The following is a 188,819-nucleotide window of genomic DNA, read 5'->3' as shown; positions in this document are numbered from 1 at the left end:
AACTACGTAGAGACGAGGACCGGGGCACAGCCCCCCAACCCCTTGACAAAAACCCCTTACGAAGGTGTCCCCGGTCGACGCGCCGGGTGAAAACCCGGATCTGCGCACGCTCGGCGGGCGCCTACCCGCTAGGCCACCGTCAGCACGATCTTGCCGGCCACCTGCCCCTGGGACAGCAGCTGATGGGCCTCGGCCGCCTGCTCGATGGGTAGCCGTGCGCCGATGATCGGCCGGACCCGCCCGTCGGCGATCATCGGCCACACCGAGGCCGTCACCGCCGCCGCGATCGCGGCTTTGCCGTGCGGGCCGGTCACCGGTCGGCCGCGCAGCGCGGTGCCGATCACCCGGGCCCGTTTGCCGATCAGCTTGCCCAGGTTGAGTTCGCCCTTCACCCCGCCCTGCATCCCGATGACCACCAGCTGCCCGTCGGCGGCCAGGGCGTCGATATTGCGGTCCAGATAGGCCGCCCCCATGATGTCCAGGATCACGTCGGCGCCCGCGCCGTCGGTGACGTCCTGAATCCGTGCGACGAAGTCCTCGTCGCGGTAGGCGATGGTGACCTCGGCGCCCAGCTCCCGGCACAGCTCCAGCTTGGCCGGGGAGCCGGCGGTGACCGCGACGCGGGCCCCCAGCTCGCGGGCGACCTGGATGGCGTGGCTGCCCACCCCGCTGGCGCCGCCGTGGATCAGCAGCAGCTGGCCGGCGGCCAGCTGCGCGGTCAACACCAGATTGGACCACACCGTGCAAGCCACCTCCGGCAGGCCAGCGGCGTCGGTGAGCTCGACACCGTCGGGCGCCGGCAGCACCTGCCCGGCCGGCACCGCGACGTACTCGGCGTATCCACCGCCGGCCAACAACGCGCAAACCTCTTGCCCGACAGACCATTCGGTCACCCCGGCGCCCACCGCAGCGATCACCCCGGCGGCCTCCATACCGAGGATGTCGCTGGCCCCCGGCGGCGGCGGATAACGCCCGGCGGCCTGCAGCAGGTCGGCCCGGTTAACCCCAGCGGCGGTGACCCGGATCAGCACCTCCTCGGCTCCGGGCGAGAGGTCGGGCACCTCCTGCCACAGCAGTTGGCCGGCGGATTCGGCGACGATGGCTCGCATGCCGAATACGCTACTACCAGCGGATTCCTCTTCTGCGGTAACGGCGTATCGCCTACCATGTCAGCAATGGAGGCCATCACCGCTGGCCGCTCCGCCAGTGAAATGCCCGGGCTTGATCTCGCCGAACAGAAGTCGTGGCAAAGCTTTCTCGACGCCGCGCTGCGGTTGTATGCGACGCTGAACCGCCGACTCAGCGACAGCCACGAGTTGTCGCTGGTCGACGTGCGGGTGCTGGAAATGTTGGACAGCTCCGCCGACGGGTCGGCACGGATGCGGGACCTGGCCGAGACCCTGATCTCGTTGCCCAGCCGCCTCACGCGCCAAGTCGGCCGGCTCGAGGCGCAAGGATTGGTTCGGCGGGGGGCCAGCCCCGACGACCGGCGCGGGGTGGTGGCGATCATCACCGATGACGGCCGGGCCGCGCTGCGGCGCGCCATGCTGACCTACGCGCACAGTGTGCGGGCCTATTTCCTGAGCCCGCTGACCCGCTCGCAGCTCACCTCGCTGGGGGAGAACTGTGGGCGGATCAGCACCGCCCTGCAGGTCGCCGAGCCGGCGGCGAAGTTCGGTCGGATGTGAGCCTCCGCGCCCTCCGACCGGACGTTGGGGAAGGCGCCGCCAGGCCGCCTGCGGTCCCCGCTAATCTGGTCGGCGGTGGCGTGGCAGAGCGGCCTAATGCACTCGCCTTGAAAGCGAGAGACGGCTAACACCGTCCGGGGGTTCAAATCCCTCCGCCACCGCTCCTGTGACAGCCGAGCGGGGCGCCCGAGCGCCCGACGCCTACACCGACCGTGGGATCTCGGCTGCGATGGTGTCCATCAGCGCGGTGTAGCGCTTGGCCTCCGGGTCCCGGCCGGGTTTGCCGCTGCTGATCAGTCCGGCGGCCAGCCCGCGTTCGGGGTCGGCCCACACCGCGACGTTGACCAGGCCGAGGTGGCCAAACGCGGCCGGCGCGCCCCGGCCAAACGGCCCAAACCTCGTCGTTCCCAGCATGTATCCGGTGCCCCAGCGCAGCGGGGTCAATCCGGACGCGACATCCGGTCGCAGCCGCCGGCACTGCCGCACCGCACCCTGCAGGGTTTCCGGCTGCATGATCCGCACCCCGTCGAGTTCGCCGCCGCGGCGCAACATCTCAGCGAAGCGGGACAGCTCGTCGGCGGTCGACACGGTGTTGGACGACGGCACCACCGTGGTGAGAAAGAACGGGGTGTTGGTCACCGGAATGATCTCGTGCACCGAACCGCCGATCGCCTTGCGGAACGCGGCGGCGATCGCCGGCGGCAGCGGCTTGCCGGTGGCGTGGCTGGGGGCGACCAGTGGAACATCCTCTGGCGCAACGCCATAATTCGTCCACCGGAAACCCAGCGGGTCGAGTATCTCGGTGGCGAGCACCTCGCGGATGTTCTTTCCGGTGGCCGCCGACACGATCTCCCGGGTGAGCGGCCCCCAGGTCAACGCGTGGTAGATGTGCACCAACCCGGGCCGGTACAGCGGCTTCAAGTTGCCGAGCTGCTCGCGGGCGTATTCGCTGTCGTCGGCGCGATTGAGGTCGGGTCGCGGGCCGGTGGGGAACGGGACGCCGGCGCTGTGGGTCATCACGTGCCGGATCGTGGTGCGGTGCTTACCGTGGCTGGTGTAGCTGGGCAGGTAGTCGCAGACCCGGTCGTCGAGCGAGTAGTAGCCCCGCTCGGCCAGCATGTGCATCACGGTCACGGTGATGGCCTTGGCCGCCGAATACACGCAGAACGGGGTCTCGGTGGTGACCGGCACCTTCTCGGCGTCCGGCGGGTCGGACGGGGCGTTACCCCAGCCGTGCCCGATGGCGCGGTTGAGCACGACGCGGCCGTTGTGGCGCAGGCACAGCTGGATCGCCGGGTGCATCCCGGCCTGATACCAGTGCCGCGCGGCCTGCCAGATCCGTTCAACGGCGCGCGGGTCGATTCCGGAGTGGTCCTCCTCGCCGATCGCGGTGACGGCATCGAGGTCCGCAGGGACGCGGATCCTGCCGTCGGGGGTCATGAGCTGGGTCTCGCGCAAAGGTCGATCGGCCACGTCCGCCAGGTTACGTGCCCAGCTGAGTGACCGGTTATGACGTCGACGCGTGGCCGCTGCTGCCGAACTCCAACAGGAAGACGCCGGCGCCGATCAGCACCACGCCACCGGCCATCGGCCAGGTGAACGGGTCACCGAACAGGTAGCGGGCCAGCACGGCGGTGGCGACCACCCCGATCGCCGACCAGACGCCGTAGGCCACCCCGACCGGGATGCCCCGCTTGAGCACCATCGCCAACAGCACGAACGAGGCGAGGTAGCCGACCGCGACGGGAATCGTCCAGCCCCATTTGGCGAATCCGTCCGAGGCCCGCAACGACAGCGTCGCGGTGACCTCGAATGCGATCGCCGCGATCAGCAGCAGCCACGCCATCGGCTATTCGCCGGTGAACTCGGGTTTGCGCTTGGCCATGGTGGCGCTGATGCCCTCCATCAGGTCCTTCGACGGCAGGAACGCCGAGTTCCACGCCGCGACGTAGCGCAGGCTGGCCGACACCCGCTCGATGCGCTGCTGGTCGAGCACATCCTTGATGCCGTGCACGGTCAGCGGCGGGTTGGCGGCGATCTCGGCCGCCGTGGCGTGGGCGGCGGCCAGGCAGGCCTCGGCGTCGTCGTACACGTCGTTGACCAGGCCGATCTTCTCCGCTCGGGCGGCGTCGATGTCCTTGCCGGTCAACGCCAGTTCCCGCAAGTGCCCGTCGGTGAGGATCAGCGGCAGCCGGGCCAGGCTGCCCACGTCGGCCACCATCGCCAACTTGACCTCCCGCACCGAGAACTTCGCGTCCGCGCTGGCGTAGCGGATATCGGCGGCCGAGATCAGGTCGACGCCGCCGCCGATGCACCAGCCCTGCACGGCTGCGACCGTCGGGGTGCGGGCGTCGGCGACCGCGCTGATCGCCTGCTGCATGCGCAGCACCATCCGGTGAAACTCCGCCCGCGGTTTCGCCGCGGCGCCCTCGGTCAGCACGCCGGACAGGCTGCCCCCCATCGCCGGCAGGTCCAGGCCGTAACTGAAGTTCTTGCCGGATCCGGTGAGCACGATGGCGCGCACTTCGGGGTCGGCATCCAGTGCCGCGAAGACGTCGGGCAGCTCCGACCAGAACGCCGGCCCCATCGCATTGCCCTTGCCCGGGCCGATCAGGGTGACCTGGGCGACGTGGTCTTTTGCTTCGACTGTGACGGATTCATACGGCTCGGCCATGGACCGACCGTACCGTGGAAGCCATGCCTTCTGACCTGCGGCCCGGCCCCGATTCACCGCCCACCGACGAACTCGCCAGCGCGGAAGCCACGCTGAGCGTCCTGCAGCAGGTGCTGCACCCGTTGTCGCGGGACGAGTTGTCGAAGCCCACCCCGTGCTCGGAATACAGCGTGGCGCAGCTGACCGATCACCTGTTGACCTCCATCACCGTGCTCGGCGGCGCCGCAGACGCCGACGTACCCGACCGCGACCCGGATGATCCGCTGGAGCAGCAGGTCGTCGCCGCAGCCCGCGCCGCGGTGGACGCATGGCACCACCGTGGCCTGCACGGCCGCGTCACGATCGGCCCGAACGAGCTGCCGGCCGCGGTGGCCGTCGGCATTCTGTCGCTCGAATTCCTGGTGCACGCGTGGGATTACGCGTCCGCCACCGGCCGCGATGTGCCGGTCACCGAGCCGGTGGCCGAATACGTGCTGGGGCTGGCGCATCGGACCATCACGCCGCAGGGCCGCGCGACGGTCGGCTTCGATCCGCCGGTCGACGTCGACGACCGCGCGCCGGCCCTGGACCGGCTGATCGGGTTCACCGGCCGCAACCCTGACGCCTAGCCCGCTAAATCCGCTCGAGGTAGAAGTAGAAGTAGCGCCCGTTGTCCAGCACACCCTTGCCGTTCATGATCCCCAGCACCGCGGTGTCATCGATGCGCTTGAAGTGGTCGTGGGTGGGTTGGCCGTCGTAGACCATGCTCGCGGTGACCTCGCCGCGGAATTCCTCCAGCCACAGGCTGGCCTCGCCCTTGCCGAGTTCGACGTTGGAGAACTTGTTGCCGTCGGCGTCCAGGCAGACCAGCGGCTGCACCTCGGTGCGCGAGGTGAACGTCTTCCCGAACCAACGGGCTTTGTCCAGCAGGCCGTTCATCCGGTGCCCGGTGACGAACTCGCCGCCCTTCCATTCACCGAGCATGCCGTCGATGGTGGCGGGCGGCAGGCTCGCCCAGTAGTCGTCGAGTTCGGCGTCGGCGATCGTGTCGGTGCGCTCTTTGAATTCGGTGAACCTCTTGCGGGCCAGTTCGTCACTCATGGATTACTCCTTTACAGCCTTACGCCGCCCGGTTGATCTGACGTTTGAACGCGAACAGCAGCACGTTGGCCAGCACCGCCGCCGCCCCGGGGATGCGGTTGTCGGCGCTGACCCTGTAGGTGATCTCGGTGCCTTCGCCAACGGAGCGCAACTCCACCTCGCCGGCGTAGTTGCGCAGCGGGATGCCCGAGACCGCTCGGTAGCTCAGCCGCCGGTCGGGTTCGAAGGCGGTGATTTCCTCGACGAAGGGCGGCAGGAACGGTGCCGGCTGCAGACGGCGTTGCGCACCAACCCCGTTGCGCTCCGGGTCGCCGGGGCGTACCAGGCTGGCCTTCATGCCCGGTGCCCAGTTCGACATGCCCTCGTGGTCGGAGAGCACCGCCCACACCCGCGTAACGGGGGCCGCGACGGTGGTCCTGGCTTGTGCTCGCATCCAATTCCTCCTCAGCGCCAACCCTGCGCGAACCGTAACAGGGCATCGTTTTCCTCCGGCGCGCCGATCGTCACCCGCACCCCGTCGGTGCCATACGGGCGCACCACCAGGTGCGCGTCGGCGGCCTGCTCCACGAAGTCGCGGGTGCGGTCGGCCAGCGGCAACCAGACGAAGTTGGCCTGCGACGGCGGGAACGTGAACCCGGCGTCGCGCAGCGCCGCGCTGACCCGGATCCGTTCGGCGACCACGGCGTCGGTGCGGGCCAACAGCTCGTCGGCGGCGCGCAGGCAGGCGATCGCCGCGGCCTGCGAGATGCTCGTCGCGGTAAACGGCACATAGACCTTGCCCAGCGCGGTGATCACCTCCGGGTCGCCGACCGCGTAGCCCACCCGCAGCCCAGCCAGGCCGTACGCCTTGGAAAAGGTGCGCAACACCACCACGTTGTTATGCGCGCGGACCAGACCGAAGCTGTCCGGGTCCAGGCCGTCGCGGATGTACTCCACATAGGCCTCGTCGATGGCGATCACGATGTGCGGCGGCACCGCGGCCACGAAGCGGGCCAGCGCAGCCGGGTCGACGACGGTGGAGGTCGGATTGTTGGGGTTGCAGACGAAGATCAGCCGGGTGCGATCGGTGATCGCCGCCAGCATGGCGTCCAGGTCGAAGGTGTGGTCACGCAGCGGGACCTGGATCGGGGTGGCGCCAGCCACCCGCACCTGCAGCGGGTAGATCTCGAAGCTGCGCCAGCCGAACAGCACCTCGTCGCCGACGGCCGCGGTGATCTGGATGAGCTGCTGACACAGGCTGACCGACCCGCAGCCCACGGCAATGTGCTCGGGCGCGAAGCCGGTGTACCTGGCCAACTCGGATCGCAGCTCCGCGTACCCGTTGTCCGGGTAGCGGTTGATGGTGTCGGTCGCCCGCTCGATGGCGGCTCGGACGCTGGGCAACGGCCCGAACACCGTCTCGTTGCTGGCCAGCTTGATCGCGCCCGGGACGGTTTTGCCCTCCACATAGGCCGGCAGCGCGGTCACTTCCGGGCGCAGGCGGGCGGTCACGTCGACAGCATATGTCGGGGCTGTGTACGCTGTGCCCTCGGCGGTTGCGGGACCGGGACACCGGTCCGGTACCCTCAGGAAGTTCAAGGAGGCGTGCCAGAGCGGCCGAATGGGACTCACTGCTAATGAGTTGTCCTCTTACCGGGGACCGGAGGTTCAAATCCTCTCGCCTCCGCCACGGCTGACCAACAGCCGGGTGGGCTAGCCCACCATGACAACTGAAGACAGGCGCCCGTAGCTCAACGGATAGAGCATCTGACTACGGATCAGAAGGTTGGGGGTTCGAATCCCTTCGGGCGCGCTTATTACCAGCGGAAATAGGGTCAGTACCTGGCGCGTGATGCCTTCGGGTCAAGATGCCCGCGAAAATCGGTTTCAAACACGACTCCGCACCAGTACGGTAGGCGCAGGTGCAGCCGACGGCCCGGTAAGCGCGGGATGCATCGTAGGGAGCTATGCCTTTGGCGTTTCGCCGCTGCACCCCAAAGAACTGGTGATCACGATGAGCAACCGTAAGATTGACAAGCTCGTTGCCGACATTCGCGACGGCAACGTCACCATCGATGACATCGACCTCGACAAGGAGGAGTTCTACGTCGACGGTGAGCGTTTGACCGAAGAGCGCGCCGACCAGATCACCGCCGACGTGCTCGCCAGGGTCCGGCCGCGACTGATCGCCCAGGTGGCTGCCGATGGTGTCCATGCGAGGCTGTGAACGTGACCGCCAAACGTCGCCGGGCCACCGACGCCGAATACGAAGAACTCGCCGACAGCTATGCGGCCGAGCCGATCCGCGCGGATGAAGTGCGGTGGATGGAGATCGGGCCTGGCCTACCCAAACACCGGCCGGACTCGAGCAAGGAACTCCGCGACCTGATCAACGAAGTGGCCGCGGCTGCCGAAGCCGCTGAAGCTGACCAGACCGATCGGCCACTGCCGCCTCACGTCAAAGTTAGTCGGCCGGGGCGCGCCCGTAGCCGCGTGTTGCAGGTGCGGCTGAACCCTGATGAGCTGGAAGCATTGGAGCGCATCGCCGAACGTCGCGAGCTACCAGTGTCCACGGTCGCCCGCGAGCAGCTGTTGAGGTACATCACTGCGGAGGCCCAGGCCCAAGACTGAGCATCGAACGTCAACTCTCCACTTTCCTGATGCAAACGTCCGGAAATCTGCCCGAATCGGCGCGCTCCATCACGGACGGTTATCGTTGAATTATGCTGTGCCGCAATATTTTAGCGGACTCCAGCGGACCAAACGGGGCCGCTCAGATACGCCAGAAGCTTGGGCGCTCGAATCTTCGGGCGCACTCCGCGGCCAACCGACTTGTCTGCCCTGCGTGCCATCCTGCCTCCATGAACATTGCAGACCTGGCGACGCTGGTTTCCGGCCATCCCGCCGGGCTCACCGTGACCGCCGCCGCGCTGATCGCGGCGGCCCGGCGATGGCTACGCCGGGTGATGCGACTAGTTGTCCTGGTCGGGATCGCCGTCGTCGTGGTAGTGCTGGTGGGGTTGTGGCATGCAGAGCCCGCACCGCCGAAGCCACCGGAGATGGGCGAGTACCGGTAGGCGGTGGAGTTGTCGCCGCCCCGACTGAGAGCCGGTTTACAGTTGCGCCCACACCGACTTGGTCTGCATGTAGGCCTCGACGCCCTCCCGGCCGAACTCGTGACCCCACCCGGACTGCTTGTAGCCGCCGAACGGCACATTGTGGTCGAACACCAACTGGCAGTTCAGGGTGACGGTGCCGGCCTCCAACCGCTTGGCGAGGTTATGCGCCCGGGCGAGGTTGGTGGTCCACACGGTGGCGGCCAGCCCGTAGCTGGTGTCGTTGGCCAGGGCGACGGCTTCGTCGTCATCGTCGAACGGCAGGATCGTCACCACCGGCCCGAAGATCTCCTGCTGGTAGAGCCGCATAGCGGGATCGACATTGGTCAGCACGGTCGGGTGGACGAAGTAGCCCTTGCGGTCGAGCCGGTGCCCGCCGGTGACCACCTCGACACCGTCCTTCTTGCCCTCATCGATGAAGCCCATCACGCGGGTGAGCTGCTTTTGGCTGATCAGCGGGCCGATCATGCTGCCCTCTTCCTGCGGCCCGCCCAGCTGCAGGTTGTTGGCCACCATCGCAATGCCCTCGACCACCTGGTCGTACACGCTGCGCTGCACAAAGATGCGGGAGCCACACACGCACCCCTGACCGGAGTGCACAAAGATTCCCATCGCCGCCATGGTGATGGCCATGTTCAGGTCGGCGTCGTCGTAGATCAGCACCGGCGACTTGCCGCCGAGTTCCAGCATGACCTTTTTCAGGTTGCCGGCCGAGGCCCGCACGATCTCCTTACCGACCTCGGTGGACCCGGTGAAGGCGACCTTCTTGACATCGGGGTGGGCGGTGATCGCCGCGCCCGCGGTGTGGCCGTAGCCGGTCAGCAGATTGACGACACCCTCGGGCACCCCGGCTTCGGCGATGATCTTCTCCAGCACCAGCGCCGACAACGGGGTTTCCTCGGCGGGCTTGACCACGCTGCTGCAGCCCGCGGCCAGCGCCGGGGCCAGTTTGGCGCACGCGTTGAAGACCGGCCCGTTCCACGGGAAGATCAGCCCGACAACGCTGTACGGCTCTTTGCGGGTGTAGGCGTGCATGTTGGCGTAGGTGCCGGAGACGCCGCCCTCCATCTGCACCTCGTAGGCGTTGCCGTTGAGCTTGGTGCACCAGCCCGCGTAGTACCGGAAGAACTCGGCGCAGGTGGGCACGATCATGTTCGCCTGCGCCATCGGCATGCCGGTGTTGAGCGAATCGAGGCCGGCGAGCTCGTCGGCGTGCTGATCCATCAGGTCGGCGATGCGCCACATGACCTTGGCCCGCTCGCGCGCCGGTAGGCCATGCCACACACCGGACTCGAAGCTGGCCTTGGCGCGGGCGACAGCGTCGTTGACGACTTCCTCCCCGCAGTCGGTGAATTCGGTGATCTGCTCCTCGGTCACCGGGTCGATGACCGGTATGACCTCACCGGTCCCCGGGCGCTTGCGGATGTCGTCCAAAACCGTCTGCAGTGTCATCGTTGACCCTTTCTCATCGCCGCGGCGCGCGGTGCGCCCGGATGCTGGGCACTTGCTTAGCATCGGGGATCGCGCGGGGTCAAGACACGCGCTCGGTCGCCGAGGTTTCCGCCGTCCCGGCTCGCGGGTACTTGGCAGGCATGCCTGAGCTGCCCGACGTCGAGGGCTTTCGCCGGGCGCTGGCCGGCCCATTGCCGGGCCGGCGGGTCTGCCGGGTCCGGGTATCCGATCCCGGGGTGTTGCGCAATACCACCCCGCAGAGCCTGGGGCGGCGCTTGGCCGGGCAGCGGTTCAACCGGCCGGACCGGCACGGCAAGTGGCTGATGTTGCCCACCGACGGCCCGGTGCTGCTCATCCACAGCGGCATGACCGGGCGGCCCTACTACCTGCCAAACGGCGACGATGACCGCGACGCGCAGCCGCGCATGGTAATCACCCTGGACCGCGGGCAGCTGCGCTATGCCGACCAACGCAAGCTGCGCGGGGTGTGGCTGGCCGCCACCGCCGACGACGTCGCCGACATCGTGGGGGAGCAGGGCCCCGACGCGCTCACCGTCACCTTCGATACGTTCGCGGCCGTGCTGTCCCGGCGTCGCGGTCAGCTCAAGCCGACGCTGCTGGATCAGGCGGTGCTGGCCGGGCTCGGCAACTTGCTGGCCGACGAGATCTGCTGGCAGGCCCGGCTGAACCCGGCCCGCACGGTCCCCGACTTGGCCGCCGCCGACCGGAAATCCCTGTACGACGCGATGCGCCGGGTGCTGCGCACCTCGGTACGACACGGCCGGGTGCCGGATCTGCGCGGTTGGCTGACCGGGGTGCGTGATGCACCCGACCCGCGGTGTCCGCGCTGCGGCACCCACCTGACGTCCGGTCGGATCGGGGGCCGAACGTCGTGGTGGTGCCCGCACTGCCAGGCACGCTGAGCGGGTTTCAACGCCCGCGTTCAGACTGCGTGCAGGGCTGTTGATTCGCGAGATCCACGACCCGGTGGGCAATCTCAACGTGCGGGTGGCGCCATCCCGGCCAGGTAGTCCCGGCCACCGACGTAGACGGTGTCCTCCGCGCCCACCGGGCCGGTGGCCGCGGTGACGACGGCGCGCGCGAACTCCTCAACGGTCGGTAGCTCACCGTGGATACGGCGGTCCGCCACCGCGTCGGGTTTGCGGCGCTCCAACAACCGGACCAGGATCGTGCCCTCGATCATGTCGCCGCAGACCACCGTGAAATCGATACCGCGCGTGTCGAAGCGTGGCTGCATCGCCCGCAGCGCGTCCTCACCGGCACGCTTACTGACCGCCACCGGGAGGTACTCCTCGAGGACGGGCACCCGGGCGCAAAAGTGCGCTTGATGACTGGTCACGTACACGATGCGCGCTCCGCGCGGCATCAGCGGCAACGCCAGCACGGTCAACCGCACCTGGGCGTCGCGATTGATCCGCATCGGGTACCCCGCGTCGGCGCCCCGCTCCAGGCCGCCAGAGGCATTGAGCACCAACAGGTCCAGCCGCCCGAACTCCTCGGCGATGCGCTGCACCATGGCGGTGCAGGCCGCCCCGTCGGTCAGATCCGCCCCAACCGCCGACGCGCGGCCACCCGCGGCACGGATGCGGTCGACGACGGCGTTGGCGCGTTTGGCTTTCTCCCGGTAGTTGACGACGACGTGGGTATCGGCGTCCGCGAGTCGGCCAGCGACTTCGGCGCCGATTCCTCGTGCGGCCCCGGTTACCAGCGCCACTCGGCCGGGGGCGGCATGATCGCTCGAAGGTGTCATGGCCGACGACTCTACCGATAAAATAAGGAATTGGTAAGGCAAATATTTAGAGATTCCTTACTCGTGACCTGGGCGCCCGTTGCCGGCCCCGCGACCACTGATCGGGTCACTCCTTCCGCGCGATGTAGTAGTAGTTCGACGTGTCGGTGTCGATCTCGGTGATGTCCACGCCGGTGAAGCCCGCATCGGCGAGCATGGAGGTTGCCAACTGCCGGCCCCACATCGTTCCCAACCCTGCGCCCTCCAACCCCAGCGAAACCGGCATGCAGTGCAGCACCGATACCGCGTAGCGGTAGGTGTTCATGGGGAGGCCGACGTTGTCTTCCAGGCGGCTGGATGCCTTGACGTCGCTCATGAGGAAGACGCCGCCCGGCCGCAGGGCACGACAGATGTTCCCCAGCACGCGCGCCGGCCGCGCCTGGTCGTGGATGGCGTCGAACACGGTGATGACGTCGTAGGCCTCGGACTTATCCAGTGCCGAGAGATCGTGCCGTTCGAACGTCGCGTTGGTCAGGCCGCGCTGGGCGGCTTCGGAATTCGCACGCCCGATCGCCTCGGCCGAGAAGTCGATGCCGGTAAACCGGCTGGCGCTGAACGCCTGCGCCAGCACGTTCACCGCATGCCCACTGCCGCACCCAAAATCGGCGACGTCGGCGCCCCGCCGGAGGCGCTCGGGCAGTCCGTCGACCAAGGGCAACACCTCATCGACCAAGGCCCGGTCGAACACCTCACCGCTTCGTTCGGCCATGACGGTGTGAAACCGGGGATAGTCGGCATAGTCGAGGCCGCCGCCCCGCCGAAAGCAGGCCACGATCTTCTGCTCGACTTCGCCCAGCAGCGGAACGTACTGCGCGATGCGAGCCAGGTTGTCGGGTCCGGCGCCGCGGGTCAACACCGCGGCCCGGTGCCCGGGCAGCCAATACGTCGCGGCCGCCGGGTCGTACTCGACGACCCGCGCCACGGCCATGCCCCCGAGCCACTCCCGCACGTAGCGCTCGTTGAGTCCGGCGGCGTCGGCGATCTGGCCGCTGGTCGCGGGTGCTAACCGAGCCATCGCATCCAGCAACCCGGTCTGGTGCCCGAGGCTCAGCAGCAATGCCAGGCTGGCGCTATCGATCGCCCCGGTGACACGGTCGGCGAACTCCGCAGTGGTTTCGGCCTCGGCATCGTGCTCGCGTTCCGTCATGTCCACCGATAGTAGGAAGGCGTTCGACCCGCCGCGGCCTTCGCTGCCGACCCAGGCGGTTGCGGCCACCGGTGCTGACGTGGTGCACCGGCGCCCGTCACCGCGATGGAGGTTCGTTAGTCGACGGCGGTGAGGGCGTCGTCATCCAGGAACACGAGGCTCCCGTCGTCGAGGGCGACGGCCCACCGGCGCGACTGGGCGGTCCGCTCCCGGTCGATCACAACCAGTTGGCCGGCGGCGTCGCCGAAGTCTTCGATAACCGTGCCCGCCTTGGGCGGTGAATCGGCTGTGCGAACACGAGAACCAACCCCGATCGTGCTGCGCGAGTTCTTCCCCATTCGGTCAGTCAACACGATCCGGGTTTGCCAATCAGCGTTTTCGGGATTGCCCAGGGTTGCGGGCCGCGCTGGTACGGGCTGCAAGGGCCGTAGCAGCCGACGTTGCTCGACGGACTGTTCCGAGCCGCCACATCGGCGCTCCCGTGCGAGTTCGAAGACTTTGTGGCAGCGGTGGATCGGCGCCGCGCCTGGATGACGCCGGTTGGACACTTCGTGGCGTGGCTGCTGCGGGGTCAACCGCTTGAGGCGGCGCACCCCGACAAACACAAAGGTCACGAACTCAAAGAGTTCGTGACCTCGATGCCGGCGGTTCGTGGAACCGCTCGTGGTGGGCGAAGGGGGACTTGAACCCCCACGTCCCGAAGGACACTGGCACCTGAAGCCAGCGCGTCTGCCATTCCGCCACTCGCCCGGAACAACCGCTAGAGGCTACCACGGTAGTCGCCGCGTTCCCGAACTCGCCAACCGTTGCGCACACTCTGGGGCGCTGTGGGCCTCGTCGACGTGGTGACCTGGCCTGATCTGATTCTCAGAGTTTGAAAGGTGACGCGGTGCTGCGCTGTGCCGATACCATGCGTGTGACGGACGTGGGTGGTGCGACACGCGAATGCACGCGGACATACATAACTACCTGCACGCGACGACCCAGAACGGTGTAGTGAGGCGGGCGGTGAGATGGGCGGCCAAAGAGGGCTCGTTCAACGCATCGAGCGCAAACTCGAAACCGTGGTCGGTGACGCATTCGCTCGGGTATTCGGCGGTTCCATTGTCCCGGAGGAGCTCGAAGCCATGTTGCGGCGCGAAGCCGTGGACGGGGTCCGATCGCTGGAAGGCAATCGCCTTTTGGCGCCCAACGAGTACGTTATTACCCTCGGTGTGCACGACTACGACAAGGTGGTCGCCGACCCGGACCTCACGGCGGACACTTTCGCCAAACACTTGGCGGGATACATCGGCGAACAGGGGTGGCAAACGTATGGTGAGCTGGTCGTCCGGTTCGAGCCCTCAGCGAACCTGCACACCGGCCAGTTCCGTACCCGCGGTGGCGTCAACCCCGACGCCAGCCCCCGCCCGAGCGCCAGCGATGCTCCCCGGCCACAATCAGATCAGCATGCGTTTAGCGCAGAAATAGGAGTAGCAGCGATGACCGATAATCCGAGCTACCGCGGCGGCCCGGGGCAAGGGCGGCCCGGCGACGAGTACTACGACGACCGCTACGGTCGTCCGCAAGACGATCCCCGCGGCGGGCCCGACCCCCGCGCCGCCTACCCCCCGCCGGAGCAGGGCGGCTACCCCCCGCAGCATGACCAGGGTTACCCGCCCCCGCCGCCACGGCGGCCGGAGCAGGGCGGCTACCCCGACCAGGGCGGCGGTTACCCCGACCAGGGACCGGGCGGCTACCCGCCGCCCTACGAGCAGCGTCCGCCCGCCGGCTACGGCGGCGGACAGGGCTATGACGCCGGTTATCGTCCGGCGCCCGGTGGCTACGGTCCGCCCGGCCAGCAGGGCTACGGCGACTACGGTCGCGGCCCGGCCCGCCCCGATGATGGCGGCTACGGCCAGCCGGAGCCCAGCGGCGGTTACGACCAGCCCTACCAGGGTGGGGCGCCCTACGGCAGGCAGGATTACGGTCAGCCGGAGTACGGCCGCTACGCGGACGGGCCCGGCGGCTACGGCGAGCCCCCCGGCGGCCGCTACCCCGACGCCCCGCCGGCCGGCGAGTACGGCCAACCCGCCGCAGGCGGTTACGACTACGGCCAGCCTCCCGCCGCGGATTACGGCCAGCCCCCGGCCGGTGACTACGGCCAGCCCCCCGCGGGTGACTACGGCCAGCCTCCGGCCGGTGGCTACGGGGAGCCCGGCGCCGACTACGGCCAACCGGTGGGCGGCGGTTACGGCGAGCCCGGCGGCGGCTACGGCGAGCCCGGCGGCGGCTACGGGGCTCCCGCGGGCGGCTACGGCGGTTACGACCAAGGTGCCGGCTATGACCAAGGCGGCTACGACCAGGGCGGCTATCCATCGACGGCAACCAACGTCACCCTGCAACTCGACGACGGCAGCGGCCGCACCTATCAGCTGCGCGAAGGCACCAACGTGATCGGCCGCGGCCAGGACGCCCAGTTCCGGCTGCCCGACACCGGGGTTTCGCGCCGCCACCTGGAGATCCGCTGGGATGGTCAGGTCGCCCTGCTGTCCGACCTCAACTCCACCAACGGCACCACGGTGAACAACGCCCCGGTGCAAGAGTGGCAGCTGGCCGACGGCGACGTGATCCGGCTGGGCCACTCCGAGATCGTGGTGCGCGTTCACTGAGATCGCAGCGCAACGCGAAGCTCCCGCGCTTCGCGCCCCGCGTCGATCACCGTCCAAGTATCGTGACGTTGCCGACGTGCTCGGCAACGCTGGTTCACAATGAACGGCACCAGGGACGGAGAGGACGCCGGATGCAGGGACTGGTACTGCAGCTGACGCGTGCCGGGTTTTTGACGCTGCTGTGGGTGTTCATCTGGTCGGTGTTGCGGATCCTGCGGACCGACATCTACGCCCCGACCGGTGTCGTCATGGTGCGCCGTGGGCTGTGGCGACGCGGCGCGTTGCTGCCGTCACGACAACGCCGGCACGCGGCCCGCGCCCTGGTGGTGACCGACGGGGCGTTGGCCGGTGCCCGCATCACCCTCGGCGGTCAACCGGTGTTGATCGGGCGCGCCGACGATTCCACTCTGGTGCTCACCGACGACTACGCCTCGACACGACACGCCCGGCTGTCGCCGCGGGGCTCGGAATGGTATGTGGAGGATCTAGGATCGACCAACGGCACTTACCTTGACAGGGCAAAGGTGACTACCGCGGTACGAGTTCCACTGGGAACGCCGATTCGGATCGGCAAGACGGTAATCGAGCTACGCCCGTGACCCTGGTTCTGCGCTATGTCGCCCGCAGCGATGTCGGCCTGGTACGCGGCAACAACGAAGACTCGGTGTATGCCGGCGCCCGCTTATTGGCGCTGGCCGACGGGATGGGCGGGCACGCCGCCGGGGAGGTGGCCTCCCAACTGGTGATCGCCGCGCTGGCCCACCTCGACGACGACGAGCCGGGCGGGGATCTGCTCGGCAAGCTCGACGCCGCGGTCCGGGAAGGCAACGCCGCCATCGCGGCCCACATCGAGGCCGAGCCCGAACTCGAGGGCATGGGCACCACGCTCACCGCAATCCTGTTCGCGGGCAACCGGCTTGGCATGGTGCACATCGGTGATTCCCGCGCCTACCTGCTACGCGACGGTGAGCTCGCCCAGATCACCAAGGACGACACCTTCGTCCAAACGTTGGTCGATGAGGGCCGGATCACCGCCGAAGAGGCGCACAGCCATCCGCAGCGGTCCTTGATCATGCGGGCACTGACCGGCCATGAGGTCGAGCCCACCCTGACGATGCGGGAAGCGCACGTCGGTGATCGCTACCTGCTGTGCTCGGACGGGCTGTCGGATCCGGTGAGCGACGAGACCATCGAAGAGGCGCTGCGCATCCCCGACGTGGTGGCCAGCGCCGACCGGCTCATCGAACTCGCCCTCCGCGGCGGCGGACCGGACAACGTGACCGTGGTGGTGGCCGACGTCGTCGACGACAACTACGGCCAGACGCAGCCGATCCTGGCCGGAGCGGTATCCGGCGACGCCGGCCAGCTCACCGTCCCCAACACCGCCGCCGGCCGGGCCTCCGCGATCAGCCCCCGCAAGGGCGCCCCCAAAAGCGTTGTGCCGCAAGTAGAGGCAGCGCCCCCGCCGCCGCGCACCCGACGGCGGATTATCACCGGGGCGGCGTTGGTGTTGCTGTTGACGGTGCTGGGCCTCGGGATCGGTTGGAAGGTGATCCGGACCAACTATTACGTCGCGTCCAACCACGGCATGGTGTCGATCATGCGCGGTGTGCAGGGGTCGATCCTGGGCGTGCCGTTGCACGACCCCTACCAGTGGGGCTGCCTCGACGAACACAACCGGCTCTCGCAGGTCGCCTACGGCCAATCCGGTCGCAATCTCGGTTGTCAACCGATGAAGCTGGAGGACCTCCAGCAGTCGGCCCGCGCCCAGGTGGCCTCCGGGCTGCCGGTCGGCAGCCTTGACCAAGCGATTGCCCAGCTCAACGATTTGGCGCACAAGGTGCTCCCGCCGTGCCCCATGCCGAAAAGCCCGGTGGCCCCCCGTGCCCCGGACACCGCCAGCCAGACACCGGGCGAGAACGCCCCGCCAACGGCGCCGTCCACCACCGCGGCCTCGCAGGAGCCGTCGGCGCGGGCGTCACCAGAACCGAGTACGACCGCGGTGCCCCATCTGCCCACCGTGACCGCGCTTCCGCCGGGGCCACTCGAGCCGGGCGTCGACTGCCGGACGGTGGCATGACAACACAGACGCAGCCCCAGTCGCCAGTCGCGGTGACTCCGCCGCTGCCGACTCGGCGCAACGCCGAACTTCTACTGCTGTGCTTTGCCACCGGGATCACCACGGTGGCTTTACTCATCGTTGAGGACAACCAGGAACAAGGGCTGCGCTGGGATATGGCCGGCTACGCCGCAGCCTATCTGGTGTTGTTCGGCTGCGCCCACCTGACCATCCGGCGGTTCGCCCCGTACGCCGACCCGCTGCTGTTGCCGGTCGTCGCGCTGCTCAACGGCCTGGGCCTGGTCATGATCCACCGCCTCGATCTGGGTCTGGGCACCATCGGCGGTCACGACCGGCCCGGCGCCTACCAGCAGATGGCCTGGACGCTGGTCGGGGTGCTGGCGTTCGCGCTGGTGTTGGTCTTCTTGAAGGACCACCGCCAACTTGCCCGCAACGGCTACATCTGCGGGCTGGCGGGCCTGGTGCTGCTGGCCATTCCGGCGCTGCTGCCCTCGTCGTTCGCTCAGCAAAAGGATGCGTCGTTCATCAAGCAGAACGACGCCAAGATCTGGATCCAGTTGCCGGGCTTTTCGATTCAGCCCGCCGAGTTCTCCAAAATCCTGCTGCTGGTGTTCTTCGCCGCGGTGCTGGTGGCCAAACGCGGACTGTTCGTCAGCGCCGGCCGGCACGTGCTCGGGATGACGTTGCCGCGCCCGCGGGATCTGGCTCCGCTGCTGGCGGCGTGGGTGATCTCGGTGGGTGTGATGGTCTTTGAACGCGACCTCGGGACGTCGTTGCTGCTGTACGCCTCCTTCCTGGTGATCGTCTACATCGCCACCCGCCGGATCAGCTGGATGGTCATCGGGCTGACGCTGTTCGCGGTGGGAAGTGTTGCCGCGTACTACCTTTTCGCACACGTCCGGATCCGGGTGCAAACCTGGCGGGACCCGTTCGCCGATCCCGAGGGCAGCGGGTACCAGATGGTGCAGTCGCTGTTCAGCTTTGCCACCGGCGGTGTGTTCGGCACCGGGCTCGGTAACGGACAACCCGATACGGTGCCCGCGGCGGCGACCGATTTCATCATCGCCGCGTTCGGCGAGGAGCTCGGGCTGGCCGGGCTGGCCGGGCTGCTGATGCTCTACACCATCGTCATCATCCGGGGTTTGCGTACCGCGATCGCGCTGCGCGACAGCTTCGGCAAGTTGCTGGCGGCCGGGCTGGCGTCCACGCTGGGTATTCAGCTGTTCATCGTGGTCGGCGGCGTGACCAAGCTCATCCCGCTCACCGGGTTGACCACGCCGTGGCTGTCCTACGGCGGCTCGTCGCTGGTGGCCAACTACGTGCTGCTGGCCATCCTGATGCGGATTTCCAACGCCGCGCGCCGACCGCTGGCCGCCCGCCAGGACCCCACCGCGCCGATCGCCACCGCCAGCACGGAAGTGATCGAGCGCGTATGAACACCACGCTGCGCCGCATCGCGGTGGCCCTGATGGGGCTGATTGTGCTGCTGTTGATCAACGCCACCTTGACGCAGGTGTTTACCGCCGAGGGGCTGCGCGCCGACCCGCGCAACCAGCGCATCCTGCTCGACGAATACTCCCGTCAACGCGGTCAGATCACCGCGAACGGCCAGCTGCTGGCCTACTCGGTGGCCACCAACGACCGGCTGCGGTTCCAGCGGGTCTACCCCAACCCCGAGGTGTATGCGCCGATCACCGGCTTCTATTCGCTGCGCTACTCCAGCAGCGGCCTGGAGCGCGCCGAGGACGGGGTGCTCAACGGCTCCGACGACCGGCTGTTCGGGTTCCGGCTGGCCGACTTCTTCACCGGCCGCGACCCGCGCGGCGGCAACGTCGACACCACCATCAACCCGCGCATCCAGCAGGCCGGCTGGGATGCCCTGCAGCGCGGCTGCAACGGGCCGTGTCGGGGGTCGGTGGTCGCCCTGGAGCCGTCCACCGGCAAGGTGCTGGCGTTGGTGTCCTCACCGTCCTATGACCCCAACCCGCTGTCGTCGCACGACGCCGAGGATCAGGGCCGGGCGTGGCAGCAGTTCCGCGACGACACCGCCGACCCGCTGACCAATCGGGCCGTCGCCGAAACGTATCCGCCCGGTTCGACGTTCAAGGTGATCACCAGCGCCGCCGCGCTGCAGGCCGGCGCCAGCGAGGACGATCAGCTGACCGCGGCGGCGCAGATCCCGCTGCCCGACAGCACCGTCACCCTGGAGAATTACAACGGCGCCTCGTGCGGGCCGGATGCGACGGTGTCGCTGCGGATCGCGTTCGAGCACTCCTGCAACACCGCGTTTGTCGAGTTGGGCATCCACACCGGGGCCGATGCGTTGCGCAGCATGGCGCATGCGTTCGGTTTCGACCGCGCTCCCGATCCGATCCCGCTGCAGGTCGCCGAGTCCACGGTCGGACCGATCCCCGATGCCGCCGCGCTGGGGATGTCGAGCATCGGCCAAAAAGATGTCGCCGTCACCCCGCTGGAGAATGCGCTGGTTGCGGCGACCATCGCCAACGGCGGGATCACGATGCAGCCGTACTTAGTCAACAGCCTGCAAGGCCCCGACCTGGCTACCATCAGCACCACGGCGCCGCACCCGCAGCGCCGTGCAGTGTCTCCGCAGGTCGCGGCTAAGCTGACACAATTGATGGTCGGCGCCGAGAAGGTCACACAGCAGAAAGGGGCGATCCCCGGCGTGCAGATCGCATCCAAGACCGGTACCGCTGAGCACGGCACCGATCCGCGCAATACGCCACCGCATGCGTGGTACATCGCGTTTGCGCCGGCGCAGGCCCCGAAGGTGGCCGTTGCGGTGGTGGTCGAGGATGGCGGTGACCGACTGTCCGCGACCGGCGGTGCGCTGGCCGCGCCGATCGGACGGGCCGTGATCGAGGCCGCGCTGCAGGGAGGACCATGAGCCCGCGAGTAGGGGTGACGCTGTCTGGCCGCTACCGGTTGCAGCGCCTCATCGCCACCGGCGGCATGGGCCAGGTGTGGGAGGCGGTGGACAGCCGGTTGGGCCGTCGCGTCGCGGTGAAGGTGCTCAAGGGCGAGTTCTCCCAAGACGCCGAGTTCATCGAGCGGTTCCGCGCCGAGGCGCGCACCACCGCCATGCTCAACCATCCCGGGATCGCCGGCGTGCACGACTACGGCGAAACCGAGATGAACGGGGAAGGCCGCACCGCCTACCTGGTGATGGAGTTGGTCAACGGGGAGCCGCTCAACTCGGTGCTCAAGCGAACCGGGCGGCTGTCGCTGCGGCACGCGTTGGACATGCTCGAACAGACCGGGCGCGCGTTGCAGGTCGCGCACAGCGCCGGGTTGGTGCACCGCGACGTCAAACCCGGCAACATCATGATCACGCCGACCGGTCAGGTGAAGATCACCGACTTCGGGATCGCCAAGGCGGTGGATGCCGCCCCGGTCACCCAGACCGGCATGGTGATGGGCACCGCCCAATACATCGCCCCCGAGCAGGCGCTCGGGCACGACGCCACCCCGGCCAGCGACGTCTACTCGTTGGGCGTGGTCGGCTACGAGGCGGTGTCGGGCCGTCGGCCGTTCACCGGTGACGGGGCGCTGACGGTGGCGATGAAGCACATCAAGGAGCCGCCGCCGCCGCTGCCCGCGGACCTGCCGCCCAACGTCCGGGAGCTCATCGAGATCACTCTGGTCAAGAACCCCGGAATGCGCTACAAGAGCGGCGGGCCGTTCGCCGATGCGGTGGCCGCGGTCCGCGCCGGTCGCCGACCCCCGCGACCCAATCAGTCGGGCACCGGGGGCCGGGCAACGCCGTCGGCGATTCCGTCCGGCGCCCAGACCCGGGCCGCCGCGGACCTGACCCGGCGTGCCACCGCGGCCCGCCGTCCGGCGTCGCGTCCCGTCACCGGCGGCCATCGGCCCGCCCCGCCGCGGCGCACGTTCTCCGCCGGGCAGCGGGCGTTGCTGTGGGCGGCCGGGGTGCTGGGCGCGTTGGCGATCATCATCGCGGTGCTGATCGTGGTCAACGCCCGCGACGACAGCGGGAACCAACCGTCGACGCCGACCGTCACCGACACCTCGTCGCAGGGTTCGGCCACCGACACCACCGGGACCGGCACACCATGACGACCCCGGAACACCTGTCCGACCGCTACGAGCTCGGGGAGATCCTGGGGTTCGGCGGCATGTCCGAGGTCCACATCGCTCGGGACACCCGGCTGCATCGGGACGTGGCGGTCAAGGTGCTGCGCGCCGACTTAGCCCGCGACCCCAGCTTTTACCTGCGTTTTCGCCGCGAAGCGCAGAACGCAGCCGCGCTGAACCACCCCGCCATCGTGGCGGTGTACGACACCGGGGAGGCGGAAACACCGGCCGGCCCGCTGCCGTACATCGTGATGGAGTACGTCAACGGGGTCACCCTGCGCGACATCGTGCACGGCGAAGGCCCGATGCCGCCCCGGCGTGCCATCGAGGTCATCGCCGACGCGTGCCAGGCACTGAACTTTTCCCACCAACACGGCATCATCCACCGGGACGTCAAACCGGCCAACATCATGATCAGCACCGCGAATGCGGTCAAGGTGATGGACTTCGGCATCGCCCGGGCACTCGCCGACAGCGGCAACAGCGTCACCCAGACCGCCGCGGTGATCGGCACCGCGCAGTACCTGTCCCCGGAGCAGGCCCGCGGAGAGTCGGTCGATGCCCGCTCCGACGTCTACTCGTTGGGCTGTGTGCTCTACGAGATCCTCACCGGCGAGCCCCCGTTCATCGGCGATTCGCCGGTGGCGGTGGCCTACCAGCATGTCCGCGAAGACCCGACCCCGCCGTCGCAACGGCATGACGGCATCTCACCCGAGCTGGACGCCGTCGTCCTCAAGGCGTTGGCGAAGAATCCGGACAACCGGTATCAGACCGCCGCGGAGATGCGTAACGACCTGGTCCGCGTGCACAACGGGGAAGCCCCCGACGCACCTAAGGTGCTCACCGACGCCGAGCGCACCGCAATGCTGGCCTCCTCCTCGCGTCCGGTCGGGCCAGTCAGCCCGGTCACCGACCCGCTGCCCCGCCAGGAACCGGACTTCGCCAGCGATCGCACGGTCGGTTCGGTGGGGCGGTGGCTGATCGCCGTGGCGATCCTGGCCGTGTTGACCGTCGTCGTCACCTTGGTGATCAATACCTTCGGCGGCAGCACCCACAAGGTGCAGGTCCCCGACGTCCGGGACAAGACGTCGGCCGACGCGGTGGCCGACCTGCAGAACAAGGGCTTCGAAACCCGCACCCTGCCCAAGGTGGATTCGACGGTGGCGCCCGATCACGTGATCGGCACCGACCCGCCGGCCAACACCTCGATGCACGCCGGCGACACGATCACCGTCAATGTCTCGGTGGGCCCCGAGCAGCGCCAAGTGCCCGACGTGTCCTCGCTGAGTTATGCGGCCGCGGTCAAAAAGCTCAAGGCCGCCGGCTTCGAGCGGATCAAGCAACAGCATTCGCCGTCGACGCCGGACCTCAAGGACCGCGTCGTGGGCACCTATCCGCCGGCCAACCAGACCTCGGCGATCACCAACGAGATCACCATCATCGTCGGGACCGGACCGTCCACCAAGCCGGTGCCCGACGTGATCAACCAGACGCCCGAGGAAGCCCAGAAAACCCTGACGTTGAGCGGCTTCACCAAGGTCAACCAGGTGTCGGTGGACAGCCCCCGCCCGGCCGGCGAGGTGGTGGGCACCCGGCCCGCCGCCGGGGACACCGTGTCGGTGGACACCGTCATCGAGCTGCAGGTCTCCAAGGGCAACCAGTTCGTGATGCCGGATGTCACTGGAATGTTCTGGACCGACGCCGAACCGCTGCTGCGGGCGCTGGGCTGGACCGGTGTGCTGGTCAAGGGCGCCGATGTGGACGCCGGCGGCGACAAACACAACAAGATCGTCTACCAGAGCCCGTCCTCGGGGCAGGGCGTGAACCGGGACGGGTACATCACGCTGACGTTCGGTCAGTAACCTCCGGGGCGCGGTGCGCGGCGGCCACCGCCTGACTGACCTCGTGTTCCAGCCGGCGCACCAGCGCCTCGTCCCGGGCCTGTCCGCAGCTGGCCAGCCAGTTGGCCAGCATCCGGTGCCCGCCCTCGGTGAGGATGGATTCGGGATGGAACTGGACCCCGTGGATCGGCAACTCGGTGTGCCGCACTCCCATGATCACCCCGCGCCGGGTCCGCGCGGTCACCTCGAGGTCGTCCGGCAGGGTTTCCGGCAGGATCGTCAACGAGTGGTACCGGGTCGCCGTGAACGGATCCGGAAGCCCTTCCAGCACACCGGTATTGGTGTGGAACACGGTGCTGGTTTTGCCGTGCAACAACTCCGGGGCGCGCCCCACGGTGGCGCCGAACGCGACGCCGATGGCCTGGTGGCCCAAGCACACCCCGAGCAGCGGGGTGCGCGCCGCCGCGCAGGTCCGCACCACCCCGATCGACGCCCCGGCGCGCTCCGGGGTGCCCGGTCCCGGGCTCAGCAGCACCCCGTCGAATCCGGTGACGACGGACGCGTCGGACAACCGGGGGTCGTCGTTGCGCCACACCGTCGCCTGCACCCCGAGTTGGCCCAGGTATTGCACCAGGTTGAACACGAAGCTGTCGTAGTTGTCGACGACCAAGACCTGCACCGTGTCAGGCTACCGTCGGCGACGATGCAGAGCGAAGCGATGAGGAGGAGCGGGCGCTCCGACCTGGGTCCTGCTCAGTAGGGGAGCGGACCAGCGGGTACGGCGTAGACCATGCGCACCGGTTCGGTGGAGCCGACGACGTGCGCGTCGGGGAGGACCTGTTCGCTGTAGCCGAGCCCGAACCGCACCACGTACTGCTTGTAGAGGGTCACCAGCGGGGCCGCGTCCAGCGCGGCCTGCATCGCCGCGGCATCACCGATCGCGGTGATCGTGTACGGCGGACTGTAGGTCCGGCCGTTGAGCAGCAGCGTATTGCCGACACAGCGGGGTGCGGAGGTGGCGACGATGCGCTGGTCCTGGACCTGAATGGCCTCGGCCCCGGCGCTCCACAGCGCGTTGAGCACCGCCTGGATGTCTTGCTGGTGCACCACCAGGTCGTCGGGGGAGGCGTCTCGCGGGAACCGCCCATAGGCGTCGCGCTGCGCATCGGTCAGCGTCACCGCCAGGCCGGGCCCGTGCACCGGGTCCAGGCCGGCGTCGCCGGCCAGCTGGGCGGAGCGCTTGAGCATGGCGGCCAACGCGGTGCCCGCCCCGCGGCCGTGGGCGGAGTCGATGGTGGTGGCCAGGCCGTCGCGTTCGGCGCTGAGCCGGTCCACCGCCGCCTGCGTCTCCCGGACCAGGTCGACCAGCCGCGGGGCATCGCTGCGGCGGATCTCGGCGCCCCCGGACACCCCGTGGGTGGCACCCAGCAGCAGTCCGGCCAGCACGCACACCAGCGGGACGCCGAACCGCCAGGGTGAGCGGCGGGCCCGCGCGGTCTTCTCCACTGGCTCTCCGTTCTCTGATCCCGCCCTTGCTGGGTTAACCTCGTAGCCGAGCAACGCTCGCACCATTCATCGTCGCACTGTCCTGAGGTATCGATGCCCAAGTCCAAGGTTCGCAAGAAGACCAGCTTCACCGCCAGCCAGGTGAGCCGTACGCCGGTCAAAGTGAAGGCCGGGCCCTCAAGCGTGTGGTTTGTGGCCTTCTTCATCGGGCTGATGCTGATCGGGCTGCTCTGGCTGATGGTGTACCAGCTGGCGGCCACGGGTCTGGACGCCCCCGCCGCGCTGAACTGGATGGCCGAGCTCGGACCGTGGAACTACGCCATCGCGTTTGCTTTCATGATCTCCGGCTTGTTGCTCACCATGCGTTGGCGCTGATCCGGCGGACCGCCATGTTGCATTCATGTGGACCTCTGGGCGTTACTGCGCTGCCAACCAAGCAATTGCTCAATCACACGTATGTGATTCATCCCCATTGTTGATAGCGCTTGTGGATAACTCCATCGGCAGCGGTAGAAGCGGTTAGGTATCCCGTGCAGCAAACACAGTGGGCGCCTCGGACCGGCGGCATCGTCGCTTGCGCGGTAGCCGGAATTGTGATGGCTATCTCCGCTGTGACGCTGGTCACAGACGTCCCCGGGCGGGTTTTAGTGGGTATTGCTGCCGTGGGCTTGCTGGTGTTTGCAAGCGTCTCGTGGCGTGCCCGCCCAAAACTGGCAATTACCGCCGACGGCCTGCTGGTGCGCGGCTGGTGGCGCACCCAGCTGCTGCGCCCGGCCGACATCACCGTCGTCCGGATTACCGAATTCCGCCGGCTGGCGCGCAAGGTCCGGCTGCTGGAGATCGAGACAACGGACGACCGGCTAGTTATCTTGTCCCGCTGGGACGTCGGAACCGATCCGCTGGATGTGCTCGACGCGCTGACCGAGGCCGGCTACGCGAGGTCCTGAAGATTACGCCGACTGTGCGGTTTCATACGCGAAACGCGGGTGCAGGCGTACCAAACCGCACAGTCACCGCCCGGATTCGGCGATTGGCTGCAAGGGATCAGGCGATGGTGACCGATTCGATGACGACGGGCTCGGTGGGGCGGTCGCTGCCGTCGGTGGCGGTGCTGGCGATCGCCTCGACCACTTGCTGCGACGCCGGATCCACCACCTCACCGAAAATGGTGTGGCGGCGGTTCAGGTGCGGCGTCTGCCCGACGGTGATGAAGAACTGCGACCCGTTGGTGCCCGGGCCGGCGTTGGCCATCGCCAACAGGTAGGGCTTGTCGAACTGCAGCTCGGGGTGGAACTCGTCGGCGAACTTGTAGCCGGGCCCGCCACGGCCCGTGCCGGTCGGGTCCCCGCCCTGAATCATGAAGCCACTGATTACCCGGTGAAACACCGCGCCGTCATAGAACGGCCCCGACGAACCGCCCGAGGCGTTGGTCGTCGAGTACTCCTTGGTGCCCTGCGCCAAGCCGACGAAGTTGGCCACGGTCTTGGGGGCGTGGTTCCCGAACAGGGCGATCTTGATGTCGCCGCGGTTGGTGTGCAGCGTGGCGGTGGCGGTCTGAATGGGGCTCGTGGTCACGGGATGACAGTCTGCCATCCGAGTGGCTGTGGCCGCCGCCACGGGGGGCGTTTCGCCGCGGCGTCGTTGCCGGATCAACGCTCTGACCCCACGGACCGGCTCAGAGATGGCACTCTGAAACGAATGCGAGCTTAGGCAGAAAGGTGCGATATGAGCCCCAAGACTGACACCCGGTTGACCCCGCGGCAGCGGCTGAGCCGGGGCCTGACGTACACCGCGATCGGCCCGGTGGACGTCACCCGCGGCGTGGTCGGGCTGGGCGCCCACTCCGCCCGAGCCGGTGCGGCCAGCCTGCGCCGGCGCTACCAGGAAGGCCGGCTGGCCCGCGAATTGGCCGCCGCCCCGGAAACCATCGCCAAGGAGTTCGCCGCCGCGCAGGAGGTGGTCACCGGTCTGCCGCAGGCCCTGCAGGACGCCCGCCGCTCCCAAGGCCGCAGTCGCCGCCCCTGGGTGATCGCGGCCGTCGCCGCCGCGGTGCTCGCCGGCGGTGCGGCCGCGTTCTCGATCATCCGCCGCACCTCGCGCCCGCAGGAGGAGTCGCCGCGGCCGCCGAGCGTCGAGGTACAGCCCAAGCCGTAAGCGGCCGGCTGGACAGCACACCAGCGGCGCCTATCGTGGAAGTCGGTGCGACCTTCAAGGAGGCGCAGATGACAGAGACGCCGCCCACCAAGGAGTTGCGCGCGTTCGATCAGGGTTGGCCCACCCACCGGAGAATGGTCCGGTTCGACTGGTCGGACACCCCCTTGCACTGGGTTCCCGACGATCCGTTCACCACCCATGTCATCAACGTGCTGCACCTGCTGCTGCCGGCCGGCGAACGCTGGTTTATCGAGGCCGTCAAGGAAGCGGCGCCGCTGGTCGACGATCCCGAGCTGCAGTCGGCGATCAAACCGTTCATCCAGCAGGAAGCCTGGCACGCATGGGCGCACACCATCGTGCTGCGCCACCTGGCAGACCAGGGCATCGACACCACCGCCTACACCGATCAGCTGGATCGCTGGTTGTCAGCGCTCGGCGAGCGCCACGAGCGCTGGCCGCAACCGTTGCGGCGCTGGTGGTTGTATCGCCACTTAGCCGATACCGCCGCACTCGAGCACTTCACCGCGGTGTTGGGGCAGTGGGTGATCCAGACCCGCGGGCTCGACTATGCCGGGGCCGATCCGACCATGCTCGACCTGCTGCGCTGGCACGGCTGCGAGGAGGTCGAACACCGCGCGGTGGTGTTCGACATCTACCAAAACATCTGCGGCAGCTACGCATTGCGGGCGCTGTCGATGTTGTTGACCGCGCCGCAGTTCGTCTTCTGGTGGCTGGCCGGGGTGCGCTATCTGATGCGCCATGACCCGACGCACCCGCGGGCGCCGCGGTGGCGGGATTGGTTGCGGGCATCCCGCAACTACCGCACCCCGGGGCCGTGGAAGCTGCTGGTGACCACGCCGGTGCGGTACCTGCGCCCGCATCACCACCCGCAGAGCGAAGGCAACACGGCGATGGCGCTGGCCTACCTGGAGCAGTCGCCGGCGGCGCTCGCCGCCCGGGAGCGGGCTGCATCGCACCACGCCGACGACGATGACGCATAAGGAATGTGGAGCCTAGGGGAATCGAACCCCTGACACCTGCCTTGCAAAGGCAGTGCTCTACCAACTGAGCTAAGGCCCCGGGTACTGATCAGCCGGGGCTCAACCGCCCCGGATCGGCCACAGTGTGCCACACCTGGGCGTTGCCGCGCGATCGCACGATCACCGCGGTGACCACAACCAGCGCCAGCAGCACGGCCAGTCGCCTCACCTGCACCCTCCTCGGGGTCGGACCAGCCAGCCGACACCGCCGGCATTGTGGGCCTAGGAGGACTCGAACCTCCGACCTCTTCGTTATCAGCGAAGCGCTCTAACCGCCTGAGCTATAGGCCCGCACGTACATACGGCCGAGCGACGAGATTACCGCACTCGATGCCAGCCGCCCAAACTCGTCTTAGTCGCGGTCGGCCAATGTCACCTCGATGCCGCCGATCAAGTCGGTGGTCAGGTTGTAGATCAACGCACCGACGGTGGCCATCGCGGTGAGCAAGACGATATTGACCAGCCCTATCAGGGTGGCGCCGCCGAAGATGGATCCGCTGGAAACCAGCTCGGTGGCACCGCTGGTGTTGTTCAACAGGTCGCCGACATTGCTGTTCAGCTTGCTCCACACCCCCATGCTGCCCAGCACCAGGTACAGGAACGCCACCGCGATCATCCACACGAAAAACAGTGCCACCGACAAGATCAGCGACACCTTCAGCGTGCTCCACGGATCGATGCGACGAATCTGCATGCTGGCCCGCACCGGGCCGCGGGGAGGACGGTGGTTGGACACCTGGACCCGTCGCTCCGGGGTCCGCGCCGTCGGGGCCGGGTCCGGCGGGGGTTTGCGGGGCGGTGCCGGGCGTCGCGTCGGACCGGACAGGTCGGGCAGCTCGCTGCCATAGGCGTCGCCGCGCTGGCCTTCACCGCGTGCCGCGGCGCCCTCGGCGTCGGGTCCGGCCGACTTGGCCCGGGCGCCCGGTGCCGCGGTCCCGGTGATGTACCGGCTGAGCCGAGCGTCCACGCCGGACGAATGCCCGGTGGATCCCGTGTCCGGCGTCTCGGTCGGCCGCTGCGGCGTCTGACGGGGCCGTGGGCCGCGCTGCCAGGGCGCCGCTTCCCCGTTCTCGGTGACCCGGCCGGAGCCGGATCCGGGCTGCGGGCGGCGCCCGGTGCCAGAGTCGCCCGGGCCGCTCCCGTTCCTGGCGCTATCGCCCGGGCGTCCCGGCTCGTTCGGTGCAGTCACCCACGGCTCCTTACCTGTGTGCCCGCCGCCCCGGTGGGCGACGGTCGCGTCACGTCGCGTCGGGCGCGGTCTCCAACTCGGTCTCGGCCGCTCCGCTTTCCTCGGCATTGCGCGCGATGGCTATCAGTGTGTCGCCCTCGCCCAAGTTCATCAACCGAACGCCCTTGGTCTGCCGCCCGGCTTTGCGAACCTGGCGCGCCGCGGTACGGATCACGCCGCCGCCGGAGGTGATCGCATACAGCTCGCTGTCGTCGTCCACGATGAGCGCCCCGACCAGCCTGCCTCGACGTTTGTCGTACTGGATGGTCAGGATGCCCTTACCGCCGCGGCCCTGGACCGTGTACTCCTCGATCGCGGTGCGCTTGGCATATCCACCCGAGGTGGCGACCAATAGATAGGTGCCTTCCCGGACCACGTTCAGCGACAGCAGGTAGTCGTCGGTGTTGAACCGCATCCCCTGGACCCCGGAGGTGGCGCGGCCCATCGGGCGCAGCGCCTCATCGGTGGCCGAGAATCGGATGGACTGCCCGTTAGCCGACACCAGCAGCAGGTCATCGTCGGCCGAGCACAACACCGCACCGACCAACTCGTCGCCGTCCCGCAGATTCACCGCGACGATGCCGCCGGAGCGGTTGGAGTCGAAGTCGGTGAGCTTGGACTTTTTGACCAGCCCGTTACGGGTGGCCAGCACCAGGTACGGCGCGTCCTCGTAGCCCTTGATCTGGATCACCTGGGCGATCCGTTCCTCGGGTTGGAACGCCAGCAGGTTCGCCACATGCTGACCGCGCGCGGTCCGGGACGCCTCCGGCAGGTCGTAGGCCTTGGCCCGATACACCCGGCCCTGGGTGGTGAAGAACAGGATCCAGTCGTGCGTGGAGCACACGAAGAAGTGCGCGACGATGTCGTCCTGCTTCAACCCGGCGCCCTGCACACCCTTGCCCCCGCGTTTTTGGCTGCGGTACAGGTCGGTCTTGGTGCGCTTGGCGTAGCCGGTTTCGGTGATCGTCACCACCACGTCTTCGCGGGCGATCAGATCCTCGTCGCTGACCTCACCGTCGGCGGCGATGATCCGGGTGCGACGGTCGTCGCCGTGCTTGTCGACGATCTCGGCGAGCTCGTCGTGCACAATGCCGCGCTGCCGCTCCGGTTTGGCCAGGATGTCTTCCAGGTCGGCGATCTCGGCCTCGATCTTGGCCAGATCGTCGATGATCTTCTGGCGTTCCAGCGCGGCCAGCCGGCGCAACTGCATATCCAGGATGGCCTGGGCCTGGATCTCGTCGATATCGAGCAGCTCGATCAGGCCTTGGCGGGCGATATCGACGGTTTCCGAGGCCCGGATCAACGCGATCACTTCATCGAGCGCGTCGAGCGCCTTGACCAGACCGCGCAGGATGTGGGCCCGCTCGTTGGCCTTGCGCAACCGGTACCGGGTGCGCCGGACGATGACGTCGAGTTGGTGATCGACGTAGAGGCGGATCAGCTGATCCAGCCGCAGCGTGCGCGGCACCCCGTCGACGATCGACAGCATGTTGGCACCGAAGCTGGTCTGCAACTGGGTGTGCTTGTACAGGTTGTTGAGCACCACCTTGGCCACCGCGTCGCGCTTGATCTCGACGACGATGCGCAGCCCCACCCGGTCGCTGCTCTGGTCCTCGATGTTGGAGATGCCGGCGAGCTTGCCGTCGCGGACCTGTTCGGCGATCGAGGTGATGAAGTTGTCGTGGTTGACCTGGTACGGCAACTCGGTGATCACCAGCGAATTGCGGCCCCGGGAGTCCTCTTCGATCTCCACGACACCGCGCATTTTGATCGACCCGCGTCCGGTCTTGTAGGCGTCGTTGATGCCCTGTGAGCCGACGATCAGCCCGGAGGTGGGGAAGTCGGGGCCCTTGACCCGTTCCATCACCGCGGCCAGCGTCGCCTCTTCGTCGGCGTCGAAGTGCTCCAAGCACCAGAACACCGCGTCGGCGAGCTCGCGCAGGTTGTGCGGCGGAATGTTGGTGGCCATCCCGACCGCGATACCGCCCGACCCGTTGGCCAGCAGGTTGGGGAACCGGCTCGGCAGCACCGTCGGCTCCTGCACCCGGCCGTCGTAGTTCGGGATGAAATCGACGGTCTCCTCGTCGATTTCGCGCAGCATCTCCATCGCTAACGGGGTCAGCCGAGCCTCGGTGTTGTGGCTGACGAAGCCGTTGGTGATGAAGGCGTGGTCGTCGGTGTCAACGCGGAGGCTGTACACGGGCTGGACGCCGGCGTCGGTCACAGAGGCGACGCGGGCGTAGTAGAACCGCCCGTCGGTGAGGTCGGTCGCGATCGCCCGCACGTCGGGATCGGCGATGTGGCTCAGAATTTCCGCCCCATGCTGCCGCCATCTCGACAGCCGGTCGATGTTGTGTTTGCGCAGCCACTCCTTATCGACCCAACGACTGCCGCAGTGCCTACGGATGAATTCCGCCAGGCCGGGCACATGATCACCGTCCAGGCCTGCTGGCGCTTCGGGCAGTGCACCAAGCAGCGCCTTGAGTTTGTCCTGTTTAACTCCGCCAAACCCGATTTGTGCGGCGAAAAGTTCAGCCTGGGCGCGGTTGGTGATGACGACCTTGTGTTCGCCGACCGTGTGGCGATAGCGGTGACTGACGACGCCGAACTCCAGCAGCATGTGCTGGACGTCCTTTGCGAGCCGTTCGCTGCGTGTCGAGTAGGACACCTGGATGGTGTTCCGCGGCAGCCCAGAGCACGATCCATCACCCTCGAACAATGTCTGCAGGAATACCCGCTTGACCGCCGCAGGCGCCTGCCACAGCCATTCTGGTACCGCTTTATCTGCCGAACGCTGGCCCAGTACCTCCCACAGACGGCTACCGCGCAACGGTGTGACGTTGTGGATATCAAGCTCGTACAGCAGCGATCCCGACGCGATCGTCCGCTCCGACACGTAACGCGGGCCGCCTACGACAGCGTCATAAGCGGTGACCACCGCGTTGAAGAAGTCGCGGTCGAGGTTATTGAACCCGGCACGCGCTGCCGATACGAAGCCTTCGCTGATGAACGCCCCCAGCAACAGGGCCTCCATCGTCGGCCGCCAGTCCGCTGGACCGAACTCCACTGGCGGGGTCCGCTGCAGTACGACGTGGTCGTCCGGTCTGATCTCTTCGATGAGTTTCCATAACAACGTGGGCACGCCACCCACATCAACTAGGCACAGCAGCGGGTGGTTCGCGGTGCCAGTGACTTCATACCCTTCGCCGGTGCGCACGGTGTAGGTCAGGTGGTCACCCGAATGGAACAGTCGGTCGGCGACAACGGGGTTGCCGTGCCGGTCGAGGACCTTCAACTCGACAGTGTTGTCGGAGTTCGGTCGAGCCCCACCAACAACATCACCGATCCGCACCGACTGCCCAAAGGGCAACCGCACCAGGGCATCCCCGGTAATGCAATACCGCATCGCCGCTGGGGGATCGTTGCCCGGGGACCCGAAGTTGCCCTGGCCGTCGACCAACGGATACCGCAGCGACCAGGGCTGGGCCATCCGCACCAGGGTGTCGTAGATCGACGCGTCGCCGTGCGGGTGGTAGTTACCCATCGTCTCGGCGACCGAGCGCGCCGACTTGGCGTGGCTACGGTCCGGCCGGAACCCGGAGTCGAACATCGCGTACAGCACCCGGCGGTGCACCGGCTTGAGGCCGTCGCGCACCTCGGGCAGCGCACGACCCACGATCACGCTCATCGCGTAATCGATGTAGCTGCGCTGCATCTCCTGCTGGATGTCGACCGGCTCAACCCGGTCGACGGAGTCGTCGCCGGGTGGCAGCGTGGTATCGGTCATCTGTTCCTCGTTCGTCGATGAGTCAGGTCAAGGGCGTGGCGATCAGACGTCCAGGAACCGAACGTCCTTGGCGTTGCGGGTGATAAAACTGCGGCGGGCCTCGACGTCCTCGCCCATCAGCACGGAGAACAACTCGTCGGCGGCCGCCGCGTCGTCGAGGGTCACCCGGCGCAGCACCCGCACCGACGGATCCATCGTGGTTTCCCACAGCTCCTTGGCGTCCATCTCGCCCAGACCCTTGTAACGCTGGATGCCGTCGTCCTTGTTGATCTTCTTACCGGCTTCGAGTCCGGCCTTCAGCAACCCGTCGCGTTCCCGGTCGGAGTAGGCGAACTCCGGGTCGGTGCGCTGCCACTTCAGTTTGTACAGCGGCGGCTGCGCCAAGAACACGTGCCCATTTTCGATCAGTGGCCGCATGAACCGGAACAGCAGCGTCAGCAGCAGCGTGGAGATGTGTTGGCCGTCGACGTCGGCGTCGGCCATCAGCACAATCTTGTGGTAGCGCAGCTTGGAGATGTCGAACTCATCGTGGATACCGGTGCCCAGCGCGGTGATGATCGACTGCACCTCGGTATTTTTCAGCACCCGGTCGATGCGGGCCTTCTCGACGTTGATGATCTTGCCGCGCAGCGGCAAAATCGCCTGGAACATCGAGTCGCGCCCACTCTTCGCGGAGCCGCCGGCCGAATCACCCTCCACCACATACAATTCCGACTTGCGTGGGTCGGTGGAACGGCAGTCGGCCAGCTTGCCGGGCAGGCCCCCGAGATCGGTTGCGCTCTTGCGGCGCACCAACTCCCGGGCCTTGCGGGCCGCGATACGGGCCTGCGCCGACGACACCGCCTTGTTGACCACGGTCTTGGCGTCGGCCGGGTTGGCCTCGAACCAGTGGCTGAGCTGCTCGTTGCAGACCTTCTGCACAAACGATTTGACCTCGGTGTTGCCCAGCTTGGTTTTGGTCTGACCCTCAAACTGCGGTTCGGCGACCTTGACCGAGATGACGGCGGCCAACCCTTCCCGAATGTCGTCGCCGGTGAGGTTGGGGTCCTTCTCCTTGAGCAGTTTCTTGTCCTTGGCGTACCGGTTGACCACCGAGGTCAGCGCGCTGCGGAACCCTTCTTCGTGGGTGCCGCCCTCGTGGGTGTTGATCGTGTTGGCGAAGGTGTGCACCGACTCGGAGTAGCCCGCATTCCACTGCATGGCGATTTCAACTTCGTGGCCGGTGCCCTTGCCGGAGAAATCGACGATGGTGGTGTGGATCGCGTTTTTGGTCCGGTTGATGTGCTTGACGTAATCGACCAGGCCGCCGGGATAGTGGAACGTGCGGTGTTTAACCTTGTGCGGCGCAACGGACTCGGCTGCCTGCTCCTCGGCGGTCTTCGGCGCGTCGGCCACGTCGCTGACGACCTCGTCGACCACCTCCTCCTTGGTGACCCGCTCGTCGGTCAGCGTGATGGTCAACCCCTTGTTCAGGAACGCCATCTCCTGAAGTCGGCGGGCGACGGTCTCAAAGTTGTATTCGGTGGTCTCGAAAACGTCCGGATCGGCCCAGAACCGCACCGTGGTCCCGGTCTTTTTGGTCGCCGCACCCTGCTTGAGGGTGCCGGGCACCGAGTGGTCATAGAACTGGGACCACTCATAGCCGTCGACCGAGATCTCCACTTCGAGCCGGGTCGACAATGCGTTGACCACCGACACGCCGACCCCATGCAGGCCGCCGGACACCGCGTAGGCGTCCGAGTCGAACTTCCCGCCGGCATGCAACTGGGTCATCACCACGTCGACGGTGGGGATACCCGAGGCGTGCATGCCCACCGGGATCCCGCGGCCGTCGTCGCTGACCTGCACGCCCCCGTCTTCCAGTAGTTTGACGTCGACAGTGGTGGCATACCCGGCCATCGCCTCGTCGACGGAGTTGTCGACCACCTCCCAAACCAGGTGGTGCAACCCGCGCTCTCCGGTGGAGCCGATATACATGCCCGGACGTTTCCGGACAGCCTCCAACCCCTCTAGAATGGTGATCGATTGGGCGTTGTATTCGTCTTTTGCTTTCTTCTTTTGGGCAGCCACAGTCGGAAAGCTCTCCTTGGGGGTCGCGTGCGAGCGGTCCGGTCACCGCAGCATGTCGTCCCGGTCAGTCTACCGCGATCGGCCGTCGGCCTCGATTCTCTGGGGGCGTTTCTGCACAGCTATCCGAGCCGTGCGCTCAATATTTTGGCTGTGGGCGCGTCCCGACGCTGGACAGCGGGGTTTGTAGCGTCCTGGCGGCTCTGAGCGGCACGGCGCCGGGTCACCCGTAGGTGTCCCGGGGTCCGCGACCGGCGATGTGCCGGGGTCCCTTGCGCCACGACGGCGCCGACGGACCGGTGATCTTCAGGCTGGTCACCACCCCGTCGCCGACCGCGGCGGCGATCTTGGCCAGCAGTTGTGCCTGCACCATCCGCAGCTGGGTCGCCCACGCGGTCGACTCGGCCGTCACGCTGAGCACCCCGTCGCGCAACTGGGTGGGGGTGGCGTGGTCGGCGATCTGCCCGCCCACCACCGACGACCATTGCCCGAACACCGCGCCCTCGGCGACCCGCGGGGTCCAGCCGCGGGTGCGGGCGAGATCCCGGGTGGCCGCACCCAGCGGTTGTGGGTCCCGGGAGTCGGGCCCGGGTCCTGACCAGCGGCGGCGCCGGGCGGCGGCGCCAGCCACCCGGCGCGAAACCGGTGCCCGGCGGCCCTGACCGACATCCTTACCTTGCACCCGGGCGGCGCTGCGGGCTTCTTCCAGGGTGCGCCGCACCAAATCCATCCCGGACAGCCCCGCCAAGTGCTCGGGCGGACCGGCCGGCGTGTCGTCGTCGTTCTCGGTCATAGCTGGACCGCCGAGGCGCGCCCGGTTTCGGAGTCCGCGGCGCTGATCGGCACCTGTTTGGCGTCCCAATCCGCCGGAATGTCCTCGGCAACCGCGGCGGTGACCAAGACCTGTTCGGCGGTCGCGGCGACATTAGCCAGGGCGCGACGGCGGGCGGTATCCAGCTCGGCGAACACGTCGTCGAGTAACAACACCGGTTCGGCGCCCTCGGTGCGCAGCAGTTCGTAGGCCGCCAGCCGCAACGACAACGCCATCGACCACGATTCCCCGTGGCTGGCAAAGCCTTTCGCGGGTGTGTCGCCGAGCCGCAATTCCAATTCGTCGCGATGCGGGCCGACCAGGCAGACCCCTCGGTCCAGTTCGGCTTGACGGCGCCGGGCCAGCCCGGTCAACAGCGCGTCCTGCAGTGCGGCGACGTCATCGGCCCACTCACCCGGCGGCATCTGGACGCTGGGGCGGTAGGCGATCGCGGCGGGCCGCGAGGTCGGGGCCAACAACTGGTAGGCCTTTTCCACCTCCGGCGCCAACAGGTTGACCAGGTCCAGCCGAGCCGCCATCAGCTCCGCGCCGTGGGCGGCCAGTTGGCTGTCCCACACCTCCAGGGTGTCCAATACGCCGCGCTCACCGCGGTGCAACGCGCCGGCGGCCGACTTGAGCAGCGCCGTGCGCTGCCGAAGAGCCCGGTCGTAGTCGGCGCGCACCCCGGCGATCCGGGGCCGCCGGATCGTGGCCAGCTCGTCCAGGTAGCGGCGCCGCTCACCCGGATCGCCCCGCACCAACGCCAAATCTTCGGGCGCGAACAACACCGCCCGCAACACGCCGAGTACCTCGCGCGGGCTCCGCACCGGACTGCGGTTGAGCCGGGCCTTGTTGGCCCGCCCCGCCGCGATCTCCAGGTCCACGGCCAGCTCCCGGCCCTCGTTGACCACGATCGTGGACACCACCGCGCGGGACGCCCCCGCCCTGATCAGCGGCGCATCGGTGGCGACCCGGTGAGAGTTCAGCGTCGACGAATACCACAACGCCTCAAGCAGGTTGGTTTTCCCGTAGCCGTTGGGCCCGACGAACACGGTGCGGCCCGGCTCGAGCTCGATGTCGGCGGACGGCCAGGATCGGAAATCGGTCAACCCCAGCTGGCGGATGTACAACCTAAATCCTCGACTGCAACGCCGCAGTGTTAACCCGGCAACCGAACCGGCATCAACAGATACACGTAATCCGACGGCTGCGCCTCGAACGGTCCGGCGCCTTCGGGTCGTGGGTCATCCTCGCGCACCGGCCGCAGCACCGCTGGTTTCTTCGGCGTGGTGAACCCGAAACACACCTTCTCGGAGTGCAGCGACCCCAAGCCGTCGGTCAAATACGTCGGGTTGAACGCGATCGTCAACGGTTCACCCGCGAACTCGACGGCCAGGTCCTCCTCGGCGCGGCCGACGTCGTCGGCCCCGGCCGACAACCGCAGGCTGCCGTCACCCAATTCCATCCGGACCTGCGCGCCCCGGTCGGCGACCAGCGCCACCCGCTTGATCGCTTCGGTCAGTTCGGCGACATCCATGGTGGCCACCGCCGTGTGCTCGCTGGGCAGCAGCTGACGGAACTTGGGAAACTCGGCGTCCAGCAGCCGGGTCGTGCTGCGTTTGCCGTTACTGCTGATCCCCAACAGGCCGTCGCTGCCCACCGACGACCCGGTTCCCAGCGATAAGTGCACCTCCGACCCGTCGACCCCGGCCTTCGCCGCCTCGGCCAGCGTCTTGGCCGGCACCAGGACCGCAGCCTCGATGTCGGCGCCCGCCGACCAGGTCAGCTCGCGAACCGCCAGCCGGAACCGGTCGGTGGCCGCCAGCACCACCGTCTCGCCCGAAATTTCCACCCGGATCCCGGTCAGCATCGGCAGTGTGTCATCGCGACCGGCCGCGACCGCGACCTGACCGATCGCCTCGGCAAAGACGTCGGCGGCCACCACACCGGTCTCGTCGGGCAACGCCGGCAACGCCGGATAGTCCTCGACCGCCATGGTCGGCAGCGAAAACCGGGCACTTCCGCAGGTCAACGACACCCGGGTGCCCTCGACGCTGACGTCGACGGGTTTGGCCGGCAGCGCCCGGGTGATGTCGGACAACAATCGGCCGGATACCAAAACGCTTCCCGGAGAAGCGATTTCAGCGGGCACGCGAACTTCAGCGGAGACCTCGTAGTCAAACCCGGAGACGGTCAGGCCCTCATCGGAACCGGTCAGCAACACCCCGGCCAGCACCGGTTGCATCGGCCTGGTGGGCAGGTTCTTCGCCACCCAGGCGACCGCATCTGCGAAGTCCTCTCGCATCAAGCGAAACTTCAAGTCGGTCAATCCGACTCCCGTCGACGCCACGTCCATAGTGTCCCTCATCACCCCTACATCAAGCTCTCGATCGGCTACCGGCCCCGCGAGCGGGTAAGTGCCCCGGTGACGAACACCTTGACCGTGGTACGCCGCGACGGCCGCATACGGCGGTCGAGACACAACCGTAGAGCGTTTGACGGCATCTTGAAAGCTAAACGACCACCCCGACAGGACAGGCCTCGGGGTGAGAACCCAGCTCGAGCCGATGGGTGTGGACAGTGCGATCCCCAGCGGTCTGTTTCTAAAGGAAATCTAGGTAGAGATACCAGTAACAGTATTAAGGCCTGTGCATGTTGGGTACAGCCCGGTGTCAGCGCTGCTAAACGGCTTGCGGGGCTGTGGATTCGCCGTGCACAACGGTGTGGCGTGGGGCCCCGGGTTGGGGATGTGTGCCGGGTTGTGCACGGGGTTGTGCGGTCGCGGCGGGTTAGTCCGCCGGTTGTGCACACGGCTATACACAACGCACGGCTGTGATTGGTGGTGCCAACGAGCCAGAAGTTTTTGGTGATTGGTGGGCGAAAATCAGCGTTTGGCGCGCTGGCGGATGCGGGTGGTGAGCTCTTTGACCTGATCGAAGACCTCGCGCCGCTCGGCCATCTCGCCGCGAATCTTGCGTTCGGCGTACATCACGGTGGTGTGGTCGCGGCCGAAGGCCTGACCGATCTTCGGCAGCGACAGGTCGGTGAGTTCCCGACACAGGTACATCGCGATCTGACGTGATTGCGCCAGGGCGCGGGTCTTACCCGGCCCGCGCAGTTCCTCGATCGTGGTGTCGAAGTACTCGGCGGTGGCCGCCATGATGGTGGCGGCGCTGATCTGCATGGCGCTGGCGTCGGCGATTAGGTCCCGCAGCACGATCTCGGCCAGGGCTTTGTCGATCGGTGTCTTGTTGAGCGAGGCGAACGCGGTGACCCGGATCAGCGCACCCTCTAACTCCCGGATATTGCGTTCGATGCTGGTGGCGATCAGCTCCAACACGTCACCGGGCACGTCGAGGCGCTCGACCTGGGCTTTTTTGCGCAAGATAGCGATGCGGGTTTCCAGGTCGGGGGGCTGGACATCGGTGATCAGCCCCCACTCGAACCGGGTGCGTAACCGATCTTCGAGTGTGGCCAGCTGTTTAGGCGGCCGGTCGGAGGAGATGACGATCTGCTTGTTGGCGTTGTGCAAGGTATTGAAGGTGTGGAAGAACTCCTCCTGGATACCTTCCTTACCCTCGATGAACTGGATGTCGTCGACCAGCAGGACATCGACGTCGCGGTAACTGCGCTTGAACGCGACCTTGCGGTCGTCGCGCAGCGAGTTGATGAAGTCGTTGGTGAACTCTTCGGTGGAGACGTACTTCACCCGCATACCAGGGAACAGTCGTTGGGCGTAGTTGCCGGCGGCGTGCAACAGGTGTGTTTTGCCTAGCCCGGACTCCCCCCAGATGAACAGCGGGTTGTAGGCGCGGGCGGGCGCTTCGGCAATCGCCAACGTGGCGGCGTGAGCAAACCGATTGGAGGCGCCGATCACGAACGTGTCGAACGTGTAGCGCCGGTTCAAACTGGTGCCGCCGGCGTCGCTGGGATCGTTGCTGGGCGGGCGTTCGGTGAAGTAGTTCGGCCACGTTTCGTCGGCGTTCACCGGGGCTTGCCGGTCTGCCTCGACGTCTTCGATATCGGGGGCGCGGTCGTCGGGGATCGCGTCGGCGTCGGGTTCGGCGGGCGGGGGAGCGATGCGGACGCCCAGCTCTACCTGGTGGCCGAGCCGACGGCTGAGCGCCTCGGTGATCCGCACCCGCAGGTGCCGTTCGATCTCGTTCTGCACGAAGCTGCTGGGCACCGACAGAAGGGCGAAGCCCTCCACGATGGTCAGCGGCTGCACCAGGTTTAACCAGGCTTTTTGCTGAGGAGTGAGGGCCGGGACCAGGGCGTCGCCGTTATTGGCCGGATGAGCATCACCGTTGAGTTCGGAAACGACTGCATCCCACACCGTCGGAAAAGCGGAACCGGGATCATCGGTCAATGCCAAATCCCCCCTGCTTCGGTGTCGCGACACAACCTTACTAGCGGGGACGAACTGTCCACACGGTTATCCACAAGTGTGGAAAGGACGTCCGTCCTTGCGTCGCGACCTAGTGGCCGCAGTGTGTGGGGTCGGCGCTCGAGACAGCCAGCATGGGTTGTCTGGACAGGGAGCCGTTCCGCCATCCTCGCATCGTTGTCGGGCGCCGTTCCGGTGTGAAACGGCATTGCCCGAAGCTAACAGTTTTCCGGGCGGGGGACCAATCGTTCGGCGACATTGCCGGGGGTTCTGTGCGATTCGTTGACACGGCGTGACAGCAGTGACGACAGTTAACGATTGTGTTGCGGTCCGGTGGGCCCGCGGGGCGAGGTTTGACCGGGACAACGTGCATCAGTACCCTCGAACAGTCGCCCGAACGTCGGCGATACGGCTGCGACCCGGTGTTGTGTCGGGGACCGCGCCGGTTACCAGCGAGACGCAAAGTTTATCGAGGCTCCCGCCTTCGACGGACACGACTGCACGGTCTGATGTCGAAGACGATGCCAGACGTATGAGGAGAATTCGCCGTGGCCAAGGGCAAGCGGACCTTCCAGCCGAACAACCGTCGCCGCGCCCGGGTGCACGGCTTCCGGTTGCGGATGCGTACCCGTGCGGGGCGCGCCATTGTTTCCGGCCGGCGTCGTAAAGGCCGCCGTTCGTTGACTGCCTGATCCGGTCGCGGGTATCAAGGCGGTGCTTCCCGCGCAGTACCGGATGCGTCGGTCATCCGATTTCAGTGCGACGGTCAAGCATGGAACGCGCGCCGTGCAGCCCGATATCGTCCTCCACGCCCGCCGGGTGGGCGGGGCCGGCGCGGAGCCGGGGCCGCGGGTCGGCTTGGTCGTGGCGAAGGCGGTCGGATCGGCGGTGGATCGGCATCGGGTGGCGCGCCGGTTGCGGCACGTCTGCCGTACGGTGCTTCCGGAGCTGAGCCCGACCGAACAGCTGGTGATCCGGGCGCGGCCCAGCAGTCGGCATGCGGTGTCGGCGCGACTCGAACAGCAGCTGCGGGCCGGGCTGCGGCGTATCCATCAGGTCGAGGGATTCGACCGGTGAGGCCAGCCGGGGCCCTGCGACAGTGGCGAAACGTGCGGGCACTACCGGTTCGTGGGCTGCTGTTTGTGATCAATCTGTATCGGCATCTGGTGTCGCCGCTGCGGCTGCCGAGTTGCCGGTTCATCCCCACCTGCAGCCAATACGCCGTGGATGCGTTGACCGAGTACGGGCTGCTCCGCGGCGCCTGGCTGAGCGTGCTGCGGCTGGCCAAATGCGGGCCGTGGCATCGGGGAGGATGGGACCCGATACCCGAACGAGCCGGATCTTGCGCGCACCACCACGACGTCAGCGAGGTCTGGGACCCCCCAGCGAAGCGAACGGAGAGTGAGCGCCTTGTCCTTTGATCCGGTCAGCCTCGACTACGTGTACTACCCGGTGTCGGGGATCATGTGGCTCTGGTACAAGGTATTCAGTCTCGTGCCGGGACTGGGCCCGGCCAGCTTCTTCACCTGGGTGCTGTCGGTGATGTTCCTGGTTTTCACCCTGCGCGCGCTGCTGTACAAGCCGTTCGTCAAGCAGATCCGCACCACCCGCCAAATGCAGGAGCTGCAGCCGCAGATCAAGGCGCTGCAGAAGAAGTACAGCAAGGACCGGCAGCGCATGGCGCTGGAGATGCAGAAGCTGCAGCGCGAACACGACTTCAATCCGTTGCTGGGCTGTCTGCCGATGCTGGCGCAGGTGCCGGTGTTCCTGGGGCTGTATCACGTGCTGCGCTCGTTCAACCGGACCAGCACCGGGTTCGGCCAACTGGGGCTCTCGCCCGAGGAAAACCGGAAGCTGGGCAACTACTTCTTCGACGCGACCGACGTCGGCCACTTCCTCGACGCGAACCTGTTCGGGGCGCCGCTGAGCGCGAGCATGACCCAGAACCAGGCCAGCCTCGCGGCGTTCTCGAATTTCGAGTTCAACCGGTGGGCGGTGATCGCCGTCGGTGTGCCGGTGATGATCCTGGCCGGGATCGCGACCTACTTCAACAGCCGGGCGTCGGTGGCCCGGCAGAGCCCGGAGGCCGCCGCCAACCCGCAGACGGCGATGATGAACAAACTGGCGCTCTACGTGTTCCCGCTGGGCGTGGTGGTCGGTGGGCCGTTCCTGCCGCTGGCGATCATCTTCTACTGGTTCTCCAACAACATCTGGACCTTCGGCCAGCAGCATTACGTGTTCGGCATGATCGCCAAGGAAGACGAGGCGAAAAAGGAAGAGGCGCTGCGCCGCCGGGCGGCGAATGCGCCGGCACCGGGAGCCAAGCCGAAACGCACGCCGAAGGCCGCCGGCGGTAGCGGGGTGTCGACGACGGTGGACAGCGCCGAGGCCGACGGCGAGGTAACCGACGCACAGCCGGCCGCAACCGAGACGGGGAAGCCCACCGCGGCGAAGAAGACCACGCGGCCAGCGCCCAAACAAAAGAAGCGTAAGCGGTGACCGAGACCGGAACCGGGACGACGGTGACCGAGGGAAGAGGGAGACAGGCATGACGGACGCCGACACCACACAATCTGACGCCGAGACGCAGTCGCTGGAAGGGGAGTACCGCGACGGGGCCGAGGGCACCGACACGGGCTCCGATCTGGAGGAGCGGCTGGTGGCCGAGGGCGAAATCGCCGGCGACTATTTGGAGGAGCTGCTGGACCTGCTCGACTTCGACGGCGACATCGATCTCGACGTCGAGGGCGACCGGGCGGTGGTGAGCATCGACGGCGGCGCGGACCTCACCAAGTTGGTCGGCCGCAACGGTGAGGCGCTCGACGCGCTGCAGGAGCTGACGCGGCTGGCCGTGCACCAGAAGACGGGGGAGCGTAGCCGGCTGATGCTCGACATCGCGGGCTGGCGGCGCCGCCGCCGCGAAGAACTCACCGCGCTGGGCGAGAAGGTGGCCCGTCGGGTGCTGGACAGCGGCCAGGACGAGCAGCTGGCGCCGATGACGCCCTTCGAGCGCAAGATCGTTCACGATGCGGTCGCGGCGGTGGCTGGGGTGCACAGCGAGAGCGAGGGCGTGGAGCCGTCCCGCCGGGTCGTCGTCCTGCCCGACTAAGAGTTACATCGATGTAGTTCGGCCGCACAGCCGTCCCCGGAAGACCGGAGGAATGTTTCACGTGAAACAGGTCGTTGTGGCTGAACCGCCTGCCGCCGCCCGAGACGTGTTCGGGCCGCGACTGGAACTCGCCCAGCGCTACGCCGAGGTCCTCGCGGGGGCGGGGGTGGAGCGGGGCCTGCTCGGCCCGCGGGAAGTCGACCGGCTGTGGGAGCGACACCTCCTCAATTGTGCGGCCGTCGGCGAACTGCTCGAGGCGGGGGAGCGGGTGGTCGACATCGGCAGCGGGGCCGGGTTGCCCGGGCTGGTGTTGGCGATCGCCCGGCCGGACCTGACCGTCAGCCTCGTCGAACCCCTGTTGCGCCGGAGCGAGTTTCTGCACGAGGCGGTCGCGGAGTTGGGTGTGGATGTGGACGTGGTGCGGGGTCGCGCCGAGGAGTCGCCGGTGCGTCGCCGGATCGGAGAAGTCGACGCCGTGGTGTCACGGGCGGTCGCCGGGTTGGACAAGCTCACCAAGTGGAGCCTGCCGCTGCTGCGCCGGGACGGAAGGATGCTGGCGATCAAGGGGGAGCGGGCCGCCGAGGAAGTCCGGGAACACCGGCGTGTGATGACCGCACTGGGTGCGGACAATGTCAGGGTGGTGAGATGTGGCGTGAACTATTTGACTCCGCCCGCAACCGTGGTGTCAGCGCGGCGCGGGGAGCGAACGGCGGCGCGACGCGCGCCTACAGCGAGGAGGAACGCATGAGTGCGCCACGTGGCCCGGCGGCCCCGGTACCCGGGGCGGCGCCGGTGACACCGCGACCGGTCCAACAGCCGCCGGAGGTGCGGCCGGTGCCCAACACCGATGTTTCACGTGAAACGACGAACGAGTACGACACCCCGATCGGGGCGGCGGCGGAGCGCGCCATGCAGGTGCTGCACACCGCCCACGACCGCCTGCCGCGGCCGCGACACCGCCGGGTGTTCACCGTCGCGAATCAGAAGGGCGGGGTCGGCAAGACGACGACGGCCGTCAACCTCGCGGCCGCGCTCGCCGTCCAGGGGCTCAAGACATTGGTCGTCGACCTGGACCCGCAGGGCAATGCCAGCACCGCGCTGGGAATCGCCGAGCGCCAGTCCGGCACCCCGTCCTCGTATGAGGCGCTGCTCGGCGAGATCTCGCTACAGCAGGCGATCCGGCGCAGCCCGCACAGCGACCGGTTGTTCTGTGTGCCGTCCACCATCGACCTGGCCGGCGCCGAGATCGAGTTGGTCAGCATGGTGGCCCGGGAGAACCGGCTGCGCAATGCGCTCGCCCAGCTCGACGAGTTCGACTTCGATTACGTGTTCGTCGACTGCCCGCCCTCGCTGGGCTTGCTGACCATCAACGCGCTCGTCGCCGCGCCGGAGGTGCTGATCCCGATCCAGTGCGAGTACTACGCCCTGGAGGGCGTGTCGCAGCTGATGCGCAATATCGAGATGGTGAAAGCTCATCTCAACCCGCAGCTCGAGGTGACGACGGTGGTGCTGACGATGTATGACGGTCGGACCAAGCTGGCCGATCAGGTGGCCGAGGAGGTGCGCCGGTACTTCGGCGACAAGGTGCTGCGGACGGTGATCCCACGCAGCGTCAAGGTCTCCGAGGCGCCCGGCTACAGCATGACGATCATCGACTACGACCCCGGTTCGCGCGGCGCGATGAGCTATCTGGACGCCAGCCGCGAACTCGCCGGGCGGGACCATCCGCCGACGGGGCAGCGCTGATGTCGGCGACAATGACGATGGCGTGGCGGCACCCCCAGCCGCGCGGTGACGACGGGGACGGAGCGATGAGGAGGAACGGCGGCGATGACTCAACCATCGCGTAGGAAGGGCGGCCTGGGCCGCGGCTTGGCGTCACTGATTCCCACCGGCCCGGCCGACGGTGAGTCGGGGCCCTCGCCGCTGGGGCCGCGGATGGGTGCTGCGGCCGCCGACGTGGTGTTGGGCGGCCCGGCGCTGCCGGACACCGCCGGGCCCGGTGCCGTCTACCGCGAGATCGACCCGGCGTTGATCCAACCGAACCCGCGCCAACCGCGTCAGGTGTTTGATGAGGAGGCGTTGGCCGAGCTCGTGCACTCGATCCGCGAGTTCGGGTTGATGCAGCCGATCGTGGTCCGCGCGCTGGACGTCACCGAGGACCAGGGCCCCCGCTACCAACTGGTGATGGGGGAGCGGCGGCTGCGTGCCGCCCAGCAGGCCGGCCTGGACACCATCCCGGCCATCGTGCGGCAGACCGACGAAGAGAATCTGCTGCGCGATGCGCTACTGGAAAACATCCACCGGGTGCAACTGAACCCGCTGGAAGAGGCGGCGGCCTACCAACAGCTACTCGATGAGTTCGGCGTCACCCACGAGGAACTGGCGGCCCGCATCGGGCGGTCGCGCCCGTTGATTACCAACATGATTCGGCTGCTGCGGCTGCCGATCGCGGTGCAACGGCGCGTCGCGGCGGGGGTGCTGTCCGCCGGGCACGCCCGGGCCTTGCTGTCCCTGGAGGCCGGCCCCGAGGCGCAGGAGGAATTGGCGGCCCGCATCGTCGCCGAGGGCCTGTCGGTGCGAGCCACCGAAGAAGCGGTCACGTTGGCCAATCACGGCGGCACCACCACGCCGGCCCCGCCGCGACGCAAACCCATCCAGATGCCCGGGCTGCAGGACGTCGCCGAACGGCTGTCGACGGCGTTCGACACCCGGGTCACGGTCAGCCTCGGCAAACGCAAGGGCAAGATCGTCGTCGAGTTCGGATCGGTCGATGACCTGCAGCGCATTGTGGACCTGATGAGCAGCTCCGAGGGCTGACCGGACATACCACCCGATTCCGTCACTGTGACACCGCGGTCGCCGACGCCCCGGGCTCGGCTCGGCCGCTGTGGGAAACCGACTGTGCACCAGGGCAATTGGTACCGAAAGTGACGCCCGAGGGGTGGTCGCAGTGACCCTAGCCCGCCGGAGCGCGACTCCCTATCCTAGAAGCATCGTGATGCGTTTATTTATCGGTCGACGAGGTGGCCCAGGGCGGGCACCGCGGTGCCGCCCGGGCCGATCCTGGCAACCGGATGTGGCGTCGCACGGGAGACCAGGGATCTAGTGTCTGCTCGAATTACACCGCTGGCACTCGACGCCTTCGATCAGTTGCCCAAGCATGCCCGCCGTTGCATCTTCTGGGAGGTCGATCCGGCGACGCTGCGCACCGACGACCATCTCACCGACCCGGAGTTCGAAAAAGAAGCCTGGTTGTCGATGGTCATGCTGGAGTGGGGTTCGTGTGGGCAGATCGCGACCGCGCCCCCGCCGGAGCCGGCTTGCCTGGGCTACATCCTGTACGCGCCGCCGCGGGCGGTGCCGCGGGCCCAGCACTTTCCCACTGCGCCGGTGTCGGCGGACGCGGTGCTGCTGACGTCGATGGGGGTGGAGCCCGGGCATGCCGCCGAGGGCCTGCAACACGACCTGGTCGCCCGGGTGGTCGACGAACTGGTCCGTCGCGGCGTGCGCGCGCTGGAGGCGTTCGGCCGCACGCCGGCCACCGCTGAGTTGCAGGAGGCGCCCGCGGTGGACGACGACGTGCAGCGGGTGCTGAGCGCTCCGGGGGACTGCTCGGTCGAGCACTGCGTGATCGACGCCGACTTCCTCCAGGACGTGGGTTTCACCGTGGTCGCCCCGCACCGCTACTTTCCCCGGCTGCGGCTGGAGCTGGATAAGGGCTTGGGCTGGAAGGCAGAGGTGGAAGCGGCCCTCGAACGGCTGTTGGAGAACGCGCAGTTGCAGCAGCCGGTGGGGGCCGGCGCGGCGGCTACCGGCCGGTGACCCGGCTGGCCTGTTCGACGGCCAACTCGTGCGCCAGCAGTTCGGCGAAGGTGAAGGTGCCGGTGGGGCGGTCGTTCTTGCCCAACAGGTACAGGCGTTTGACCGCCGCCAAGATGCCTTCGGCGATCGCGTCCCGGGTTCCGGTGGTGACCAGCATCGCCCGGTCACGCGGGTTGGTCATGTAGCCGACGTCGACCTGAACGGTGGGCATCCGGGTCAGCCGGAGCAGGTCCCACGTCCGGCCGTGCGCCCGGCAATCCTGTAAACCGGTGCGCGCCACCACTTCTCGTTGAATGAAGTCCGCCAGGTTACGACCGATGGTGGACACCGAGCCGTGTGAGTTGCCGAAGTGGAACGACGCCACACCGTTGGCCGCCGGGCTGGGGTGCGCCGCGCATCGCAGGCTGATCATCAGATCGGCACCGACCGCATTGGCGGTGTTGGCCCGGTCGGTGTCCGACGGACTGTGGCTGGGCGGCCGGGACAGGAATGTTTCCATGCCGATCGCCGTCATCCGGCCCTCGAGTCGACTCGCCAAGTCCCACAGCACATCTGCCTCGCTGATCGGGCCCTCCGGGCCGCGCATGATGGGGCCGTGGTCCGAGCCGCCGCGGCCCGGGTCGATGATGATGCGTTTGCCCGAGAGTTTCGGCCCGGATCGGCGCACCAGCTCTTCCTCGCGGATCGCGTGCGGCGAACCGCCCGTCACCCGTGACGACAGGAAGTACAAGGAGCGCAACGTTTCTGGGCCGCAGATACCGTCGGCGGAAAGCCCGTACTCGCGCTGGTAGGACATCAGCGCGTTGTGCGTCTGCAGACCGAAGTACCCGTCGACCAGGCCGGTGTAGAAACCGAGGTCCTGCAACCGCGCCTGCAGGGTGGCGACATCGTCGCCGTACATCGGGGCGCCGAATTGGTGATGCAGCGTGCGGGCGCCGAGCCGGTAGGAGGCTTCTTTGAGCGCCCGATAGGTGGCCGCGCCGACGATTCCGTCCACCAGCAGCCCGCGCTGCTGCTGAAACGCGCGCACCGCCTGATCGAGTTCGGCGTCGAAGACGTCGGGCAGCACATGCTTGCCCGTGGTCAGGTCGGCGTCCGGGCTGTCCACCAGTCCCAGTGCGGCCAGCGCGGCGCGGATCTCGATGACCGCGCTGCTGCGGTCCCCGCGACGCAGCGGGTCGCCTGCGCCCCGACGCAGACTCGATGACATAGCTCAGACCCTCCGGTCACCGTTATTAGCAGCACTGAGCCGGGCTAACAGCGCTGACGAGTACAAGGCAGACTCGTCAGCATTGTCGCAGATACCCGCCGATTTTCGGAAAACACCAGCCGAACAGTGACCAGATCGGTGTGTTCGGGCCGACTCCTCAGACGAGGTCAGCGAGCTCGCGCAGCAGGGCGGCCTTGCCCTTGGCGCCGACGATCCGTTTGACCGGCTGACCGTCCTTGAACAAGATCAGCGTGGGAATGGAGACGACCTGGAAATCGCGGGCGGCTTCCGGGTTGGCGTCGACGTCCAGCTTGGCGACGGTGAGTGCGCCGGCCTTCTCGGCCGCGATCTCTTCGAGCACCGGGGCCACCATCTTGCACGGGCCGCACCAGGTTGCCCAAAAGTCCACGAGCACAGGCGTATTGCTGGACAGCACCGCCGAGGCGAAGGAAGCGTCGGAGACGGTCACGGTGGCGCCGCTGTTCTCGGTGTTGGTCATCGGGATGCTCCCATCAAAGCGTCGGTTTCCCTGGTGTCTTCGGATTCCGCCAGCCAGCGTTCGGCGTCGATGGCCGCGGCGCAGCCGGTTCCGGCGGCGGTGATTGCTTGTCGGTAGGTGCGGTCCACGAGGTCGCCGGCCGCGAAGACGCCCTGCAGTGAGGTGTGGGTGGTGGGTTGGCGGACTAGGACGTATCCGTCGGGGTCGACGTCGAGGGTGTCGCGGACCAGCTGTGAGCGGGGGTCGTGGCCGATCGCGACGAAGACGCCGGTCACCGCCAGGGTGGTTTGCGCGCCGGTGGCGGTGTCGCGCAACTGTAATCCGGTCACCGTGGTGTCACCCTGGACCGCGGCGACGGTGTGGTTGGTCAGGAAGCGGATCTTGTTGTTGCTGCGGGCGCGGTCGAGCATGATGCGCGATGCGCGGAACTCGTCGCGGCGATGCACGATGGTCACGCTGCGGGCGAAGCGGGTCAAAAAGGTGGCCTCTTCCATCGCCGAGTCGCCGCCGCCGATCACCGCGATGTCTTGGTCTTTGAAGAAGAATCCGTCACAGGTGGCGCACGAACTGACGCCGCGCCCGAGCAGTTCCTGTTCACCGGGCACGTGCAGGTAGCGCGCGGCCGCGCCCATCGCCAAGATGACCGCCCGCGCCCGATAGGTTTCCCCGTCGGCGGTGGTCACCGATTTGACCGGGCCGCCCAGATCGACGGATTCGACGTCTTCCATTCGCAGGTCGGCGCCGAAGCGTTGGGCCTGTTCGCGCATCTCATCCATCAACGCCGGGCCCTGGATGCCCTCGCGGAATCCGGGGAAGTTCTCCACCTCGGTGGTGGTCATCAACGCCCCACCGAAGGAGGTGCCTTCGAACACCACCGGCGCCAACTGCGCCCGCGCGGCGTAGATCGCCGCGGTGTACCCAGCGGGCCCAGAACCGATGACGATGACGTTATGGACAGGGGATGTGCCGGTCATAAGAACCTTTCCGCTGGGCAAGCTACAGCGTCTACCAACGCCAGGGTAGGCCGCGCTGTTCCCCGAGCACGTTACCGGCGGGTGACGGTGGTATCGGCCAGCAGCCCGGTATCCACCGCGCTGCAGTTGGTGGCCACCGCCAATGCGATGACGGTGTCAGCCTTGTCACCGGGCACGACCAGCAGCTCCGCCGGTTTGCCGTCGAGCTGGATCGGGCGCGCACCCAGTATCCGGGTGGAGGCCGGGTAATCCAGGCCACGCAGGCACGACGCCAGCCGTTGCGGGTTGCTCAGCTGCCCGTAGTCGGGGTCGCGGGTCAGCAGGGCGAGAATCTCCACATCGGACAGCGGGATGACCGGGGTCACGGTGATCTGATGCAGGGTCTGCTGGGCGGGGGGCGTCGGGGCGGGGACACGGACCAACGCGGCGGTGCCGATCCCGACGGCGGTCAAGGTGGCCGCCAGCCCGGCGACCGCCGCCACCAGCGCGGGCCGGGTGCGTGGCCGAATCGAGTGGGCCGGCCGGCTGCGGCCGGGCGACTCCGCCGGAGCCGGCGGGCCGGCGTCGGCCGGCGTCGGGTCCTCGGGGTCGTCTTTGACGGCATTCATCCCGATCAGTGTCCGCCATGCCCAGTTGGCCCGTGATGCACAGGTCCCGGTCGCGTCGACGCCAACAGCGGGGCCAGCCGCGCGCGGGCCCGGGCACAGCGGCTTTTGACGGTGCCTTCGGCCACCCCCAGGACGCGGGCCGCGTCGGCGATCGAGTACCCGTGCATATCGACGGCGACGACGGCGGCCCGCTGCTCGACCGGCAGGCGCAGCAATGCGCGCTGCACCACCACCGCGGTCTCCACCTGGGCGGTGCGGTCGGCGACCGCGGGACTGCAGTCATCCAAGACGGCGGTGGGATGCGCCTTGGCGCGCCGGCGCCGGTCCAGGCAGGCGTTCACCACGATGCGGTGCAGCCAGCTGCCGACCGCGGCGTCGTGGCGAAATGCGCCGGCACCGCGATGCACCGACAGCATCGCGTCCTGCACGGCGTCCGCCGCGTCCTCGGGGCTGCAGCTGGTCAGCCGCGCCAGCCGGTGCAGCCGCCGCCGGTGCCGGTTGAAGAGTTCTTCGAAGGCGTAGCGGTCCCCGGCGACATGAGCGGCCAGCAGCTCCCCGTCGCTGCGCTCGGGTCCTCGGCACTCCATGGCCGGACCCTAGCCACCCGGGGCCAAGCCGGCACTTCACCCGCGGTGGGGTTGCCTGGCGGCCGCTGAGATTGCCGTGGGGGCTGCGAATCCGGCGGCGGACGCAACGACCGTGTGCGCAATCTCGGCGACGCGCAACCGCTAGGTGGTGCCCTGGATGGTGATCTCGGAGATCTCGGTGCGGCTTTCGCCGTTGGTGGTGCCCAGCGTGGAGATCCACACCAGCAGCGTGGACGTCGACGACGTGGCGTTGACCTCGATTTTGTTGGGGCCCGGCCGCAGCGACTGCGGCGTCGACGTCAGCTTCGATTTGTCGTCCATCTTGGTCGAGGTGAACAGTTCGACCTTGGTGCCGGTGCTGGGCACGTTGATGGTGACGGACTTGACGTCGGTGGGTTTCGGCAACTGCAGCAGCAGCCCGACACCCTTCTTGAAGCTCGGGAACGGGACCGGGTCATGGTAGGTGTCGGTGGGCCAGGCGGTGGCGGGGTTGCCGTCGATCGCCTTGTCGGCCTGCCCGGGGTTGTCGGCGTCGGGTCCTTCCGGAACCACGGTCGCCCGCACCGGTTTGACGGTGCTGCCCGGCCCGGCGGCACTGGTCGGTTCGGCCGACTCCGATGACTCGGCGGCCGACGGGCTGTTGAGCCCCAGCTGGTCCTTGCGGAAGCCGCCGACGTCGCCGAACATGCTGTTGAGCACCGACGCCAGCACCACCAGGGCCACCACCAGGATGACCGCACCCACCCCGATCCCGATCATCAGGCCGCGGCGGCGGCGTTCCCGGGCCGCGTCATCGAGCGGGGCGCCGGCGCGGCGCTGGTCCGGCGGGGGCTCGGACTCGTCGATCGGGGTCAACAGGTCGGTGCGGTCGGCCACCGCGGTCGCCTGCTCCAGCAGGTTCAACAGTGTCGACGCGCTGCGGATCCCGCCGTCGGATTGCACGGCGTGCGACGCCGCCGCCGAGATCTGGAACGGGATGTCGGGGTCGACGTTGCGGGGCTCGCGGGGATTTCCGCTGTTGTCCCGCTCCGCGGGGGCCAGCCCGCTGGGCGCCCCGGACTCCGGCAACGGCCACCGGTTGACCAGCAGCGCGTACAGGGCGGCGCCGATGCCGCGGATATCGTCTTCGGGCTGGGCCTCGGGCATGGTCGCCGGGAACGCCAACGCGACGTCGCCTTCGATGCTGACCCGCACCCGGCTGGGGTGGTCGATCGACAGGGCCACGCCGGCGTGGTGGGCGGCCTCGGCGGCGGCGGCCAGCGACTGGACGGCGCGGGCGGCACCCACCGGGGAGGGCGCGGTGTCGGCCACCTCCCGCAGCGATCCGCCCCGGATAAACTCGGCGACCACCAGGCCACCGGACCGGGTGTGCACGACGTCGAGGACGCGGGCGATGCCCGGCATCTCGATCCGGCTCAGCCGCAGGGTGCGGGACAGGATCTCGTGCACTTCGTCGGCGTGCAGCAGCCGATCCGGGTCGACGAAGGTCAGCGCCACCTGCCGGTCCAAGGCGGTGTCCAGCGCCTGCCAGAACTGCAGCACCGGGGTGGTGCCGTGCAGCACCAGCAGCCGGTACCGGCCGCCGGCGATACTGGCGCCGGGGACCAGTTGCATATCGTCGGCCGAGGCCGAGGAGTCCAGCGCCGATTCGTGCGGTGCGTCGAACGCGATCGGCTCCCGGGTGGGATCGCCGGCGAAATCGCTGTTCGGCCGGGTCGGCGCCACCGACGGGGCCACGGTGCCGATCTGCACGTCGGCCCCTACATCGGGCTGGAAGTCGTCCGCGGCCTGCCCCTGCGCCCGGTCGGAAACCTCGGGCGCAGGTGTGGCCGAGGTGCTGTCCGAGTGGTTATCGGCCACCTCCGACCCCTTCCGTATCCCGCCGCCGGCGATGGGCGCCGGAGGTTCCCGTCGGACGGGTTGCTCGACCCGGTACCCCCCCGGCGTGAACGAATTCCTCCGCTCAGAGTACGTGACCTGGGGACGGTGGGGCGGCTGGTCGCGGGCAACGACCTGTCCGGGCGGGGGCAGGATTAGTTGGCTGCCCCCGAATCGGCGCCGGATTGCAGCGTGCGCGGCCCGCGCCTCGGGCACCTCGGCGCGCAGCAGCGTGGCCGTCACGATCGGGACCATGATCACCGCCAGCACCGCCAGCCGCAGCAGTGAACCCAGACCGCCGTGGTCGGTCAGCGCCGCCAATCCCAGCAGCCGATCCGACACGTAGGCGACCAGCCCGGCCAGCAGCGATGCCGCGACGGTGACCAGAATGGTGCGCACCACCGTGAGGTCGACCAGCTGACCCCCGGCCGGGCGCAGGGTGCGTCGCAGCAGGTAGTAGCCAACGACGGCGCCGGCCAAGAATCCGAGGCCGTTGGCCAAGCCCAGGTATCCGGCCACCAGGTCCGGGTGGGCGGTTACGTGCGGCGCGATCAGCGACGCGATGATCTTGACGGTGGTGATGACGACGACGATGGTGATCGGCGTCCAGGGCTGCTGGCGGGCGTAGAAGACCCGCAGCTGCAGCAGCACCAGCGCGTACGGGATCAGCGTGAACGCCGACAGTGAGATCGCGGCGCCCAGGTAACCGGCGTCGACGTCGCCGAAGTTGCCGTAAGCGAACAGTGCGCTGCCCAACGCGGGGCCGCCGACGGTCATCAACGCCACCGCCGGAATCAACGTGATCATGGTCAGCCGGGTGGCCAGCGACAGGTCGCCGAGCACGGCGGGGGTGTCGTTGGCGGCGGCGTTCCGGCTCAGCCGCGGCATCACCACGGTCAGCACCGTCACCCCGACCAACCCGAACGGCAGCATCAACACCAACCAGGTGTAGCTGTAGATGGCCGGCCCGGAAGCCGCTGCGGTGGCGGCGATCTGGTTGGTGACCACCAGGCCGACCTGGCTGATCAGGACGTAGAGCACCATCGCGGCGGCCATCGCACCGAACTGTTTGAGGCGCGCGTCGATCCCCCACAGCGGCCGCAGGCTGATGTGCTGACGGGCGATCGCCGTCAGCAGCACCGCCATCTGGGCGACCACCCCCAGCGTGGTGCCGATGCCCAGCACCAGCAGCTTGGCGTTGCCCATCCGCACCGGATCCACCGAGAGTTCGCCCGGCACCGCCAGATACAGCACCAGCGTGCTGATTGCGACCACGTTGTTGATCACCGGGGCCCACGCCGGCGGCCCGAATACGTTGCGGTTGTTGAGGATCGCCATGAACACCGAGGACAAGCCGTAGAACACCACCTGCGGCAACAGCAGGTAGGCCAGCGCGACGGTCAACGGCTCGTTGACCTGCGGGTCGCGGCCCAGCATCAGCCGGACCAGCAGCGGCGCCGCGGTCACCGACAGCAGCGTGACCACCAGCAGCATGGTCGCGGCCAGTGTGACCAGCCGCCGGACGAAGGCCGCCCCCCGGTCGGCGTCGTCGCGTTCGGCGCGGGCCAGCACCGGGATGAAGATCGCGGTGAAGGTTTCCTCCAACACCAGCGCCGAGATCAGGTTCGGTAACTGGTTGGCCACCGAGAAGGCACTGGACAGCGCCGCGCCCAGGATCGCGGCCAGCAGCACGATCCGGATGAAGCCGGTGATCCGGCTGACCAGGGTCGCCAGCGCCATGCCCCAGGACCGCGACACCACCGCCGCGTCGGACAGTTCCGCGCGCCGCGGCGCCGGGAGCCGCTGATTCGGGGCGCTCATGCCGGCGGCTCTTCGTCGGTGGCGCGGTGGCGTCCCGGGTGTACCGCCTGCTCCGGATCGGGGCGGTCCAGGTCGGCGGGGTCGGGTTGCCCGCGGAAGCGGTGCCACAGCCGCCGGCCGGCCAGCGTGACCAACACCGCCGCGGCGGTCAGCGTCAGCGCGAACAGCACCTTGCCGTAGGCGTTGGCGTGCACCGAGAGCCGGGCCGGTTCACCCAGCGGCAGCCCGTCGGGGGTGCGCAACGCCACGTCCACGGCGACGCGCTGGTTAAACCGCACCTCGATTGGGACCCGCAGCGGTAGGTAGCCCGGGGGCAACTCGATCTCGCCGACGTCGGAGACCGTCATCCCCGGCGGGGCGTCGACCTGCAGGCGCACCCGGACCGGCACCGCCAGGTCGTTGCGCAGCGCCAGCGGCAGCGGACTGTGTTCGGTGGCCAGCGTGTAGGAGCCCCCGGGGTTGACGATCGTCACCCCGGCGAACAGGTCGTCGATGGCGGCGCCGACGGTGCCGAGCCGATGGTGGGCCAGCCCGTTGCGGCTATCCGGCGGCTCGGCCTGGGACAGCGCCCGCAGCATGTCTTCGCGCAGCGGCGCGGTGTAGGCCACCCCGGACAGCCCGGTGCGCACGTCGGTGGTCAGCGCGGAGGTCAGCCCCCACAGCCGGGTCACCTGGGTGTTGATCTCCGCGACGACGCTGTCGTCGAAGTCGCCGCGGGCGACGACGCCGTCGGTGCTGCGGGGCTGCGGCGCGCCGACGGCGGTCTGCGCATCGGTGATCGTCACCGTCAGCGGCCGCGGCACGGCCAGCCCGGCGCGGATGGTGGTGGCCAGCGTGGTCAGGATGGCCTGCGCGTCGTCGGGCTGCGGCGCCCAGGAGGTCGGCGGCATCAGCACCTCCACCCGCGGCCCGGCGCCGGGTTCGAGCGCGCGCCACAGCATGGAGCCCAGCGCGTCCTGGCGCCGCGCGACCGCCGAGGCGTGGCGCAGCCGGACGTTGAGCGACGCGTCCAGGTAGGTCGGGGCCACCGGTTCGGCGCCGGCGGCGGCCAGCGCCGCGCCGACGGCCGGGTCAAACGGTGCGGCGATGACCTGCGGTGACATCCGCCGCGGCTTGACGTCGGTCGTGGTCAGGGCGCCGGTCGCGGTGTCCTGGGCGGCGCAGTCGCCGGCGGTGACCGCCACCGTGTTGCCCTGGCCGCTGAGCAGGTCGACCACCCCGCCGGTCAACGGTCCGTCGCCGAGCAGGGTCACGCCGCGGGTGGAGGTCACCCCGAGAATCTGATCGACGACGTCGGCGGGGCTGGTGACCGCGATCGCGTTGAGGCCCGGGTCGCCGACCCGCTGCAGTGCGCCGAGATCGGCCTGGGCATACGGGGACGCCGCCACGCACATCCGGTGTGCCAGGGACCGCAACCGGTCCAGCCAGGCGCCCGCCGCGGCCTGCCCGGCGCCCGGGCGGGTGGCGCCGTCGGAGGAGTCGGCGACCACGTAGCCACTGGTCATCGCGTTGACCGTGACCAGCAGGTCCGGGTCGACGGCCAGGCACAGCGAGCGGCCCACGGCCCCGTCGGGGTCCACGGCGGGGCTGGTGGCGAACTCGGGCGCCGAGAGCAGGGTGTCCAGCCGGCCCCCGGCGGCCAGCGATTTCGCCAGCTCGTCGTCGCTCAGCCGAACCGGCCGGCTGCCGCCCGGCGCACCGGGCGCCAGCCGGGGCCGGTCGGCCAGCGGCCACAGCATGGTCAGCTGCAGCGGTTTGGAGGTGTCGGGCGCAACCACCCCGGTCAGCGGGTCGGCGGCCGGCTCGTCCGGGTTCGCGGGGACCCCCAGCACCGGCAGCAGGAACCGGGCGTCGTCGAGCCGGGCGGGTTCACCGTAGTCGGGGGTGCCGTTGACGTTGACCAGCACGGGGTACACCCCGGGCCGGTCAATCTCCAGCGACGGCTGGTCCACCGCACGCACCGGGGCGGACAGCGTGAAACCGATCTCCTGTCCGCGCTGCAGTTCCTCGGAGATCGTCACGAAGGTGTCCACCGGACGGAACTGATCGTTGGCGCCGTCGAGGTTGGTGCGCAACCCGGCCGAGGAGGCGACGGCCGCGGCGTGCTCGAGGCGCACCATCACATCCCGGACCGGGCGGTCGCCGACGTTGGCCACCGTCCCGATGACGGTGACCACCGGCTCGCTGGTGGTGGTCACCACCGTCGGGGTCACCTTGTCGATCCGCACTTGGACAAACGGCGCCGTCCCGGGCTCGCCGGCCCCGGCGCGGGGGAGCGCGCCGGGCAGGGCCAGCAGCGCCGCTAGGCCGACCACGATGCCAACCACCGCGGCCAGGCACCTGGTTCTGCCCGCGCTGTGCACCGTCGTCGACTGGGTGGAAGCGCCGCCCCTGCTCATCGCTGCGCTGTGCATCGACATCGGCGCGTCACGGCACCGGCCCGCGACCGTTCCTCCGGCCCGGTGTTGGCTCGTCGACACGGTGGTTGCGGGTGTGCGAATGCGTCTGGGGTCGACGCCGCGGCGCGCTCGCGGGCAGCGGCGGTAACGCGGCCGGACCGCCGGTTTGCAGTTTGTCGATCAATTCGTCGGCCACCTGCGCCAGCCGCCGTTCGTCGGCGTAGGCCAGGCGGGATTCCAGTTCCCCGATCGGCACCCAGGCCACCTCGGCGACCTCCACATCGTCGTCGCACAGTTCACCGCTGGAGAAGCGCATCAAGTAGTGGTGCACGGTCTTGTGCACGCGCCGGCCGTCGGTGACGAACCAGTAGTCGATGCTGCCCAGCGCCGCCAGCACACTGCCCTGCACCCCGGTCTCCTCGGCGACCTCCCGGATCGCGGTTTGCTCGGCGGTCTCGCCGACCTCGATGTGGCCCTTCGGCAGGGACCACAGCATCCGGCCGCGGCGGTCGATGCGCCCGATCAGCGCGGCGACTTGGTCCTCGCGCGGCCCGTCGATGCCGTCGATGACCAGCCCCCCGGCGGAGGTCTCGTGCACGGTGCGCAGCCGACCGGGGCCGTGATGGGTCGAGCGGGGACGGCGCGGTTTGGGCCGACTGGTGGGGGTGGCGCCGTCGGCCGCGGTTTCGACAGTCCGGTTCTCGGCGCGGTTGGTGGCGGAGTCAGCAGCGCGCCGACCGCGGCGCCGGCCTCGGCGTCGCTTTGGTTGGGCTTTTTCGCCGTCCGACACCCATGCGATAGTAGCTGGCGCGCCTGGCCGCCTCCGGCGCACTCGCCCGTATACACCTGCCCGTGGGCAAACCGTGTCCCGCCCTTGTCCATGCGGGTGCCCGGCGTCGCGGCTTCCGCCGAGTGTGCGCGTAGGGCGGGATGTGCGCCGATTCTTCGCCCTGGACGCACATTCGGCGTGCCTCACCAGGTCGGACTAGGCTGTCCGAACGTGCCCGAAGCCCCTGACGACGCCGAGCTGCTGACCGCGGCCGCGGTCGCATTGAACCGCCACGCCGCGGTGCTGCGTGAACTCGGCGAACTGTTCGCCGCGGCCGGCCACGAACTGTTTCTGGTCGGCGGATCGGTGCGCGACGCGCTGCTGGGCCGGTTGAGCCCGGATCTGGACTTCACCACCGACGCCCGCCCCGACCGGGTGCAGCGCATCGTGCGGTCCTGGGCCGATGCGCTGTGGGACACCGGCATCGAGTTCGGCACCGTCGGCGTCGGCAAGGACGATCACCGGCTGGAGATCACCACCTTCCGTGCCGACAGCTACGACCAGGTCTCCCGCAATCCGGAAGTGCGGTTCGGGGACCGCCTCGAGGACGACCTGGTGCGCCGCGACTTCACCGCCAACGCGATGGCGGTGCGCGTCACCCCGACCGGACCGGGCGAGTTCCTCGATCCGCTGGGCGGGTTGGCGGCGCTGCGGGCCGGCGTGCTGGATACCCCGTCGGCGCCGCAGGTGTCGTTCGGCGACGACCCGCTGCGGATGCTGCGCGCCGCGCGGTTCGTCGCGCAGCTCGGCTTCACCGTCGCGCCGCGGGTGCGGGCCGCGATTGAGGAGATGGCGCCGCAGCTGGGCCGCATCACCGCCGAACGGGTGGCCGCCGAACTGGACAAGCTGATGCTCGGCGCTGACCCGGTCGCCGGGGTCGACCTGATCGTGCAGACCGGGATGGGGGAGGTGGTGCTCCCCGAGATCGGCGGCATGCAGATGGCCATCGACGAACACCACCAGCACAAGGACGTCTATCAGCATTCGCTGACCGTGCTGCGGCAGGCGATCGCGCTCGAGGACGAGGGCCCTGACCTGGTGTTGCGGTGGGCGGCGTTGCTGCACGACATCGGCAAGCCCGCCACCCGGCGCCACGAGGCCAACGGCGGGGTGAGCTTCCACCACCACGAGGTGGTCGGCGCCAAGATGACCCGCAAGCGGATGCGGGCGCTGAAGTACTCCAAACAGATGGTCGACGACGTGTCGCAGCTGGTGTACCTGCATCTGCGCTTCCACGGCTACGGCGACGGCAAGTGGACCGATTCGGCGGTGCGCCGTTACGTCACCGACGCGGGCCCGTTGCTGCCACGGCTGCACAAACTGGTCCGCGCCGACTGCACCACCCGCAACAAGCGGCGTGCCGCCCGGCTGCAGGCCAACTACGACCAGTTGGAGCAGCGGATCACCGCGCTGGCCGCGCAGGAAGATCTGCAGCGGGTGCGGCCCGACCTGGACGGCAACGCGATCATGCAGCTGCTGGGGATCCCGGCCGGGCCCCAAGTCGGCGAGGCCTGGCGCTACCTCAAGGAGCTGCGGTTGGACCGCGGCCCGCTGTCCCACGAGGAGGCCACCGCCGAACTGCTGGCGTGGTGGAAGGAACGCGGGAACCAGTAGCCACCGGTAGCCGTCTCACCGGTATGGAGTACTGCTTGGGCGACGGCGACGGTTCGGCCTCGATCTGGGACGCCGCGCCCGACCTGGATCTCGACGGGGACGGCCAGCTGGACGCGGTCGGCCTGGATTTCGACGGCGACGGGCTGCGTGATGACGCGCTGGCCGACCTGGACGGGGACGGCGTGGCCGATCACGCGGTGCTCGACCTCGACAACGACGGCACCCCGGAGGCCTACTTCACCGACGACGGGTCCGGCACCTGGGCGGTGACGATGGACCGAGGTGGCGGAGTGCGCTGGTTCGGTCTCGACGGTGTCGAACACGCCGGCGGCCCGCTGGTCGACTTCGACGGTGACGGTACCGCCGAGGATCGGTTGGTTGACTTCGACGGCGACGGGCTGGCCGACCGGGTGATGGTGGGCAGCGGCAGTGGCGGCTACCACACGGCCTACATCGACACCGACGGCGACGGGCGGTGGGACATCAAGCTCACCGACAGCGACGGCGACGGCACCGCCGACGGGGCGACAGTGTTGTGACCCGCCACCGACTCGGCCGTACAGTGGACGTACAGAGTGAGGGAGGCGGGGCCGTGGGTACGGAATTGCGCCGCCGGAATCGGCGGATGGACTTGCGCACGACGCCAGAGGAGCGCGAGTTGATCGACCGCGCCGTGCGTGCCAGCGGAACTGACCTGACCGACTTCGTCATCACCCACGCCTCCGAAGCCGCTCGGCGGATCCTGGCGGACCGGGACCGTTTTGACCTGGATCCCGCGGCGCGGCAGCAGTGGGACGACGTGAACGCGCGACCCGCCCGCGACCTCACGGGGTTGCGCCGATTGATGCAGCGCCCGTCGCCGTTCAGCGAGTGACCGCGTACGGACCGCCCGAGCGGTTGGCCGACAAACACGACCTGACCGGTTTCCGCTGCCGTTCCGACGAACTGCACCTGGTGCTGCTGATGAAAGACATCCGGCGGACGCTGCGGCCCGAGTAGGCCGCGGGGCGGCCCACCTCCCGTCCAGTGTGCGAATTGATACGCATCGGTCGAGAAGACGCGGATGAATCGGCACAGTCGGCGCAAAAGCTACCGCCCGGGCCCCGGCGGGCCCGCGAAGGCTTGCGCGATCTGCAGCCAGCGCCGGGCGTCGTCGCCGCCGGCGGTGATGTCCAGGGTGCTCAACGCGCGGCGCTGGGTGACCAAAAAGCAGAAATGCTCCGCGGATCCGGTGACGTGCTGGGCGGCGTCAGGTGGGCCCCAGGACCAGGTGTCGCCGCCGGGGGCGCGTAGTTCCACGTGAAACTCTTCGGCCGGCGGGGTCAGGCCGTTGACGATGAACGCGTAGTCCCGGGTGCGCACCCCGAGGTGGGCAATGGAGCGCAGCCGCGCGGTGGCCGGGCGCGTCACCCCCAGCGCGTCGGCGACGTCCAGCCCGTGCGCCCAGGTCTCCATCAACCGCGCGGTCGCCATCGACGCCGCGCTCATCGGCGGCCCGAACCACGGCAGCTTGCGACCATCGGCGACGGTCAGCAGCGCGTCGTGCAGCCGGGTGCGGGTGTCGCGCCAGTCGGCCAGCAGCGCCGATGGCGGGGTGCCGGCCAGCTCCTCGGCCCCCGCATCGACGAACCCGGCGGGGTTGGCCGACGCGGCGGTCAGCACCTCGCCGAAGCCGGGCTCGTCGGTGATCGCGATCAGCGACACCCGGTCGGTCCACAACAGGTGGCCGATCTGGTGGGCGATGGTCCAGCCCGGGGCCGGGGTCGGGGCGGCCCACCGCTGCGCGGGGAGCGAGGCCACCAGCGCGTCGAACTCGTCGGATTCGGCGCGCAGGTCGGCGACCACCGGGGCAGCATTAGCCATTTCGGCAGCCTAACGCGCGGGTACTCCACGCAAAGCCGGCGCCGAGATCTGCGTTAGCGAGGCGGCTACTCGGGATTCTCCACGGTTATGTCGATCTCGGCGTGACGTCGGGGGCCGCCAGCGCACGTTGCCCCCCGCCCGATCACAGCGTGCGCGACAAGCCCGGCCAGATACACGAGTGTCCCGGCCAGGATCAGCAGCGGGGCGTGCCCGTCGTCGGGGATCAGCGCCGCCGCGGCGGTGATCGCCGCCACGAACGACACCCAAAACACCGAGTCCTGTACCGCGAACACGTGCCCGCGCAGGGCGTCGTCAACATCGATCTGCATGGCGGTGTCCACGCACAACTTGACCATCTGGCCCGCCACGCCCAGGAAAAACCCGCACACCATCATCACCGGCAAGTACAAGAAGGCCCCGGCGGTCTGAATGAGCGCGGCCGCGACCAGGGCGCCGTTGGCGGTGGCGTAGCGGCCCCACCGGCGCACCGCGGGCGGGGTCAACACGGTGGCCAGAAACGACCCGGTCCCGGCGGCGGCGACAAACAACGCTGCCGGACCGAACCCGGCCACCTCCTGCGCGCCGACGTGGCGGATCAGCACCAGCAGCACCAGCGTGTTGATACCGAACACCATCCGGTGGGCGGCCAACCCGGACAGGGTGGCCGCCACCGTCGGGCGATCCAGCACGGTGCGGGCGCCGTACAGCCAGCCGGTGATCACCAGGTAGGTCACCGAGCCGTGGATGGCGCGCTTGGTGTCGTCGGGGCCCAGCATGCGGGGGGCGAACCGCACCGACAGCACCAACGCGATCGTCACCGGAATGGTGACGATGAAAATGACCGTCGCGCCGCCGGTGTCCCCGGAGCCCATCAACCAGCGGGGCACCCACATGAACACGAAACCCAGGAACGCCGCGACGGCGCCGGTGGCGATGGCCACCGCGTTCATGGTGACCACCTGCTCGCGCGGCACCACATGCGGCAGCGCCGCCGACAACCCAGAGGACACGAACCGGCTGAACCCGGTGGCCAGCAACGCCGCGCACAGCACCAGCAGATCACCGGCCCCGACCGCCAGCAGGGTCCCGATCCCCAGCACCAGCACCAGCCGGGCCACATTGGCCGCGATCAGCACCAGCCGCCGGTCCCACCGGTCCAGCAGCGCCCCGGCGAACGGGCCCAGCAGCGAGTAGGGCAGATACAGCACCGCGGCGCCGCCCGCGATCACCCACGGGTCGGCGGGCCGGTCCGGGTTGAACAGCAGCGCCCCGGCCAGCCCGGCCTGAAACAGCCCGTCCCCGAATTGGCTTACCGCCCGCAGCTCCAGCAGCCGCCAGAACTCGCGCAGGCTGCGCGCCGACCGCCACAACGTGACGTGTGCGCGCGTATCAACCACAGAACCTACTTCCGAATGCGGGGGAAAGCCGCCGACTCCAAACCACAGTACAAATATCGGCGCGGCCCGCGCCTGTTCCCCACAGGGAGTGGGTACGGGATGCCATGATGGGGGAGTGGCAGCACCTGAAGACCCCGAGGACTACGTCGCGCCAGCGGCGTATCGGGTGCGCGCGGGCACGCTGTTATTGGCCAACACCGAGCTACTGGAACCGACCTTCCGGCGCAGTGTGATCTACATCGTCGAACACAACGACGGCGGCACCCTGGGCGTGGTGCTCAACCGACCCAGCGAAACCGCGGTGTACAACGTGTTGCCGCAGTGGGCCAAGCTGGCAAGCAAACCCAAGACGATGTTTGTCGGCGGACCGGTGAAACGGGACGCGGCGCTGTGCCTGGCCGCGCTGCGGGTCGGGGTGGATCCGCAGGGCATCCCGGGGGTGCGCCACGTCGTGGGCCGGATGGTGATGGTCGACCTGGACGCCGACCCCGAGACGATCGCGCCGTTCGTGGAGGGGGTGCGGATCTACGCCGGGTATTCCGGCTGGACCATCGGGCAGCTCGAAGGGGAGATCGAGCGCGACGACTGGATCGTGCTGTCCGCGTTGCCCTCCGACGTGCTGGTGGAGCCGCGGGTGGATCTATGGGGTCGGGTGCTGCGCCGCCAACCCATGCCGCTGGCGCTGCTGGCCACCCACCCGATCGACCTCAGCCGGAACTGACCGGTTCAGTCCCCCCGGACAGTCGGCTGGCGATCACCGCGCACACCACCAGCTGAATCTGGTGAAACAGCATCAACGGCAACATGATCAACCCCACCGTGGTGGCCGGGAACAACACCAGCGCCATCGGCAGACCCGACGCCAGGCTCTTTTTGGAACCGCAAAACAGCAGCACGATCTGATCGCCGCGGTCAAAACCGGCCAGCCGGCCGGCCGCCGTGGTGAACGCCAGCACCGCGGCCAGCAGCGCGGCGCTGACCGCGGCGACGGCCGCCACCCGCCAGGGCTCCACCGTGCTCCAGATCTGCTCGGTCATCCCGATGGAGAACGCGGTGTAGACCACCAGCAGGATGGACCCGCGGTCGACGGCCTTGGTCAACAGGGCGTGGCCGGCGATCGGCCCGGCCAGCCACGGCCGCATCAGCTGCCCGACCGCGAACGGCAGCAGCAGCTGCAGCACGATGTCGCGGATCGCGGTCGCATCCACGTGAGGTGCGCCACTGGTGTGCATCAGCAAAACCACCAGCAGCGGGGTGAGCGCCACCCCGAGGATGTTGGACAGCGAGGCGCTCACGATGGCGGCCGAGACGTGACCGCGCGCGATCGAGGTGAACGCGATCGACGACTGCACCGTCGAGGGCACCAGACACAAAAACAGCAGCCCGCTGTACAGGTCGATGCTCAGCACCGACGGCACCAACGCGCGCGCGGCCAGGCCGAGCACCGGGAACACCACGAACGTGGTGGCCAGCACCAGCAGGTGCAGCCGCCATTGCCGCAGCCCGTGCCAGGCCTGCTGCGGGGACAACCGGGTGCCGTAGAGCCAAAACAGCAACCCGATCGCGATCTTGGTGGCGACGGACAGAACGTCAGCGGCGCCCCCGTGGGCGGGCAGCAGGGTGGCGAGGCCGACCACCGCCAGCAGCGCCAGCAAGAACGTGTCGACCGGGAAGGCCGACAGCCGCTTCAGCACGATCCGCGGCGCATTTCGGTCAATGACAAGACAGGGTGCAACTCGCGCAACTGCCGGTGCACGCGGCCGCCGCCTCGCGCCGGGCGAGGTAGCGGGCACCCTGCCACGACCCGGCCGCCAGGGTGCCCACCGCGCCCAGCACACACACCGCCAGCACCGGCACCGCGCCGTGCGGCGGCCCGGCCAGGGCCACCGCGCCACCCACGCCGAGCAGCACCGCGGCGGCCAGCTGGGTGGGCGCCATGGCACGCAGAACCTGTTGGCCGGGGTCGCCGCTGGGCGGCCGGCGCAGCGTCCACAGCCCACCCATCGTGGACGCGACGGCCGCGCACAGGCATAGCACACCCGCGATCAGCATGGCCCCACAATACGAGGCGCGGATCGCCGCCGAATGCCCGGCTCACCCCGCGTCGGGGCCGGGTCAACCCGAGAAGCCGGGCGCCCTCGGGGGTGCAGGCACCGCGGGCGCGCCCGGCACACCCGCCGGCCCGGGCGGCGGCGCCGGCGCATGCGCCGTGGTGGGGGCCGCCACCCGGAAGCCGTTGATGATGGCGTCGGTGGCCGGGGCGGCGGCGATCGCCCGGGTCGCCGCGGTGGTCACCGCCAGCGACACCAGATACCGGTCCGACCCCGAGGTGGCGATGACGTAGCGCTGCGAGGTGTTCAGCGTCATCGCGTCTTGCCGGTAGGTGCCCTCGATCAGCGAGGAGGGGAAGCCGCCGAAGGGGGCCAGCGACGCGTTGGTGGTGCGCCAGCCCAGCTGCTGCTGGCTGTCCACGTAGCCGTGGCTGATGGCCTCCGCGGGGTCGAAATCGCCGACGAGTTTGTAGACCACCACCTGCGCGTTCGGGGTGTACAGCGAGTCGGCGTGCCGGTCGGCGATCACCGCGAACGCGTCCACCACGTTGGGATCGGGCACCTGGGTCCACCCGGGCGGCACCGGCAAGGTGATGTCGAGCGCGTCGAAGCCCTGCGGTTTCTGCGGCTCGAGCGCGACGTTCTTGGCGGCGAAGTAGTCGCGCAGCGTTCCGGCGCGGGCCGGCGTGAGCACCGGCTGCTGGACCGGCGGGACCGGCGCGCCGGGCACCCTGGGGAAGGTCGCGGGTGGCGCCAGGGCCGCCGGGTTGGTGCCGACGGCGTTGGGGGTGACCGGCACGGCCGCCGGAGCTGGGGCCGGGCTGGGCGGCGACGGGAACAGGGGCTCGGCGGATGCGGTGCCGCCGGCCAAGCCCGCGGCGGCGACCACACCAGCGGCCAGCCCACCGATCAGTCGTCGCCGGCGACGGGCAGTCTGCGTCATGGGTCGGGTCCTTCCGAACGGCTACGGGCGGGTGCAGCCCGCATCACGAGGCGACTGTAAGCAGCGCCACGCGCGCGGGGACAGAGCCGGAATCGACCTGGAACCGACCTGGAATGAAGCCCTGATCGGTCCGCAACGCAACCGAGACCAACCTGGTCGCCGACCGGGCCGCCGGTACGGCCCTTATACCCTGTTCACGTGACGGAATCCTCGACTACGCCGGTTCGCGGCGCCCCCGACGCGGACGCCGACGCGCCCCCGCACCGCTACACCGCGGAGTTGGCCGGACGCATCGAAGGCAGCTGGCAGGACACCTGGGTGCGCCGCGGCACGTTCAACGTGCCCAACCCGGTCGGCGAGCTGGCCCCGGCCGACGGCGCGGCGGTGCCCGAGGACAAGATGTTCGTCCAGGACATGTTCCCCTACCCGTCGGGCGACGGGCTGCACGTCGGGCATCCGCTGGGCTACATCGCCACCGACGTCTACGCCCGGTACTTCCGGATGACCGGCCACAATGTGCTGCACGCCTTGGGGTTCGACGCCTTCGGGTTGCCCGCCGAGCAGTACGCGGTGCAAACCGGCACCCACCCGCGGACCCGGACCGAGGCCAACATCGTCAACTTCCGGCGCCAGCTGGGCCGGCTGGGGTTAGGCCACGACAGCCGACGGACGTTTTCCACCACCGACGTCGACTTCTACAAGTGGACGCAGTGGATCTTCCTGCAGATCTATAACGCATGGTTTGATCCCGACACCAACAAGGCCCGCCCGGTCGCCGAGCTGGTCGCCGAATTCGATTCCGGGGCACGCACACTCGACAGTGGCCGGGACTGGTCCGCCCTGTCGGCGGGGGAACGCGCCGACGTGATCGACGGCTACCGGCTGGTCTACCGCGCCGACTCGCTGGTGAACTGGTGCCCCGGATTGGGCACCGTGCTGGCCAATGAAGAGGTCACCGCCGACGGCCGCAGCGAGCGCGGAAACTTCCCGGTGTTCCGGAAGCGGTTGCGGCAGTGGATGATGCGGATCACCGCCTACTCCGACCGGTTGCTCGAGGATCTGGATGTGCTGGATTGGCCGGAGAAGGTCAAGACCATGCAGCGCAACTGGATCGGCCGCTCCACCGGTGCCGCGGTGCTGTTCGGCACCGACGCCGGCGATATCGAGGTGTTCACCACCCGCCCCGACACGCTATTCGGGGCGATGTACATGGTGCTGGCGCCCGAGCACGAACTGGTCGACACCCTGGTGACCGACGCGTGGCCCGCCGGCGTCGATGCGCGCTGGACGTACGGGGCCGCCACCCCGCGCGATGCGGTGGCGGCTTACCGCGCCGGCATCGCCGCCAAGTCCGATCTGGAGCGGCAGGAGAACAAGGCCAAGACCGGGGTCTTTTTGGGCAGCTACGCCACCAACCCGGTGAACGGCGAGAAGGTGCCGGTCTTCATCGCCGACTACGTGCTGATCGGGTACGGCACCGGAGCCATCATGGCGGTCCCCGGCCATGACCAGCGCGACTGGGAGTTCGCCCACGAGTTCGGTCTGCCGATTGTGGAAGTCATTGCCGGCGGCGATATTTCGGAGGCCGCCTACAGCAGCGACGGGGTGCTGGTGAACTCCGGTGAGCTCGACGGCTTGGGGGTGGCCGAGGCCAAGAAGGCGATCACCGAACGGTTGGCCGCCGACGGCCGCGGCTGGGCCCGCACCGAATACAAGTTGCGCGATTGGCTTTTCGCGCGGCAGCGGTACTGGGGTGAGCCGTTCCCGATCGTCTACGACAGCGACGGGCGGGCGCACCCGCTGGACGAGGCCGCGTTGCCGGTCGAGTTACCCGACGTGCTGGACTATTCGCCGGTGCTGTTCGACCCGGACGACGCCGACAGCGAACCGTCCCCGCCGCTGGCCAAGGCCACCGACTGGGTGCATGTCGAGCTGGACTTCGGTGACGGCCTCAAGCGCTACACCCGGGATACCAACGTGATGCCGCAGTGGGCCGGCAGCTCCTGGTACGAACTGCGCTACATCGACCCGCACAACCCGGAGCAGTTCTGCGCCAAGGAGAATGAGGCCTACTGGATGGGTCCGCGGCCGGCCGAGCACGGCCCGGACGACCCCGGCGGGGTGGACCTGTACGTCGGCGGTGTCGAGCACGCGGTGCTGCATCTGCTGTATTCACGGTTCTGGCACAAGGTGCTCTACGACCTGGGCCACGTCAGTTCCCGGGAGCCCTACCGGCGGCTGGTGAACCAGGGCTACATCCAGGCGTTCGCCTACACCGACGCCCGCGGCGCCTACGTGCCGGCAGCCGAAGTCGAGGAACGCGACGGGGTGTTCATCTACCCGAGCGCCGACGGCGATGTCGAGGTCTTCCAGGAATTCGGCAAGATCGGGAAGAGCCTGAAGAATTCGATCTCACCGGACGAGATCTGCGACAACTACGGCGCGGACACGCTGCGCGTCTACGAGATGTCGATGGGCCCGCTGGAGATGTCGCGGCCGTGGGCCACCAAGGACGTCGTCGGCGCCTACCGGTTTTTGCAGCGGGTGTGGCGGCTGGTGGTCGATGAGCAGACCGGGACCAGCCGGGTCGCCAACCACGCCGCCCTCGACGACGACACCCTGCGGTCACTGCACCGCACCATCGCCGGGGTGTCGGAAGACTATGCGGCGCTGCGCAATAACACCGCGGTCGCCAAGCTGATCGAATACACCAACTACCTGACCAAGCAACACCGCGAGGGGGTGCCGCGGGCGGCGGTCGAGCCGCTGGTGCTGATGCTGGCGCCGTTGGCGCCGCACCTGGCCGAGGAGCTGTGGCAGCGGCTCGGGCACGATACGTCGTTGGCGCACGGCCCGTTTCCGGTCGCCGAGTCCGCGTACCTGGTCACCGACACCGTCGAATTCCCGGTTCAGGTCAACGGCAAGAAGCGGGGGATCATCACGGTGCCCGCCGATGCGGACGCCGACACGCTGGAGGCTGCGGCGTTGGCCGACGAGAAGGTGCAGGCCTTTTTGGCGGGCGCGGTGCCCAAGAAGGTGATCGTGGTGCCGGGCCGGCTGGTGAATTTAGTGGTCTAGTTCTTCCCGTTCTTCCCGCGAGCGTGCGCAGTTGTACGCCCACAGGCGGCGAAAGCCGGCATTCTGCGCACGTTCGCGGCGAAGGTCAGCGCGGCCGCAGCACGATCTCGTGGACATGGGCGTCGGGCGGCGCGGTCACCGCGTGCGCGACCACCTCGGCCACCGTTTCCGGCCGCAGAAACCGGGCCGGGTCATACTCACCGCCCTCGAAGGCGACCAGGTCGCGCTGCATGGCGGTATCGACCCGGCCGGGGTACACCGTGGTCACCCGCAGCGACGGCTCGTCGTCGCGCAGCGAATCGGCGAACGCCCGCAGCGCGAACTTGCTGGCCGAATACGCGGCCATCCCGGCCGAAACCTTGTGTCCTGCCCCGGAATTGATGAACACCACCCGACCCTCCCCGGCGCGTAACGCCGGCAGCAGCGCCAGCGTCAGCGCCACCGCGCCGACGACGTTGACCTCGAAGGTGGCCCGCCACTCGTCGGCGTGGGATTCGGCGACCCGGCCGGGCACCATCACCCCGGCGTTGTGCACCAGCACGTCGAGGGTGTCGATGGTTTCGGTGGTGGCTCCGATCGTGTCGGTGTCGGTCAGGTCCATCGGCCAGGTGGTCGCACCCAACCGGGTGGCCAGCGCATCGAGTCGGGGCGAGGGACGCCCGCTGAGCAGTAAGGTGTGGCTCGGCGCCAGCGCGGTGGCGATGGCCGCGCCGATTCCGCCGGCCGCGCCGGTGATCAGTGCGGTGGGCATCCGCGAGTCAGGTTTGCTCGTCGGCGGGCGGGGTGTCGGCGTCGCACGCCGGCTGCTCGCAGGCGGCCAGCCGTTCCAGCGGCGCCAACGCCTGCGTCAGGGTGTCCAATTCGGCCTCCGACAGCCGGCTCAGCATTGTCGCCAGCACCGCCCGCCGGTTAGCCAGCGACTCCCGATGCACCGCCAGGCCGCGCGGGGTGATGTCGACGAGCACCGCCCGCAGGTCCGACGGGTCCCGGGTCCGCTTGACCAGGCCGATCTTCTCCAGTCGGCGGATCGCGACCGTGGTGGTCGGGGTGCGGACCCGTTCATGGGCGGCGAGTTCGGTCATCCGGATCGGGCCCCGGTCAAGCAATGTGACCAGGATCGACAGCTGTGCCAGGGTCAACTCGCCGGTGGTGGCGCCGCTGGGATCGCCGCGACGCAGGATGGAAAACAGCTTGGACAGGGTGCGGTGCAGTCCCTCGGCCAGTGCCGTCACCTCCGGCGCGCTGGCTTTGCTCTCCGCCATAGTTCGCTAGTCTAACCTGCTTGCCGGTTGGCGGGAGCACGGTTCCGTGATGTTGGCCACCACGGGCCATCACAGCACCTGGGACAGGAACTTTTGCAGCCGTTCGGTCGCGGCGGCTTCGAAGATTTGCTCCGGCGGCCCGGACTCCACCACTTTGCCGTGGTCCATGAACACCACCGCATCCGACGTCGAGCGGGCGAACCCCATCTCGTGGGTGACCACCACCATCGTCATCCCCTCGGCGCCCAGGTCGGCGATCAGCGCCAGGATGCCCTTGACCAACTCCGGATCCAGTGCCGAGGTGGCCTCGTCGAACAGCATCACCTGGGGCTCCATCGCCAACGCGCGGGCGATCGCGACCCGTTGCTGCTGACCGCCGGACAACGCGCCGGGCCGCACCTCCGCCTTGTGTTTGAGGCCCACCCGATCCAGCAACCGCAGCGCCAACTCCCGGGCCGCGTCCTCGGACAGCCGGCGCAGTTTGCGCGGCGCCAGCGTGACGTTGTCCAGCACGCTGCGGTGCGGAAACAAGTTGAAGTGCTGGAACACCATCCCGATGCGCTGACGCAGATCGTCGGGATCGTCGGCGAGCACCGACCGGCCGCCCAGCAGCACGTCGCCGCGATCGGGTTCATACAACCGGTTCAGGGTGCGCAGCATGGTGGACTTGCCGGAGCCGGACGGTCCGATCACCGCGACCGTGCTGCCCGCCGGCACCTCGAGGTCGACGCCCCGCAACACCGTGTTCTTGCCGAACGACAAGTGAATGTCCTTGCCTTCCAGGGAGACTGGCTCACGGTCGGCCATTACGTCATCTCCTGCCCGGACGTCGTGGTGAGTAGATCGGCGGGTTCTTCGGGTTCTCCGGCCCGGCCGCGACGCAGCCGGGCGTCGACGACGTTGACCAGGTGGGTCAGCGGGATGGTCAACACCAGGTAGAGCAGCCCGGCGGCCACCAGCGGGGACAGGCTGCCGGTTTGGGCGTTGAAGTCGCGGCCGACCTGGAACAGCTCGCGCTGCCCGGCGATCAGACCCAGGAAGTACACCAGCGCCGAACCTTTGAGCAACGCGATGAACTGGTTGACCAGTGCGGGCAGCACCCGCCGGATGCCCTGCGGGATCACCACCAACCGCATCGAGGACGAGTAGCTGAACCCCAGCGCCCGGGCCGCCTCCAGCTGGCCGGATTCGACGCTTTGGATGCCCGAGCGCAGGATCTCGCCGACATAGGCGGCGGCGGTCAGCCCCAGCGCGGCGATGCCCAGCGGATACGGGTTGTTGCCGGTCAACCCGCCCACCAGCGGGCCCACGCCCAACCCGATGAACAAGATGATCAGCACCTCGGGCAGGCCCCGGAAGATGTCGGTGTACACCCGGGCCGGCCAGCGCAGCCAGCGGGTACGCGAAATCCCGGCCACCGCCAGCGCCATACCGGCCACCAGGCCGATGACGCCGGCGCTGATTGTCAGCAACAAGGTGTTGGGCAGCCCGGTCTTGAGCAGCACCGGCAGCGCCTCGGCGTACAGCTGCCAGTCCAGGAAGGAGTCCCGCAGCTGCTCAAGGGTGGACTTCGGTTCGGGCGCATCCGCTTCGAGTTTGTGGTTGCGTTTGGCGATCGCGGCGAAGTCCGGCAGGTGCGGGGTGGCCGCGGACTTCGAACCCGGCGCCCAGCCCGGCGGCAGCGGCCGTGGCACCCAGTCGGTGTACAGCTGGGGCCAGGTGCCGTCGGCGATCACCGCGTCCAGCCCCGAGTTCAGCGCGTTGATCAGCGCCCGGTTCTCCTTGGCGACCGCATACGCTTCAAAGTTGCCCAGGCTGAACGTGTTTCCGACGATCGCGGTCGGGTCGCCGGGGCGCACCACGTTGAGGGCTTCCAGCGCCGGCGCGATCCAGGCGTCGACCTGGCGGCTTTTCAGGGTGGCGTACAGGGTGTTGTAGTCGGGGAACCGCACCGGTTCCAGCTCCAACGTGTCGACCACGTAGGCGTCCTCGACGGTGCCCTGCACGACGCCGATGCGCTGCCCGGCCGCCAGATCGTCGAACCCGGAAATCGCCGAGCCGACCGGGACGACCAGCGACATGTACCCGAAGTTGTAGCCGTTGGTGAAGCCGACGGTGCGGCGCCGCGCGTCGGTCGCGGTGATCGAGGCCGAGCCGACATCGAAGCGGCCGGACGCCACCTGGGCGAGCATGCCGAAGAAATCGGTCCCGACGAAGTTGACCCGCAGACCCAGCTTGTGGGCGATGGCGCGCAGCAGTTCGTTATCGAAACCGGTGTAGTGCCCGACGGCGGTGATGCAGGTCGCCGGGGGGCTGTTGGACAGCGTGCCGACGGTCAACACGCCCGGCGTCCCCAGTCCCAGCGTGTTGATGTCCACGTCTTCCAACGGCTCGACGTCGGCGGTGGTGTACTTGTCTTCCTGCGGCCGTTTGGCCTTGGCCAGCTTGGGCGGCAACGCGATCGCGTTCTCCATGCCGGGCGGGGCGCACTGGTCCGGGGCGGCCCCGGCCGGCGGCGCCGTGCCGAGGCTGCCCACGATCAGCAGCGTGGCGATCAGCGCCGGCACTCGTCTGCCGAGCTGGATAGCCCGGTTCGGGCGAAACGTCATTTCCTCACGGTAACGGGCAAAGCTAGCGGCGGGGCTTGGTGTGCGTCAGAACACGGCGGCGGGTTGCTCCGGGGTGGGCGCCGCGGTGAACACCCGGCGTCGCACCAACTCGGCCAGCATGAGCTGGGACATCAGCTCGGAACGGCCCAGGCACGCCGCCCGCGCGGCCTCCGGGTCTCGCCGATGGATCGCGGTGTGTTCGGCCTCGTAGAACGGCAGCATCTGGTCGGGTTTTTCCATGTAGGTCACCCAGAACGTCAGCGGCACCAGGCTTTGCGACGCGCGGATCATCGCCTGCAGCCGCGGCCCGGCGTAGGCGGTGTTGATGATGCGCCGGTATTCCCAGCCAGCCTCCCGGAATGCGCGGGTCTCCATCGACGCCCGCATCCGCGCCATCAGCTCGTCGAGCCGGGTGATCAGCTCCGGGGTGGGGTTGGCCGCCGCCCGGGCCGAGGCGAGCCCGATGAGCAGGCCGTACAGCTCGTGGTGTTCGCGCAGCGCGGCCTCGTCGAAGCGTTCAACGAACGCCCCGCGGTGGTAGCGGGTGGACAGGATGCCGTCGTGTTCGAGTTGCAGGATGGCCTCTTGGATGGGCACCCGGCTCAGGCCCAGCTCCTCGGCGATCTCGTTGCGGTCGACCCGGTCACCGGTGCGCAGCTTGCCGGTCAGCACCAGGTTGAGGATGTGCGCCACAACCTGGTCCTTCTCTTTGACCCCATACTTCTTCGGCACCGATGTGGGAGTCTTGCACGCTACTGCCGGTCGCGCCAGCGGCAAAGTGCTTCGGCGCCGGTCAGGTCGTAGTCCGGGCCGCTGCTGCCGATGGTCAGCAGGTTCACCCCGAGTTCGGCCAGCGCGTCGGCTTCGGCGAGCAGCGCGTCGACGCCGGCCTGCCCTTGTTCCCCGCCGACCGCGGCGGAGCGTTCGATGCTGGCCGGGTCGCGCCCGACGGCGGCGCAGTGCTCGGCCAGCACCGCGGACTTGTGCGGGTAGGTGTCGGCGGTGGCGAAGCTGTGCCACATGTCGGCGTACTGGGCGACCAGGCGCAGTGTCTTGCGCTCGCCCTCGCCGCCGATCAGCAGCGGAATGGCGCGGGTGGGCGCCGGAGTGAGCTGCCCGAGCCGGGATTGGATGCGCGGCAACGCGGCCGCCAGCTCATCGAGTCGGCTGCCGGCGGTGCCGAACTCGTAGCCGTATTCGCGGTAGTCGCGGTGTTTCCAGCCCGACCCGATGCCCAGGATCAGCCGGCCGTCACCGATGTGATCGACGGTGCGGGCCATGTCGGCGAGCAGCTCGGGGTTGCGGTAGGAGTTACACGACACCAGCGCCCCGATCTGGATGCGGGAGGTCTGTTCGGCCCAGGCCGCCAACATGGTCCAGCATTCGAAGTGCGGGCCGTCGCGGTCGCCGTAGAGCGGGAAGAAGTGATCCCAGTTGAACGCCACGTCGACGCCGAGATCTTCGCAGCGCCGGACGGCGTCACGGATCAGCTGGTACTGCGGGGCGTGCTGTGGCTGCAGCTGCACACCGATGCGGAGGGGATGGGAAGCCATAGGCCCACGGTAGGCGGTCGGCCGGCCGAAGTGGGCGGGCGCCCGTTATCCGAGGCGCTGGGCCAGCCGGTCGAGTTTGCGGGTGACCTCGGTGTCGTCGGCGTCCGGCAGCAGGAACAGGCAGCGCTCGATCCCGGCGGCGGCGTAGCGCTCGGCCATGCCCTCGGCCGCCGACGCGCCGAACAGGCTGATCGGAACCCGGTCCCGGCCGGCGTCGGCGGCGCGGCGCTGCAGCTTGTCGGCGCGCTCGGCGAAGGCGTCGAGGTTGTCCCCGGTGACGTTTTGGGCCAGCCAACCGTCCCCGAAGGCCAGGATGCGGTCCTCCACGGTGGGCCCCATCCCGCCGACCAGGACCGGCGGCGGCGATTGGATCGGCTTCGGGTACGACCAGATCGGGTCGAAATCCACGTACTGGCCGTGGTATTCGGCTTGCTCGTCGCGCCAGATGCGCCGCATCGCCTCGACCCGTTCATGCAGAATCGACATCCGCACCCGCGGATCGGTGCCGTGGTTGGCCATCTCTTCCCGGTTCCAGCCGGCGCCCACCCCGAACAGGAATCGGCCCCCGGAGAGCCGGTCGACGCTGGCCACCTGCTTGGCGGTGGTGATCGGGTCGCGTTCGACCACCAGGCACACGCCGGTGCCGATCTTGAGCCGGCGGGTCACCGCGGCGGCCGCCGTGCACGCCACGAACGGATCGTAGGTGTGGATGTACATTCGGGGCAGCTCGCCGCCACCGGGATAGGGCGACTCGCGGCTGACCGGGATGTGGGTGTGTTCACAAAACAGCAGCGACTCGAAGCCCCGCTCCTCGGCGGCCGCCGCCAGAGCGTCGGGCTGCATGCCGTAGTCGGTGGGGAAGTAGCACAAACCAAACTGCATCGGGGTGCCTCCTTGCCTATCGGCGCACTGCGCGGCTACCCGCACATTGCGACCACCAAACCGGCTCAACGCCCATCGAGTACCCCGCGCAAGATGTCGACCAAGGCCCGGGGTTGATCGCTTTGCACGGAGTGCCCGGAGTCGGCGACGACATGGCTGCGCAGCCCCGGGCTGCGTCGCGCGTATTCGTCGACGTCGGCGTCGGAGACAAACGCCGAGTCGGCGCCGCGGATCAGCGTGGTCGGCGCGGTGATCGCCGACACGTCGGTCCACAGTTCGGCGAAGTCGCGGAATGTGCGCATGGTGTCGTAGCGCCAGGTCCACTGGCCGTCGGGCAGCCGCTGCGCGTTGTGGAATATCCCGCGCCGCAGCGACTTCGGGTCCCGGTGCGGCGCGGCCGCGACGGTCAGGTCCAGGATCGAGGCGAAGTCGGGGAAGGTCCGCGGCCCGTGCGCCAGCTCCACGGTGCCGCGGTCGGCCGGCGTCATCTGCGAATGCCGTTGCAGCGCTGAGGGAGTGACGTCGACCACGGCCAGGTGCCGGACGAGGTCCGGTGCGGTGGCCGTTAACCGGATCGCGGTCAACCCGCCCAGCGACATCCCGACCAGCAGGTCGGCGTCCGGCGCCAGTTCCCGCAGCACCGGCGCCAGCGCGGCCGCGTTCTGCTGCGGCGTGTAGTCGCCGTCGTCGCGCCACGTCGACCGTCCGTGGCCGGGCAGATCCACCGCCACCGCGGGTTCGCCCAGGCCGAGGATGACGGTGTCCCAGGTGTGCGCGTTCTGCGCCCCGCCGTGCAGGAACACCACCCGCGGCGCGGCGGTGCCCCAGCGCAGCGCGCTGACGGCGCCGACCTGCACCCGTTCGACGGGCGGAAGCGGGCCGGCCACACCGGCCTGCTCGGCGTTCTCGGACAGCAGCGCGAATTCGGACAGCCCGGCCAACTCGTCGTCGGAGATCACGAAGCCGACGTTACCTCGCCCTGATGGGGTCAGCTCTCGCACTGACTCTGCGCGTACCAGGCAGATGTGCGAGTAGCTTGCCTGGTCAGCGCAGAGTCAAGGGCTAACCGGAAATGAAGTCTTCGAGCTGGGTGCGGGCCACGTCGTCGGGCAGTTGCTGCGGCGGGCTCTTCATCAGGTAGGCCGAGGCCGGGATGACCGGTCCGCCCACGCCGCGGTCCAACGCGATCTTGGCCGCGCGCACCGCGTCGATGATCACGCCCGCCGAGTTCGGCGAGTCCCACACCTCGAGCTTGTACTCCAGGTTCAGCGGCACGTCCCCGAAGGCGCGGCCCTCCAGCCGCACGTAGGCCCACTTGCGGTCATCGAGCCAGCCGACGTGGTCGGACGGGCCGATGTGCACATCCTTGGTGTTGAACTCGCGGTGCAGGTTGCTGGTGACGGCCTGGGTCTTGGAGATCTTCTTGGACTCCAGCCGCTCCCGCTCCAGCATGTTGAGGAAGTCCATGTTGCCGCCCACGTTGAGCTGCATGGTGCGGTCCAGTTGCACGCCGCGGTCCTCGAACAGCTTGGCCATCACCCGGTGGGTGATGGTGGCGCCGACCTGGCTCTTGATGTCGTCGCCCACGATCGGCACGCCGGCGTCGGTGAACTTCTTGGCCCACACCGGATCCGACGCGATGAACACCGGCAGCGCGTTGACGAACGCCACCCCGGCGTCGATCGCGCACTGGGCGTAGAACTTGTCGGCTTCCTCGGAGCCCACCGGCAGGTAGGAGACCAGCACGTCGACCTTGGCGTCGCGCAGCACCTGCACCACGTCGACCGCCTCGACGTCGGAGACCTCGATGGTGTCGGCGTAGTACTTGCCGATGCCGTCCAGGGTCGGCCCGCGCTGCACCACCACGTTGGTGGGCGGCACGTCCGCGATCTTGATGGTGTTGTTCTCCGAGGCGAAGATGGCCTCGGACAGGTCGAAGCCGACCTTCTTGGCGTCCACGTCGAACGCGGCGACGAACTTCACGTCGCGGACGTGATACGGCCCCAACCGCACATGCATCAAGCCGGGCACCGTCGAGTTCTCGTCGGCGTCGTGGTAGTACTGGACGCCCTGTACCAGCGAGGACGCGCAGTTGCCGACGCCGACAATGGCGACTCGCACATCCGTCGACGCCTCCGGCGCGGTTTGCTCACTCATGGACGCTCTCCTTCTCCTACCTTCTGATTCGTGCTGTGCACTGGGTTGCTGGACCTGAACCCGGCCCTAGGTCTGTTCGGCTCGGCCTTGCGCCACGTGTTCGGCGGCGATCAGCTCGTTGAGCCACTTGACTTCGCGTTCGCTGGACTCCAGCCCGAGCTGGTGCAGTTGGCGGGTGTACCGGTCGAACGAACTGCTGGCCCGCGCGACCGCGTTGCGCAGGCCTTCGCGGCGTTCCTCCACCTGACGGCGACGGCCCTCCAGGATCCGCATCCGCGCCTCGGCGGGGGTGCGGTTGAAGAAGGCCAGGTGTACCCCGAAGCCGTCGTCGGTGTAGTTCTGCGGGCCGGTGTCGGCGACCAGTTCGGTGAACCGCTGCCGGCCGGCGTCGGTCAGCTGATAGACACGGCGGGCGCGCCGCACCGGCGTCCCGGCCGGGGCGGCGTCCTCGGCGATCAGCCCGTCGGCCTGCATCCGGCGCAGCGCGGGATACAGCGAGCCGTACGAAAACGCGCGGAACGCCCCCAGCAGGCCGGTCAAGCGTTTCCGCAATTCGTAGCCGTGCATCGGTGATTCGAGCAGGAGCCCAAGGATGGCGAGCTCCAGCATCGGGTCACCTCCTCTGCTCGGCTGTTACGACGGTTCGACGCTTCGCGCCATAGTATCGCCCCGATATATTCGCCGCCAAACGTTGGCCGAGATCGTTGCCCCGCGGCGGGGGCCGGTGCGGCTCACGCGTCGCTGGCACCGCGGCGGTCTGCCGGGGGTCGTACTCTGGTCAACGTGCGATTGCAGCGACAGGTGGTGGATTACGCGCTTCGGCGCCGCTCACTGCTGGCCGAGGTGTATTCCGGGCGCACCGGCGTCACCGAAGTGTGCGATGCCAACCCCTATCTGTTGCGCGCCGCCAAGTTCCACGGGAAACCCAGCGCGGTGGTGTGCCCGATCTGCCGAAAGGAGCAGCTCACCCTGGTGTCGTGGGTGTTCGGTGATCACCTGGGCGCGGTGTCCGGCTCGGCGCGCACCGCCGAGGAGCTGGTCCTGTTGGCCACCCGGTTCGAGGAATTCTCGGTGCACGTGGTGGAGGTCTGCCGGACCTGCAGCTGGAATCACCTGGTGAAGTCGTATGTGCTTGGCGCGGCCCGCCCCCCCAAGGGCACCCGCAGCACGCGGACGGCGCGCAACGGCGCGCGCACGGCCAGTGAATAACGACGGGCGCGGCGACCGGTCAGCCAATGATGATCTGAACGGATCGCCGGCCGACGACGCGGCGCAGCGTCGGCCCGGCGAGGAGGGGCGGCGCGGCGCCGATCACGACAATCCGCGCGGCCCGCGGCGGCCGGTTCCCCCCGACGACCGGCTGACCACCATCCTTCCGCCGGTCAGAGACGACACCTCGCGGCGGCTGCGGGACCCGATCGAGGCCGTCAAGGCGGCCCTGGATGGCGGCGCCCCCCGCGAACGTGACCAGCGGCTCAGCGGTGCCGGGTCGCCGCCGCGGCGTGAGCCGCGGCCGGACCGGCCCGAGCCTCGCGAGCCGCGCGACCCCGACCAACCCCGGGAGCGGCGCCAGGCCCTGGAGCCGCCGCCCCGGCTGCTGCCGCCGGTGAACTGGAAGTGGGTGCGGCGCGGGCTGTACGCGGCGGCCGCGGTGCTGGTGGCGTTGCCGATCATCACGTTCGCGATGGCGTATTTCATCGTCGACATTCCCAAGCCGGGGGACATCCGCACCAACCAGGTGTCGACGATCCTGGCCAGCGACGGCTCCGAGCTGGCCAAGATCGTTCCGCCGGAGGGCAACCGGGTCGACGTCAACATCGACCAGGTGCCGGTGCCGGTGCGCAACGCGGTGATCGCCGCCGAGGACCGCGACTTCTACTCCAACCCCGGGTTCTCGTTCAGCGGTTTCGCGCGGGCGATCAAGAACAACATTTTCGGCGGTGACCTGCAGGGCGGATCCACCATCACCCAGCAGTACGTCAAAAATGCCCTGGTCGGGGCGCAGCGGTCCGGTATGGGTGGGCTGCTGCGCAAGTCCAAGGAGCTCGTCATCGCCGCGAAGATGTCGGGGCAGTGGTCCAAGGACGACGTGCTGCAGGCCTACCTGAACATCATCTACTTCGGTCGCGGCGCCTACGGGATCGCCGCGGCCTCCGAGGCGTATTACGGCAAACCCGTCGAGCAGCTCAACGTCGCCGAGGGCGCGCTGCTGGCCGCGCTGATTCAGCGGCCGTCGACGCTGGATCCCGCGATCGACCCGAAGGGCGCCGCCGAACGCTGGAATTGGGTGCTGGACGGCATGGTGGAGACCGGCGCGCTGTCGGCCAGCGACCGCCGCGGGCAGGTCTTTCCGCCCACCGTGCCACCGGAGGCGGCCCGCGCCCAGAACCAAACCTCGGGACCCAACGGGTTGATCCAGCGGCAGGTGACCAAGGAACTGCTCGACCTGTTCAACATCGACGAGCAGACCCTGAACACCCAGGGGCTGCAGGTCACCACCACCATCGACCCCAAGGATCAGAAGGCCGCCGAGGACGCGGTGGGCAAGTATCTCGATGGGCAGGACCCCGATATGCGGGCCGCGGTGGTGTCCATCGATCCGCACGACGGCGCGGTGAAGGCCTACTTCGGCGGCACCGACGCGCACGGGTTCGACTTCGCGCAGGCCGGGCTGCAGACCGGGTCGTCGTTCAAGGTGTTCGCGTTGGTGGCGGCGCTGGAGCAGGGCATCGGGCTGGGCTATCAGGTCGACAGCTCCCCGCTCACCGTCGACGGCATCAAGATCACCAACGTGGAGGGTGAGGGCTGCGGTAACTGCAATATCGCCGAGGCGCTGAAACGCTCGCTGAACACCTCTTACTACCGGCTGATGCTCAAACTCAAAAACGGGCCGCAGGACGTCGCGGACGCCGCGCATCAGGCCGGGATCGCCGAGAGCTTCCCCGGGGTGCCGCACACGCTGTCCGAGGACGGCAAGGGTGGCCCACCCAATAACGGGATCGTGTTGGGCCAGTACCAGACCCGGGTGATCGACATGGCGTCGGCGTACGCCACGCTGGCCGATTCCGGGGTGTATCACCGGCCGCACTTCGTGCAGAAGGTGGTCAACTCCGAGGGCAAGGTGCTCTTCGACGCGGCCACCGCCGACGACAGCGGTGAACAGCGCATCGACAAGGCCGTCGCCGACAACGTCACCTCGGCGATGCAGCCGATCGCCGGCTACTCCCGCGGGCACAACCTGGCCGGCGGAAGGGCGTCGGCGGCCAAGACCGGCACCACGCAGCTCGGGGACACCGGCGCCAACAAGGACGCCTGGATGGTCGGGTACACCCCGTCGCTGTCGACGGCGGTGTGGGTGGGCACCGTCGAGGGCGACCAGGCGCTGGTGAACAAGTGGGGGTCACCGGTGTACGGATCGAGCATCCCGTCGGACATCTGGAAAGCGACCATGGACGACGCCCTGAAGGGCACCGACAAGGAGTCGTTCCCCAAGCCCACCGAGATCGGCGGCTACGCCGGCGCACCCGCGGCGCCGCCCCCGCCGCCGGCCGCGCCGCCGCCCTCGGAGATCGTCATCCAGCCCACCATCGAGATCGCGCCCGGCATCACGATCCCGGTGGGGCCGCCGACCACCATTCCGGCCGGCCCGGCCGCGCCACCACCCGGGCCGCCGCCGGAAAGTCCCGCAGAATCGCCGCCCCCGCCGCCGCCGTGACGCCCGCCACCGACCGCGCCATCGTCTCGCCGGGGCCCCTGGCCGCCGATCTGCGCAGCGCCGACGACCGGGACTGTCCCAGCCGCACCGACATGCTCGGGCATGCGCTTTCCGGGGTGGTGGGCGGGCCGGTGGGCCGGCACGCGCTGATCGGGCGCGCCGGGTTGTTCACCCCGCTGCGGGTGATGTTCGTGATCGCGTTGGTGTTCTTGGCGTTGGGCTGGGCCACCAAGGCGCCGTGTCTGCAGAGCACCGGCGCCGGAACCGGCGATCAGCGGGTCGCCAACTGGGATCACGAGCGGGCCTACTACGAGTTGTGCTACTCCGACACGGTGCCGCTGTACGGCGCGGAGCTGTTGAGCCAGGGCAAGTTCCCGTACAAGTCCAGCTGGATCGAAACCGATTCCACCGGGAAACCCCAAACCCGTTACGACGGGCAGACCGCGGTGCGCTACATGGAGTATCCGGTGCTGACCGGCGTCTACCAATACGTGGCGATGGCGTTGGCCAAAACCTACACCGTGATCAGCAAGCTGGTCGCGATCCCGGTCGTCGCCGAGGTGGTGGTGTTCTTCGACATCGTCGCGCTCGGGCTGGCGCTGGCCTGGCTGGCGACCGTGTGGGCGACCGCCGGGCTGGCGGGACGCCGGGTGTGGGATGCGGCGCTGGTGGCCGCCTCGCCGCTGTTGATCTTTCAGATCTTCACCAACTTCGACGCGCTGGCCACCGCGTTCGCGGTCGGCGGGCTGCTGGCCTGGGCGCGCCGCAAACCGGCGCTGGCCGGGGTGCTGATCGGTTTGGGCGCCGCCGCCAAGCTGTACCCGGTGCTGTTCTTAGGGCCGTTGCTGGTCCTCGGGCTGCGCACCGGGCGGCTGCGCCCGGTGGCCCGCACCGCCGCCGTCACGGTGGCGACCTGGCTGGTGGTGAATCTGCCGGTGCTGCTGCTGTTTCCGCGCGGCTGGTCGGAGTTCTTCCGGCTCAACACACGCCGCGGCGACGACATGGATTCGCTGTTCAACGTGGTCAAGTCGTTCACCGGGTGGCGCGGATTCGATCCCGCGCTGGGGTTTTGGCAGCCGCCGGTGATCCTCAACACCGTGGTGATGATCGCGTTCCTGCTGTGTTGCTTAGGGATCGGATATATCGCGCTGACCGCCCCGCAGCGACCGCGGCTGGCCCAATTGGCGTTTCTGGTGGTGGCGGCGTTCTTGCTGACCAACAAGGTGTGGAGCCCGCAGTTCTCGCTGTGGCTGGTCCCGCTGGCGGTGTTGGCGCTGCCGCACCGCCGGATCCTGTTGGCGTGGATGACGATCGACGCGTTGGTGTGGGTGCCGCGGATGTACTTCCTGTACAGCGTGCCCAACCGCGGCCTGCCGGAACAATGGTTCACCGCCACCGTGCTGGTGCGTGACCTCGCGGTGCTGGGGCTGTGCGTGCTGGTGATCCGGCAGATCTATCGGCCCGCCGAGGATCTGGTGCGCTGGCGCGGCCGGGTCGACGACCCGTCCGGCGGGGTGTTCGACTGGGCGCCGGACCGACCGGTTAGCTGGTTGCCGGGTTGGCTGCGGCCCGCGGCGGCGCGCAGGGCGGTGAAGGTTGCCGAGCCCGCTACCGTGCCCGAGTACGCCGCGGCCGGCCAGCATTAGCGCTCACAACAGCAGGTCGAGGCGACGCCGCACTTGCCGGGGCATGTACCAACTCCAGGCGGTCCCGGCCGCGATCAGCAGGGCCAGCACGCCGTAGGGCGCGGCGGCGGTGGGCTCACCGGCTTGCACCTCGGCCACCGCCACCACCGCGAAGAGCAAGATCAGGATCGGCGCGGTGACGACAATCATCGACCAGGAACGCTCCGCGGCGTCGAGGTAGACCTTGCCCACCCGAGTGGTGGCCGCCCGCACCGCCGGCGCCGTCGGCAGGGGTCCACGCAGGAGCGCGGTCAGCGCTGCCGAGCGGTCGGCGGCGCTGAGGCCGTCGACCGCATCGGTGTAGGCGCGGTGACCCCGCTGGCTAGCCGCGGTACCCACCGCGCCCACCGCCAGGCTCACCAGCGCAATGCCCGGAGCGGCCTGTGACCAGGACCCGCCCACCGATCCAAACGCCGCGAGCAGGCTCAATCCGGCCGCACACAGGCAGGCCAATATCACGAAACGCGCCCACCACGGCCACAGCGATACCCGAATGCTCATCGAAGCCTGAGCCTAACAACCGCGCCGCGGCGCCACCGGCGACACGATTTCGCTGGCCAGCCCCGCATCCGGTAGCCTAAGCGGGTTGCCGACGCAGGCGACCCTCCTGCCACGGAACACACCGTGGCCGTAGACGACCATAGGAGGTGATGAGGTTCCCATGCGTCCATACGAAATCATGGTCATCCTTGACCCCACCCTTGACGAGCGCACCGTTGCCCCGTCCCTGGAGACGTTCCTGAACGTCATCCGCAACGACGGCGGGACTGTGGAGAAGGTCGACATCTGGGGCCGGCGCCGACTGGCGTACGAGATCGCCAAGCACGCCGAAGGCATCTACGCCGTCGTCGACGTGAAGGCCGAGCCGGCGACGGTGTCCGAGTTGGACCGTCAGCTCAGCCTGAACGAGTCGGTGTTGCGCACCAAGGTGATGCGGACCGACAAGCACTAGTCGAGTACGAGTCGGTGAACGACTGCCGCGTGTCGGGCCGGTTGCGTAGGCTCGCGCAAAGCATCCCGCCGATCCCAGGAGGACCTTGTGGCTGGTGACACCACCATCACCGTTGTCGGAAACCTGACCGCCGACCCCGAGCTGCGGTTCATCCCGTCCGGCGCCGCCGTCGCGAACTTCACGGTGGCCTCGACGCCCCGGACGTTTGACCGGCAAAGCGGGGAATGGAAGGACGGCGAGGCGCTGTTCCTGCGGTGCAACATCTGGCGGGAAGCCGCCGAGAACGTCGCCGAAAGCCTCACCCGCGGCATGCGGGTGATCGTCACCGGCCGGCTCAAGCAGCGGTCCTTCGAAACCCGCGAGGGCGAGAAGCGCACGGTCTTTGAGGTCGAGGTCGACGAGGTCGGGCCCTCGCTGCGGTATGCCACCGCCAAGGTCAACCGGATCAGCCGCAGCGGCGGCGGAGGCGGCGGCTTCGGTGGCGGCGGCGGGCAAAGCCAAGCCCCGGCCGCGGCCAGCGGCGGCACCGGTGAGGATCCCTGGGGCAGTGCCCCCGCGTCGGGCTCGTTCGGCGCCGGTGACGACGAACCCCCCTTCTGATACCCCGGCGCGCGATACGGCGCGCCCCACCAAAACCACAGCACGAAAGAGATACACAGATGGCCAAGTCCAACAAGCGGCGCCCAGCTCCGGAGAAGCCGGTCAAGACGCGCAAGTGTGCGTTCTGCGCCAACAAGAAGCAAGAGATCGACTACAAGGACACCGCGCTGCTGCGGACCTACATCAGCGAACGCGGCAAGATCCGGGCCCGCCGGGTCACCGGCAACTGCGTGCAGCACCAGCGCGACATCGCGCTGGCGGTGAAGAACGCCCGCGAGGTGGCCCTGCTGCCCTTCACCTCCTCGGCCCGGTAGCCGCCGGCGGCACCACGGAACATAGGAACGTAGAACGATGAAACTGATTCTGACCGACGAGGTCGAGCACCTCGGTGTCGCCGGCGACACCGTCGAAGTCAAGGACGGCTACGGCCGCAACTATCTGCTGCCGCGCGGGCTGGCCATCGTCGCCTCCCGCGGCGCGCAAAAGCAGGCCGACGACATCCGTCGCGCCCGTGATGCGAAGACCGTGCGCGATTTAGAGCACGCCAACGAGCTCAAAACGGCGATCGAAGCGTTGGGCACGATTTCGCTGCCGGTGAAGACGGCACCCGACTCGGGCAAGCTGTTCGGCTCGGTCGGCGCCGGCGACGTCGTCGGCGCGATCAAGAAGGCCGGCGGCCCCAGCCTAGACAAGCGCATCGTGCGGCTGCCCAAAGCGCACATCAAAGCGCTCGGCACGCACCAGGTCTCGGTGCATCTGCATCCCGACGTCAACGTCGCCCTCGACGTGGACGTCGTCGCGCAGGGCTAGACCCCACACCACCAGCTACCCCGGTGGCGCCGTAACCGGCCGCCACCGGGGCGTTGCTGTGTGCGCCAGCGAACTCTTCGACCACCGGACCGGCCAGCGAATCTAACCGGCCGTTAACACGCTGCCAACCCGGCGGACACACAACACGCCCGAGATGGCAACCCGGCTCGACACGCCGAACGGATTCTCATCCACAGCTCGGACGTGTTCGTGTGGTGCGCTTAGCAGCAGAGATGCGGAACTGTCAGCCAATGATCCACAGGTTTTCCCCACCGCCTCAACACGGCCGGCGATGGCTATCCACACTCGATGCACAACTTCATGAACAAGCTCGCTTGGTGTTGGCGCCAGCAACACTTACCGTCGACCCGGCGCATGGCGATGGTCGGGTGAGCGTCTTCGATTCGGCGGAAACGCCGGTCGGGAGCGGCGCGACGAGGAGCCGGGCGAATGCCATGACGGCGGGCGATGTCAGTGCCTTGACCTACGGTCCGGGTACCGATGTCGGGTGGGCATTCGAGCGCGGTGCCGAAGGGAGGCGGGGGTAAATGGCAGTCGTCGACGATCTTGGGCACTCCGGCCTCGAGGAGCCACCCCGGGAAGACGTCGGCCGGCAGCCGCCGCAGGACCTTGCCGCCGAGCAGTCGGTGCTGGGCGGGATGCTGCTGAGCAAGGACGCGATCGCCGACGTGCTCGAGCGGGTGCGGCCCGGCGACTTCTACCGCCCCGCGCACCAGAACATCTACGACGCGATCCTGGATCTGTACGGCCGCGGGGAGCCGGCCGACGCGGTGACGGTGGCTGCCGAACTGGACCGCCGCGGCCTGCTGCGCCGCATCGGCGGGGCACCGTATCTGCACACCCTGATCTCCACGGTGCCGACCGCGGCCAACGCCGGCTACTACGCCGGGATCGTCGCGGAGAAGGCCCTGCTGCGCCGGCTGGTGGAGGCCGGCACCCGGGTGGTGCAGTACGGCTACGCGGGTGCGGAAGGCGCCGACGTCGCCGAAATCGTCGACCGCGCGCAGGCCGAGATCTACGACGTCGCCGACCGGCGGCTCTCCGAGGACTTCGTCCCGCTGGAGGACCTCCTGCAGCCCACCATGGACGAGATCGACGCGATCGCCTCGCATGGCGGCATCGCTCGTGGCGTGCCGACCGGCTTCACCGACCTCGACGATGTGACCAACGGCCTGCACCCGGGACAGATGGTCGTGATCGCGGCCAGGCCGGGTATGGGGAAATCGACCCTGGCACTGGATTTCATGCGGTCGTGCTCGATCAAGCACCGGCAGCCCAGCGTCATCTTCTCGCTGGAGATGAGTAAGTCCGAGATCGTCATGCGGCTCCTGAGCGCCGAAGCGAAGATCAAGCTCGGCGACATGCGCTCGGGCCGGATGACCGACGACGACTGGACCCGGCTGGCGCGGCGGATGAGCGAAATCAGCGAAGCACCACTGTATATCGACGATTCACCGAACCTGACCATGATGGAGATCCGCGCCAAGGCCCGCCGGCTAAAGCAGAAGGCCGACCTGCGGCTGGTGGTGGTCGACTATCTGCAGCTGATGACCTCCGGCAAGAAAGTCGAGTCGCGTCAGCAGGAGGTATCGGAATTCTCAAGGCAGCTAAAGCTTTTGGCTAAGGAACTGGAGCTACCGGTCGTCGCGCTCAGCCAGCTCAACCGGGGCCCCGAGCAGCGGACCGACAAGAAGCCAATGTTAGCTGATCTAAGGGAATCGGGCGCGATCGAGCAGGATAGCGACATGGTCATCCTGCTGCACCGACCCGATGCCTTCGAGCGCGACGACCCGCGCGGCGGTGAGGCGGATCTGATTCTGGCCAAGCACCGCAACGGCCCGACCAAAACAGTCACGGTGGCGCATCAGCTGCACTTGTCGCGGTTTACCAATATGGCGCACTGAGGACCCGCCGCCCATGTACCGGTAGGTCAACTGGCCTGGATGGTCGACAAGTTCAAATCCTGGACCTGGCCCACCGAGGCGCTACCCGAAGACGTGCTCGGTCTTGACCGTTTGCTTGCCCACGTGGCGCTCTACTGGTTCACCGGCACGGCAAGAAGCGCAGCCTTCGTCGGCTACGCCAACCCGAGCTGCGGCGACTCAGCAGAGCCATCGCCGGCGCTCACCGCGTTCATCCAGTTCGCCCCACCCGGCCTCGAGGTCGCCGCCGATGGCGCGGTCACGATCGGCGCCGACGACGATTGATGGCCACCAGCACCACCGTCCGATAGCGGATTGTGCCGCGGGACGTTATGAAGATCGCGGTGGAGCGGCGTCTTGAACGCCAAGGTAGTGGACCAGCGCGAGCTCGACCTCGACGAGCTGGTCTCGGGTCAGGTAGTCGACGGGGTCGCCCGCGACATATTGGATGTCGATCGAGCGGATCTGGTCGACCAGCATCCGCGTCGACCGACCGGCGATCTCAATCTCGGGGCGATGAATCGACGGGCCGGCCGAGGTCGACGTGGGGATCACGGCCACGACCGAAAGCGGCGAATCCGACGGGGACACGACCAGACCCAGGCGTTTACCGCCCTGCTCGTGTCCGCGGGGCCGCCCAAGATCGATCCGATAGACGGCTCCGCGTATCACCAGGCTTCGGGCTCCGCGTTGATATCCTCGTCCTTGAGCGCCTCCGCGTCAGCGCGGAACTGCGCCAACCACCGTTCGTGATCCAACAGCCGCAGTGCTCGGCGCAACGTGTCCGAAGTACTCTCGCCCGGCCGCGCGGCCTCGCGCAGGATGCGCTCGTCATCTTGCGTCGGACGGAAACCGATTGATCCAGGCATGTCACCCATGCTATCGCGTGTTCGACAAATGTTCGACAGTCGCGTGGCTGAGGCGCCATGCATCGAGCCACGAGCATGATCCGATTGCCGAACCCCGTATGGGTCCGAGCTTTTGCGCGCGAGTCATGGTTTCGGTGGTCTTAGACTAGCCAGGCAGGCAACGAATGCCCTGGCCGCTGGAAGGAGCATCGGCCGATAAACGCGCCGATATGCTGCGATCCGGTTATCACGCAGTCGGCTCAATGACGATCACAAGGGGGGGAACCACGGTGAAGGGCTGGCACATGGCGGGCAGCAATCCCGCCGACTACGAATTCGACCGCACGGCGGAGACCATCGACGACAACGCTGTCGTGCGTCTGCGAGCCGTCAACGACAACGCGGCAGGATTCGGCACGATGATGCAGACGATCGCTCCGACACGGTATCTCGGAACACGTGTTCGGCTGTCTGGTTTGTTGAAGGGCAACGATATTGATGGGTGGGCGGGCCTTTGGCTGCGGATCGACAGTCAACAGCAGACCGCTCCCTTGGCCTTCGACAATATGCAGGACCGCTCGATCCAGGGCTCGACTGGGTGGTCGAGCGAATCGATCGTGCTTGATGTCGACGAGCACGCGAGCGCCATCGCTTTCGGGGTGCTCCTTCAGGGAACGGGGTCTGTCGACATCGCGGGACTTCGTTTTGAAGAAGTCGGCTCCGATGTCCCCGTGACCGGCACGCCGCAGGCGACTGAACCCGTAAACCTCGACTTTAGCGAGCAGTAACCGCTTCGCGGTCTCTGTGACCGCCGGTTGGTTCTCGAGCGGCGAGCTGTGATCTCTGCACCTTGCCGCGTGATGTACCACCGGGTCTCGCTAGCCCTTTCCGTTACCCGGCAGCAGGCGGATGTGTCATCACGGTAGGGCGAAACCCATACCGGGGAGCGGCAAAGCCGGGGCTGCGTCCGGCCGACGCCGCCATCGGCGCACCGGGCATACCGGGCATACCGGGCATCTCCCCGGTGGCGACCTCCGGGGCGGCAGTCCAGCCGGAGGCCGGGAACGCGGTGGCAGCCGCGTTGGTCACCGGGGTGGCGGTGGCCCAGTTCTGCGGCACCGACAGCGCCCCGGCCAACGTGGCCCGGCCCATCCCCGCTGACACTGCCGATCCGCTCACGCTTGTTGACCCGGGCGGGGTTATGCCCGAAATAAGATGGCTCAACGTGCCCGCGCCGGACGCCGGAGCTGTCGCCGACATCATGATGTTCGGGTTGAGCCCGGCCCCGCTCGGACCGGTCACCGACAAAAAGGCGATGTCGGACAAGGCATTCGTGGATGCCTGGCTTACGGTGGCCGGGTTCACCCATTGTCCCGAAACGAATCCGTTCGCCAGCGTCGAGTTCATGAACGTCCCCATGGCCGAATTCGTCTGCCCATCGAAGAAATTCAGTAATCCAGCGAAACCACTGGTCGTCGTATTCGACCCTGCGGCAAACGGATTGGTACCGCCCAGCCCCGATGCCGATGACGCGGGTGACGCCAGCCCCTGCAGGGTGTTGGGTACCGTAGAAGCCAACTGCGACAGCGTCGCTTGCGCGCCGGCGCTCGACGACGTCCCGGTGGCTTGGGTGGCGGCTGCCGACTGTGCAGCCAGCCCGCCCGGGTTCGTTGTCTGTTCGGGTGAGGTGAACGACGGCACCTTCGAGGCCGCCGCCGAACTGGCGGCGTAACCGTACATCGCGGTGGCATCCTGGGCCCACATTTCGCCGTAGTGGGCCTCGGTAGCGGCGATTGCCGGGGTGTTCTGACCCAAAAAATTGGTCGCGACCAATGCCGTCAACTGGCTTCGGTTAGCCGCAATGTCCGCCGGCGGCACGGTCATCGCAAACGCATTTTCATACGCCGTGGCCGCAGCTTGGGCTTGCTCGGCGGTCTGCTCGGCTTGCCCGGCGGTGGTGGTCATCCAGGCCACATAGGGTGCGGCCGCGGCAGCCATTGCGGTCGATGCCGGCCCCAACCATCCCTCACTGGTCAGCCCCGTGATCACCGACTGGTAGGTTGACGCCGCGGAGCGCAATTCGGCGGCTAAATCATTCCACGCCGATGCGGCGGCCAACATCGGCCCCGAGCCGGCGCCGGCATACATGCGGGCGGAGTTGATCTCCGGTGGTAACGCTCCGAAATCCATTGCGACGATCCTCCTTAACTCGCAGTGACCGCGTCGGCGTACCCCGGTGTTCGGGTACCGCCCAGGACTGGTGCCGAGGGTGGCCACCTGTCGACAGAAACGTGAATTCACGCAAGTAAATTCAGACGGCGGAGTTACTGCCGTGACCGGGTCAAAACCAAATGATGATTGATCTGCGTACGTCAGGTGACGCTAACCCTGTCGGCTAACGAAGATCAACGCACAATGGTGGATCCCACCAATCTCACAGCCAACTGACGGGGCGCATCCAGCAGCTAACGCCAATTGAGCGAGATATTGCCGTAGAGTGCGCAATATTGCGAAACTCAGAAAAGCGATTCGCCACAAATCCATATATCAGTAAGTAAGCTGTAGCAGCGCTCTATCAATAGCATATACCCAGCTAGATAGCTTACGACAGGGATCCTGACACGCGTATCTCCGCTCTTCAGTAGAAGATTATTCTCGCAACCCTCTGGCGTCCAAGGGCTCTTCAAGTATATTCCGTAACGCCGGGTACAACGCGGAAGCTAGCAATCGACCAGGCGGCTGCTAGAGGCCATTAAATGGCACGTGACTGCCGCCATCAGGAGCAATGCACGCGCTATTTGCGCAAAGGAGCCGTGATCTATCGTGACACCGATGGTGTGTACCCGCAAAAACATTTGGACACGACTGATCTGCGGATTTACTGAGGCAGTAGCTTACTGCGGTCTCGCGCTAAAAAGCGCCGGCGGCCCAGCGCGCCAGCGACCGCGCTGGACGAACCCACGGTAAACAGTTGCCCCTTGCTCGGGGTCACTAGCCCGTGTGCTTGTCGAGAACGTCGATACCACCACGCTGGTGAAAATGACGGCGGCTCCTCAGTTCTGGTCCTCGGGCGGGCTCGCGGCGGTGTGGTCGTCAGGGCTTAGATGCTGTATTGCCGCAGCCTCTGCAGCCGCCGCATTCCGGCGGCAGCCACCTTTCCCGGGCAGGGACGCAGCGCCGCCTCTAGCCGCGCGCGAACGTCCTCGGCCTCGAGGTGCGCGCCAATTGCAACGAGGTGGCTCGCACCGGCGCCCGACGGCGCAGTCATCACATGGACGCAGGTGCCGACGACGTTGACGAGGTAGTGGCGCTTGCCGATCCTGACGGTGACCTTCATCCGGTAGACGCCATGCGGCGGCCGTTCGAGCAGGTCGATGAGCGGGCCCGGGTCAACCGCGCCGTCGCCGACGACGGTGACCGACGTCGCATGCACATGGTCGTGGTGCGCGTCGGCGGCGGCAGCGTTGTCCTCGAGCAGCAGTTCCCGAAACGACATCTGCCCGGACTCGTCGCCGTCGTTGACGTCGTAGAGAAGTCGGGGATCCACCCGTCCGGCCACCGCGCCCACGACGTGAGCGTCGGGATTCCGCTCGCGCACACGGGCCTCAACCCGGCGAAGGATATCTGCGCGAGCGTCCTCGGGGATCCGATCCAACTTGTTGACCACGACGAGCGAGGCCGCACCGTAGCGCGCAGGCGGCGTGGATCGCGTGTCGACGGTGTGGAAGTGCTCCACTGCGTCGATCACGTCAACGACACCGCCGTGGCGGATCCGATCCACCCCACTGAACCGAATAACTCGCGATACCGCCATCGGTTCGGCCACCCCGCTCGCCTCGACGATGATCGCATCGAGCGCGAGTTTCGGGTCGGCCAGCGTCTCCAGCGCCTCGTCAAGCCCGCCATCATCCGGCAGATGGCAGATGCATCCACCGGCGATAGACACCGGTTCGTCGACCTGGCCCGTGACCAGGCCAGCGTCGACGTTCAGTTCGCCGAAGTCGTTGATGACGACCCCGATCCGTGCTCCCGGCGCGCGCAGCACATGGTTGAGCAGCGTGGTCTTGCCCGCGCCGAGGTAACCAGTGAGGGCGATAACCGGGATAGCGGGCGCGTTGCGATCGACCATCCGGCCATTATTGCGTCCGCGGCGGACCACCGGCAGTCTGACTGGGACAGCGCCCTCAATCCGGCGCACCAAAACTGCGCTGCGGCATACCCTGTGGCGGGAGGCATACCGATTCTGCCTGGGCGCGCGGTTCATCACGCCACTCGCCGGCCGCGAGCAGATCGGCGGGACGCCACTCGCCGGCCGCGAGCAGATCGGCGGGCCACACGCCGCGCCGGACAAGCTCCGCGGCCTCGTTGCGCACCATCTCGCCGAAGCGGGTGACGAAGCCGCGCGGCAGCGCGGCCTGCGGTCGCACCGCCAGGCCGATGTGTTGGGTGATGACCGGATCGCATAGCGGCGCGTATCTCAGCCGGCCATCGTCGACCTCACGACGGCACGCCGCCAGCGGCAGGATGCCGTAGGCCCGACCCGTCTCGATAACGCTCTTCGACACCTGCAGGGAGTCGGTCTCGAACTGGCTGTCAATCGTGATCTTTCGACGCAGCGCGGTGTTCTGGATGGTGTAGTTGAGTCCGGGTTGCATCGTTGGGAGCACCAGCGGCAGGTCGGCCAGGGCGGTGAACGCGACGGGACGGGCGGGATCCAGATCGCTGTCGGGTCCACCGACCAGTACCGGATGCTCGGCCACGATGTCGCGGTAGAACAAGCGCTCGTCCGGCGGTGGGCCGTGCAGTACAGCGAAGTCGAGGTCATCTTTGAGCATCTTCTCCACCAGATGTACCGAATCAGCGACCGTGACACGGATATTCACCTTCGGAAAGACGCCTTTCAGGCGGGTCATCAGCGGTGCGGCGAGCACGCTGGCCACGGGCGCGGGCATGCCTACCGATAGCGCGCGTTCGACCCGCCCCCACGGCGACCCGACCCACTGCATCGCTAACTCCAGCTGGCGCAGGGGCGCAGCGGTCGATGCACGCAGCTGCTCACCTTCATCGGTAAGTTCCACGCCGCGGGCGGTCCGCCGGAATAAGGCCACGCCCAGTTCTTCTTCGAGCTGACGGACCTGGCGACTGAGCGCCGGCTGGGCAATGCCCAGCACCGCCGCCGCCCGACTGATCGAGCCCTCGTCGGCGATACGCAAAAAGTACTTCAGCCGGTGCGTGTCCATCGGCCCCCAGGTATAGCAGCCATGCCGTGGCGGCATGGCTGAACGCCGAAATTGATATTGGCTTGCGCCGTCTCGACCGCCTTAGTGTCAGCGCAACAGACAGCGACGTCGAAGAGCGAGAGGTATCCACCGTGACCGTCCAGGACGAACAGTCCGCGCTCGGGGCACTAAACCTCGACAACCTGCCCACCAGCTACATGTGCGGCCAGACCATCGACGTCGCCGGCGGACAGTGGTTGGGCTGAGCAGTGTTCACGGTCCAGGAAGTTCACGACGCCGCCACCGCAGCAACAGGTTTGACCGACTCGGGCGGCGACTCGTACCGGGAAGGTCTGGAGATTCTGTTGACCTCGCTGCGTGACGAGGCGCGGCTCAACGCCCGCGGTGAGGCGTTTGTCGGGCAACGTATCGTCGGGTACCTGGGCCAACGTCTGCAGGTCGAGGACTGGTACCGGCGCCACCCCGAAATCGACAACGTTCCCATCGACGCTCCCGTCGTTGGAATCGGCCTGCCCCGCACCGGATCCACCGCGCTGTCGATGCTGCTGGCCCAGGACCCGCGGGTGCGGTATTTGCGCAAGTGGGAATCGACGCAACCGTGCCCGCCGCCGTCGACCGTGCAGGGCGTGGACCCCCGCATCCCGCCCGGCAAGGGCGAGATGATCGGCACGCGGCATCATGTGCCCACCGACGCCCACGGCCCGATGGAGTGCCACGAGTTGATGGCGCTCGACTTCAAATCACACATCTTCCAGTCGCTGGCCCAAGTCCCGACCTATTCCCGATGGTTGGTCGAGGAAGCGGATCTGTCGTCGACGATGCGCTACCAACGTCGGGTGATGAAGCTGCTGCAATGGGGCGAGCCCGCCCGCCGGTGGCGGCTGAAGTGCCCGTCGCACGTGCTGTGGTTGCAGGCGGTCGACGCCGCGTTCCCCGATGCCCGTTACGTCATGACGCACCGCGACCCGACGGACGTGATCTTGTCGGTAGCGGAACTGTACGCCGACATCATCGGGTCGTTCAGCGACGACGTCGACCTGCCCTTGATCGGCCGGCTGAACGTCGAGCACTGGTCGCTGGGCATGCAACGAGCACTGCAGTTCCGCGCCGCGGGCGCCGATGATCGCTTCTACGACATCGATTTTCGCGCCAGGCAGGACGATCCGCTGGGCGAGGTGACCGGACTCTATCGTTGGCTTGCGGAATCGGTTACCGACGAGTTCGCGGCGCGAATGCAAAGTTGGTGGACCGCCGCGGCCGCTGAGCGGGAACCGAGCCACCGGGCTGCCCCGACCAAATTCGGTATCGACCTAGACCGGGTGCGGCCGCTGTTCGCCGAGTACGTGGACGCGGCCGCCCGCTGGACCACCCACAACCAGAAGCAGGAGACCTGATGGCAATTGACCTGACCGGCGGCATCGATCCGGGCCGTGAGTATGTATTTGAGCAACGACCTGATGACCCGGAGATGCGGGACTCGGTGAGCTTTTGGACCGTCGATGATCGCGGGGAGGTTGGCCTGCCGCGCATCGGCATCGAGGCGGTCGCGGCCAACTGGGACAGCCACGACATCCAGGTCAATATCGCTTACCCGGACGGGCGGGTGTACCGATTGCGGACCAACGGCCCCTCGCTGCCCGCCACCGGGCCCGAGGGCAAGCCGACCGTGCTGGGTGCGGGCGGGCTGGCGTTCCGTTGTGTCGAGCCGTTTTCGGTGTGGACCATGACCTACGCCGGCAAGGCGCAACAGACGTCATCGCAGGATCTGGTCGAAGGCCGCAAGGGCGGCCCCCTGGTCGACATCGAGTTCGAAGTCGAGGCCACCATGGCGGTCCCACCGTGGGTGCAGGGCAGCCTGCACTCCGACGCCGGCCAGCGGCTCAAGACATCGGTCGAGGGCAAGCTGATGGGCGGACCCCGCTACGAACAGCTCTACCGCGCCACCGGTTCGGTTACAGTCGACGGTCAACGCCAGCCCTTCACCGGCAGCGGACTGCGGATCCGCCGCCAGGGGGTGCGCAAACTGGCCGGGTTCTGGGGCCACTGCTGGCAATCGGCGGTCTTTCCGAGCGGCAAGGCGTTCGGCTACATCGCCTATCCGCCACGGGCCGACGGTGCACCTACCTTCAACGAGGGTTTCCTCTTCACCGGTGACGGTGAACTCATTGCGGCTCGCGCGGTGCGGGCGCCGTGGCTGACCCGCCTGCGAGCGCTCGGCGAGGATGTGTCGGTGGTGCTGGAAACCGCCGCCGGCACCGTGCACATCGAGGGCGAGACGGTGTTCTCCACCCACGACATCCACCACGACGACGACATGTACTCCATGCACGCTCTCAAACAGGAGATGCCGAGCTTCCCGGCGCTGCAACAGGCCGGTGTGCGATACCGCTGGGACGGCGAGGAAACCTACGGGATGTTGGAACGCTCCAACCCACTCGACCAGCTTGCCCGGGGGTAGCAGCAGTTTGATGTGCAGCACGACCTCACGGATGCAGGTTCCACTGCCCGCAATCCTGGGCCAGGACGTCGTTAACGTCCACCTCGAGCCCGCCGACCACCGGGCCGGGGTTCGACGCGGTGCTCACCACGCGCTGGTAGAGAACCGCGGCGGGGTCGCGTTGACCGCGAGACCAGGACCGGGTCTGCCAGGCCCACCGGTGGCCGGGCGTGCCCGAGTTCCCGATGACACCATCGGCAGCCGCCCACTGGCACACGTTGATGCCCCCGTAGACGCCGGTGCGCTGCACGCCCAGCACGGAGTTGATCCCCCGGAACCACTGCAGCGCCACGGTTTCCCACGTGTGGCGGTCGATGTCGTCGTCGACGCTGAAGAAGATCGGTGCGCTGCGGCCGCCACCGGCCGCGGTGTGCAGCTGCCAGGCGGTGCGCGCATCGGCCACGCCGCCGGCGTACCCGCGCGTGAAGTCCGACGGCGCCGTCCCGCCCGGCTTGCCGTACTGGTAGTTGCTCACGATCACCAGCCCGGCAGCGGCCAGTGACTGAGCGTAGGGACGGGTGATCGGTTTGGCGCCGAAGGACGAGCCGGGCCGCGACATCGACACGTAGTTGATCACCCCGGCATGGCCGGCGGCGCGGATGTCCTGCGCCGGAATTTGGCGCGCGGCGTAATCGATCAGCGTGGGAGCGGCGGCCGAGGCCGGGGGCGCGCCGACACCCGCCGCGGCCGCACCCAGCCCGGCCAGCGCCGCCGCCGATGCGTACCGCAGCACGTCACGCCGGGAAAGCGGGCGTGCTGGCCGAGGGCCGTGAGTCCCCGGGGAGTCCTGCATCGGATGATGTTAACAATGAGGCTGTTGTTAACAGTGTTGCACGCGCCGTGCGGACGCAACCCGAGTATCAGCCGGAGGTTAGCCGCGCGCGTTGACGTGGCGGGCGGTCCACTGCGCCCCAAGCTTCACCAGCCCGGATTGCGGATAGCGAACATGGGCGTTGAAATCCGTACCCGTGGAACAGACCGGGTCGTTGGGCGCGCACAGGTCGGCGGTCCGCGAACCAAAGACCGGGCTCATCCGGGTCAGCGGCTGGCCGATGCGCGCCGAGGGGTTGCCGAAGACGACGACCGAGGCGACGTGCGGAACCACGGCCGCCGGCAGCGGAGCCGTGTAGCCGACGGCGCCGATCGGTGCGGTGGTGACGACGTCAACCACGGCCGCACCCTGCGAGTAGCCACCCAACACGATTCCGGTTTTGGGGCATTGTTCGGCGACCGCCTGCACGCGCCGACTCATGTCGGTGGCTCCGGCGGCAGCCTTGGCGAAATCCCACGACGCGGGGTACTGCACGGCATAACTGGCGAGCGTCTTGCCTTTCACCATCGGGCGCAGCGTGTCGACGAAGGATTGCCCGACGACGCCGATACCCGCCGGTTCATCGGTGCCGCGCGCGAAGACGACTTCGATGTCAGAGCAGGATGGCGCGGATGACGCGACGGGAGCCGCGATCGTTCCCGGCGTGATCGCGACCGCGGCGACCACCACCGCCAGGCGGCCGGCTGCGCCTACCCGATCGCACCTGCGACGAACGGCGCTGCCCACAGGCGTCGCTCTGCTCGCTCCGGACCCGGCCGACACCCTGATGAACTATACCCAACTGTCACGTCTGCCACTCTGACAACACGGGCCAAGCGGCATCAGGCGTCGTAGAGGTGAAGGGCCTGGCCGGTCACCGTGGCCACATCGCCGCTGAGCCCCGCGATGGGTGGCCCGCCACGCTGATGGATCACGTTCGCGAGGACGATCACGTAGGTGTCGGACCCGGGGTCGATCCACACCGTCACGCCGGTGAAGCCGGTGTGGCCGAAGCTGCCGATGGGAAAGACCCTGCCGCGCGGCCGGGAGTGCGGCGTATCGATGTCCCAGCCGAAGCCGCGCAGGTTTTGTCCAGCTATTGCCGGATAGCTCGCAGCGAGCAGAGGATCGGTCGGGTTGGGTGTGGTCGCGGACGCGTCCCGGGTGGCGGCGTTCGCCGCCGCGAGTTGTGCGGGGTCGTGGCCGGGCTGCTGTGGTGTCGTCATCAATTCCAGCGTCGATCGCCGCAGCGGAAAGGGGCTCGGGCGCCCGGCCAGCCGGTCGAGCAGGGCCTGCGCGTACCTGCCGACGTCGTGCGCCGTCGAGAACACCCCGGCGCTGCCGGCCACCCCGCCCATGCGGCGTGCCGTCGGATCGTGCACGGTGCCGCGAAGCAGGTGGTCGTAGTCGGGGTTGATCCCCGGCGTGTCTTCGTCATGCGCCGTCGGCGCGATCCGGACCAACAGATCGGTGCTCCACGTACCCGTCGGACATGCGGCGGCCGCGGATGCGGCGTTGTCGAACGCGATGGCCGTACCGCGGATCTGGTGCGGACCACACGCTTTGGCTGCGGGAAGAAAACGGGTGTCGGTCATGCCCAACGGCGCGAAGACCTTGTCCTGGACGTAACTATCCAACGGCTGGCCGGCGATCTTCTCGACCAGCGCGCCGAGGATAATGAAGCCGATGTCGGAATAATGAAACGTCTGGCCGGGGCCCAACTCCAACGGCGCGGTGAGCGCCCGATGGATGCCATCTCCTTTGTCCGCCTGCGTCAGGCCCCACGGGCCCTGGTGGCTCAGGTCGCCGCCAATGCCCGACGTGTGGGTGAGCAACATGCGTAGCGTCACCTGGGCACGCTGGGGGTCGTTCGCCGCGTTGAACTCCGGCAGGTAGGTCTGGACGGAATCGTCGATTTGAATGCGGCCTTGTTCGTAGAGCTGCAGCACCGCAGTGGTCGTCGCAAGGATTTTCGTCAACGACGCCAGGTCGAAGATCGTGTCCTCGGTCATCGGCTCGGCGGGTGCGGGCGATCCGTCGAGCCCTGGTTCGTCGGCGAGCTTGCGGGCGCCAAAGGCCTGCCTGAAGACGATCTCGCCGGCGTGCCCGATCTGAACCACCGCACCCGGCAGCCGGGGCGCCGCAATCGCGTCATTCATGAGCTGGGAGACGGGCGCCACCAGCTCTTCGCGAGGCAGGTAGGGCGCGTCGGCACGAGGCACGACTGGCGCGGTGCTGGTCGGCGCGGTGCTGGTCGAAGCGCTGGTGTCGGGGGCTGGGCGCTCCGGGCGGCCACACGAAAGGGGCGCCGCAACAGCAAGCACGACGCTGCCAACGGCGCAGGCCCGGGTGACGCGCGATCTGGCTACCGTCACCAGGTCGACGGTAGCCGGAGACCGGATACATGGGAGCTGCCGGGCGGGTCGGCGCGCCTGCCCTGACATGTCAGACCCCTTCGGAAGACTGCGGCGCATGAGCAGACGCAATCGGGAGAAGCGGGCAGCCAAACACAAGAATCGGCGCCGGGCTAAGCAAGAGCGCGTCGACTTTGATCCGGGGCCGGACCGCGCGCTGTTCCTCGAACGCCTCGTCGTGGCATTGAGCACGGCCGCTTCGTGTTCTGCCGACCAAGTGCCGCGTCGCGCCGCCGAACTGCTCGGCGAGTATCGGGGCTTCGCGCGCGAGCTCGACGTTGCGGCCGACCTCGCCGTGAACGAGGCCATCAGGGCGGCGTGGGAGCACGGCTGGCAACCGTCCGACTTGCACGAAATCGCCTGTCGCAAACTGAAGCCAGCCGAGGTCCGGTACCTCGACGAGGCCATCGTCGGAGAGTCTCGGCGGTACGCGGCCGCGACACTGCACCCGCACTGGCGTGCCGACATCGCCGGGCTCGCGGCCACCGTCGGCGCAAGCACACCATCGCCACAGATGTGGGGGTGGGCGGCGTCAAACGCCGTCGACCAGCGCGAGGCCGTGACTCTCGTCGTCAAACTGCTGAATTTTCTCGGCCGACTCCCCGTGCTGGAGCTGCTCCTGCCGCTGCCCGGTGCGTACCGGCACACGGCAACGGCGGTCAGCGATGATGGCGAAAAGGCGCTCAGTAGGGTGCGTGCTCTGCTGGCAAAAGCCGAAGCCACCGAGTTCCCCGACGAAGCGGAGGCGCTTTCGGCCAAGGCGCAAGACCTGATGAGCCGGTACGCACTGAAAGAAGCGCTGGCTGACCATGACCGTGGCCGCAAGCCGGCCGCTGCCGCGCGACGGATCTGGATCGACAACCCCTACGCCGCCGCCAAGGTGGGCTTGGTGCAAGTGGTGAGCCAAGCCAATCGTTGCCGCGCGGTGTGGGCGGAGCGCCTTGGGTTCGTCACCGTCATCGGCGGCGAAACCGACCTCAACCTGGTCGAGCTGCTCACCACATCGCTGCTCGTGCAGGCTAACCGAGCCATGCTCAGCGCCGGACGCGGCGGCGGTGCGCCAGCACGGTCCCGGTCATTTCGCCAGTCGTTTCTGGTCGCCTACGCCCAACGCATCGGCGAACGGCTCGACGACGCGAGTGCGTCGGTCACCGCCGAGGTCAAGCGCGACGCCCGACTGCTTCCCGTGCTGGCGGCCAACAGTCGGGCGACCGATGAACTCACCGGACGGCTGTTTCCGTCGACGGTGCCGCGCTCGGTAACAGTGTCCAACGGTGCCGGCTGGGGTGCCGGCCGCGCAGCGGCGGACATGGCAGTGCTCGATACCCGGGGATCGATAGCGGGCTAAACGGAGGCCGCAGCCTGACCCGTACCGGTAGCGCGCCTATTTCTGTGTACCGGCGAACGCCGGAGCGACGAAGCTTCGCAGTATGGACCGATAGCGCGGCACGTCCGCGTCGCCGTCCTCGAGCCCGCGCATCAGCATCAGACCCAGGCTGGTCAACCAGAGATAGACATCCGACCGTGGTAGGTCACGCGGCAGTTCGTTGTTGACGTAGGCGACGTCCAGGAACGGGTCGAAGAATTCCGCGGTCATCATCTCCAACATCCGCGATTCGACGATGCGTCGACCGAAACCGGAGCCCTCGGGGTGGACCACATGTCGCATCACGGGATCGAGGCGGGCCTCGCTGACGGTATAGAGAAGTCCCTCCACGATCTGGTCCTGGAGGCCGGCCTGTCGGGAGATGAACTTGTGGGTGCGGTCGCGCAGGACTCGGGCGTGCCGAGTGAGTAGCTCGACGAGCAGGTCGTCGCGATCACTGAAATAGCGGTAGACGCCGGGTCGTGACATACCCACCTCGGAGGCGATGTCCTCCATGGTGGTCTTTCGGACGCCGTGGCGGTCAATGCAGCGCTCAGCGCCAGCCAGGATCCGATCGCGCGGATCGTCCGCCGCCGCGGACGCGGTCGACCGGTTACGGGCTCCTCGAGGCATGCCCCCATCTTAGTCATACGCTGGACATTTTTCGTCATTCTGTAACTAGTTGTGCGTCCAGGCCACTTATTTGCCGCTATGGCCTTGACATATCTGATCTACAGGAGTCAACTGACACATTACGTAAAACGTCACAACGTCACACCCGGACGTTCTGACTTGTCGGGCCACCAAGAAGGGGGAGCCGCCACCATGACGACCAGTCACTTGCGAGGGACCGGCGCTCCGGGGGTGCGCTCGGCGCTAGCAGGCGCGCAGCGCCGAGTTGTGAAGACCCCAACGATCGGCCGTCGCCATGTGGACTCTCATCACTAGTGACGGGCGGCGGATCGCGAACATCCGTTCCGAAGAGGATGCCCGCCGCATCGTCCACGGGCTGGGCACCACGCAGTGGCGCGGACCGTCCTCGTGGGACGTAGTCGACGACGACGGCGCGCGCTTCATCGCCGAGATCAAGCATCGACGCGGATCGGCCACCTAGACGCCCGGGGTAGCAGACAGACAGCCTTGGAGGCAGCAACATGCAATTCGATATCGGCGACACAGTTCGCGAAGGCCAACGCGTTGGCACAGTCACCGACGTAGGAACCAACCCGGCTGCAATCCGGACGATCACAGGAGCGGCGGCCGTGATCACCACCATCGATGACGACGGCGCTCAACGGATCAGCGTTTTCGGGACGGACCGGGCAGAGATCTGCGGCGCGTTCAAACCCGTCGACCGTTCCTATTGGCTGGTGTACGTCACTAAGCGGATTGTCGACGCCGTGGACCGGTCGCAGGCCGCCGCGATCCCGCGCCGCATCCAGTTGCCTACGCAACGAGACGTCTACCGGTGGCTCCAACTCATCGCCGGCCTGTACCTGAGGGCGGCGAACCAATGAGACAGTCCGAAAGGCTCGCAGCATGACTACGGCTCCGATAGAGCAGGTAGATCGGTGCTGCTCACGCCAGGACGACGTTTGCGTGACGACGGTCGAGGCCGCCGGGGCCAGTATCGCCGGCCGGTTCGTGGCCAGCGTGTCGAGGCTGACGATTAGGCCCGCTTTGGCGCTGGGCAGCCGTATGCCGCATTTTCCCTGGCCGTTTGGCGGCATCGAATTCGCCTGCGGCGCCGTGCTTCCCACCCCCAGCGCAGTCCGGACGACGGTGACGTTGCCGGCAGCCACCGCGCAGCTGGTCAGAGCGCCCGGCGTGCCGCCCGCGGACGGCACCCGACGGGTGGTGCTCTACATGCACGGTGGCGCCTTCTTGAGTTGCGGAGTGAACTCGCATGGCCGGATGGTCACCTCGATCTCGCGATATGCCGACTCGCCGGTGTTGGTGGTCAATTACCGGCTGATTCCCAAACATTCGGTCGGAATGGCCCTCGACGACTGTTATGAGGCCTACTACTGGCTGCGACAACGCGGATACGAACCGGAGCAGATCGTGCTGGCCGGCGATTCCGCGGGTGGCTACCTCGCCCTCACCTTGGCGCAGCGGCTACAAGAGGACGGCGAAGAGCCGGCGGCGTTGGTCGCGATCTCACCGTTGCTGCAGCTGGCCAAGGAAGCCAAGCAGGCGCATCCCAACATCAAGACCGATGCGATGTTCCCGCCCAGGGCCTTCGACGCGCTGGTCGCGGTGGTTGCCGGTGCCTCCGCCAAGCAGAGCATTGATGGCAAGCCCGAAGAACTCCACGAGCCGCTCGACTGCATCGAACCCGGGCTGCCGCAAACATTGATCCACGTTTCCGGGTCGGAGGCGCTGCTGCACGATGCGCAATTGGCCGCCGCCAAGCTGACGGCGGTGGGCGTGCCGGTCGAGGTACGCATCTGGCCGGGTCAGATTCACGACTTCCAGCTCACGGCACCGCTGGTGCCTGAGGCCGACCGCTCACTGCGGCAGATCGGTGAGTACATCCGCGCGGTCACACCACAAACCATGGGGACCGGCGAACACCCACCGTGTCGACTCGTACCCAACGCAATTGGCGACACCGCCGCTGATTGCGCGGCGCGCTGATCGAGGCGGGCTCAACAAGGTGGCGCGGGAAACCCACGGCAACAGAGGGGTTGACGAGGTGGAGCCACGCGCCTATGGTCTAGATCAATCTATCAATCGACTATCGATTGCGTCACATATCGACGTCTTGCCATTGCCGAGGCGGTTTCAGGGTGCGACTGGACGCGCGAGGTTCGTGATTATCGGTTGCCGTGACCAGTCAGGGGAAAAGTTGCGCAGGACAAATCCCGCTAGACGCCGGTGGTGGGCTGTGGTTGCTGCCACGGTGACCGCCACGGTGCTGGCGCCCCTCTCGTCCGCAGAGCCGACCGCGGACCTCAGGTCGGCGATCGCGGCGAAACGGGGGAGTTGTCCCGCATTGCGCGCCGATCCGGTACTTGACGGGGTTGCCCAGCGCGCCAACCTCGAGACGCAGCACTACGTCCAGGGGATTGCACGGTTCCAGCCCATGGAGGATCCGATGCCGATGTTGAAACGGTTGTCCTACCCCGCCGGTAAGGCCAAGTTGTTAGCCGGTTTCGCGGACGCCAGCCGAGAAGACGGCCAGCAACGAGCCATCCACGGTGCCACGCTGTTTGGGTGGGAGGCCATTCCCGATTGCACCTACAACCGGTATGGCGCCGACGTGGTGACCGACCCCAAGACCGGCAACACCACGGCGGCGATCTTGTTGGCCGGCGACTAACCCACGACCAGCCCGACCCGTGCAAATCCGCGCCCCACGCCGTCCCCCTCCCAGGGGTGATCAGCGCTTGGCCCGCGACTCTCAGCAAACTACCGCGACTCATCCGCAAGCCCTGAGCGGCCAACGGTGCCGGGGCTCCGACTCCTTGTGGAGCGCCCCGTTCCTACCGACAGCTGCCCGCAGCCCCCAGCTGCCCGCCAGGGCTCCGATGGAGATCGGCCCACTCGTCCGGTGCGCACCAATCCGCCGGGGGAAGTCGGCAATCATCGTCGAACCACAGCTAGAAGTGCAGGGGGCGACCCCATACGGCGAGATTGGGCCGCGCCTGTGCTGTGGGAAAACCCTTGCCAATCTGACAATGCCGTGGTGTAAGATTCCCCAAGCTACTGAGATGGCGATCACAGTGGTGCCGGATGTCGGCGGTGCCTCACATCGGCGGCCGCGTCTCGGGTCCCGCATAACAGGAATGAGTCAGCAAACAGATGACAGCCACGCAAACCGGTGAACCTCCGCGTTCGCCGGCACTGGAGCGAGAAGCACCGGTGGTAAGCCCCACTGGTGGGCTCCACCGGGAAGCGCTGCCGGTCACCGCGAGCCGCCGTCGTCTACCCGCGGTTGTCCAGCGACTGGCGTCGACGCCGGTGGAAAGCACCAAGACCACTGGCCGGGGAGTCCTGATGGCGGCCGCGGTCATTCGGGGCGTCGTCCAGGATTCGCTGTCCCTGCGGTTTCCGGCCGGCGAGACGATCCAGCAATGCTGGGCGCTGTACAAGGTCACCGCGTTGCCCGCACTGTTGATGGCGATTCCCTTCGGGGGGATGGTGGCCGTCCAGTCCTCGGGGCTGATTAACCAGGTGGGAGCCGCATCGATCGTGGGCGCGGCCAGCGGCGTCGGTGTGGTCCGGCAGGGGGCGCCACTGACCGCGGGCCTGCTGATGGGCGGCGCCGCGGCATCGGCGATCGCATCCGACCTCGGCGCCCGCGCGATTCGTGAAGAGCTCGACGCGTATCGGGTGATGGGCGTCGACCCTGTCCGTAGTTTGGTCGTGCCGCGGTTCGTCGCTTTGATACTCCTGGCTCCGGTACTAATGGCCGTCATATTGGCCTCGGCGGTGATCGCTTCGTTTGCCTTGGCGATCACGGTCAGCGACGTCACCAGCGGAAGCTTCTGGGCGTCGTTTGGTGCATTCGCCAAGATGGTCGATGTCTGGTTCGCCGTCGGCAAGGCGGTCGTGTTCGCGGCGATCGTGGGAATCGTGTCATCGCTGAAAGGTGTTGAGGCCAGGGGTGGACCCCGTGGTGTCGCCGATGCGGTGAACGCGGCCGTCGTCGTGAACGTGGTCGGGATTGTCCTCGCGAATCTGGTGATCACGCAGGTGCAGGCGATGTTCTTCCCCATGGCGGTGGCATAGTGACCGACGAGGCAATGGCGCCGTCGGCGCCGTCGCAGTATTTCGACCAGTTCCGATTCGTCGAGCGGATCGTCGAGGCGCTCCAAGCACCCCTGCACACGTTGGGCGGAGCCCTGCTGTTTACGGGTCAGGTCCTCTACTACGTGCCGGTCACCGTCAAGCACTACCGCAAAGAGATCCTGGCCCGCACCATCAGCCTGTCCTTTGGCCGCGGATCCCTGGTAGTCGATGGCGGCGTGGTCAGCGTCCTGATGATCCTCGGCATTTCGATTGGCGCGTCGATCGCCATCGAGGCCTGGGCCACCTTGAACCTGTTGGGTTTTGGCGCGCTGTCGGGGATCGTGGGTGGGTTGGCCAACATCAGGGAAATGGCCCCCCTGGTCGCCGGAATTGCGTTCGCCGCCCAGGCCGGCTGCCGAACGACCGCCGAGATCGGGTCAATGCGCATCGCTGAGGAGATTGACGCCACCGAGGCCATGGGCCTGCGGGCGCTTCCATACGTGGTGGGGACGCGTTTCATCGGCGCGTTGCTGATCGTGATCCCGGGATTTGCGCTGACGCTCCTGGTCAGTTTCTTTGTGTCCAATGCGATGATCACCGCGATCTACGGTGCCGCAACCGGGACCTATCAACACTATTTCGTTCAATTCTTGTCGCCGACCGATCTCATGTACTCCACGTTGAAGGCGACGGTGTTCTGCGCGGCGGTGATGATAATCCATTGCTACTACGGTTATTTCGCCTCCGGTGGCCCGGTCGGTGTGGGCGTGGCCTCCGGACGCGCCGTTCGTGCGAGCCTGGTGGCGATCATGGTGCTGGACTTCGTCCTCACAGTGATGCTGTGGGGCCTGAAACCGACGTTTGTGTTCACCGGTTAGGGCCTCGGTGATGACGACATTACTGCGCGTAAGCGAACGGCAGCACAAGCGTATTTTCACCGCGATCGGCGCGGGATTCGTTGCGATTCTGCTGGCCGCTGTACTGCTGTACGTTACAGTGATCAGCCCGTCCGGGCGTCCCGCCAAGCACACAATCGCGGTCGTCTTCGAAACGCCGTTTGTGGGTCAGGGCGTCAGCCGTGGCACCGCAGTGATTTTGCACGGTGTCCAGGTGGGTGAGGTCACCGAAGTCTCCCGGGCTGCCGGCAGCAAGGTCCGCCTGGACGTGGAACTGCAGTCGGGCCCCACCAAGGGACTGACCGACGCCGTCGGTATCGACTTCCGCCCAGCCAACTATTTCGGGGTGACCGGTGTAAACCTGATCCCCGCCGACCAGGGCCAGCTGCTGAGTAACGGGGCGTCGATCAGCGTCGAATCGGCGGGCAACCTCACCCTGCAAACGCTGCTATATCGCCTGGGCGAGCTGACCCACGATGTGGTCACCCCGAAGCTGATCAGTGTCATGGACCGGGCCACCCGCTACACCGACGCACTTAACCCGCTGTTCGAGACGATGATTATCGTCTCGACCGCCGTCACCGACACTCAAACAGTCAGCACCGAGCAGCTGCTTCGGAACACGACCGCAATCAGTGTCGGACTACCGTCATTCCTCGACGGGACGATCAATGCCGGGCAGGGTTATGTTTGGAACGCCGTCGGTGCACATGTCGATCCGGATGCCATCCGCGCGAACACCAGGTATCTGAAGTACTACAACAAAGAGAAGTTGGACGACTTCAACTCGGCGCTCGACGACCTGGTCGCCAACCCGGACAAGTTTGCCTACGGCCGCCTGCGCGAGTACTTCGTGGGCGCCAAGTTCGATCTGTTCTCCAAGGTCGGGGACCTGGAGGGGTCGCACACCTTTGATCTGTTCCCGCTGTTGGATCAAACCCGTGCCATGGCTAATGTCGTGCCGCGTCTGGTTGATCCGGAGGATCTGGCGGACAAGCTGGGCGAGCTGCGCTCGCGGCTGGAACGCATGTACCAGGGCTCCGGTGACCAGCGCGCCCTGCAGGTGCGGATCATGTTGGATCAGCTGCCCGGGGTCGAGGCACCGCTGGGAGTCATGTTGGGAGGCGGTGAATGAAAAAGAACCTTGGCCCGCTATGGAAATTCGTCCTTGCGGTTGTGGTGAGCATGCTGTTGCTCGTCGTCATCTCGAATGTGATCCGGCAGCCCGTTGCGGGTGAAACCCGCGCTTTCAGCGCGGAATTCGCTGATATCGCCGGCCTACATGAAGGTGCCGATGTGCGCGTCCGCGGTGTTCGAGTGGGCAAGGTGCAATCACTGGCGCTCAACCGGTCGCAGGGACGCACCGTCGCCAACGTTCGGTTCACGATGGAGCGCCGCTACAGCGTCGTGCCCACGAGCCGCCTGGCGGTGAAGTTCCAGGCGTTGACCGGGTTGCGCTACATCGACATCGCCAACGCCGCCACGGGCGATGCACCCGATCAAATGACCAGCGTTCCGATGTCGATGACGATCCCCTCCTTCGACGTGACCGTGCTGTTCAACGGTCTGCAGCCGGTCCTGGCTGCCTTGGATCCCGGCGAACTCAACACCTTCACCGACAACGTCGCCACCTTCCTGGCCGGCGACGGCGATGGTCTGGGCCCGATGCTGGACAGCATCAAGAGACTGACCGGCCTGGTCTCCGACCGGGAAGCGGTGATCTCGACGATCCTGAACAATCTGAAGGTTGTCGCCGAGGGCGTCCGTGGGAAATCCAGCCAGTTGCCCAAGATTCTCGATCAGGTCAAGATCGTCTCCGATTCGACCCTGCTTGTGTTGGATGAATTCCGGAAGTCGGCGGCGTACGGTCCGGGCTTCACCGCTGAGGTGGATCGCCTCCTTGTTGCCTTGGGACTCGATTCGGGGCCGTGGCCTGTAGCGAATTACCGCCCCGGGTGGGATCCGGAGAAGGCCTTCGATAAAGCCATCACCAACCTCTACAACGAGATGGACGGCGTCAAGCGCATCCCCGTGGTCTGGGAGAACATCCCGGAGCCGCCGGAACAGGGCGCGCCGGCGCCCTGTTCGAAGGGCCCGGCCCAGCTTCCCCTTCCGATGGATGTGCTCCTCAACGGGCGCAAGGTGGTCATATGCAATCAGTGACGAGGTCCTTGCGGAACCCCCTGTGGTGGGGTGTCATAACGATCACCCTGACAGCGATCGTTGCACTGGTGGTCGCCTGGGTGTACATCGCACCCCCCAACCGGAAGTTGGTCACCTTCTACACCGATGACGCGGCGTCGGTGCGGACGGGTGATACCGTCCGCGTCGCTGGCATCAATGTCGGGACGGTCAAGAACGTCGCACTGGAACCGGAGCGGGTTCGGGTCCAGCTTTCGGTGGACGACGATGTGTTCATCGGCGACCAGACGCAGGTCGAGGTCCGGATGCTCACGGTTGTCGGGGGTTATTTCGTCACCCTGCTGCCGCTAGGTGATCGTGCCCTCGGCCGGAATCCCATCCCGATCGATCGAGTCACCATGCCCTACAGCCTGATTCGAACGCTGTCGGACGCTACAAAGATCACCGACCAGGTGCAACCCCGACCGATCAAGGAATCACTGGACCAGATTCAGGGGGGCCTGGCCGGAACCAACACCGAGATCTTGGCCAAGATCATTGACGCCGGCGATAGCGTCAGCCAGGTCCTGGAACGCCAGCGGGGCCAGCTGACCAGCATCCTCGAAATGTCCAACGAGTACCTCGGGACGATGAACAACAATCGGCAACTACTGGAGTACCTGATCGCCCGCGTCGCGATTCTCGAGGAAACGATGATGCTCTACGGCGACGGGTTCGCGGGAGGGATGCTCGGCCTGGGCAAGATCGTCGACAAGATCTACCCGCTCATCCCGTTCTACTTCGAGCACCGGGACGATTTCATCGCGCGGGTGCGCGGGGTGCTTTCCGAGTTCCAGACGATCGCGGATCGCAATGGTGCCTTGGTGCGGTGGCTGCGACGTGTCAGAGGCAGGATGCAAACGACCCTCGACGCACAAAACGCCGGTACACCACCGCAACTCCTCGCGACTGACCTGTGTTTCCCCATCGAGGGAAGGATCTGCTGATGCGCGGCCTAACCGGTAAATATCGTTGGCTGCTGGCGATAGTGGCGGCCGTTGCGGTGATCTTCGGAGTCACCTCATTTGGTTTTTCGTTCCAACCCGTGGCGAATGAGTACTGCGCCGTCATGTCCGACAGCGTGGGGCTCTACGTGGGCAACCACGTGACCCAGATGGGGTATCCGATCGGTAAGGTGCGCAGCATTCAGCCCCACGCTACCGATGTCAAGGTGGTGTTCTCCCTCGATGAGAGCCGACCCGTACCGGAAGAGGTGCGGGCGGTCACCCGCTCGCCCTCCATCCTCGCCGACCGTGCCCTCGAACTGGTGGGAAACTACATCGGGGGACCGAAACTGCGACCCGCAGAGTGTATTCCGCTGAGCCGAACCTCCACTCCGCTCAGCATCGCCCGGATCATCGGATCGGCCACCGACTTCGTGAAGGCGATCAATCCGGAAGGATCGACAAACATCGCCGACGCGCTTCAGGGGTTCGATCAGGCGGTCTCCGGCCAGGGGGATCGCGCCAATCAGTTGATGAGTCGCTCCTCGCGACTGCTGGACAACCCTGATCAAGCTATTTCCCAGATGGGGCAAATCACCCGCAACATCGCCGAACTGTCGTCGATGGTGCGGGACAACCGGGCGGATATCAAGACCAACGTCAACGACCTGCCCACGGTCGCGCAAGAAGCGCTGGACGCCCTGACGGGGGCGTACGAATTCGACGCGCCGGTGGCCGATCTCATGACCGTAGTCAATGACATCGAGGCCGAACTAGGGCCCGAGTTCCAGACCGCTCTGGACATGACGGGTGAGCAGCTGCGGATCGCGAGCCCGCATTACAAGGGCATCGCCAACATGCTCAATCCGGTGCCGCGATGGATCAGCGGCATCAACGGTGAACCGCCCGGGGCGACCGAAGGCGGACTGGCGAAACGCGCCAACCATCACCCGTTCATCGTGCTGCCCTACCGACCGCCGCTGTTCCGTATTCCGACCCCCAACGGGCTGGCGGCATGCGGGGCGATGAACGCGTCGGCGCCGGGCAGCTGCTTGGACGTCGCCGGCCGGCCCTACGCGGTCGACGTCGCGTTGTTGCAGTACGTGCTCACGGAGGCCGAGCGCCGATGACGATTCGGATACGTGCACTGATCAGTGCGCTGGCGTGCGGGCTTAGCCTGGCCGGGTGCTCAACGCTGTCGTCGCTGACGGTCGATTCGGTCCCGGTGCCGGGCCACAGCCACACGAACGGGTACGACATCGTCGCCGAGTTCGCTAACGTTCTGAACCTGCCCGACCGGGCGAAGGTCGTCATGGATGGCACGACGGTGGGGGAGGTCAGCAAGGTCGCCGAGGTCGGTAGCCATGTCGATGTGACGGCTCGCATCCAGGAGGGGATCGCGGTGCCGTCCAACGTGACCGCCGTACTGCAGCAGGCAACGGTGCTCGGTGACATCTACCTGGCGCTCGAGCGCCCGACCGACGGAGTACCCCCGGCGGCAGTGCTGGCTGCGGGTGGGCGAATTCCGTTGGCACAGACAATATCGCCGCCCCAGTTGGAGGACACCATAGCCAACCTGGCGAACTTCATCGGCAGCGGGTCGATTCAGCGAGCGCAGAATACGCTGGTCAGGCTGAACCGAATCACTCCGCCGAAGGACGAAGTGCGCCGAGTGGTGTCGCAGGTGACCACGGACCTCGATGAGCTCTCCGACAATCTCGACACGGTCGACATCCTGATCGACAGCATGAACCAGACGTCGACGGTGGCCGCTACGTATGCACCGCAAATGAGCTTCTGGTTCACCCCGGAGGGCGTTGGGGCCTTCCAGCGATCCACGGTTGTCGCCCGCGAGGTCGGTAACCTGCTGCCCTCTGTCGGCACTATCTATAGCCAGGGGTACTACCTTGTCCCGGTTTTCACCTCACTCGCGAACGCCATGACGGCGGTAAAAGGCGCCAAGCAGGTCGTGGAGGGTGAATACCCCCAGTGGCGCCGCTTCATCAATGAGTTCTACCTACCGCAAGAGAAACACCCGGCGATCAACATCACCTCGATCGTCGGTCCGGACGGCCGAGAGCTGTCCGACAATGTCGAGCAGGTGCTGCGGATGTTGGGAGCTGTCCCGTGATGCTACGAGCCAGCGCGGTATTTGTCGCCTTCACGGCAATGATTGCCGCCTTCCTGCTCTACGTCGCCCACCTGGGTGTCCGGATCGCTCCGCCGGAGAACCGGACCAACCTTACGATGGACGTCGTCGATGTCAACAACCTGGTCGTCGGCTCCCATGTGCTGCTGCGCGGGGTCCCGGTCGGGAAGGTGGACCGGATCGACACGTCGACCTCGAAGGCGACCATCCACTTCTACATCGACAACAAATTCGCGGTTCCCGCGGATAGTCTGGTCCGGCTGGAGAACCTCTCCGCGCTCGGCGAGTCCTATCTGGAACTCGAGCCGAGAAGCGCCGGCGGACCGGTGTTCGCTGACGGGCAACTCATCGCCGAGGAATCGATTGTGGCGCCCAAGTCGATCTCCGAACTCGGCGCAACAGTTGTTCGCACCTTGAAGCAACTCGATCCCGGCCAACTGCAGAACGTCGTCAACCAGGCCGACGCCGCGCTGCCCGATCCATATACCGTTTTGCCGAACCTGGAACGTGCGGGAAAGGTGTTGCACAACACCACCACCGGGCTCAACGGCCAGGGCAAGCGAGCGCTGGAGAATCTGCAGAGCCTGCTGGAGAACGCCGGATTCGTGGGTTCCCTAATCGCCCAGTCCGGACCGCCCCTCAAGGCCCTGGGTTCGAAAATAGACCTGTTGTGGACCCATGGTGCCGTCGCCTTCTGCCTGCGTAACGATATGCCGGGCGGTGTCTACACCTTCGGTAAGTTCATGCAACGGCTGCAGCAGTTCCTGGACGACCGCGGCGCGGACCTGCGGGTGTTGACGGAACCGCTGACACCCAATGTGCAGGCAATCGCGAGCGCGCTGAGCAATGTGGACAGCAGCCAGATCCTGACCAACCTGCTGGCGGCAACGCCCCCGGACGGAGCGATCGAGCTGCACGTGACGCTCCCGCAAGGCGGCCAATGATGAGACCAGACGCCGAAGCCACCGAGAAAGAAACAACGCGGAAAATGGTGACGATGTGAACACTACCGAGTCGACCACCCAGACCCTAGCGGCGGATCCCGACGACGCAGAAATCGTGGAGTCGGACACCGAGGTTATCGATAATCAGGAGCCCGACGATCCCGTCGCCGACGATACGCAGACGAAACCTGCCACCCGCAGGAAGGGACGGCAAATCTCCTTCTCTGTCCGCAGTTTGTCGCTGGGGTTCCTCATCGCCGCTCTTGTCGCGGCGTTGAGCGTGATGACCTGGCTGTACATCGGCGCCGATCGCAACTACGACGCCCAGATCCAGCAGACACGCGATAACCAGCACGCCGAGCAGGTCGCACTCGACTACGCCGTGCGGGCGGCGATCATGGACCACAAGGATCTCGGGCCATGGAGGCGCGCACTGGTCGAGGGGACGACACCCGAGCTGGGTAAGAAGCTCACGGATGCGGCGACCGCGATGGAGCAGATCCTGCTCCCGCTGCAGTGGTCGTCCTCGGCGAAACCCATCGCGGCCAAAGTAAGATCACACGACAACGGTGTGTATGTCGTCGATGCGTTCGTCAGCGTCATGACCAAGACGATCCAGGCTGAGGAGAACTTGCAATCGACCGCCACCTACGCCGTGACGATCAACCCGTCCGACGGTTGGAAAATCAGCGACGTCGGCGGTATCGGCCAGGTAGTCGGGGATAAGTAATGCGTCCCTACCGGCATCGTGTGGCTGTTCTCGGCGTCGGATTGGTGACAGGCCTGGCTGCCGCGTCGGGCATCGTTGGCAGCGCCTCGGCCAACGCCGACGCCAAGTCCTACATTAAGAAGCTCGACGACGCCGGCATCCACACCGTGCGCGGTGAGTACGAGCTCAAGGAGTGGGGCTATGCGGTCTGCGAACTCCGGAAGCGGGGGTTTCCTCCGCGGCAGTGGGTGGAGCAGGGGGTCTGGAGTTCGGCTCTCCACCCGCCGTACGGGTTCACCGAACAGCAGGCTAATTTCATCGTCGACACCGCGGTAAGCGAGCTGTGCGATGACCGTGACGGACCACCCCCGTACGAGCCTCTCCCCTAGACAAATGGAATTTCTCCGACGGCTTGACTGACCCGACTTAAGTGTGGCTGTGGGCCGGTCTGAGCGTATGGCGGACACGTTGCCCGGAGTCTGCCCCGTATGGCGGTTATTCCGCGGCTGCCGTCACGCCAACATGGTGGAGGCGACGAGCTGGCAGCCGCTCCAAGGTGACCGACCGCCCGTGCGGTCAGCAGGAGCCGATGAGGCGCAGTGAGATGTCCCAGGGGCGCTCGGCGTTGGCTGAGTCGAGGGCGTATGGGGCGACGCCGGAGGCTCCGTCGCCTCGTTCGGTGACGGTTTTGGCCTCGTTGACGTCTTCGAAGTACCGTCCGGTGACCCCGTCAAGGAGAGGTGAGGCGGCGAGCAGAACCGAAGTCGCGGCGCCCTGCTCGGGAGTCTTGGTCGGCATCGGCATGTTGTCCTCCTGGTCCTTAAACCAGGTGGGGTCCATGTGACGCATCAGGCCAGTCGGGACGGCGCCGGGCATGAGAGCGTTGGCGGTGATGCCGTCATCTGCCCAACGTTGCCCGACTCCCACCGCGAAGAGGACATTGGCGGTCTTCGACTGGCCGTAGGCACTAAAGCCGTTGTAGGGCACGAAGCTGTAGTTGAGGTCGTCGAAGACCACCGGCGAAAGAAGGTTTCCGGCGGAGCTGACCGAGACGATCCGGGCACCTGCGGCTGCGGCCAAGGCGTCGTGGAGACCGACGGCCAGACGGAAGTGGCCCAGATGGTTAGTGGCGAAGTGAAGCTCTTGGCCGTAGGTGGTAAGCGTCCGCTCGGGGATCGCCATGATCCCGGCGTTGTTGACCAGTATGTGCAACGGCCCACTCCAGTCCTGGACGAAGGCATCGACGCTGGACGGCTCGGCTAGCTCGATCGGCGCTACCTCGATGCGGTCATTTCCCGTGGTTTTGGAGATGTCCGCCGCGACCTCGGCACCCTTGGCCGTGTCGCGCACGGCCAAAGTAATCGCGGCACCAGCGCCCGCGAGAGCTCGGGCGGTCTCCACTCCGATACCGGAGGAGGCGCCGGTGACCACGGCCCGCTTGCCGGAGAGGTCCACGCCGTTGAGGACCTGGGCTGCAGTGGTCTGGGGACCAAAGGGCGTGCGGATCAGCGGGGTCACGGAAACTCCTGACGGGTTGAGAGCAACAAATAAAGACCGGCGGTCTGTTACGTCCGCCAAATTAACACACCGCCGGTCTGTAAACAACAGACAGGCGGTCTGTAGTCTGACCGCGTGGACTCGTTTCAACGAGCGCGCACCGAGGAGCAGCGCGAACATCGCCGGCAGGTCCTCCTTGACACGGCCGCGGAAATGCTGGCCGAGATGCCAGTCGCGGCAATGAGCTTGAACGAGCTCAGTCGGCGGGTTGGGCTGGCGAAATCGAATGTGCTGCGTTACTACGAGTCACGCGAAGCGATCTTGTTGGAACTACTCGACACTGAGGCGAGGGCATGGCTGGTCGACCTCGACCGATCAACTCCCCGCTCAGCCAAAGGATCTTTCCAGGAGCGTTCCAGATGCCTGGTTGCCGCGGTGGCCACAACATTGGAAGCAAAACCGGTGCTGTGCGACCTCATCAGTTCCCAGGCCGCGGTGCTAGAGCGCAATGTGTCCACCGAGGTGGTCCTTCGTCACAAGCGGTCGATGCAGAAGACCGTCAGCGAGATCACACGCATCGTGACGACCCTACTGCCGGAGCTGACAGCGGACGACGGCTTCCAATTCGCTGCGGTCACCATCCTGGCCGTCACCGCAGCGTGGCCCCACAGCACCCCGACGCCGGCATTGCAAGCCGCGTATGATGCCGACCCGGCGATCGCGGAACTGCATATGAGTTTCTCTGACATCGTCACCCGAACCCTCACCCTCACCCTCGCCGGGCTGCTCGCTGAGCGTGAGCGTCGGACTGCCGAAAACTGACCACGGCCCCCCGGTATGGTGTGCCAGGGTGATGGGACAACGAGGTCGATGAGCATGGGAACGGTTTCGACCTGATCGCGCCGCGCACGGCGGTGGCGCACGCCCAGACAAGTCCATTGCCCGCGCGGGGCGCTGCATAGTACGAAACATCCTCGGTACCGCGCCGTGCGCCGAGCAGGGCGGACCAGCCCTACAGGTTGCCGTTGCGGTCCGAGGTTCCGACTTCGATCAAGAATCGTCGCACCGGTGGCACGGACGCAACCGCGAGGTGGCCACCGGTGCGACGACGGGCTGGTTCAAATCGCCTCAGAGGCAGACGATGGTCCGGCCTTTGACGCCGCCGCCCAGGATGCTGGCGGTGACGGCCGGGACCTCATCCAGGCCGATTTCGTGAGAGATGCTCTGCGCCAGATTCTTCGGTTTGAGGTCTGTACCGAGACGCTTCCAAACGCCGGCGCGCACATCGGCCGGGCACTGCACCGAGTCGATCCCCAGCAGGTTGACGCCGCGCAAAATGAACGGCAGCACGGTGGTGTTTACCGCGAAACCGCCGGTGAGCCCGCATGTTGCCACCGAGCCGCCGTAACGCGTCGTGCGCAGCAGGTACCCGGTGGTGTCTCCACCCACCGGGTCCACCGCGCCAGCCCAGAGCTCGGCCTCCAGCGGGTTGTCGCTTTGGGCGGAGACCTCTTCGCGACTGAGGATCTTGGTGGCGCCCAGCTCTCGGAGATATTCGTGCTCGGCCGCTTTGCCGGTGCTGGCGGCGACCTCGTAGCCGAGGCCGGCGAGCATGTTCACTGCCGTGCTGCCCACACCACCTGTGGCGCCAGCCACGAGCACGGTGCCGCCGCCGGACTTCAGCCCGTTCTGCTCCAGCCGCTGAATCGAGAGTGCTGCGGTGAAGCCAGCGGTGCCGAGCGCCATCGCCTCCTTCAGCGTGAGTCCTGCCGGGAGCGGCTCCAGCCAATCGCTGGACAGGCGTGCGTACTCGGCGTAACCACCGAATTGCGCGGTGCCCAAATCGCGGCCGATCGCGAGCACCTCTTGGCCGGCTGTGAAGCGCGGATCGGCGGACTCGACGACGGTGCCCGCGAGGTCGATGCCCGGAACCATCGGGTACGAACCCACTACAGGGCTCTCCGGCAGGCAGGCGAGCCCGTCCTTGTAGTTGACACTCGAATATTGCACGCGCACGGTGACGTCGCCCGCGGGCAGATCGTCGAGCGTGAGCTGGCGCACGCCGGCGCTAAACCCGCCGTCGTCCTTGTTCACGACAAAGGCCTTAAAAGATTCGGACATGACACCTTCCTAGATCGGGCGCCCGGCGCCAATGACTGCGGAGGTCGCAGCGAAATATGGTCTCGGGCAAGCACTTTCTTCACTGGTTACTGCAACGGGAGACCGGATCGATCGTCGATGGGCATGCCACCTGCATCCTGAAACCCGTACGGGCGGCATCGTGCGTGTAACGGCGGCACCAGGCGATAGATTGATCTAGTAGCTAGAGGCTAGCTGCTGTGTCCCGACCTCGTCAACAGATGGGTCAGCGCCCTGGCGGGTGGTCGAAGCCGTAGATGTTGGCTCGGTGCGGGCATCGTTGACGACACGGGCAGATTGTGATTAGGCTCATTGCCGTAGATCAATCTATCTAGACGTGATGCAGGGCCGGATCCCACACCCGGTGGTGAGTGGCATCTCGGCATCGGGGGCGTGACCCAGGTGGATGATGGATCTGATCTCAGCCCAGTGATGGATCAAAGGAGACCCTGTAGGCCATGGCAGAAATGACCAAGAAGGAAATGGAAGAAATCCTGCTCGCGCACGAGAAAGGCGAGTTGGAAGAAGACCTCGATGCGACGATGGCAACCTTGGTTGACAATCCGCACTACGAGCTTCCGACCCTGGGATATGCCTTCGACGGCTACGATGCCGTTCGGGAGGCGTACAGCCGCATCATGCCCGGCACCCGGAACCGCAATGTGGCAGCCAAGATGAGGGTGCACGCCATTGACAGCAACACACTAGTCCGCGAGGCGCACGTGTCATTCAACGCCTCGTCCGGCGAGCGGGTTAACGGCAACTACATCGTCGTCATGTCGTTCGACCCCGAGCAGCGGTTGATTTCCGGCGAGCGGATGTACATGGACACTAACTTCGCACAGATGATGTCCGAAAACCTCGGTCCGGATTTCGCCGACGTGCCCGGCGTTACCAAGCTGAGCGACGTCGCTCCGACGATCGACCGGCATGATGCGTACGAGGTTGCTGCGCGCCGCGGAATTACCATCAACTAGTTCCGGTTCTCGCTGAACGATGGTGTCGCGGCGAGACGTTTGGCGTAGGACAGACTCTACTCGCGGTGGCCGGCCGTCAGGCGGCCACCGCGAGCGTCGTCAGCCCTATCCAGTTTCAGATTCAGATGCGTGGGTGATCAAGGCTTAGGAGCAACCCGTGGGCGAGATTCAACTCAGAGCCACATTTCCGAATATTGCGAACGAGCAACTGGAGGAGTTCAAGGCCCTCGCTCAAGACGCGGTCGTCTCGGTGCGGGGCGAGGCGGGGGCCCTCCAGTACGACTGGTTTCTGAGCGACGATCAGACGAAGTGTGTGGTCCTGGAGAAATACGAAAGCTCCGAGGCCGTACTCGCACACCTGGCGAATGCCGGTGCGCTGATCGGTCGACTGGCAAAGCTCGGAGGTGGCCTCGACATCGAGGTGTTCGGCGATGTGTCGCCAGAACTGCGACAGGCGCTTGCCGCCACGGGTCCACCCTTTTACGCGTATTTCAACGGCTTCTAGCCGATTTTGGCCACGCTGATCGGCGTAGGGCAATTTGGATGACGAGTGAGGACAACGGGTGCTTAGCTTTGAGGGACAGGTCGCGATCGTCACGGGCGCTGGGCGCGGCATTGGCCGCGCGACAGCATTGGCGCTGGGCAAACGCGGCGCGAAGGTGTTGGTGAACGACTATGGCGGCGGATTCGATACGCTCACGCCTGGCACGAGCGAGGTCGCACAATCAGTCGTGGATGAGATCCTTGCCGCTGGCGGCGAGGCGGTTGCGAACGGGACGGCGGTCGGAACCGGCGACAGTGCGCAGGCCATCGTTGAGGCCGCGGTCAAAGCATTTGGGCGCGTGGACATTCTTGTCAACAATGCGGGTGGTAGCCGGCCATTCCACAATGTGGACGAGGACGCCGACGAGAAGTTGGAAGGCGTGATTCGCAGCAATCTCATCGGCTCGCTGATGCTAATGCGTCGCGTCTGGCCGGTCATGCGGGCGCAGAACTACGGCCGCATCGTCAACACGTCCTCAAATACGGTGCTGGGACAACAAGGCATGCTGGCCTATGCCGCCGCGAAGGGCGGCATCATCGGTATGTCGGGGACCGCCGCCATCGAGGGCCGCCCCCTCGGTATCCTTGTGAATACGGTTTTCCCCCAAGCCTATACACGTAGCGTCGATGAAACCGCCGAGCCTGGCACCATGGACTGGTTCAAGTCGCACACACCCGAACTGGTGGCCGAGGGCGTCGCCTATCTTTGCAGCCGAGAATGCAACGTGTCTGGTGAATTGTTCCGCATCGGCGGCGGGCGGTTCAGCCGCTATGGCATTTACGGCAACAAGGGCATCGAGAATGCCAGTCTGACCACGGAGTTCGTCGCAGAGCGGTTCGATCAAAGCCGCGACATGAGCGACGCGGAAATCGTGCCCGATGCCGCGTACGACATGGCGCGCTTCAACACCAACCTCGCCTCGGATTGGCAGGGAGACCTCAAGTCGGATTGGCGGAAGTAGCACCCCGGCAAGTATCTATCGGCTCGCCGGTTTGCGTCGAGGCTTCGGTGAAGCGGCGTGTGCGGTAGCCAGTGTGCGAGCGGCGTCGATCACGGTGGCGCGGCGACGGGCCAGGGCGGCCTTGTCGGTGTCTTCGTCCAGGGTGATCCGACCCATTCTGGGGACTGCGAAATTCCATGAGATGAGTCCCGTGATGGTGAACAGCAGGTCCTGGGCGGCCCTGGACGCGGGTGGTCTTGGGTAGGTGGGCGACCATGCCGCCGTCCACCAGATCGTGGACTTTCTCGCGGAATTCGGTATGGCGGGCCGGCTCGCTCGCGTTGAGTTCGTCGCCGCCCTCCAGCGCCTCCCATAACAGCAGCCGCAGGCACTCCATCTATCGCAGATGGTGGTCAGTCCGTCTTAATGAGGATCTTCGCGCCAGTGCCGCTGCGCAGGGTGTGGAGGGCATCGACGATGCCCGTCAGCGGGATCTCCTGCACCCAGCCGGTGGTGTCGTACACCCCTTTGGCCATCGCGGCGATGACGGCATCGAATTCCTCCGGCTGGTAACCGACCGAGCCCACGATCTCGGTCTCGCCCATCATGAGCATGGTGGGCTGGAATTCCATCGGGTGTTCGTGAAGCGCGGCGACTGAGACACGGCCACCAGCGGCCAGGCCGGCCACCGCCGAGGTGATTGCGGCGCCGACTCCGGCCGCCTCCACCGCCACGTCCACACCGACGCCGTTGGTGAACCCAGCGATCACAGCGGGAAGGTCATCGTTCACCGGGTCGACGACGGTCGCACCCAGCGCAGCGATGATGGCGCGGCGGTCGGCGCTCGGTTCGGAGACCAGAACCCTTTCGACGCCGCGCGCCTTGAACGCGAACCAGGCGCCGATGCCGATCGGACCCGCGCCCGCGACGAGCGCCGTCCCGCCGGTCTCGACGCCGCTGCGCGCCACAGCATGCCAACCGACTGCCATCGGTTCGACGAGTGCACCCATGCGCAGGTCCACATTCTCGGGCAGCAGGTGCAGCGCGGACGCGTCGACGGTGGTGAACTCGGACAGACCGCCGCCGGGAGCGTTCGCACCGAGCGAGCCCATCATGTTGCAGGAGAAGCGCAATCCCCGCCGGCACGCCGCGCAGTGACCGCAGGAGGCAACCAGGGGATACACCGCGGCGCGATCACCGACCTTCACGCCCCTCACGCCCTCGCCGACCTCGACGACGGTGCCGGCGAACTCGTGGCCCAGAATCTGGGGGAGAGCAGCGCCGGTAAGAGGGTGCGGCTGGCTGGGGTCGAACGGCAGTGCTTCGGGGAAGAAATAGAAGTGCAGGTCGGAACCGCAGATGCCGGAGTATGCATTGCGCAACTTCACCTGGCCCGGTCCCGGGCTGGGCTCTGGCACCTCTTCAACGCGGAGGTCTTCCTTGCCGTAGAACAGCGCGGCCTTCATCGTTGTCTGCCCCTTCCTGTGGCGCTGCATCCTTCAGCCGGTCGCTGGGATAGAGAAACTTGCCCTTCACCGACGTTCGGGCGCGGCTGCGCTTCCTAATTCCGTGACCCTAACTGCGGTAACTAGATTAATCTATTAAATTTAGCGGACGTCGACTCGCCTTGCCGCGGCTTTTCCCCCGCGAACGGCACTTTCGCGACGCCTCGCCGGCGTGTCGTGTCGTGAGAATGCCACCCGCGGGGTGGGGCGCTCGACGTCAGAACTCGAGGACCAAGCGGCCGCGAACACCGCCCGCTTCGAGCATCCGATGGGCCTCGGCCGCCTGCTCGGCGGGGAAGGTCTTGGCGACGCGCAACGTCAGCTGGCCGTCTTGGACCTGTTGGCGAAGCCGGTCGAGCTTTGCCGATTCGCGGGCATAGTTGGGGACGAACACGGGGTGAAACGTGATGCCGCGCTGCGCTTCGCCCTGAAACCCGCGCACGGTGGCGACTCCGCCGCGGTCACGAACCGCGGGAATGACCAATTCGTCCAGCAGCGCGCAGTCGACAACACCACCGGCCCCCTCGGGAACGATCTCCCGGACCTGTTTCGCAAAATCCTGGCCCCGTCGAACCACGTGGTCTGCGCCCAGTTCTCGGACGAGGTTCTCGTCGGCTTCGGACGCATCCGCGATCACTGTGAGCCGCTCCGTCTTGGCCAGTTCCATGGTGTAGCCGCCGAGCGCTCCGGCGCCCCCGGTCACCGCAAGGGTGTCGCCCGGCCTCAGGCCGAGCTCGTCAAGTGCCAGGCGAGCAGTGAGGCCGTTCATCGGCAGCGTCGCAGCCTCTGCGAACGTGGTCCCGGCAGGGATCGGGGCAACCGACTCCGCCGGAACCACAATCTGTTCGGAATACGCCCCGAACGAACCCTGTGGCACGACGATGGCCATCACCTCATCGCCGACCTGAAGCTCGGTATCGGTGCCCTCGCCAATCTGCTCGATCACCCCGGCGGCATCCATGCCCAGGATGTAGGGAGGTGACGGCGGCTGTTTGGGACCCCGCTGGCTGCGCATCGCGACATCGGCGGGATTGACTGCCGCGGCCCGGACCCGGATGCGGACCCAGCCTTTCTCGGCGTCGGGCGGCCCCGGAAGGTCCACCACCTCAAGTGCGTCGGGTCCTCCGAAGTCAATAACTCCGACGGCTTTCATGACTACTCCTTCGATCGGGTTCGGGTACGCAAGGGTCAGGGCACGATGCCGCCGGTCACCAGCACCAATTGTCCGGTGATCCATCGTGCGTCCGACGAGGCCAGCAGCGAGACCGCGTCGGCGAGGTCCTCCGGCTCGCCGATGCGGCCCAGCGGCGTCCGGGCGATCAAGGCATCGTCCTGCTCTTTGGTGTTCGTTCCGATCAGTTCGGTCTTGGTGAAACCCACCCCGATCGCGTTGACGGTGATGTTCCGCGGCCCGAGTTCGGCGGCAAGCGACCGGGTCGCTGCTTCAAGCCCTGCTTTGGTCCCCGAGTAGACGGTGCTCCAGGGGACGGGGTGGACCGTGACGCACGAACTCATGTTGATGATCCGGCCGCCCTCGGCCGGAAACAGCGGCGCAGCAGCCTGTATGGCGGCAATCGGCCCCAGGATATTGACCGCGAATTGTTGCTTGGTGAATTCCTCGGTGACGTCTTCGATGGGTTCTCTGCCCACGGTCTGCACCGCGTTGTTGACCAGGATGTCTAGCCGGCCCAATTCCTCGGCCGACCGCCGAACGAGCATCTGGGCCTGCTCCCAGTCGCCCATGTCGGCCTGGACCGCGATCGCGTTGCCGCCAGCCTCCCGAATGCTTTCGACGACCGCCTGCGCCTTGGCCTCGGACGCAACATAGTTGACCACGACGGCCGCCCCGTCCGCCGCCAACCGTCGCGCGGTGGCCGCGCCGATGCCGCGTGAGGAACCGGTGACGATCGCGACCTTGCCTTCTAGATTGCTCATCAGAACGCTCTCTTTTGTAGGTTAATGGGAATTCCAGTGCACGAAACGCTATTTCGCCCGGTTCGGATCGATGGTGAGCCCCTCCGACTCGGCCCAGGCATACGCGTCATGCTTGGCGATGATCGGCAACCGGTCAGCCGTCCGTGACACACCGGGTACCTCTCCGAAGTCGGGGCCGAGTTGCTCGGACATCATCTGCGCGAAAAGCGGATCCATGTACATGCGCTCACCCGCGATGAGCTTCAGTTCAGGATCAAAGGCCAGCACCACCAAGTACAGGCCACTAACCCGCTTGCCCTCGAGATTGTTGAAGGACATCACGGCCTCGCGCAGCAGCGTGTTGTCGGCCACGGCGTGGATTCGCTTCTCGGCGGCGACATCGCGGTGGTCGACCGGCAGGATCCGGCGGTACATCTCACGCACCGCAGCCTGTCCGTCAATGATCCAACCGAGCGCGGAGAGTTCATAGTGCGGATCGGGCACCACGGTGGCCATCGTGGCATCGATGTCCTGTTCCAGTTCGGCGATTTCGTGCGCCAGCAACACGTCTTCCATTTCCTTGAGCGTCAAACTCATCTGAGACACCTCTCCTGTCACATCGATAGCGAACTAATTTGAACGTCGCAGCGGCGAGTCGGGTTCGGCATCAGTGCAGCGCCACCCGTGCGGCCTCCGCGAGTTCGCGGGGGCGGGTGGCGAGGATGTCGAGCGACGTCGTTGGCGTGCCCAACATTCCGGCCGCATAGCGCTCGTAGACGCCCTCGGCGATGCAGGCAAGGCGCCATAGCGCGAAGCTCATGTAGTACGGGACATCGGAGATGTCGCGGCCGGTTGATTGCTGGTAGTGGGCGGCCAGTTCGGCGACCGCAGGGAACCCTTCGGCGCGAATCGGTGTCCAGCCGTCGTCCTCGGCCAGGCCCCACCAGGCGGCCAGCCAGCCCAGGTCGGCTAGTGGATCGCCGAAGGTCCAGAGCTCCCAGTCGAGGAGGGCTTCGATCGATCCATCGGTGGATACCAGCATGTTGCCGAGCCGGAAGTCTCCGTGGGTGAGGCTGGTCCACCGCTGCGGTGGTTCACTCGCGCTGAGGAGGCCGTGGACCTCGCATAGCTCCGGTGTGCGAGGCGTGCCGTTGCTGGTGATTTGCCGCAGCCAGAGATCCAGTTGCCGGTGGACGTAGGAACCGGCCCGCGGGTCGGCGCGCCGCCCGACCACCGCCGGATCGACGTCGTGGAGACGCGCAAGCGTGGTGACGCTTTCCTCGGCCAAACGCCGGCGGGCCGAATAACCCAGCAGCGCAGCATTGGCCGCGCTATCAACCTGGATCCCGTCGACATGGTCCATTACGTAGAATTCGGCGCCGGTGACTGCCGGATCCGCGCAGAACGCAATTGTGGGCGGTACCGGAACCGGGCTGGACTGCAGGGCGACGAGGATCCGCCACTCACGCTCCATATTGTGCGCACCGGGGCGTAGCGGACCGGTGGGCGGTCGGCGAAGGACCCAGGAGCGGCCCCGGCGGTCGAGGACCAGGTAGGTGAGGTTGGACCGTCCGCCGGCGAGCAACTCGAATGACAGCGGTGCTCGGGCCTCCGGAACGGCGCTCGCGAACCAGCGCTCGATGGCGTCGTGGTCGATGCCGATGACGCTGTCGGTTAAGGGTCGAGTTGTGCTCACGCGGTCGCCATCGGTGGTCATGTCACTCCGAACGGAGCGCCCCCGCGGCGACGGCAGGAGAGGGTGAGTAGAACTCTGTCAGTAGGGAATTGACTTCGTGGGCTGGGTCGCGGGGTAGCCAGTGACCGACTCCGCTAACGCGGTGGCAGTGCCACGGGCCATCGACGAAGTCTTGTGACCCGGTCATCTGTGCTTCGGTCAGTGCGATGTCGGCATCGGACCACACCGCTAGAACCGGACACCTGACGTTTCCCAGGTGAGGGTAAGGGTCCGGGTCGAGAAATATCTCCGGCTGAAAATTCGCGCGATACCAGTTCAGTGCTGCAAGCAGGGCGCCGGGCCGTTCGAGGTCGGTCAGCTGTTGGTCGAGTTGGTCATTGCCCTGCCGTGAAGCGCCGCCGAACGCCCAGGATCGGTACCACTCCCACCCGCGCTGCGGAAGCATCTTCTCGGCGGCGCCCACGTGCAGCAGCAGCAGGATGTACCACGCCAGGGCGCGCTGAGTGTCGCCGGCTCGGAAGAAGGCACGCGGATGCCCGACTGACAATGCCGTGAGCGTTTCGACCAGGTCCGGCCGTTTTACTGCCAATGCCCAGGCGATTGTGGCTCCCCAGTCATGGCCCACCAGGTGGACACTGCCAATGTCGAGCGAAGCGAGCAGTTCGATGACGTCACCGATGATCGATGCGCTGTCGTAGTTATCGACACCCTGGGGGCGGTCGCTGTCACCGAAGCCGCGGAGGTCGGGTGCGATGGCCCGGTAGCCGTTGCCGACCAGGTACGCGATCTGGTGCGACCACATCGCAGCGCGGTCCGGAAAGCCGTGCAGCAATAGCACGACCGGACCGGCGCCCTCGTCGATCACGCTGAGGGTGGCACCGCTCAAGGCAATTCGCGTTGCGGTGAATGTGTCGTGGTAGGGCATTCGTGGCCTTCTGGCGTCACCCGGTCGCGACTGCGAGTTCGTCGGAAGCCGACGCGGTGTCGAGCACGAGCTCGGCGATCCGCGCCCGGTGTTCTTCGGCGCTGCCGAGCAGGGCGGCATCGGTGAAGGCGCGCTTGAAGTACAGGTGCGTCTGGTGCTCCCAGGTGAAACCGATGCCGCCGTGCACCTGAACGGTGTCTTTAGCGATTCGGGAGAAGGCTGCCGAGCAGGACGCCTGCGCGATCGACGCCGCCAACGCCGGATCATCGGTGCCGTCTTGGAGTGCCCAGGCGCCGTGGTAGGCCGCCGAGCGGGCGTGCTCTTGTTCGACGAGCATGTCCGCGACCCGGTGCTTGACCGCTTGGAACGATCCGATCGGGCGGCCGAACTGCAGCCGCTCTTTGGCGTAGGCCACGCTCAGGTCGAGCAGGTGCTGGGCGGCGCCGACCTGCTCGGCAGCCAGCAGCACCGAGGCGACCTGCAATACGCGCGTGCAGATTGCGGCCGCCTGCTCGGGGCCGGCAAGCAGCCGCGCAGGCGTGCCGGCGAACCGGACAGTGGCCTGCGGTCGCGTGGGGTCCAGGGTCGACAATGCGGTGCGTTCGACCCCGGTGGCGTCGTCGACGACGAACAGCGCAACTCCCGCCGGGCCGGTCGCCGCGACGAGCAGAATATCGGCGGCGCCGGCGTCGACGACCTGCCGGGCCGTCCCGGTCAGCGTCCAGCCGTCGCCGGAGCCGGTGGCCTGGACCGCCACGGCGTCGGCGTCGAATGCTCCGGCTCGCTCCGGAATGGCGCAGGCGGCGGTCCGCTCGCCCGCCACGAGCGGGGCCAGGGTGTCGTTGCGCAGCGGCGAATCCGGCGCGGCGAGCAGGGCGGGGATCGCCAGCATGACGGTGCCGAAGAGGGGGCCGCAGAACAGCGCGGCGCCGAGTTCTTCGATGGCGATCGCGGCGTCGACGAGGCCGCCGCCCGAACCGTCGAGTTCCTCGGGCACGCCGAGCCCGAGGACGCCGAGCTCGGAGCCGAGCCGCAACCACGTGGCCGGGTCGAAGGTCGGCGAGGACTCCATCAGTTTGCGGACGGTCTCCTCATCGGAGTGCTCGGCGCCGAAGCGGCGTACCGCCGTACGCAGCTCCTGCTGCTCGGGGCTGAACGCGAATTCTTCGTTCGGCTCGGTCACGGTGTTGTCAGCCACGGGGCACCTCACGCCAGGGTCGTCCGGAGTCGGCGCGCAGGTCACCGGGCAGCCCCAGGATCCGTTCGCCGAGGATATTGCGCAGCACCTCGGAGGTGCCGCCTTCGATGGTGTTGGCGCGCGAGCGCAGGAAGCGCTCCTGCACCGGGCCGCCGGCGTTGGCATTCTCGGGAGTGACGTCGCGCATGGTGTAGTCGCCGTAGAGGGTTGCCTCGGGGCCGAGCAGATCCATGCAGAACTCGTAAACCTGCTGGTTCAGTTCGGCGCCGACGAGCTTGTCGATGGAGCCCTCGGGGCCGGGGCCGCGGACGGTCGCCGAGACGCGGGCCCGCTCCGAGGTGAGCCGTTGCGCCTCCGCGCGCAGCCAGAGCTGGGCGAGGCGGTCGCGTTTCACCGCGGTGCGCTGCCCCGGGCGCTGCGCCCACAGTGCGACGGCGTCGGCGATGGTGCCGTCGCCGCGACGAAGGCCGGCGGCTCCGATCGAGCTGCGCTCGTTCATCAAGGTCGTCATCGCAACCGACCAACCGGCGCCCACCGCACCGATCCGGTGCGCATCCGGAATCCGGACGTCGCTGAGGTAGACCTCGTTGAACTCGGCCTGGCCGGTCATCTGGCGCAGCGGGCGAACCTCGACGCCGGGGTCGCGCATGTCGACGACGAAGTAGGTCAGGCCCTTGTGTTTCGGGATGTCCGGATCGGTGCGGGCCAGCAGAATCCCCCAATTGGCGCAGTGCGCCAGGGTGGTCCACACCTTCTGCCCGTTGACCACCCAGTCGTCGCCGTCGCGGACGGCGGAGGTGGCTAGCCCGGCAAGATCCGAGCCGGCGCCCGGCTCGGAGAACAGCTGGCACCAGATGTCCTCCGTCGTCGCCAGCGGCCGCATCCACCGGTGCTTAAGTTCGTCGGTTTGGGCGTGCTCGACGAGGGTCGGCGCGGCCATCCCGTAGCCAATGATGTTCAGGCCGTACGGTGACGGGGCGCCGGCCTGCTGAAAAATCGCGTCCGCGACACCCTGGTATCCGCGCGAGATCCCGAGCCCGCCGAGGCCCTCGGGGAAATGCACCCACGACAGACCGGCGTCGTAGCAGGCTCCGAGGAACTCCGTCACCGGGACCGCCCGGGGGTCGTGTTCGGCTACGACCTTGCGCGCGGATTCCGCTACGCGCGCGGATTGGGCGTCAGTGCTCAACATCAGCTCCCGTGGGTCAAGGCGGACTGGGCACAATCCAGACTAGTAATAAATAGAACGATCTACTAACCTGGACCCTATGGGAACACCCCGCGGGTGTCAATGTCTAAGCCGCACCAGCGGGGCCAAACACGGGATGTCTTGGCGCGCTGGCGCAGTTGCACGCGCGGGTTAGTGATCCCCGCAATTTTTCACACCACGTTCAACGGGAGATTAGGAGCGCAGCATGGTTTGGCCCGCAGGGCAGGTAGCCCTCGTAACTGGTGCGGCATCGGGCATCGGACTGGGAATCTCACGGGCTCTCGTTGCGGCGGGAGCCAAGGTCGCACTCGCTGACATCGACGGCTCGCGCCTTGCCGATGTCGCCGGCGAACTCACCAATGCCGGGGGAGTGGTCACCACCGTGGAACTCGATGTCAGCGACGCCGACGCCTGGACGGATGCCGCGGACATGGCCGAGGAGGCGCTGGGGCCAATCTCCATCCTGTGCAACAACGCCGGGGTCAACGGGGGCGGACCGCTCGACGAGACGCCGTTGGAGGTGTGGCGCTGGGTCCACCAGATCAATACCGACGCCCAGTTCATCGGTGTCTCGACCCTATTGCCGCGATTCAAGAGTCGTGGCGGGCGGGCGCACATCATCAACACCGCCTCGATGGCAGGCATTGTGCCGATGGCCAACGTGGGCGCCTACGTCTCTTCGAAGTTCGCCAGTCTGGGCCTCTCCATGGTGCTGCGCGACGAGCTCGCCGGCACCGACATCGGCGTCTCGGTGCTGTGTCCCGGCACGGTGGCCACCCGCCTTGCCATGACCGCCGAGGAGGGGCAGGCGAAGCTGCTCGGCCGGGAGCCCAATGCCGCTGCCGCCGCGGAGAACTTCAACCTGCAGGCGCAGGGCGCCGACCCCGACCGGGTTGGCGAGCAGGTCGTCGAGGCGATTCAGGACGGGCAGTTCCTGATCATCACGCACCGGGAGTGGGAGCCGCTGGTCGCGCGGGTGCACGGCGAAGTTGAGCGGGCGTTCACCGAATTCGACGGTCGCCATGGCCCCGACGTGACAGCGCAGATCATGGTCGACGGGACGACGCCGATCGCCTACTAGCGCGGATTGAGGCCGGTGAGATGGTGCGGATGAATGCCGGATGGGTGCTCAGGCGCCGACCCCACGGGGCGATCCAGAGCGCCGACCTGGAGTTGATCGAATCACCCCTTGCCGCACTGGGCGACGACCAGATCCTGGTGCGCAACGTCTATCTGTCGATCGATCCCACGAACCGGGTGTGGATGAGCGATCGCGAGCAGTACTTGCCGCCGGTCGGCGTGGGCGAGGTGGTGCGCGGAATCACGGTCGGCGTCGTGGAGGACAGCACCTCGTCGCGGTTCGCGCCGGGTGACACCGTGCTGCTCGGCGACGGTGGCTGGCAGCGGTACTCGATGAGCGACGCCGCGGCCGCGACCCGGATCCGCCGGCGCGACGGCATCCCGCTGACGGCGTCGCTGTCGGTGCTGGGCACCACCGGCCTGACCGCGTACACCGGTCTGCTCGACATCTGTCGCCCCCATCCCGGCGAGACGCTGGTGGTCTCGGCGGCCGCCGGTGCGGTGGGGTCCATCGTCGGCCAGATCGGGAAGATCATGGGCTGTCGGGTGGTGGGCATTGCCGGCGGCCCGGAGAAGTGCCGGTGGATCGTCGAGGAACTGGGCTTCGACGGTGCCGTCGACTACACGTCCGAGGACGTGGGCGACGCCCTCGACCGGCTCTGCCCGGACGGTATCGACATGGACTTCGAGAACGTTGGCGGCGCCATCATGGATGCCGTCTACGCCAGGATGAACCGGCACGGCCGGATGGCGGTGTGCGGGCTGATCTCGTCGTACAACTCCAACGGGCCGATGGCCGGACCGACCGACTTCGGCCGGGTCCTGATGCAGCGGTTGACGATTCAGGGTTTCGTCGTGCTCGACCACTTCGACCGGGCACGGGACGCGTACGCGGATTTGGCGTCCTGGATTCAGGCCGGGCGGCTGCGCTGGAAGGACTACGTGCTCGACGGCATCGAGGCGGCGCCCGAGGCACTGAGCCTGTTGTTCACCGGTAAGCACGACGGCAAGATCATGGTGCGGATCGCGGACGAGCGCTCATAGCGGGCGCCGGGGAGACTCCTAGGCCGTCGTGCGTCCATGCAAAAGACTCAATAATGCTAGATCAATCTATCAAGAAGCGCTACGATTGTGGCGCGGTGCACTCCGCGGGTCGCGTCGAGGTGAGGGACACCCCAGCGATCGTGCCGCCCGTGGGGTGCCGAGGAATAGGTGGGACCGGACGATGATCAGTTTCGAGTCGATGACCGACGACACCGGACTGTTACGTCGGGCGTTCGGGTGCTTCCCGTCCGGCGTCACCGCGGTGTGCGCGATGGTCGACGACGGGCCGGTCGGGATGGCCGCCAGCTCATTCACCTCGGTGTCGGTCGCGCCGGCCCTAGTCTCGGTGTGCTTCCAGTCCTCCTCGTATACGTGGCAGAGGCTGCGTGACCGGCCCCGGCTGGGGATCAGTGTGCTGGCGCAGAGCCAGGACGCGATCTGTATGAACCTCGCCCGTAATGTCCCCGACCGCTTCGTCGAAGTCGCCTGGGACCGCTCACCCGGGGGTGGTGTGTTCGTACGCGGTGCGGCCGCGTGGCTGGAATGCTCCCTGCATTCCGAAGTTCCGGCAGGCGACCACGCCCTCGCTGTGCTCGAGATCCACGGCCTGCAGGCTAGTCCCGCGGTCGCGCCGCTGGTGTTCCACGGCAGCCAGTTCCGCCGACTCGCGGGCATCGCCTTCGAGGGTGACCGGGCCGACTTCGTCGAACACAACTGATGCACACCCGGTGCACCCGTAGGTGATCAGCATCCGGCGTAACCGATCGACCCGAAGGAGAAGACAACGAAACCCTGAGCAGCTCAACCGTTCTTGTGAAGCTTGTGAATCGCCGCGATTGTGCACAGCCCCGTAGGCACACGACGGCGATACAGATTCCTCTGTGAAATTGACTAATCCCTTGGGCACGGGATTCCCGGACTACGGAATGGACCTCATGACCGACCTCACTATTGAAGAAATGGAAGCCATCCTCGCCGCGCATGAACTTGCCGAGCTAGCACAGGATATCGACGCCACGATGGAAACCGTGGTTGCCGAACCGTTTTACGAATTCCCCAGCGCCCAGTGGCGGGTCGACGGGGTGGAGGCTGTTCGCGAACACTACCGGCGCTCGCTCCCGCACGGTGCCAAAGTCCGGGTCGCCTCGAAGAAGCGGGTGCACGGGGTCGGTCCGAACACGCTGTTCCGCGAGGCTTGGATTTCGTTCGATCTGGAGGACGGTAGCCGGATGACCGGCCAGTACCTGGCGGTGATCGAGTTCGACCCGGTGGAGAAGAAGATCCTGAGCGAGCGGCAGTATGGCGACGCGAACTTCTACCAGTTCATCGGCCCGCACGTCGGGCCGGACTACGGGGACGTCCCCGGCGTCACCCTGCTCAACGAGAACATTTCGCCGATCTCGCAGGAAGACATGATGGCCGAGGTTCACGGCGCCCTCGCCAGGTCGCAGAAGTAGGGCGGATCTTGTGGGCAAATTAGCGAACAAGGTCGCGCTGGTCACCGGGTCGTCCCGGGGGATCGGCGCCGCGATCGCCGAACGACTGGCGGCCGACGGGGCCGCCGTCGCGGTGAACTACGTCAAGGCGGCGGACGCCGCCGAGCGGGTCGCCGAACGGATTCGGGCCGCCGGCGGCAAGGCGATCGTGCTGCAAGGCGATGTCGGCGACTGGTCACAGGCCAAGTCGCTGGTCGAGCGGACGGCCTCGGAGCTCGGCCGATTCGACATCCTCGTCAACAATGCCGCGGATATCGCCATCCAGTTCGCCGAGAAGATCACCGAGGACGAAGTCCACCGGATGATCCGGGTGAACGTCGAGGGGCCGATCGCGACCACCCAGGCCGCGGTTGCGCACTTTCCGGAGGAGGGCGGTCGGATCATCAACATCAGCTCGCTCTCCGCGTTTGCCCCTAGCGACGGAAGCCCGGTCTACGGGGCCACCAAGGGCGCGATCGAAGTTTTCACCGCCCAGTGCGCGTTCGAGTTCGGACGGCGGGGCATCACCGTCAACGCGGTGGCGCCGGGGCTGACCGAAACGGATGCTCAGCGTGAGAAGCTCCCGGCCGATGCCGCCGCTGCGATCGCGGAGCGGACTCCGTTACGCCGGCTCGGCCAGCCCGCCGACATCGCGGACGTGGTGGCCTTCGTGGCCTCCCCGGATGCTCGGTGGGTCACCGGCCAGGTGATCCGGGCGACGGGCGGGCTCATCCCGTAACCGCGGACTAAAAGAGCGGGTCGACACCAGGTGTCGACCCGCTCTTTTGGGTTGTCCTTCAGGATTCGGCGGGCCCGCAGCGGCGGCCATCTCGAGAAGATTTGGCGAAATGAATCGCGTCAGAAGACCAGGTACCCGCCGTCGATGACGATGTCGTCGCCGGTCTGGAACCCGCCGGAGCCGCCGGCCAGATACACCGCGATGCGGGCGAAATCACCGGGAGTTCCCCAGCGGCGTTGCGGCATGCGCTTGATGACGTTCTCCTGAAACGCCGGGTTGTTCATCTCCCGAGAGATCAGCGGCGTCTCGGTCCAGCCGACCGTCAGCGAATGCGCGTGGATCCCGTACCGGGCCAACTCGATGGCGCAGCTGCGCATCATCGCCGACAGCCCGGCCTTGCTCGCCGCGTACGCCTGGCCGCGGGGTGTTCCGTGGTGTGCCGAGACGCTGGAGGTACCCACCAGCACGCCGCCGCCGCCACGTTCCACCATGTGCTGTGCGGCGGTGCGCAGCGTCAGAAACGCGCCGTCGAGGTTGATTCGGGTGACGCCGTGGAAGTCGGCGAGGGTCGTTTCGAGGAACGGGATTTCGGGCGAGCGCACACCGGCATTGGCGAAACAGGAGTCGACTCGCCCGAAGTACTCCAACGTTTCGGCGAAGCTCGCCGCCACCGCGTCCTCGTCGCCCACGTCGCAGCGGATCGCCCGCACCCGGGTGCCGTGCTTGGCGAGTTCCTCCGCAGCCTTCTCGTTGCGCTCGACATTGGTGCCCCAGATGCACACGTCGGCGCCGCTCTGGGCCAGCCCGTCTGCCATGCCGAGCCCGATCCCGGAGTTGGCTCCGGTGACCAGCGCGACGTGCCCGGTCAGGTCGAAGAGCGAAGACATCAAATAATCCTCAGAGTTATTCGGGTGGGCAGGAATGCCGGCTGTCCGGGCCTGCCGTTCAGGGCCGTGTGCAAACACCATGAAAACCCCACCGGTGGTGGGGTGTTCATGCGCGGGTCAGCGAATCGCCGAGTACGTCGTGGGCTCGATGAACACTGATGTGGCGCCGGCGGTGACCTGCTCGCCGTTGGCCCGGATGGCCTGCCATTCCGGGTCGGCCCAGAACGCCTCCCACGACTTTTTCGCGGCGTCGCGACTCTCGTGGGCAACGATATAGGTCAGGGTGTCGGTCGGCGCGCCCTCGTCGTCGGTCTGCACCCAGAAACCGATGTTGGTCATGCCGTGCTTCTCGAACAGTGCCGCTGCGTGATCGCCGATGCGTTCCACGAGCGCGTCGATCTTGCCCGGCACCGCCTCGTACGTACGAAGTTCAAAAACACGAGTATCAGACATTAGATCAATCTATCTTGTGACGTTGGCGAGGTCAACGTGCGTGGGTAGCGTCACGCTGCGACAGATTGATCTAGCGAGGTAAGCTGAACGGGTGACCGCGACATCGTCTAGCACTGCAAAGCCGTCCGAGACCCGGGTGCGTCTCGTGGAGTCGGCCGCCGAGCTCTTCAGCCGGCAGGGCTTCGGGGCCACCGGCATCAAGGCTGTCCTGGCCGCCGCCGCCGCACCGTACGGATCGCTGTACCACTTCTTCCCCGGCGGTAAGCAGGAACTCGGCGCCGCCGCGCTCACCTACGGTGGCGAGCGTTACCGGGAGGTGCTCGAGTCGGTATACCCGCCGGGGTCGGACGTGGTGGAGGCGACCGCGGCGTCCTTCGTCCGGGCCGCCGAATTGCTCGAGGAGACCGACTACGGCTACGCGTGCCCGATCGCGACGATCGCCCTTGAGGTGGCCACCAGTGACGAGCTGATGCGGAACTCCGCTGCCGACGCGTTCGAATCGTGGCTGGCGGTTCTCGAACAGCGGTTCACCGATGCCGGGATGAGCGCCGAGCGTGCGCGCGACGTCGCGGTGGAGACCTTCTGCCTGATCGAAGGTGCTGTCCTGCTGTGCCGCACCACCCGATCTTCGGATCCGATGCACACCGCCGGCCGCGCGGCGGCGAACGCCGTTGCCGCCGGGCTCGCCGCCGGCAACGGACGCAAGGCGAAGAAAACCCGCGGGAAGTGACCTCGCCGCTTCCGTGGCGCCGAGCGGCATAACCGGTCAACCCTGCGCCACCACCCGAGTGGGTCGCAGGCTGACCGCCACGCGTCCTTCGCGCGGTGCAGGAGAGGTGTCCGGGTCTAGACCGTAGTGGCGGAAGACCTGCGCGAAAAGCTCGAGATCGGAGTCCTCGGAGACCTCCACCGTCCCGCGGATCTCGAGGGTGCGGAACGGATTCTTCGGATCGATGATGAACAACGTCGCCCGGGGGCGCGCGACGATGTTCTTGTACTTCTGCCGCGCCGTCACCAGGGAGAACTTGACGGTGTCGCCGTCGGCCACGAACCAGACCGCGGTCACCTGCGGAGTCCTGTCGCCGCCGAGGGTGGCCAGCGATGCAACGAGCGGTGCTGCCACGAGGTCGCGATGGGAATCGGGCACGGTGGGCATGGCTTTCCTTCCAGATCGGACGTCGCGCCCGCGACGTCTAGGGGTGTTCTCCGAGGGTTGACGCACTCCGACAATTGTGATTGTCTGATGATCCTAGAGCAATCTATCTAGTCCGTCACACCCGAGGACGAAACGACCACGCTGCTTTCCTTCCCAGGAAAACCAATCCCAATCCCAGAGGTACGAATGAAACTCCTTGCGCACGACGTTGACGCTCACGAGATGATCCCGAGCACTCGGCTCGGAGACTATTTCGGCCAGGCCGGCCGAATCATGGGTGCGCTCTTCGAGGCGACCGACCGGCTGCGCCCCGATCCCACCGACACCAACATGCACGTCGAGGCCGAGGACGTGATGGAGATCGACGAGGACTCGATCTGGAAGGTCAAGGGGCCCAAGGCGCCCAGTGCCATCGACCTGAACCGGCGAGTCGAGGTTCTCGACGCGATGGGGATCGAGAAGCAGCTGGTCTTTCCGACCACGGCGATCGCCGCGATGATGGTCGGCGGAATGACCGACTTCGGTTTCGAGCAGCGCTTCGGTGGCGACACTTCCATGCTCGAGGGACTGTCGCGGCCCGAATTCTCCAAGTTGTTCCTGCGGGCATACAACGACTGGGCGATCGAGAACGCGAACCTCAACGATGGCCGGATCCGCCTGGTCGGCATCATCCCCACCAGCGACGACATCAACGACATGATCGGCGAGATCAAGCGGCTCATCGACGGAGGCGTCAAAGGCGTCTATCTTCAGGCAGACGTCCCGCCCGGTGGCGTGTCGCCGGCGCACTCGGCAATGGATCCGCTGTGGCGATTGCTGGAGGAGAACGACGTCACTGCCACCTTGCACATCGGCACCGAGTTCTTCTTCCTGGACCCGCGATGGACCTTTGCCGAGACCTTCCAGGATCTGTTCCAGTCCCCGGAGATCCCGAACACCAACATCGGTATGTTCGCGACCTGCCACATGGCGATCGACAACTACCTGAACGCCCTGGTGCTCGGCGGCGTCTTCGAGCGGTTCCCGCGGCTGCGGCTGGGCCTGTTCGAAGTCGGTGCGCACTGGGTCGGCCCGGCCGCCCGGCGCATGGACATGTACTGCCAGGTGTTCCCCGGTTCGGCGGCCGCCAAGTTGCCGATGAAGCCGTCCGAGTATGTCGCACGGAACGTGCGGGTGTCGCCGTTCAACTTCGAGCCGGTCGACCGGTACATCCAGGACGACCCGAACCTGGTCGATGTGTTCTGTTACTCGACCGACTACCCGCACGTCGAGGGCACCAAGGACTCGATGAACAAGATGCTGGCCAAGGTCGAACCGCTGGGCGAGGAGATCACCACCAAGTTCTTCCGGACGAACGCCGAGTGGCTCTTGCCGTGACCTGTCCTGACCAGGCTCCCGTTCCACAGCTCGGTCCGCTCGGAATCTGGTCATTCCAGCTCGACACATGGATGCGAGCACCTGCTGGGGTGCGGCCACACAGGTCGCGCCGCAGCGGGTGCTGGTCGCGCGCCAGATCAGCTGTCGCCCAATACACGTCCTGAGCACCAAACAGAGAGATCACCATGTCGCAGACCGCTGCTACCCGCTACCTCAACGCGCTCGTCGAGCACGGCATCGAATACTTCTTCGTCAACGCGGGGACCGACTTCGCGCCGATCGTCGAAGCCTATGCGCTCAACCAGGACAACAACCCGGCGCTGCCGACGCCCGTGCTGTGCGCGCACGAGAACCTGGCCGGCGGCATGGCCCACGGTGCCGCGCTCGTGACCGGACGGCCCCAGGCCCTGATGTTGCACGTCAACGTCGGAACGGCGAACGCCGCGTGCTCGGTTGCCAACGCCTCCCGGGACCGGATTCCACTGCTGGTCACCGCCGGCCGGTCACCGATCCTCGAAGGTGGCGCTGTCGGAGCCCGCGACCTGCCCATCCATTGGTCGCAGGAGATGTTCGATCAGGCGAGTTTGGTCCGTGAATTCGTCAAATGGGACTACGAACTGCGCGACCCCCGCCAGGTCGAGTCCGTTGTCGACCGCGCTCTGAGCGTCGCCGCCGCCCACCCGCGGGGGCCGGTGTACCTCGCGTTGCCCCGTGAGGTGCTGGCTGAGCCGGCGCAGGCCCCGGCGGTGCCGGTCGCGCGCACCACCGTTCCGGCTACCGTGCAACCCGATCCCGACGCCATCGAGGCGCTCGCCGATCGTATTGCCGCCGCCGAGTTCCCGGTCATCGTGGCCACGGCGAACGGGATCGAGCCCGAATCCGTCGAGCTGCTCAGTGACCTCGCCACCCGATACGGGATCGGTATCGCCGATCCGTGGGCCCGCTACCTGAACATCCCGTACAACCATCCGCACCGCGTCGCAAACATGGACGTGGCGACGACCGTGTTCACCCGGGCCGATGTGATCGTCTTCCTCGAGAGCGACGTGCCGTGGATGGAGACCCACACGCCGCCCCGCGCCGACACCTACATCGCTCAGGTCGGGGTCGATCCGCTGTACGCCACCTACCCGATTCGGTCGCATCGCTCGGATCTGAACATCAGCGCCACGCCGACCGCATTCCTCACCCGGCTGTCCGAGGCGTTGGAGATCCGCGGCGACCGTATCGACCAGAGTCGCGCCGAGGAGATCCGTGCGATGGCCGCGGCACGTCAGGGCCGCATCGACGCCCAACGGCGCGACGAGAACGGCCGCGATGCCGATGAGCCGATTACCGCGGCGGCGATCTCGGCGGTCCTGGGTGAGCTGCTCGACGAGGACGACATCGTTTTCAACGAGTACGTGGCAACCGCCTGCCTGCTCAACCGCACGAAGCCGGGCACCTACTACTTCCTGCCCGCATCGGGCGGGCTGGGCTGGGGCCTGCCGGCCGCACTCGGCGCCCAGTACGCCGCGCCGGACCGCACTGTGGTCGCCACGCTCGGCGATGGCGCCTACATGTTCGCCAACCCGGCGGCGTGCCACCATGCGGCCGCCAAGCACAACCTTCCGGTGCTGACGATCATCGCCAACAACAGCAACTGGTGGGCCGTCGACATGGCGACGCAGCTGGTCTACCCGGACGGCACCGCCGTCACGTCCGGTGAGGACCGTTTCTCCAACCTGTCGCCCTCGCCGGAGTTCGCGGCCTATTGCACCGCCTCGGGTGGCCACGGCGTGACGGTGCACCACCGCAGCGAACTTGTGGGTGCGCTCAAGGAGGCGCTGCGCGTCGTGCGCGACGAGCGGCGTCAGGCCCTCGTCGACATCCGGTGCAAGTGATCCGGCGTCCCGAAGGCCAGTCGCAGGCCCGGGCAACGTGGCCGGGGCCTGCGACTTTCGATCGTTCACCGTTGGAGATTTGATGCGATACAACCACGCTGAGCTGTTCGCCGGCGTCGCTGCGGCGCTACCCGAGCGCGACTGCATCGTGTACCGGGATCGCCGGCTCACCTACCGCGAAGTGGCGGCGCGAATCAATCGTCTCGCGAATCTCCTGCTGTCACGCGGGATCACCGTCCACCGGCCACGCGCCGAGCTGCAGCCGTGGGAGTCGGGCCAAGACCATGTGGCGTTGTACCTGTACAACGGCAACGAGTACCTGGAAGGGATGCTGGGTGCTGCGGCGGCCCGCGCCGCGTCGTTGAATGTCAACTACCGCTACGTTGAAGCCGAGCTGACCTATCTGCTCAACGACGCGTCGGCCCGCGCGATCATCTACCACGCGCGTTTCGCCCCGACGCTCGCGCCGGTCCTGCGGTCGCTGGATAAACCGCCGACGCTGCTGCTGCAAGTCGCCGACGATTCGGGCAACGCGTTGCTTCCCGGTGCCCTCGACTACGAGCAGGCCCTGGCGGTCGCCAGCGCAGAGCCCCCGCCGACCCAGCCGGATCCCGACGATCTCTACCTGCTCTATACCGGCGGTACCACCGGGATGCCCAAGGGCGTGCTGTGGACCCAGGCCGACATCCTCGAAAGTGGCTTGGGCGCCTTCCTTCCGGACGGCATGTTCGAAGTGCCCGCGCTCGCCGAGGGCGTGGCCCTGGTCGCCGCCGGCGAGCGGCGAGTCGTGCTGCCGTTGCCTCCGCTCATGCACGGGGCCGCCCAGTGGATGGCGCTGGCCGGTCTGATGGGTGGGGGAACCGTCGTGTTCCCCGACGTCGTCGACCGTCTCGACCCCGCATCGATATGGGAGCTGATCGACCGGGAGGGGGTGCAGCTGATGAACCTCGTCGGGAACGCGTTCGCGACCCCGCTGTGCGACGAGTTCGAGCGCGGCGGCCACGACGGAAGTTCCTTGCAGCTGGTCGGTGTGGGCGGTGCGGTGACCAGCGCACCGGTCAAGGACCGCATCTTGCGGCTGCTGCCGCAGGTCGTCATCGCCGATGTGGCTGGGTCCTCGGAGACCGGCTCGCAACTGTCGAATTTGAGCGCGAGCGGGGCGCCGGCGACCTCCGGTGTTTTCACGCCGGCGACCGGCACCTGTGTCGTGGACGCGGAGCATCGACGGATTCTCCAGCCGGGCGACCCGGAGACCGGATGGCTTGCGCGCCATGGTGCCATTCCGCTCGGCTACCTCCGCGACCGCGATAAGACCGAGCGCACCTTCCCCTCCGTCGAAGGTCGCCGTATGGCGTTGCCCGGCGACCGGGCGCGGCACCGCGCCGACGGCAGCATCGAGTTGCTCGGGCGCGACTCGGTCACGATCAACTCCGGTGGGGAGAAGATCTTCGCCGAGGAGGTCGAGGACGCATTGATCGCCCACCCCGCGGTCCGCGACGTCGTCGTCGTGGGACGGCCGAGCGAGCGATGGGGGAGCGAGATCGTCGCCGTCGTGCAGCTACGGCCCGGACACGACCCGACGGATGGGGACCTGCTGGCCGACGCCGAGCAGCGGCTGGCCCGCTACAAGCTGCCCAAAGCGATCGTCCGCGTCGACGCGGTGCTCCGGGGCCCGGCCGGCAAAGCCGACTACCGGTGGGCCCGAGACCTTGTCGCAGCTGATTCGCCCGCAGAAAAGGAGCTGAGCCGATGACTATGACAACCGAACAACTCGTCGACGTCGCGCCCGAGGAGTTGCAGCGGCTCCTGGATGCCCAGCGCGCCGCCCAGGCCCTCGATCCGATCCCCGACGCCGCCACCCGCCGTGACCGCATCGATCGCCTTGTGGCCGCGGTCCTTGAGCACGCCGCCGAACTCGCCGAGGCCCTCGGCGCGGACTTCGGTGGCCGGCCCCCGACCACCTCGATGGAACTCGACATCGTGGGTGGGATGGGGGCGATTACCCATGCCCGAGACAACCTCGAGGCGTGGATGGCGCCGACCGAGGTGCCCGCCGGGTTGGGTGGTGCCTTCCCGACCGTCATCCAGAATCGCCCCAAAGGCGTGGTTGGCGTCATCGGCCCGTGGAATTTCCCGGTGGTGCTGGTGTTCGTGCCGACCGTCGAAGCGCTCGCGGCCGGCAACCGGGTGATGATCAAGTTCTCCGATATGACGCCGCGCACCGGCGCGGTGTTCGCGCGTGCGGTGGCCTCCCGGATGAGCCCCGAGGAAGTCGTGGTCGTCAACGGTGGGCTACCGACCGCCACCGCGTTCACCGATCTGCGGTTGGACCACATCTTCTTCACTGGCTCGCCCAAGGTCGGACGCCTCGTCGCCGCGGCCGCCGGACGCAATCTCGTGCCGGTGACGCTTGAGTTGGGCGGAAAGAACCCCGCCATCGTCGCCCCCGACGCCGACATCGCCGATGCCGCGGCGCGGCTGGCCGCCGCACGCCTCGTCAACAACGGCCAGGTCTGCCTGTGCCCGGACTATGCTTTTGTCCCCGAGTCGGGCAAGCAGGCCTTTGTCGAGGCATACCAGCAGGCGGTGCGCGCGCACTTCCCGACGTTCATCGACAACCCCGACGTGGTGTCGATCATCAACGACGCCAACTACGCCAGGGTCGCCCGCCTCGTCGAGGACGCCAAGGCCAAGGGCGCCACCGAGATCGTGATTGTGCCGGAAAAGGAAAAGGACCGGGTGCCCGACGCCGCATCGCGCCGATTCCCGCCGACGCTGCTGCTCGACACCCCAGCGGACGCCGTGATCAACACTGAGGAAATCTTCGGTCCGGTGTTGGTGTTGCACACCTACTCCGACATCGACGAGGCCATCGGCTACGCCGCGGCCGGCGAACACCCACTGTCGTCCTACTGGTACGGCGCAGACAACGATGACTTCCAACGGTTCCTCCGGAACACCACGTCGGGCGCGGTGTCGCGTAACGACTTCGGGTTGGCGTATGTCAATGACGCCGCGCCGTTCGGCGGGGTCGGGATGAGCGGCTCGGGCGCGTACCACGGCAAGGCCGGCTTCGATACGTTCTCCCATCAACGTCCCATCGCCCACAGCGACTTGCCGACTCCTTTTGCCGCGGCGTTTACCCCGCCGCTGACGGCCGAGCGTGTTCAGGGCGCGGTTGCCACGGCAGCCGCCATCCTTGCCGACACCACGTCCCGGCTGCCTCAGTCGAACGGGCAGGCTTGAGCGTGAGCGAGTTCGAGACCATCCTCTACGAGCGGGCCGCCGAGAAGGTCGCCCGAATCGTGCTCAACCGGCCCGAGGCGCGCAACGCGCAGAGCATGCGCATGCTGTACGAGCTCAACGATGCCTTCGACCGTGCCGCGCAGGATGATTCGGTCAGCGTCATCATTCTGGCCGCGAATGGACCGCACTTCTCCGCGGGACACGACCTGCGGGAGCAGGACGCGCTGCAGGTGATCACCGAGTATGAGCGGGTCGGTACCTGGTGTGGCTTTGGCTGCGCCGGCGCCGAGTCGCAGATGGCGGTCGAAAAAGAGATGTACATCGGGCTTTCCGAGCGCTGGCGAAACCTTCCGAAGCCGACCATCGCCGCCGTGCAGGGCAAGGTCATTGCCGGTGGCCTCATGCTCGTGTGGCCTTGCGACTTGATTGTCGCGGCCGACAATGCGCTGTTTCAGGACAACACCGTGTCGATGGGGGTGGCCGGCGCCGAGTTCTTCAACCACCCGTTCGAGGTCGGCGTCCGTAAGGCCAAGGAGATGTTGTTCACCTCCGACTTCCTTACGGCCGAGGAGGTGCATCGCCTCGGCATGGTGAATCACGTCGTGCCTCTCGATGAGCTGGAGTCATACACACTGCAACTGGCATCGCGCATCGGCGAAAAGCCGCTGTTTGCGCTCAAGCTGGCGAAGGAGTCGGTCAACGTCGCCCAGGACAACCAGGGGCGGGTCAACGCGATGCAGACATCGTTTGCCTACCACCAGCTGTGCCACAGTCACAACCAGCAGGTGCATGGCATGCTGATCGATCCGGGATTTATGGAGAAGACGTTCGGCAAGACCGCCGCGGCACAGTCGTAGGCGGATCGGGCATCGCCTCTTGCAGTGTATAGATTGATCTAGTAAGCTACGAGCGAGCTGCTCTGACAACGAAGAAGCGCATGGAGTGTGCTGCGCCGAGTGTTGACCGCTTGGTGAGCGTTGCCCATCGTCGCCGCGTCCAGCGGAACCGGAATTTGGAGAGGTTGAAGGCAAATGATCAAGATCGAGAGGGTGGCCCACGTTGTCATCAAGGTCCGCAGCCTGGAGAAGTCGCTTGATTTCTACACCCGGGTCCTGGGGCTGAAGGTGATGGGCAAGATCCCTCCGGCGGTCGTCTTCCTTTCGACGGGGCGCGACCATCATGAACTGGGAATCGCCGAGCTCGGGTCTGAGGCTCCCGATGGAACGTTCTACCAGATCGGGATGGAGCACTTCGCCTTCAAGCTGCGCAATGAGGATGATCTGCGTGAGGCTTACGACACGCTGCTGCGCGAGAACGTCGAGATCGCCTACACCGTCAACCATGGCGTGACGAAGAGCGTGTACTTCTACGATCCCGACGGTAATGAACTTGAGGTTTACGCCGACAATTCGCCGGAGGAAGTCGCGAGCTTCGAGAATCCGTATGGCGGCATGGACAAACTCGACTTCGCCACCGACCAGCCGTCGTTGCTGGATTCAATCATCAAGGCTCAGCAGTCGATGGCACCCGTGGCGGCACCCGAGGCCTAGCAGGCTGATTCGGCGCGGGCGCAGCGCTCGCTTTGCGTTCCAGACGTTTCGGCGCCGGGCCCCGTGCAAGTTCAAGGAGCACAACATGTCTGGGCCGAACGTTGGGATTTTCCTACCTACCATGAGTCCGGCCGCGGAGGTGCCCCCGGATGTCGTGGCGGCCGCCCGACAGGCCGAGGATCTCGGCTTTGAGTCGGTGTGGGTGATCGACCAACTGGTGGCTGGTACTCAGATGGCCTTCCTCGAGAGCACCACGGTGTTGGCCGCGGTCGCCGCGGCCACCGAACGCGTCAAGCTGGGCTTCGGCGTCATGGTGCTCCCGCTGCGGCCGGTGGCCTGGGTGGCCAAGCAGATCGCTGCGCTGCAACACCTGTCCGGTGACCGGATGATCCTCGGCGTCGGTATCGGCGAGGATCGCCATCCGGGATCCTGGGGAGCCGTGGGCGTCCCGCGACGCCAACGTGGTCGGCTGACGGATGCGGCGCTGCGGGTGCTCCCAGATCTGATTTCGGGCCGTTGCGGGACAGGAAAAGACGGGGTCGAGTACCGTTTGCTGCCCGCGGCCACCGTCCCGCCGATCTTGGTGGGCGGGATATCGCAACCGGCCCTGAACCGGGCCGTCGACGTCGGCGGTTGGTTCGGGCTGCCCCTCCCGCCGGCCGAGATCGCCAAGCTCCGCGACACACTGGCGGGATTGGCCGTCGGCAGGGGCCGCCCCACGCCGGCCATCACCGGGTTCCTGTTGGCTTCCATCGCCGGTGACCCGACAATCCCCGACCGGCGCGCCGCGGTGGAATCGGTAGCCGACCCGGCCGGCATGTGGGGGTTCCCGTACGAGGCCGCCGACGCGATGGTTACAACAGGGTCTCCGACCCAGATCGCAGAAAACCTGGCCGCTTTGGGCGAGGCCGGGGTCGAACGCATAACCGTCACCGTGGTAGGCGACTGGTCTCGACAGGCCGAGTTACTCGCCGAAGCCACCCAGATGCTTGCTTGATGCTCCGGTCGTATCCGAAGAGCGCCGGGCGCTGAGCCAGTCGCAGGACCGACCTGCGGTCATCGGCCGATGTGCCGATACGGAGGAATATGCAGATCACGGTAGTCGGGGCATCGATCGCATTGGCGGTACTTTTCGGCGCAGCCGGTACCGTGAACACCCTCTATTTGGCGCCGGCCCGCAAGGAGGGGCAGCATTTCCACATGCCGCCGGAGTTGAGCCGGTTCGTTGGCTTGTGTCAGTTGGCTGCGGCGACCGGTTTGATCGGCGGCTTGTGCTGGCGACCGTTGGGTGTTGCCGCGGCAGCTGGGTTGATGCTGCTGATGGTCGGAGCGGTGATCATGCATCGCCGGGTAGGGGATTCCATGGAGTCAATGCTGCCCGGATTGGTGGTGTTCGGGATGGCTGGGTTCGTTTTCGGCGCTCAGCTCACCATCCTCGCGGGCTAGCTCACGAATAAGTCTTGACCTGCGGCACCCACAGCGGCAAACTGACAGGCAAGCATGTCAGATATGTCACAGCCTTGAGGGGAAGCTCGGATGCGAGTCAGATTTGACGTACGGAGTGCGGACGCAACCACGTTGTCGAGCCCGGAACTCAAACCGATGACGATGGTGTCGGCGGACTCGCACGTCTCCTTGCCGCCGAAGATGTACAAGGCGTATCTGGAGTCGAAGTACCACGATTCGTGGAGCGGTTACCTCGACGACGTGGGGGTCATCAACAGGGTTGTCGACCTGACCGGATACCCACCGCCGGAGGATTCCCTTGAGGTCTACGACAAGCACGGCGTGGTGTCGGCCGCGGGTGAGGTTGGCTATTTCGATCCGGTGTGGCGGCTTCGTCACGTGGAGGCCGAGGGTATCGCCGCCGAATTCCTCCACCCGTTCGGGCCCATTGGCTTCGTGCCGTTTGCCGACGTGCAGAACTCGCTGCGGTCGCATGAGCTGCGGCGGGCGGGCTCGCACGCGCACAACCGGTTTCTGGAGGACTTCTGTTCGGAGGCGCCCGGCCGGCTTTTGGGTGTGCCACTAATCTATCCGTGGCCGGACTGGGACACCGGGGTCGCCGACATCGTGCGCGCCCGGGAGTCGGGTTTCCATGCGATCTTTCCGCCGATGATGCCGGGCACGACCCCGGAGGATCTGCCGGCGCTGTACGACGGTTGGTGGGACCCGATGTGGGCAGCATGCCAGGACCTGGGGATGGTGGTCCACATCCATGCCGGTTTCGGTAATCCGCAGGGCTTTGTGGTCGACATGGTGCGCAACGTGTTCAGCCGTACCAGCGGCGACGACGCGGGCGCGGAAGGCTTATCGGCGATCGACGAGAGCATGCTGCCCAGGTTCGACCCGGACGCCAGCCCGGACGCTGTCGGCACGAACTCGTTTTTGAGTGAGCTGTTCGAGACGTTCGGTGAGCGTCGCCCGTTGTGGCAGCTGATGTGGGGCGGGGTGTTCGACCGGTTCCCGCGGCTGAAGGTCGCCTTCCAGGAGATCCACGCCGACTGGGTGCCACCGACACTGGCCTACTTGGATCGTGTGCACGCCGCCGACCCCGGATCGTTGAAGATGACACCGAGTGAGTACTGGAAGCTGCATTGTGCCTGCGGGACGTCACTGATGCGGTACGGGGATGTTGCAGCGCGCCACGATGTGGGCATTGACAAGCTGATGTTCGGTAGCGATTACCCGCATTTCGAGGGGACCTGGCCGAACACCCACGATTGGATTCGCGCGACGTTGACAGATGTCCCCGAGGTCGAGGCGCGGGCCATCCTGGGGGAGAACGCCATCGAGTTCTACGGGCTGGACCGGGCGTTGCTGGAGAAGACGGCTAAGCGTGTCGGCCCGCTCTACGGTGAGCTGTTCAACGGTCAACCGGTGGACCCGAAGCTGATCCGGCACTTCGAATTCCGGGCCGGGATCAACAAGCCGGTAAATTTCAAAGTCGACCAGATGGACCAGGCGGTCGCGGAGGACCGTGCCGGGGCCGCGGAGGCGCTGGCGAGGGCCTGATGTGGTTCCTCCGCGACGGCAGCGGTCACACCGGCCGCCGAGTGGGCCAATCAGTTCGCCGCGCCGGCGAGCGGCAGCGGAGTCATTGTGTAAGTTATCTACGTCAAATAGACTGCGTGACATGACCATTCACAAGTTTTCCGTGAAAACGGCCGATGGCTCCACCCGCTCGCTCGACGCCTACGCCGACCGCGTCGTGCTCGTCGTCAACGTGGCCAGCAAATGCGGCTTCACGCCCCAGTACGAAGGCCTCGAAGCGCTCTACAAGCAGAACCGGGACCGCGGGCTGGAGATCCTCGGATTCCCGTGTAATCAGTTCGGCGACCAGGAACCAGGCACCGATGCCGAGATCCAGGAGTTCTGCTCGACGAATTACGGCGTTACCTTCCCGGTGTTCGGCAAGGTCGAGGTCAACGGGCCCGACGCGGACCCGCTGTATGCCTACCTACGTGCGGCGGCGCCGGGCGACTTCGGTCCCGCGAACGGGCCGCTCTACGAGCACATCAAGGCCATGCGGCCAGAGGCGATCGGCAGCGACGAGGTGAAGTGGAACTTCACCAAATTCCTCGTCGGCCGCGACGGCAAGGTAATCCGTCGCTTCGAATCGACCGTGACCCCCGAGAAAATCCAGTCGGAGATCGACGAACTGCTGGACTGACCTCACCGGGCGCACGGTCGAGTACCGCCTTCGGGTGGGCCGACCGTGCGCCCGCCGATCCGTGCTGAATTGAACCGTCAGGTCAGGCCCGCGCTCACGACGTGCGTCGTTCCGGTGACGTAGCGCCCGTCGTCGGAGACCAGGTAAAGGATCGCGTTCGAGATATCGACCGGTTCCACCGCGGTGGTGGGCATTGCGGTCAGGGTGCGGGCCACCGCCTCGAAATCTTCCTGGGTGGGGTGCTCCAGGTCGGGCCGGAACAGCCGGAAGGTCGGCTCGTTCAGCACCATGTCCGTGAGAACAGTACCCGGGTGCACCGTGTTCACTCGGATCCCCTGCGGCGCAAGCTCCTTGGACAACACGTTGGACAGCTGGATCAGCCCGCCCTTCGCCGCCGAATAGTGCGCAATGTTCGGCTGTACGACGATCGCCGCGAGTGAGCTGGTGATGACGACCGAACCGCCCCTTCCACCTGCGATGATGTGGGGGACGGAGGCCTTGATGGTCTTCCAGACGCCGGTCAGGTTGATGTCGATCATCGTCTGCCAGGTCTCTTCGCTCATTTCGAGTGTGGGGGCGGGGGATACGATCCCCGCGTTCGCCAGCACGATGTCGAGCCGGCCGAATTCGGCCACGCCGGCATCGACTGCCTTCTTCAGGTCGGCCAAGTCGCGCACGTCGGCTTCGGCGGCAACGATGCGGCGGCCGAGTGCCTCGACCTGACGCACCGTCTCGGCGAGATCCTCGGCGGTCGCGGTGCGGTACGGCAGGTTCGCCACCGGTCTCGGCACGTCGATCGCGATGATGTCGGCGCCCTCCTCGGCCAGACGCACCGCGTGCGATCGGCCCTGCCCGCGCGCCGCGCCCGTGATGAACGCGACTTTGCCTTCGAGTTTTCCGGTCATGCGTGGTCCTCACTCTCGGTGCGTCTCACGTGGTCTAGCGCGAAGTATTTGGCCACGGCAGACCAGATGATTCAGTGGAGCGCCGGTCGGGCTGGATCACAGCCCGACCGGCGAGTCTGGGTCCTAGCCTCAAGACATCAATGTCGAAAGGTCGCGGATAGGATCGGTGCCGTCCCAATCGGCGGCGGCCTTCGCGGTGGCGGCGAACATCTGCACGACGAGCCCTTGCCGCCCCATCAGCTCCGTCATGCAACCGATCAACGGGCGCGTGTCGACGTAGGCGACTGGTGTCTGTCCCCCGACCAATCCGGTCAACACCACTTCGAAACCGAGCGCCTCGTAGTTGCGGCATTCGGCCTCGACGTCGTCGACGAAGCTGCAGATATGGTGTAGCCCGCCCTCGCCCTCTGGAAAGACGTCACGGTACGGCGATGGGGCGCCACCGTGTTGCTTGATGAGTTCGATCTGGACCGGTCCCGCCTGGGCTATCGCACAGCTGATGTCCACCTCCGCGGGCCGGCCGCGGTGATTCATCGCGGTAAACATGCCACCGACGTGCGCACCCATGAAAAATGGCCCGATACCTGTCGTCTGCTGCCACTGCCGTACGGTCGCATCGAGATCCTCAACCACCCAGGCGATCTGGGAATACTCTTTCCCTATTGGCACTTAGCCCTACCCTTCTTCGACGCGCAAGCTCTCGGCCAGCCGAGGCTCGGCGAGCGCAACCCACATGCCGTTGGCCAACCCGGCTCTGCACAGCGTGTACAAGCAAGTAAGTGACGGACCGAGCTATCTGACACGGCAACATGTCACTTTAGACCACTGCGGGGGCATGCGCTACCGCCACTCTCAAGCGACCGGCTAATTGGCGGAGGTGGGCCAATGGCTATCTGACAATACGTGAGCTCAGTTACCGGTACACTCAATCGTGTACTCGACCCGAGTGGTAGTCGCGGACCTCGGCCACTTGCAGCGTCAAGGCAGTCCATCGCAGCCGGCTCGGAGGACCAGGCCCGGCAGTCGGGACTGGGTAAGGATCGCGCGGCGCGCACTATGCTTGGGCGATTGCAGAACCTGACCGAACCAAAGGAGGCGAAGGGTGTCGGCTTCCGGCACGAGCCGCGTGTACGGCGGGGTAACCGGCGAAGAGCGAGTGGCCGAGAGGCGCCGCAAGCTGGTCGAGGCCGGTATGAACCTCTTCGGATCTAGTGGTTCCGGAACGGTCCGCGTTAAGGATGTGGTTGTGGAGGCCGGGCTGACCGAGCGGTACTTCTATGAGAGCTTCACCGACTTAGCGGCACTGTTCGATGAGGTGTTCGAGGTTGCCGCGGAGTCCCTCGAGACCGCTGTGAACGCCGCCCTCGTCGACGCCCCCGACGACGCCTTCGCGAGAGTCTCGATTGCACTCCGAACGACCGTCGACACGTTGGCCGCCGATCCGCGAATGATCCGGATCTTTTTTGTCGAGGCCTTGGGTAAGGGTGGGCGCGCGGGCGGTCGCCGTAACGAGATCCTTGTCCGTGCCGCCGGGAACTTCTTCAGGTGGTCGGGAACCGATTTACCGTCGTTTGACAGCAGCCCCGTGGACATCCGGATGAAGGCTCTGGCCATGTCGGGCGCCGCTTCGGAACTTCTGATCTCTTGGGCGGAAGGACTACTTGACGTCACGCCGCCCGAACTCGCCGACTTCCTTGTCGGACTGTACTGGCGGACCAACCTTCCCTGAGAACCCTTGCGAATCGGGCTCGTTCGCGCTAAAAGCGGTCATCAACGCCGACTGGGGTGATTCATGCATGGGGCGTGGCCAAGGCGTCGGCGCTGCCCCAGCGAGGTAGTGGCCCAGGGTGGGCCGGCATCCGCAACGGATCGACCCAATGTGTGACAAATGGGCGTGTCAGATTGTACGGTGTGTGCCATGACAACGAAATGGCCAGCGGGACAGGTGGCGTTCATTACCGGAGCGGCATCAGGAATGGGGCTCGGGATGGCCCGCGCCCTTGTCGCGGCAGGCGCGAAGGTGGCACTCGCCGACATCGACGCCCCGCGATTGGCGAAGGCCGAAAAAGAGTTGTCCGATGCCGGCGGCTCCGTGGTGGCCGTTCCGCTGGATGTCACCGACGCTGAGCAGTGGACGGCCGCGGCCGATCGGGCGGAGGAGGCCCTGGGCCCGATCTCAATCCTGTGCAACAACGCGGGCGCCAATGGCGGAGCGGAACTCGACAACACCGCCCTGGAGGTCTGGCGTTGGGTCTACCGGATCAATATCGAAGCACAGTTCATCGGTATATCGACGTTCCTGCCTCGCTTCAAAAGCCGGGGCGGGCGTGCCCACATCGTCAACACGGCTTCGATGGCCGGCATCGTGCCGATGGTCCGCGTCGGCGCCTACTCCTCGGCGAAATTCGCCAGTTTCGGCCTTTCGATGGTGCTGCGGGGCGAACTTGAGGGCACCGACATCGGCGTCTCGGTGTTGTGCCCCGGCACGGTGAACACCCGAATCAGCGAATCCTCGGGCGAAGCCGAAGCCAAAGTGCTGGGTGAGGAAGTCAACGTCGCTGCGATCGAAGGCAACAATGCACTGTTAGCCCAGGGCGCAGACCCCGATCACGTCGGTGAGCAGGTCGTCGAAGCCATGCAGCAGGGTCAGTTCCTGATCATCACCCACCGCGACTGGGAGCCCCTCGTCACGGCCGTGCATACTGAAATCCAGCGCGCATTCAGCGAATTCGATGACCGCCACGGCCCCGACCACACCGCCCAGCTGCTTGCTCAGGGGGTCAGCCCGGTCACCACGTAGCGCTGACCGCGATCACCGCGCCGATGCCGGTCCGTCGAGGGCAGCACTGCACAATTCCGCTCAACCTCTAGTGCGCAACGTCAGTTGTGCACCACTCCCAACGATGGAGGCCAGCAATGACTGTCCAAGTGATTATGGAAGTCACGCTCAAGGAAGGTCACGTCGACGACTTCCGCGATTTCATGATCAAGATCCTTCCGGACAGTCGCGCATACGAGGGCTCCGTAAGCATCGATTTCGTCCGGAACCAGGACAGCCCCAACCAGGTGCTGGTCATGGAGAAGTGGAATAGCCGGCGGGACTACGAGCATTACCTGAAATGGCGGGCGGAAAGCGGCACTTTGAACGAGATCGCTGGGATATTCGAGGGCGAGCCCAAGCTGCGCTTCTTCGACCCCATGGGACTCTGAAACGTAGAGTCCTGAGTGGTTCATCCCGATACCCGCCGGACCCAGCTTCGTCAGGTGTCGTTGATCGCGCCGGTGGGACAACGTGTTTGCCCTCAGCACAACCGGTGCCGTAAAACACGGCGGCTTTCTTGCGGCCTGTCGATGATGAAGCGGGCCTTGTCCAGCAAAATCCCAACCCATCGATATGCGCCACTACCGACGTGGAGGCAGGATCTGCCGCCGGTCTCGGTTCTTGCGCGTACCTGCCCGGGTGGTTGGCAGTCTTTTGGTACTTGACGGCGCAGGCCGCCACCGTGCAAACTGACACCACAAAATGTCAGATGCCTCACAGTGTGTTCCCAGTGTGTCGCAGCCCGCACTGCTGTGGATCGGACTGTCCAAAAGGAGGTGGGCGTGGCAGAAACCAAGTGCTGCGGTAGTTTACGGTCGGCGGAACAGTCCCTGCTCGCGGCCACCTTCTTAGGGGTCCGCCGTTGCCCTGCCCGGGCGGACTACATCGAGCTGTGCTTCGAGACCAATGAGGGTGTATGGACATGGTGCATTCCGGAGCCGTGTGAGCAGCGCGAGTGCGGATCCGGCGACGATACCCTCGCGATAACCACCGGGCCGTACGGTGCCCAGGCACGGTACTTCCAAGACGGCAATTTGGGATTCGCATTGCCAAGCCCCGAGGCCATGGCCCTGATCACCGGAGGCTCCAGGGCGTATGTGGCCCGTAAGTTGGTCGAACGGGGATGGTAGAGAGCAAAAGGCGTCGATGCGCGGCAAAGACATCGGTTGTTGCGAAGCACCGCGCCCCGTACTGATTTCTTACCTGGCGGTTGTCACAATGGCTTTCGTGGGCTTGGGAGGTCTAGCAAGTGCCGATCCGGCAGATCCACCTCCTCCGATCTTGCCGGAATTCATCCCGACCGCAAGTAGCTTTGTTCCGCAATTCCCGTATCCGTATGACCAAACGCGCAAGAGCGTGACGGACGCCGATATCAATGCCGAGCGCGAGATGTGTCAGTGGTTCAAAGGGCAGTATCACGATCTGCGGAACCAGATGGATAGATTCGGATTCAACCTGCTCCAGGCCAACAACGACTGGACGGCCGGCACGATCCAGGCCCAGGCCGACAACGTGGCGACGAACGTCGAGAATGCCGTTGCGTTTCTTACTCCACGCGCCGAGGCTCTCACCATAAGTCAGGACTTCGCCGGGGACATGTACTTCCCGCTCTACCAGGGCGAGCCGTTCTATCGGCTGTGGCAAGAGTTGTCCAACGTCGGGGTTGGCATCCGGGCACGTAACACGGCGTGGGTCTACGGGCCGTCGCAGCAGCGCGTCAAACGCTGGGCCAGCCAGATCGAGCGGTCGCGCATCTGCGACCAGTAAGGGCGCTCGCTTATCCGGCGGTGCTATCTGACAACATAGGCTTCCCGAATCGGGGCCAATCGGCTACCGTAAAGAGGCTGCTGGAGCCGGGCGGTCCGTTCCTCCTTCGCAGCAAGATCACGAGGCTGCCCGATCACGGCGTTACCGAGGCGCACGGGCATCCCGGCTCGGGGAAGAGAGGTGCAGTGGTCGCGCTTCCGCGGTCCAGTCGTGGATTCCTGCGACGGGCCTCACGCTTTGTGCGTGGAGTTGTCCTGGTGGCAGCAATTCTCGCGACGTGCCTCGCTGCAGTGACGGTGTCCGGCGCAAACAGATCCAACGCCGACATAGGCGAGCTGGGGCCGCCGCCCAGTGACATCGAGATGAAGCAGGCCCTCACCGATTTCTACAACGCGGGCCACCCGCCGGACGCCACGGTCGATGTGCAGTTCCCTGGCCCCATCCTTGTCGGTCAGCCGACGGCACACCCGAATCCGCCACCGGATCCGTGGTGTGTCCGCTGTGGCTACCCGGACCAAGGCACGAGCCCGATGTACCCGGTGCTGGCGCTCGTGTCGGTGACGACGACGCAGGGGCTGGAAGCCAGTGCATTACCGCCCACCAGCTTCGTCCACACCACCACGACCACGTATAACGGCACTCCCTGCACCGGAGAGACCAAAGCGGAATACTGCCCGTCCTACTTTTTTTACCGGGACGGTGCCGGGCGCTGGCGCGTTGCCCCCGCCTAACCGGTTTTCGACATCACTCGATAAAGCGCGGCTACGCTCCCAGCTGTGACGCGATTCGCTTCACGGCGCGACGTCCTGAAGTACGCCGCGCTGCTCGCGCCGGCACTGACCGTCCCCGGCGCACTCGGGGCGACGGTGGGTACACCGCAGGCCGCCGGTCAGGGATTGCGCCTGGTTGATTTCACCGAGCGGTTGGTTCAGCCCGAGCAGATCAAGTCCGCTGGCCTCGACGGGGCATTGGTGTACGTCTCCGAGTTACGGCCGGGCGCCACGTTCGATTTCAAGCCCGTCACCCGCGACTACGCGGACCGGCTCCGCGCCGCCGGCCTGCAGATCGTCAGCTGCTACCAGTACGGCAAGCCCGGGTGGCCGAGGTCGCCGTCGGACTTCACCCGCGGCTACGACGGCGGAGTGGCGGACGCCCACACGGCGTTGCGCAACCACACCGCGGCCGGCGGTCCGCCCGCGGCGCCGATCTTCTTCAGCGTCGACGAGGATATCGACTCCAACACGTGGAAAACCGTGGCAGCCCAATGGTTTCGGGGCATCAACTCGGTGTTGGGGGCCGAGCGCACGGGCATCTACGGCGGCGTTCGCCAGTGCGCCTGGGCGATCAGCGACGGCGTCATCGGGCATTCGACCAGTCCGGGGTATCGGTGGGCGTGGCAGACGCGGGCCTGGTCGGGCGACGAACGCGAACCGGCCGCCGTGCTGTACCAGCGCGAGGTGGTCACCGCGTCCGATCCCGGGTTGGAGATCGACGGCGTGCACGTCGACGTGGACGACGTCCTCGCAGCCGATTTCGGCCAGTGGGATCTGGCCCGATGCCGCCACGGCGGCCGAACACGCGTCGCCTAGCTATCTACCGCGAGGTGGGACTCTTCGGCCAGGGCGGCGCTCAGCCGGCGGGTCGCAGCCAAGAGCTGCTTCCCTAGCCTGGTGACCGCCGCCCCGCTCAGCGGCTCGGTACTGGGGACCAGGCTGAGCATCAGGGCGATGCGGGACCCCGGATCCAGGATCGGGGAGTCGATGTGGCTCACCTCGTAGGTGCGGTCCGGACCCAGGCTGATCGGGAACCACTCCTCCTGATGGATTAGTTCGTCGGTCAATGCCTGCGCCAACCGGCTCAGCCGGGTGGACCGCACCTCGGCACTACGCACGATCAGCGCCAGTTCCCGCAGGCGCAGATCGGGCAGGATGTGCAGACCCACCGCGTAGCCGCGCCGCTGGGCAGTGGTGAGGGCCCGGCGGTAGCGATCACGTACGTCGTCGGGCAAGTCGGCCAGCCAGCGATCCCGAGCGTCTGACCCGGCCCAGGCAAGGATCGACGCCCCATAGGGCGGGCGGTGCGGGAACTGGGTGCCAATGGGCATCGGGTCGCCGCCGCCGTGAAGGCTCCGGATTTGGTCGACCACGGTGGAGTAGTCATCGCTGACCGCGAATGCAATACAGTGCGCGCCGGTCGCGGCCGACAACTCGGCCATTACCGGACGCGCCAACAGCAGGGCTGGATAGCGGCCCGCCGCCTCTCGGCCGAGCCGGACCAGAGCGGGACCGAGGTGGTAGGTCTTGCGAACCGGGTCGCGCAGCAGCCAGCCGGCCCGCAGCAGTTCGGACAGCATCGAATGACAGCTGGCCTTATGGACGCTCAAGTGACGCGACACCGCGGCCAACGTCATCCCCTCGCTCCCGGCGCCCGCCAGGTGCTCGAAGAGGTTCACCACCCGCTCGGTCTGCGGGGAGGGACGCGAGGCCATAGGCCCGATGGTCGCATAATGCGACTCCTTGCGGTGGAATGCGCGACCATGTGACCATTGCCACAATGATGGACCTTCGGGGCAAGGTGGCGGTCGTAACCGGGGGAGCCGGCGGCATCGGCCAGGCCCTGGGCCGGCGTTTCGGCCGCGAGGGCATGAAGGTGGTGCTGGCCGACGTCCTCGCCGAACCGCTGGACAAGGCGACCCGAGCCCTGGCGGACGATGGGATCGAGGCGATCGGGGTGGTCACCGACGTCACCGACTATTCCTCGGTCGAGTCGCTGGCCAAGGCGGCGGTTGATCGCTTCGGTGCCGTGCACGTGGTGTGCAACAACGCGGGCACCGGTGGCGTCTCCGAGGGGTACATGTGGGAACACGACCTGGCCGATTGGCACTGGGGGATCGATGTCAACGTGCTGGGCGTCATTCACGGCATCAAGGCTTTCGTGCCGCTCCTGCTCGAGCAGGGCGATGGACACGTGGTCAACACCTGCTCGGGCAACGGCGGATTTGCGCCGATCGCGCGGGGTGCCATGGGCGGGCCGGCCACCGCGGTCTACCCGATGACCAAGGCGGCGGTGCTCTGCCTGACCGAAAGCCTCTACACCCACCTGGAGATGACCGGCAGGCACGTCCGGGCGCATGTCCTTTTCCCGGGCGGCTTTTTGAACACCGGCATCTGGGAGTCGTGGCGGCACCGCCCGCAGCGCTACGCCGCGACGCAGGAACGCCGCACACCCGACCAGACCCTGGCCAAGGTGGTGGCCCGCTTCGAAGCCGCCGGCGCACCTGTCGAGTTCACCCCGCTCGAGACGGTCGCTGACCAGGTGATCGACGGAATTCGGGCGGACCGCTTCTGGATGATGGGTCCGCCCACACCCGCCGATCAGGTCGTGAGCAGCAAGGCCGCGGCGATCCTCGCGCGCGGCGAGCCCGACTACCTGGTCGATGTCCTGGGCCAACACGCGCAGGACGCCCCGGAAACCGAGGGAGGAAAGCGTTGAACGCCACCACAGTTCGATACGGTCCTCGTCCACCGGAGGCGCGGGTCGACCATGAGATCGACGCCACCAAGGCGCCCATCGCCACCGAGGCGGTGACTGTCACCTACCGCACCGACCCGGAGATTGTCGCAGTCGTGCTGCCCAAACCTTTGGAGCCGTCGGACGAACCACTGGTGCGCATCCAGCTCCAGCGGGTCGAGATAGCGGGCCGGCCGCCGTTCGGGTCGGCGGTGTTCTCGGTGACGGCACGGCACGGCGAAACCGAGGGCGATTATCCGCTCTTCATGCCGCAGTCCACCGAACAATCGGTCACCGGCGGACGCGAAACATTCGGTGAGCCCAAGAAGCTGGCCCGCATCGAGGTGAAGCGCGATGGTGATCACGTCGCCGCCACCGTAGATCGGCTCGGGCACCGGCTCATCACCGTGAACGGCCGGGTGACCGGGCCGGCGGAGCTGCCGCCCGACCAGGTGAACACCGAGTTCTACTTCAAGTTCCTGCGGGCCCCCGACGGGGGCGGCATCACCGACCCCCACCTGGTCTACGGCGAATACCACCGGCACTACGAGCTGCTGGAGAACATCGACGGCACCCTTGAGTTGGGTGATTCGGCGCTGGACCCGGTGGCCGACATCGTGGTTCGCCAGATCTGGTCGATCACCTGGTGTCGCCGCCGCACCGTGCAGGTCGGGCGGATCGCGGAGCGGGTGCCGGCCGAATGGCTGCTGCCGTACGTGCATCAGCGCTACGACGATATGGCGCTGCTAGCCGCCCCCGGGACTGAGCAGGCGCGGGTGTAGGCGCATGGACCGGTACACGGTCATTTCGGCCGACTGCCACGCCGGTGCTGACCTGCTCGATTACCGCGAGTATCTCGACCCGCACTACCGGGACGAATTCGACAGCTGGGCAAAAACATACGTCAATCCGTTCGGCGATCTCACCGAGCCCGACGCCGAACGCAATTGGAACAGCGACCGACGCAACGCCGATCTGGATTGCGAAGGCATCGCCGGAGAGGTCATCTACCCCAACACCGTCCCGCCGTTCTTTCCGCAGGCCAGCCTGGCTGCCCCACCACCGGAGACCGCCCGGGAGCTTGAGCTGCGCTGGGCCGGCCTGCGTGCGCACAATCGTTGGCTGGCCGACTTTTGCTCCCGGTCACCCGAGCGGCGCGCCGGGGTGGGCCAGATCCTGCTCGGCGATCTCGACGAAGCCGTCGCCGAGATAGCGCAGATCGCCAAGCTGGGGCTGCGCGGCGGGGTGCTGCTGCCCGGGGTCGCCCCCGGCACCGGCATCCCCCCGCTGTACGCCGAGCACTGGGCGCCGCTGTGGGCAGCCTGCGAGCGGGCGGGCGTCGTGGTCAATCACCACGGCGGCAACGCCGGACCGACACCGATCGACGGGTGGGGCAGCTCATTTGCGGTGTGGGTGTACGAAACCCATTGGTGGGCGCACCGGGCGCTGTGGCACCTGATCTTCAGCGGCGCGCTGGATCGTCACCCGGACCTCACCGTGGTCTTCACCGAGCAGGGCGCCGGGTGGATACCGGCAACGCTCGACTCGCTCGACGTCGCGGCGGCACGTTACGGGCGAGCGAGCTCAGCGATCGCCCGATTCGCCGGGCCCACGGCCGGCTCGCTAACCCTCAAGCCCAGCGAGTACTGGTCCCGCCAGTGTTACGTGGGTGCCAGTTTCATGCGTCCGGTCGAGTGCGCCGAGCGGCACCGGATCGGCGTCGACCGAATCATGTGGGGAAGCGATTACCCGCACTACGAGGGGACCGCTCCCTACACGCGGGAGGCGTTGCGCCACACCTTCAGTGACGTCCCGACCGCCGAGGTGGCGGCCATGGTCGGTGGGAATGCGGCGGCCGTCTACGGCTTCGACCTGCAGGCCCTCGCGTCACTGGCCGACCGAATCGGTCCGGCCGTGGCCGAGGTGGCTGAGCCGCTGGGCGCCGTGCCCGCCGACGCGCGTAGCACCGTCTTCGAGCCCGACCCCATCCGCACCTGGTAGCGAAAGGACCTCCATGAACGACGCGGCCCCCTACATCATCATCTCCGCGGACACCCACGCCGAGCTGCCCACCGAGCGATACCGCGAATACGTCGACCCCGAATACCGGGAGGACTTCGAGGTCTACCTGGCTGAGAAGACAGCCGCGGCACAGGCCGGCGGATTCATCGACGAGCAGTTCGCCGAGGAATGGTTCTCCGAGCATGGCGACGGCATCGCCGGCGGATGGGATGTCGGCCTGCGGGACAAAGAACTCGACGGCGACGGGGTGATCGGCGAGGTCATCTTCCCCGACGCCGACGCGGTGACCGGGGTCGCCGGGGCACCGTTTGGGGCCGGCCTGGGCCAGTCGGGCGACCTCGACCCGGGCCGCGCCATGGCCGGGGCGCGGGCCCACAACCGCTGGTTGGCCGAGCTGTGCAGCCACAGCCCCGAGCGGCGGGCCGGGGTCGCGGTCGTGCCGATCTTGGCGGACGTCGACGCGGCGGTCGCCGAGATCACCCGCGCGGCAGAATCCGGACTGCGCGGGGGGATTCTAATTCCGGCGCGCTGGGTCGGTTACCCGCCGTACCACGACCGCCGCTACGACAAGGTGTGGGCGGCCTGCCAGGACCTGCAGATGCCGGTGCACACCCACTCGGGCCCGGCCCCGCAAGAGGAGTACGGCGGGCACCTGGGCATCTATGTCACCGAGGTGCGCTGGTGGGGGGCCAGGCCCCTGTGGTTCGCGTTGTGGTCGGGGGTGTTCGAGCGCTTCCCCGGCCTGCGCTGGGGGGTCACCGAGTGCGGGGCGTTTTGGGCCAACGATCTGCTCTGGCTGATGGACACCCGATTTCTGCGTGAGCACTCGGCCAAGAAGATGAGCCATCAGATGGAGGGCGATCTGACCATGCCGCCGTCGGCCTACTTCGACCGGAACTGTTTCATCGGGGCCACCACCACCGAACGCAGGGAGCTGGCCCGACGTTACGAGATCGGTGTGACCAACCTGTTGTGGGGCAACGACTTTCCGCACCCGGAGGGAACGTGGCCGCACACTCGTGATTGGCTGCGGCGTTCCTTCTGGGACATTCCGATCGAGGAGACCCGGCAGATGCTGGGCCTGGCGGCAGCCGAGCTGTACAACTTCGACCTGGCGGCCCTGGCGCCGCTGGCCGAGCGCATCGGCCCCACCCCGGACGACCTGGGCCAAGACGATGCGGTGAGCATTCCCAAGTGGGAGGCGGCCCGCCGGACCGGACGCCACTGGCTGACGGACGCCGAGCCGATCCCCGACCTGGTGCAGAACTGAGGACACCATGGCTGAAACTTCGGACACGCGCGATCGCTACGTGGTGATCTCGACGGACACCCACGCCGGGGCCGATCTCTACGACTACAAACCGTATCTGCCGGCGCGGCTGCACGACGAGTTCGACGCCTGGGCCAAGGCCTACAGCAGCCCGTTCGACGACCTGATCGTCGCCACCGCCAATCGGAACTGGGACCACGCGCTGCGCATCGCGGACATGGACGCCGACGGGGTGGCCGGGGAGGTGCTGTTGCCCAACACGGTTCCGCCGTTCTTCCCGACCACACCCAACATCACCATCAGCCTGCCGCGCACCCGCGAGGAGTTCGAGCAGCGGTGGGCGGGCGTGCAGGCCCACAACCGCTGGCAGGTCGACTTCTGCGGGTTGGCCCCGACCCGGCGGCGCGGCCTGATTCAGATCTTCCCCAATGACATCGACCTGGCGTGCCAGGAGATCCGCTGGGGCGCGGATCAGGCGTGCTTCGGTGGCGTGCTCATCCCGGCCGTCTCACCGGGTGATCCGCAGGTCGCCCCGCTGTTTCACACCCGCTACGAACCGATCTGGGCGCTGTGCGCCGACCTGGACCTGACCGTGGTGCAGCACGCCGGGGCGGGCAGCCCCGAGATGCCGATGGACCAGCCGGCGTCCAACGCGGTGTTGGTCACCGAGATGGCCCTGTGGGCCCAACGCACCCTCGGTCACCTGATCCTGGCCGGAGTCTTCGAGCGGTACCCGACGCTGCGCTTCGTGCCGACCGAGCAGGGCACCCTGTGGGTGCAGCAGCAGCTGGCGGTGCTCGACGCCATGGTGCCCACGATGAAGTCGCAGGCGCACAACCGCACCTACGGGATGTTCGGCGGGTCATCCGTCGACGAAATGACCCTGCTGCCCAGCGAGTACGCCCGGCGTAACTGCTATCTGGCCAGCGAGCTGACTCCGTATGACGCGGCGATGATCGATTTCCTGGGGGCCGACCACATCATGTGGGGCAGCGACTATCCGCACGAGGAGGGTTTTGCGCCGCACTCCAAGCTGGCGATCCGGTGGGCGTTGCATGACCGGTCCGAGGACGAGTGCCGCAAGATCCTGGGCGCAAACGCGGGTCGCCTGTACCGTTTCGACCTGGATGCGTTGGCGCCCGTCGCCGCCAAGGTCGGACCCACCGTCGCCGAAGTCGGCACCCCGCTGGGGGATACCGGCTACTGCGCCCCCGCCGCGTTCGCGTACCGACCGTTCGAGGGCGGGCTAGCGCTGAAACGGCTGGCGCCGGCACGCGGCTAAGCTAACGCCTCCCGCCAACGCCGGGCGTGAATGTGACGACGGCTGAACGGCGTGTCGCGTCGCCGGTTTCACCGTCGCCACCCGACCCGCTCAGCGGAAGCGGACGTTTAACGTCGCCAGGCCGAAGATCTTCTTGTCCCCGGATTTCGCGCCGACCAAGACGACACCGCTGCGGGTCGCGGGGTCCAGCGACTTGATTCGGCCACTGAACTCGATGTCGGCGCCGTCGGTGGCCGACACGATCGCCGGCGCCGACAACCGCACCGCGTAGCGCGTGACCGCACCGGGGTCGCCCGACCATGCGGAGGCGAATCCAGCACCCAACCCCATGGTGAGCATGCCGTGGGCGATGACGTCGGGCAGCCCGGCCAGCTTGGCGATCTCCTCATCCCAGTGAATCGGATTGGCGTCGCCGGCCACGCCGGCGTAGTTCACCAGGTCGCCGCGGGACAGTCGGGTGTGGTGCACCGGCAGCTCGTCGCCGACCTGCACGTCGTCGAACGACGGCGTTCCCGGCGTGCGGGTCGCGCCGCCCTCGGCGATCCGGACCTCGCCCTCGGGGCGCACCGTCTTCTGGTAGGCCGCAGCGGCTTCGTCGACGCCGATGATGTTTACGTCGTGCATCATCGCCTTCTGCACGGCCGCCTTGATCGCCGGATCGACATCCTCGGCGGTGACGCCGACGACGGTGGTGTGCAGGGTGTGCACCCGCTCGCCGGCCATGTCGGTGAAGGTGTTGGTTACGGTGATCATGTCTCGACCGGCGATCCTGCGCACCGACGTCAGCTCGACGTCAATGTGCAGCTCGTCGCCGGCCACGATCGGGCGGTGCTGCTCGAAGACTTCTTCGGTCTGCACGTAGGTGTCATAACCGACCACCACCGATTCGAACATCCGCCGATTGCAGGCCATCGCCGGGGTTGACGTGAACGTCAGCGGCGCCACCACGCCGGAATAGCCCAGCTCGGCGGCGGCGGCGTCCTCCCAGTGTGCGGGGTGATAGTCCTGCACTGCGCGGGCGTACTCGCGCACCTTCTCGCGGCCGACCCGGTAGGTGCTGTCCGCCTGGTAGTAGTGGCCGATCCGCGCCTCGATCGCCGACGTTTCTGCTGCTGTGGTCATGAATTCGCCCAACTGTTCTATCGGCTGTTCGCTAAGGCCGACCACAGCACACTAGCGTGCGCTGGCCTAGACGATCTGGACACTAGCCTATGGACCGATCTCCCACGACCGCGAGCAGGCGCAGATTCGCCAGCGCCGACGACCCGCCGAACGCTGAGTGCTCGGGGGCTACGGTACTTTCTGGGAGTGATTTCCTCAGCTGCCGGTGCAGTCGCGCGGCGGATCGCCCCCTTCCTGGCAGTTGCGGCCGTGGCCGGCATGACGCTGTCGGCCGACCCGGTGCAGCCCGGCCAGGCCCCGGCGGTGCGGCTGGCCGATGCGGACAACCCGTTGGGCGGGATGCCCTTCTACGTCGATCCCGCATCGGCGGCCATGGTGGCCGCGCGCAACGCCAATCCGCCCAGTGCGGAGCTGACCGCGGTCGCCAACACGCCGCAGGCGTACTGGATCGATCAGGCATTCCCGGCCGGCACGGTCACCGGCGTGGTGGGCCGCTACACCGGTGCGGCGCAGGCCGCCGGCGCCATGCCGGTGCTGACGCTGTATGCCATCCCGCACCGCGACTGCGGCAGTTTCGCCGCGGGCGGGTTCGGCTCGGGGGAGGCTTACCGGCAGTGGATCGACGCCGTCGCGGCTGGCCTGGGCACCTCGCCGGCGGCAATCATTCTCGAACCCGATGCGCTCGCCATGGCCGACTGTCTGTCGCCTGACCAGCGCCAGGAACGGTTTGACCTGATCCACTACGCCGTCGACACGTTGACCCGCGATCCGGCCGCGGCCGTGTACGTCGACGGTGGTCACTCGCGGTGGTTGAGCGCCGAGGAGATGGCGGCCAGGCTCAACCAGGCCGGTGTGGGGCGGGCCCGCGGTTTCAGCCTCAACACGACGAACTACTACACCACCGATGAGGAAATCGGTTACGGCGAAGCGATTTCGGAACTGACGAACGGTGCGCACTACGTGATCGACACCTCGCGCAACGGTGTCGGGCCAGCGCCGGACCAGGAGCTCAACTGGTGCAACCCCGACGGCCGGGCATTGGGCACCCCGCCGACCACCGCGACCGGCGGTGCGCACGCCGACGCCTACCTGTGGGTTAAACGTGTCGGCGAATCCGACGGCTCTTGCGGGCGCGGGGAGCCCGCGGCCGGCCGCTTCGTCAGCCAGTACGCCATCGATCTGGCGCGCAACGCCGGCCACTAGGGTCCCGATTCGGGATTTTCGGCGTTGAGGTTGCGGCCAGGGCTGTACATTTCACGGATCTACGACCCTGGCCGCAATTTCAACGCCTTCAACGCCCGGCTGGAAACTACTTCGGCGGCATCCGGATGCCGCCGTCGACCCGGACGACCTCGGCGTTCATGTAGGAGTTGGTGATCAGCTCGAGCACCATCGACGCCAGTTCCTCGGGCTTGCCGAGCCGGCGCGGAAACAGCACGGACTCACCGAGCTTGGCCTTGAACGCCTCCGACGCCTCACCCTCGCCGTAGATCGGGGTGTCGATCAGGCCGGGGGCGACGGTGTTGACCCGGACGCCGACCGCCGACAGGTCGCGGGCAACCGGCAGGGTCAGCCCCACGACACCACCCTTGGACGACGAGTAGGCGGCCTGGCCGATCTGGCCGTCGAACGCCGCGACGCTGGTCATGTTGACGATGGCGCCCCGCTCGCCGGTATCGGCGGGCTCGTTCTTGCTCATCTGGGTGGCCGCGATGCGGATGCAGTCGAAGGTGCCGACCAGGTTGATGTCCAGCACCTTCTTGTACAGGCCCAGGTCGTGCGCCGAGGCGAACTCGCCGTCCTTGCCGATGGTGCGCTGGGCCCAGCCGACGCCGGCCGAGTTCACCAGGGCACGCAGCGGGCCGAGGTCCGCGGCGGTTTTGACGGCGTCGATGATCTGGTCGGTACTGGTGACGTCGACGCTGACGAACACGCCGCCGATCTCTTTGGCGAGGTCCTCGCCCTTGTCTGCCTGCAGGTCGGCGATGACGACCCGAGCCCCCTTGTCGGCCAACTGACGCGCAGTGGCCGCCCCGATACCTGACGCGCCGCCGGTGACGATCGCGCTAGCTCCGTTGATATCCACGCCGACAGACTACGCGGTGACGGCCGTGCGGCTGCGCTGCGGCAGCCGACCCCACAATCAGCTGCCGCTGATAGCGGCTTGCCGAACAGTGCTTGCCGACCGGCGACAGCGCAGGCGGACTACGCACGCTGGCGTTGTGCTGGCTGCGCCGACGGGCGCCTGCGCACGAGGGTCGGCCACCAGAACCACGGCCCCAGGATGCTGAGGATGGATGGCACGACGAAAGAACGCACGATCAACGTGTCGAGCAGAAGACCGATGCACACCGTCGAACCCACCTGCCCGATCGTTCTGAGATCGCTTGTCAGCATTGCCAGCATCGTGAACGCAAACACCAAACCCGCGGATGTCACCACACCGCCGGTGCTTCCGAGCGCACGGATCAGACCAGTGTTCAAACCGGCGTGAATTTCTTCTTTAACTCGGTTGATCAGCAGGAGGTTGTAGTCCGACCCGACCGCCACCAGGATGATGAACGTCAGCGGTAGCACCAGCCAGTGCAGATGCAGGCCGATCAGGTGCTGCCAGACAAGTATGGACAACCCGAAAGCTCCAGCGTAGGAGAACGCCACCGTGCCGGGAATGACCAAGGCCGCCACCAGACTTCGCGTGATGAACATCATGATCAAGAAGATCAGCACGAAGGCGGCGATCGCCGCGATGAGCAGATCGGATGTGGCGTATTGCTTGATGTCCTTGTCGTTCGATCCCGAGCCGCCGATATAGACGCGCGCACCGGCCAACGAGGTCTCTTTCAGGATCGTGGTTATCGCCTCGGGGAATTTTTCGACGTGTTCCACGCCTTCGGGGCCCATGGCGTTGCCCTCGTGGGTGACGATGAACCGGGCAGCCTTGCCGTCCGGCGACATCATCAACTTCATGCCGGTCTTGACGTCTTCGTTGTCGAAACCCTCGTGCGGGATGTAGAAGAGGTCGTCGCTGCGGGATTTGTCCCAGTCGTTGCCGACGTTGATCGAATCATCGAAGGTCTGCTCGGTCAGGAGCGACTGCAGGTCCGCCGACCCATAGCTGTTGACAAGCTTCGTCCGCAGGGCCTCGGTGTCGTCCGCGGTGGCTTTCAGTTGCGCGATAATTTGCGGGAATGCCTTGTCAACCTCTTCGAGGGAGATTTTAGCGTACTTGATATCTTCGGCCAGGTGGTCGATCTCGTCGATCGTGTCCCACAATGATCTGAACGTCCAACAGATGGGGATGTCGAAACAGTGTTGCTCCCAATAGAAATAATTCTTGATTGGACGGAAGAAGTCGTCAAGATTTGAGACGCCCTCGTTCATCTCGTCGCTGACCCTTTGCAAGTCCTCAACGGTGAGCACCGTCTGGTGCAGTTCGTCGGAGACCTTCTGGAAAAACCCGATCTCTTTTCGCAGGACCTCGACGGAGTCCGCCTGGATCTCGGCCTGCGCATCGGTGTTGTTGTTCTGTTCTCTGTTGAAGGGCAGCTGCTGACCGTTGCCGCTGCCCTGTGTGGTGAACAGATACGGAATGCTGGCGTGCTCGAGAGCTCGGCCTAAGGGCCGGGTCATGCCTTGCACCATCGCCACACCGGGCAGGCGAATCAAGGCTCTCGCGACCCGGTCCAGCGAGATGAAGTCGGCCGAATTGCGCATATCATGATCGGTTTCGACCATCAGCATTTCTGAGAACAGCTTGCTCTTGGGGAAGTGCCGATCAGCCGCCTGGAAACCCAGATTGGCGGGTGCGTCGTGCGGCTGGTACTGCCGGTCGTCGTAATTCTGTCGGTAGCTCGGTACGAAAATCGCCCCAAGCATCACGATCGCCGAACTGGCCACCAGGATCGGCACCGGCCAGCGCACCACGCTCGCGCCGATCCGCCGATACAACTGCGCCCGCACTTGCTGCCTCGGGTCGAACATCCCGAAGAGGCTGCCGACCGTCAAAACTGCCGGGCCGAGCGTCATCGCCGCGGCGATGGTGAACAGCATGGTGATTGCGACCGCCGGCCCCATGGTGTGGAAGTAGTTCAGTCGCGCAAACGTCAAGCAGTAGCACGCGCCGGCGATCGTCAGCCCCGAGCCGATGACGATGGGCGCGACGCCCTTGTAAGCGATGTAAAAACTTTCTTCTCGGCTTTCACCGGCCAGGCGTGCCTCGTGATAGCGACCAATCAAGAAGATGCCGTAGTCCGTGCCCGCCCCGAGCGTCAACGCGATCACGATATTCACCGCGAACGACGACAGCTCGATGTATCCGAGATGCCCGAGGGTCGAGATAATCCCTTTGGCGACAAGCATTTCGATGAGTACGCCGAGCAAGGGCACCAACAGCGTGGGCGGCGAGCGATACACGATCAGCAACATCACCATGATGAGGATGATCGTGACGATCGTGACGTTGTTCAGGCTTGCGTTGGCGATGCTCAGCGTGTCCGATGCCAGCGGCGCCGCGCCGCTGACATAGACCTTCAGGCCGGGCGGCGGAGTGTCCTTGGCGATGATGTCTCGGACGGCGTCTACGGACGCGTTCGCCTCGATCTGCCCGATGTCGCCGGCCAGACGCAAGAGCACATAGCTGCACTTGCCATCGACGCTTTGCGCCCCGGCCGCGGTGAACGGTTTGCCCCACAGGTCCATCACGTATTGCACGTGCTTGGTGTCGCGCTGCAGGCGCTGCACCAAATCGTCGTAGTAGCTGTGGTCTTGGTCCGCCAATGGGCGGTCCGCCTCGAACACCACCATCGTCAAGTTGGTCGAGTTGGATTCGTGGAACTTTTCGCCGATATGCAGCAGCGCCCGCTGCGAGGGCGCGTAGTGCGGAATCATCGGTCCGGCAAGTTCTTCTGCGACGTCCTCCACCTTGGGCATGAAAGCAGTCGTCGTGACCGCGAGAAAGCCCCAAAAGAAGATGATCGGTATCGCAAAAGTACGGACCATGCGCGGGATGAAGGGACGTTTGACCAGGGGCTCATCCAGGCGATGCTCGCTCACGCTGATTTCACCCTGCACTCGACGTCGGCGTCTTGATGATTACCGGACTGTTCGTCGCGCACGACGCCGTCCACCAGCATTCGGCAGCCCACCTGACCGCCGTGAACATGCACGGAGATACTGCCGGACGCGACCGTGAGCGTCGTGGTCTCCGTGTGGGACCAGGGCAGGGTGGTGACGTCAACTTCGTGCGGATGCCCGTCGATGTCGACGTAGACGAGCTTCCCGCCCTGGCCGACGGAGCCAAAAACCTCATAGGTGAGCCGTTTTATATTGAACTCTTCCGGCGCCTGCGGACCGTTGACGGTGATGACCGGCTCCGGTTCGGAGAACTGGTGCACCTTCCACATGCCGACCAGGCCCACACTCACCATGACGACGGCAACCAGCGGCATCCAGATTCGCGCCAGGACGGTCGTCCCAATTGAACGAGGGCTCACTCGATCACCTTCCGGAACGCGTTTCCCCGGACCTCGTGCCTCGGATCCGGCCTCGCCGTGGTTTGGTATATCAACCAGGCTGATATGCCGACATATTAGGGTACCAGTACTGAACGGAAGCGTCTACAACGTGCGAACGGTATCACCTTTGGGCGCAGTCGGCAGCGCGGGCGAACGGCCCTCACGCCGCCACGGGCGCGTTTCGCAGACGGCCCTTGAGTCGCCTTGCGCGCAGCAGCTGAACGGCGAGGTTTGTCGAGGTCACCATCGGAATCACCCCGATGAACGTTCGCTCGGACGGGGTGGCGCCGTGCAGGTATTCGAGACAACCGAGAACGTAATAACACGAAAGCGCGAACAGGGTGAAGGGGATGCAGAAGGCCATGGGGTTGCCGCGGATAGCGACAATGCGCTGTGCGTACTCGAACTCTTCCGGTGTCATGGGTTCGCGTTTGCGCAACTTGCGCAGCACTCGCGGCGCGGCTCCGATTTCCTCGCTGATCGGAAGGGTGGGTTGCCGTTCCAACCGCCGTGTGTAGATGAAAGCGATCGATACCAGGACCAATGCCACCGCCAAGGCGATCAACGTCAGAAGACCCCAGGAAGCTGTGCCCACTACGCGCTCCTCCGCTCTGCGGTCAGCATCACACAAACCTGGTGAGTGGATCCAGTCCGAAACACAGACTGGCAGTTTGAGTGATATGCCCTCAGGCTGAATCAACAGCTTATCTATGGTGTCAGGCCCGGAGGAATTGTCAATACCTGCGGATCGGGTGCTTCAGGCACCTGCACTGGCTGATCCTGCCGCCGACGTTCACCATGCTGGCCAGCGACCTGCGGACCAGCGGTCAGGCGGGTTCCACGGTGTGTGAACGACTGAGTAACGGTTCCACCACGTTTCTGTCACCCCACGACAGGTCCTCCGGCGCCGTGCCTCTTGTGGCCGACAATCCGGCGTATGACGCAATCGCGGGACGCCGACGTTGGCGCGTGAGATCTCACGGCAGACGTTTCTGCGGGGCGCCGCCGGGGCGTTAGCCGCCGGCGCGGTGCTCGGTCCGGTGCGGGCGACCGCGGATCCGAGACCGTCGGGCTGGGAGGGGTTGTCGTCGGCGATCGGCGGGCACGTGACACCGCCCGACAGTCCCCAATTCGCGGCGGCCAAGCAGGTTTTCAACACCAACTACAACGGCTCGACACCGGCGGCGGTCGTCGCCCCGACCTCGCCGGCGGACGTGCAAAAGGCGATGACCTTCGCCGCCGCCCACAACCTGAAGGTCGCTCCGCGCAGTGGCGGGCACTCCTATGTGGGGGCGTCCACCGCCACCGGCACCATGGTGCTCGACTTGCGGCAGCTGCCCGAAGAGATCGATTACGACGACGCCACCGGGCAGGTCACGGTGACGCCCGCGACCGATCTGTATGCGCTGCACCAGAGGCTGGCCGCGGCCGGGCGGGGCATCCCTACGGGTACCTGCCCGACGGTCGGCACCGCCGGACACGCCTTGGGCGGCGGACTGGGCGCGCACTCCCGGCACGCGGGCCTGATGAGCGACGCGTTGAGGTCGGTGTCGGTGGTGTTGCCCGGCGGCCAGCCGGTCACCGCCTCGGCCGCCAGTAACCCGGACCTGTTCTGGGCGTTACGCGGCGGCGGTGGCGGCAACTTCGGGGTGACCACCGCGCTGACCTTTGCCACCTTCCCCACCAACGACGTCGACGTGGTGAACCTCAATTTCCCGCCGCAGTCGTTCGCGCAGGTCCTGCTCGGGTGGCAAAACTGGCTGCGCACCGCCGACCGCAGCAGCTGGGCGCTGGCCGACAGCACCACCGACGCGACGGGCTCGCAGTGTCGTATCCTCGCGACCTGCCCGGCCGGGTCGGGCAGCAGCGTGGCGAACGCCATCAGTACGGCCGTCGGCATCCAACCGACCGGGACCGAGCAGCAGACGCTCGACTATCTGGGCCTGGTGCGGTACCTGGCGGTCGGGAACCTCACGCCGTCGCCGTTGGGCTATGTCGGCGGATCCGACGTGTTCCCGACCATCAATGCCGGCGCCGCTCAGGGGATCGCCGCGGCGGTCGCTGCCTTTCCGCGGGGCGCGGGCCGGATGTTGGCGATCATGCATGCGCTCGATGGTGCGCTGGCCACGGTGGCGCCGGGGGCCTCCGCCTTTCCGTGGCGGCGGCAGTCCGCGTTGGTGCAGTGGTACGTCGAAACGTCCGGCTCGCCGGCCGCGGCGACTAGCTGGCTGCAGACGGCACATCAGGCGGTGCAGCCGTATTCGGTGGGCGGATACGTGAACTATCTGGAGGTCAACCAGCCGCCGAGGCGCTACTTCGGCCAGAATCTGTCCCGGCTCGGCGCGGTCCGGCAGAAGTACGACCCGGGCCGGGTGATGTTCTCCGGGTTGAACTTCTGACCGCCGCCGCGAGTCCCTCCGCCGCCGCGGCTAGCCCTTCCCCCGCGAGCGTGCGCAGATGTACAGGTATTGGGCGGTTTTGGCGTGCAACTGCGCACGCTCGCGGGTCCCGACGGACACACCGCCGACCGCGCCGGCTGCCCCTCGGTCAGCCGGCGCAGGCGGTGAGCCGCGGCGGGGAAAATGCGACCGACCCCACGCCGCCGAGGGTCATGCCGTTGTCGTCGAGCGTCATCGTCGTCACGTACGTGCACGTTTGGATCTCGGTCAACCCGGTGAGAAAGACGACGTCATAGGTGTAGTCGAACGACCGCACCAACTGGCCCGCGTTCCACGGCACGTCCACGGCGAAACCGAGCGAGGAGGCCGACCTGGCGCCGAGCACCCGCGGGCCGACCTCGCCGATCCCCGGCTTCAGGGAGAACGGCGTGCCGTCCTGCTTGGTGCCCGCCACGCTGACGGTGCGGATCTTGTAGCCGGTGGCCGCCGCCGGCACCGACGCACCCGAGGAGATCTTTGTGCTGAACAAGATGGAGTAGTTGGTGCCACCCGCGATCGCCGTTGTACTAAAGCTCGTCGAGGTGAACTCTTCGGGTAGCTCGACCGCGCAATTGTCGACCGAGGCCGACGGATCGTCGCAGCCTGCATCCGGCGGGTCCGCCGCGGCTGCCGGTACGGTAAGCGCAACGCCAATCACCGGCACCGATAACGTAATACCCCGCATCAGCACGCGCCGAGAGATCGCCTTCTTGGAAATGTCCGTCAAGGAATCACTCCTTCCAGGCATAAGCGGAGGCTCTCGCACAGCGTAGTGAGTTTGGCGCCAGAATGTGGCCGTCTCAACGAATTTGCAGCGATGGCGTCAGCCGCTCAATCAACGGGAGCAATCCACCGCTACCTCAAGGGCTGCACAGACATCGCGCATGCGCTCATCGGCGAGCCGGCCCAGCCGGTCGACCAACACTGCGACGGAGACGCTTTCGAGAGAGTCAAGGTTTACCGCGGAACGTCGCGGGACCGGGTCGGTATCGGGTTCAAGAACGACCTCGCTTGCCAGCCCCCGGATCGTGGTCGTGCACGGTGCGACGAGTGCGCGCCGAAACCGGGGATGGCCGCGGTTGGTTAGACCGACCGCGACCCCGCGATACCTTCGGTAAGGCCGACGGTATACCGTCCAGCTATGAGTCGAGTGGCGGTAATCACAGGCGGCGCGGGTGGCATGGGCCTGGCCACGGCGAAGCTCGTCGGTCGCGACCACGCGGTCGTGCTGTGCGACGTCCGGCAGGACCGGCTGGAGGCCGCGGCTGCCGCGCTGACCGGCCTTGGCATCACCCCCACCGCCATCAACTGCGATGTCACCGACCGGCAGGCGGTCGACCGGCTGCTGGGCACCGCATCAGACCTCGGCACGCTCGCCTCGGTCATCCACACCGCGGGGGTCAGCCCGAGCATGGGCGACGCCGACTACGTGATGCGGACCAACGCGCTGGGCACGGTCAACGTCAACGAGGCCTTCTATGCGACGGCCGGCGAGGGCTGCGCGATCGTCAACGTGGCGTCGATGGCCGCCCACATGCTGCCCGACGAGATCATCCCGACCGCGCAATTCCCGCTGGCCCTGCACGACGGCGCCGCGTTCCTCAACGATATGCGGGCCACCTGCGACGGCGTCCCCGAGGAGGCGCGCTCCGGGCTGGCCTACGCGGTCAGCAAAAGCTTTGTCCGGTGGTACTCCACCTCGCAGGCCGAGCGGTTCAACGGCCGCGGGCTGCGGATCGTATCGGTGTCACCGGGTTCCATCGACACCGAGATGGGCCGGCTGGAAGAGCAGGCCGGGGCCGGGGCGATGGTTGCCGACGCCGCTGTCCCGCGCTGGGGGAAACCGGAAGAGATGGCCGAGCTGCTGGCGTTCTGCGCCAGCGACCGAGCGGGATACCTCACCGGCACCGACATCCTCAACGACGGCGGAGTGATCGCCTCGATGAAGGAGCGGGCCCGGGCGGCCGCCGCGAACGCCTGAGGACAACACCCGGTACGTCTAGCCGGCGGTTTTGCCGTTATCGGCCAGGTACACCGCCCCGTGCACCGCGGTGGCCGCATCGCTCGCCAGGAAGGCGATGACCTGGGCGACGTCACCGGGTTCGCTCATGCCCCGCGGTGCGGCCGTGCGCATGACGAGATTGAAATCGGCATCGTCGGGGAACGAGAAGTTCGCCACCTGCGACGTCAGCATCCCGCCTGGACATACGGCGTTGACCCGCACCCGGTCCGCGGTGAACTCGACGGCCAACGCCCTTGTCAGACCGACGATCCCGTGTTTGGCCGCACAATAGCCCGCCGAATAGGCCTGGCCTTCGATACCGGCGATGGACGCGACATTGACGATGTTGCCGCCTGCCTCCAGCAGATGCGGAAGCGCGGCCCGGCACAGATAAAACGGCCCGTTCAGGTTTACCGCGAGATCCTGGGTCCAGTCGTCGTCGGTCACCTCGGCGGTGCGGCGCATCTGATGGAAACCGGCGACGTTCACCAGCACGTCCAGGCGGCCGAACTGCTCGACGCATTGACGCACCACGGCTTGGCAGGCCGGTGAGGTGGTGATGTCGGCGCCGACGAACCGTCCGCCGGGCAAGTCGGCGAACGCCGTCACCAACCGTGATTCGTCGCGCGCGACACCGAAAACCGCAGCGCCGCGCTGCGCGAACAGCTGCGCCACCGCCGCGCCGAGCCCCGCCGAGGCACCCGTTACCAGCGCCACCTTGCCGGACAGATCACCCATGTCGACTCCTGTCGGTAAGCCCGTTGGATTCCGGGGACTCAGAGCGTCCAGAAATAGCGGCTGGTCGGCACCAGGTCCAATCCGGTGTCGGCGCCGAAGCGGGCCACGCTGGCCATCAGCTCGCTGACGCGGCGGGTGAGTTCGGCATCGTCGCCGCGGCTGCCGTAGAAGGCGTGTGGGTCGGTCATCCCTGCCATCGGGAAATGTTCCTCGACGATCGCCGCGACCTCCGGCGACGACGGGGTCAGCGCCTCCTCGACCGTGTTCTGGATGTAGCCCACCGTGTTCTGGGTGCGGATCGCGATCGGCGTGTGGTGAACCTGCCAATACTCCAGGTATTCCACCCGAGGCATCGACGCCGGCCGCCGCAACATCGCAACATTGGCCAGCACATCCAATCGGGTGCCATCGGGAACCGGCAACGGATCCAGGCGGATCTTCTCGCTCACCCGGTATGCATGCGGCGATTCATCGGCGGCCGCGGCGACGATGGCGATCGCCGCCGCCGCTGTCCCGCGGGTCCAGACCGAGACCACCCCGGTGATTGGTTCGCCGGGCCCGAACCGCATCATGGCTGCCGCCACGTCGGCATCATCGAGGTTGAGCTGCACCGCCGACGCCCCGTCCGCCGCCAGCGCCGCCCGAAACGACGGTGCGGACAACCGAGCCCCGAGGTCGGCGCCGTGTAGCGCGAGGATCAGCTTGGTCATCGCACCGACATTAAGCGGGGGTGCTGGACCTCCGGGGGGCGGGCCCTATGCCCGGCCGGTGCGCTCCCGGTGTTTGCATCCCGGCCAGCAGCAGGGCCGGCGCTTGCCTTCTTCCAACTCCTCCTGAGTCCGGCGAATGCGGCGCTGTCGGGTCGAGTCCTGCTTGGCGTCCTCGACCCAGCAGATGAACTCGTTACGCGCCAACGGCGTGATGTCGTGCCAGGCCGCCAGGGCCGTGGGGTTGGCGATCAGCGCCTCGCGCAGGTCCGCGGGCAACGTGTGCACCACCCCACCGGGCACGCGTGCGCTGCTCACCGGGCCAGCGTAGCGTGCGTCCGCGTTTGATCCCGCGGCAAAGCGGTAACCCTTCGACGCACCGGTCGGCGACGTCGACCGGCATGACCGCAGGGACGCAGCCATGGCCTTTGACCTCACGCCGACCGCGGCGCAACACGATCTGGCGCGGCGCACCCACGAGTTCGCCGAATCCGTGATCCGTCCGGTCGCCTTCGACTATGACCAGCGGCAGGAGTTTCCCTGGCCGGTGCTGGAAGAGGCTGCCCAGCAGGGCTTCTACAGTCCGCTGTTCTACCGGGATCTGATCGGGGATTCGACCGGTTTGTCGTTGCCGATGTTCGTGACTTCTCCGACGGCTGGAAGTCGCCGGCTTCTTTTCACGCTGCTTGGGCGTGAAGGGCCAGTCCAGCCCGCAAGATGTTGCGTGCGGCATGTTCGTCGGCCTGCAGCGGCCCGTGGCCGCAGCGTTGGCAGACGAATTCCGCTTGCGTGAAGCGATTCTCCGGTGCTGCGTACCCACACTGCTCGCAGCCATCGGAGGTGTGGCGGGGGTCGACCTCAATCAGTGTGCGTCCAGCATCTTCCGCTTTGGCGCGCAGTATTGAGATGAACCGGCCCCAGCCGGCGTCACTGATACTTCTCGAAAGCCCGGACTTCGCCCGGGCACCGTTAGCCAGGAACTGGCCGGCATTGTCGGGGTCGGGCACGGGTTTGGCCCGCCGCACCATGTTGGTGATCTGCAGGTCTTCCACCACCAGCAGGTCGTAGTTCTCGACCAGGGCGCGGGCCTGCTTGTGGTGAAAGTCCTTACGTTGGTTGGCGATCTTGCGATACCTGGCGGCGACGGTTTCCCACCGGCGGCCACGGTTGGCCGATCCGCGTTGGGCGCGTTGCAGCCGCTGTTGGGCGACGGTCAGCTTATCGGCGGCGCTGCGGCCCCAGCGCGGATTGTCGATATGCACGCCGTCGCTGGTGGTCGCGAAACTGGCGATCCCGACATCGACACCGGCCTGGCGGCCGGTGGCCGGCAGCGGATGGGTGGGCACGTCGTCACAGGACAACACCAGCACCCAGTGCCGGCCCTGGCGTTTGACCTGGATCGTCTTCACCCGACCCGCGACTGCGCGGTGCTGGTGAACCTTTATCTGGCCGATGCCTTGCAGATACACCCGCTTGGCATCGGGTAGCCAGCGGGCACCGTCACCGTCTTTGGGCCACTCCACTGAATCGAATCGGGCCTTACCTTTGAACCGCGGATATCCCGGCGTCTGGCCGGCCTTCACCCGGCGAAAGAACCCGGCAAACGCCCTGTTCAACCGCCGCAACGTGGCCTGCTGGCTCGAAAACGACCACACCGCCTGATCGAGCCGCACCGCCCGAATCTCGGTCAGCTGCGCCGACTGATCGGTGTAGCTGATCCGGGTCGTACCGTTTGCCCAGGCGCCGCGGCGCTCCTGTAACGCGGCGTTGTAAAGCTCGCGATGCGACTCCACACACGCCGCCAACGCAACATGCTGCCGCGCGGTCGGCCGCAACCGGAACACGTAGGCACGTCTCATCAGGCCACCGCATCCCACCGGTGCTCGATGTAGCGGCGCACCGTCGCCTCCCAGACGTATCCGACCGACGCGGCGAAATACGACAACGACCACAACACCTTCGCAAACCGTCGCAGGTACGGGAACTCGGCCCGCAGCACCCGCGCGGTGCGGCCCTTGAACGCCCGCACCACCACCGCCGCCGGACCATCGGTCGGCCCGACCCCCACAGACAGGTGCACGTGATCCGGCACCACCCCTTTGGCGACGATCTTCCAGCCGCGTCCGGCCGCGATCTGCTCCAGCAGTTCGCCGCAGCGGGCCGCTACACGCCCGCCCAGAACCCGCCGCCGGTACTTCGGGCACCACACCAGGTGCAAACCCAATGAGCACACCCCTGCCGGAGTGCGGCGGAACCGGCGCTCGGACATGCTTCGCACCTTACGAAACGACACCGACAAACCCACGCCACGACGCCGGCCACCAGCCCCGATCCCCCGGCGGCTAAAACTGCCGGTCCCCTCGGGCCGCACTGATGGAGGGGCTGTTCTGGGGTTGCGCCGGCATCGGCTTGGCGATCGTCATGCTGGCGCTGGCGCTGGCGGCGATCGGTCAGGCCGCCTCCCCGAAGCAGATGCTGGAATGGGCGCCGGAGTGCTTCGGGGCGCCGGGTGACCTCAAGCTTGCGGCGCTGGCGATCTCCGAATCGGAGGGCGACAGCGATGTTCGGAACCTGCGGACCACCGCGCGCCGGGACGGCGACGACTGCGTGATCGACGTCGACAAGATTTGGATCGGCAACGGCGGCATCGCCAATGTGCACGTGGTCAACGCGGTCGTCGACGAAGAACTGGGCCACCGCGGCCAGGCTCTGTTCATCGTGCCGGGCGGGGCTCCGGGGCGACCGATCATCGACAACCAGGGCATCGGGTTTCCGCTGGCGGAGTTGGCCACCCAGATCGACGCCGCGCGGCTACTGACCTGGCGGCCAGCGAAGTCGCGGTCCGCGCCACCTCGCAGGCCATCCAGACGCTGGGTGGTTGGGGCTATATCACCGACCACCCGGTCGAGAAGTGGTATCGAGACGCCAAGCTCTACACCATTTTCGAAGGAACCAGCGAAATCCAGCGCATCGTGATCTCCCAGGCGCTGGGCGCCGCGGAAGGTGTCCCGCCGCTGCACGTCGAGATCGAACCGTCCGGCGGCCCGCTGAACCGGCTGTTCGGCCGCGGCACCCCGTTGCGCACCCGGGCGGCCAGCGCGGCGCTGTCGATGCAAGACCGCATTCCCGAACCGGTCATGCGCCTCGCGATGAAAGCGCTGCGGCCCCCGTGCAACTGAGCGGCGCTGGCCCGCTCACCGGGTGGTTCCGGCGAGAACGGTGTCCAGGCCCGCCGCGAATCGCTGGTCGCGGTTGCCGGTGAGGATGGCGATCGCGTCGTCGCTGTCCGAGATCCGGGGATAGTCGGTGGCGCCGATGGCTTCCACCAACGCATCCCACTCATCGGCGTCGGCGAGCTCCACGAAGGCCTGCTCGAGGACCACGAAACCCGTTGTGGAGGTGCGTAGTACCAACGCGGTGTTGCCGGCGCTGAATGGCGGCACCGTGATGGCTTGCAACAGGGTCATCAGCGTGGCCGACAGTTTGAGGGTGGCGGCAAACGGTGCGTAGGAATCCGCCACGATCCGTCCGCCGTCGCGGAAGGCCAGCATCGCGTCGCGCATCCGTGTGCAACACAGCTTGACCTGATCGACGGACGGGTGGGCGATGTCGATGTCGTCGAGGTCGATCGTGGCGTAGATGGCATCGGCCATTGCCCGCTGCAGGTCCTTCCGGTCCCGGAAGTGTTTGTACAACGCGCCGGGGCTCACCTGGGCGGCCCCCGCCAGTCGGCGCATGGTCAACGCGTCGAGGCCGTTCGCCGCGACGTAGCCGTGCGCCAGCGCCACCAGCTTGTCTCGGCTCAATCCGCGCTTGACCATCGGCGTCGAGCCTAGAACGCCCCGCTTCGAACCGTTGGTGAACAGTGTTTACTATCGATCTGGAGTGAGCAGCGGAGGGTGACTGATGACCGACCATGCCGTGGTGATAGCCGGAGCGGGCCCGACCGGACTGATGTTGGCCGGCGAGTTGGCGCTGGCGGGCGTCGACGTCGCCATCGTCGAGCGGCGCACCGCGCACGACCTGATGGGCTCCCGGGCGGGGGGTATGACGCCGCGCACCATCGAAGTTCTCGATCAGCGGGGGATCGCGGAGCGGTTCCTGAACCAAGGGGTCACCGGCCAAATCGGGCACTACTCGTGGCTTCGCCTCGACATCTCGGATTTGCCCACCCGGCACAACTACGGGCTTGGGCTACCGCAGTACCGCATCGAGCGCACCCTAGCCGACTGGGTGGGCGAGTTAGGCGCGCCGATCTATTACGGCCAGGAGGTCACGGGTTTCGCCCAGAACGACGTCGGTGTTGAGATCGACCTGTCGGACGGCACGGTGCTGCACGCTGAATATCTCGTTGGGTGCGACGGCGGCCGCAGTGTCATCCGTAAGGTCGCCGGCATCGACTTTCCGGGATGGGATCCGTCGATCAGCTGCCTGGTTGCCGATGTCGAGATGGGCGCGGAACCGCCGTGGGGTCTGCACCGCGACGAGGCCGGCTTCCATTCCTTTTTCAAGTTGGAGGACGGCGGACCGGTGCGGGTCATGGTGGCAGCACGGTACGCCGGCCAGGCTGGTGAGCCCAGCCTGGGCGACGTCCGCGGGGCGCTCCTGGCGGTGCGCGGCACGGACTACGGAATACGTTCTGCCGCGTGGATTTCCCGGTTCACCGACGTCACCAGGCAGGTGACGTCCTACCGAGACAAGCGGGTGCTGCTCGCCGGCGACGCCGCCCACGTGCACTTGCCGATCGGTGGCCACGGCCTCAACACCGGGATCCAAGATGCGGTCAACCTCGGTTGGAAGCTGGCGCAGGTGGTGCACGGCGCGTGCCCCGAGGCGTTGCTGGATACCTACCATGCCGAACGGCACCCGGTCGGCGCGCGCATGTTGCACAACACCATGGCCCAGACCGCGCTCATCGGCCCCGGCGAACGTATCGGCGCCCTGCGCGACACCATGTCCGAGCTACTGAGCCTGGATGCGCCGCGCACCCGGATCGCGGCGACGATGTGCTGGTTGGACATCCACTACGACCTCGGCGCCGGGCATCCGCTGTTGGGCCGCCGCATGCCCGACCTCGACGTGGTCACCTCCGACGGCCCGGTCCGGGTGTTCCCGCTGCTGCACCCCGCCCGCCCGGTGCTGCTGAACTTCGGTCCGCCGCTGGACGTCTCCGGGTGGGCCGACCGCCTGCGGGTGATCGATGCGCACTACACCGGGGTGTGGGAGCTGCCGGTCCTGGGTCGGGTGGTGGCCCCGGCGGCCGTGCTGATCCGCCCCGACGGGCACGTCGCCTGGGTGGGCGACGGCACCGACGCCGGGTTGCGCGACGCGTTGACGCGCTGGGTCGGATCACCCGCCGCCGGATCCGCGGCGAGCGAAGGCCGGGGCGCGCTCGGGCCGCACCCCGACGCCGACGAAGTAGGCCGGAATGGCGGCGAGCCACGGCAGCAGGTTGATCACACGGAACAGCGCGGCCGGTGGGGTGACGACCTCGCCGCGCACGATCGGGCCGAGCAACACCCGATGCATCACCCGCTGCACGGATTGCGTCACCGCGGCGGGCAACGCCCGCCGTCGCCGCACCGCGGCCAGGGCGCGGCCGGTGACCCGGTGCTGTCGCAGCGGCTCGGCCAGTAAGGTCGCGGCGGCGACGGCGTCTTGGATCGCCAAGTTGATCCCGACGCCGCCCACCGGGGACATCGCGTGCGCGGCGTCACCGATACACAGTAGCCCGTCGGTGTGCCAGCGGCGCAGCCGGTTCACCCGCACGTCGAGCACTTTGACGTCGTCCATCGAGGTCAGCCCGGTCACCGTCTGGGCGGCTTCGGGCACCAGGTCGACGACGTCGCGGCGAAACGCGTCGAGTCCGCGCGCCCGCAGCTGGGCGTCGCCGCCCTTGGCCCCCAGATACGCGACCTGGAAGTAGTCCTGGCGGGGGATCAGGATGGCGGCCTTGCCGCGGGCGAGGCGGGGCACCAGAGAGAATTCGGCGGCGCCGTCGCGGGGGAGCCGAAACCACCACACGTCGAAGTTCACCGGAAATTCGCGCACCTTGAGGTTCGCTTCGTGACGAGCCAAAGAACCCCGGCCGTCGCAGGCCACCGTCAACTCGGCCCGCAATTCGCCGGGCCCGTCGGGACTTTGGTAGCGCACCCCGGTCACCCGGCCGCCCTCGCGCAGCAGCCCGGTGACTTCGGTGTGCATGCGTAAGGTGAAGCTCGGCTCGGCTCGCGCGGCCTCGGCGAGCAGGTTCAGCAGATCCCACTGCGGCACCATCGCGATATAGGGATGCGGTTGGCGCAGCCGCCGGAAGTCCACCAGCGTCGCCACGCGCCCGTTGGATTCCAACCGCGCTTGGCGCACCTCGGAGTGCGGCAACGCCGCGAAGCGATCCCACAACCCCAACTCGTCGAGCAACCGCATGGTGGTCGGGTGCACGGTGTCACCACGGAAATCCCGTAGGAAGTCGCCGTGTTTTTCCAGCACGGTGACGTCCACGCCGGCGCGGGCCAAGAGCAGCCCGAGCACCATCCCCGCCGGGCCGCCGCCGATGATCGCGCAGGTGGTCGTCTCAGTCGCCATCGATGTCCTCAGTCGTGTGGTCGGGTCTATCACCGCATCCGGCGTGGAAGCTCACGGTCTCAGCTCGACGAATCCCGCAGCGCTGAAATCGCCATCAAAGGCATAGGCGTCGCGCACGTTCTTCTTCCGCATCAGCGCGAAGCTTGTTGCATCGACAAACGAATACTCTCGCTCGTCGTGTCGAGCCAGCCATTCCCATGCGTGCTCCTCCAACTCGGCGGTAATGTGCTCGACCCGAACAACCGTGCTGTACCGGATTGCCGCGGCAGCAAGGGCGACGCGATGACCACAGCGCCGGTTGAGCAGTGTCCAGGTTTCGCCCAGTACGTGGTTGGAGGTCACGACAACGGAGGGTTTGGTGGCCCACAGTTTCCTAGCAGTCGCATGACGCGCGTCCTTGGCGTTGCCAAGCGCAGCCCAAAAGGATGTGTCAACGAAGATCATCCCTGCGACCCATAGACCACGTCATCAACGGATGCGGACAGGTCGGCTTGAGCTTCGAACGATCCTATGAAGGCGTCAACCGGATCTTGACTCGGCGCGTGCAGACGATCAGCCACGTACTCCCGTATGAGGGCTGCCTTCGACTTACGCCGCCGCCGGGCTTCAACACCAAGTGCGTGGTCGACGTCCTCCTCTATATAGATCTGCAGCCGTTTCATATCGCTTAAATATACGCCGTACTGTTAACCGATGTATACAGCGCAAGCCCAGAATGAAGAGCTGCTGCCGACGGGTTTCGATGGCCTAACAATTCGGCTCTGCCTCGGCCGCGATGCTCGCACAACTAGGGCTCAACGTGCTCAAGTGAGAGCCGATGGTCCTCTCGAAGCTCTCCGCCCGCCGCTTGACCGTTGCCGCGGCGGCCTGCGCGGTTCTGCTTGCTGTCGGGGAGCCGGCGGCGGTGGCGGCTCCCGATACCGATGATCAGGGCTTCATCGACTCCACGGCACGCTGCGCCGCGCCCGACGTGGCGGTGGCCTTTGGCCGCACCGACAGCTCGCGGGTGGCGATCTGCAAGACACCGGATGGCGGGTTGGAGTACCGCGGCGTGCGGGTACGGGACGGCGCCAAACTGATCGCTCCCGCATCGCACTCCGGCGGCGTCACCTACGTCGCCGACAGCGACGGATTCACCTATACGGTCACCCGGGACTCGTTGGTCGTCAGCGAAGGTGGAGACGTCATTCGCCGCGAGCCGATGGTCGAATTCCATGAGCCCGGAGCCCCCGCCGCCCCGGCGCCAGCACCGCCGAGCCCGCCGGCGGAGCCGACCCCGACCCCGACCGAGCCGCTGCCGCCGCCGTTGCCCGCCGAGGTGGGTGGCTAGCGCCCGTGGTATCTTCGCCACCGTGAACACCGTCGCGCGCCGCTATTGGCGCTTTATCTCGGCTCCGGGCGGGGCCGTAGAGGAAGCGTCAGTCTGACAAATCCGCGCGACTAACACCCGGAGCCCAAGCAGTGACCGCCAGGTCGCTGCTTTCGTCATTTCAGGGCATCGGGAACCCGCGGGCGTGCCCTGACACCACCAGGAAGGCACCCCATGTCCATCACCGATACCGTCACGACCGCCATTGACACCGCCGATCGTCGGATCACCGCATTCCGGGAGCTCTCGACGCCGGATGAGATCCGAGCCGAACTCCCGCTGACGCCCCGCCGGGCCGCCGCGGTCCAGCACGACCGGGTCCAGATCGCCGACATCCTGGCCGGCCGCGACGACCGCCTGCTGTTGGTGGTCGGGCCCTGCTCGGTGCATGACCCGGATGCCGCGCTCGACTACGCTCGTCGACTCGCCCCGCTGGCCAGCCGGCACGCCGATCGACTGAAAATTGTGATGCGGGTGTACTTCGAGAAGCCGCGCACTACCGTCGGCTGGAAGGGCCTGATCAACGACCCCACCATGGATGGCACCTTCGACGTGGAACGCGGGCTGCGCACCGCCCGGCGGCTGCTGCTGGACATCATCGACATCGGGCTTCCGGTGGGGTGTGAATTCCTGGAACCCACCAGCCCCCAATACATCGCCGACGCGGTCGCGTGGGGCGCCATCGGCGCCCGGACCACCGAGTCGCAGGTGCACCGCCAGTTGGCGTCCGGGCTGTCCATGCCGGTCGGCTTCAAGAACGGCACCGACGGCAACATCGCGGTCGCGATCGACGGCGTGCGCGCCGCCGCCGCACCGCACAGCTTCTTCGGCGTCGACAACCGGGGCCGCGGGGCCGTCGTCGAGACCACCGGCAACCCGGACTGTCACGTGATCCTGCGGGGCGGTTCGCCGGGCCCCAACTACGACGCCGGGTCGGTGGCAGCAGCGGTGACCCAGCTGCGCGCAGCGGGACTGCCCGACCGGGTCATGATCGACTGCTCGCACGCCAACTCCGGCAAGGACCATCGTCGGCAGGTGGCGGTCGCGGCCGAGGTGACCCACCGCATCGCCGCGGGCGAAGCCGGGATCACCGGCCTGATGTTGGAAAGCTTCCTGGTCGCCGGGGCGCAACCGCTGGGCGCTGACCTGGTGTACGGCCAATCGGTCACCGATCAGTGCATGGACTTTGCCGCCACCGCCGAGCTGTTGGCGGGTCTGTACACCGCGAAAGGCTGAGCCCCGGGCGACAAGACCGGAAAACCCGCACCGGGCAGAACGCGCCGGGATGCGGTACAGTCCTCACCGACCCAATGACGGAACTCCAGTTCCGTCCGCTCGGGGTCGACATGTGCACCGTGGCGCGTGTGTCCACACCAATTCGCGTGGTGCGCTGCCCTGCAGCGGTAGGAAGGCGAGGAGATAGGCCGTGTTTCGACTGTTCAAGAAGGCGTGGATCCCACTGCTTCTTGTCGTCGTGGTCGCGCTGGGCGCGTACGTCGTCGTCCGTGTCCGGGACAGTTTCGGTGCCGGTTCCCGCGCGTCAAGCGGCGAGGTAGCTGCCGATACGAAACCCTTTAATCCCAAACACATCACGTATGAGGTCACCGGGGCGGCCGGTGGCAGTGTCAGCGTCAATTACCTCGATGAGGACGGCCAGCCCCATCTCGTCGAGGATGCCGCGCTGCCGTGGTCGTACACCATCGTGACGACGCTGCCCTCGATGTCGGCCAACATTGTCGCCCAGGGCGATCCGAGCATGCGTCATATCCGATGCCGGGTGATCGTCGACGGCAATGTCCGCGACGACCGCAGCATCGACGAGTACCAACCCTTCATCTACTGCTTGGTGAAATCCGTATGAGCAACGCGCATTCGGCGCCCCGCCGCCCCGCTATCGCCCACCTGCTGCGGACCCTGTCGGTACCGATCCTGCTGTTTTGGGTGCTCCTGGTCATCGGCACCAAACTGCTCTCGCCCGGGCTGGACGAGGTGGCGGCCAAGCACTCGGTGCCGATAACGCCCACGGACGCGCCCGCGTTCAAGGACATGATGAACATCGGGCACAAATTCCAGCAGTACGACACCGACTCCACGGCGATGGTGGCGCTGGAAGGCGACGGTCCGCTCGGCGACAGTGCGCACGAGTACTACAACAAGATCGTCGCCAAACTCAAGGCCGACAAGCATGTGCAGAACGTTCAGGACTTTTGGAGTGACCCGCTGACCGCGGCCGGCTCGCAAAGCCCGGACGGGAAGGCGGCCTACGTGCAGGTCTTCCTCGACGGCGCCCAGGGCACCACGCCCAGCCACGAGTCGGTGGCCGCGGTGCGCAAGATCGTTGCCGACGTCCCGGCGCCGCCGGGCGTCAAAGCTTATGTGGCCGGCAACACCGTGCTCAACGCCGACACCAGCGTGGTCGGCCACAAGAGCATGGCGACCATGGCGGCAGTGTCGATCCTGGTCATCTTCGTGATGCTGCTGGTGATCTACCGCTCGCTGGTGACCACGATCATCGCCTTGGTGGTGGTCGGCGTCGAACTGTTTGCCGCGGAAGGCGTGGTGGCCACCGCGGGCAATTTGAACATCATCGGCCTCACCCCCTACGCCGTGAGCATGGTCACCATGCTCACCATCGCCGCAGGGACCGACTACCTCATTTTCCTGTTGGGCCGCTATCACGAAGCCCGATCCCGCGGTCAGGACCGCGAAGAGGCCTTTTACACCGCCTACCACGGGGTGGAGCACGTCATCTTGGGTTCGGGCCTGACGATTGCGGGGGCGTGCCTGTGCCTGACCGCAACCCGGCTGCCGTACTTCCAGACCATGGGGTTGCCCTGCGCGATCGCCTTGGTGGTCACGGTCTTCGCCGGTCTGAGCCTGGCGCCCGCGATCCTGGTCGTCGCGTCCAAATTCGGCCTCTGCGACCCGAAACGGGAAGTCTCCGAGCGCGGCTGGCGCATCATCGGGACCGCCGTGACCCGGTGGCCGAAACCGATCATTGTCGTGACCAGCTTTGTCGCCGTTATTGGTTTCGTCGGCCTGCTGACCTATGTGCCGAACTACAACGACCAGAAGTTCACTCCGCCAGACATTCCCGCCAACGTCGCGCAGGCGGCCGCCGACCGGCATTTCTCGCCGGCGCGGATGAACCCGGAGTTGCTGATGGTCGAAGCCGACCACGATCTGCGCGACCCGTCGGACATGCTGGTCATCGACCGGATCGCCAAGAGCGTCTTTCATGAGCGCGGCATCGGGCGGGTGCAGACCATCACCCGACCGCTGGGGGCGCCGATCGAGCACAGTTCGCTGCCGTTCGTGATCGCGATGAACAGCTCCGGCACCTTGCAGACCGCGAAATTCATGAACGACAGCATGGCGTCGATGCTCGAGCAGGCCGACGAGATGGGCCGCACCATCGCGACCATGGAACACATGTACGGCGTGATGAAAGAGGTCACCGACACCACGCACGAGATGACCGGCGACATGCACGTCATGCAGGACGACATCGAGCGGGTGCGCCAGCATGTCGCCGATTTCGACGACCAGTTCCGGCCGCTCAAGAACTACTTCTATTGGGAGCCGCACTGCTTCGACATCCCGATGTGCTGGTCGTTGCGGGCCATCTTCGACATGCTCGACGACGTCGACATCATGACCGACGACCTGTCGTTGACGGTGAAAGACATCGACAAGCTCGATGTCTTGATGCCACAAATGTTGGCGGATCTGCCGAAAACCATCGAGTCGATGAAAAAGATGCGCGGCTACATGCTGGCCACCCACAGCTCGATGGCCGGTATCCAGCGCCACATGCAAGAGGGTGCCGAGGGGTCCACGCTGATGGGCAAATACTTCGACGAAGCCCACAACGACGACACCTTCTATCTGCCGCCCGAGGTTTTCGACAACCCCGACTTCAAACGCGGCCTGAAAATGTTCGTCTCACCCGACGGTAAGGCGGTGCGCTTCATCATCACCCACCAGGGCGACCCCGCCTCGGTGGAAGGGATCCAGCACGTCCAGGGCATCAAGCAGGCGGTCGCCGACGCCATCAAGGGAACACCGCTGGAATCGGCGAAGGTGTCGCTGGCCGGCACCGCCTCGATGTACAGCGACATGCAGGACGGGGTCAAGATCGACCTGATGATCGCCGGGATCGCCACGGTGATTCTGATTTTCGCGATCATGCTGGTGATCACGCGAAGCCTGGTGGCCGCCGTGGTGATCGTCGGCACCGTACTCGCCTCGCTGGGCACCGCCTGCGGTCTGTCCGTGCTGCTGTGGCAGGACATCCTGGGGGTGGGGCTGCAATGGATCGTGCTGCCGCTATCGATCATCATCTTGCTGGCCGTGGGCTCGGACTACAACCTGCTGGTGGTCTCGCGGCTCAAGGAAGAAATCCACGCCGGCCTCAACACCGGGATCATCCGCGGGATGGGCGCCTCGGGCCGGGTGGTCACCGCGGCCGGAATGGTGTTCGCGGCCACCATGGCGTCGATGATCGTCAGCCCACTGCGAACGATCGGGGAGTTGGGCACCACGATCGGGATGGGTCTGCTGGTCGACACGTTCATCGTGCGCGCCTTCATGACCCCGGCGATCGCCGCCGTGCTCGGGCATTGGTTCTGGTGGCCGCTGAATACCTTCCGCACCACCAAGAAGGATGACCCCGAGCCCGAGCCGGCGCCGGATGCGAACACCGCGCCCATCCCGCTGCCGACGACGGTGTAATCACGCGGACCGGCCTTTCGAGGCGGTGCGGGATCTGATGAGATCGGATCTATGACCGAACCGGAGTCGAAGCTGCGCCAACGCACCGATGGGCGCCTGGACCGATCCCGCGATCCGGCGATCCTCAACGCCGCGCTGGCCGCGCTCACCGAGCACGGCTACGACGCCACCAACATGGACGACATCGCCGCGCGGGCCGGCGTGGGGAAGGCGGCGATCTACCGGCGGTGGTCGTCGAAAGCCGCGTTGATCACCGACGCGCTGGTCTACTGGCGGCCGGACCTGCTCACCGATGACGCGCCCGATACCGGCAGCCTGGTGGGCGATCTCGAATTTCTGGTCGACCGCGCAGCGCGCAACGACAAGGACGTGATCCCCAATGACCTGGTGCTGCGTGTCGCCGTGGAGGCCACCCGCGACCCCAACCTGGTGTCGGCGATCGACGATCTGATACTGCTGCGGGGCACGCGCATCGTCTCGGCGATTCTGGCGCAGGCCGCGGACCGCGGTGAAATACCCGCCGACCGGGACTGGTCCCTGGTCGCCGACGTGCTCACCGCGATGGGTCTGCTTCGGGTGGTCCGGGGACAAACCGTCGACGCCAACTACGTGCGCCAAGTCATCGACACCTTGGTGCTGCCCGCGGCGCACGCACCGCGCAGCTAGCCAGATTGCCCAAGGCCGCCTGCTGCGCCCCACTTACCCTATGCGCCACACCTACCCCTGGCAGGAGGATGCACACGTGCTGCAAATGGATATCGCATGCGCTACTGCCCTCATACACCTCGACCTGGCCCGCAGGTCCGCCGGGCCGCCGCGGATCATCGTCCACCCGAACGGAGCCGTTGCATGACCGAACGCGATGACCGCCTTGACATCACCGACGTGCTGATCCGCTACGCCACCGGGATCGACCGGCGGGACTGGCCGCTGTTCCGCGCGGTGTTCACCGACGACTGCGAACTCGACTACGGCGAGATCGGGGCGTGGAACGGCGTCGATGCCATCACCGAGTTCATGGATCAGGCCCATGCGATGGCCGGCCACACCATGCACCGACTGACCAACCATGCGATCACCATCGACGGGGACCACGCGGCGGCGCGCACCTACGTCGATGGCCTGATCATGGCCGCCGACAACAACTCCGGTGTGAATGCCGTCGGGTTCTACGACGATGAGCTGGTGCGCACCGAGAACGGGTGGCGCATCGCCCGCCGACGCTTTACCCCGGTGCGGGTCAGCACCGTGGGCGACGCCTCATGACAACCGTTCCGCGCACACAATGCCGAGCCAGTCGTCGCTGGCCAGCCCGCGCGCACCGGTCGGGTCGTAGCGGCGCAGCAAGTCGGTGACACTGGCGTGGTCGCGGCGGGTGAAGCCGTGCGCGCCCAGCAGTTCCGCCACGCCGGGCGCGGTGAAGCCGCTGCGGTACGGTTCGCCGCGCCGGGCCACCATCCGGGTCACCCGACGGGCGCTGGCCCACCGGCTGCGCCCGGCGACCACGTCGGCATCGAGGTAGTCGAACACCAGCCGGCTGCCGGGTGCACACAGTGCCGCGAGGTCGGCGAGGGTCTGGTCGATGGCGTGGCCGGTGAGATACATGCTGACCCCGAGCCAGACGATCACGCTGCGCCGCGCCGGATCGAACCCGCTGTCCAGCAGCCGGGTGCGTAACGCGCCGTCTTCGAAATCGCAGGGCATCCAGACTGTCTGGCTGGCGCGCGGCGATGGGCACAGCCGCTCGGTCACCGGCCGTTTGGCGGCCTGGGTAGCGGGAGCGTCAACTTCGAAGATGGTCACCGGGGTGTCGGCCCGGCGCAGGCTGGTGGTGTCGAAGCCGGCGCCCAGTAGCACCACCTGGTCGACGCCCGCGCGGATCGCCGCGTCGACGACGTCGTCGGTGAAACGGACCCGCAGCACGATGTGGGCGTGCAGCCCACCCCACCATCGGTCGAAAATCCGCAGCGCCGCCGCGGCGGGCAGCCGGTGGGCCAGCAGGGCCCGTACGGCCGGATGGGAGACGAAATGCCGCGAGGCCGGATCGTCGAGCAGGCGCCGCGGCTGCATGCTCTCCGCGGCGCGCTGGGCGGCGTTGATCTGTGCGGTCAAACTCGCCCTGTGGTCCAGCCGCCGGTCGCTCACTGGGTCTACGGCAGTCATGTCCATGACGCTACGACGACACCGGTTCGACAGTAAGGTCCAGTTTCATGTCAGATTCGTGGACCAGTGACGCCGGCGGGGTCGATCTGCACCTTGATCTGCCCGCGGGCCGCGGCCGCCGCGCGGCACTGGAACAGGCGCTGCGCCAAGCCATCCGCAACGGGCGGCTGGCACCGGGGGAGCGGGTGCCGTCGTCGCGCGCGCTGGCCACCCAACTCGGGGTCGCCCGCGGCACGGTGGTGGAGGCCTACGCGCAACTGACCGCCGAGGGTTACCTGCGCAGCCGGCCCGGGGCGGTCACCGAGGTAGCGGGCGGACCGGGGGTGGTGCCGCAAACAACGGCCGCACCCAGCCCGCCCCGGGTGGTGGCGGACTTCCGGCTCGGCCGCCCCGACCTGAGCATGTTTCCGCGGGCGGACTGGCTTCGCGCGTTGCGACGCGCCTTGCAGGTCACCCCGCATGCGGAGTTGGGTCCGCTCGATCCGCGCGGCTCGCCACAGTTGCGCACGGCGCTGGCCAACTACCTGGGCCGGGCGCGCGGTGTGCTCACCACCCCCGACCGGGTAGTCATCTGTAGCGGATTCACCCAGGGGCTGCGGCTGGTGGGCGACGCGCTCGCCACCGCGGGAGCCGCGGCGGTTGCCCTGGAAAACCCCTGCCTGCCCGATCACCGGGCAACGGTGGCCGCCAGCGGTCTGCACGTTGTCGCGCTCGACGTCGACGACCGCGGCGCCCGCCCGGACGGGCTTGCCGCCCAGTCGGTGGCGGCGGTGCTCCTCACCCCGGCCCATCAGGCCCCGTTGGGTGCGACGCTGGCCGCCGACCGGCGCGCCGAGTTCATCGAGATCGCCACCCGCCAGGGCTCCTATCTGATCGAAGACGATTACGACGGCGAGTTCCGCTACGACCGCCACCCGGTTGGGGCGCTGCAGGGTCTGGCACCCGAACGGGTCGTCTACGCCGGCAGCGCGAGCAAGAGCCTGGCCCCCGGGCTGCGGCTGGGCTGGCTGGCGCTACCGGCCGACCTACTCGACCCGGTCATCGAAGCCAAGCGCCGCGCCGACCGCGGCACCGACATCCTGGCTCAGCTCGCCTTGGCCGAGCTGATTCGATCCGGGTCCCTGGACCGGCATATCCGACGGATGCGCCGGCGCTACCGGCACCGCCGCGACGCGTTGCTGGACACCCTCCGCCGCTACGCCCCGGCGATGCCGGCACACGGCATCGCCGCGGGTCTGCATGCGGTCGTGACGCTGCCCGACGGCATCGCGGAGGTTGATGTGCTGGACGCCGCGCGGCGGCGCAACATCGCGCTCACCGGGTTGGCGCCGTTCTGGCACCCCGGCCCGCGCCGGGCCGAGGGCGTCGTGCTGGGTTACGGCACCCCGGCCGAACACGACTATCTGGCCGCCCTCGGCCATCTCGGTCGGCTGTTACGCGCCACGAGCCGCGGTTGAGATTGCCTACCGGGCTGCGGATCTGGCCTTGGGCTCAAGCGGTCGCTGCAACACCTGATTGGTTTAGGGGTGTTGTTCGATGGCGTTTCGGAAGCAGGGCAGCAAA

Annotated in this window: 187 protein-coding genes, 6 tRNA genes and 6 pseudogenes; 109 read left to right on the top strand and 90 right to left on the bottom strand. The window is 67.0% G+C overall.

Going from position 1 to position 188,819, the window contains the following annotated elements:
• Positions 1-128 precede the first annotated feature (128 nt).
• Positions 129-1,109 carry an NAD(P)H-quinone oxidoreductase gene (locus tag ACAG26_RS14910; protein WP_370483426.1) on the bottom strand — a complete coding sequence of 327 codons (981 nt, stop codon included), beginning with the start codon at positions 1,107-1,109 and terminating at the stop codon, positions 129-131.
• 66 nt (positions 1,110-1,175) lie between these two features.
• Here ACAG26_RS14910 and ACAG26_RS14905 point away from each other — a divergent pair, with 66 nt between their 5' ends.
• Both ACAG26_RS14905 and ACAG26_RS14900 read left to right on the top strand, forming a co-directional pair.
• On the top strand, positions 1,176-1,688 hold the full coding sequence (locus ACAG26_RS14905) for a MarR family winged helix-turn-helix transcriptional regulator (RefSeq protein ID WP_370483424.1): 513 nt from the start codon (positions 1,176-1,178) through the stop codon (positions 1,686-1,688).
• Positions 1,689-1,762: 74 nt separating this feature from the next.
• A tRNA-Ser gene (locus ACAG26_RS14900) sits at positions 1,763-1,849 on the top strand.
• A 40-nt stretch (positions 1,850-1,889) separates the two neighbouring features.
• Here ACAG26_RS14900 and lipE read toward each other — a convergent pair.
• The 3 genes from lipE to ACAG26_RS14885 all read right to left on the bottom strand — a co-directional run bounded on the left by lipE (position 1,890) and on the right by ACAG26_RS14885 (position 4,362).
• Complete coding sequence (lipE, locus tag ACAG26_RS14895; protein WP_370483448.1) at positions 1,890-3,128, bottom strand: lipase LipE; 1,239 nt, start codon at positions 3,126-3,128, stop codon at positions 1,890-1,892.
• Between the two features lie 67 nt (positions 3,129-3,195).
• On the bottom strand, positions 3,196-3,534 hold the full coding sequence (locus ACAG26_RS14890) for a multidrug efflux SMR transporter (RefSeq protein WP_370483422.1): 339 nt from the start codon (positions 3,532-3,534) through the stop codon (positions 3,196-3,198).
• 3 nt (positions 3,535-3,537) lie between these two features.
• Positions 3,538-4,362 (bottom strand): crotonase/enoyl-CoA hydratase family protein, encoded by an 825-nt coding sequence (locus tag ACAG26_RS14885; protein ID WP_370483419.1) that lies wholly within the window; start codon positions 4,360-4,362, stop codon positions 3,538-3,540.
• Between the two features lie 23 nt (positions 4,363-4,385).
• Here ACAG26_RS14885 and ACAG26_RS14880 point away from each other — a divergent pair, with 23 nt between their 5' ends.
• Positions 4,386-4,970, top strand: coding sequence for a TIGR03086 family metal-binding protein (locus ACAG26_RS14880; RefSeq protein WP_370483417.1), 585 nt, complete (start codon positions 4,386-4,388; stop codon positions 4,968-4,970).
• 4 nt (positions 4,971-4,974) lie between these two features.
• On the opposite strand, the gene ACAG26_RS14875 is transcribed toward ACAG26_RS14880, so the two are convergent.
• From ACAG26_RS14875 to hisC, 3 genes are read right to left on the bottom strand one after another with little or no spacing between them, the layout of a single operon-like run.
• Positions 4,975-5,442, bottom strand: coding sequence for a DUF4334 domain-containing protein (locus ACAG26_RS14875; RefSeq protein WP_370483415.1), 468 nt, complete (start codon positions 5,440-5,442; stop codon positions 4,975-4,977).
• 19 nt (positions 5,443-5,461) lie between these two features.
• Positions 5,462-5,875, bottom strand: a complete 414-nt coding sequence (locus ACAG26_RS14870; RefSeq protein WP_370483412.1) for an SRPBCC family protein — start codon at positions 5,873-5,875, stop codon at positions 5,462-5,464.
• Positions 5,876-5,886: 11 nt separating this feature from the next.
• Positions 5,887-6,933 carry a histidinol-phosphate transaminase gene (hisC, locus tag ACAG26_RS14865; RefSeq protein ID WP_370483410.1) on the bottom strand — a complete coding sequence of 349 codons (1,047 nt, stop codon included), beginning with the start codon at positions 6,931-6,933 and terminating at the stop codon, positions 5,887-5,889.
• An 87-nt stretch (positions 6,934-7,020) separates the two neighbouring features.
• Between hisC and ACAG26_RS14860 the strand changes: the two genes are divergently transcribed.
• The 5 genes from ACAG26_RS14860 to ACAG26_RS14840 all read left to right on the top strand — a co-directional run bounded on the left by ACAG26_RS14860 (position 7,021) and on the right by ACAG26_RS14840 (position 8,498).
• Positions 7,021-7,111, top strand: a tRNA-Ser gene (locus ACAG26_RS14860).
• A 50-nt stretch (positions 7,112-7,161) separates the two neighbouring features.
• A tRNA-Arg gene (locus ACAG26_RS14855) sits at positions 7,162-7,234 on the top strand.
• A gap of 36 nt (positions 7,235-7,270) precedes the next feature.
• Complete coding sequence (locus tag ACAG26_RS14850; protein ID WP_370483408.1) at positions 7,271-7,648, top strand: hypothetical protein; 378 nt, start codon at positions 7,271-7,273, stop codon at positions 7,646-7,648.
• Positions 7,649-7,650: 2 nt separating this feature from the next.
• Positions 7,651-8,052, top strand: a complete 402-nt coding sequence (locus ACAG26_RS14845) for a hypothetical protein (RefSeq protein WP_370483405.1) — start codon at positions 7,651-7,653, stop codon at positions 8,050-8,052.
• Between the two features lie 230 nt (positions 8,053-8,282).
• Positions 8,283-8,498 (top strand): hypothetical protein, encoded by a 216-nt coding sequence (locus ACAG26_RS14840; RefSeq protein ID WP_370483403.1) that lies wholly within the window; start codon positions 8,283-8,285, stop codon positions 8,496-8,498.
• Positions 8,499-8,534: 36 nt separating this feature from the next.
• Here ACAG26_RS14840 and ACAG26_RS14835 read toward each other — a convergent pair whose 3' ends face one another.
• Complete coding sequence (locus ACAG26_RS14835) at positions 8,535-9,989, bottom strand: aldehyde dehydrogenase (RefSeq protein ID WP_370483402.1); 1,455 nt, start codon at positions 9,987-9,989, stop codon at positions 8,535-8,537.
• A gap of 140 nt (positions 9,990-10,129) precedes the next feature.
• On the opposite strand from ACAG26_RS14835, the gene ACAG26_RS14830 reads away from it, so the two are divergent.
• Positions 10,130-10,912, top strand: a complete 783-nt coding sequence (locus tag ACAG26_RS14830) for an Fpg/Nei family DNA glycosylase (RefSeq protein ID WP_370483400.1) — start codon at positions 10,130-10,132, stop codon at positions 10,910-10,912.
• A 74-nt stretch (positions 10,913-10,986) separates the two neighbouring features.
• On the opposite strand, the gene ACAG26_RS14825 is transcribed toward ACAG26_RS14830, so the two are convergent.
• The 4 genes from ACAG26_RS14825 to ACAG26_RS14810 all read right to left on the bottom strand — a co-directional run bounded on the left by ACAG26_RS14825 (position 10,987) and on the right by ACAG26_RS14810 (position 13,696).
• Positions 10,987-11,760, bottom strand: coding sequence for an SDR family oxidoreductase (locus ACAG26_RS14825; protein WP_370483398.1), 774 nt, complete (start codon positions 11,758-11,760; stop codon positions 10,987-10,989).
• Positions 11,761-11,866: 106 nt separating this feature from the next.
• Entirely contained in the window at positions 11,867-12,946 is a 1,080-nt protein-coding gene (locus tag ACAG26_RS14820; protein ID WP_370483446.1) for a class I SAM-dependent methyltransferase, read from the bottom strand.
• A gap of 116 nt (positions 12,947-13,062) precedes the next feature.
• Entirely contained in the window at positions 13,063-13,560 is a 498-nt protein-coding gene (locus tag ACAG26_RS14815) for a hypothetical protein (protein ID WP_370483395.1), read from the bottom strand.
• Positions 13,561-13,610: 50 nt separating this feature from the next.
• Positions 13,611-13,696, bottom strand: a tRNA-Leu gene (locus tag ACAG26_RS14810).
• A gap of 263 nt (positions 13,697-13,959) precedes the next feature.
• Here ACAG26_RS14810 and ACAG26_RS14805 point away from each other — a divergent pair.
• The 7 genes and pseudogenes from ACAG26_RS14805 (at position 13,960) to pknB (ending at position 23,655) form a co-directional block, all read left to right on the top strand.
• Positions 13,960-15,597, top strand: coding sequence for an FhaA domain-containing protein (locus ACAG26_RS14805; protein WP_370483393.1), 1,638 nt, complete (start codon positions 13,960-13,962; stop codon positions 15,595-15,597).
• 131 nt (positions 15,598-15,728) lie between these two features.
• Positions 15,729-16,196 (top strand): FHA domain-containing protein, encoded by a 468-nt coding sequence (locus ACAG26_RS14800; protein WP_370483391.1) that lies wholly within the window; start codon positions 15,729-15,731, stop codon positions 16,194-16,196.
• Positions 16,193-17,677: a protein phosphatase 2C domain-containing protein gene (locus ACAG26_RS14795; RefSeq protein WP_370483389.1), complete on the top strand. Its 1,485-nt coding sequence runs from the start codon at positions 16,193-16,195 to the stop codon at positions 17,675-17,677. The genes ACAG26_RS14800 and ACAG26_RS14795 overlap by 4 nt, the downstream gene beginning before the upstream one ends.
• Positions 17,674-19,113 carry an FtsW/RodA/SpoVE family cell cycle protein gene (locus ACAG26_RS14790; RefSeq protein ID WP_370483386.1) on the top strand — a complete coding sequence of 480 codons (1,440 nt, stop codon included), beginning with the start codon at positions 17,674-17,676 and terminating at the stop codon, positions 19,111-19,113. The genes ACAG26_RS14795 and ACAG26_RS14790 overlap by 4 nt, the downstream gene beginning before the upstream one ends.
• Positions 19,110-20,585, top strand: a complete 1,476-nt coding sequence (pbpA, locus tag ACAG26_RS14785; protein WP_370483384.1) for a D,D-transpeptidase PbpA — start codon at positions 19,110-19,112, stop codon at positions 20,583-20,585. The genes ACAG26_RS14790 and pbpA overlap by 4 nt, the downstream gene beginning before the upstream one ends.
• Positions 20,582-21,763: pseudogene (locus ACAG26_RS14780) on the top strand (serine/threonine-protein kinase); the annotation flags it as partial. The gene pbpA and the pseudogene ACAG26_RS14780, both read left to right, overlap by 4 nt.
• An 8-nt stretch (positions 21,764-21,771) precedes the next feature.
• The gene (gene pknB, locus ACAG26_RS14775; protein ID WP_370483382.1) at positions 21,772-23,655 is read left to right on the top strand and encodes a Stk1 family PASTA domain-containing Ser/Thr kinase; all 1,884 of its coding nucleotides are present in this window, start codon (positions 21,772-21,774) and stop codon (positions 23,653-23,655) included.
• Here the strand turns inward: pknB and ACAG26_RS14770 are convergent.
• Together ACAG26_RS14770 and ACAG26_RS14765 are read right to left on the bottom strand one after the other, a co-directional pair.
• Positions 23,633-24,313 (bottom strand): aminodeoxychorismate/anthranilate synthase component II, encoded by a 681-nt coding sequence (locus tag ACAG26_RS14770; protein ID WP_370483380.1) that lies wholly within the window; start codon positions 24,311-24,313, stop codon positions 23,633-23,635. The genes pknB and ACAG26_RS14770 overlap by 23 nt on opposite strands.
• A gap of 74 nt (positions 24,314-24,387) precedes the next feature.
• Entirely contained in the window at positions 24,388-25,206 is an 819-nt protein-coding gene (locus tag ACAG26_RS14765) for a DUF881 domain-containing protein (protein WP_370483378.1), read from the bottom strand.
• A 27-nt stretch (positions 25,207-25,233) separates the two neighbouring features.
• Between ACAG26_RS14765 and crgA the strand changes: the two genes are divergently transcribed.
• Together crgA and ACAG26_RS14755 are read left to right on the top strand one after the other, a co-directional pair.
• Positions 25,234-25,515, top strand: a complete 282-nt coding sequence (gene crgA / locus ACAG26_RS14760; protein ID WP_370483376.1) for a cell division protein CrgA — start codon at positions 25,234-25,236, stop codon at positions 25,513-25,515.
• Positions 25,516-25,670: 155 nt separating this feature from the next.
• Positions 25,671-26,087: a PH domain-containing protein gene (locus tag ACAG26_RS14755; protein WP_370483373.1), complete on the top strand. Its 417-nt coding sequence runs from the start codon at positions 25,671-25,673 to the stop codon at positions 26,085-26,087.
• A 97-nt stretch (positions 26,088-26,184) separates the two neighbouring features.
• Here the strand turns inward: ACAG26_RS14755 and ACAG26_RS14750 are convergent, their stop codons facing one another.
• Positions 26,185-26,733 carry a peptidylprolyl isomerase gene (locus ACAG26_RS14750; RefSeq protein ID WP_370483371.1) on the bottom strand — a complete coding sequence of 183 codons (549 nt, stop codon included), beginning with the start codon at positions 26,731-26,733 and terminating at the stop codon, positions 26,185-26,187.
• A gap of 132 nt (positions 26,734-26,865) precedes the next feature.
• Here ACAG26_RS14750 and cwsA point away from each other — a divergent pair, with 132 nt between their 5' ends.
• Positions 26,866-27,294: a cell wall synthesis protein CwsA gene (gene cwsA / locus ACAG26_RS14745; RefSeq protein WP_370483369.1), complete on the top strand. Its 429-nt coding sequence runs from the start codon at positions 26,866-26,868 to the stop codon at positions 27,292-27,294.
• Positions 27,295-27,362: 68 nt separating this feature from the next.
• Complete coding sequence (locus ACAG26_RS14740; protein ID WP_370483366.1) at positions 27,363-28,295, top strand: metal-dependent hydrolase; 933 nt, start codon at positions 27,363-27,365, stop codon at positions 28,293-28,295.
• A gap of 6 nt (positions 28,296-28,301) precedes the next feature.
• Here ACAG26_RS14740 and ACAG26_RS14735 read toward each other — a convergent pair.
• The 9 genes from ACAG26_RS14735 to dnaA form a co-directional block, all read right to left on the bottom strand.
• Positions 28,302-28,374 (bottom strand) — tRNA-Ala (locus ACAG26_RS14735).
• Between the two features lie 177 nt (positions 28,375-28,551).
• Positions 28,552-28,625: transfer RNA gene (locus ACAG26_RS14730), tRNA-Ile, on the bottom strand.
• 61 nt (positions 28,626-28,686) lie between these two features.
• Entirely contained in the window at positions 28,687-29,523 is an 837-nt protein-coding gene (locus tag ACAG26_RS14725; protein WP_370483364.1) for a DUF3566 domain-containing protein, read from the bottom strand.
• 49 nt (positions 29,524-29,572) lie between these two features.
• Positions 29,573-33,349, bottom strand: coding sequence for an intein-containing DNA gyrase subunit A (gene gyrA / locus ACAG26_RS14720; RefSeq protein ID WP_370483363.1), 3,777 nt, complete (start codon positions 33,347-33,349; stop codon positions 29,573-29,575).
• Positions 33,350-33,391: 42 nt separating this feature from the next.
• Positions 33,392-35,419, bottom strand: coding sequence for a DNA topoisomerase (ATP-hydrolyzing) subunit B (gyrB, locus tag ACAG26_RS14715; protein ID WP_370483360.1), 2,028 nt, complete (start codon positions 35,417-35,419; stop codon positions 33,392-33,394).
• A 220-nt stretch (positions 35,420-35,639) separates the two neighbouring features.
• Entirely contained in the window at positions 35,640-36,209 is a 570-nt protein-coding gene (locus ACAG26_RS14710) for a DUF721 family protein (RefSeq protein WP_370483358.1), read from the bottom strand.
• A complete protein-coding gene (gene recF / locus ACAG26_RS14705; RefSeq protein WP_370483356.1) occupies positions 36,206-37,357 on the bottom strand; it encodes a DNA replication/repair protein RecF in 1,152 nt (383 codons plus the stop codon). The genes ACAG26_RS14710 and recF overlap by 4 nt, the downstream gene beginning before the upstream one ends.
• Before the next feature lie 29 nt (positions 37,358-37,386).
• Positions 37,387-38,583, bottom strand: coding sequence for a DNA polymerase III subunit beta (gene dnaN / locus ACAG26_RS14700; protein ID WP_370483444.1), 1,197 nt, complete (start codon positions 38,581-38,583; stop codon positions 37,387-37,389).
• A 528-nt stretch (positions 38,584-39,111) separates the two neighbouring features.
• Positions 39,112-40,596, bottom strand: coding sequence for a chromosomal replication initiator protein DnaA (dnaA, locus tag ACAG26_RS14695; RefSeq protein WP_370483442.1), 1,485 nt, complete (start codon positions 40,594-40,596; stop codon positions 39,112-39,114).
• Positions 40,597-41,162: 566 nt separating this feature from the next.
• Here dnaA and rpmH point away from each other — a divergent pair.
• The 9 genes from rpmH to ACAG26_RS14650 all read left to right on the top strand — a co-directional run bounded on the left by rpmH (position 41,163) and on the right by ACAG26_RS14650 (position 47,548).
• On the top strand, positions 41,163-41,306 hold the full coding sequence (gene rpmH, locus ACAG26_RS14690; RefSeq protein ID WP_019735309.1) for a 50S ribosomal protein L34: 144 nt from the start codon (positions 41,163-41,165) through the stop codon (positions 41,304-41,306).
• Between the two features lie 22 nt (positions 41,307-41,328).
• Positions 41,329-41,691: a ribonuclease P protein component gene (rnpA, locus tag ACAG26_RS14685; protein WP_370483355.1), complete on the top strand. Its 363-nt coding sequence runs from the start codon at positions 41,329-41,331 to the stop codon at positions 41,689-41,691.
• A complete protein-coding gene (gene yidD, locus ACAG26_RS14680) occupies positions 41,688-42,035 on the top strand; it encodes a membrane protein insertion efficiency factor YidD (protein WP_370483353.1) in 348 nt (115 codons plus the stop codon). The genes rnpA and yidD overlap by 4 nt, the downstream gene beginning before the upstream one ends.
• 43 nt (positions 42,036-42,078) lie before the next feature.
• The gene (gene yidC, locus ACAG26_RS14675; RefSeq protein ID WP_370483440.1) at positions 42,079-43,113 is read left to right on the top strand and encodes a membrane protein insertase YidC; all 1,035 of its coding nucleotides are present in this window, start codon (positions 42,079-42,081) and stop codon (positions 43,111-43,113) included.
• A gap of 49 nt (positions 43,114-43,162) precedes the next feature.
• On the top strand, positions 43,163-43,723 hold the full coding sequence (locus tag ACAG26_RS14670; protein ID WP_370483351.1) for a protein jag: 561 nt from the start codon (positions 43,163-43,165) through the stop codon (positions 43,721-43,723).
• A gap of 52 nt (positions 43,724-43,775) precedes the next feature.
• Positions 43,776-44,471: a 16S rRNA (guanine(527)-N(7))-methyltransferase RsmG gene (rsmG, locus tag ACAG26_RS14665; RefSeq protein ID WP_370483349.1), complete on the top strand. Its 696-nt coding sequence runs from the start codon at positions 43,776-43,778 to the stop codon at positions 44,469-44,471.
• Positions 44,468-45,469 (top strand): ParA family protein, encoded by a 1,002-nt coding sequence (locus ACAG26_RS14660; protein WP_370483347.1) that lies wholly within the window; start codon positions 44,468-44,470, stop codon positions 45,467-45,469. Before rsmG ends, ACAG26_RS14660 begins: the two co-directional genes overlap by 4 nt.
• 84 nt (positions 45,470-45,553) lie before the next feature.
• Complete coding sequence (locus ACAG26_RS14655) at positions 45,554-46,543, top strand: ParB/RepB/Spo0J family partition protein (protein ID WP_370483344.1); 990 nt, start codon at positions 45,554-45,556, stop codon at positions 46,541-46,543.
• A 288-nt stretch (positions 46,544-46,831) separates the two neighbouring features.
• Positions 46,832-47,548 (top strand): acetyltransferase, encoded by a 717-nt coding sequence (locus ACAG26_RS14650; protein WP_370483343.1) that lies wholly within the window; start codon positions 46,832-46,834, stop codon positions 47,546-47,548.
• On the opposite strand, the gene ACAG26_RS14645 is transcribed toward ACAG26_RS14650, so the two are convergent.
• The 8 genes from ACAG26_RS14645 to ACAG26_RS14610 form a co-directional block, all read right to left on the bottom strand.
• Entirely contained in the window at positions 47,535-48,758 is a 1,224-nt protein-coding gene (locus ACAG26_RS14645) for a peptidoglycan-binding protein (protein WP_370483341.1), read from the bottom strand. The genes ACAG26_RS14650 and ACAG26_RS14645 overlap by 14 nt on opposite strands.
• A 157-nt stretch (positions 48,759-48,915) precedes the next feature.
• Complete coding sequence (gene trxA, locus ACAG26_RS14640) at positions 48,916-49,257, bottom strand: thioredoxin (RefSeq protein WP_370483339.1); 342 nt, start codon at positions 49,255-49,257, stop codon at positions 48,916-48,918.
• Positions 49,254-50,231: a thioredoxin-disulfide reductase gene (gene trxB / locus ACAG26_RS14635; RefSeq protein ID WP_370483337.1), complete on the bottom strand. Its 978-nt coding sequence runs from the start codon at positions 50,229-50,231 to the stop codon at positions 49,254-49,256. The genes trxA and trxB overlap by 4 nt, the downstream gene beginning before the upstream one ends.
• 71 nt (positions 50,232-50,302) lie before the next feature.
• The gene (locus tag ACAG26_RS14630) at positions 50,303-50,839 is read right to left on the bottom strand and encodes a hypothetical protein (protein WP_370483336.1); all 537 of its coding nucleotides are present in this window, start codon (positions 50,837-50,839) and stop codon (positions 50,303-50,305) included.
• Positions 50,840-50,844: 5 nt separating this feature from the next.
• Positions 50,845-51,426, bottom strand: a complete 582-nt coding sequence (gene sigM / locus ACAG26_RS14625) for an RNA polymerase sigma factor SigM (RefSeq protein WP_370483334.1) — start codon at positions 51,424-51,426, stop codon at positions 50,845-50,847.
• A gap of 141 nt (positions 51,427-51,567) precedes the next feature.
• Positions 51,568-55,125 (bottom strand): murein biosynthesis integral membrane protein MurJ, encoded by a 3,558-nt coding sequence (gene murJ, locus ACAG26_RS14620; RefSeq protein ID WP_370483333.1) that lies wholly within the window; start codon positions 55,123-55,125, stop codon positions 51,568-51,570.
• Positions 55,122-57,524 (bottom strand): hypothetical protein, encoded by a 2,403-nt coding sequence (locus tag ACAG26_RS14615; protein WP_370483331.1) that lies wholly within the window; start codon positions 57,522-57,524, stop codon positions 55,122-55,124. The genes murJ and ACAG26_RS14615 overlap by 4 nt, the downstream gene beginning before the upstream one ends.
• Positions 57,525-57,552: 28 nt before the next feature.
• Positions 57,553-58,314 carry an NUDIX hydrolase gene (locus ACAG26_RS14610; protein ID WP_370483329.1) on the bottom strand — a complete coding sequence of 254 codons (762 nt, stop codon included), beginning with the start codon at positions 58,312-58,314 and terminating at the stop codon, positions 57,553-57,555.
• Between the two features lie 210 nt (positions 58,315-58,524).
• Here ACAG26_RS14610 and ACAG26_RS14605 point away from each other — a divergent pair, with 210 nt between their 5' ends.
• Genes ACAG26_RS14605 through ACAG26_RS14590 form a run of 4 tightly spaced genes read left to right on the top strand, consistent with a single transcriptional unit; the run spans position 58,525 to position 60,966 of the window.
• A complete protein-coding gene (locus tag ACAG26_RS14605) occupies positions 58,525-59,967 on the top strand; it encodes a CCA tRNA nucleotidyltransferase (protein WP_370483327.1) in 1,443 nt (480 codons plus the stop codon).
• A 23-nt stretch (positions 59,968-59,990) separates the two neighbouring features.
• Positions 59,991-60,506: a pullulanase gene (locus ACAG26_RS14600; protein WP_370483326.1), complete on the top strand. Its 516-nt coding sequence runs from the start codon at positions 59,991-59,993 to the stop codon at positions 60,504-60,506.
• Between the two features lie 53 nt (positions 60,507-60,559).
• Positions 60,560-60,841, top strand: a complete 282-nt coding sequence (locus ACAG26_RS14595) for a DUF1778 domain-containing protein (protein WP_370483324.1) — start codon at positions 60,560-60,562, stop codon at positions 60,839-60,841.
• Entirely contained in the window at positions 60,838-60,966 is a 129-nt protein-coding gene (locus ACAG26_RS14590) for a hypothetical protein (RefSeq protein WP_370483322.1), read from the top strand. The genes ACAG26_RS14595 and ACAG26_RS14590 overlap by 4 nt, the downstream gene beginning before the upstream one ends.
• A 90-nt stretch (positions 60,967-61,056) precedes the next feature.
• Here the strand turns inward: ACAG26_RS14590 and ACAG26_RS14585 are convergent, their stop codons facing one another.
• Both ACAG26_RS14585 and ACAG26_RS14580 read right to left on the bottom strand, forming a co-directional pair.
• Positions 61,057-61,830: a TIGR03084 family metal-binding protein gene (locus ACAG26_RS14585; RefSeq protein ID WP_370483321.1), complete on the bottom strand. Its 774-nt coding sequence runs from the start codon at positions 61,828-61,830 to the stop codon at positions 61,057-61,059.
• Between the two features lie 65 nt (positions 61,831-61,895).
• Positions 61,896-63,227, bottom strand: a complete 1,332-nt coding sequence (locus tag ACAG26_RS14580; protein WP_370483318.1) for an MFS transporter — start codon at positions 63,225-63,227, stop codon at positions 61,896-61,898.
• Positions 63,228-63,342: 115 nt separating this feature from the next.
• Between ACAG26_RS14580 and ACAG26_RS14575 the strand changes: the two genes are divergently transcribed.
• The gene (locus ACAG26_RS14575) at positions 63,343-63,948 is read left to right on the top strand and encodes a YqgE/AlgH family protein (protein WP_071029400.1); all 606 of its coding nucleotides are present in this window, start codon (positions 63,343-63,345) and stop codon (positions 63,946-63,948) included.
• Here the strand turns inward: ACAG26_RS14575 and ACAG26_RS14570 are convergent.
• From ACAG26_RS14570 to ACAG26_RS14560, 3 genes are all read right to left on the bottom strand, one after another.
• Positions 63,935-64,918: a bile acid:sodium symporter family protein gene (locus tag ACAG26_RS14570; RefSeq protein WP_370483438.1), complete on the bottom strand. Its 984-nt coding sequence runs from the start codon at positions 64,916-64,918 to the stop codon at positions 63,935-63,937. The two genes, ACAG26_RS14575 and ACAG26_RS14570, sit on opposite strands and share 14 nt — an antisense overlap.
• A gap of 22 nt (positions 64,919-64,940) precedes the next feature.
• Positions 64,941-65,279, bottom strand: a complete 339-nt coding sequence (locus ACAG26_RS14565; RefSeq protein WP_370483316.1) for a hypothetical protein — start codon at positions 65,277-65,279, stop codon at positions 64,941-64,943.
• 63 nt (positions 65,280-65,342) lie between these two features.
• Positions 65,343-66,221, bottom strand: coding sequence for an LpqN/LpqT family lipoprotein (locus tag ACAG26_RS14560; RefSeq protein ID WP_370483314.1), 879 nt, complete (start codon positions 66,219-66,221; stop codon positions 65,343-65,345).
• A gap of 198 nt (positions 66,222-66,419) precedes the next feature.
• On the opposite strand from ACAG26_RS14560, the gene leuS reads away from it, so the two are divergent.
• Positions 66,420-69,299, top strand: coding sequence for a leucine--tRNA ligase (gene leuS, locus ACAG26_RS14555; RefSeq protein ID WP_370483312.1), 2,880 nt, complete (start codon positions 66,420-66,422; stop codon positions 69,297-69,299).
• Positions 69,300-69,384: 85 nt separating this feature from the next.
• On the opposite strand, the gene ACAG26_RS14550 is transcribed toward leuS, so the two are convergent.
• The 10 genes from ACAG26_RS14550 to ACAG26_RS14505 form a co-directional block, all read right to left on the bottom strand.
• A complete protein-coding gene (locus ACAG26_RS14550) occupies positions 69,385-70,050 on the bottom strand; it encodes an SDR family oxidoreductase (protein ID WP_370483311.1) in 666 nt (221 codons plus the stop codon).
• A gap of 7 nt (positions 70,051-70,057) precedes the next feature.
• Positions 70,058-70,561 carry a MarR family winged helix-turn-helix transcriptional regulator gene (locus ACAG26_RS14545; protein ID WP_370483309.1) on the bottom strand — a complete coding sequence of 168 codons (504 nt, stop codon included), beginning with the start codon at positions 70,559-70,561 and terminating at the stop codon, positions 70,058-70,060.
• A gap of 69 nt (positions 70,562-70,630) precedes the next feature.
• Positions 70,631-71,368: an amino acid ABC transporter ATP-binding protein gene (locus ACAG26_RS14540; RefSeq protein WP_370483307.1), complete on the bottom strand. Its 738-nt coding sequence runs from the start codon at positions 71,366-71,368 to the stop codon at positions 70,631-70,633.
• Complete coding sequence (locus ACAG26_RS14535) at positions 71,368-73,170, bottom strand: ABC transporter substrate-binding protein/permease (RefSeq protein WP_370483305.1); 1,803 nt, start codon at positions 73,168-73,170, stop codon at positions 71,368-71,370. The genes ACAG26_RS14540 and ACAG26_RS14535 overlap by 1 nt, the downstream gene beginning before the upstream one ends.
• 45 nt (positions 73,171-73,215) lie before the next feature.
• On the bottom strand, positions 73,216-73,902 hold the full coding sequence (locus ACAG26_RS14530; protein ID WP_370483303.1) for a GntR family transcriptional regulator: 687 nt from the start codon (positions 73,900-73,902) through the stop codon (positions 73,216-73,218).
• 20 nt (positions 73,903-73,922) lie between these two features.
• Positions 73,923-74,723 carry an LLM class F420-dependent oxidoreductase gene (locus ACAG26_RS14525; protein WP_370483301.1) on the bottom strand — a complete coding sequence of 267 codons (801 nt, stop codon included), beginning with the start codon at positions 74,721-74,723 and terminating at the stop codon, positions 73,923-73,925.
• A 45-nt stretch (positions 74,724-74,768) separates the two neighbouring features.
• Positions 74,769-75,605: an LLM class F420-dependent oxidoreductase gene (locus tag ACAG26_RS14520; protein ID WP_370483299.1), complete on the bottom strand. Its 837-nt coding sequence runs from the start codon at positions 75,603-75,605 to the stop codon at positions 74,769-74,771.
• 65 nt (positions 75,606-75,670) lie between these two features.
• A complete protein-coding gene (locus ACAG26_RS14515; protein WP_370483297.1) occupies positions 75,671-76,564 on the bottom strand; it encodes an alpha/beta fold hydrolase in 894 nt (297 codons plus the stop codon).
• Between the two features lie 103 nt (positions 76,565-76,667).
• Positions 76,668-77,762, bottom strand: coding sequence for an inositol-3-phosphate synthase (locus tag ACAG26_RS14510; protein WP_370483296.1), 1,095 nt, complete (start codon positions 77,760-77,762; stop codon positions 76,668-76,670).
• 66 nt (positions 77,763-77,828) lie between these two features.
• A complete protein-coding gene (locus tag ACAG26_RS14505) occupies positions 77,829-78,371 on the bottom strand; it encodes a PadR family transcriptional regulator (protein ID WP_370483294.1) in 543 nt (180 codons plus the stop codon).
• A 174-nt stretch (positions 78,372-78,545) separates the two neighbouring features.
• On the opposite strand from ACAG26_RS14505, the gene ACAG26_RS14500 reads away from it, so the two are divergent.
• From ACAG26_RS14500 to ACAG26_RS14490, 3 genes are read left to right on the top strand one after another with little or no spacing between them, the layout of a single operon-like run.
• A complete protein-coding gene (locus tag ACAG26_RS14500; protein WP_370483292.1) occupies positions 78,546-78,971 on the top strand; it encodes a DUF5318 domain-containing protein in 426 nt (141 codons plus the stop codon).
• Entirely contained in the window at positions 78,964-81,477 is a 2,514-nt protein-coding gene (locus tag ACAG26_RS14495) for a transglycosylase domain-containing protein (RefSeq protein WP_370483290.1), read from the top strand. Before ACAG26_RS14500 ends, ACAG26_RS14495 begins: the two co-directional genes overlap by 8 nt.
• The gene (locus ACAG26_RS14490) at positions 81,474-83,123 is read left to right on the top strand and encodes a glycosyltransferase family 87 protein (protein ID WP_370483288.1); all 1,650 of its coding nucleotides are present in this window, start codon (positions 81,474-81,476) and stop codon (positions 83,121-83,123) included. The genes ACAG26_RS14495 and ACAG26_RS14490 overlap by 4 nt, the downstream gene beginning before the upstream one ends.
• Positions 83,124-83,126: 3 nt before the next feature.
• On the opposite strand, the gene ACAG26_RS14485 is transcribed toward ACAG26_RS14490, so the two are convergent.
• Positions 83,127-83,663 (bottom strand): hypothetical protein, encoded by a 537-nt coding sequence (locus ACAG26_RS14485; RefSeq protein WP_370483286.1) that lies wholly within the window; start codon positions 83,661-83,663, stop codon positions 83,127-83,129.
• Positions 83,664-83,823: 160 nt separating this feature from the next.
• Between ACAG26_RS14485 and rpsF the strand changes: the two genes are divergently transcribed.
• The 6 genes from rpsF (at position 83,824) to ACAG26_RS14455 (ending at position 87,752) form a co-directional block, all read left to right on the top strand.
• The gene (gene rpsF, locus ACAG26_RS14480) at positions 83,824-84,114 is read left to right on the top strand and encodes a 30S ribosomal protein S6 (protein ID WP_071027228.1); all 291 of its coding nucleotides are present in this window, start codon (positions 83,824-83,826) and stop codon (positions 84,112-84,114) included.
• Positions 84,115-84,201: 87 nt separating this feature from the next.
• Positions 84,202-84,714, top strand: a complete 513-nt coding sequence (locus ACAG26_RS14475) for a single-stranded DNA-binding protein (RefSeq protein WP_370483284.1) — start codon at positions 84,202-84,204, stop codon at positions 84,712-84,714.
• A 59-nt stretch (positions 84,715-84,773) separates the two neighbouring features.
• On the top strand, positions 84,774-85,028 hold the full coding sequence (rpsR, locus tag ACAG26_RS14470; protein WP_370483282.1) for a 30S ribosomal protein S18: 255 nt from the start codon (positions 84,774-84,776) through the stop codon (positions 85,026-85,028).
• Positions 85,029-85,065: 37 nt separating this feature from the next.
• Positions 85,066-85,524: a 50S ribosomal protein L9 gene (rplI, locus tag ACAG26_RS14465; protein ID WP_370483280.1), complete on the top strand. Its 459-nt coding sequence runs from the start codon at positions 85,066-85,068 to the stop codon at positions 85,522-85,524.
• Positions 85,525-86,072: 548 nt separating this feature from the next.
• Positions 86,073-87,449, top strand: a complete 1,377-nt coding sequence (gene dnaB, locus ACAG26_RS14460; protein ID WP_370483278.1) for a replicative DNA helicase — start codon at positions 86,073-86,075, stop codon at positions 87,447-87,449.
• A gap of 39 nt (positions 87,450-87,488) precedes the next feature.
• On the top strand, positions 87,489-87,752 hold the full coding sequence (locus ACAG26_RS14455; RefSeq protein ID WP_370483276.1) for a hypothetical protein: 264 nt from the start codon (positions 87,489-87,491) through the stop codon (positions 87,750-87,752).
• Positions 87,753-87,797: 45 nt separating this feature from the next.
• Here ACAG26_RS14455 and ACAG26_RS14450 read toward each other — a convergent pair whose 3' ends face one another.
• Positions 87,798-88,139, bottom strand: a complete 342-nt coding sequence (locus ACAG26_RS14450; RefSeq protein WP_370483275.1) for a type II toxin-antitoxin system PemK/MazF family toxin — start codon at positions 88,137-88,139, stop codon at positions 87,798-87,800.
• The gene (locus ACAG26_RS14445; RefSeq protein ID WP_370483273.1) at positions 88,136-88,336 is read right to left on the bottom strand and encodes a hypothetical protein; all 201 of its coding nucleotides are present in this window, start codon (positions 88,334-88,336) and stop codon (positions 88,136-88,138) included. The genes ACAG26_RS14450 and ACAG26_RS14445 overlap by 4 nt, the downstream gene beginning before the upstream one ends.
• A 164-nt stretch (positions 88,337-88,500) precedes the next feature.
• Here ACAG26_RS14445 and ACAG26_RS14440 point away from each other — a divergent pair, with 164 nt between their 5' ends.
• Entirely contained in the window at positions 88,501-89,103 is a 603-nt protein-coding gene (locus ACAG26_RS14440) for a hypothetical protein (protein WP_370483271.1), read from the top strand.
• A 103-nt stretch (positions 89,104-89,206) separates the two neighbouring features.
• Here ACAG26_RS14440 and ACAG26_RS14435 read toward each other — a convergent pair whose 3' ends face one another.
• The 3 genes from ACAG26_RS14435 to ACAG26_RS14425 all read right to left on the bottom strand — a co-directional run bounded on the left by ACAG26_RS14435 (position 89,207) and on the right by ACAG26_RS14425 (position 93,555).
• Positions 89,207-90,505 (bottom strand): PPE domain-containing protein, encoded by a 1,299-nt coding sequence (locus ACAG26_RS14435; protein WP_370483269.1) that lies wholly within the window; start codon positions 90,503-90,505, stop codon positions 89,207-89,209.
• A gap of 910 nt (positions 90,506-91,415) precedes the next feature.
• The gene (locus ACAG26_RS14430) at positions 91,416-92,444 is read right to left on the bottom strand and encodes a GTP-binding protein (protein WP_370483266.1); all 1,029 of its coding nucleotides are present in this window, start codon (positions 92,442-92,444) and stop codon (positions 91,416-91,418) included.
• Between the two features lie 55 nt (positions 92,445-92,499).
• A complete protein-coding gene (locus ACAG26_RS14425) occupies positions 92,500-93,555 on the bottom strand; it encodes a LysR family transcriptional regulator (protein WP_370483264.1) in 1,056 nt (351 codons plus the stop codon).
• A 26-nt stretch (positions 93,556-93,581) separates the two neighbouring features.
• On the opposite strand from ACAG26_RS14425, the gene ACAG26_RS14420 reads away from it, so the two are divergent.
• From ACAG26_RS14420 to ACAG26_RS14410, 3 genes are read left to right on the top strand one after another with little or no spacing between them, the layout of a single operon-like run.
• Complete coding sequence (locus ACAG26_RS14420; protein WP_370483262.1) at positions 93,582-93,800, top strand: hypothetical protein; 219 nt, start codon at positions 93,582-93,584, stop codon at positions 93,798-93,800.
• Between the two features lie 3 nt (positions 93,801-93,803).
• Positions 93,804-94,949: a sulfotransferase gene (locus tag ACAG26_RS14415; RefSeq protein ID WP_370483260.1), complete on the top strand. Its 1,146-nt coding sequence runs from the start codon at positions 93,804-93,806 to the stop codon at positions 94,947-94,949.
• Positions 94,949-96,013 (top strand): hypothetical protein, encoded by a 1,065-nt coding sequence (locus ACAG26_RS14410; protein WP_370483258.1) that lies wholly within the window; start codon positions 94,949-94,951, stop codon positions 96,011-96,013. The genes ACAG26_RS14415 and ACAG26_RS14410 overlap by 1 nt, the downstream gene beginning before the upstream one ends.
• Before the next feature lie 25 nt (positions 96,014-96,038).
• On the opposite strand, the gene ACAG26_RS14405 is transcribed toward ACAG26_RS14410, so the two are convergent.
• The 3 genes from ACAG26_RS14405 to ACAG26_RS14395 form a co-directional block, all read right to left on the bottom strand.
• The gene (locus tag ACAG26_RS14405; RefSeq protein WP_370483256.1) at positions 96,039-96,845 is read right to left on the bottom strand and encodes a DUF1906 domain-containing protein; all 807 of its coding nucleotides are present in this window, start codon (positions 96,843-96,845) and stop codon (positions 96,039-96,041) included.
• A 78-nt stretch (positions 96,846-96,923) separates the two neighbouring features.
• Positions 96,924-97,553 carry a cutinase family protein gene (locus tag ACAG26_RS14400; RefSeq protein ID WP_370483254.1) on the bottom strand — a complete coding sequence of 210 codons (630 nt, stop codon included), beginning with the start codon at positions 97,551-97,553 and terminating at the stop codon, positions 96,924-96,926.
• Positions 97,554-97,705: 152 nt separating this feature from the next.
• Entirely contained in the window at positions 97,706-99,241 is a 1,536-nt protein-coding gene (locus ACAG26_RS14395; protein WP_370483436.1) for a serine hydrolase domain-containing protein, read from the bottom strand.
• Between the two features lie 94 nt (positions 99,242-99,335).
• Here ACAG26_RS14395 and ACAG26_RS14390 point away from each other — a divergent pair, with 94 nt between their 5' ends.
• Entirely contained in the window at positions 99,336-100,625 is a 1,290-nt protein-coding gene (locus ACAG26_RS14390; protein ID WP_370483252.1) for a DUF2786 domain-containing protein, read from the top strand.
• 36 nt (positions 100,626-100,661) lie between these two features.
• Here the strand turns inward: ACAG26_RS14390 and ACAG26_RS14385 are convergent, their stop codons facing one another.
• Complete coding sequence (locus ACAG26_RS14385; RefSeq protein ID WP_370483251.1) at positions 100,662-101,276, bottom strand: TetR/AcrR family transcriptional regulator; 615 nt, start codon at positions 101,274-101,276, stop codon at positions 100,662-100,664.
• A 295-nt stretch (positions 101,277-101,571) separates the two neighbouring features.
• On the opposite strand from ACAG26_RS14385, the gene ACAG26_RS14380 reads away from it, so the two are divergent.
• The 14 genes and pseudogenes from ACAG26_RS14380 (at position 101,572) to ACAG26_RS14315 (ending at position 113,592) form a co-directional block, all read left to right on the top strand.
• A complete protein-coding gene (locus ACAG26_RS14380; protein WP_370483249.1) occupies positions 101,572-101,757 on the top strand; it encodes a hypothetical protein in 186 nt (61 codons plus the stop codon).
• A gap of 148 nt (positions 101,758-101,905) precedes the next feature.
• Complete coding sequence (locus tag ACAG26_RS14375) at positions 101,906-102,160, top strand: hypothetical protein (protein ID WP_370483247.1); 255 nt, start codon at positions 101,906-101,908, stop codon at positions 102,158-102,160.
• A 22-nt stretch (positions 102,161-102,182) separates the two neighbouring features.
• Positions 102,183-103,193 (top strand): annotated as a pseudogene (locus ACAG26_RS14370) (alpha/beta hydrolase); the annotation flags it as partial.
• 355 nt (positions 103,194-103,548) lie between these two features.
• Complete coding sequence (locus ACAG26_RS14365; protein WP_370483244.1) at positions 103,549-103,968, top strand: hypothetical protein; 420 nt, start codon at positions 103,549-103,551, stop codon at positions 103,966-103,968.
• 482 nt (positions 103,969-104,450) lie between these two features.
• Positions 104,451-105,380, top strand: coding sequence for an ABC transporter permease (locus tag ACAG26_RS14360; protein ID WP_370483243.1), 930 nt, complete (start codon positions 104,451-104,453; stop codon positions 105,378-105,380).
• Positions 105,380-106,258 (top strand): ABC transporter permease, encoded by an 879-nt coding sequence (locus ACAG26_RS14355; RefSeq protein ID WP_370483241.1) that lies wholly within the window; start codon positions 105,380-105,382, stop codon positions 106,256-106,258. The genes ACAG26_RS14360 and ACAG26_RS14355 overlap by 1 nt, the downstream gene beginning before the upstream one ends.
• Before the next feature lie 10 nt (positions 106,259-106,268).
• Positions 106,269-107,411 carry an MlaD family protein gene (locus ACAG26_RS14350; protein WP_370483239.1) on the top strand — a complete coding sequence of 381 codons (1,143 nt, stop codon included), beginning with the start codon at positions 106,269-106,271 and terminating at the stop codon, positions 107,409-107,411.
• A complete protein-coding gene (locus ACAG26_RS14345; RefSeq protein ID WP_370483237.1) occupies positions 107,408-108,439 on the top strand; it encodes an MlaD family protein in 1,032 nt (343 codons plus the stop codon). Before ACAG26_RS14350 ends, ACAG26_RS14345 begins: the two co-directional genes overlap by 4 nt.
• Positions 108,427-109,404, top strand: coding sequence for an MlaD family protein (locus tag ACAG26_RS14340; protein ID WP_370483235.1), 978 nt, complete (start codon positions 108,427-108,429; stop codon positions 109,402-109,404). The genes ACAG26_RS14345 and ACAG26_RS14340 overlap by 13 nt, the downstream gene beginning before the upstream one ends.
• On the top strand, positions 109,404-110,531 hold the full coding sequence (locus tag ACAG26_RS14335; protein WP_370483233.1) for an MCE family protein: 1,128 nt from the start codon (positions 109,404-109,406) through the stop codon (positions 110,529-110,531). Before ACAG26_RS14340 ends, ACAG26_RS14335 begins: the two co-directional genes overlap by 1 nt.
• On the top strand, positions 110,528-111,532 hold the full coding sequence (locus tag ACAG26_RS14330) for an MlaD family protein (RefSeq protein WP_370483232.1): 1,005 nt from the start codon (positions 110,528-110,530) through the stop codon (positions 111,530-111,532). The genes ACAG26_RS14335 and ACAG26_RS14330 overlap by 4 nt, the downstream gene beginning before the upstream one ends.
• A complete protein-coding gene (locus ACAG26_RS14325) occupies positions 111,532-112,494 on the top strand; it encodes an MlaD family protein (RefSeq protein WP_370483434.1) in 963 nt (320 codons plus the stop codon). Before ACAG26_RS14330 ends, ACAG26_RS14325 begins: the two co-directional genes overlap by 1 nt.
• A gap of 55 nt (positions 112,495-112,549) precedes the next feature.
• A complete protein-coding gene (locus ACAG26_RS14320) occupies positions 112,550-113,224 on the top strand; it encodes a hypothetical protein (RefSeq protein ID WP_370483230.1) in 675 nt (224 codons plus the stop codon).
• Positions 113,225-113,268: 44 nt separating this feature from the next.
• The gene (locus ACAG26_RS14315) at positions 113,269-113,592 is read left to right on the top strand and encodes a DUF732 domain-containing protein (protein WP_370483228.1); all 324 of its coding nucleotides are present in this window, start codon (positions 113,269-113,271) and stop codon (positions 113,590-113,592) included.
• A 187-nt stretch (positions 113,593-113,779) separates the two neighbouring features.
• Here ACAG26_RS14315 and ACAG26_RS14310 read toward each other — a convergent pair whose 3' ends face one another.
• Positions 113,780-114,721 (bottom strand): SDR family NAD(P)-dependent oxidoreductase, encoded by a 942-nt coding sequence (locus ACAG26_RS14310; protein WP_370483227.1) that lies wholly within the window; start codon positions 114,719-114,721, stop codon positions 113,780-113,782.
• Positions 114,722-114,835: 114 nt separating this feature from the next.
• Between ACAG26_RS14310 and ACAG26_RS14305 the strand changes: the two genes are divergently transcribed.
• Positions 114,836-115,522 carry a TetR/AcrR family transcriptional regulator gene (locus ACAG26_RS14305; protein WP_370483225.1) on the top strand — a complete coding sequence of 229 codons (687 nt, stop codon included), beginning with the start codon at positions 114,836-114,838 and terminating at the stop codon, positions 115,520-115,522.
• A gap of 306 nt (positions 115,523-115,828) precedes the next feature.
• On the opposite strand, the gene ACAG26_RS14300 is transcribed toward ACAG26_RS14305, so the two are convergent.
• Positions 115,829-116,821, bottom strand: coding sequence for an acryloyl-CoA reductase (locus ACAG26_RS14300; protein WP_370483223.1), 993 nt, complete (start codon positions 116,819-116,821; stop codon positions 115,829-115,831).
• A 476-nt stretch (positions 116,822-117,297) separates the two neighbouring features.
• Between ACAG26_RS14300 and ACAG26_RS14295 the strand changes: the two genes are divergently transcribed.
• The 3 genes from ACAG26_RS14295 to ACAG26_RS14285 all read left to right on the top strand — a co-directional run bounded on the left by ACAG26_RS14295 (position 117,298) and on the right by ACAG26_RS14285 (position 119,321).
• Positions 117,298-117,816 carry a hypothetical protein gene (locus ACAG26_RS14295; RefSeq protein WP_370483221.1) on the top strand — a complete coding sequence of 173 codons (519 nt, stop codon included), beginning with the start codon at positions 117,298-117,300 and terminating at the stop codon, positions 117,814-117,816.
• Between the two features lie 157 nt (positions 117,817-117,973).
• On the top strand, positions 117,974-118,321 hold the full coding sequence (locus ACAG26_RS14290) for a putative quinol monooxygenase (protein WP_370483219.1): 348 nt from the start codon (positions 117,974-117,976) through the stop codon (positions 118,319-118,321).
• A 58-nt stretch (positions 118,322-118,379) separates the two neighbouring features.
• Positions 118,380-119,321, top strand: a complete 942-nt coding sequence (locus ACAG26_RS14285) for an SDR family NAD(P)-dependent oxidoreductase (RefSeq protein WP_370483218.1) — start codon at positions 118,380-118,382, stop codon at positions 119,319-119,321.
• 392 nt (positions 119,322-119,713) lie between these two features.
• Here the strand turns inward: ACAG26_RS14285 and ACAG26_RS14280 are convergent, their stop codons facing one another.
• The 8 genes from ACAG26_RS14280 to ACAG26_RS14245 all read right to left on the bottom strand — a co-directional run bounded on the left by ACAG26_RS14280 (position 119,714) and on the right by ACAG26_RS14245 (position 127,730).
• The gene (locus ACAG26_RS14280) at positions 119,714-120,766 is read right to left on the bottom strand and encodes an alcohol dehydrogenase catalytic domain-containing protein (RefSeq protein ID WP_370483217.1); all 1,053 of its coding nucleotides are present in this window, start codon (positions 120,764-120,766) and stop codon (positions 119,714-119,716) included.
• A 256-nt stretch (positions 120,767-121,022) separates the two neighbouring features.
• The gene (locus tag ACAG26_RS14275; protein ID WP_370483215.1) at positions 121,023-121,958 is read right to left on the bottom strand and encodes a zinc-binding alcohol dehydrogenase family protein; all 936 of its coding nucleotides are present in this window, start codon (positions 121,956-121,958) and stop codon (positions 121,023-121,025) included.
• A gap of 35 nt (positions 121,959-121,993) precedes the next feature.
• Positions 121,994-122,740 (bottom strand): SDR family NAD(P)-dependent oxidoreductase, encoded by a 747-nt coding sequence (locus ACAG26_RS14270; protein WP_370483213.1) that lies wholly within the window; start codon positions 122,738-122,740, stop codon positions 121,994-121,996.
• Positions 122,741-122,788: 48 nt separating this feature from the next.
• Positions 122,789-123,316, bottom strand: a complete 528-nt coding sequence (locus tag ACAG26_RS14265) for a hypothetical protein (RefSeq protein ID WP_370483211.1) — start codon at positions 123,314-123,316, stop codon at positions 122,789-122,791.
• 70 nt (positions 123,317-123,386) lie between these two features.
• Positions 123,387-124,436, bottom strand: coding sequence for a phosphotransferase family protein (locus ACAG26_RS14260; RefSeq protein ID WP_370483209.1), 1,050 nt, complete (start codon positions 124,434-124,436; stop codon positions 123,387-123,389).
• A gap of 1 nt (position 124,437) precedes the next feature.
• Positions 124,438-125,340, bottom strand: coding sequence for an alpha/beta fold hydrolase (locus ACAG26_RS14255; RefSeq protein WP_370483207.1), 903 nt, complete (start codon positions 125,338-125,340; stop codon positions 124,438-124,440).
• Positions 125,341-125,356: 16 nt separating this feature from the next.
• Positions 125,357-126,538, bottom strand: coding sequence for an acyl-CoA dehydrogenase family protein (locus ACAG26_RS14250; protein ID WP_370483205.1), 1,182 nt, complete (start codon positions 126,536-126,538; stop codon positions 125,357-125,359).
• Positions 126,531-127,730 carry an acyl-CoA dehydrogenase family protein gene (locus ACAG26_RS14245; RefSeq protein ID WP_370483203.1) on the bottom strand — a complete coding sequence of 400 codons (1,200 nt, stop codon included), beginning with the start codon at positions 127,728-127,730 and terminating at the stop codon, positions 126,531-126,533. Before ACAG26_RS14245 ends, ACAG26_RS14250 begins: the two co-directional genes overlap by 8 nt.
• A gap of 223 nt (positions 127,731-127,953) precedes the next feature.
• Here ACAG26_RS14245 and ACAG26_RS14240 point away from each other — a divergent pair, with 223 nt between their 5' ends.
• The 5 genes from ACAG26_RS14240 (at position 127,954) to ACAG26_RS14220 (ending at position 132,086) form a co-directional block, all read left to right on the top strand.
• Positions 127,954-128,829, top strand: a complete 876-nt coding sequence (locus ACAG26_RS14240) for an SDR family NAD(P)-dependent oxidoreductase (RefSeq protein ID WP_370483202.1) — start codon at positions 127,954-127,956, stop codon at positions 128,827-128,829.
• Between the two features lie 29 nt (positions 128,830-128,858).
• Entirely contained in the window at positions 128,859-129,872 is a 1,014-nt protein-coding gene (locus ACAG26_RS14235; RefSeq protein WP_370483200.1) for an NADP-dependent oxidoreductase, read from the top strand.
• A gap of 181 nt (positions 129,873-130,053) precedes the next feature.
• A complete protein-coding gene (locus tag ACAG26_RS14230) occupies positions 130,054-130,590 on the top strand; it encodes a flavin reductase family protein (RefSeq protein ID WP_370483198.1) in 537 nt (178 codons plus the stop codon).
• 217 nt (positions 130,591-130,807) lie between these two features.
• Entirely contained in the window at positions 130,808-131,329 is a 522-nt protein-coding gene (locus ACAG26_RS14225; protein ID WP_370483197.1) for a hypothetical protein, read from the top strand.
• 10 nt (positions 131,330-131,339) lie between these two features.
• Positions 131,340-132,086, top strand: a complete 747-nt coding sequence (locus ACAG26_RS14220; protein ID WP_370483196.1) for an SDR family NAD(P)-dependent oxidoreductase — start codon at positions 131,340-131,342, stop codon at positions 132,084-132,086.
• A gap of 119 nt (positions 132,087-132,205) precedes the next feature.
• On the opposite strand, the gene ACAG26_RS14215 is transcribed toward ACAG26_RS14220, so the two are convergent.
• Positions 132,206-132,973 carry an SDR family NAD(P)-dependent oxidoreductase gene (locus ACAG26_RS14215; protein WP_370483194.1) on the bottom strand — a complete coding sequence of 256 codons (768 nt, stop codon included), beginning with the start codon at positions 132,971-132,973 and terminating at the stop codon, positions 132,206-132,208.
• 117 nt (positions 132,974-133,090) lie between these two features.
• Positions 133,091-133,426 (bottom strand): NIPSNAP family protein, encoded by a 336-nt coding sequence (locus tag ACAG26_RS14210; protein ID WP_370483193.1) that lies wholly within the window; start codon positions 133,424-133,426, stop codon positions 133,091-133,093.
• A gap of 91 nt (positions 133,427-133,517) precedes the next feature.
• Between ACAG26_RS14210 and ACAG26_RS14205 the strand changes: the two genes are divergently transcribed.
• Positions 133,518-134,156, top strand: coding sequence for a TetR/AcrR family transcriptional regulator (locus tag ACAG26_RS14205; protein ID WP_370483192.1), 639 nt, complete (start codon positions 133,518-133,520; stop codon positions 134,154-134,156).
• 36 nt (positions 134,157-134,192) lie between these two features.
• Here ACAG26_RS14205 and ACAG26_RS14200 read toward each other — a convergent pair whose 3' ends face one another.
• Complete coding sequence (locus tag ACAG26_RS14200; protein ID WP_370483191.1) at positions 134,193-134,582, bottom strand: PPOX class F420-dependent oxidoreductase; 390 nt, start codon at positions 134,580-134,582, stop codon at positions 134,193-134,195.
• A 222-nt stretch (positions 134,583-134,804) separates the two neighbouring features.
• On the opposite strand from ACAG26_RS14200, the gene ACAG26_RS14195 reads away from it, so the two are divergent.
• The 10 genes from ACAG26_RS14195 to ACAG26_RS14150 all read left to right on the top strand — a co-directional run bounded on the left by ACAG26_RS14195 (position 134,805) and on the right by ACAG26_RS14150 (position 146,311).
• Positions 134,805-135,959, top strand: a complete 1,155-nt coding sequence (locus ACAG26_RS14195; RefSeq protein ID WP_370483189.1) for an amidohydrolase family protein — start codon at positions 134,805-134,807, stop codon at positions 135,957-135,959.
• Positions 135,960-136,144: 185 nt separating this feature from the next.
• Complete coding sequence (locus tag ACAG26_RS14190; protein WP_370483188.1) at positions 136,145-137,842, top strand: thiamine pyrophosphate-requiring protein; 1,698 nt, start codon at positions 136,145-136,147, stop codon at positions 137,840-137,842.
• Between the two features lie 82 nt (positions 137,843-137,924).
• On the top strand, positions 137,925-139,595 hold the full coding sequence (locus ACAG26_RS14185; protein WP_370483186.1) for an AMP-binding protein: 1,671 nt from the start codon (positions 137,925-137,927) through the stop codon (positions 139,593-139,595).
• Positions 139,592-141,088: an aldehyde dehydrogenase family protein gene (locus ACAG26_RS14180; RefSeq protein WP_370483185.1), complete on the top strand. Its 1,497-nt coding sequence runs from the start codon at positions 139,592-139,594 to the stop codon at positions 141,086-141,088. Before ACAG26_RS14185 ends, ACAG26_RS14180 begins: the two co-directional genes overlap by 4 nt.
• A gap of 2 nt (positions 141,089-141,090) precedes the next feature.
• On the top strand, positions 141,091-141,945 hold the full coding sequence (locus ACAG26_RS14175; RefSeq protein ID WP_370483184.1) for an enoyl-CoA hydratase: 855 nt from the start codon (positions 141,091-141,093) through the stop codon (positions 141,943-141,945).
• A 174-nt stretch (positions 141,946-142,119) separates the two neighbouring features.
• Positions 142,120-142,638, top strand: a complete 519-nt coding sequence (locus ACAG26_RS14170; RefSeq protein WP_370483182.1) for a VOC family protein — start codon at positions 142,120-142,122, stop codon at positions 142,636-142,638.
• Positions 142,532-143,635 (top strand): LLM class flavin-dependent oxidoreductase, encoded by a 1,104-nt coding sequence (locus tag ACAG26_RS14165; protein ID WP_370483181.1) that lies wholly within the window; start codon positions 142,532-142,534, stop codon positions 143,633-143,635. Before ACAG26_RS14170 ends, ACAG26_RS14165 begins: the two co-directional genes overlap by 107 nt.
• Before the next feature lie 89 nt (positions 143,636-143,724).
• Positions 143,725-144,084, top strand: coding sequence for a DoxX family protein (locus ACAG26_RS14160; protein WP_370483180.1), 360 nt, complete (start codon positions 143,725-143,727; stop codon positions 144,082-144,084).
• Positions 144,085-144,216: 132 nt separating this feature from the next.
• A complete protein-coding gene (locus tag ACAG26_RS14155; protein WP_370483178.1) occupies positions 144,217-145,653 on the top strand; it encodes an amidohydrolase family protein in 1,437 nt (478 codons plus the stop codon).
• Between the two features lie 121 nt (positions 145,654-145,774).
• Positions 145,775-146,311 carry a glutathione peroxidase gene (locus ACAG26_RS14150; protein WP_370483177.1) on the top strand — a complete coding sequence of 179 codons (537 nt, stop codon included), beginning with the start codon at positions 145,775-145,777 and terminating at the stop codon, positions 146,309-146,311.
• A gap of 77 nt (positions 146,312-146,388) precedes the next feature.
• Here ACAG26_RS14150 and ACAG26_RS14145 read toward each other — a convergent pair whose 3' ends face one another.
• Positions 146,389-147,216, bottom strand: a complete 828-nt coding sequence (locus tag ACAG26_RS14145) for a mycofactocin-coupled SDR family oxidoreductase (protein WP_370483175.1) — start codon at positions 147,214-147,216, stop codon at positions 146,389-146,391.
• 129 nt (positions 147,217-147,345) lie between these two features.
• Positions 147,346-147,885, bottom strand: a complete 540-nt coding sequence (locus tag ACAG26_RS14140; protein ID WP_370483173.1) for a VOC family protein — start codon at positions 147,883-147,885, stop codon at positions 147,346-147,348.
• Positions 147,886-148,318: 433 nt separating this feature from the next.
• Between ACAG26_RS14140 and ACAG26_RS14135 the strand changes: the two genes are divergently transcribed.
• The 7 genes from ACAG26_RS14135 (at position 148,319) to ACAG26_RS14105 (ending at position 153,393) form a co-directional block, all read left to right on the top strand.
• The gene (locus tag ACAG26_RS14135; protein ID WP_370483171.1) at positions 148,319-148,945 is read left to right on the top strand and encodes a TetR/AcrR family transcriptional regulator; all 627 of its coding nucleotides are present in this window, start codon (positions 148,319-148,321) and stop codon (positions 148,943-148,945) included.
• Positions 148,946-149,134: 189 nt separating this feature from the next.
• On the top strand, positions 149,135-150,016 hold the full coding sequence (locus tag ACAG26_RS14130) for an SDR family oxidoreductase (protein ID WP_370483169.1): 882 nt from the start codon (positions 149,135-149,137) through the stop codon (positions 150,014-150,016).
• A gap of 116 nt (positions 150,017-150,132) precedes the next feature.
• Entirely contained in the window at positions 150,133-150,426 is a 294-nt protein-coding gene (locus ACAG26_RS14125) for a putative quinol monooxygenase (protein WP_370483167.1), read from the top strand.
• A 393-nt stretch (positions 150,427-150,819) separates the two neighbouring features.
• On the top strand, positions 150,820-151,167 hold the full coding sequence (locus ACAG26_RS14120; protein ID WP_370483165.1) for a hypothetical protein: 348 nt from the start codon (positions 150,820-150,822) through the stop codon (positions 151,165-151,167).
• Positions 151,168-151,183: 16 nt separating this feature from the next.
• Positions 151,184-151,804: a hypothetical protein gene (locus ACAG26_RS14115; protein WP_370483164.1), complete on the top strand. Its 621-nt coding sequence runs from the start codon at positions 151,184-151,186 to the stop codon at positions 151,802-151,804.
• Between the two features lie 257 nt (positions 151,805-152,061).
• Complete coding sequence (locus tag ACAG26_RS14110; protein WP_370483163.1) at positions 152,062-152,535, top strand: hypothetical protein; 474 nt, start codon at positions 152,062-152,064, stop codon at positions 152,533-152,535.
• Positions 152,536-152,580: 45 nt separating this feature from the next.
• Complete coding sequence (locus ACAG26_RS14105; RefSeq protein WP_370483162.1) at positions 152,581-153,393, top strand: DUF1906 domain-containing protein; 813 nt, start codon at positions 152,581-152,583, stop codon at positions 153,391-153,393.
• On the opposite strand, the gene ACAG26_RS14100 is transcribed toward ACAG26_RS14105, so the two are convergent.
• Positions 153,390-154,292 carry an IclR family transcriptional regulator gene (locus ACAG26_RS14100; protein ID WP_370483161.1) on the bottom strand — a complete coding sequence of 301 codons (903 nt, stop codon included), beginning with the start codon at positions 154,290-154,292 and terminating at the stop codon, positions 153,390-153,392. The genes ACAG26_RS14105 and ACAG26_RS14100 overlap by 4 nt on opposite strands.
• 65 nt (positions 154,293-154,357) lie before the next feature.
• Here ACAG26_RS14100 and ACAG26_RS14095 point away from each other — a divergent pair, with 65 nt between their 5' ends.
• Genes ACAG26_RS14095 through ACAG26_RS14075 form a run of 5 tightly spaced genes read left to right on the top strand, consistent with a single transcriptional unit; the run spans position 154,358 to position 159,888 of the window.
• Positions 154,358-155,296 (top strand): SDR family NAD(P)-dependent oxidoreductase, encoded by a 939-nt coding sequence (locus ACAG26_RS14095; RefSeq protein WP_370483160.1) that lies wholly within the window; start codon positions 154,358-154,360, stop codon positions 155,294-155,296.
• Positions 155,293-156,096 carry an acetoacetate decarboxylase family protein gene (locus tag ACAG26_RS14090; RefSeq protein ID WP_370483159.1) on the top strand — a complete coding sequence of 268 codons (804 nt, stop codon included), beginning with the start codon at positions 155,293-155,295 and terminating at the stop codon, positions 156,094-156,096. Before ACAG26_RS14095 ends, ACAG26_RS14090 begins: the two co-directional genes overlap by 4 nt.
• A gap of 4 nt (positions 156,097-156,100) precedes the next feature.
• A complete protein-coding gene (locus tag ACAG26_RS14085) occupies positions 156,101-157,315 on the top strand; it encodes an amidohydrolase family protein (protein ID WP_370483158.1) in 1,215 nt (404 codons plus the stop codon).
• A gap of 13 nt (positions 157,316-157,328) precedes the next feature.
• Positions 157,329-158,606 (top strand): amidohydrolase family protein, encoded by a 1,278-nt coding sequence (locus ACAG26_RS14080; RefSeq protein ID WP_370483156.1) that lies wholly within the window; start codon positions 157,329-157,331, stop codon positions 158,604-158,606.
• A 7-nt stretch (positions 158,607-158,613) separates the two neighbouring features.
• The gene (locus ACAG26_RS14075; protein WP_370483155.1) at positions 158,614-159,888 is read left to right on the top strand and encodes an amidohydrolase family protein; all 1,275 of its coding nucleotides are present in this window, start codon (positions 158,614-158,616) and stop codon (positions 159,886-159,888) included.
• A gap of 90 nt (positions 159,889-159,978) precedes the next feature.
• Here ACAG26_RS14075 and ACAG26_RS14070 read toward each other — a convergent pair whose 3' ends face one another.
• Positions 159,979-161,010 (bottom strand): fused (3R)-hydroxyacyl-ACP dehydratase subunits HadA/HadB, encoded by a 1,032-nt coding sequence (locus ACAG26_RS14070; protein ID WP_370483153.1) that lies wholly within the window; start codon positions 161,008-161,010, stop codon positions 159,979-159,981.
• 75 nt (positions 161,011-161,085) lie between these two features.
• Here ACAG26_RS14070 and ACAG26_RS14065 point away from each other — a divergent pair, with 75 nt between their 5' ends.
• A complete protein-coding gene (locus ACAG26_RS14065) occupies positions 161,086-162,213 on the top strand; it encodes a glycoside hydrolase family 6 protein (protein ID WP_370483432.1) in 1,128 nt (375 codons plus the stop codon).
• 106 nt (positions 162,214-162,319) lie between these two features.
• On the opposite strand, the gene ACAG26_RS14060 is transcribed toward ACAG26_RS14065, so the two are convergent.
• The 4 genes from ACAG26_RS14060 to ACAG26_RS14045 form a co-directional block, all read right to left on the bottom strand.
• On the bottom strand, positions 162,320-163,096 hold the full coding sequence (locus ACAG26_RS14060) for an SDR family NAD(P)-dependent oxidoreductase (protein ID WP_370483151.1): 777 nt from the start codon (positions 163,094-163,096) through the stop codon (positions 162,320-162,322).
• A gap of 119 nt (positions 163,097-163,215) precedes the next feature.
• Positions 163,216-166,008 carry an RND family transporter gene (locus tag ACAG26_RS14055; protein ID WP_370483430.1) on the bottom strand — a complete coding sequence of 931 codons (2,793 nt, stop codon included), beginning with the start codon at positions 166,006-166,008 and terminating at the stop codon, positions 163,216-163,218.
• Between the two features lie 50 nt (positions 166,009-166,058).
• Positions 166,059-166,457, bottom strand: coding sequence for an MmpS family transport accessory protein (locus ACAG26_RS14050; protein ID WP_370483150.1), 399 nt, complete (start codon positions 166,455-166,457; stop codon positions 166,059-166,061).
• A 226-nt stretch (positions 166,458-166,683) separates the two neighbouring features.
• The gene (locus tag ACAG26_RS14045; RefSeq protein ID WP_370483149.1) at positions 166,684-167,118 is read right to left on the bottom strand and encodes a hypothetical protein; all 435 of its coding nucleotides are present in this window, start codon (positions 167,116-167,118) and stop codon (positions 166,684-166,686) included.
• A 367-nt stretch (positions 167,119-167,485) separates the two neighbouring features.
• On the opposite strand from ACAG26_RS14045, the gene ACAG26_RS14040 reads away from it, so the two are divergent.
• Entirely contained in the window at positions 167,486-168,922 is a 1,437-nt protein-coding gene (locus ACAG26_RS14040; RefSeq protein ID WP_370483148.1) for an FAD-binding protein, read from the top strand.
• 148 nt (positions 168,923-169,070) lie between these two features.
• On the opposite strand, the gene ACAG26_RS14035 is transcribed toward ACAG26_RS14040, so the two are convergent.
• Together ACAG26_RS14035 and ACAG26_RS14030 are read right to left on the bottom strand one after the other, a co-directional pair.
• Positions 169,071-169,688, bottom strand: a complete 618-nt coding sequence (locus tag ACAG26_RS14035; protein WP_370483146.1) for a hypothetical protein — start codon at positions 169,686-169,688, stop codon at positions 169,071-169,073.
• A gap of 108 nt (positions 169,689-169,796) precedes the next feature.
• Positions 169,797-170,030: pseudogene (locus tag ACAG26_RS14030) on the bottom strand (type II toxin-antitoxin system PemK/MazF family toxin); the annotation flags it as partial.
• 72 nt (positions 170,031-170,102) lie between these two features.
• Here ACAG26_RS14030 and ACAG26_RS14025 point away from each other — a divergent pair.
• Positions 170,103-170,942 carry an SDR family oxidoreductase gene (locus ACAG26_RS14025; protein ID WP_370483144.1) on the top strand — a complete coding sequence of 280 codons (840 nt, stop codon included), beginning with the start codon at positions 170,103-170,105 and terminating at the stop codon, positions 170,940-170,942.
• Between the two features lie 18 nt (positions 170,943-170,960).
• Here ACAG26_RS14025 and ACAG26_RS14020 read toward each other — a convergent pair whose 3' ends face one another.
• From ACAG26_RS14020 to ACAG26_RS14010, 3 genes are read right to left on the bottom strand one after another with little or no spacing between them, the layout of a single operon-like run.
• On the bottom strand, positions 170,961-171,701 hold the full coding sequence (locus ACAG26_RS14020) for an SDR family NAD(P)-dependent oxidoreductase (RefSeq protein ID WP_370483142.1): 741 nt from the start codon (positions 171,699-171,701) through the stop codon (positions 170,961-170,963).
• Positions 171,702-171,739: 38 nt separating this feature from the next.
• Complete coding sequence (locus ACAG26_RS14015; RefSeq protein ID WP_370483140.1) at positions 171,740-172,411, bottom strand: hypothetical protein; 672 nt, start codon at positions 172,409-172,411, stop codon at positions 171,740-171,742.
• Between the two features lie 45 nt (positions 172,412-172,456).
• Positions 172,457-172,726: a YdeI/OmpD-associated family protein gene (locus tag ACAG26_RS14010; protein ID WP_370483139.1), complete on the bottom strand. Its 270-nt coding sequence runs from the start codon at positions 172,724-172,726 to the stop codon at positions 172,457-172,459.
• 103 nt (positions 172,727-172,829) lie between these two features.
• On the opposite strand from ACAG26_RS14010, the pseudogene ACAG26_RS14005 reads away from it, so the two are divergent.
• Positions 172,830-173,051, top strand: a pseudogene (locus tag ACAG26_RS14005) (acyl-CoA dehydrogenase family protein); the annotation flags it as partial.
• A gap of 34 nt (positions 173,052-173,085) precedes the next feature.
• On the opposite strand, the gene ACAG26_RS14000 reads toward ACAG26_RS14005, so the two are convergent.
• A complete protein-coding gene (locus tag ACAG26_RS14000; RefSeq protein ID WP_370483137.1) occupies positions 173,086-174,267 on the bottom strand; it encodes an RNA-guided endonuclease InsQ/TnpB family protein in 1,182 nt (393 codons plus the stop codon).
• Positions 174,267-174,677: an IS200/IS605 family transposase gene (gene tnpA / locus ACAG26_RS13995; RefSeq protein WP_370483135.1), complete on the bottom strand. Its 411-nt coding sequence runs from the start codon at positions 174,675-174,677 to the stop codon at positions 174,267-174,269. Before tnpA ends, ACAG26_RS14000 begins: the two co-directional genes overlap by 1 nt.
• 104 nt (positions 174,678-174,781) lie before the next feature.
• On the opposite strand from tnpA, the pseudogene ACAG26_RS13990 reads away from it, so the two are divergent.
• Positions 174,782-175,338 (top strand): annotated as a pseudogene (locus ACAG26_RS13990) (acyl-CoA dehydrogenase family protein); the annotation flags it as partial.
• 42 nt (positions 175,339-175,380) lie between these two features.
• Entirely contained in the window at positions 175,381-175,587 is a 207-nt protein-coding gene (locus ACAG26_RS13985; RefSeq protein WP_370483451.1) for a hypothetical protein, read from the top strand.
• A 15-nt stretch (positions 175,588-175,602) separates the two neighbouring features.
• Here the strand turns inward: ACAG26_RS13985 and ACAG26_RS13980 are convergent, their stop codons facing one another.
• Positions 175,603-176,229 carry a TetR/AcrR family transcriptional regulator gene (locus ACAG26_RS13980; protein ID WP_370483132.1) on the bottom strand — a complete coding sequence of 209 codons (627 nt, stop codon included), beginning with the start codon at positions 176,227-176,229 and terminating at the stop codon, positions 175,603-175,605.
• 85 nt (positions 176,230-176,314) lie between these two features.
• Between ACAG26_RS13980 and ACAG26_RS13975 the strand changes: the two are divergent.
• Positions 176,315-177,784, top strand: a pseudogene (locus ACAG26_RS13975) (FAD-dependent monooxygenase); the annotation flags it as partial.
• On the opposite strand, the gene ACAG26_RS13970 reads toward ACAG26_RS13975, so the two are convergent.
• From ACAG26_RS13970 to ACAG26_RS13960, 3 genes are read right to left on the bottom strand one after another with little or no spacing between them, the layout of a single operon-like run.
• Entirely contained in the window at positions 177,758-178,990 is a 1,233-nt protein-coding gene (locus ACAG26_RS13970; protein ID WP_370483129.1) for an FAD-dependent oxidoreductase, read from the bottom strand. The pseudogene ACAG26_RS13975 and the gene ACAG26_RS13970 sit on opposite strands and share 27 nt — an antisense overlap.
• 51 nt (positions 178,991-179,041) lie before the next feature.
• On the bottom strand, positions 179,042-179,434 hold the full coding sequence (locus tag ACAG26_RS13965) for a PIN domain-containing protein (protein ID WP_370483126.1): 393 nt from the start codon (positions 179,432-179,434) through the stop codon (positions 179,042-179,044).
• The gene (locus tag ACAG26_RS13960; protein WP_370483122.1) at positions 179,431-179,652 is read right to left on the bottom strand and encodes a CopG family transcriptional regulator; all 222 of its coding nucleotides are present in this window, start codon (positions 179,650-179,652) and stop codon (positions 179,431-179,433) included. The genes ACAG26_RS13965 and ACAG26_RS13960 overlap by 4 nt, the downstream gene beginning before the upstream one ends.
• Positions 179,653-179,807: 155 nt before the next feature.
• On the opposite strand from ACAG26_RS13960, the gene ACAG26_RS13955 reads away from it, so the two are divergent.
• The 6 genes from ACAG26_RS13955 to ACAG26_RS13930 all read left to right on the top strand — a co-directional run bounded on the left by ACAG26_RS13955 (position 179,808) and on the right by ACAG26_RS13930 (position 186,359).
• Positions 179,808-180,320 carry a hypothetical protein gene (locus tag ACAG26_RS13955; RefSeq protein ID WP_370483120.1) on the top strand — a complete coding sequence of 171 codons (513 nt, stop codon included), beginning with the start codon at positions 179,808-179,810 and terminating at the stop codon, positions 180,318-180,320.
• 213 nt (positions 180,321-180,533) lie between these two features.
• Positions 180,534-181,595 (top strand): 3-deoxy-7-phosphoheptulonate synthase, encoded by a 1,062-nt coding sequence (locus tag ACAG26_RS13950; protein WP_370483118.1) that lies wholly within the window; start codon positions 180,534-180,536, stop codon positions 181,593-181,595.
• 190 nt (positions 181,596-181,785) lie between these two features.
• Positions 181,786-182,220 (top strand): MmpS family transport accessory protein, encoded by a 435-nt coding sequence (locus ACAG26_RS13945; RefSeq protein WP_370483115.1) that lies wholly within the window; start codon positions 181,786-181,788, stop codon positions 182,218-182,220.
• Positions 182,217-185,093 (top strand): RND family transporter, encoded by a 2,877-nt coding sequence (locus tag ACAG26_RS13940; protein WP_370483114.1) that lies wholly within the window; start codon positions 182,217-182,219, stop codon positions 185,091-185,093. Before ACAG26_RS13945 ends, ACAG26_RS13940 begins: the two co-directional genes overlap by 4 nt.
• Positions 185,094-185,144: 51 nt before the next feature.
• Positions 185,145-185,759: a TetR/AcrR family transcriptional regulator gene (locus ACAG26_RS13935; RefSeq protein ID WP_370483112.1), complete on the top strand. Its 615-nt coding sequence runs from the start codon at positions 185,145-185,147 to the stop codon at positions 185,757-185,759.
• 183 nt (positions 185,760-185,942) lie between these two features.
• Positions 185,943-186,359, top strand: coding sequence for a nuclear transport factor 2 family protein (locus ACAG26_RS13930; protein WP_370483108.1), 417 nt, complete (start codon positions 185,943-185,945; stop codon positions 186,357-186,359).
• On the opposite strand, the gene ACAG26_RS13925 is transcribed toward ACAG26_RS13930, so the two are convergent.
• Entirely contained in the window at positions 186,354-187,238 is an 885-nt protein-coding gene (locus ACAG26_RS13925; RefSeq protein WP_370483428.1) for a class I SAM-dependent methyltransferase, read from the bottom strand. The two genes, ACAG26_RS13930 and ACAG26_RS13925, sit on opposite strands and share 6 nt — an antisense overlap.
• Positions 187,239-187,303: 65 nt before the next feature.
• Here ACAG26_RS13925 and ACAG26_RS13920 point away from each other — a divergent pair, with 65 nt between their 5' ends.
• Entirely contained in the window at positions 187,304-188,713 is a 1,410-nt protein-coding gene (locus ACAG26_RS13920; RefSeq protein ID WP_370483106.1) for a PLP-dependent aminotransferase family protein, read from the top strand.
• Positions 188,714-188,819 lie beyond the last annotated feature (106 nt).

Source organism: Mycobacterium sp. pUA109 (assembly GCF_041287095.1).
Classification (GTDB): Bacteria; Actinomycetota; Actinomycetes; order Mycobacteriales; family Mycobacteriaceae; genus Mycobacterium.
The sequence above is the reverse complement of the archived record's forward strand: the minus strand, read 5'-3'. Positions and strand labels throughout refer to the sequence as shown.

Bases quoted from the DNA above. Each gene is read 5' to 3' on its own strand.
- ACAG26_RS14910 (WP_370483426.1), bottom strand. From the start codon at position 1,109: ATGCGAGCCATCGTCGCCGAATCCGCCGGCCAACTGCTGTGGCAGGAG.
- ACAG26_RS14905 (WP_370483424.1), top strand. From the start codon at position 1,176: ATGGAGGCCATCACCGCTGGCCGCTCCGCCAGTGAAATGCCCGGGCTT.
- lipE (WP_370483448.1), bottom strand. From the start codon at position 3,128: ATGACCCCCGACGGCAGGATCCGCGTCCCTGCGGACCTCGATGCCGTC.
- ACAG26_RS14890 (WP_370483422.1), bottom strand. From the start codon at position 3,534: ATGGCGTGGCTGCTGCTGATCGCGGCGATCGCATTCGAGGTCACCGCG.
- ACAG26_RS14885 (WP_370483419.1), bottom strand. From the start codon at position 4,362: ATGGCCGAGCCGTATGAATCCGTCACAGTCGAAGCAAAAGACCACGTC.
- ACAG26_RS14880 (WP_370483417.1), top strand. From the start codon at position 4,386: ATGCCTTCTGACCTGCGGCCCGGCCCCGATTCACCGCCCACCGACGAA.
- ACAG26_RS14875 (WP_370483415.1), bottom strand. From the start codon at position 5,442: ATGAGTGACGAACTGGCCCGCAAGAGGTTCACCGAATTCAAAGAGCGC.
- ACAG26_RS14870 (WP_370483412.1), bottom strand. From the start codon at position 5,875: ATGCGAGCACAAGCCAGGACCACCGTCGCGGCCCCCGTTACGCGGGTG.
- ACAG26_RS14840 (WP_370483403.1), top strand. From the start codon at position 8,283: ATGAACATTGCAGACCTGGCGACGCTGGTTTCCGGCCATCCCGCCGGG.
- ACAG26_RS14835 (WP_370483402.1), bottom strand. From the start codon at position 9,989: ATGACACTGCAGACGGTTTTGGACGACATCCGCAAGCGCCCGGGGACC.
- ACAG26_RS14830 (WP_370483400.1), top strand. From the start codon at position 10,130: ATGCCTGAGCTGCCCGACGTCGAGGGCTTTCGCCGGGCGCTGGCCGGC.
- ACAG26_RS14825 (WP_370483398.1), bottom strand. From the start codon at position 11,760: ATGACACCTTCGAGCGATCATGCCGCCCCCGGCCGAGTGGCGCTGGTA.
- ACAG26_RS14820 (WP_370483446.1), bottom strand. From the start codon at position 12,946: ATGACGGAACGCGAGCACGATGCCGAGGCCGAAACCACTGCGGAGTTC.
- ACAG26_RS14805 (WP_370483393.1), top strand. From the start codon at position 13,960: ATGGGCGGCCAAAGAGGGCTCGTTCAACGCATCGAGCGCAAACTCGAA.
- ACAG26_RS14800 (WP_370483391.1), top strand. From the start codon at position 15,729: ATGCAGGGACTGGTACTGCAGCTGACGCGTGCCGGGTTTTTGACGCTG.
- ACAG26_RS14790 (WP_370483386.1), top strand. From the start codon at position 17,674: ATGACAACACAGACGCAGCCCCAGTCGCCAGTCGCGGTGACTCCGCCG.
- pbpA (WP_370483384.1), top strand. From the start codon at position 19,110: ATGAACACCACGCTGCGCCGCATCGCGGTGGCCCTGATGGGGCTGATT.
- pknB (WP_370483382.1), top strand. From the start codon at position 21,772: ATGACGACCCCGGAACACCTGTCCGACCGCTACGAGCTCGGGGAGATC.
- ACAG26_RS14765 (WP_370483378.1), bottom strand. From the start codon at position 25,206: ATGGTGCGAGCGTTGCTCGGCTACGAGGTTAACCCAGCAAGGGCGGGA.
- crgA (WP_370483376.1), top strand. From the start codon at position 25,234: ATGCCCAAGTCCAAGGTTCGCAAGAAGACCAGCTTCACCGCCAGCCAG.
- ACAG26_RS14750 (WP_370483371.1), bottom strand. From the start codon at position 26,733: ATGGCAGACTGTCATCCCGTGACCACGAGCCCCATTCAGACCGCCACC.
- cwsA (WP_370483369.1), top strand. From the start codon at position 26,866: ATGAGCCCCAAGACTGACACCCGGTTGACCCCGCGGCAGCGGCTGAGC.
- ACAG26_RS14740 (WP_370483366.1), top strand. From the start codon at position 27,363: ATGACAGAGACGCCGCCCACCAAGGAGTTGCGCGCGTTCGATCAGGGT.
- gyrA (WP_370483363.1), bottom strand. From the start codon at position 33,349: ATGACCGATACCACGCTGCCACCCGGCGACGACTCCGTCGACCGGGTT.
- ACAG26_RS14710 (WP_370483358.1), bottom strand. From the start codon at position 36,209: ATGACCGAGAACGACGACGACACGCCGGCCGGTCCGCCCGAGCACTTG.
- dnaN (WP_370483444.1), bottom strand. From the start codon at position 38,583: ATGGACGTGGCGTCGACGGGAGTCGGATTGACCGACTTGAAGTTTCGC.
- yidC (WP_370483440.1), top strand. From the start codon at position 42,079: ATGTGGCTCTGGTACAAGGTATTCAGTCTCGTGCCGGGACTGGGCCCG.
- ACAG26_RS14670 (WP_370483351.1), top strand. From the start codon at position 43,163: ATGACGGACGCCGACACCACACAATCTGACGCCGAGACGCAGTCGCTG.
- rsmG (WP_370483349.1), top strand. From the start codon at position 43,776: ATGTTTCACGTGAAACAGGTCGTTGTGGCTGAACCGCCTGCCGCCGCC.
- ACAG26_RS14660 (WP_370483347.1), top strand. From the start codon at position 44,468: ATGAGTGCGCCACGTGGCCCGGCGGCCCCGGTACCCGGGGCGGCGCCG.
- ACAG26_RS14655 (WP_370483344.1), top strand. From the start codon at position 45,554: ATGACTCAACCATCGCGTAGGAAGGGCGGCCTGGGCCGCGGCTTGGCG.
- ACAG26_RS14645 (WP_370483341.1), bottom strand. From the start codon at position 48,758: ATGTCATCGAGTCTGCGTCGGGGCGCAGGCGACCCGCTGCGTCGCGGG.
- trxA (WP_370483339.1), bottom strand. From the start codon at position 49,257: ATGACCAACACCGAGAACAGCGGCGCCACCGTGACCGTCTCCGACGCT.
- trxB (WP_370483337.1), bottom strand. From the start codon at position 50,231: ATGACCGGCACATCCCCTGTCCATAACGTCATCGTCATCGGTTCTGGG.
- ACAG26_RS14630 (WP_370483336.1), bottom strand. From the start codon at position 50,839: ATGAATGCCGTCAAAGACGACCCCGAGGACCCGACGCCGGCCGACGCC.
- sigM (WP_370483334.1), bottom strand. From the start codon at position 51,426: ATGGAGTGCCGAGGACCCGAGCGCAGCGACGGGGAGCTGCTGGCCGCT.
- murJ (WP_370483333.1), bottom strand. From the start codon at position 55,125: ATGAGCGCCCCGAATCAGCGGCTCCCGGCGCCGCGGCGCGCGGAACTG.
- ACAG26_RS14615 (WP_370483331.1), bottom strand. From the start codon at position 57,524: ATGAGCAGGGGCGGCGCTTCCACCCAGTCGACGACGGTGCACAGCGCG.
- ACAG26_RS14600 (WP_370483326.1), top strand. From the start codon at position 59,991: ATGGAGTACTGCTTGGGCGACGGCGACGGTTCGGCCTCGATCTGGGAC.
- ACAG26_RS14585 (WP_370483321.1), bottom strand. From the start codon at position 61,830: ATGGCTAATGCTGCCCCGGTGGTCGCCGACCTGCGCGCCGAATCCGAC.
- ACAG26_RS14565 (WP_370483316.1), bottom strand. From the start codon at position 65,279: ATGCTGATCGCGGGTGTGCTATGCCTGTGCGCGGCCGTCGCGTCCACG.
- ACAG26_RS14560 (WP_370483314.1), bottom strand. From the start codon at position 66,221: ATGACGCAGACTGCCCGTCGCCGGCGACGACTGATCGGTGGGCTGGCC.
- ACAG26_RS14550 (WP_370483311.1), bottom strand. From the start codon at position 70,050: ATGCCCACCGCACTGATCACCGGCGCGGCCGGCGGAATCGGCGCGGCC.
- ACAG26_RS14545 (WP_370483309.1), bottom strand. From the start codon at position 70,561: ATGGCGGAGAGCAAAGCCAGCGCGCCGGAGGTGACGGCACTGGCCGAG.
- ACAG26_RS14540 (WP_370483307.1), bottom strand. From the start codon at position 71,368: ATGGCCGACCGTGAGCCAGTCTCCCTGGAAGGCAAGGACATTCACTTG.
- ACAG26_RS14535 (WP_370483305.1), bottom strand. From the start codon at position 73,170: ATGACGTTTCGCCCGAACCGGGCTATCCAGCTCGGCAGACGAGTGCCG.
- ACAG26_RS14525 (WP_370483301.1), bottom strand. From the start codon at position 74,723: ATGGCTTCCCATCCCCTCCGCATCGGTGTGCAGCTGCAGCCACAGCAC.
- ACAG26_RS14520 (WP_370483299.1), bottom strand. From the start codon at position 75,605: ATGCAGTTTGGTTTGTGCTACTTCCCCACCGACTACGGCATGCAGCCC.
- ACAG26_RS14510 (WP_370483296.1), bottom strand. From the start codon at position 77,762: ATGAGTGAGCAAACCGCGCCGGAGGCGTCGACGGATGTGCGAGTCGCC.
- ACAG26_RS14505 (WP_370483294.1), bottom strand. From the start codon at position 78,371: ATGCTGGAGCTCGCCATCCTTGGGCTCCTGCTCGAATCACCGATGCAC.
- ACAG26_RS14485 (WP_370483286.1), bottom strand. From the start codon at position 83,663: ATGAGCATTCGGGTATCGCTGTGGCCGTGGTGGGCGCGTTTCGTGATA.
- rpsF (WP_071027228.1), top strand. From the start codon at position 83,824: ATGCGTCCATACGAAATCATGGTCATCCTTGACCCCACCCTTGACGAG.
- rpsR (WP_370483282.1), top strand. From the start codon at position 84,774: ATGGCCAAGTCCAACAAGCGGCGCCCAGCTCCGGAGAAGCCGGTCAAG.
- rplI (WP_370483280.1), top strand. From the start codon at position 85,066: ATGAAACTGATTCTGACCGACGAGGTCGAGCACCTCGGTGTCGCCGGC.
- dnaB (WP_370483278.1), top strand. From the start codon at position 86,073: ATGGCAGTCGTCGACGATCTTGGGCACTCCGGCCTCGAGGAGCCACCC.
- ACAG26_RS14455 (WP_370483276.1), top strand. From the start codon at position 87,489: ATGGTCGACAAGTTCAAATCCTGGACCTGGCCCACCGAGGCGCTACCC.
- ACAG26_RS14445 (WP_370483273.1), bottom strand. From the start codon at position 88,336: ATGCCTGGATCAATCGGTTTCCGTCCGACGCAAGATGACGAGCGCATC.
- ACAG26_RS14440 (WP_370483271.1), top strand. From the start codon at position 88,501: ATGCCCTGGCCGCTGGAAGGAGCATCGGCCGATAAACGCGCCGATATG.
- ACAG26_RS14435 (WP_370483269.1), bottom strand. From the start codon at position 90,505: ATGGATTTCGGAGCGTTACCACCGGAGATCAACTCCGCCCGCATGTAT.
- ACAG26_RS14430 (WP_370483266.1), bottom strand. From the start codon at position 92,444: ATGGTCGATCGCAACGCGCCCGCTATCCCGGTTATCGCCCTCACTGGT.
- ACAG26_RS14425 (WP_370483264.1), bottom strand. From the start codon at position 93,555: ATGGACACGCACCGGCTGAAGTACTTTTTGCGTATCGCCGACGAGGGC.
- ACAG26_RS14410 (WP_370483258.1), top strand. From the start codon at position 94,949: ATGGCAATTGACCTGACCGGCGGCATCGATCCGGGCCGTGAGTATGTA.
- ACAG26_RS14405 (WP_370483256.1), bottom strand. From the start codon at position 96,845: ATGCAGGACTCCCCGGGGACTCACGGCCCTCGGCCAGCACGCCCGCTT.
- ACAG26_RS14390 (WP_370483252.1), top strand. From the start codon at position 99,336: ATGAGCAGACGCAATCGGGAGAAGCGGGCAGCCAAACACAAGAATCGG.
- ACAG26_RS14385 (WP_370483251.1), bottom strand. From the start codon at position 101,276: ATGCCTCGAGGAGCCCGTAACCGGTCGACCGCGTCCGCGGCGGCGGAC.
- ACAG26_RS14380 (WP_370483249.1), top strand. From the start codon at position 101,572: ATGTGGACTCTCATCACTAGTGACGGGCGGCGGATCGCGAACATCCGT.
- ACAG26_RS14360 (WP_370483243.1), top strand. From the start codon at position 104,451: ATGACAGCCACGCAAACCGGTGAACCTCCGCGTTCGCCGGCACTGGAG.
- ACAG26_RS14350 (WP_370483239.1), top strand. From the start codon at position 106,269: ATGACGACATTACTGCGCGTAAGCGAACGGCAGCACAAGCGTATTTTC.
- ACAG26_RS14345 (WP_370483237.1), top strand. From the start codon at position 107,408: ATGAAAAAGAACCTTGGCCCGCTATGGAAATTCGTCCTTGCGGTTGTG.
- ACAG26_RS14340 (WP_370483235.1), top strand. From the start codon at position 108,427: ATGCAATCAGTGACGAGGTCCTTGCGGAACCCCCTGTGGTGGGGTGTC.
- ACAG26_RS14335 (WP_370483233.1), top strand. From the start codon at position 109,404: ATGCGCGGCCTAACCGGTAAATATCGTTGGCTGCTGGCGATAGTGGCG.
- ACAG26_RS14330 (WP_370483232.1), top strand. From the start codon at position 110,528: ATGACGATTCGGATACGTGCACTGATCAGTGCGCTGGCGTGCGGGCTT.
- ACAG26_RS14325 (WP_370483434.1), top strand. From the start codon at position 111,532: ATGCTACGAGCCAGCGCGGTATTTGTCGCCTTCACGGCAATGATTGCC.
- ACAG26_RS14300 (WP_370483223.1), bottom strand. From the start codon at position 116,821: ATGTCCGAATCTTTTAAGGCCTTTGTCGTGAACAAGGACGACGGCGGG.
- ACAG26_RS14295 (WP_370483221.1), top strand. From the start codon at position 117,298: ATGGCAGAAATGACCAAGAAGGAAATGGAAGAAATCCTGCTCGCGCAC.
- ACAG26_RS14280 (WP_370483217.1), bottom strand. From the start codon at position 120,766: ATGAAGGCCGCGCTGTTCTACGGCAAGGAAGACCTCCGCGTTGAAGAG.
- ACAG26_RS14275 (WP_370483215.1), bottom strand. From the start codon at position 121,958: ATGAAAGCCGTCGGAGTTATTGACTTCGGAGGACCCGACGCACTTGAG.
- ACAG26_RS14270 (WP_370483213.1), bottom strand. From the start codon at position 122,740: ATGAGCAATCTAGAAGGCAAGGTCGCGATCGTCACCGGTTCCTCACGC.
- ACAG26_RS14265 (WP_370483211.1), bottom strand. From the start codon at position 123,316: ATGAGTTTGACGCTCAAGGAAATGGAAGACGTGTTGCTGGCGCACGAA.
- ACAG26_RS14260 (WP_370483209.1), bottom strand. From the start codon at position 124,436: ATGACCACCGATGGCGACCGCGTGAGCACAACTCGACCCTTAACCGAC.
- ACAG26_RS14255 (WP_370483207.1), bottom strand. From the start codon at position 125,340: ATGCCCTACCACGACACATTCACCGCAACGCGAATTGCCTTGAGCGGT.
- ACAG26_RS14245 (WP_370483203.1), bottom strand. From the start codon at position 127,730: ATGTTGAGCACTGACGCCCAATCCGCGCGCGTAGCGGAATCCGCGCGC.
- ACAG26_RS14240 (WP_370483202.1), top strand. From the start codon at position 127,954: ATGGTTTGGCCCGCAGGGCAGGTAGCCCTCGTAACTGGTGCGGCATCG.
- ACAG26_RS14235 (WP_370483200.1), top strand. From the start codon at position 128,859: ATGAATGCCGGATGGGTGCTCAGGCGCCGACCCCACGGGGCGATCCAG.
- ACAG26_RS14230 (WP_370483198.1), top strand. From the start codon at position 130,054: ATGATCAGTTTCGAGTCGATGACCGACGACACCGGACTGTTACGTCGG.
- ACAG26_RS14225 (WP_370483197.1), top strand. From the start codon at position 130,808: ATGACCGACCTCACTATTGAAGAAATGGAAGCCATCCTCGCCGCGCAT.
- ACAG26_RS14215 (WP_370483194.1), bottom strand. From the start codon at position 132,973: ATGTCTTCGCTCTTCGACCTGACCGGGCACGTCGCGCTGGTCACCGGA.
- ACAG26_RS14210 (WP_370483193.1), bottom strand. From the start codon at position 133,426: ATGTCTGATACTCGTGTTTTTGAACTTCGTACGTACGAGGCGGTGCCG.
- ACAG26_RS14200 (WP_370483191.1), bottom strand. From the start codon at position 134,582: ATGCCCACCGTGCCCGATTCCCATCGCGACCTCGTGGCAGCACCGCTC.
- ACAG26_RS14195 (WP_370483189.1), top strand. From the start codon at position 134,805: ATGATCCCGAGCACTCGGCTCGGAGACTATTTCGGCCAGGCCGGCCGA.
- ACAG26_RS14190 (WP_370483188.1), top strand. From the start codon at position 136,145: ATGTCGCAGACCGCTGCTACCCGCTACCTCAACGCGCTCGTCGAGCAC.
- ACAG26_RS14185 (WP_370483186.1), top strand. From the start codon at position 137,925: ATGCGATACAACCACGCTGAGCTGTTCGCCGGCGTCGCTGCGGCGCTA.
- ACAG26_RS14180 (WP_370483185.1), top strand. From the start codon at position 139,592: ATGACTATGACAACCGAACAACTCGTCGACGTCGCGCCCGAGGAGTTG.
- ACAG26_RS14170 (WP_370483182.1), top strand. From the start codon at position 142,120: ATGATCAAGATCGAGAGGGTGGCCCACGTTGTCATCAAGGTCCGCAGC.
- ACAG26_RS14165 (WP_370483181.1), top strand. From the start codon at position 142,532: ATGGCGGCATGGACAAACTCGACTTCGCCACCGACCAGCCGTCGTTGC.
- ACAG26_RS14160 (WP_370483180.1), top strand. From the start codon at position 143,725: ATGCAGATCACGGTAGTCGGGGCATCGATCGCATTGGCGGTACTTTTC.
- ACAG26_RS14150 (WP_370483177.1), top strand. From the start codon at position 145,775: ATGACCATTCACAAGTTTTCCGTGAAAACGGCCGATGGCTCCACCCGC.
- ACAG26_RS14145 (WP_370483175.1), bottom strand. From the start codon at position 147,216: ATGACCGGAAAACTCGAAGGCAAAGTCGCGTTCATCACGGGCGCGGCG.
- ACAG26_RS14130 (WP_370483169.1), top strand. From the start codon at position 149,135: ATGACAACGAAATGGCCAGCGGGACAGGTGGCGTTCATTACCGGAGCG.
- ACAG26_RS14125 (WP_370483167.1), top strand. From the start codon at position 150,133: ATGACTGTCCAAGTGATTATGGAAGTCACGCTCAAGGAAGGTCACGTC.
- ACAG26_RS14115 (WP_370483164.1), top strand. From the start codon at position 151,184: ATGCGCGGCAAAGACATCGGTTGTTGCGAAGCACCGCGCCCCGTACTG.
- ACAG26_RS14100 (WP_370483161.1), bottom strand. From the start codon at position 154,292: ATGGCCTCGCGTCCCTCCCCGCAGACCGAGCGGGTGGTGAACCTCTTC.
- ACAG26_RS14095 (WP_370483160.1), top strand. From the start codon at position 154,358: ATGATGGACCTTCGGGGCAAGGTGGCGGTCGTAACCGGGGGAGCCGGC.
- ACAG26_RS14085 (WP_370483158.1), top strand. From the start codon at position 156,101: ATGGACCGGTACACGGTCATTTCGGCCGACTGCCACGCCGGTGCTGAC.
- ACAG26_RS14080 (WP_370483156.1), top strand. From the start codon at position 157,329: ATGAACGACGCGGCCCCCTACATCATCATCTCCGCGGACACCCACGCC.
- ACAG26_RS14075 (WP_370483155.1), top strand. From the start codon at position 158,614: ATGGCTGAAACTTCGGACACGCGCGATCGCTACGTGGTGATCTCGACG.
- ACAG26_RS14070 (WP_370483153.1), bottom strand. From the start codon at position 161,010: ATGACCACAGCAGCAGAAACGTCGGCGATCGAGGCGCGGATCGGCCAC.
- ACAG26_RS14055 (WP_370483430.1), bottom strand. From the start codon at position 166,008: ATGGTCCGTACTTTTGCGATACCGATCATCTTCTTTTGGGGCTTTCTC.
- ACAG26_RS14050 (WP_370483150.1), bottom strand. From the start codon at position 166,457: ATGCCGCTGGTTGCCGTCGTCATGGTGAGTGTGGGCCTGGTCGGCATG.
- ACAG26_RS14025 (WP_370483144.1), top strand. From the start codon at position 170,103: ATGAGTCGAGTGGCGGTAATCACAGGCGGCGCGGGTGGCATGGGCCTG.
- ACAG26_RS14020 (WP_370483142.1), bottom strand. From the start codon at position 171,701: ATGGGTGATCTGTCCGGCAAGGTGGCGCTGGTAACGGGTGCCTCGGCG.
- ACAG26_RS14015 (WP_370483140.1), bottom strand. From the start codon at position 172,411: ATGACCAAGCTGATCCTCGCGCTACACGGCGCCGACCTCGGGGCTCGG.
- ACAG26_RS14000 (WP_370483137.1), bottom strand. From the start codon at position 174,267: ATGAGACGTGCCTACGTGTTCCGGTTGCGGCCGACCGCGCGGCAGCAT.
- tnpA (WP_370483135.1), bottom strand. From the start codon at position 174,677: ATGTCCGAGCGCCGGTTCCGCCGCACTCCGGCAGGGGTGTGCTCATTG.
- ACAG26_RS13980 (WP_370483132.1), bottom strand. From the start codon at position 176,229: ATGGTCAAGCGCGGATTGAGCCGAGACAAGCTGGTGGCGCTGGCGCAC.
- ACAG26_RS13970 (WP_370483129.1), bottom strand. From the start codon at position 178,990: ATGGCGACTGAGACGACCACCTGCGCGATCATCGGCGGCGGCCCGGCG.
- ACAG26_RS13965 (WP_370483126.1), bottom strand. From the start codon at position 179,434: ATGATCTTCGTTGACACATCCTTTTGGGCTGCGCTTGGCAACGCCAAG.
- ACAG26_RS13960 (WP_370483122.1), bottom strand. From the start codon at position 179,652: ATGAAACGGCTGCAGATCTATATAGAGGAGGACGTCGACCACGCACTT.
- ACAG26_RS13955 (WP_370483120.1), top strand. From the start codon at position 179,808: ATGGTCCTCTCGAAGCTCTCCGCCCGCCGCTTGACCGTTGCCGCGGCG.
- ACAG26_RS13950 (WP_370483118.1), top strand. From the start codon at position 180,534: ATGTCCATCACCGATACCGTCACGACCGCCATTGACACCGCCGATCGT.
- ACAG26_RS13940 (WP_370483114.1), top strand. From the start codon at position 182,217: ATGAGCAACGCGCATTCGGCGCCCCGCCGCCCCGCTATCGCCCACCTG.
- ACAG26_RS13935 (WP_370483112.1), top strand. From the start codon at position 185,145: ATGACCGAACCGGAGTCGAAGCTGCGCCAACGCACCGATGGGCGCCTG.
- ACAG26_RS13930 (WP_370483108.1), top strand. From the start codon at position 185,943: ATGACCGAACGCGATGACCGCCTTGACATCACCGACGTGCTGATCCGC.
- ACAG26_RS13920 (WP_370483106.1), top strand. From the start codon at position 187,304: ATGTCAGATTCGTGGACCAGTGACGCCGGCGGGGTCGATCTGCACCTT.